This window comes from Cohnella pontilimi, from assembly GCF_005049045.1.
GTDB classification, from domain to species: Bacteria; Bacillota; Bacilli; order Paenibacillales; family Paenibacillaceae; genus Cohnella; species Cohnella pontilimi.
In genome coordinates this window covers 230,687-396,593 of sequence record NZ_SUPK01000005.1, presented here as the reverse complement: position 1 = coordinate 396,593, position 165,907 = coordinate 230,687, and the positions used below count along the sequence as shown (strand labels likewise).

At 53.0% G+C, this 165,907-nt stretch carries 142 protein-coding genes (1 of these 142 only partly in view); 13 read left to right on the top strand and 129 right to left on the bottom strand.

Features of this window, described 5'->3' with window-relative positions:
• The first annotated feature begins 389 nt into the window (after positions 1–389).
• The gene (locus tag E5161_RS12560) at positions 390–791 is read left to right on the top strand and encodes a DUF4395 domain-containing protein (protein WP_342773864.1); all 402 of its coding nucleotides are present in this window, start codon (positions 390–392) and stop codon (positions 789–791) included.
• A 48-nt stretch (positions 792–839) separates the two neighbouring features.
• Here E5161_RS12560 and ligA read toward each other — a convergent pair whose 3' ends face one another.
• Complete coding sequence (gene ligA / locus E5161_RS12555) at positions 840–2,858, bottom strand: NAD-dependent DNA ligase LigA (RefSeq protein WP_136778151.1); 2,019 nt, start codon at positions 2,856–2,858, stop codon at positions 840–842.
• A gap of 201 nt (positions 2,859–3,059) precedes the next feature.
• On the opposite strand from ligA, the gene E5161_RS12550 reads away from it, so the two are divergent.
• Positions 3,060–3,407 carry a hypothetical protein gene (locus E5161_RS12550; RefSeq protein WP_136778150.1) on the top strand — a complete coding sequence of 116 codons (348 nt, stop codon included), beginning with the start codon at positions 3,060–3,062 and terminating at the stop codon, positions 3,405–3,407.
• A gap of 45 nt (positions 3,408–3,452) precedes the next feature.
• Here the strand turns inward: E5161_RS12550 and pcrA are convergent, their stop codons facing one another.
• The 4 genes from pcrA to E5161_RS12530 form a co-directional block, all read right to left on the bottom strand.
• Entirely contained in the window at positions 3,453–5,777 is a 2,325-nt protein-coding gene (gene pcrA, locus E5161_RS12545) for a DNA helicase PcrA (RefSeq protein WP_136778149.1), read from the bottom strand.
• Positions 5,778–5,797: 20 nt separating this feature from the next.
• A complete protein-coding gene (gene pcrB / locus E5161_RS12540; protein ID WP_136778148.1) occupies positions 5,798–6,490 on the bottom strand; it encodes a heptaprenylglyceryl phosphate synthase in 693 nt (230 codons plus the stop codon).
• A gap of 158 nt (positions 6,491–6,648) precedes the next feature.
• Complete coding sequence (galU, locus tag E5161_RS12535) at positions 6,649–7,527, bottom strand: UTP--glucose-1-phosphate uridylyltransferase GalU (protein ID WP_136778147.1); 879 nt, start codon at positions 7,525–7,527, stop codon at positions 6,649–6,651.
• Entirely contained in the window at positions 7,514–8,866 is a 1,353-nt protein-coding gene (locus tag E5161_RS12530) for a UDP-glucose dehydrogenase family protein (protein ID WP_169306682.1), read from the bottom strand. The genes galU and E5161_RS12530 overlap by 14 nt, the downstream gene beginning before the upstream one ends.
• A gap of 129 nt (positions 8,867–8,995) precedes the next feature.
• Here E5161_RS12530 and E5161_RS12525 point away from each other — a divergent pair, with 129 nt between their 5' ends.
• Together E5161_RS12525 and E5161_RS12520 are read left to right on the top strand one after the other, a co-directional pair.
• Positions 8,996–9,769: a hypothetical protein gene (locus tag E5161_RS12525; protein ID WP_136778145.1), complete on the top strand. Its 774-nt coding sequence runs from the start codon at positions 8,996–8,998 to the stop codon at positions 9,767–9,769.
• 4 nt (positions 9,770–9,773) lie between these two features.
• A complete protein-coding gene (locus E5161_RS12520) occupies positions 9,774–10,250 on the top strand; it encodes a hypothetical protein (RefSeq protein WP_136778144.1) in 477 nt (158 codons plus the stop codon).
• A 469-nt stretch (positions 10,251–10,719) separates the two neighbouring features.
• Here the strand turns inward: E5161_RS12520 and E5161_RS12515 are convergent, their stop codons facing one another.
• From E5161_RS12515 to E5161_RS12480, 8 genes are all read right to left on the bottom strand, one after another.
• Positions 10,720–11,034, bottom strand: coding sequence for a hypothetical protein (locus E5161_RS12515; RefSeq protein ID WP_136778143.1), 315 nt, complete (start codon positions 11,032–11,034; stop codon positions 10,720–10,722).
• 176 nt (positions 11,035–11,210) lie between these two features.
• Positions 11,211–12,092, bottom strand: a complete 882-nt coding sequence (gene sdaAA, locus E5161_RS12510; RefSeq protein WP_136778142.1) for an L-serine ammonia-lyase, iron-sulfur-dependent, subunit alpha — start codon at positions 12,090–12,092, stop codon at positions 11,211–11,213.
• A 7-nt stretch (positions 12,093–12,099) separates the two neighbouring features.
• Positions 12,100–12,774 (bottom strand): L-serine ammonia-lyase, iron-sulfur-dependent subunit beta, encoded by a 675-nt coding sequence (gene sdaAB / locus E5161_RS12505; RefSeq protein ID WP_136778141.1) that lies wholly within the window; start codon positions 12,772–12,774, stop codon positions 12,100–12,102.
• A gap of 175 nt (positions 12,775–12,949) precedes the next feature.
• A complete protein-coding gene (csaA, locus tag E5161_RS12500; protein ID WP_136778140.1) occupies positions 12,950–13,279 on the bottom strand; it encodes a chaperone CsaA in 330 nt (109 codons plus the stop codon).
• A gap of 30 nt (positions 13,280–13,309) precedes the next feature.
• On the bottom strand, positions 13,310–15,832 hold the full coding sequence (locus E5161_RS12495) for a U32 family peptidase (RefSeq protein WP_136778139.1): 2,523 nt from the start codon (positions 15,830–15,832) through the stop codon (positions 13,310–13,312).
• Between the two features lie 146 nt (positions 15,833–15,978).
• Positions 15,979–17,880, bottom strand: a complete 1,902-nt coding sequence (locus E5161_RS12490) for a stalk domain-containing protein (protein ID WP_136778138.1) — start codon at positions 17,878–17,880, stop codon at positions 15,979–15,981.
• A 34-nt stretch (positions 17,881–17,914) separates the two neighbouring features.
• Complete coding sequence (locus tag E5161_RS12485; RefSeq protein ID WP_246042203.1) at positions 17,915–19,045, bottom strand: S1C family serine protease; 1,131 nt, start codon at positions 19,043–19,045, stop codon at positions 17,915–17,917.
• 167 nt (positions 19,046–19,212) lie between these two features.
• Complete coding sequence (locus E5161_RS12480; RefSeq protein ID WP_136778137.1) at positions 19,213–19,416, bottom strand: hypothetical protein; 204 nt, start codon at positions 19,414–19,416, stop codon at positions 19,213–19,215.
• A gap of 271 nt (positions 19,417–19,687) precedes the next feature.
• Here E5161_RS12480 and E5161_RS12475 point away from each other — a divergent pair, with 271 nt between their 5' ends.
• On the top strand, positions 19,688–21,304 hold the full coding sequence (locus tag E5161_RS12475; RefSeq protein ID WP_136778136.1) for a nitrite/sulfite reductase: 1,617 nt from the start codon (positions 19,688–19,690) through the stop codon (positions 21,302–21,304).
• Positions 21,305–21,311: 7 nt separating this feature from the next.
• Here E5161_RS12475 and E5161_RS12470 read toward each other — a convergent pair whose 3' ends face one another.
• Together E5161_RS12470 and E5161_RS12465 are read right to left on the bottom strand one after the other, a co-directional pair.
• A complete protein-coding gene (locus tag E5161_RS12470; RefSeq protein WP_136778135.1) occupies positions 21,312–22,250 on the bottom strand; it encodes an SDR family NAD(P)-dependent oxidoreductase in 939 nt (312 codons plus the stop codon).
• A 4-nt stretch (positions 22,251–22,254) separates the two neighbouring features.
• Positions 22,255–22,830, bottom strand: a complete 576-nt coding sequence (locus E5161_RS12465; RefSeq protein ID WP_136778134.1) for a TetR/AcrR family transcriptional regulator — start codon at positions 22,828–22,830, stop codon at positions 22,255–22,257.
• A 186-nt stretch (positions 22,831–23,016) separates the two neighbouring features.
• Here E5161_RS12465 and E5161_RS12460 point away from each other — a divergent pair, with 186 nt between their 5' ends.
• Both E5161_RS12460 and E5161_RS20795 read left to right on the top strand, forming a co-directional pair.
• Positions 23,017–23,547 carry a hypothetical protein gene (locus tag E5161_RS12460; RefSeq protein WP_136778133.1) on the top strand — a complete coding sequence of 177 codons (531 nt, stop codon included), beginning with the start codon at positions 23,017–23,019 and terminating at the stop codon, positions 23,545–23,547.
• Positions 23,544–23,705, top strand: a complete 162-nt coding sequence (locus tag E5161_RS20795) for a hypothetical protein (protein WP_169306681.1) — start codon at positions 23,544–23,546, stop codon at positions 23,703–23,705. Before E5161_RS12460 ends, E5161_RS20795 begins: the two co-directional genes overlap by 4 nt.
• Positions 23,706–23,723: 18 nt before the next feature.
• On the opposite strand, the gene E5161_RS12455 is transcribed toward E5161_RS20795, so the two are convergent.
• The 11 genes from E5161_RS12455 to E5161_RS12405 form a co-directional block, all read right to left on the bottom strand.
• Positions 23,724–24,527, bottom strand: a complete 804-nt coding sequence (locus E5161_RS12455; RefSeq protein WP_169306680.1) for a DUF817 domain-containing protein — start codon at positions 24,525–24,527, stop codon at positions 23,724–23,726.
• 19 nt (positions 24,528–24,546) lie between these two features.
• Positions 24,547–25,080, bottom strand: coding sequence for a DUF6886 family protein (locus E5161_RS12450; RefSeq protein WP_136778131.1), 534 nt, complete (start codon positions 25,078–25,080; stop codon positions 24,547–24,549).
• Positions 25,081–25,092: 12 nt separating this feature from the next.
• Complete coding sequence (locus E5161_RS12445) at positions 25,093–25,566, bottom strand: VanZ family protein (RefSeq protein WP_169306679.1); 474 nt, start codon at positions 25,564–25,566, stop codon at positions 25,093–25,095.
• An 83-nt stretch (positions 25,567–25,649) separates the two neighbouring features.
• Entirely contained in the window at positions 25,650–26,384 is a 735-nt protein-coding gene (locus E5161_RS12440; protein WP_136778129.1) for a peptide ABC transporter permease, read from the bottom strand.
• A gap of 87 nt (positions 26,385–26,471) precedes the next feature.
• Positions 26,472–27,323 (bottom strand): hypothetical protein, encoded by an 852-nt coding sequence (locus E5161_RS12435; RefSeq protein WP_136778128.1) that lies wholly within the window; start codon positions 27,321–27,323, stop codon positions 26,472–26,474.
• 178 nt (positions 27,324–27,501) lie between these two features.
• A complete protein-coding gene (locus E5161_RS12430; protein ID WP_136778127.1) occupies positions 27,502–28,887 on the bottom strand; it encodes a hypothetical protein in 1,386 nt (461 codons plus the stop codon).
• Complete coding sequence (locus tag E5161_RS12425) at positions 28,877–29,446, bottom strand: sigma-70 family RNA polymerase sigma factor (protein ID WP_136778126.1); 570 nt, start codon at positions 29,444–29,446, stop codon at positions 28,877–28,879. Before E5161_RS12425 ends, E5161_RS12430 begins: the two co-directional genes overlap by 11 nt.
• A gap of 127 nt (positions 29,447–29,573) precedes the next feature.
• Positions 29,574–29,963 (bottom strand): VOC family protein, encoded by a 390-nt coding sequence (locus tag E5161_RS12420; RefSeq protein ID WP_136778125.1) that lies wholly within the window; start codon positions 29,961–29,963, stop codon positions 29,574–29,576.
• 31 nt (positions 29,964–29,994) lie between these two features.
• A complete protein-coding gene (locus E5161_RS12415) occupies positions 29,995–30,495 on the bottom strand; it encodes a DinB family protein (RefSeq protein WP_136778124.1) in 501 nt (166 codons plus the stop codon).
• Positions 30,496–30,606: 111 nt separating this feature from the next.
• Positions 30,607–31,395: an ABC transporter permease gene (locus tag E5161_RS12410; RefSeq protein WP_136778123.1), complete on the bottom strand. Its 789-nt coding sequence runs from the start codon at positions 31,393–31,395 to the stop codon at positions 30,607–30,609.
• Positions 31,392–32,276, bottom strand: coding sequence for an ATP-binding cassette domain-containing protein (locus tag E5161_RS12405; RefSeq protein WP_136778122.1), 885 nt, complete (start codon positions 32,274–32,276; stop codon positions 31,392–31,394). Before E5161_RS12405 ends, E5161_RS12410 begins: the two co-directional genes overlap by 4 nt.
• Before the next feature lie 132 nt (positions 32,277–32,408).
• Between E5161_RS12405 and E5161_RS12400 the strand changes: the two genes are divergently transcribed.
• Positions 32,409–33,161 carry a TetR/AcrR family transcriptional regulator gene (locus tag E5161_RS12400; RefSeq protein ID WP_136778121.1) on the top strand — a complete coding sequence of 251 codons (753 nt, stop codon included), beginning with the start codon at positions 32,409–32,411 and terminating at the stop codon, positions 33,159–33,161.
• A gap of 52 nt (positions 33,162–33,213) precedes the next feature.
• Here E5161_RS12400 and uvrA read toward each other — a convergent pair whose 3' ends face one another.
• The 3 genes from uvrA to uvrB all read right to left on the bottom strand — a co-directional run bounded on the left by uvrA (position 33,214) and on the right by uvrB (position 42,655).
• Complete coding sequence (uvrA, locus tag E5161_RS12395) at positions 33,214–36,072, bottom strand: excinuclease ABC subunit UvrA (RefSeq protein ID WP_136778120.1); 2,859 nt, start codon at positions 36,070–36,072, stop codon at positions 33,214–33,216.
• Between the two features lie 133 nt (positions 36,073–36,205).
• Entirely contained in the window at positions 36,206–40,588 is a 4,383-nt protein-coding gene (locus E5161_RS12390) for a DEAD/DEAH box helicase (RefSeq protein WP_246042202.1), read from the bottom strand.
• A 63-nt stretch (positions 40,589–40,651) separates the two neighbouring features.
• Complete coding sequence (gene uvrB, locus E5161_RS12385; protein WP_136778118.1) at positions 40,652–42,655, bottom strand: excinuclease ABC subunit UvrB; 2,004 nt, start codon at positions 42,653–42,655, stop codon at positions 40,652–40,654.
• 166 nt (positions 42,656–42,821) lie between these two features.
• On the opposite strand from uvrB, the gene E5161_RS12380 reads away from it, so the two are divergent.
• Both E5161_RS12380 and E5161_RS12375 read left to right on the top strand, forming a co-directional pair.
• Positions 42,822–43,622, top strand: coding sequence for a flagellar motor protein (locus E5161_RS12380; RefSeq protein ID WP_136778179.1), 801 nt, complete (start codon positions 42,822–42,824; stop codon positions 43,620–43,622).
• Positions 43,606–44,355, top strand: a complete 750-nt coding sequence (locus tag E5161_RS12375; RefSeq protein ID WP_136778117.1) for an OmpA/MotB family protein — start codon at positions 43,606–43,608, stop codon at positions 44,353–44,355. Before E5161_RS12380 ends, E5161_RS12375 begins: the two co-directional genes overlap by 17 nt.
• A 720-nt stretch (positions 44,356–45,075) precedes the next feature.
• Here the strand turns inward: E5161_RS12375 and E5161_RS12370 are convergent.
• The 5 genes from E5161_RS12370 to ftsE all read right to left on the bottom strand — a co-directional run bounded on the left by E5161_RS12370 (position 45,076) and on the right by ftsE (position 51,031).
• A complete protein-coding gene (locus E5161_RS12370) occupies positions 45,076–46,506 on the bottom strand; it encodes a PDZ domain-containing protein (protein WP_136778116.1) in 1,431 nt (476 codons plus the stop codon).
• Positions 46,507–46,585: 79 nt separating this feature from the next.
• Positions 46,586–48,055 (bottom strand): S41 family peptidase, encoded by a 1,470-nt coding sequence (locus tag E5161_RS12365; RefSeq protein WP_246042201.1) that lies wholly within the window; start codon positions 48,053–48,055, stop codon positions 46,586–46,588.
• Between the two features lie 176 nt (positions 48,056–48,231).
• Positions 48,232–49,410: a murein hydrolase activator EnvC family protein gene (locus E5161_RS12360; RefSeq protein ID WP_246042200.1), complete on the bottom strand. Its 1,179-nt coding sequence runs from the start codon at positions 49,408–49,410 to the stop codon at positions 48,232–48,234.
• Between the two features lie 27 nt (positions 49,411–49,437).
• Positions 49,438–50,355: a permease-like cell division protein FtsX gene (gene ftsX, locus E5161_RS12355; RefSeq protein WP_136778115.1), complete on the bottom strand. Its 918-nt coding sequence runs from the start codon at positions 50,353–50,355 to the stop codon at positions 49,438–49,440.
• The gene (gene ftsE, locus E5161_RS12350; RefSeq protein WP_136778114.1) at positions 50,345–51,031 is read right to left on the bottom strand and encodes a cell division ATP-binding protein FtsE; all 687 of its coding nucleotides are present in this window, start codon (positions 51,029–51,031) and stop codon (positions 50,345–50,347) included. The genes ftsX and ftsE overlap by 11 nt, the downstream gene beginning before the upstream one ends.
• Before the next feature lie 241 nt (positions 51,032–51,272).
• Here ftsE and E5161_RS12345 point away from each other — a divergent pair, with 241 nt between their 5' ends.
• On the top strand, positions 51,273–52,724 hold the full coding sequence (locus E5161_RS12345) for a VanW family protein (RefSeq protein WP_136778113.1): 1,452 nt from the start codon (positions 51,273–51,275) through the stop codon (positions 52,722–52,724).
• Between the two features lie 405 nt (positions 52,725–53,129).
• Here the strand turns inward: E5161_RS12345 and E5161_RS12340 are convergent, their stop codons facing one another.
• The 51 genes from E5161_RS12340 to E5161_RS12090 all read right to left on the bottom strand — a co-directional run bounded on the left by E5161_RS12340 (position 53,130) and on the right by E5161_RS12090 (position 106,919).
• Positions 53,130–53,801: a PDDEXK family nuclease gene (locus tag E5161_RS12340; RefSeq protein WP_342773863.1), complete on the bottom strand. Its 672-nt coding sequence runs from the start codon at positions 53,799–53,801 to the stop codon at positions 53,130–53,132.
• Between the two features lie 140 nt (positions 53,802–53,941).
• Positions 53,942–55,357 carry an argininosuccinate lyase gene (argH, locus tag E5161_RS12335; protein ID WP_136778112.1) on the bottom strand — a complete coding sequence of 472 codons (1,416 nt, stop codon included), beginning with the start codon at positions 55,355–55,357 and terminating at the stop codon, positions 53,942–53,944.
• The gene (locus tag E5161_RS12330) at positions 55,354–56,601 is read right to left on the bottom strand and encodes an argininosuccinate synthase (RefSeq protein WP_136778111.1); all 1,248 of its coding nucleotides are present in this window, start codon (positions 56,599–56,601) and stop codon (positions 55,354–55,356) included. Before E5161_RS12330 ends, argH begins: the two co-directional genes overlap by 4 nt.
• 48 nt (positions 56,602–56,649) lie before the next feature.
• The gene (gene argF / locus E5161_RS12325) at positions 56,650–57,582 is read right to left on the bottom strand and encodes an ornithine carbamoyltransferase (protein ID WP_136778175.1); all 933 of its coding nucleotides are present in this window, start codon (positions 57,580–57,582) and stop codon (positions 56,650–56,652) included.
• 43 nt (positions 57,583–57,625) lie between these two features.
• Positions 57,626–58,810 (bottom strand): acetylornithine transaminase, encoded by a 1,185-nt coding sequence (locus E5161_RS12320; protein WP_136778110.1) that lies wholly within the window; start codon positions 58,808–58,810, stop codon positions 57,626–57,628.
• Positions 58,807–59,607: an acetylglutamate kinase gene (gene argB, locus E5161_RS12315; RefSeq protein ID WP_136778109.1), complete on the bottom strand. Its 801-nt coding sequence runs from the start codon at positions 59,605–59,607 to the stop codon at positions 58,807–58,809. The genes E5161_RS12320 and argB overlap by 4 nt, the downstream gene beginning before the upstream one ends.
• Before the next feature lie 14 nt (positions 59,608–59,621).
• Positions 59,622–60,854, bottom strand: coding sequence for a bifunctional glutamate N-acetyltransferase/amino-acid acetyltransferase ArgJ (gene argJ, locus E5161_RS12310; protein ID WP_136778108.1), 1,233 nt, complete (start codon positions 60,852–60,854; stop codon positions 59,622–59,624).
• A gap of 36 nt (positions 60,855–60,890) precedes the next feature.
• Entirely contained in the window at positions 60,891–61,946 is a 1,056-nt protein-coding gene (gene argC / locus E5161_RS12305; protein ID WP_136778107.1) for an N-acetyl-gamma-glutamyl-phosphate reductase, read from the bottom strand.
• A 158-nt stretch (positions 61,947–62,104) separates the two neighbouring features.
• Positions 62,105–63,013, bottom strand: a complete 909-nt coding sequence (locus E5161_RS12300; RefSeq protein ID WP_136778106.1) for a YitT family protein — start codon at positions 63,011–63,013, stop codon at positions 62,105–62,107.
• An 84-nt stretch (positions 63,014–63,097) separates the two neighbouring features.
• Positions 63,098–64,217 (bottom strand): peptide chain release factor 2 gene (gene prfB / locus E5161_RS12295; protein ID WP_136778105.1). Its coding sequence is split into 2 segments (ribosomal slippage): positions 63,098–64,138 and positions 64,140–64,217, totalling 1,119 coding nucleotides; the frame shifts between segments, so codons are not numbered across the junction.
• 24 nt (positions 64,218–64,241) lie between these two features.
• On the bottom strand, positions 64,242–66,749 hold the full coding sequence (secA, locus tag E5161_RS12290; protein WP_136778104.1) for a preprotein translocase subunit SecA: 2,508 nt from the start codon (positions 66,747–66,749) through the stop codon (positions 64,242–64,244).
• A gap of 169 nt (positions 66,750–66,918) precedes the next feature.
• Positions 66,919–67,485 carry a ribosome hibernation-promoting factor, HPF/YfiA family gene (gene hpf / locus E5161_RS12285; protein ID WP_136778103.1) on the bottom strand — a complete coding sequence of 189 codons (567 nt, stop codon included), beginning with the start codon at positions 67,483–67,485 and terminating at the stop codon, positions 66,919–66,921.
• Between the two features lie 198 nt (positions 67,486–67,683).
• Complete coding sequence (locus E5161_RS12280) at positions 67,684–67,881, bottom strand: cold shock domain-containing protein (RefSeq protein ID WP_136778102.1); 198 nt, start codon at positions 67,879–67,881, stop codon at positions 67,684–67,686.
• Positions 67,882–68,024: 143 nt separating this feature from the next.
• Positions 68,025–68,723 (bottom strand): acylneuraminate cytidylyltransferase family protein, encoded by a 699-nt coding sequence (locus tag E5161_RS12275; RefSeq protein ID WP_136778101.1) that lies wholly within the window; start codon positions 68,721–68,723, stop codon positions 68,025–68,027.
• Positions 68,720–69,766 carry a nucleotidyltransferase family protein gene (locus E5161_RS12270; protein WP_136778100.1) on the bottom strand — a complete coding sequence of 349 codons (1,047 nt, stop codon included), beginning with the start codon at positions 69,764–69,766 and terminating at the stop codon, positions 68,720–68,722. The genes E5161_RS12275 and E5161_RS12270 overlap by 4 nt, the downstream gene beginning before the upstream one ends.
• A gap of 31 nt (positions 69,767–69,797) precedes the next feature.
• Positions 69,798–70,460 (bottom strand): class I SAM-dependent methyltransferase, encoded by a 663-nt coding sequence (locus E5161_RS12265; protein WP_136778099.1) that lies wholly within the window; start codon positions 70,458–70,460, stop codon positions 69,798–69,800.
• A gap of 11 nt (positions 70,461–70,471) precedes the next feature.
• Entirely contained in the window at positions 70,472–71,470 is a 999-nt protein-coding gene (locus E5161_RS12260) for a GNAT family N-acetyltransferase (RefSeq protein WP_136778098.1), read from the bottom strand.
• Positions 71,454–72,548 carry an N-acetylneuraminate synthase gene (neuB, locus tag E5161_RS12255; RefSeq protein WP_136778097.1) on the bottom strand — a complete coding sequence of 365 codons (1,095 nt, stop codon included), beginning with the start codon at positions 72,546–72,548 and terminating at the stop codon, positions 71,454–71,456. The genes E5161_RS12260 and neuB overlap by 17 nt, the downstream gene beginning before the upstream one ends.
• Positions 72,545–73,216 carry a PIG-L deacetylase family protein gene (locus E5161_RS12250; protein ID WP_136778096.1) on the bottom strand — a complete coding sequence of 224 codons (672 nt, stop codon included), beginning with the start codon at positions 73,214–73,216 and terminating at the stop codon, positions 72,545–72,547. The genes neuB and E5161_RS12250 overlap by 4 nt, the downstream gene beginning before the upstream one ends.
• Positions 73,213–74,121, bottom strand: a complete 909-nt coding sequence (locus E5161_RS12245) for a methionyl-tRNA formyltransferase (RefSeq protein WP_136778095.1) — start codon at positions 74,119–74,121, stop codon at positions 73,213–73,215. Before E5161_RS12245 ends, E5161_RS12250 begins: the two co-directional genes overlap by 4 nt.
• Positions 74,122–74,126: 5 nt before the next feature.
• Positions 74,127–75,281, bottom strand: coding sequence for a UDP-N-acetylglucosamine 2-epimerase (neuC, locus tag E5161_RS12240; RefSeq protein WP_136778094.1), 1,155 nt, complete (start codon positions 75,279–75,281; stop codon positions 74,127–74,129).
• Entirely contained in the window at positions 75,281–76,465 is a 1,185-nt protein-coding gene (locus tag E5161_RS12235) for a LegC family aminotransferase (RefSeq protein ID WP_136778093.1), read from the bottom strand. Before E5161_RS12235 ends, neuC begins: the two co-directional genes overlap by 1 nt.
• A gap of 19 nt (positions 76,466–76,484) precedes the next feature.
• On the bottom strand, positions 76,485–77,492 hold the full coding sequence (locus E5161_RS12230) for an NAD-dependent 4,6-dehydratase LegB (RefSeq protein WP_136778092.1): 1,008 nt from the start codon (positions 77,490–77,492) through the stop codon (positions 76,485–76,487).
• Between the two features lie 10 nt (positions 77,493–77,502).
• Complete coding sequence (locus tag E5161_RS12225) at positions 77,503–79,776, bottom strand: motility associated factor glycosyltransferase family protein (protein WP_136778091.1); 2,274 nt, start codon at positions 79,774–79,776, stop codon at positions 77,503–77,505.
• Between the two features lie 93 nt (positions 79,777–79,869).
• The gene (locus E5161_RS12220) at positions 79,870–80,196 is read right to left on the bottom strand and encodes a flagellar protein FliT (protein ID WP_136778090.1); all 327 of its coding nucleotides are present in this window, start codon (positions 80,194–80,196) and stop codon (positions 79,870–79,872) included.
• Complete coding sequence (gene fliS / locus E5161_RS12215; RefSeq protein WP_136778089.1) at positions 80,189–80,593, bottom strand: flagellar export chaperone FliS; 405 nt, start codon at positions 80,591–80,593, stop codon at positions 80,189–80,191. Before fliS ends, E5161_RS12220 begins: the two co-directional genes overlap by 8 nt.
• Positions 80,594–80,607: 14 nt before the next feature.
• Positions 80,608–82,122 (bottom strand): flagellar filament capping protein FliD, encoded by a 1,515-nt coding sequence (gene fliD, locus E5161_RS12210; protein ID WP_136778088.1) that lies wholly within the window; start codon positions 82,120–82,122, stop codon positions 80,608–80,610.
• A gap of 15 nt (positions 82,123–82,137) precedes the next feature.
• Positions 82,138–82,533: a flagellar protein FlaG gene (locus E5161_RS12205; RefSeq protein ID WP_246042199.1), complete on the bottom strand. Its 396-nt coding sequence runs from the start codon at positions 82,531–82,533 to the stop codon at positions 82,138–82,140.
• Positions 82,534–82,652: 119 nt separating this feature from the next.
• Positions 82,653–83,420, bottom strand: coding sequence for a flagellin N-terminal helical domain-containing protein (locus E5161_RS12200; RefSeq protein WP_136778087.1), 768 nt, complete (start codon positions 83,418–83,420; stop codon positions 82,653–82,655).
• Between the two features lie 193 nt (positions 83,421–83,613).
• Positions 83,614–84,381, bottom strand: a complete 768-nt coding sequence (locus E5161_RS12195) for a flagellin N-terminal helical domain-containing protein (RefSeq protein WP_136778086.1) — start codon at positions 84,379–84,381, stop codon at positions 83,614–83,616.
• A 128-nt stretch (positions 84,382–84,509) separates the two neighbouring features.
• Complete coding sequence (gene csrA / locus E5161_RS12190) at positions 84,510–84,737, bottom strand: carbon storage regulator CsrA (RefSeq protein ID WP_136778085.1); 228 nt, start codon at positions 84,735–84,737, stop codon at positions 84,510–84,512.
• 16 nt (positions 84,738–84,753) lie between these two features.
• The gene (fliW, locus tag E5161_RS12185; protein WP_136778084.1) at positions 84,754–85,191 is read right to left on the bottom strand and encodes a flagellar assembly protein FliW; all 438 of its coding nucleotides are present in this window, start codon (positions 85,189–85,191) and stop codon (positions 84,754–84,756) included.
• A gap of 70 nt (positions 85,192–85,261) precedes the next feature.
• On the bottom strand, positions 85,262–85,828 hold the full coding sequence (locus E5161_RS12180) for a DUF6470 family protein (protein WP_136778083.1): 567 nt from the start codon (positions 85,826–85,828) through the stop codon (positions 85,262–85,264).
• A 21-nt stretch (positions 85,829–85,849) separates the two neighbouring features.
• Complete coding sequence (flgL, locus tag E5161_RS12175) at positions 85,850–86,770, bottom strand: flagellar hook-associated protein FlgL (RefSeq protein ID WP_136778082.1); 921 nt, start codon at positions 86,768–86,770, stop codon at positions 85,850–85,852.
• A 26-nt stretch (positions 86,771–86,796) separates the two neighbouring features.
• Entirely contained in the window at positions 86,797–88,356 is a 1,560-nt protein-coding gene (gene flgK, locus E5161_RS12170) for a flagellar hook-associated protein FlgK (protein ID WP_136778081.1), read from the bottom strand.
• Between the two features lie 16 nt (positions 88,357–88,372).
• Positions 88,373–88,870 (bottom strand): flagellar protein FlgN, encoded by a 498-nt coding sequence (locus E5161_RS12165; protein WP_169306678.1) that lies wholly within the window; start codon positions 88,868–88,870, stop codon positions 88,373–88,375.
• Between the two features lie 27 nt (positions 88,871–88,897).
• On the bottom strand, positions 88,898–89,164 hold the full coding sequence (gene flgM, locus E5161_RS12160) for a flagellar biosynthesis anti-sigma factor FlgM (RefSeq protein ID WP_136778079.1): 267 nt from the start codon (positions 89,162–89,164) through the stop codon (positions 88,898–88,900).
• A gap of 95 nt (positions 89,165–89,259) precedes the next feature.
• On the bottom strand, positions 89,260–89,676 hold the full coding sequence (locus E5161_RS12155) for a TIGR03826 family flagellar region protein (RefSeq protein WP_136778078.1): 417 nt from the start codon (positions 89,674–89,676) through the stop codon (positions 89,260–89,262).
• 100 nt (positions 89,677–89,776) lie between these two features.
• Complete coding sequence (locus tag E5161_RS12150) at positions 89,777–90,577, bottom strand: ComFC family protein (protein WP_136778077.1); 801 nt, start codon at positions 90,575–90,577, stop codon at positions 89,777–89,779.
• Positions 90,578–90,591: 14 nt separating this feature from the next.
• Entirely contained in the window at positions 90,592–92,541 is a 1,950-nt protein-coding gene (locus tag E5161_RS12145) for an ATP-dependent helicase ComFA (RefSeq protein WP_136778076.1), read from the bottom strand.
• A gap of 104 nt (positions 92,542–92,645) precedes the next feature.
• Positions 92,646–93,158 (bottom strand): hypothetical protein, encoded by a 513-nt coding sequence (locus E5161_RS12140; protein ID WP_136778075.1) that lies wholly within the window; start codon positions 93,156–93,158, stop codon positions 92,646–92,648.
• A gap of 111 nt (positions 93,159–93,269) precedes the next feature.
• Positions 93,270–93,647, bottom strand: a complete 378-nt coding sequence (locus E5161_RS12135) for a PilZ domain-containing protein (RefSeq protein WP_136778074.1) — start codon at positions 93,645–93,647, stop codon at positions 93,270–93,272.
• A 29-nt stretch (positions 93,648–93,676) separates the two neighbouring features.
• On the bottom strand, positions 93,677–94,951 hold the full coding sequence (locus E5161_RS12130; RefSeq protein ID WP_136778073.1) for a diguanylate cyclase domain-containing protein: 1,275 nt from the start codon (positions 94,949–94,951) through the stop codon (positions 93,677–93,679).
• A gap of 49 nt (positions 94,952–95,000) precedes the next feature.
• Positions 95,001–96,803, bottom strand: a complete 1,803-nt coding sequence (locus E5161_RS12125) for a flagellar assembly protein A (protein WP_136778072.1) — start codon at positions 96,801–96,803, stop codon at positions 95,001–95,003.
• 58 nt (positions 96,804–96,861) lie between these two features.
• Positions 96,862–97,611, bottom strand: a complete 750-nt coding sequence (locus E5161_RS12120) for an EAL domain-containing protein (protein WP_136778071.1) — start codon at positions 97,609–97,611, stop codon at positions 96,862–96,864.
• Between the two features lie 417 nt (positions 97,612–98,028).
• Entirely contained in the window at positions 98,029–100,110 is a 2,082-nt protein-coding gene (locus E5161_RS21145) for a LuxR C-terminal-related transcriptional regulator (protein ID WP_246042198.1), read from the bottom strand.
• A complete protein-coding gene (locus E5161_RS12110) occupies positions 100,095–100,346 on the bottom strand; it encodes a hypothetical protein (protein ID WP_136778070.1) in 252 nt (83 codons plus the stop codon). The genes E5161_RS21145 and E5161_RS12110 overlap by 16 nt, the downstream gene beginning before the upstream one ends.
• Before the next feature lie 18 nt (positions 100,347–100,364).
• Positions 100,365–101,789: a DUF7125 family protein gene (locus E5161_RS12105; RefSeq protein ID WP_136778069.1), complete on the bottom strand. Its 1,425-nt coding sequence runs from the start codon at positions 101,787–101,789 to the stop codon at positions 100,365–100,367.
• 341 nt (positions 101,790–102,130) lie between these two features.
• Positions 102,131–102,853 (bottom strand): response regulator, encoded by a 723-nt coding sequence (locus E5161_RS12100; protein WP_136778068.1) that lies wholly within the window; start codon positions 102,851–102,853, stop codon positions 102,131–102,133.
• Positions 102,843–104,024 carry a sensor histidine kinase gene (locus E5161_RS12095; RefSeq protein ID WP_136778067.1) on the bottom strand — a complete coding sequence of 394 codons (1,182 nt, stop codon included), beginning with the start codon at positions 104,022–104,024 and terminating at the stop codon, positions 102,843–102,845. The genes E5161_RS12100 and E5161_RS12095 overlap by 11 nt, the downstream gene beginning before the upstream one ends.
• 162 nt (positions 104,025–104,186) lie before the next feature.
• Positions 104,187–106,919 carry a stalk domain-containing protein gene (locus E5161_RS12090; RefSeq protein ID WP_246042197.1) on the bottom strand — a complete coding sequence of 911 codons (2,733 nt, stop codon included), beginning with the start codon at positions 106,917–106,919 and terminating at the stop codon, positions 104,187–104,189.
• A gap of 585 nt (positions 106,920–107,504) precedes the next feature.
• Between E5161_RS12090 and E5161_RS12085 the strand changes: the two genes are divergently transcribed.
• Positions 107,505–107,933, top strand: coding sequence for a hypothetical protein (locus tag E5161_RS12085; RefSeq protein WP_136778066.1), 429 nt, complete (start codon positions 107,505–107,507; stop codon positions 107,931–107,933).
• A gap of 396 nt (positions 107,934–108,329) precedes the next feature.
• Here the strand turns inward: E5161_RS12085 and E5161_RS12080 are convergent, their stop codons facing one another.
• From E5161_RS12080 to spoIID, 23 genes are all read right to left on the bottom strand, one after another.
• Complete coding sequence (locus tag E5161_RS12080; protein ID WP_136778065.1) at positions 108,330–109,694, bottom strand: ArnT family glycosyltransferase; 1,365 nt, start codon at positions 109,692–109,694, stop codon at positions 108,330–108,332.
• Positions 109,695–109,768: 74 nt separating this feature from the next.
• Positions 109,769–113,821 carry an Ig-like domain-containing protein gene (locus E5161_RS12075; RefSeq protein ID WP_136778064.1) on the bottom strand — a complete coding sequence of 1,351 codons (4,053 nt, stop codon included), beginning with the start codon at positions 113,819–113,821 and terminating at the stop codon, positions 109,769–109,771.
• A 149-nt stretch (positions 113,822–113,970) separates the two neighbouring features.
• On the bottom strand, positions 113,971–115,173 hold the full coding sequence (gene metK / locus E5161_RS12070) for a methionine adenosyltransferase (RefSeq protein WP_136778063.1): 1,203 nt from the start codon (positions 115,171–115,173) through the stop codon (positions 113,971–113,973).
• Positions 115,174–115,303: 130 nt separating this feature from the next.
• Positions 115,304–115,588: an alpha/beta-type small acid-soluble spore protein gene (locus E5161_RS12065; RefSeq protein ID WP_136778062.1), complete on the bottom strand. Its 285-nt coding sequence runs from the start codon at positions 115,586–115,588 to the stop codon at positions 115,304–115,306.
• A gap of 302 nt (positions 115,589–115,890) precedes the next feature.
• A complete protein-coding gene (locus tag E5161_RS12060) occupies positions 115,891–116,391 on the bottom strand; it encodes a hypothetical protein (protein ID WP_136778061.1) in 501 nt (166 codons plus the stop codon).
• 208 nt (positions 116,392–116,599) lie between these two features.
• A complete protein-coding gene (locus E5161_RS12055) occupies positions 116,600–118,714 on the bottom strand; it encodes a hypothetical protein (RefSeq protein ID WP_136778060.1) in 2,115 nt (704 codons plus the stop codon).
• A gap of 130 nt (positions 118,715–118,844) precedes the next feature.
• Positions 118,845–121,586, bottom strand: a complete 2,742-nt coding sequence (locus E5161_RS12050; RefSeq protein WP_136778059.1) for an S-layer homology domain-containing protein — start codon at positions 121,584–121,586, stop codon at positions 118,845–118,847.
• Between the two features lie 470 nt (positions 121,587–122,056).
• A complete protein-coding gene (locus E5161_RS12045) occupies positions 122,057–126,271 on the bottom strand; it encodes an S-layer homology domain-containing protein (protein ID WP_169306677.1) in 4,215 nt (1,404 codons plus the stop codon).
• A gap of 234 nt (positions 126,272–126,505) precedes the next feature.
• Positions 126,506–127,636 carry a glycosyltransferase family 4 protein gene (locus E5161_RS12040; RefSeq protein WP_136778171.1) on the bottom strand — a complete coding sequence of 377 codons (1,131 nt, stop codon included), beginning with the start codon at positions 127,634–127,636 and terminating at the stop codon, positions 126,506–126,508.
• A gap of 137 nt (positions 127,637–127,773) precedes the next feature.
• The gene (locus E5161_RS12035; RefSeq protein WP_136778170.1) at positions 127,774–128,484 is read right to left on the bottom strand and encodes a WecB/TagA/CpsF family glycosyltransferase; all 711 of its coding nucleotides are present in this window, start codon (positions 128,482–128,484) and stop codon (positions 127,774–127,776) included.
• A gap of 99 nt (positions 128,485–128,583) precedes the next feature.
• A complete protein-coding gene (csaB, locus tag E5161_RS12030) occupies positions 128,584–129,717 on the bottom strand; it encodes a polysaccharide pyruvyl transferase CsaB (protein ID WP_136778057.1) in 1,134 nt (377 codons plus the stop codon).
• Positions 129,714–131,759 (bottom strand): DUF5693 family protein, encoded by a 2,046-nt coding sequence (locus tag E5161_RS12025; protein ID WP_136778056.1) that lies wholly within the window; start codon positions 131,757–131,759, stop codon positions 129,714–129,716. The genes csaB and E5161_RS12025 overlap by 4 nt, the downstream gene beginning before the upstream one ends.
• Before the next feature lie 307 nt (positions 131,760–132,066).
• Positions 132,067–133,776, bottom strand: a complete 1,710-nt coding sequence (locus tag E5161_RS12020) for a phospho-sugar mutase (protein WP_136778055.1) — start codon at positions 133,774–133,776, stop codon at positions 132,067–132,069.
• A 159-nt stretch (positions 133,777–133,935) separates the two neighbouring features.
• A complete protein-coding gene (gene fabZ / locus E5161_RS12015; RefSeq protein WP_425456511.1) occupies positions 133,936–134,373 on the bottom strand; it encodes a 3-hydroxyacyl-ACP dehydratase FabZ in 438 nt (145 codons plus the stop codon).
• Between the two features lie 176 nt (positions 134,374–134,549).
• A complete protein-coding gene (locus tag E5161_RS12010; RefSeq protein WP_136778054.1) occupies positions 134,550–135,056 on the bottom strand; it encodes a CDP-alcohol phosphatidyltransferase family protein in 507 nt (168 codons plus the stop codon).
• Between the two features lie 117 nt (positions 135,057–135,173).
• Positions 135,174–135,404 (bottom strand): DNA-directed RNA polymerase subunit beta, encoded by a 231-nt coding sequence (locus tag E5161_RS12005; RefSeq protein WP_136778053.1) that lies wholly within the window; start codon positions 135,402–135,404, stop codon positions 135,174–135,176.
• A 70-nt stretch (positions 135,405–135,474) separates the two neighbouring features.
• A complete protein-coding gene (locus tag E5161_RS12000; protein ID WP_136778052.1) occupies positions 135,475–136,284 on the bottom strand; it encodes a flagellar hook-basal body protein in 810 nt (269 codons plus the stop codon).
• Positions 136,285–136,312: 28 nt separating this feature from the next.
• Positions 136,313–137,215: a flagellar hook-basal body protein gene (locus tag E5161_RS11995; protein WP_136778051.1), complete on the bottom strand. Its 903-nt coding sequence runs from the start codon at positions 137,213–137,215 to the stop codon at positions 136,313–136,315.
• 54 nt (positions 137,216–137,269) lie between these two features.
• On the bottom strand, positions 137,270–138,277 hold the full coding sequence (gene mreB / locus E5161_RS11990; protein ID WP_136778050.1) for a rod shape-determining protein MreB: 1,008 nt from the start codon (positions 138,275–138,277) through the stop codon (positions 137,270–137,272).
• 166 nt (positions 138,278–138,443) lie between these two features.
• The gene (spoIIID, locus tag E5161_RS11985) at positions 138,444–138,731 is read right to left on the bottom strand and encodes a sporulation transcriptional regulator SpoIIID (protein WP_094047597.1); all 288 of its coding nucleotides are present in this window, start codon (positions 138,729–138,731) and stop codon (positions 138,444–138,446) included.
• Between the two features lie 149 nt (positions 138,732–138,880).
• Positions 138,881–139,984: an HD-GYP domain-containing protein gene (locus tag E5161_RS11980; RefSeq protein ID WP_136778049.1), complete on the bottom strand. Its 1,104-nt coding sequence runs from the start codon at positions 139,982–139,984 to the stop codon at positions 138,881–138,883.
• Positions 139,985–140,189: 205 nt separating this feature from the next.
• On the bottom strand, positions 140,190–140,915 hold the full coding sequence (locus E5161_RS11975) for a M23 family metallopeptidase (protein WP_246042196.1): 726 nt from the start codon (positions 140,913–140,915) through the stop codon (positions 140,190–140,192).
• 105 nt (positions 140,916–141,020) lie between these two features.
• Entirely contained in the window at positions 141,021–142,217 is a 1,197-nt protein-coding gene (gene spoIID, locus E5161_RS11970; RefSeq protein ID WP_136778048.1) for a stage II sporulation protein D, read from the bottom strand.
• Between the two features lie 556 nt (positions 142,218–142,773).
• Between spoIID and E5161_RS11965 the strand changes: the two genes are divergently transcribed.
• Positions 142,774–143,454, top strand: a complete 681-nt coding sequence (locus E5161_RS11965) for a helix-turn-helix domain-containing protein (protein ID WP_169306676.1) — start codon at positions 142,774–142,776, stop codon at positions 143,452–143,454.
• Positions 143,455–144,343: 889 nt separating this feature from the next.
• Here the strand turns inward: E5161_RS11965 and murA are convergent.
• From murA to E5161_RS11860, 21 genes are all read right to left on the bottom strand, one after another.
• On the bottom strand, positions 144,344–145,720 hold the full coding sequence (gene murA / locus E5161_RS11960; RefSeq protein ID WP_136778046.1) for a UDP-N-acetylglucosamine 1-carboxyvinyltransferase: 1,377 nt from the start codon (positions 145,718–145,720) through the stop codon (positions 144,344–144,346).
• A gap of 248 nt (positions 145,721–145,968) precedes the next feature.
• The gene (locus E5161_RS11955; RefSeq protein ID WP_136778045.1) at positions 145,969–146,208 is read right to left on the bottom strand and encodes a DUF1146 family protein; all 240 of its coding nucleotides are present in this window, start codon (positions 146,206–146,208) and stop codon (positions 145,969–145,971) included.
• A gap of 1,384 nt (positions 146,209–147,592) precedes the next feature.
• Positions 147,593–149,125, bottom strand: coding sequence for an NADH-quinone oxidoreductase subunit N (locus tag E5161_RS11950; RefSeq protein ID WP_136778044.1), 1,533 nt, complete (start codon positions 149,123–149,125; stop codon positions 147,593–147,595).
• A 3-nt stretch (positions 149,126–149,128) separates the two neighbouring features.
• Entirely contained in the window at positions 149,129–150,748 is a 1,620-nt protein-coding gene (locus E5161_RS11945) for a complex I subunit 4 family protein (protein ID WP_136778043.1), read from the bottom strand.
• A complete protein-coding gene (nuoL, locus tag E5161_RS11940) occupies positions 150,749–152,611 on the bottom strand; it encodes an NADH-quinone oxidoreductase subunit L (protein WP_136778042.1) in 1,863 nt (620 codons plus the stop codon).
• A gap of 4 nt (positions 152,612–152,615) precedes the next feature.
• Positions 152,616–152,918, bottom strand: coding sequence for an NADH-quinone oxidoreductase subunit NuoK (nuoK, locus tag E5161_RS11935; RefSeq protein ID WP_425456518.1), 303 nt, complete (start codon positions 152,916–152,918; stop codon positions 152,616–152,618).
• Between the two features lie 2 nt (positions 152,919–152,920).
• The gene (locus E5161_RS11930; RefSeq protein ID WP_136778040.1) at positions 152,921–153,442 is read right to left on the bottom strand and encodes an NADH-quinone oxidoreductase subunit J; all 522 of its coding nucleotides are present in this window, start codon (positions 153,440–153,442) and stop codon (positions 152,921–152,923) included.
• A gap of 3 nt (positions 153,443–153,445) precedes the next feature.
• Entirely contained in the window at positions 153,446–153,895 is a 450-nt protein-coding gene (gene nuoI / locus E5161_RS11925; protein ID WP_136778039.1) for an NADH-quinone oxidoreductase subunit NuoI, read from the bottom strand.
• 4 nt (positions 153,896–153,899) lie between these two features.
• Positions 153,900–154,916: an NADH-quinone oxidoreductase subunit NuoH gene (gene nuoH, locus E5161_RS11920; RefSeq protein WP_136778038.1), complete on the bottom strand. Its 1,017-nt coding sequence runs from the start codon at positions 154,914–154,916 to the stop codon at positions 153,900–153,902.
• Positions 154,916–156,016: an NADH-quinone oxidoreductase subunit D gene (locus E5161_RS11915; protein ID WP_136778037.1), complete on the bottom strand. Its 1,101-nt coding sequence runs from the start codon at positions 156,014–156,016 to the stop codon at positions 154,916–154,918. The genes nuoH and E5161_RS11915 overlap by 1 nt, the downstream gene beginning before the upstream one ends.
• A 7-nt stretch (positions 156,017–156,023) precedes the next feature.
• Positions 156,024–156,857, bottom strand: coding sequence for an NADH-quinone oxidoreductase subunit C (locus E5161_RS11910; protein WP_136778036.1), 834 nt, complete (start codon positions 156,855–156,857; stop codon positions 156,024–156,026).
• Positions 156,854–157,372, bottom strand: a complete 519-nt coding sequence (locus E5161_RS11905; RefSeq protein WP_136778035.1) for a NuoB/complex I 20 kDa subunit family protein — start codon at positions 157,370–157,372, stop codon at positions 156,854–156,856. The genes E5161_RS11910 and E5161_RS11905 overlap by 4 nt, the downstream gene beginning before the upstream one ends.
• Positions 157,357–157,728, bottom strand: coding sequence for an NADH-quinone oxidoreductase subunit A (locus E5161_RS11900; RefSeq protein WP_136778034.1), 372 nt, complete (start codon positions 157,726–157,728; stop codon positions 157,357–157,359). The genes E5161_RS11905 and E5161_RS11900 overlap by 16 nt, the downstream gene beginning before the upstream one ends.
• A gap of 450 nt (positions 157,729–158,178) precedes the next feature.
• The gene (locus tag E5161_RS11895) at positions 158,179–158,655 is read right to left on the bottom strand and encodes a Dps family protein (protein ID WP_246042195.1); all 477 of its coding nucleotides are present in this window, start codon (positions 158,653–158,655) and stop codon (positions 158,179–158,181) included.
• Positions 158,656–158,778: 123 nt separating this feature from the next.
• On the bottom strand, positions 158,779–159,744 hold the full coding sequence (locus E5161_RS11890; RefSeq protein WP_136778033.1) for an FTR1 family iron permease: 966 nt from the start codon (positions 159,742–159,744) through the stop codon (positions 158,779–158,781).
• Between the two features lie 38 nt (positions 159,745–159,782).
• Positions 159,783–160,961: a hypothetical protein gene (locus E5161_RS11885; RefSeq protein ID WP_136778032.1), complete on the bottom strand. Its 1,179-nt coding sequence runs from the start codon at positions 160,959–160,961 to the stop codon at positions 159,783–159,785.
• Between the two features lie 35 nt (positions 160,962–160,996).
• Positions 160,997–161,764: a hypothetical protein gene (locus tag E5161_RS11880; protein WP_136778031.1), complete on the bottom strand. Its 768-nt coding sequence runs from the start codon at positions 161,762–161,764 to the stop codon at positions 160,997–160,999.
• Positions 161,765–161,893: 129 nt separating this feature from the next.
• Positions 161,894–163,396, bottom strand: a complete 1,503-nt coding sequence (locus E5161_RS11875; protein ID WP_136778030.1) for a glycosyltransferase family 39 protein — start codon at positions 163,394–163,396, stop codon at positions 161,894–161,896.
• Between the two features lie 31 nt (positions 163,397–163,427).
• Positions 163,428–164,120 (bottom strand): glycosyltransferase family 2 protein, encoded by a 693-nt coding sequence (locus E5161_RS11870; RefSeq protein ID WP_136778029.1) that lies wholly within the window; start codon positions 164,118–164,120, stop codon positions 163,428–163,430.
• Positions 164,117–165,595: an alkaline phosphatase family protein gene (locus E5161_RS11865; protein WP_136778028.1), complete on the bottom strand. Its 1,479-nt coding sequence runs from the start codon at positions 165,593–165,595 to the stop codon at positions 164,117–164,119. The genes E5161_RS11870 and E5161_RS11865 overlap by 4 nt, the downstream gene beginning before the upstream one ends.
• Positions 165,592–165,907: the final stretch of a lysylphosphatidylglycerol synthase transmembrane domain-containing protein gene (locus E5161_RS11860; RefSeq protein ID WP_169306675.1), read on the bottom strand. The gene runs 647 nt beyond the window's last position; the window shows 316 of its 963 coding nt (coding positions 648–963); its start codon lies off the right edge, out of view — the gene reads right to left on this strand; the stop codon is at positions 165,592–165,594. The genes E5161_RS11865 and E5161_RS11860 overlap by 4 nt, the downstream gene beginning before the upstream one ends.

Sequence of the window (165,907 nt, the reverse complement as noted above, 5' to 3'; positions counted from 1 at the left end):
TAAATCGTTGTCCATCGTCTCAAATGAAACGACAGGGTCCGTATTACGCTCGATGTTCAGTTTTCAAGGAGCAATTCAGCTTGGCTTCGAATAACTTTTCGGCCTCGCTTTTCTTGCTTGCCGGCAGTGCCGACAGCTAATAACTATATCAGCTTCGGTCTTTCAAGTCAACCGCCATTTTTTAGGAGGCAACTTTCAAACCGTTGCTTTCGATGAATCTCATCGCCGCCTCTCTCGGGCGGAAGATAAATGTACCACGACTGGCTCATCCAGCGCAACACACAGAAAATGGGAACACTGTCCCTGACCGAATACTTGATTTGTTAATGCCGATGAATTAACTTGGAATTATACCGTTATCCTTAAATGAAGATTGGAGGTCGTACGCTGTGGAAATCCCGATGAGATACGTGAAAGCCAATCAAACCGGTATTGTGTTGTTCGTCATCGCATCCATGCTGACCACTCCTTGGGTATTATTCGCGTTATGGCTCATTCAACTCGTGGGACTGGCTTCCGGCGGGCGGTTGAACTTGTTTGTCCGTGCGGCGAAACCCTTCTTGCCAAGAGAAGGCGGCGAAACCCAAGCCGCCGAGTTAACCCGCTTCAACAACACCTTGGCGGTTATTTTCCTTACGTTGTCGTTGTTATCTTTTGCTTTGGGATGGTCGATCGGGGGATATGTATTCACCGCCATGATGCTTGCCGCCGCCGGCGCCGCTCTGCTGGGCTACTGCATCGGATGTACGATTTATTTTCAGTACAAACAGCTTCGTCACAAGCTTCGTTAACGAAAAAGCGTCCTCGCGCAAACGCGAAGGACGCTTTCCTCTCTGTGCTTACTCCAAGCCCAACAATTTAACCAGCTCGTCTTCGTCCTCCAACACCGGAACGCCCAGCGAGCGGGCTTTCTCCAATTTGCTGCCGGCACTCTCGCCTGCGATGACAAGATCCGTTTTCTTCGATACGCTTCCAGAGACCTTGGCTCCCAAAGCCTCCAGACGTTTGGACGCTTCGTCCCTCCCCATCCGGGTCAATGTGCCGGTCAAAACCACGGTTTTGCCGTATAACGGATGGCCCGGATCCGCGGACGCGGCAGCAGGCCGCGCCGCTTCGGCTTTCACGCCCGCCGCGCGCATGCGCGAAATGCTTTCCTGCATAAGAGGATCGCGGAAAAATCCGGCGATGCTCTCCGCCACGATGCCGCCGACGTCCGGGAGTCCCATCAGTTCCTCTACGGACGCCGCCATCAGCTGGTCCAAGTCTCCGTAATGTTCGGCCAGCATTTTGGCGGTGGCTTTACCGGTATTCGGAATCCCCAGCGCATTCAAGAACGCAGCGAGCTCGCGCGACTTCGATTTCTCGATAGAATCGATCAAATTGGACGCCTTTTTCTCGCCGAACCGAGTGAGCTTAACTACGTCATCAAAAGTCAGCCCGTAAAGATCCGCCGGATCCCTCACACCCAGCTCATCATAAAGCTGCTCCGCCGTTTTGCCGCTGAACGTCTCGATATCCATGCAGTCCCGGGAAGCGAAGTGAGTGATACGGCCTACAATTTGCGGCTTGCAGCCCAGCTTATTGTTACAGAACAGATGAGCGCCTCGCTGCTCAAGCGGAGCACCGCATCCCGGACACACCGCCGGGACATCGATGGTTGCGCCTTCTTCCTCGTCCGCTTTGCCGAGGATTTCCGGGATCACGTCGTTCGACCGCCGAATAAACACCCGGGTACCGAGCGCATGCCGCAAATTTTTGCGTTCAATATCTCCGATGTTGTTCAGCGTGCAGTTTTGCACCGTTACCCCGGCCAACTCCACGGCCTGTACGCGCGCCAAAGGCGTAATTTTCCCGGTTCTTCCGACTTCCCAGGAAACAGACTCGAGCACGGTCGTCGTCTCTTCCGCCTCGAATTTATAGGCGACGGCCCAGCGAGGGAATTTATCGGTATAGCCCAATACGTCGCGGGTGCGCATGTCGTTGATTTTCACAACCGCACCGTCAATCAAGTAATCCAGTTCCGCACGCTCGGAGGCAATGCGCTTCAGCTCCTCTTCGAGCGCGTGGATCGACGTAAAGTATTGCGCGTAGGGATTCACCGGGAACCGGTTCCGGCGCAGGAACTCCAACATTTCTCGATGCGTACTAAAGGAGACGCCCTCCGCAAAACCGACATTATAAAAGAAAGCGTCCAATTTGCGGGATGCGGTGACCTTAGGATCCAAATTTCGCAGCGCCCCTGCGGCGGCATTGCGGGCGTTCTTCAGCGGCTCTGCCGCGGTTTTGTTGTAATCGTGGAGGACGGACAAACGCATGATGCCCTCGCCTTGCACCTCGATCGTTCCTTGATCGAATTCGATCGTGAGCGGTACGGAGCGAATCGTGCGCAGCTGCGCCAAAATGCCTTCGCCCACTTCGCCGTTGCCGCGGGTAGCCGCCTGGACGAGCCTTCCGTTCTCATAGGTGAGGTTCAGCGTGAGGCCGTCAAACTTCATTTCCAGCACGAATTCCGGATCCGGCAGCGGATTTCCGGGATTTCGAGCATTGAAGTCCGCAATCAACTTGGCGGCTCTTGCGGCCCAAGCCGTCAGGTCGTCCATGTTCTGGGCCTTATCCAGACTCCACAGACGGGCTTTATGCCGATGCGGCACGAAGCCCTTCAAAATGTCCCCGCCGACCCGGTGCGTCGGAGAGTCCGGCAGCACGGTGCCGGTTTCCCGCTCCAAGCGGGACAATTCGTCGTAAAGCTCGTCGTATTCTTTATCACTGATCGTCGGGTTGTCCTCGGTGTAATAACGGTAACTGTGCAGGTTTAATTCCGCCACCAGTTCGCGCATCCGATCCAAAGCTTCCGTCATGGTAATTTTCCGGCCTCTCTTCATCGAATCTTCACACGGGAAAATCCCGTCACAGCGCCGTTCGGCGATGGTTAACCCTAGTCTATTTCAGCACCTTACAGCTGTCAAATCCGTGTTTCAGGCCAACAGATCGCGTGTAAAAATCCATAGCCGTACCTGCAGACGACGGAGCGAGAACCGATATTCAAGGAGGCGAACCGGATGGACAAGGAGCGCTATTACGTATCCGTCTCGGCTCACACGATTACCACAGAGCCGTCCATGACGGATCAGTTGACCGTATTGGCGACGCCCAGAGAACGCGATCACCTGGCCACCCTGCTTCAACAGGAAGAACAAGCCGATGACGAAACGCATATGCGCGCCATCATTCCTTACAAATCGGCGGACCACGATCAAGCGACGAAACATTACAACAGCAACTTGCTGCACATCTATAAATACATTTATAAAATCGGGACGACTGAAACGAAGCGCCATATCGAGTATATGGACATCATCCGCGATCTGAAAAATACGGATTACGATCAGCCCGGTTATGTGCATTGACGCGACTTGGTCGGAAATAAAAAGTGCCCCTCGAGGCACTTTTTTTCATACTTTGGTGACCGGAGCAAACGCGGCGAGCAGCCGCTTGACGCCTACCGGAGCAGGAAACGCGATCTGCAGCTCCATATCGTTGCCTGCACCCTTCACCGCGACGACCGTGCCGACACCCCATTTGGCGTGCTGCACCTTGTCGCCGGCGGCCAAATCGGCCAACCCTTCGCCCGCCGGACGAGCAGCTGTAGGCGCAGGACGCGCGGCCGGAGCGCTCGCCGCGCTCGCGCCGCCGAAGCCGGTTCCGGCCGTCGGACGTGCGCCGAAACCTGGGCCCGCACTGCGTGCCCCGCCCAGCCTTCCGGCAAAACCGCCGTACGAGCCGAAGCGTCCGCCCCCCGGAGTCACCGCTTCCTTCAGCGATTCCGGTATTTCCTCCAGAAACCTCGATGGCGCGTTGCTGTTCGTCCGGCCGTACAACAGCCTCATACGGGCACAAGTGAGATACAATTTCTGCTCCGCGCGGGTAATGCCCACATACGCGAGACGGCGCTCTTCTTCCAGTTCGTCGTTATCCATCAGCGCGCGGCTGCCCGGGAATACTCCTTCTTCCATGCCCACGATGAACACGACCGGGAACTCCAGGCCTTTGGCGCTGTGCATCGTCATGAGCACGACCGCGTCATTGCTTTCCTCGTCTTCCGTATTATTTAGCGAGTCAATATCGGCAATTAACGCGAGGTCGGTCAGGAACGCCACCAAGGACTTGTCATCGCTGCGCTTCTCGAATTCCTGCGTAACGGACAGGAATTCATCGATGTTCTCCAGCCGGGACTTCGACTCGATCGTGTTTTCACGTTGGAGCTCGAGCCGGTACTGGGTCATTTCCAGCATTTTTTCCGTCAGTTCGGTGACCGACAAATACTCCACCATCGCGACCAAGTTCGCGATCGTATCCTTAAACTCGTACAGCGCCGCTTTCGCGCGAGCTGTAATATCCAACTCATGCAGGCTCTCACTAAGCAGACGATAGGTCGAAATCCCGTAACGCCGCGCCTCTTCTTGAATCTTGGCCAGCGTCGTATCGCCGATGCCGCGCTTCGGAACGTTGATGATCCGCTCGAGGCTGATGTCGTCGTCCGGGTTCGAAATCAACCGCAAATAAGCGAGAATGTCCTTGATTTCCTTCCGGTCGTAGAATCGGATGCCGCCGACGATTTGATACGGAATTTCGGATTTGATCAAAATTTCCTCGATCACCCGGGATTGCGCGTTCGTGCGGTACAGGATGGCGTGGTCTTCGTACCGGCGGCCGTCCCCCCGGTTTTTGCGGATTTCTCCGGCCACGAAATACCCTTCCTCGTGCTCGGAATCGCCTTGGTAGACGACGATTTTGTCTCCGCCGTTTTTGTCCGTCCACAGCTTCTTCGCTTTGCGCCCCAGATTGTTCTTGATCACGGAATTCGCCGCGTCCAGAATGGTCGAAGTGGATCGATAGTTCTGCTCCAGAAGAATGCTGCGGGCTTCGGGATAATCCGATTCGAAATTGAGAATATTCGTGATGTCCGCCCCGCGCCAACGGTAAATCGACTGGTCGCTGTCGCCGACCACGCAGATGTTGTGGTGTTTTTGGGCGAGCAGCTTGCACAGCATGTACTGGGCGCGGTTCGTGTCCTGGTACTCGTCGACATGAAGATAACGGAATTTATTTTGATAAAAGGCCAGCACGTCCGGGACGTCTTGGAACAACTGGATGGTAAGCATGATCAGATCGTCGAAGTCGAGCGAGTTGTTGCTCTTGAGACGCCGTTGATACTGTTTATACACCTGCGCCACGATGGTTTGAAAATAGTCCCCTTGGCGCTGTTCATATTTGTCCGGCGTCAGCAGCTCGTTCTTGGCTCCGCTGATCGACGCCTGAATCGCTTTCGGTTCGAATTTCTTGGTGTCGATGTTCTGATCCTTCATCACGTTGCGGATCACCGACAATTGATCGGTGGAGTCCAAAATGCTGAAATTGGAACCATAGCCGATCCGTTCAATGTCTTTGCGAAGAATGCGCACGCACATCGAGTGGAACGTGCTCACCCAAATGTCGCTGCCGGAGGGGCCAACGAGCTTCGCCACCCGCTCCTGCATCTCACGCGCGGCTTTGTTCGTGAAGGTGATCGCCAGAATGCTCCAAGGCGCCGCGATGCGCTTGGCAATCAGATACGCGATCCGGTGCGTCAGCACGCGCGTCTTGCCGCTTCCCGCTCCGGCCATGATCAGAAGCGGGCCTTCCGTCGTCGTGGCCGCTTCTTTTTGCCTCGGATTTAATTTATTCACGGCCGCATCGATATCGATGCCGCCTTGTAACGGTGCTTGTTCGAAAAACATCGCGCTGCTCCTTTACTCGGTTAATTCTTCACGGCATGAACTGTCGCCAGTGCCGCATCCAGGTCGTCATAGACGAGGTTTCCGACCACTACGGTTTGTGCCGCTTCAGCCGCTTCCCGGGCCTTGCCGGGACCGTCGATTCCGCCCCCGTAGAACAGGTGCGCCTGCTGCAGCCCCTCGCGGATCCGCCGGACAAGCCGCATATCCCCGAACGTACCGCTGTACTCGACATACAGCACCGGAACGTTCCACAGCCTGTCCGCTAATTGCGCATATGCCAGGCTGTCCCCTTCGCTCAGATCGGTGTCGGCCTCGGTGAGACGGGCCACCGTGGAATCCGGGTTGAGTACCAGATACGCTTCCCCAATGACCGAATCCCAAGGAATTAGCCGGCCGAAATCTCGTATTGCCTCGACATGATGGCCGATCAGCCATTCCTGTTTTTTGCTGTTGAGCACCATCGGAATGAAATAGCCGTCGAACCCCGGAACCCCGCAGGAAGGATCGGACAACTCCAATGCGCACGGCAGTTCGTAACGCCGGATTCGTGACAGCAAATCCACCGTGTTATCGAAGGTGATGCCGCTCGAACCGCCCACGAGAATCGCGTCGGTGCCGGACAAACACACCTTCTCCAACGCTTCGTCGTGGATTTCCCGGTCGGGATCCAGCTTGAATACGTGCCTCCATTGCTTATAAAAAGTGGGGAACATTAAGCCTCCGCCTGTCGTTTACTCCTAGTGTACCGGAATTCGATGGTTCTTCCAAGAACCTGCATGTGCCATAAACCGGCAAATTAAATAAGCCGCCCGCTCCGGATTGGAGCAAGCGGCGTGTACTTCACGCGCAATTTGCCTATTTTGTCCCAAACTCAGCCTTTTCCCAGCTTCTCAGTCAGGTAACTGCGCACCTCATCCCGCAAATCGGGGCGTTCCAGCGCGAAATCGATAATCGTTTTAAGATAACCCAACTTCTCGCCGGTGTCATACCGAATGCCGTCGAACCTATACGCGTACACGGATTCGTGATCCAACAGCCTCGAAATCGCATCGGTGAGCTGGATTTCCCCGCCTGCGCCGGTGCTTTGCGTCTCCAGCATATCGAATATGCCCGGAGTCAAAATGTACCTTCCGATAATCGCCACATCCGAGGGAGCCGTCCCTGCCGCCGGTTTTTCAACTAAGCCGCGCACCTTGATCAGCCGCTCTTCCCCGCTGCCGGCCGGATCCGGATCCACGATGCCGTAACGCGAAACTTCTGCCGCCGGCACTTGCTTCACCGCCAGCACGGAGTTCTGCACCCGATCGAAGACGTCCATCATTTGCTTCAGGCAAGGAACGTCCGACTGTACAATATCGTCGCCGAGCAGCACGGCAAATGGCTCGTCGCCGATAAACTTCCGGGCGCACCAAATCGCGTGGCCAAGGCCCTTGGGTTCCTTCTGTCGGATATAGTGGATGTCCGTCAGCTCGCTCGGTTTGCGGACCTCGGACAGCAGATCCAGCTTGCCTTGCTGCCGGAGGTTTTGCTCCAGCTCGTAATTATTGTCGAAGTGGTCTTCGATGGCCCGCTTCCCTTTACCGGTTACGATCAAAATATCTTCAATGCCGGAGGCTACAGCCTCCTCCACGATATACTGAATGCCGGGCTTGTCGATAATCGGCAGCATTTCCTTCGGCATCGCCTTGGTGGCAGGCAGAAACCGCGTGCCTAATCCGGCCGCGGGTATGATGGCCTTACGAATTTTCATCAAAAGCAATCCTCCTAAGTATGGGGCGCCCCGTGCCGATACATCGCACCCCGTGAGCGTTCAGCTCATCTGCGTCCAACAAGTTACGTCCATCCCATATTATAGGGCGTTTCATCCAGTTCCGAAAGTCGATTGCTCGAATTTTGCCGAATTCGGGCCACTCGGTGACGAGAATTGCGCCGTCCGCTCCCCGCAGCGCTTCTTCGGCCGAACGGCAAATCCTCACCTGCCCGGGCACGATGCCGCGCGCAGCTTCAGTCGATGCCGGATCATACGCTCGCAGCTCCATCCCGGGAAAACGCCGCATCAATTCTTCCATCAAACGCACGGACGGCGCCTCACGCATATCGTCGGTTCCTGCTTTAAAAGCAAGTCCGAGCAGCGCGATGGTGGAAGCGCCCGGATTGTCCAACGCTTCTTCCAGCTTATGCGCGATCCGCTCCGTACGCTGCCGGTTCACGTGGATGGCCGCTTCCACCAACGTCTGCGGCGCGCCGGACCGTTCCGCGAACCGGACGAGCGCACGCGTATCTTTCGGCAGGCACGATCCGCCGAAGCCCAGTCCGGCACCGAGAAAATGCGGACCAATACGGGGATCGCTGCCAAGCACCCCTGCGACATCGTTGTAATCGGCACCTATTTGCTCACAGAGCACGGCTACTTCGTTGGAGAACGATATTTTCACCGCGAGGAATGCGTTGGCCGCGAGTTTGGACAGTTCGGCGCTCCGCCGGTCCGTGAAGATCACGCGGCCCGGCAAGCCCGCGTGCAGCGAAGTCAGGCGTTCGGCCGTTTGCGCGGAAGCTGACCCGATGATAAGCCTCGCCGGCTCGAAAAAGTCTTTCACCGCCGAGCCTTCCCGCATAAATTCCGGTACGGACGCCGTGTCGACCCGGCCGCTTTCCGATGGGGGCAAGCGCATGCGCAGCTTCTCTTCCAGGCTGTCCGCCGTACCGACCGGAACCGTGCTCTTCACGGCTACAACGACTGCCGGGCACGCACATTTCTCGATCCAATCCGCCAGCTCGTCGGCAGCCGCCCAGAAGGCGGTAAGCGACAAATCTCCGTCCGGATCGGAAGGCGTGCCTACCGCCATGATCACCACTTCAGTATCCGCCGGTATTTCGTGTATCCCTGTTCCGAACCGCATACGGCCTGCTGCCATATTCCGTAACGTCAACTCCTGCAAGCCGGGTTCGTAATAAGGCACAACACCCCGTTGCAGCGACGCGATTTTTTCCTTATCGATATCCACGCATATCGCGGTATGCCCAAGTTCCGCGAAACCGGCCGCCGACGCAAGTCCGACGACTCCCGCTCCCGCCACCGCTATTTTCATATGCCGAGCCTCCCTCGTACGTCCCTTATATTGTAGCAAACCTTTTCGAAATACGAGCGAACCCGGTGCTTGGGGATAATGCGGAAGCCTCCGGCAAATAATTGAACATGATCGAAGGAGAGACGACCCATGGATCATCCACAATCGGCTCGGCGTATTCGAGCTTATATGAATCCGTATGGTGTAACCCGGCTGCATCTTCGCAATCCCTGGGTCATCGCCTTCTTTTCCTTTTCCTTCCCCGGATTCGGTCATCTGCTGCTCGAACGTTATTTACCAGCCATCATTCTCGCCGGTTGGGAAATCTTCATCAATACGAAGGCGAATGTGAACTCGGGCATCCTCTACTCGCTGCTCGGCGATTTCGACAAGGCCAAGGAGGTTTTGGACTCAAAGTGGCTGCTGCTGTATGTAGGGATCTATATGTTCACCATTTGGGACAGTTATCGGAAAACGGTGGATCTGAACAAACAATACATATTGGCGGACAGGGAAGACGCGTGGATGCCCCATATGAGAATTTCCGCACTGGACATCAATTACATGGATAAACGTAACCCTTTGCTTGCTTTGGTCTGGTCCGTTTTGGCTCCTGGGCTTGGTCACCTCTACGTACACAAAATCGTAACGGGATTTCTCGTGTTCGCATTTACGGTCGCCCTTATTTTCCAGTCCCACTTGCTTCCGGCCATCCATCAAACCTTTGTCGGCGATTTTGAAGGCGCCAGGGCCTTATTGGATATGCAATGGACATTATACTTGCCTTCCATGTACTCGTTCATTTTCTACGACGCATACGTCACGGCAGTGGAGGATAACGTGTTGTTCGAGAAAGAGCAATCCCAATTTTTGAGGACGCAGTATCAACATCCGTCCTTCCCGATCCCCGAACAAGACAGGTGATACGATGCATGTGTTCGCCACGTTCGAGCAAACGTTGACCCTGGAGCTGGCACTGACCTCGCTGGAGCAATCCGGGATCGCCAGGCAGCAAATTTTAGCCGTTCCTCTCACCAAACCTAGGGAGTCGCGCAAGTTATTCGATACCACCCGCCGGGCTGACGGAGTCAGTTTGTTCGATACGGCCGCCGTGCTCGGCACGGTCTTTATGCTGCTCGGCACGGTATACGGCTATGTGCTCGCTTGGGGACCGATCATTTGGGGAATTATCGGGGCCGTTGTCGGCTTGCTTCTCGGTTTTGTGATTAAATATGCGATGGTGAAAATGCAAATCAAAGGAAAGAACAGCCGCAGAAGCCGCATTTCGTCGGAAGTGGTGATCATCGTGCGATGCGAGGAGTCCCAGCGTCAAACCGTGGAAAACATTTTGCTGGACCATCATCCGCTTGGCATATCGGCATTGAAACAGCCACAATCGATGTAGCAGGTTCCCACACAGTTGCAGACTTCCGCAGCGTCCACAGCTGTTAGTCAGTCTCACTGACTTACGGTTGGAGGTTTTCGTGGTATAGTCGGCTGTTGGTCAGTCTCACTGACTTACGGTTGGAGGCTTCCGTAGTATAGTCGGCTGTTAGTTAGTCTCGCTGACTTAGAATCACAGATTTCCACGGCATGGTCGGCTGTTAGTCAGTCTCGCTGACTTACGATTACCGGCTTCTGCAGGTCGTCACCGAAAACAAGTAGCACACAGCTACTTAACGGCGAGTGGATCCACCCATTCGGCGAAACAAGTAGCACACAGCTACTAAACAGCGAGCGGACCCACCTAGTCACCGAAAACAAGTAGCACACAGCTACTAAACAACGAGCGGACCCACCTAGTCGGCGTATGTTTGCACAAAAAGAGTGCCAACCGTTTCCAGTTGGCACTCTTTTCGCATCCAATCCGTTTCCTAATCGAGTATGGAATCCGCTTCGACGGCAGCGTCCACGCTCAGCTCATCATTCCCTTGGATGTCACTATTCACCTTGGCCGCCTCAGCTTCGGCTTCAATTTTGGCATGAACCTCCGCATCCAAAACCCGGTAATCCATCTCCGGCGCAGGCACATCGACCAAAGTTACGACGTCCGCTTGAACCACGGAATCCCGAGGAACGACACCCTCTACATCACCGACTGCGTAACTAACTTCCCCTGCCCAAAACAAACCGACGGCTAACGCGCATGTGAAAACCGATAATTGTACCCATTTGGTCACTTTGAACAATTGGACACACTCCTTATCTCAGATCGCCGGAAAACTTTATGTATCGCCCAGTCAGGGCTTCCGCTTGTCAAAATATATACTAACCTGCTTGCCATATTTTGAAACTTTCCACCTTCCGTACAACAAAAAAAGCCCCGTCCAAATGGATTCGGGGCTTGCAACAGGCTCTATTAAATTTACCTTTGTTCCTGGCGCAGCTGTTCCGCCAGCTTGCGGCCAGTCGGCGTCTGCGCGAGGCCGCCGAGCGCGGTTTCCCGGTGTTCCATCGGCATCGTACCGCCGATTTCCCGCATCACTCCGATCACTTCATCGGACGGAATAACGCTTCGCATGCCGGCCAGCGCCATATCGGCGGCAGCCAGCGCGTTAACCGCACCAAGGCCGTTGCGGACGATACACGGCACTTCAACCAGACCGGCAACCGGATCGCAAATGAGACCGAGCGTATTTTTGAGCGCGAGACCGACTCCGTGGATCACTTGTGTTGGCGAGCCGCCACGAAGTTCCACCAGGCAGCCGGCGGCCATTCCGATCGCCGAGCCGATCTCGGCTTGGCATCCGCCTTCCGCGCCGGAGATGAATGAGTTATTCGCGATGACATAACCGATGGCGCCCGCGCAGAACAGTCCTTGCACCATTTTGTCATCGTCCCAGCCGTACCGTTCCTGCGAGCTCACGAGCACCCCCGGCAAAATGCCGCATGAACCGGCCGTAGGCGTGGCGATAATTCGTCCCATCGAGGCATTGACTTCGGACACAGACAACGCGTATGCCATAGCTTTCGCCGGCCATTCCCCCACTGAAGGTTCCCCGTTAGCCGCGTAATCGGCCACTTTCTTTGCGTCGCCGCCCGTCAAGCCGCTGTGGGATACGACGTTTTCGGTAATGCCTTTCCGCACCGCTTCCTTCATGATCCGGTAATATTCGGTCATCCGGCCGATCGCCTTCTCCGCCGGTTCTCCCGATTCTTGGGCCTGCTCTTCGGTCATCAGAGCCGCGATCGTCTTGGACTCTCGTTCGCAAAGCTCGGCTAATTGCCGTAAAGTCTGAAAGCGCATGTAACATTCAACTCCCCGACGTCAAATCGATAACCGCCAGCTCCGTCACATGAGGCAGCCGGCGAACTTCTTGCAACAGCGTCTCCGGCGGGCGGGCATCGACTTCGATTACCGTCATCGCCTCGCCGTCCCGCGCTTTCCGGTCTACCATCATGTACCCGATATTGAGTCCGGCGTCGCTGACCACCCGCGTTAAGGACGCCAGCACCCCTTGCCGGTCCGCGGCCGTGACCACCAGTGTGGGATACATGCCGGAGCATCCAACATCGAATCCGTTGATCGAAACGACCTGAATGTTGCCTCCGCCGATGGAAGCCCCGGACATCTCAGCGGTTCCGTGCTCATCCCGGAGTTCGATCCGCGCGTAATTCGGATGCGGCCCCATGCCGACGCCGGTGCGGAACGAAATGCGGAGTCCCTGCCGCTCCGCCTCTTCCAACGCGTTGGGAAGTCTGACATCGTCCGTATCATAATCGAGCAAGCCGCCGGCAATGGCCCGATCGGTGCCGTGTCCGGCGTATGTTTCCGCGAACGAGCCGTACAACGTGACCACCGCCTCGGCCGGCTGGCGGCCGAACAGACGGCGGGCAGCCCTTCCGATACGCACAGCTCCTGCGGTATGTGAACTGGACGGGCCGATCATAGCCGGTCCGATAATGGAGAATACATCCTTGAAGCGCATGATGACTCCTCCCGTATGAATCCGCTTTCATTCCGTTTTCGTTTACTTGTTCTCCATTGTTCCCGGTAAATCCTGCGTCATCATAACATATGCTTCGACAGTGCGTTCAGCGCGTCCGTTCGCGGACAGCAGGAAACCCGGCATCCATTTCGAATGCCGGGTCCAATTCCCACAATCAACCGATCCGGATGCCGTTCTCGACCGGAACGTCGGGCTGCAGCAGCACGACGTCTCCTTCTTCCGGAATCCCTCCGAGAATGAGCACTTCGGAGAGGAAGCCGGCGATTCGTCTGGGCGGGAAGTTCACGACAGCCGCTACTTGCCGGCCGACGATCGCAGCCGGATCGTACCGTTTCGTAATTTGCGCAGACGATGTTTTCACACCCATGCTGCCGAAGTCAATCTCCAGCTTGATCGCCGGTTTTCTCGCTTCCGGAAAAGGCAGCGCCCGCACAATCGTGCCGATGCGCAAATCCAAAGCGGCAAAATCGTCGAACGTCGCCATGTTTCTTCCCACCTTAAAATAGGTTCCGTCTTACTTCACCAATTGCCCGCGCGTAACGCCGAGTTGATTGGTTGCCTTCAGCTTGCGCCAAACTTCCGTCCCCTTCACGCGTCCGTCGATTGCGGACCGGTACAGCGAGACCACTTCCCGCACCTTGTCCGCACTCTCTTCCAAAAATTCAATACGGTAGGAGCCTACGCCCAAATCCAGAAACGTATCCAAATATTCCGCACCCGATTGCTCGATGGCATTGTATACCGTATTGCGGCAGCCTTCATCCACCCGGACGGGATGGGACATGCCGATGCGATCCTGCAGGGAAGCTCTGTGCTGCTCGCAAGGACGTCCGCAATTCGTGTAATCCGTGCCTTCGCTCAGGAAGGTGCAATACACGCAGTGCTCGGTGTGGAACATCGGAAGATGCTGATGCAGCACGACTTCAAGGTCGGAAGCGTCTACTCGGCGGAGCATGTCCACCATCTGCTGAATGTTCAGATCATACGACGGGGTAATAAGGTCGCAGCCGGCTTCGCGGAATACTTCGACCGTTTTGTGGTTAGCCACATTCAAGGAGAAATCGCCGATCAGCTTCGGATGACGTTCGCCCGGTTTCTCCATCCGTTCCTTCAAATAATAGTATAGGGCGCCGGTATTGCGGATAAGCACCGCTTCCGGTTTCAAGTTCAGAATGTTGCGGTGGTAGCCGTTCTCTCCCGGCATATGGATGCGGGGAGTCGCGAGCGCGATCGGTTTGCCGGCTTTGCGGCATACTTCGATGGCGGCCGGGAACTGCTTGATGAACTCGAAATCGGCGTAAATCATCGCCACCTCTTTCGACTCCGCGGCAGCTTCCACCTGCTCCAAATTCCGGCAAAGTGCAGTCAGCCGGATATCTTTCACGTTCGGGCGAACGGCTTCAGACTTCGCCGTATCCTTATACTCGTCCACTTCGCGCTTCACATATACCGGCGGCTGTTCGCGCAGCTCTTCGAGACGTTCCGCGGCTTCCCGGCGCATCCGGTTCAGCTCGCTTTTCGGCAGGATGACGTCTCCTTTAAGCGCGACTTCCAATCGGTCCAGGTGAAACAGCGTGCCGCCCAAGCGGCCGAACTGTTCATCCAACACTTCGTGGCCCAGCGGCCGTTTCAACGCGCTTTCCAACGGCATTTCGGACTCGACCGCCACGGTCGTGCCGCGTGAAAGATCCGTCCAGATCGTCCGCATCGGCGCGCCCTCCTGGCCGAACACCGAGACGGCGACACCGAAGGTCCGGTACGGCTTCTCGGTCTCGAACGTACCGCGAAGACGGCGGTCCAATGCCGGGTCGCTCGTTTTCCACACGCGGTCGCCTTCATGCACGCGGCTCAGATCGACGTCATTGCGTCCGCACACAATTTCGATGCGGTCGCCTTCCGGTGCTTCGCCTTCCAGCTTGACACCGCTTCTGCGGATATCATATACCCGGCCGCCCTCTTCCTTCTTCGTCGGATCGCCCGCATCGAAGACGATACCGTCTCCGCGCTTCAGCGGCGCCTCCAGGCTGCAAATCACCGCATCCCGAAGCACCTTCTCTACGCGACCCAAATACACGCCGCGGCTTTTCGGGAACGTCCCTTCCACCAGCTGCTTGTTGTTGGTTCCTTTCAGGAAGCCATGTGTGAAACCCCGCGAGAAGCTTTGCTGCAGTTCCCGCACCTCTTCCCGGGACGGGGCGGACTCGTCGCCGGCGAAATGCTTGTCGATCGCCCTGCGGTATTTGCTCACCACGTTGGCGACATACTCCGGACTTTTGAGACGTCCTTCGATTTTGAACGAGGTCACGCCCGCTTCGATCAGATCCGGCACAAGCTCAACGGCTGCCAAGTCCTTCGGCGACAGCAAATAAGCGATATCGCCCATCGGCTTCTGCACGCCGTCCACCATCAGGTCATAGGGCAAGCGGCAAGCCTGCGCGCATTCCCCGCGGTTAGCCGACCGGCCTCCCCACATTTCGGACGTCAGGCATTGACCCGAATAAGAGACGCAAAGCGCCCCGTGCACGAACACTTCCATCGGAAGCTTGGCCTGGTCGCCGATCTGGCGGATTTGCTTCAGGTTGTTCTCCCTTCCGAGCACGACCCGCTCCAGCCCGTAAGGCTTCGTAAACTCCACCGCTTCCGGCGAAGTGATCGTCATTTGCGTGGAGCCATGAATCGGAAAATCCGGAGATATCTCGCGGATCATCTTGACCAGCCCGAGATCCTGCACAATGACGGCGTCAACGCCCGCATCGATGCACGCTTCCACCACTTTTTTGGCTTCCGGAAGTTCTTCCTCGAACACAAGAATGTTGAAGGTTAGAAAACCTTTTACGCCGTAACGATGCAGAAACTTCATGATTTCCGGCAGTTCGCTGCTTTGGAAATTGTTCGCGCGCGCCCGAGCGTTAAACTTCTCGACCCCGAAAAAAATCGCGTCCGCGCCGTTCGCCACAGCTGCCCGCAAGCATTCCCAGTCTCCGGCAGGCGCCAGCAATTCGATATCTTCACGCCGCAGAGCGGCTTTGTCTGTCATCAATATGTCCCTCCAAAGAGCCGCTTGTCTATACGGCTTCATCAGACTCCAGTATACCAAATGCCTCAACACCCGGCTATGGAAAGCAAAACCGCCCGCAAGACCCCATAGGTCTTGTCGGGCGGTCGCATGTACGCCATCCTGAATTAATTTAATTTGAAAGAATTCAAGGCGTCCTCCAGCTGTTTCTTCACGGTTTCCGTACCATTCGCATGATAATAGAGGCCGTCTATGAGATATACATTTCCTTTGTGTTCAAAGAGATACACCGTTTCCGTGTAAGGGTATTTGAATGAATTCCGGGTATCTTCCGCCACGAGCTTCACCGCTGTCTTACCCGCAAACGTAACGGTGGTATTTTCGATGAGTTTGAATTTGCTGTTTTCGGCGGCTTGTTTCACGTTTTTATCACGCATATCCGCGATAAACGTTTGCGGATCCGGCATATCTTCGAACACCATAACGGCAAAGGAACCGCCCGGTAAACTATAGGCCGAGAATCCTCCACCCATGTTCGGTCCACTGCGCCAAGCCGCCGGAACCGTCACGCTGTAACCATACTCTTGATCCGTTTTCGTAACGGTCTTGGTCCAATCCACCATGTCGCTCTCGTCCGGAATGTTGCCGAAATTTTGCTCCACTGTTTTGAAGTTGATTTTCATCGACTGGAGCAGCGTGTTCATGAGCGTACCGTACTTGTTTTTCGTCTCCACCGGGTAAGCAAGCTCCGTGTAATACCGGTAGCTTCCTTGCACCGCAAACACCTCATACTCCTCCCACCACTCCGTTCCATCCATAGAGTAGGAGAGTTTGAGCATTTTGGCGGGCACGCCGTTCCAGGTCACGTCGCTCATTTCCACAGTCTTGCGGTAAGACTCCAGATAGATGTTTACAAAGAGATCCTGTTTCCGTTTGGCCCATGCCTCCACGGTGTCGCCCGGCACGAGGGACGTAACGTCTACGGACAGATAGGCGCCGTCATTCGTGGAATAGTACGGCGTCTGATTCACCGAATTGGATTTCCATTGTCTCGGCAACGTCAGCGTCAGACCGTAGTCGGCGTTTTTGAACGTTTTCAGGTCGCTGGTGATTTTGGTCAAATCTTTGATGGAGCGGTCGCTGCGATCGAAGGACGATTTAAAGCTGTCCAAAATGCCGGTGCTTTTCCTCAGATCGGCCAGGCTCGTCGCTTTCTTCCCGTAAATCACCACGTATACTTTTTTGTTTGCCTGATAGGCCCGGAACTCGTAATAAAAGCCTCCGTAGCCTTTCGTCGCGATCTTCTCGTAGGACACTCCGTTGGCGGTTACCGTTTGTTTGTCGATAATCGTTTCGTCTTCATCTACGTACATCATCATCAGCAGTTCGCGAAGTTCCTCCGAGGACATAGGATCCGGAATTTCTTCCACATTGACGGCCAAATAATAATTTTTCTTCACATCACGGAATACGATCTGGTCGCCATCCTCCGATTGGAAATCCTGAGCGAGTCCGGTCGGATAATTCATCGACCACTCGTAGTAGCTGTCTCCGATTTTCGACTTGCCGGAGTCCGAATCGATGGAAGAGCCTTTCGGCGCGGCCGCTGCGGCAACCGTCGCGGTGATGCGAATCTCCTTGGTGGAAGAATCTACGGTTACCTTCGCTCCAAGCGACTGGGCAACCTTGACGGGCAGATAGGTAATTTCCTTCTTCACGGCAGGCGCGGCAGGAAGCGAGAGCTTTTTGCCGTCGGCGGCAGCCGATTTGCTGCCGATCGTAACCGTGACGCTGTGTTTCGGAACCGACAGCGTAACGGATTTGTTCTTCACGGTCAGTTTGGCGTCCAAACCTTTGGTAAACACCGCCGTCGGAAGCATCGTGGTGCCGCTTGCCGCGTAAGGCGCCGCGATTTGGACGGCTTTGCCGTCTACTTTCATTTGGGTGCTGCCGGCTTTCACGCGGATATCGACGGTTTTCGTTGCGGAGGAATCCGCCGCAGCCACTGGAGCGGCCATGGCGAAAAGCATGACTGCTGCGATGAAGAACGATAAGAGCTTGGTTTTCATGTCGGACTACTCCTTTAATGTGGTTTCGTTACGCTTACTCCGGCAACGCGGTCGAGAGCGTCACATTTTTGTTCACCAAATCTCCGTCTCCGTTCAGGAGCGTGACCGCTGCCTTTTGACCCGGCAAATAAGCCTTCAGCACCTCGGTCAACTCCACAATCGTGGATACCGGCTTGCCGCCCACGGTGTAGATCCGGTCGCCGGCCTTAATTCCGGCGTTAGCGGCCTCCGCGGACGTTACGGCGGTGACGGTCATCGGCTCGTCCGTCGGCAGACCGACCACAGCGGACCAGCTTTCTTCCAGCTCCACGCCCAGTGATGGACGCATCACCTTGCCGTACTTCTCAAAATGGTTCAACACGTATTGCACGGTATCCGACGGAATCGCAAACCCCATGCTGTCGACTCCGACGGCCATAAACTTCAAGGAGTTGATGCCGACGATTTCTCCGCGCATATTCACCAAAGGCCCGCCGCTGTTGCCGGGATTGATGGCGGCGTCCGTCTGCAGCAGGTTGTAGTCGGAAGACACGGAGCGGTTCATGCCGCTGATCACACCGACCGTTGCCGAGTTTCGCAGCGAAAACGAAACAGGCGTGCCGATCGCGATGACGGTTTCTCCAACCTGCACTTTCAGCGGATTCGGAGCGAACGTGGCGGGCTTAAGCCCAGTGGCGGCAATTTTGACCAACGCCAGATCGCTCGCCGTATCGATTTGCTTGCGGGTTCCCTCATACTCTTTGCCGTCCGAGGTGACGACGACGATTCGCTTCATATCGCTGACGACATGCGCGTTGGTGACGATCCAGCCGTCCTTCTTCACGATCACGCCTGTGCCGTGTGCCAGAGAGAACCGGTTGTCCGCGTTCACGTCGTCCGGCTTGCCGATGATGGCGACGACCGAAGGGGAAACTCGCTTGATCACATCCGGCACGATAGAGCCGGGGCTGTAAGTGTACTTCTTAGAGGAAGAGTTGTAGGTACCTGTACCTCCCATGGCCGCGACGAGCGATGAAGCTTTGACGTACACTTCTCCGTTGATGACTTTGGCGTCCAGCGTCACTCCTCCGGAGCCTGCGGGGGTTGCCGCGACTGCGCTGCCGGCCGAGAGCAGCAAGATAAGGACCATGATGACGGCCGCCTTGCGGCGGCGATTGTTGAACAAGCGCCTCTCTCCCATCGGAAAATATTCCCTTTATTAAGTTCCTCTCACTTTACCTTATATCGACAAATTTGAACATGAAATGAGAGGAAATTTCGACAAAAAGCAAAAAAAAGAAGGCCGAAGAGCCTTCAAGCTCTTCGACCTTCCCGTCGTCCCCGTATCTGTTATTACCAACCGCTGATCATTTTTGCATCCGCAACCAGGAAGATCACAAGGGCAACCACTGCAAATCCGATAGCGAACATATTTTTGCGAGGCCGCTGCAGCAGCAGGCGTACCAGGCCGATCGCGATGATAATCGTGAACAGCAGCATAAAAATGTCGAATGGCGCGAATGTGCTGGTTTTCTCGGCCGTTTCCGCGAGGAACATGGAGGAACCTCCTTTGTCGTCATACGATACCCATCTTCATCTATGTTAGCTTTTGCCCGCCCCGCTTGCAAGTCCGATGTCACCGCCGTAACAACTTTGTCACAACATGAGGAGTCCGTGCCCAACTATAAGGTAAGCTAAGCCATCTTATCAGTAACTTTTATTTGTGGGCTCGGGCCATCTATGTTACGATCAGCAACAATCTCATACTATTTTAATCGGAATTATCGTTTCCGAGGAATCGGTTCCGGTGAAGGAAGGGAGTTTCCCCATGGCCTACGAAGCGATCTGGATGAAGGATCCGGAGAAGCTGAATAAATTCGAATTATATAAAATGGACAAAGACGGACTTGATATCATCCGGGACATTGTGGAGAAATACGCCAAGGAAGGCTTTGCTTCCATACCGGAAGCGGAATTCGGCCTGTTCAAATGGGCCGGCGTCTATCAGCAGAAGCCGAACGTCGGGCATTTCATGATGCGCGTCCGCATTCCGGGCGGCATTCTGTCGAGCGCGCAGGCCCGCGAATTGGCCGCCATCGGCCGGGACTACGGCCGCGGGTTGATCGATGTCACGACCCGCCAGGCGATTCAATATCATTGGCTCGAGATCGAACATATGCCGGATATTTTCCGCCGGTTGGAATCGGTCGGCATGTCCTCCTTCGAGGCATGCGGCGATTGCCCGCGCACCATTGTCGGCAATCCGCTCGCCGGCATTGACCCGCATGAGCTGTTCGACACGACGGCGCTGACGGAAGAGCTGGAGGGGCACTTCTTAGCCAACCGGGATTTTTCCAACCTTCCCCGGAAATATAAAATGTCCATTTCCTCCAATATTTATAATAGCTCCAACGCGGAAATCCAGTGCCTCGCATTCACGCCCGCTTCCAAAGTGATCGACGGTGCCGAAGTGCTCGGCTTCCACGTGTCGGTCGGCGGCGGATTGTCCGCGAAGCCGCACTTGGGCAAGCAGCTCGACATGTTCGTCCGTCAAGAAGAAATGCTGAAAGTGGCGATCGGCGTCACGACGATTTTCCGCGATTACGGATACCGCGAAAAACGCCACTATGCCCGCTTGAAGTTTTTGGTCGCCGAATGGGGTGTGGAGAAGTTTCAGGAGAAGCTGATCGAGCTGATCGGCCCTATGCCGGCATGCGGAGAAGACCGCACGATCGGCTGGAATGCCGCTTACTTCGACGGCGTCCATCCACAGAAGCAAGCCGGATTGAACTACGTCGGCCTGAACGTGCCGGTAGGCCGCACCAACAGTGATGAGTTCGAGCAGCTGGCCGATCTGGCCGACCGTTACGGCGACGGGAAACTCCGCACCACCATCACGCAAAACCTGATTCTGACCGGCGTCCCGGACGATAAAGTCGAAGAACTGCTGCAAGCTCCGGTACTGCAGCGCCTGACGCCGAATCCGAACCAGTTCATGAGCCGCGCGGTTTCCTGCACCGGCAACGAGTTTTGCAACTTGGCGATCGTGGAGACCAAAGAGCGCGCACGCCGCGTCGCCCAGTACCTTGACGAGAATGTCCGGTTGGATGAGCCGATTCGCATCCACTTCATCGGCTGCCCGAACAGCTGCGGACAGAAGCACGTGGCCGACATCGGTCTGCAAGGCTCGCTGATCAAGACGCCGGAAGGCATGGTCGACGCATTCGACATCGCCGTCGGCGGAACACTCGGCCCGGGCGCCAAGTATAACACCGCGCTGAAAGGCCGCGTCAAAGGCGACGAAGTGGCTGATCGGCTTGCGGAGCTGATTCACTTTTACAAGGGCTCCCGCCTGACAGACGAGTCGTTCCACGACTTCGTGCATCGCGTTGGCATCGAGGCGATGCAGGCCAAATGGGCCGAGATTCTTACTGTCGCGGTATGATCCTAAATCAGCTTACCGTCAGCTCGTTGCTGAGCGTCCATATTCTCTCGACATTTTGATCATCCGTGGCATAGCGGGGATAAGTCCCCGAACCGAAAATGTTTTTCAATTGCTCGAAACCTTTTTCGCTTGAAGAGGGTCGAACAAGTTCTCTTTTATGGTTGATCAGTTGGCCGGTAACCTTTTCGAATTCTGCCGAAGTGCAGATATGAAAATAGTTATCGGCCATTGCTGTCGGCAAAGGATTCGTCAGATTTTGGGCACGGGCGAGCACTTTCCAAACGCCTCTCATTTTCGCGATCGTCTCTTCGGATAGCTTCACCCGGTTGATTTGAAGGGCGTTGACCTTGATCCCCCGGCTTTTATACTCGTCTGCCATCTTGAAGGTCAGCATCAAAAGCGCCATTTTCGAGTCTCCGTACATTTTGTACATGTTATAACGCCGTGAGCCCCGATATTCGCCGCGCAGATTATCGAATTCGATTTCCCTTTTGGGGTCGAAGAAGTGTTTGATATTTGTGGTGCAGGCATTCAGAATTCTAGCGTCTTCCGATTTTTCGAGATGGTCGGCCAATAAACGCGTCATCAAAAAGGGGCCGAAGGCGTTCGTGGCAAAACTCAACTCGATCTGTTCAGGGCTCAGCTTATACTCTTTTTCGCCATGATTTAAGTAGGCGGCGTTATGGATCAAAATGTCCAAGCGCGGGTATTTGGCTTTAAAAGCTGAGCAAAATGTATGAATCGATTCGAAGGAAGAGACATCGAGTTCCATCAGATCTACGTTTGGATTGTTCGAAACCGAAGCGATATCTCTATGTACGACTCTACTCCTCTCCATACTGCGGCAAGCCATGATCACGCGATATCCTTCTGTCGCAAATTTGAGCGCCGCCGCTTTGCCGATCCCCGAATTCGCCCCTGTGATGATTACGATTTTGTCTTCCATATCTTTAGCCCCCCGCTTTTTTCCGCATTTTCGCTGCGGTGATGATATCCGTCGCCGTGCTGTCCATGATTTGCAACATCCGCTCCTCATCGAATTCGTCAGGCAGCAATCCGTTCGCCACCATCACCGAAAGACCGGTCTGGAAAATTTTCATTTTGAGCAAAATGGTCATCAGCTCCCCGTCCGTGAGACCCTGGAGATCGGGATCTTGCTTCATCAGTTCCACCAGCATGCCCATGTCCTGATCCTGATCGTTCCTATGATCGTTTTTCTTCATGACAAGATCTCGAAACAGGACGCTGTACTCCTTGGCGAACCGCAGGCTGGCTGCTCCGATATCGTGAAACGGATGCCCCGTATTTTGTTCCGTCAACAGTTGTTTGCTGATCGCGAACGTCTTTTGGATCACCTCTTGGATCAACTCGTTTACGTCTTTAAAATTCACATAAATCGGAGCGATGGAGCTCCCCAGTCTGTCCGCCACCTTACGGATCGTAATACCGTCAAAGCCGTCCGTTCTCGCGATTTCAAAAGCTGCATCGATGATTTGGTCCTTCGTGAACTTAGTTTTCGGCGCCATCTCGAGCTCCTTTTATCTATGTGTTTCAGTTGATACATATCAAACGATATATATTATGGATTATACAGCTTTTGGGAAGGAGCACAACCATTTTTCTGAAAAAAGATGTAAGCAATGCTGCAGGGTTATTTTCCCCGGCCTTTGTCCCATACTAGAGGGGAATCCAACAACTGGGAGGAAATCCATTTGCGCAAAACCATTTTGGCCGCGGCGGTCAGCCTTTCGCTTGTCCTTTCCGCACCTTCCGCCTTTGCGGCGACACATCCGATACAGCACCATTCCGGCGGCGATCACCGGCCCGAACATCACCAACATCCCGACATCGATTGGTCCGCAGCACCCGCTGATATCAGAGCGCTTAAGGCACAGTTGGATCAATTGCGTGCCGAACAAAAAGGCTTGTACGAGCAAATGCGCCAGCAGCGGGATCGCATCAAGTCCGCGCATCGCGGCTTGAGCGAGGAAAAGCGTCAGGCTCTAAGCGGCGAAGCCAAAGAGCAAATGAAGCAGCTGTTTGAAGCCAGCAAAGCGCTGCGGGAGTTGAAGGATAAAACGCATGCGGCTTGGGACGAATTTTATAAGCACAGTCAAGCGAAAGAGTGGACGGCCGCGAAGAAAGACATGGAGAGCATCATCGCTCTGAAGCGGGAAGCGGTGGCCAAACAAAAAAATGTGGTGCTGATCCAACAGCGCTTGGCGGAGTTGATCAAGAAATGAGTGAAAAAGAATACCGATATGCCGATTTGAAGCCGGAAGTGGTGGAAGAGATTCGTTTGACGGAGAAACGGATCTCGGAGAAAACCGGTCAGCCGATCACCCTCATTGCTTATCGTTCGGATGCCGCGGCGGAGGAAGATCCCACCGCCATGATCTAGGCCAAAAAAGGACGGTCCCTACAAGGACCGTCCGGTTTTAATTCGGGTGAATCTGCGCGGCAAAAGACGGTATTTCAAATCTTTCAGCTGCACGACCGCGATGATGCTGATGATCACCAGTAGAAACCACGAGCTGATTTTGCCCCAGTGAACGAGGTTCCAAGCCGCCGTTTGGTTCGGATATTGCCATGCGCCCAGAAACGTCGAAATATTTTCCGCAATCCAAATGAAGAACGCGATCAGCAAAAACGAAAGCAAGATGTGCATCCCGTATGTTCGCCCATTTACGGTAAATCGGACTACCGTACGCGGAAATAAGGGAACGAGCAGCGCTGTCAACACCCACCGGAAATCGGGAAGCACATGGTGGGTAAAGAAGTTCGCGTATATCGCGATCGCCATGGCAGTCGTCCATACCCCGTTCGGCCACCGGTCGAATTGCAGGTCGAATCTTCTCCACGCCTGACAAATGTAACTCGCCACACTCGCATACATAAATCCGCTATACAGCGGAACGCCGGCCACCTTCGTCCAGGCCTCTCCGGGATATGACCACGATCCCGCATTTACTTTAAACAGCTCCAGCCCTAGCCCGATCAAGTGAAACAAAGTGATGACTTTCAATTCGTCCGTCGTTTCGAGCCGGAATTTCACCATCGCAGCCTGTGCCGCCAAGCCGATAAGCAGCAACAAATCATAACGATGAATATATGGAATATCGATCACCTTGGTAAGCGCCATGCCGGCGAACAGGATGACCGGGAAAATACAGCAAAGCGCTTGTTTCCAAGCGAAAATGAAAAGTGTGCGAACGAAAGTCACGCGGCCGCTCTCCCCGCAGTTATACTTGTTTCGGCATTGCATTCCGAAAACGAATGATGGAAAACCGATCCACGCTGGATGACAGGATCGCATTCCGAATCGTATGAAGCTCGGGAACAAACCGAAGCTCCACATCTGGGCGGGACAGGACACGCGATAGAAGATCTCCTGTCGGCTGCACCGACAGCGGTTCGACGGGATGGCGTGAAATATAATAACCCGCCGTCTCATCTCGCAGTTCGAAGCCGTGGCTGTCTAAACGGTATTCATATAACCGGGTTGAACGAATCGTGTCCAGCCAGGTTGACTCCACCACAATTACCGTGTCAGCAGAAGAGGAGCCGAAAAAACGGCCCAAGTCCTCCTCGCTCACTTTTGGCGATTGGCGATAAATTACCCTCGGACATTCGCGCGGCAGCCAATAGTTCACGGCATGCGTCTCGTCGATCGCCCACACCAGCGCAGGTCCCGTAGGGTCGCTGGATACAGGGCGAGGCACGAACCGTAGAATATCCGGCTCTTCGCTGTAATGATAGAGATTGTCAGGAACCATCTCTTCACGTCCTTAACTTTTCGCCGATCTAAATATCAACCGGGAAAGGATATATCCGACAATCGCGCCAATGGAATTCAAGATGATATCGTCGACGTCGAAAGCTCCGGTGAACGTGAACTTCTGGATCAGTTCCACCCCGAGAAGGACGAGCAGCAACACGATGAAGAATCGGGGAAAAGACCGCATCCACCCGCTCAACAATGGAGCAAGGAAACCGAACGGCAGGAACAATACGAGGTTCCCGAAAAACACTTGAAACCAAACATCGAAGTTATAAAGATCGGAATGATATAAATAGCCGTCGATCGTGCGGAAAGGAATCAAGTTCGCATACGGCCGGTCCCACGATAGGATATTCGGGTGGCTGAGCACGATGTGTCTGCGATCCCGGATGAATAGAAGGTATATGAGAACAGCTCCATACAAGACGGTAGTGAGCCAGATAAAGGCTCGGAGCCAACGACTACGGATTACAGGTTTCATGTTTGCTACCCCGTTTTCGTTTGCCATATACTTGTTTTATCATAACCCAGTCGAACGTCGGACTCCATTAGAAATATATCGCATTAATCGCTAAGGTAGTCTTCCTTGATGAGCTTCCATGACTTTTTCGAATATACTAACCAAGCCTTGTAATCCTTTATTTCCTCCCGAAAGTCGTTTACTTTATCCATATCCGTGTAATGACCGATCGCGGTAATCGGTATTTTTAATTCAGTTGTACTCTTGATTACTCTCGATAAATCGATGAACAATCCGTCTCTCGTGCATTCTAGAAGTACCGAAGAAAGTTCAATCGGAATATCGTGAAATTTTCTCCCGGTTAACTTCTGAAGTTTCAATGCAATCACTCTGGCTAAAAGATTTTTATAATCATCCAGCTCCGTAACATAGAGCTTGTTGAACCAACCGTCATCATGCGCATAATAGGCAAATCTTCTCATCGGTATTTGATTTAAAGGTTTAGCACGATGAGCAAAAAACAATAATTCCGCGATTTGTTTGTCGGTTAACCCATCCAAGTCCTGCTCGTTTGAAAAATCGACCCAGCAAAAGTCGCCATAGCCATAAACATCATCCTCGATCAAATCATGAAGATTTTGCTTCGTCACATACTCAAAGCCGGAATGTTGATTCCACTGTGCATGGTGAAAGCTATGTTTCAGCAGTAACAGATTCTCCGGACTATTGGGTACACAGTTCATAAACTCACGGAATTCGATTCCGTAAGAATAAAAACATTTCGTCTGATGCTCGCCGCTTATGTATAGGAGATCCCTAATTTTCTTTCTTTTCCTCATCACAGATGCCCCTCAAAAGAAATTGTACAAATAAAAACGGATGCCGCAGCGGCATCCGTTATTCCTCATGCGGCAGCCTGTCTGTTGTTATCCGGCACTTCTTTTTAAGAAAAAATCTAAGTCCGGCTTCTCAGCAATCTCTTCCGAATCCCACTCTTCCGCCGCTGCCAATTTTAAATACTTACCTGCATGGGTCGCGTAATATTGATAGTGTGGAAACCGGCTAATTTGATCAAAGTAACGAATCGATTCTTCCTTGTTTCTCTGTCGGTAATAAATGAGTCCCAAAAAATAGTGCAGCACAATCGGGGGTTCTTTCGATTCGCCTTGTTGTTTTGTGGATATCGCTTGAACCAGCTTAACTTTGCTCTTCTCCAATTTTCCGTCAAAGTAATCTCGAATGGCTGATAAGAACAATACGCCTTCTTTTACGATTTTATTCTCGCTGCCTTCATTCATGAAGGCTCGATGCCGTCTTATTAGATACGCGGCTTCAGTAAAATTCCGCAGCATGAAATGCACGTAAATCAGTTGGATAAAGTAAGAAATCCTCAGTTCCTCGGTGACCAGCTTATTCGGATTCATTTTTTTTAAAATTTCAAGTGCCTTTAAGAAGTTACCGCTTTTACTGATATAACTTGCTCTATGTATATTCAGTACATCCTTAACCGGCTGACGTTTATTTACCGTTGCCAGCAGGTCTTCTATTGAAGCGGCTGCATCATTCGGATTAAAAGTCGATTCATATTTATTTGTGATTTCGTGAATCATTTTGCCAAAATCTCGAAAAATAATGAAGTGGTAGATTGTCCGAATGCCGTAGTAAGCGGGAAGTAGTAACGCAATTACGTAAGAAGGCCAAGAAGAATCAAAATGATATAGTACTCCAAACAGCATACCGAAATAAATAACCGGGTACATCATTTTAAGTAACTTCATACATACGCTCCCATAACCCTGGCTGTGATTTTAATGCCGTCGCTTGACTGCATAGCAATATGACCTTATAGTATCACATCGCTTAGCCAAACTGGGAAATTCTACATTTGATGTTAGCGGAACAGCCTGCCGGTTGGCGCCGGCAGGCTGTGTTATTGGGCTTTCTGAGTATTAAAACTCAATGCAGATCTCGGAGTATCCATGGTCCTTTAATCACGATTTGCGGCTCGCCCATGTAGAAAGTGATTTCTTTCTGTCCCGGTTCTACATCCAGCCATTCAAATTCTAAGGCTCTGGTTTGCTCATTGATCTTTGAGGTATGGGATATGCCGAAACCATCCTGATCAAAGAGTCTATAACTCTGCAGTGTTTTGGATTGTGCAGCGTCGAAATGAACATCGACAGACACCCGCACAGTTCGTTCATTTACACGCTCTACTTGAGTGAAATCAACAGGAAATCCGTCAAGCGCACTTGTAACATGAATATTTTGCGACCCTTGCTGAGGAACAGGCAGCGTGACTTTTTCATGCTGCACTCCCATGTCCTCGACCCTGATATAAGGGATGGTCAGTGTGTAATGCTCCGCACCTCCTGTTGAATCGTCAAAAAGGATGTCTCTCGGTTTCACGAAACCTATATCCTTTAGTACTTCGTACATCTTCCCATTACTGTCTGTCACTTCGAGTTTTTGCTCCCCAGTAATCGGCTCTTTACTAAAAGAATCCACGATCTGCAGCTGGGGAAGCTGTGTAAGGAGGTTTACTTTCACGCGCTGTCCATCGAGCCTGGTGACCACTCCGGTAATCCGAATGCCGTTTTGTGTGTCACTTGGGCCGAAGCTTATCATATTTTCCGCACTTTGTGCCTCTTCCAGATCGAGAGGAACGACAGAATTGCCGAATCGCAACTTAACTTGACTAAGCGCAGTAATGGGGATTTGTCCCTGATAATAATATCCGGCCTCCCAAGGCCCCCCACTTCCCCAGCTTGCGGAACCTCGCTTAAACTCATATTCGCCATGTGCTGTACTGAGAATAATACTGTCGTCTGTTTTGTCCGAGAGATCGTCGCCACTGAGGGCGATTTCCCCGCCGGTACTCCGGATGACCAGCCCGTCGATCGTAACGGTGTCGTATTCACCTTGGAATTCCACCGGTTTTTGGAGAACAAATACCGGTTGTGCGGAATCGTCCTTTTGTTGAACGTAGCCGAAGCCGGGAATGAATTGCAGCGCCTTTTTCAATTGCGCCTGAACGTCGGGAGAAATGGATATGAGAAGCATACAGATGACTGCAGCAGCGCTAACGGCGGCCAACCACTTTCCGACGACCCTGCGTCGAGATCGTCTATTCTCTTGCATCAACGGTTCGCTAGCTTGTAAATCGTTCTCCCGTTCCGGATAACCCAATTTCTCGAACGTCCTTTTTTTCATCCGATGCCAAGCCTTATCATCCGGCCCTGTTTCCTCGTCAGGCTGAACGGAGCTCAAGCCTTTCAATTCCTGCGGATCCTCACTATCCGTCCAATCGAACAGCCACTTGTCTTCGTCCCTATTTTGCATGCTTGATGCCAGTCCCCCTTTCTTGGAGCTTCTCTTTGAACTCTTTACGTATACGATAAAGACGGTTTTCCACGGCTTTATTGGTAATACCGAGTGCTTTCGCAATTTGCTCTACGGATTCATAATAAAAATACCTTTTGTAGAATATCGTACGGTCCGGCTCCGTCAGGGCGTTGACCATGTTCCTCATTTCCATGGAGGCTTCTTTTGAAAGGACCGCTTCCTCTATGTTTTCGCCTGAACTCTCGCTGGCATCAATTTCAACGGTTCCAGGTTGTCGCAACAGTTTTCGCCTGACATCCAACGCGATGTATTTGGCTAGCACCAATAACCACGTTTTTAACGTACCTCTTGTCGAATCGAATTGGTCGATCCGTCTCCAGGCTGTTACGAATACATCGCTGACACACTCTTCCGTATCCTCGACACGGCCTGTTCCAGCCAAAATCCGGCTCACGAGCCCGTAAACACTGTTCCCGAATTGGTCCATTAATCGTTCGAGCGCCATCGTACGGTGGTTACGTAAGGCGTCCACCAGGACTTGTTCTTCTGTGTCCATTTTTTCTCCCTTTCGCACCACATGTTCTTTCTGTATAGTACTACGTCATTCATTTTCGAAATCCCTCAAGAAGACACAAAAAAGCTGCCAAGCGATGAACCTCGGCAGCCTTCCGTTCTCTATGGGTTCAATTGCTCGCAATCTCCCAAATATGTCCTGCCGGGTCAGCGAAGCAAGCAGTGCGTATTCCCCAGGGCCGGTCCATTGGACCGTTAAGTAGAGCAACGCCGCGTGTTTTTAAGTCATGACATACTGCATCCACATCGTCCACCCGGATGGTAAACTGGAAACGAGATCCGGACTCTCGGCTTGCGACCGTGCCCGGATGAATCAGTTCGTATGATTCGGTAATATCCAGAAGGTTAATGCTCATATTTCCGAAGTTGAATACCGCAGAAGCCTCGTCTTCATATACGGCGGACAAGCCAAATACTTTTTGATAGAACGTCTTCGTCCCTTTTAAATCTTCCACGAACAACGTGATCACATCCACATTCATCGACCCTAATGTCCGCATGCCTACACCCCTTAACATTTTATAGAGAAATTTATACCCGAAGCTTCTGTTCCAGTTCACTCTTCTGGCGCAAGTGATGGCGAAAATGCATCCCGACTAAATCGAACCACTCCCGTGCGGTGAGCCACCCAAAACCGTCATGTCTGACTTTATAGTTTGGGGTTACCGCATCTACCTTTCCCTCCCATTCAGACATTCTCTTCAGCACCGAATCGAGACCGCGCATAAGGTCATCTACGGTTTCCGAATTACTGGGGGAATTCTCAGGTCCGTCCGGCAATTTGATTTTTATCGGAGGGAATGAACCCGCTTTAAATAATTGATCGCCGGCCTCCGTCTTTCCCAGCCGTTGCTCTACTTTAGCGGATGCACAACTTTGCACTTGATCGAGATAGTCAAGCGCAGTAAGGATCATGTGATCGTACATTTGGCCGAGAGACCAAACTCCCGGCTCGGATATGTATCTTAATTGGTCGATGGAATAACGCATGAGTTGGCTTTTGTAATCATCTATTACTTCTGCGTAACTCAAAATGCATCACCTTCCATTGTGTTAATCTCAGTTATTTCTCCTATATTATAGCGGAATAGTTGAAAGGCTACCGATCATTTTTGATGGGTAGCCTGATCATTCATATAGCTGTTATCTTCGTCCTGCCTTACGATGAAAACTCCAAGAAGCCCACAAATAGGATCCGGCAAGAATGAGTGCACACCATCCGACTGCCCAATAAGCGGAGTCATGAATGGGGCTTCCTGTTAGGAGCCCGCGAATCGTCTCGATGATCGGCGTGATGGGCTGGTTATCGGCTACTCCACGCAGCCAGGCCGGCATCGTGTGAGTCGGAACGAATGCGCTTGAAAGATAAGGGAGAAAAAGCAGGGCGAATCCGTAGCCGCTCGCGGCCGACGGACTGCCGGCGACGAGACCGATGGCCGCGTAGAGCCAAGTAATGGCGAGTATGAAGAGGGTGATCACACCGACTGCGGCGAGCCACTCCACAAAGCCGGCAGATGGGCGGAACCCTACGAGCAAAGCCAAGCCGAACACGACGGCGGTTGCGACGAGATTTCGGGCGAGGCTCGCAATCACGTGTCCTACAATCACACTCATACTGCGAATTGGCATCGTTCGAAACCGGTCAATGATACCGTTCGTCATATCTCCGGCCACATCGACCGCAGCGCTCGAAGATCCGAATCCTGCGCAGAGAAGAATAATGCCCGGCACCACATAGTTGACGTAATTGCCGCCCGGATCAAGGGCGCCTCCAAAAACGTAGGTGAAGAGCAGCATGAGCATGATCGGAAGCATGATAGCCATGATCAAGGCCTCCGTGTTGCGCACGCTGTGAAGAATGCTCCGTTGAATGAAAACCGCATGGGTGGCACCGACAGATGCCGATTGGGCCGGTTTGATTTGAGCGATCATATGGCGGATTCCTCCCGTTCTTGAGTCGTCAAAGCCACAAATACATCTTCCATGCTCGGTCTGCGAATGTTGATCCGCGATCCCTCAGGAGCGGTGAGGACCAACTCGTCAATGGTCTTTTTGACTTCCCGTATGCTGCTGCCGGCCGGGATCTCACGAATGATTTCATCCTGCTGATCTCGAAGCTCAACGACTTCACCGCCGATGCGGGATTTCAATTGATCCGCCGTTCCTTCCGCTACGACGCGGCCGCCGGCGATTACCGCAATGGCATCCGCCAATTGATCTGCTTCCTCCAAATATTGCGTCGTGAGGAAAACCGTAACGCCATTCCGGGCAAGCTGCCGGATATGATCCCACAATGCCCGTCTGCTCTGGGCATCCAGACCTGTGGTGGGTTCATCGAGGAATAGAATCGGCCGGTTTACCACTAGACTTAGCGCCAAGTCCAGCCGACGGCGCATGCCTCCCGAAAAAGTTTTCACTCTTTTGCGTGCTGATGCTGTGAGATCGAAGATCTCCAACAGCTCGGCCGCTCTTATGCGTGCCTCCGCTTTCGTAAGTCCGGAAAGCCTGCCGATCATGCGCAGGTTCTCCTCTGCGGTTAGCACCTCATCCACCGCGGCGAACTGGCCGGTCAGACTGATGGACCTTTTTACACTTTCCTTCTCGGTGATATCGTGACCGGCTACCCGTACGCTTCCCGAATCCGGAGTGACCAACGTGGAAAGGATGTTGATTATCGTCGTCTTACCTGCACCGTTCGGGCCAAGAAGTGCAAAGATGGACCCGGCCGGAACCGAAAGGTCAATCCCGTCCAATACGTTATGTTGACCGAATGCTTTGCGCAGTCCTTTCATCTCAATGGCTGCTGTCATCATTTTTCGATCTCCTTTCTGTTTACACAATAAACAGTATGTTGCATACACAGTATATTCCGTATACAGTTATTGTGCAAGGATTATTTTTGGGATGAATTTAGCAGATATCGGACATTTGGGAGGACTTACACCATGGAAGGCGATATAGAGGCAAAGCTGCCGCGGGGAGTGGCGATGAGTTGGGGGCTTGTCAAGCAGCCTCAGCGGGGGCCGAAGCGTGAAATGAGCATCGAACAAATCGTGGATACGGCGGTTTCCATTGCGGACAAGGAGGGGTTATCCGCCGTTTCCATGAACCGGGTTGCGGCTTCGCTGGGTTTTACCACGATGTCCCTCTATAGGTACATTCCCAGCAAGGACGACTTATTGTTGTTGATGCAGGAAGCCGTGTCTTATATAGATCTCCCAGATAAGGCGGAGAACTGGCGGGATAATCTTCGGACGTATGTTCGCATTACGATGCCGGTGTTCCGGGAGCATCCTTGGTTTGGAGATATTCCGATTTCAGGAGTCCCCTTGACGCCGAACAACCTTCGGATGGTGGATTGGGTGCTAGGGGCTATGGCGGGACTCCGTCTCCACGACAGCGAGAAAATGTCCATTATCCTTCTGTTAAGCAGTTATGCGCGCGCAACCGGCATGTTGGCTCGGGATATGGAAAGAGCCATTCGAGCGGGCAGCAGCCCGGAAGCTTTCAGCGGAACGGATTACAGCACCGCCCTGAAACAACTGGTGACGAAGGATCGCTTTCCGAACTTGCATCCGGTTATGATGTCCGGTGCGTATACTGGGGAAAATGAGGCAGATCACACCGTCGATAATGATTTTGATTTCGGTCTCGAACGGATATTGGACGGCATCGAGCATTACCTCAGTTCCAAATAAAAAATGAGCAACACAAGGGAATTTAACCTTTGCGTTGCTCATTTTCATCTTGTTATGCCTTGGCGAGTGCCGCCTCGGTGCGGGCGCGGTCGCGCTCCAGGATCGGACCGAGGTATTTGCCGGTGTAGGACTTCACGTTTTTGGCGACTTCCTCGGGCGTGCCGGTCGCGACGATCGTGCCGCCGCCGTTGCCGCCTTCGGGACCGAGGTCGACCAGGTAGTCGGCAGTTTTGATCACATCGAGGTTATGCTCGATGACCAGAACGCTCTCACCGGAGTCGACCAAGCGCTGCAGCACTTGCAACAGGCGGTCGATATCGTCGACATGCAAGCCGGTCGTCGGCTCGTCGAGAATGTAGAGCGTTTTGCCGGTGCTGCGGCGGTAGAGCTCGGCGGCCAGCTTCACGCGCTGGGCTTCGCCGCCCGACAGCGTCGTAGCCGGCTGGCCGAGATTCATATAACCGAGACCGACGTCCAATAGGGTCTGCAGTTTGCGATGGATCTTGGGAATGTTCACGAAAAACTCCGTGGCGTTCTCGATCGTCATCTCCAGCACTTCCGCAATGTTTTTCCCTTTGTACTTCACTTCCAGCGTTTCGCGGTTGTAACGTTTGCCCTTGCACACTTCACAAGGCACGTAGACGTCGGGCAAAAAGTGCATCTCGATTTTGATAATACCGTCGCCTTTGCAGGCTTCGCAACGCCCGCCCTTCACGTTAAAGCTGAAGCGGCCTTTTTTATAGCCGCGCACTTTGGCTTCGTTCGTCATCTCGAACACGCCGCGGATGTCGTCGAACACGCCGGTGTATGTTGCCGGGTTGGACCGCGGTGTACGCCCGATCGGCGACTGGTCGATGTCGATGACCTTCTCCAGGTGCTCGATTCCGAGAAACTCCTTGTGCGCTCCCGGACGGGTTTTGGCTTTGTTCAGGTCGCGGGCCAACGTCTTATACAAAATCTCGTTCACCAGCGTCGATTTGCCGGAGCCGGATACGCCCGTCACTGCGGTGAACACGCCGAGCGGGAACTTGGCGTTCAGATTTTTCAGGTTGTTCTCTTTCGCGCCTTTGATTTCCAGCCATTTGCCGTTCGGCTTGCGTCGCTTAAGCGGCACGGGGATAAACTTACGCCCGCTCAAATACGCGCCTGTCAACGATTTCTCGTCGGCCATCACTTCGTTCGGAGTGCCCTGCGCGATGATCTGTCCTCCGTGGATGCCGGCGCCGGGTCCGATGTCGATGATGTAGTCCGCTGCCAGCATCGTATCTTCGTCGTGTTCCACGACGATCAGCGTATTGCCGAGATCCCGCATATGTTCCAGCGTGCGGATAAGCCGGTCGTTGTCCCGTTGGTGCAGCCCGATGCTGGGCTCATCCAGAATGTACAGTACGCCCATCAGACTCGAGCCGATCTGGGTGGCCAGCCGGATCCGCTGCGCTTCCCCGCCGGACAAGGTTCCGGCCGCGCGGGACAGCGTCAAATAGTCCAGTCCGACGTTCACCAGGAAGCCAAGCCGGTTGTTGATTTCCTTCAAAATGAGGTTGGCGATCGACCGATCTTTGGTGCTTAACTCCAGTCCGTCGAAAAACTTCTGCGCTTCTCCGATTGACAAGGCCGTCACATACGCCATATTCTGGCTGCCGACCGTCACAGCCAGCGATTCTTTCTTAAGGCGGTGTCCATGACACGTGCCGCACGGCCGAGCGCTCATATACGCTTCGATAAACTCGCGGATCCCGTCGGAACCCGTATCCCGGTAGCGTCGTTCCAGGTTGTGAACAATTCCTTCGAACGGAACTTGCGCGTCGCGCGTATGGCCGAATTCGTTCTCATAGCGGAAGCGGATGCGTTCGCCGCCCGTTCCGTAAAGAAGAATGTGCATATGCTTGTCGCTGAGTTTTTCAACGGGGACGTTGGTTTTGATACCGTAATGGGAGCAAACCGCAGCAAGAAACTGCGGGTAGTAGGTCGATGTGCTTCCGGCCCATGCCTCGAAGGCGCCTTCGTCGATGCTTTTGCTGCGATCCGGCACCAGCAGGTCGGGGTCGACGACCATTTTGGCGCCTAAGCCGTCACACTCCGGACACGCGCCGAAAGGCGAGTTGAATGAGAACATCCGCGGAGCCAGCTCGTCGATCGAGAAGCCGCAAACCGGACAAGCCAGATTGGAGTTGAACATCAGCTCTTCCTTGTCCATGACGTCCACGATGACTTTGCCATCGGCGAGCTTCAGCGCCGTTTCGAGCGAATCGGCCAGCCTCGCGGACACGTCTTCCTTGACGACGATGCGGTCCACGACGATTTCCACCGAATGCTTCTTGTTTTTCTCCAGCTCGATTTTCTCCGACAGGTCGCGGATTTCTCCGTTGACGCGCACGCGGACGAAGCCTTGCTTCTGCGCGTCGGCGAGCAGTTTGACATGTTCGCCTTTACGGCCGGATACAATCGGAGCCAAAATCTGCATTCGGGTCCGTTCCGGATATTCGAGCAGCCGGTCGACCATCTGTTCCACCGTCTGCGAGGTAATTTCCACTCCGTGCTCCGGGCAATGAGGCTTCCCGATCCGGGCGAACAACAGACGTAAATAGTCGTAAATCTCCGTTACCGTCCCGACGGTAGAACGCGGATTTCGGCTCGTCGTCTTCTGGTCGATCGAAATGGCGGGCGACAGTCCGTCGATCGAGTCGACGTCGGGTTTGTCCATTTGACCGAGGAATTGTCTCGCATAGGCGGAAAGAGACTCCACATAGCGGCGCTGGCCTTCGGCATAAATCGTGTCAAACGCCAGCGACGATTTGCCGGAGCCGGACAGGCCGGTAAGCACCACGAATTTGTCACGCGGAATGGTGACGTCGATATTTTTGAGATTGTGCGCTCTCGCACCCTTGATCACGATACGCTCGTTGGCCAAAGAATAAAAGCCCCTTTCGCGACAACGAGGCCGGGCTTTCGCAAAGCCGGCCGCCGCCGCACAACCAATAATAGGAATGTGTGTTCCCATTCATTATACAGAAGTGTAAACGGTCATGCAAATATTCCGCAAATTAGCGAAGCTGGCTCGGCCATAAAACGAGAGAGTCCCGATCCCGTTCCGCGCCAAGCGCCAGCAGAACATCTGCCGCCTGGGAATCGCGAATTTTGCGGCCATTCCACTGTTCCACGGAAATTTTGGACAATCCCCTATGTTTAAGCAACAGAGAGAATGCCGTTTTGAGCACCCGTTCCTGTTCCCGTCTGTCCGGAGAATCGCCGCCGGATCCTGACATGGCGTAAATTCTCTTCCCGTTGTTTTCTACCCAGTATAGCCACCGGTCACCCTGCAGAACCATGTAATTCCCCGGTTTGCGCGAGAAGGAGGCGCCTTCCGCAGCCGGCCAGTCCACGATCATCCCGTATGGATTCGCCGGATCGACCGATGATAGCAGCGTGATGCCGGACGGCGCGCCGCCGGGCACCGGCTTTCGGATCGTCTCGGCCATCTCACGGGTCGTGAACTGCAGGACGTGAAGATCGCGGATGAACATTCCGCGCGTCACCGCTCCCCATTCCTCCAGCTTTCTCAGTACCGGAATTAAAGTATCCCATGGGTAAGGGCTCGTTTGGGCGACAATATCCTTCGTCACCAGGCCGTAGGTCTCCAACAGATGATGCACCCACCGAACGGCCGGTTGATCTTGCGGATCCGCCCCCTGCGGCGTCTCTCCGCCGCTGTCCGCCGGTGCGTCTCCACCTAGCAAGGAACCCGTCCAATACCAGCGGCCGAGTCCGGAGCCGGCTTTCAGGAAACCGTCCTTGCCTTTGATTCGGGTGGACATACGCAGCGGCGCAAACTGATCGTTGGACACATGCCCTTCCCACACCAAATCCAGCAGAGAAGGAAGCAATTCGGACGGCAGCTTGCCGGTCTCCTGGCTTAAGCGCGTCAGAAACCGGGCTCCGCCGGTGCGCAGCATTTCCAGAAGCTCCGGATGCGAGCATTCCCGATTCTCGCCGGTCGATAACCATGGCTCGTAGAGCGCACGCTGTTCGGCAAGGAAGAAGGCGACCTTCCCTTCTTTGCCGTCTGCGTCTTTGCGCCCGAGCCAAATCACTTGACCCGAGGCGCAGAGCAAATCGAGACTTTCTTTGCGATAGTCGGTCAGCCGAGACGGAAAAATGATCGATTCCCAATGCAACAGCGGCAAAAATAAGCCTTGCAGCCGTTCGATCACCTGCAGCAAACCCTCGCTTCCCCGGCGTGCTTGATCCGGCAGCACGTGCTGTTGCCGCAGCAAATGACCGAGCCAGCGCGAAGCATCGACAGGCTCGATATTCCGGCGGGCTTTCCCGATCGACAGCCGGATGAGCCGGGCCGCCACATTCCGGCCGGACCAAATTCGTTCTTCTGGATCCGCCGCGAACGGCGCCTGTTCGATCAGCCCCTGCTTAAGCAGTGTATCCACTGCAGCTTCCGCCGCCGGTCCGTCGAGAACGGGGTACCGCTCCTGCAATTCCGCTTCCGTGAAGGAAAGACGATTGTTCGCATAACGGCCGACGATGAAGATGACTGATTCCGGGGATTCCGGGAAGGCTTCGTATATCTCCCGCTCGTCCGCGGCGATCCAACGCTCAGCGTGGCCGCCGATCCTACGGACGCCCGACACGCGCCGGCGACGCCGCAGCTCCTGCAGCCATTCCGCCGACTCCGCTCCTCCCCAATGGACGATCTCCTCTTCCGTGGCATCGCCCCGCTCCTTCAACAGCCGCAGTAGTTCATCAGCATTGCGCAAGACGGCGGCCGGCCGGCTCAGTCGTTCTCCTTCCTCCGCCAAAATGTCCGGATCGACCGGTTGTAGACCGCTATCCGAGCCGAACAGCTCGCCGGCGAATGATTTGCTGAATTGCAGCAGCTGCAGCTGAACGGACTCGTCCAGCCCGTCGCCCTCGTAAATCCGCATATTTACATAGTCGAAAATAAACTGAGCCGCCATGGGCGAAGGAAACTCGGTTTCTCGCACGTCCATTTCGATCCGGCCGTCCGCCAGCGCTTCGAGCACGTCCCGCAAACGGTCAATGTCCAAATAGTCGTGCATCGCCTCCCGCATCGCTTCCTGAAAATACGGAAACCTCTCGGCATAAGGGAGGGCGTTTTTCAGCAATTCCGCGCCACGGAGTCTTTTCTGCCAGAGCGGAATGCGCGTAAAACTGCGAGATAGCAGCAACGACGTCTCGGCGATACGCCGAAACGCGACGGCGAGCAGCGGCGAGCCGGCCAGCGCTTCCGCCAGCAAAGCGTCCACATTGGCGGATGTCACCTGCCAAATCACATGCAGCCACGAAACGTCCCATTCCGAGAAAACGAGCTCGATTCCGTTGTCCTTCGCATTGCCGTACACGCGGTAAGGAAGCGTGTTTTCGAACTGCCGCTCGATCGCCAACAGCCAAGTGCGGTTCAGTCTTTTGCCGAAATGGTTGTGGATGATTACATGTTTCTGATTGGCGACATCCCGGTAATGCTCGACGACGATCCGCCGGTCCGTCGGCACCAGGCTCACGGCCTTCTGAGAGCGGATATACCCGATCAGTTCATTCCCCGTATGCGCATCCATGCCATAGCCGGACTCGAGCCATTCGATCGTGGCTTCGTCCTGGCTCTCAAGCCTCGTCTCCAACTCCCGGAGAAAGCCCCCGATCTTCGCTCCCAATTCATAAGAACGGCTGGCCGCCTCGTTGCGCCAAAACGGGATTTCGCTGAAGCGGTTGCCGGCTTCCGTCGCATACACCCGGTCATGCTTGATTTCGCGGATCATCCATGGCTGAGAGCCCAGCTGCACGACGTCGCCCACCTTCGTTTCCTGGATGAATTCCTCATCCAGCTCCCCGATGTGCGCGCGGCTTTCGGCATGATGGACCGGATACGCCGAGCTTTGCGGAATGGTGCCCGCACCCGTGATCGCCGCCATCGCCGAATTCGCACGCCGCGTCACCGCGCCGGTCTCCCGGTCCCAATCCAACAGCGGACGGACGAAAGGGTAAAACCCGGACTGCAGCTCCAGCAGCGATTCCAGCCTGTCCCTCGGGAACGCGCGATAGCTGTCGCTTCGGATAATGAGCCGGTAAAGACGGTCCACCGTCCAATCCTGCTCCGCGGCCATGGCGACGGTCTGCTGCGACAAGACGTCCAGAGAATCCCGCGGAACGCGGATTTCCTCAATGTCCCGTTCCGCGATTAACCGGCTCAGCACGGCAATGTCCGGCAGCGCACCCTTGTACCGGGCGACGATCGCTCCTCGGCTCGTATCGCCGACAGAGTGGCCGGCCCGGCCTACCCGTTGAATACCGGCTGCCGCCTCTGGCGGTGGATCGATTTGGATGACGAAATCCACATGACCGACGTCGATCCCCAGCTCCAGCGAAGCCGTCGCCACAATGCAGCGCAGCTCGCCGGCTTTGAGCATCCGTTCCACTTCCAACCGCCATTCCCGCGACATGCTGCCGTGATGGGCTCTGGCCATTTCGTATCCGACGTGATCGTTCAGACGCAAACAAAGCCGCTCGCATAAGCGTCGGCTGTTCACATAAATCAGGACGGACCGGCTCCCCTCTATCAGCTGCATGATCCGGTCCAGCAAGGGGAGCCATACCGCTTCCCTCGTTTGGGCAGGACGGTTTTGATCCGGTATGGTCGCCTGTACCGAGTACCTCTTGACGATGTCGCTCTCGACGATACGAACCGGTCTCGCCCGATAGCCGAGCGGATGCACGAATCCGTCGACCTCGATCTTTCCGTTCGGTCCGCCGCTCGCACCGTCCTCTTCCTCCCAGCCGGCGAGATACCGCGCAACCCGCTCGAGCGGTTTCTGCGTTGCGGATACGCCGATCCGCTGCACGGCATGACCGCACAGCTCCTGCAGGCGCTCGAGCGACAGCGACAGATGGGTTCCCCGTTTATCCGCCGCCAGACTGTGAATTTCGTCCACAATGACTTGCCGGACCGATTGCAACATATTGCGGCCGTTGTTCGAAGTGAGCAACAAATACAGAGATTCAGGCGTCGTCACGAGCAAATCCGGAGGCCGTCTCTGCATGGCGGTCCGCTCCGCCGGCTTCGTATCCCCCGTTCGCACGGCGCTGCGGATACCCGGCCATGGTTGTCCCGTTTCCGCGGCCACCCGTTCAATCTCTTCCACAAAGCCGAACACATGGTGATGAATATCGTTATTTAACGCCTTTAACGGTGTGATATATAAAATTTTCACCCCGTTATCGTCCGCTCCCTGGGACTTCTCCCATAGCAGCCGATCCAGACATGGCAAAAGGGAAGCCAGCGTCTTGCCCGACCCCGTCGGAGCGGCAATCAACGAATGGCTTCCCGAAGTAATGGCCTCCCACGCCCGCCGCTGAATATCCGTAGGTTCGCCGAATGTTCGGACAAACCACTCGGACATGACGGGAAACATCCCTTCAAAAGGCGGGCTAGCAGGCATCCTTTTCACTCCATTTCAGCAAGGTTAAGACATGCCGGCTTTCAACTCAAGCAGCGCGTCGCGAAGCTCCGCTGCCCGTTCGAACTGCAGGCTCTTGGCCGCTTCCTTCATCTCGAACTCGAGACGCTCGATCATGGACTGACGTTCTTTTTTGGACATTTTCCCGAATTTCTCGGCTTCCGTCAAATAACCGGTCTTCTCCTCTGCCACCTTCGTCGCTTCGATGATGTCGCGCACTTTTTTGCGGATCGTCTGCGGCGTAACGCCGTGTTTCTCGTTGTAGGCGATCTGGATGGCGCGGCGGCGTTCCGTCTCGGTAATCGCCTTATCCATCGAGTCCGTCCGTTTATCGGCATACATGATGACTCTGCCTTCGGAGTTGCGCGCCGCACGGCCGATCGTCTGGATCAGCGAGCGCTCCGCACGCAGGAACCCTTCTTTGTCGGCATCGAGGATGGCCACCAAGCTCACCTCGGGCAAGTCAAGACCTTCTCTGAGCAAGTTAATCCCCACGAGGACGTCAAACACACCCAGCCGCAAGTCCCTCAAAATCGCCATTCGTTCCAGCGTTTTAATATCTGCGTGCAAGTAACGGACCTTGATACCCACATCTTTTAAATAATCGGTCAAATCTTCCGCCATCTTCTTGGTAAGCGTCGTGACCAGCACCCGCTCTTCCTTGGCGATACGCAGCCGGATTTCGTCCAACAGGTCGTCGATCTGCCCTTTGGTCGGACGTACCTCGATGATCGGATCCAGCAATCCCGTCGGCCGGATGATCTGCTGCACCATTTCCGGGCTGTGCTCCAGCTCGTACGGGCCCGGTGTCGCGGAGACGTAGATGAGCTGCTTCGCTTTTTTCTCGAACTCTTCGAATTTCAGCGGCCGGTTGTCCAGTGCGGACGGCAGTCGGAAACCGTGATCGACCAGCACTTCTTTGCGCGCACGGTCGCCGTTGTACATCGCCCGGATTTGCGGCAGCGTAACGTGAGACTCGTCGATGACGACGAGGAAGTCGTCGGGGAAAAAGTCCATCAATGTATAAGGAGTCGCTCCGCGCTCCCGGAACGTCAGCGGTCCGGAATAGTTCTCGATGCCGGAGCAGAACCCCATCTCCGCCATCATCTCCAGATCGTAGCGGGTTCGCTGCTCCAGCCGCTGCGCCTCCAGCAGTTTGCCCGCTTCGCGAAGCTCCGCCAGACGCTCCTCCAGCTCCCGTTCGATATTCACAATCGCCAGTTTCATCTTTTCTTCGTGGGTTACAAAGTGAGAGGCAGGGAAAATAGCTACATGATCCCGCTGCCCGGTAATTTCCCCCGTCAGCACGTCAATCTCGGTAATCCGTTCGATTTCGTCGCCGAACAGCTCGACCCGGATCGCCTTATCGTCTTTCGATACGGGGAAAATCTCGATCACGTCGCCCCGCACCCGGAACGTTCCGCGGGTGAAGTTGATGTCGTTCCGCTGATATTGAATATCCACAAGCTTGTGCAAAATGACGTTGCGCGGCTTCTCCATGCCGACCCGCAGGCTCAGGCGCAAATCGCGGTACTCTTCCGGAGAACCGAGGCCGTAGATGCACGAGACGCTGGCCACGATAATGACGTCGCGGCGCTCGAAGAGCGACGAGGTCGCGGAGTGGCGCAGCTTGTCGATCTCGTCGTTGATGCTGGAGTCTTTTTCGATATACGTATCGGAAGACGGGATGTACGCCTCCGGCTGGTAGTAATCGTAGTAGCTGACGAAATACGATACCGCGTTTTCCGGAAAGAACTCCTGAAACTCGCTGCAAAGCTGAGCCGCCAGCGTCTTATTGTGCGCGATAACCAGCGTCGGCTTGTTGAGTTTGGCAATCGTCTGGGCAATGGTGAACGTCTTGCCGGTACCGGTGGCGCCGAGCAGCGTCTGGTGTCTTTTGCCGGCTACTACCCCGTCGGACAGTTTGCGGATCGCTTCCGGCTGGTCGCCTTGCGGCGCGAATTCCGAAACCAGCTTGAACGGTTTATCGAGTATTTGAGTATCCGTCATAGCGTCAGGTAAACCCTCCTTTTGAAAATGTTCGAATCCCTATCATGTGAAGTCGGGAGAATCCCGATATATATAGCAAAACGAGCTGCGATCAGAATGTGTGTTCCCCTGTTGATTATATCGGTTTCCTGCGGCATCGTCAAAGGAGTGACAAGTTTTGAAACGATTGGATAAGACGACCGTGTTTGGCATTTTGGCCGGCCTGCTGGCGCTGATCGGCGGATTCCTGTGGGAAGGCGGCCACTGGCGCGGCTTGTTCGAGAAAACGGCGGTGCTGATCGTGTTTGGCGGAACGTTCGCCGCTACCGCTGTCAGTTTCCCTTGGTCCAGGCTGCGGCGCATCCCCGCGTCTCTTCGCATCGCTTTTCGCTCTGGTGAGGAGGATGCCGGTCAGTTGGTCGAGGATATCGTGGAATTAGCGACCGTCGCTCGGCGTGAAGGCGTTTTGGCGCTGGAATCCAGAATCGTCGAGCATCCGAACCGGTTCCTACGGGACGGCTTGCAAATGGTGGTGGACGGAACCGACCCCGAGCTGAACCGGCAAATTTTAGAGGTCGAAATCGACGGTGTGGAACAAAGGATGGAGCAGCAGGCCAAAATTTTCGAATCCGCCGGCGGTTTTGCACCCACGATGGGCATCATCGGCACCGTCATGGGCTTGATTCACGTGCTGGGCAACCTGTCGGAGCCATCGGCGCTCGGACCGTCCATCGCCGTGGCGTTTACCGCCACCTTGTACGGTGTCGCTTCGGCAAACATACTCTATTTACCCATTGCGGCCAAAATTCGTTCTCGCGCAGCCGAGCAGGTGCACACGCACGAGCTGATGCTTGAGGGCATACTCGCAATCCAAGCGGGTGAAAACCCGAATTTAATCCGTAAAAAGTTAACGGCGTTTAGGATGCTGGACGATTCGGCGGATCGGCTCCCTGCAAAGAAGGTGAGTATTGATGCGGCGGCGGAATAAACGAAACCGGGGCGGGCACGAAAATCACGAACGTTGGCTCATTACGTATGCCGATTTGATTACGCTGCTCATGATCTTTTTTGTCGTGTTATATGCGATGAGCCAAATCGACATCAAAAAATACGATGCGCTGGCGCAAACGCTGCAGCATCAATTTCGAAAAGCCGACAGCGTGCTGGAACAGGGAACGGGCGTAATGGGCGGAACCGACCGCGCGAAATACGAGACTCCCTCGCCTTCGGATGCCAAGGAGACGGCGAAAAACCGGGAGCAGGCGCTCCAGGATTTGCTGCACTTGATTGAAAAGTATGTGAAGGACAACCGTTTGGAGAAGCAAGTTTTCGTCGAAGACACGCCCAAAGGCATCGCCATCCGGTTGTCGGATCAGTTCCTGTTCAGTCTGGGACGGGCCGATTTGAAGCCGGGCGCCCGTCCGGTGCTGGACCGGATGTCGGTTTTGCTCGGCCGGCTGAACACGACGATCTCGATACAGGGGCACACCGACAATTTGCCGATCCAGCCGGGCGGCGCGTTCCAGGACAACTGGGGATTGTCGGCAAGCCGGGCTTTATCGGTTCTTCGCTACTTCGTCGATGTGAAAGGCTTGGAAGAGAAGCGATTCGAAGTGGCCGGCTACGCGGACACCCGCCCCATCGCCAAAAACGACACGGAAGCCAACCGGCAAAAGAACCGCCGGGTGGAAATTCTGGTGCTGCGGCAGGAGAAGGAGTAGTGTTGGTGAGTTGGTGGCTCGGGCGCGGTGCATAGTAGCTCTCTGCTACTTATTTCGGTCGGCTGGCAGTTTGGTTACGGCACATAGTAGCTCTCTACTACTAATTTCGTTCGGTTTGCAGCACGGATACGTTGCATAGTAGCTGTGTGCTACTTATTTCGATCGGCTGGTGGCTCGGACCCGTTACATAGTAGCTCCCTGCTACTTATTTCGTTCGGTTGGCAGCATGGACACGGTGCATAGTAGCTCTCTGCTACTAAATTCCTTTAAATGGTTAGCCGGGTACAATACAGAGTAGCGGTGTGCTACTTGCCGTTTAGCCATAGTGGCGATCATGCACATCCCTTAGTCATTTCTGACTAACTAACAGCCACCGCGGTGGCGATCATGCGCAATCCTTAGTTAGTCTGACTAACTAACAATCATCACGGTGGCGATCATGCACATTCCTTAGTCAGTCAGACTAACTAACAACCAGCACGGTGGCGATCATGCGCATTCCTTAGTCCGTCTGACTAACTAACAATCATCACGGTGACGATCATGCGCATTCCATAGTCAGTCTGACTAACTAACAATCATCTCGGTGGCGATCATGCACATTCCTTAGTCAGTCTGACTAACTAACAACCACCACGGTGGCGATCATGCACATCCCATAGTCAGTCTGACTAACTAAAAAAACCCGGAGTATCGCTAACGATACTCCGGGATTTTATGTTACCGTGACTTCGAGCGGCGAGGCGGGAGGCCGGGATCTTGCGGAAGTTCGTCCGCCGCATGAACCGGCTCCAAGTCCTCATCGGAAAGCTCCAGCGGCTCGTCCTCTTCCGCAATCTCGACGGAAGCGGCCATTTCCGTCTCCGCCGCGAGCGCTTCCTCCGCTGCCGGCGCAACGGCGTCCCGCCGACGGCGGGCAAGCCCTTGCCACAGCGAGGCGGAACGCGGCGCCGCCACGAAATCGGCTTCCTCGTCCGGCGCCAACACCAAGCCGAGCATGTGGTGTTCCCCGGCGTAACGCGCGCGCTGTACAAACTTCACATGGCCTTCCCGGTTCACGACCTCCATTTTCGAAAAAGCCGCCTGCCGCTGCAATGCCGCATGCAGCTCCTTCTTGTTGCGGGTCGCCGCCCCGTTCACCTTGCGGATTAATTCCCCGGCCACCAGACCCATCTCCGCCGCCGGAGTTCCCGGCAGCACCGCCAGCACCCGTACGCCGGTGCCGTCCTGTACGTACAGCGGCAGCCGGCCGCGCTCGCGGGAACGGCTGAACAGCAGCAGCCCTTCGTGCAAGGCAAATGCCGCAACGGAAGCCACGACGGCAAGCGGAGACCAGAACGCCGCTCCGGCTGCAAGCCCCGACAACACAGCACCATAGATCATCAAAGCGTAGCCTGACTGCGCCGATTTTTGCTCCGGCCAGTAAGTTTCCGTACGATCGTTGAAACCGATCAGCACGGGAAAAGCCATCAGCGACCAGCTGCCGATGTCGCCCCCGATGCCGAATAACGGCGTCCATGGAAGCTCAAACCCGCCCGATGCCGGAACGAGCCACAGCAGAGGTACCGGCCATAACCCGGAAATCGCGAATCCGCCGACCGGCTTGCCCCGCTTCCCTTCCAGAAACAGGGGAACCGCGGTCTTGGCCCCTTGCAGTCTTACCAGAAGGCCTTCCGCCACATGCAGCAGCCCGGCGAGAAACAGCAGTCCCGGTACATTTATATCGTTCAACGTCTGAACCGCGTCCAGCGCAAAGCCATGCAAATTCGATTCCGAGACGGTTACTGACAGCACCGCTTGTAAAATCCCGAGTGCTCCTGCCGCATAGGCCAAGCATATGTACCGGAGCCGGAATAAGGCGAGCACGAAAGTCGCGATCCACACGAAAAGCAGCGTACCTGCCGTCAGCTCCGCGCCGGCCGCTAGTCCGATCAGCGACAATCCGATGCCCGCAAGCACCCCTGCTCCTGTGCGCCAAAGCGCCACCGTTACCGAGCTGTGCAGCCGGACGTGGAAAAGCCGCCTCTGCAGCTTCGAGGCTTGCCGGGCGTGCCACCAAGCGAGCAGCACCGCGATATAAAAATACGGCAGCGACAGCAGCCCAAGCGCCGCGTTTCCCGCCTCCTGTAAAACGACAAGCAAGGAATCCAATGCGGATCCCCCTTTCCGGGAAAACCCATTAAAATATTGAAACACCAACGGGGCGTCTTATCCCCATCCGTCAGTTTCCTTACCTGGCGAGCAATTCACGAGCCTCTTTCAGCGCGGCCTGCAGCTGCTCGTCCTTCTCCGGCTTTTGCAGCTCGGCGTATAGAGACGATTCGAGCCGGTCCGCCGTTCGTTCATCGACTTCGCCCGTAACCGGCAAACGCTCCCGCTGCTGAAAAGCCTTCACCGCTTTTTCCGTGCCTTCGCTGAAATATCCGTCCGAACGGTCGGCCGGCGTGTCGACGCCTTCCAGAATACGCTGCAGGTTCGCGACCTCTTCGCCGGTTTCGTCACGCCTTAACACCCGGTCTCTGGGCAGCTTGGAAGCCATCCAGTATGCCGGCTGCGAGACGCGGATATCCGGCTGGATCCCTTTATGATGAATCCAGGTTCCGTCCGGGAGAAGCCATTTGAATACGGTCAATTTGACCAGGCTGCCGTCTCCGAGCTCTTTGTCATAGCTGATCTGCACGGTGCCTTTGCCGAAGGTCGTTTCCCCGACGAGCACCGCTCCAGCCGACTGTTTGAGCGCGCCTGCCAAAATTTCCGCAGCGCTCGCGCTCGCTTTGTTCACCAGCACCACGATCGGATACGGCTTTCCGGTGCCCGGAGTGCCCTCGGCCATCTTGGAAGTTTGTTGTCCGTCGCTGTATTCGTACCGCACAACCGGCTGTCCGGTTTTGATGAACTGCCCGGCGATCTTCAAAGTCGACTCCAGCGTGCCGCCCGGATTGTTGCGCAAGTCGATGACCAAGGCTTTCAGCCCTTTGTCCTCCATCGCTTTTAACTCGTCCTGCACTTGAGTTGCCGTTGGAAAAGAAAATTGGCTGATCGTCAAACGTCCGATGCCGCCCTGTAACAGCTCAGACTCCACGGTCTCCACCGAGATACGGTCGCGCACCAGCTCGAGCTCCATCGGTTCCTTGGCGCCGGGACGCAGCACTTTAAGCTTGGCCTTCGTGCCTTTCGGCCCGCGGATTTTGGCTACCGCCTCAGATAAAGTAAGTCCCTGCAGGCTCTCGCCATTGACAGTCAGCAGCACATCCCGGGGCTGAAGACCGGCGCGTTCCGCGGGGGACCCCTTAATGGGCGACTCCACCACGATGACCCCGTTCTCTTTTTTCAAGTCGGCTCCGATGCCGGTAAAAGCTCCTTGGGTCGTATCGGTAAATTTCGCCGCCTCTTCTTTGGACATATAGACCGAATAAGGATCGCCGAGCGAGTCCAGCATGCCTTGTATCGCGCCGTCGACCAGCGCCTTGCGGTCCTGCGGTTCCATGTAACGACTCCCGATGAGGTCCATCACTTTGTCCAGCTTGTCGAGCTCATCCTGCCGCAATCCTTCCGCGGAAGGCGTTCCGGATTCCGACGATGATGGCGTTCCCGATGCCGCCTGCCATGCGGGCGCCTGTGCCGCGCCCCACGTCAGTGCGCCGGCTCCGATCGCCGTCAGCATCATGAGCACCGCTACGGTTCGACCCCGAAACCACACGACCTTCCACTCCTTACCCCAGTCCGTTTTGTCCCCAATCACATACTGTTCCGTCTGAATCCTATTCTATCCCGCCGGCCGCGATTCGTCACGCAAAAACAGCCGCCAGCCGACTCCCCGCCCACGTGTCCAACGCGGCAAGGGCAGCCGGACGGCGGCTGACCGCATCCGATCTATTATTTCAAATAAGGTGCCGGATCCACAGGCGTCTCATTTTTGCGGACTTCAAAATGAAGGTGAGGCCCGGTGGAGTTACCCGTTGAACCGACAAGCGCGATTTTTTCTCCGCGCTTCACGGTCTGGCCTTTTTCGACGAGAATGCCGCCGTTTTTGATATGACCGTACAGCGTCCACAATCCGCCGCCGTGATTGATTATGATGCAGTTTCCGTAACCGCTCCACCATTGGGCGACTAAGACGACGCCCGATTCCGCGGCATAGATCGGCGTTCCTTGCGGAGCCGCCATGTCCAGACCGGTATGAAGCTTCTTCGCGCCGGTGATCGGATGGATCCGATAGCCGAACGGAGACGACAACCGATAGGAAGTATGCAGCGGTACGGCGAGCTTGCCGCCGGTATAGTAAGTTTTAGCCTTGTTTTTCTCGGCTTGGAGCTTGGCCATTTTTTTGGCCATATCCATCAGCTCTTTTTCCGCTTCGTCGCTGATGTCTTCGGACTCTACGATTTGCGCGTTAAGCTTGGCGACCATTTTTTCTTTGGCGTTTTCCTTACTTTCCAAATCTGCCTTCTGATCCGCCATTTGCTCGTACAGCGCCTTTACTTTCATCAATTCATCGGCCACTTCTTGCTGCTTCTTCGCGACCAGCTCACGAGCCGCTTTCTTCTCATTGAGCACATCCCGCGTCTGAATGGTAATGGACTCCATCGCGTCGAAACGGGTGAGGAAGTCGCCAAAGCTCGTGGAGCTGAGCAGCACATCCATATAGGAAACAGCACCGTTCTTATACATAACCTGCAAGCGGGTATCCAGCTGATTGCCGGTCTCCTCTTCGCGTTTCATCGCTTCTTCCAGCTCAAGGCCCGTTTGCTGCAGCTTTTGTTCGGTGTCGGAAATTTTGTTTTCCGTTTGCATCAAGTCTTTGCCCACTTTATCGATCTGGGACATGAGAGCATCGATTTCTTCTTTCGTTGCCTCTTTCTTACCCGTGAGCACCTTGACGCTTTTTTCGGCGTTTTTCTTCAGCTGGGCTTTGCGGTTCATTTCATTTTGCAGATCCTTGATCTGCTTGTTGATCTTATCCAGTTGGGTGGCGGCTTTCCCCTGATAAGGCTGCGTGACGAGTACGGCGACGAGCAGTACGGCCAGCGTTAGGACGATTTTCCTTTTCACCATGGTCCTCCTTGGGATGAGTCGAGTCGTTTATACTTTCAAATATTTGCGTACTGAGATGGTGCTTCCCCAAATGCCGAGCAGCGTGCCGATCGCCAAAATGCTGCCGGTCACGATCCAACCCACATCTTTGAGGGTGGCAAGCTGAATCATGTAATAGCCGATATCGGTCTGCGTCGTCGAGGTCAACTCGGAGTATCCGAAAAGCAGAACGGCCGCCGTAACCACGGAACCGATGATGCCGATCAACGCGCCTTCGATGAAGAACGGCCAGCGGATGAAGCTGTTCGTCGCTCCGACCATTTTCATGATCGAGATTTCGCGCCTTCTGGCGATGATCGTCATCTTGATGGTGGTGGAAATAAGGAACATCGCCATCACGGCCAAGCCCGCCACAAAAATCAAACCGATGTTGCGGACGGCGTTGGTGATCCGGAAAAGCTTCTCGATCGTCCCTTTACCGTACCTCACGTCCGTGACCGGCTTGCTGGCGTCCGTCTCGTTGATGGCCATCACTTTTTTCGCGACATAGGAGACGGTTTGCGGATCGAACACTTCGATTTCAAAAGCATCCGGCAGCGGATTGTTCTCGCTGTTGTAGCCCTCGAGCGCGGCTTTTCCTTCCTCGCCCATACTTTCGCGGAGCTGCTTTAAGCCTTCATCCTTGGAAACGAATTTGACCGATTTCACTTCGGGAATACGTTTGATGGACCGTTCGACTTCATCGATCTTGGCCTGATTGGCGGTGACTTGCAGATAAGCGCGAATCGTCACTTTGCTCTCGATTTGGTCGGCCACCTTGTTCACATTCAAAGCGAGCAGCATGAAGACTCCCAAAATAAACAGCGAAACGGCAATGGAGCTGATGGAAGCGATGCTCATCCAGCCGTTGCGGCCCACGTTTTTGACGCCTTCCCGCAGATGGCGGGCAAGGGTGCTAATTTTCATAGCCGTATTCCCCTCTCTGCTGGTCGCGCACGATGGATCCACGCTCGATGGCGATGACGCGTTTGCGCAGCGAGTTGACGATTTCTTTGTTATGGGTGGCCATGACAATGGTGGTGCCGCGGAAATTGATTTCTTCGAGAAGCTTCATAATTCCCCACGAAGTTTCGGGATCGAGGTTGCCGGTGGGCTCGTCCGCCACGATTACGGCAGGATTGTTGACGATCGCCCGCGCGATGGCGATACGCTGCTGTTCGCCGCCGGACAGCTGGGCAGGCAGACTATTCGCTTTATGCTTCAAGCCCACCAGATCGAGCACTTCCATCGTCCGCCGTTTGATCAGGCGCCGGGGTGACTCGATGACTTCCATAGCGAACGCCACGTTCTCGAACGCGGAAAGCTTCGGAAGCAGTCTGTAATCTTGAAAAATGACTCCGATATTGCGTCGGATGTAAGGAATTTTGCGGTGCTTCAGCTTGCCTATGTTAAAACCGTTAACAGAAAGATGCCCTTTGCTCGGCACTTCCTCCCGATAAATAAGTTTCATGAATGTCGATTTGCCGGCGCCGGAAGGTCCGACCACATACACGAATTCATTGCGTTCAATCACGACATTAATGCCTTGAAGAGCAACCGTTCCATCCGGATAGGTCTTCCATACATCTTGCATTTCAATCACGGTATCACTTCCTGTTAGGTTTCGGACTTTGGATACTTCGACATTTTTGGATAAATTCCTCTGTTGCTGGGCAAGAAAGCAGTGAAACTTGTCGACAGGAATAGGAAAATCACTGATTACATAAAGCTTTCTTAAAAAATTTAAATTTTCTCATTTTACACAAAACTAAATCGCTGCTGGAAGGGTATATATAGTACAGGATTTTTTTCACATTTTTATAGAGAGACGGAGATGGAGCCATATGAAAAAAGGGCTGGTTTTCGCCATCGTATTTGTGTTGCTTGCCGCGGGCGGCGTTGCCGGGGCGGCTTATTATTACGGCCAAGATCACGGGCTTCCGCAAAATGTCGGGGTCGGTGGTCTGCAAGTCGGCGGGCAGCGGCCGGAGGCGGCGATGGACTTGGTGCGGTCTCGCGTTGCCGAATTGGAAAACACCGAGGTGGCGGCGCTGCCTCCTTTGACAGGCAGTCAGTCGAATGCTAAGCCGATCTCACGGACTTTGCGGGAGTTGGGGATGCGGGTAAACGCCGACGACGCCTTGTCCGCGTTGGAGCGTTATCAGGAGCGCGGATGGTGGGACCGTGCCATGCAGCGTTTGCAAGGCGAGCCGGCCGTCTCTTACGATGTGTCGGTCACTTGGGACGATTCTGTGTTGGAGCGCGAGGTCCGCAAAGCTTGGGAGTCTGCCGTTGACAATCCTGGTAAGGACGCCAAACGGGAAATTACCGAGACGGACGATGTCGTGTATACGCCGGAAGTGGCGGGTACCGCATTGGACGTCAAGCAATTGGCCGCACAAGTGAAAAAGCTGGCGCCGGTTGATCTGTCCGTAGGCGGAGGCCAAGGTACCGGCGTGAAATCGCACAATCTTGTGCTCCCTATAGAGAAAAAAATACCCGATGTGACTCTCGCAAAACTTAAGGAAGAAGGTATCGATCGCAAAATTGCGGAATTCACGACTTCCTTCCGAACGAGCGCAGCAGGCCGATCCCATAACGTCACGGTGGCCGCCAAAGCGCTGAACGACACCTTGCTCCAACCGGATGAAATATTTGAATACGGCAAAATCGTGGATAAGGCTGAAAAACAGTACGGCTGGCGCGAAGCGCCCGTCATCGTGAAGGGCAAGCTGACGCCGGGCGTCGGGGGCGGAATTTGCCAAGTTTCAAGCACGCTGTACAATGCCATTTTGCAGGCCGGGTTGGATGTTGTGGAGCGCCGGAATCACTCGCTGGTGGTGCATTATTTGCCGCCGGGCTTGGACGCCACCTTCGCGGACGGCTATGTGAATTTCCGCTTCCGCAATTCCACCGGCAAGCAGCTGCTGATCCGCACGGTCGTACAGGATAAGCGTGTGACCGTGAAGCTGTTCGGCACGCTGCCGGATAACGTGACGTACCGGACGGAGACCGAGCAGATCAAAGTGATCCAGCCGAACGTCAAATATGTCGGCAACCCGAACATTGCGCTCGGCAAGGAGCAGCGGCTTCAAAAAGGCGAGCCGGGTTTCGTCGTGGACACTTACCGCGTGAAGTACGTAGACGGCAAGCAAGCGGCGCGTGACAAAATGCCCCGCTCCAACTACAAGCCGCAGGATGAGTTGATCGCCGTAAACCCGAACGATGCGCGGCTCAAGCCGCAAGACCTGACGCCGCCCACGCCGTCCGTGCCCGGACCGGTCGAGCCGGTTTGATGGTTTGTGTACTACGTCAAAAGCCCGGTCCCCTTGTGGGACCGGGCTTTCGCTTAATTGAATATGCTTTGAAACACAATTCCCGCTATTCCGCCACTCGCCGCCCACCCGATCGCCAGGTAGCAGCTAAGCGCCAATACGATGTTACTTTTCAACACTATACCCGCCGTTTACCCCCTATAGCCCGATTCCACCCAACCGTCAACTGTCCATGCAGAAACTAACCGCCAAAGTACAGTTATAAATGACCATTTTCCATCGCTGGGGCTCTAGAACGTCTAAAATACAGTTATTTTTTTGTCTTTTTCGAGCAACCTCTTGTTTTGTTAAAAAATAACTGTATTCGAGTCTTTATTCGAACAAAACAGCCCAAAAAACCACTTTTTAACTGTACTTTAGCGGATATCAATCCAACAGCCTTCCTTTTACCAGTTCATACTGGAGCACCCGAACCCCGTTCTCCCGCACAATTGGACGCATCCGGCCCTTTACACACAAATTTTGAAGCATTCTGGTGGCTGTGCGGTTATTTACGCGCAGATGTCTCTCAACATCAATCGGTCTCACTTCTCGTACCAGCGTGATAGCCAAACGAATAATCTCCTGTTCGCCCAAAACCTGTCGTTCGGTCGGTTTGTTTTGCGGTTCGAATTGGCTGAGTAAGAAACGAAGCAGGGTGATGCAAAGTTCCGGCCGCTCGTTGACGTCGTCGTAGGAGAAGGAGACGACGCGGTAGCCGACACCTTGCAAAAATGTCTCCCGGATGCACTCGTCACAATGGCCTTTTCGATCTTTGTCCCGGACATGGGAGTTATAGCCTTTGATCTCGATGATCAGGCGGAGGTAATGGCCAAGCAGATAAGCGAAGTCGGCAAAATAAGGCCTGCCGCGCCAGTCCAGCACCTCGTATTCGGGATGAAGATCGTCGAAGTTACCTTTGAGTACGTACCATACTTTTTCTGAGAACAGCTTTTCCGCATGAGCGTGTCCTCGCTTCAATCTGCCCCGCCGCTCTCCTTTTCTACGGCCCAGGTGGCTGCCTATCCATTCCGTATGTGCTTTTTCAAAAGCCATCATCTAACTCCTCCTTGTAGCTTAAGAACGCAAAAACGCCCCGAATCCATCGGCAAGATGGATCGGGACGTTCTTCGTCACGTTTGTAAGGAGTATAACACACACGCAGCGGGAGGTGCGTTGAAAATTTGGCGTTCCACCACCTACCGGCACTTCTCCGCGTACTCCGCCACCCAGTCGGCGGTGCTCGCCAGCTCGGCTTCGGCGCGCGCGATGGCGGCCGACACTTGCGCAGTGGCTGTGCCGCCATAGACGTTGCGGGCGTTCACGACGCTCTCCGGCTGCAGCACCTCGTAGATCGACTCGTCGAACAAAGGAGAGAACTGCTTGAACTCCTCCAGCGTCAAGTCGAGCAGGAATTTACCCTGCTGGATGCAGTACAGCACCGTTTTGCCGATGACCTCGTGCGCCTGCCGGAACGGCAGTCCTTTCGCCGCGAGGAAGTCGGCGATGTCCGTGGCGTTCGAGAAGTCTTGATCGACGGCCCGCCGCATGCGATCCGCACGGACCTTCATCGTCGCAATCATCGGAGCGAACAACTGAAGCGCTCCTTGCAGCGTCTTCACGGTATCGAACATGCCTTCCTTGTCTTCCTGCATGTCTTTGTTGTAGGCAAGCGGCAAAGATTTCAGCACGGTCAGCAGACCGATCAAATTGCCGTACACCCGCCCGGTTTTGCCGCGGACAAGCTCCGGCACGTCCGGGTTTTTCTTCTGCGGCATGATACTCGATCCCGTGCAAAACGCGTCGTCCAGTTCGACAAACTGGAATTCCGTGCTGGACCACAGGATCAGTTCTTCGCTCAGCCGCGACAAATGCATCATAATCAAAGATGCATCAGCCAAAAACTCTACGATAAAGTCCCGGTCGCTGACCGCATCCAAGCTGTTCTCGTACACCCGCCCAAAACCGAGCTGCTGCGCCGTGAACAACCGGTCAATCGCGAACGTCGTGCCCGCCAGCGCACCCGCTCCGAGCGGCAAAGTATCCACCCGCTTGTAGCTGTCCTGCAGGCGCTCAATATCGCGGCCGAACATCGAGACGTACGCCATGAGATGATGCGCGAACAAAATCGGCTGGGCCCGCTGCAAATGCGTGTATCCCGGCACGATCGTATCCAAGTTCGCCTTCGCCTGTTCAAGGAGCGCGGTTTGCAGCTTCTGCAGCAGGTCTACGAACTCGACGACACGTTTGCGCAAATACAAATGCATATCCGTGGCTACTTGATCGTTGCGGCTCCGCCCGGTATGCAGCTTGCCGCCGACAGGCCCGATCTCCTCGATCAGCGCCTTTTCGATGCTCATATGGATATCTTCATCCGCCACCGCAAAAACATGATCCCCGTGCTGAATCCGGCCTCGTACCTTCTCCAGCCCTTCCTTGATCAACGCGACATCCTCCGCCGGCAGAATACCGCAGTGCCCCAGCATCGTCACGTGCGCCAGGCTGCCTTGAATGTCCTCCTCGGCCAACTCCTGATCGAAGGGGATAGAAGCCGTATACTCTTCCACCAGCTTGTCGGTTTGCTTCGTGAAACGGCCTCCCCACAGCTTGCTCATGACTTTCCGATCCCTTCTGCCCCGTTCACCCCGGAAGATACTTTCAGCCGCAAAGCATTCAAACGGATAAAGCCGGTAGCGTCGCCTTGATCGTAAGCCTGCGTCGGGTCCGCTTCCATCGTCGCGATATGCGGATTATACAAGCTGACCGGACTTTTCAGTCCTGCCGCCATGATGTTGCCCTTATACAGCTTCAGCCGCACGGTGCCGGTCACGTTTTTCTGGCTTTCCGCAACCAGCGCCTGAATGGCCAGCCGCTCCGGTGCGAACCAGAAGCCGTTGTATACAAGCGAGCTGTATTTCGAAATGAGAGAATCGCGCAAATGCATCACATCTCGGTCCATCGTCAGCGATTCCATTTTGCGGTGAGCCGTGAACAAAATCGTACCGCCCGGGGTTTCGTACACGCCGCGGCTCTTCATGCCGACGAAACGGTTCTCCACCATATCGACGCGTCCGATGCCGTGTTTCCCGCCGAGCTCGTTCAGCTTCTCCATGACGGCCAGCGGGCTGAGACGCTCACCATTCACCGCGACGCAGTTCCCCGCCTCAAAATCCAACTCCACATACTCGGCCTGATCCGGCGCTTTCTCCGGCGACACCGACAGCACATACATATCCTGCACTTCGTCCGCGCTGGAGTCGAACCATGGATCCTCGAGCATTCCGCTCTCAAAGCTGATGTGCAGCAGGTTGCGGTCCATCGAATACGGCTTCGAGGCCGAAGCCTGTACCGGGATGCCGTGTTTCTCCGCGTACGCGATCATTTCGGCGCGGCCCGGGAATGCTTCCCGGAACGCCGTATCCCGCCAAGGAGCGATGACCTTGATGTCCGGAGCCAGCGCAGCCGCGGTCAGTTCAAACCGCACCTGGTCGTTGCCCTTGCCCGTCGCGCCATGAGCGATGGCCGTCGCCCCTTCCGCGCGCGCAATTTCCACCATGCGCTTGGCAATCAAAGGACGTGCAATGCTCGTGCCCAACAAATATTGCCCTTCATACAACGCGCCTGCCTGGAACATCGGATAAATGAAATCCTTCGCGAACTCGGCCCGCAAATCGTCGATGTATACTTTGGATGCGCCGGTCTTTTTCGCTTTTTCCTCGAGCCCGTCGAGCTCTTCCTTTTGCCCGATGTCCGCGGTGAAGGTGATGATTTCGGCGTCGTACGTCTCTTTCAGCCAGGTGAGGATGACGGACGTATCAAGGCCGCCGGAGTATGCGAGTACGATTTTCTCTTTCGCCATGACGGTATCCCCTGCTTTCTCTATCCTAAAATGGTTCGGCTGCCCGGCTTACATGATGGCGGCCATGATCGCTTTCTGTGCGTGGAGACGGTTCTCGGCTTCATCGAAAATAACGGAGTTCGGCCCGTCAATGACCACTTCCGTCACTTCCTCGCCGCGGTGCGCCGGCAGACAGTGCATGAACAAAAAGTCGGCCTTCGCCTTTTGCACCAGCGCCTCGTTCACCTGGTAGTTGCGGAACGCGCGCTCGCGTTCTTTTTGCTCCTCTTCAAAGCCCATGCTGGCCCACACGTCGGTGTAGATAATGTCTGCATTCTCGACGGCCTCACGCGGATCGTGCAGCACTTCGATGCGGGCTCCCGTCTCGGAAGCCACGTCCTTCGCCGACTGCACGATGCCCGCATCCGGCTCATAGCCCTCGGGAGAAGCGCTGGCAAAATGCATTCCGAGCTTGCTTGCCCCCATCATGAGCGAATGGGCCATGTTATTGCCGTCGCCGATATATACGATTTTCAGCCCTTCCAAACGCCCCTTCATCTCGAGCACCGTCTGGTAGTCGGCCAGCGCCTGGCACGGATGGGATTGGTCGGACAGCGCGTTAATGACGGGAATCGTGGCCCCGCGCGCCAATTCGACCACATTGCGGTGACCGAACGTGCGGATGATGAGGCCGTCCAAATAACGGGACATCGTCATCGCCGTATCCCGGATCGTCTCTCCGCGGCCCATCTGAATATCGTTGCGGCTCAGGAACAGCGCTTGACCGCCCAACTGGTACATCCCGACTTCAAAAGAAATACGCGTGCGCGTGGACGATTTTTCGAAAATCATGCCGAGAGATTTGCCTTTCAGCGGTTGATACACCTCTCCGGCTTTCTGTTTGCGTTTCAGTTCAATGGCCAAATCGAGCAGATAGCGGATTTCTTCCGGCGTATAATCCATGAGCCCGAGAAAATCTCTGCCTTTGAGCCGGGACGCCATTTCCTCACGGTTGACGGTTGCATTCACGGCGTTCCCTCCATTCTTAGATTTGTTTTGCGGCTGCGCGTTCGGTCAGAACGGCGGCGATTAAAGCGACAGCTTCGTCGATCTCTTCGCGGGTCACGAGCAAGTTCGGCAGCAGCCGGATCACGTCCGGACCCGCGGATACGACGAGCAAGCCGCGCTTGTGCAATTCCGCGATCGCATCCGCTGTCGGCGCGTCACAGAGAATACCGACCAGCAGCCCTTTGCCGCGGATGTCGAGCACCCCCGGAATGTCGGTGAGACTCCGGCGCAATTCAGCAAATAAGTATTCCGACGCCTCGGCCGCCTTGGCTGGGACGTTGTCGTTTACGATCGTTTCCACCGTTGCGGCAACCGCCGCCATGGCGATCGGCGTACCGCCGAAGGTCGAGCCGTGCGAGCCGGCGGAGAAAGCTGCAACGAACGGCTGCTTCGCCAGCATCGCCCCAACCGGGAACCCGCTGCCGAGACCTTTTGCCAATGTGAAAATGTCCGGCTCCACATCATAGTGCTGAAAAGAGAACAGCTTGCCCGTGCGGCCCATGCCCGTTTGAATTTCATCGATGATGAGCAGCAAACCGTTCTGGTCGCAGAATGCGCGAACTTCCTTTAAAAACGCCGGATCCACCGGGATAACGCCGCCTTCCGCCTGCACGAGCTCGAGCATGACGGCCGCCGTCCGTTCTGTCACGGCCGCACGCAAAGCGTCCAGATCATGAAGCGGAACATGGACGAACCCTTCCGGCAGCGGCAAAAAGCCTTCTTTCACCTTATCTTGCCCGGTTGCCGTCAACGTCGCCAGCGTCCGTCCGTGGAACGATTGCGTGAACGTGATGATTTCGAAGCGGTTCTCCCCGCGCACCTTCTGATGATAACGGCGCGCCAGCTTGATCGCCGCCTCGTTGGCTTCCGCCCCGCTGTTGCAGAAAAACACCGCATCCGCACAGCTGTTATCCGTCAGAAGCTTAGCGGCTTTCTCTTGATTCGGGTTGGAGAACAGGTTCGACATGTGCCACAGCTCATCAAGCTGTTTCACGATCGCCTGCTTGACGGTCTCCGGCACATGGCCGAGATTCGTCACGGCGAGCCCGCTCATAAAATCGAGATACTGCTTGCCTTGGTCATCCCACAGGCGGCTTCCTTTGCCCTTCACCAAGGTGATCGGATAACGCGCATAAGTGGGAAACATTGCGCTTTCGCTCATTCCGCTCTCTCCCCTCGTACAATCCGGGTGCCGATGCCGCCTTCCCGCACCGCCCGGCTGAGTACCCGCTCCGCCGATCCGTCGACGATCAGCACCTCCCGCACGTTACCGTGCAGGCAGTTCATCGCGGCCCGGACTTTCGGAATCATGCCTCCGTAAATCTCACCGCTCGCGATCATTTCTTCGATTTCATCAAATGTCACTTCAGGTAAAACGATCTTCTCGCCATCCACCGTCCGCATAATGCCCGGAACATCCGTCACCACGATCATCGTGTCGACGCCCAGCTCCGAAGCCACCGCACCCGCGGCCGTATCGGCATTAATGTTATATTGCTGCCCTGCCGTGTCGATCCCGATCGGCGCGATGACCGGTAAATAGCCGAGCGCAACGACGCCTTCTACCAACGCAGCATTTACACCGATGATGTCGCCGACCAGCCCGACTTCCGCGCTGTTCTCGACCGGCCGAACTTCGATCAACCGGCCGTCCGTGCCAGAGAGTCCGATAGCCTGAACGCCGTTTTTCTGAAGCTTACGCACGATATCCTTGTTGATCCGCCCGGCGAGCACCATCTCCACGACTTCCAGCGTCGCCTCATCGGTGACGCGCAGCCCGTTCACAAACCGGCTTTCGATGCCGAGCTTGCCGAGCGCTTCATTAATCGCAGGTCCGCCGCCATGCACGATAACGGGGTGAACGCCGCTTTCTTGCAGCTCTCGAATATCCTCAAAAAAAGCGTCGGGCAGCGCAGCCAGCGTGCTGCCTCCGCATTTCATCACGAAACGGTTCGTCACGATCGCATTTCTCCTTACGTCCGGTAAGCGGCGTTGATGCGCACATAGTCGTACGTCAAATCGCAGCCCCAAGCCGTTGCCTTTCCGTCGCCCATGTGTAGATCGGCATAAATGCCGACCGTATCGCCTTTCAAATACAGCAGTGCAGCCTCTTCATCAAACGCAACCGGCCGCGATTGCTCCAGCACCGTGATGTCGCCCAGCCGGATATCGACCGTCCCGACATTCACCGGCTGTCCGGCGCGTCCGACAGCGGCGATGATCCGCCCCCAGTTCGCATCTGCGCCGAATACCGCGGACTTCACCAGGCTCGAGCCGATGATCGTCTTCGCGATCGCTTGAGCCGAATCGTCGCTTATTGCCCCGACCACCGTCGTCTCGATCAGCTTCGTCGCGCCTTCCCCGTCGCGCGCGATGGCTTTCGCCAGCTCGGCGCATACGTATCGCAAGCCTTCGGCAAACGCCGCATAATCCGGATGCTCGCGTGTCAGCTCCCGATGCTCCGCCAATCCGCTGGCCATTGCCAGCAGCATGTCGTTGGTACTGGTGTCTCCATCCACGGTAATCATGTTGAACGTCACGTTCGTCACTTCGCGCAGCAGCTCTTGAAGCAGCTCCGGCGAAATGACGGCGTCCGTCGTCACAAAGCCAAGCATCGTCGCCATGTTCGGATGGATCATGCCCGAGCCTTTGGCCGCTCCCGCGATGGTCACCGTTCGGCCATCCACATCCAAGCGCACGCACGCCGACTTTTTCACCAGATCCGTTGTGAGAATCGCCTGGCAAAAATCGTCGTCCCCCTGCTCGTCGCCCCGAAGCCGTCCCGGCAGCTTCTCAATGCCCGCCAACACGCGGTCCATCTTGAGCAGCTCGCCGATCACACCGGTCGACGCGACCGCCACCTGGTGAGCCGGCACACCCAGCTTCTCCGCCAAGCCCGCCCGCATCGCACGCGCGTCGGCTTCTCCCTGCTCCCCCGTGCAGGCATTGGCATTGCCGCTGTTCACGAGCATTGCGCGGAGCCGTCCACCTTGGGCCAGACTCTCGCGTGTCACTTGCAAAGGTGCCGCCTGGAACAAGTTCGTCGTGTACACCGCGGCAGCAGCCGCCTCGACCTCACACCAAATGACGCCGAGATCGTGCCGGTCCGTTTTTTTCAAACCGCAATGCAGCCCCCCGGCCCGAAAACCGGTCGGCAGCGTTACGCCGGCGCCATCCACGACCTCAAAAAGCTTCGCTTCCCCCATATCGTCTTTCCGTTCCTCTCCAAGTAAGTTGTGCCGTCACGGATAAGCCGGCGTAAACTGCAAGCCCAGCGTCTCCTCCCAGCCCATGGACAGGTTCAAGTTCTGGATCGCCTGCCCGGCCGCGCCTTTCACAAGGTTGTCGATCACGGAAATAATCGTCACCCGGCCCGTGCGCTCGTCGTTCGAGAATCCGATATCGCAATAATTGCTTCCCCATACTTCTTTCGTAGCCGGCCACTGGCCCGCATGTCGAACACGCACGAAGCTGCGGCCCTCGTAAAACTTGCGATACAGCTCCACGAATTCGGCGTCCGATCGTCGTTTCCCCGGCTGTGCGGCATACATGGTGCACATAATGCCCCGCGTCATCGGCACAAGATGGGGCGTGAACGTCACGGTGACCGGCCGCCCCGCCGCGCGGGCAAGCGCCTGCTCGATCTCCGGCGTGTGCTGGTGTTTGTTCAGCTTGTAGGCTTTAAAATTTTCATTGATTTCGGAAAAATGAGCGCTGAGGCTTAAGCCCCGTCCGGCGCCCGACACGCCGGATTTGGCGTCGATGATGAGGCTGTCCGAGTCGATCCATCCCGCTTCCACCGCCGGAAAAAGCCCCAGGATCGCTGCAGTGGCGTAACAGCCGGGATTCGAAATGAACGGCCGGCCGGCCGCCTCTTTCCCGAAAACCTCGCACAGTCCGTAGACCGCCTGCTCCACTTGCGCAGCCTCCGCCGGCTCGTGTTTGTACCATTTTCGATACGCCTCACCGTCTTTTAACCGAAAATCCCCGGACAGATCGATGATCTTGAGCCCAGCGGCCAAAAATTCCGGAGCAAGCTTCATGCTGACCCCGTGGGGAGTGGCGAGAAACACAACGTCGGCTTTCGATCGGATCAGCTCCGGATCCACCCCGTCCAGCGTATCCGTGCGAATCTCCGTAAGGTGCGGAAATCCTTCGGCAATTGGTGCCCCCGCACTGGAGGAGGAAATGACGGACGTAACGGTGACATTCGGATGAGCATGCAGCAAACGAATAAGTTCGACCCCGCCGTAGCCGGTGGAACCGACAATCGCGGCGCGGAGTGTGGAATGGCTCATAGACAGCTCTCCCATGCATATAAAAAGTACTAATGATTAAAAATTAGCCGATAACCAACTCGATTGTAACCTGCAAACAGGCACATATAAAAGAAAAAAAGGGGCTCGGCGGCCCCTGTTGAGGTTGTGTATTATTATACATTGATTGTTTTAATTATTCAATGGTCTTCGTGGAATCCTTCGCCGAGAACTTCCGCTGTATTGCTGATGATGACGAACGCCGAAGGATCCGCATCCCGGACCAAGGCTTTGAGCTTCGCCACCTCGTTCTGTCCGACAACGGCCAACAGGACGGGACGTTCCTCCCCTGTATAGCCGCCTTGTCCATGCAGCCGGGTCAACCCTCTGTCCAAATCATGCAATATGGCCTGCGATACTTGTTCCGGATAATTCGTGACGATAAACGCGGCTTTGGACGTCTGCAGACCGGTTTGTACGAAATCGATCGTTTTACTGGTGACAAACAGAGCAAGGAGTGCATACAAGGCGTTCTCTATGGAAATGAACAGACCCGCGGAAATGATGACGCAGGCGTCGAATGCGGCGACGGCGAGTCCGTACCGGATGCCGGTCAGGCGATGCAAAATTTGCGCGGCGATGTCCAATCCGCCGGTTGAGGAACGCCCTCGAAACACGATGCCCAACCCCAAGCCGACCCCAAGCCCGCCGTATATGGCGCCGAGCAGCGGATTATGCGACGGAGCGTCCGCGTGGGACGTGAGCAAGATAAGCAGAGGCATCATAAGGGAGCCGATGGCCGTCTTGATCCCGAATCGTCCCCCCAAGATCAGCAGACCCGCGATGAGCAGCGGAATATTGAGCGCCCATTGCGTGTAGGCAGGCGGAACGTCGAATACCGTGTTCAGAACGACGGAAACACCGGCCACGCCGCCGGAGGCGATTTTATTTGGGAGCAAAAATAGGTTAAAAGCGAATGCGATAATGAGCGACCCCACCAGCAGATAAACATAGGAGACAACCTCCTGAAGCCAGGGGGATAGACGCGGCCTTCTTTTTTCGGAGCGTTTCGATTTGGAAACTCGTATCGGCTTGTTTGTCGGGAGCATCGGTGTCCAGTCCTCTCTTCTCACACAAAAAATTCCTACACAAAAACGATATTGTGTAGGAATTCTGTGTCTGCTCTAGCTGTATTATTTTACTTCCTGCTTGATCTGGCTGCGAAGGTATCCGTCGATGAAGGCGTCGAGGTCGCCGTCCATGACGGCTCCGACGTTGCCTGTCTCCACCTGCGTGCGGTGATCCTTCACCATGCTGTACGGATGGAAAACGTAGGAGCGGATTTGGCTGCCCCACGCGATGTCCTTCTGCTCCCCGCGGATCGCGGCCAGCTCTTCCTGCTGCTTCTGAATCTCGAGCTCGTAGAGCTTCGATTGCAGCATCTTCATGGCGCGATCGCGGTTCGAAATCTGGGAGCGCTCGGTCTGGCACGCCACCACGATCCCCGTCGGGAGGTGCGTAAGCCGCACGGCCGAATCCGTCTTGTTGATGTGCTGCCCGCCCGCGCCGCTCGACCGGTAGGTGTCGACGCGAAGGTCTTCGGGCCGGATCTCGATTTTGACATCGTCCGGAATTTCCGGTACCACATCGCAGGACACGAACGAAGTATGGCGGCGTCCCGACGCGTCAAAAGGAGAAATCCGGACGAGGCGGTGAACGCCTTTCTCGGCTTTCAGGTAACCGTACGCGTTGTGGCCTTTGATCATAATTGTGACGCTTTTGATGCCGGCTTCGTCGCCGGGCAGATAGTCGAGCAGCTCCACCTTGAAGCCGCGCTTCTCCGCCCAACGGGTGTACATCCGGTAAAGCATGGAGGCCCAGTCTTGGGACTCGGTGCCGCCCGCGCCCGGATGCAGCTCCAAAATGCAGTTCGCCTTATCATACGGCTCATTCAGCAGCAGCTGCAGTTCGAACGAGTCCACTTTGTTGCGGAGCGCCGTTACGTTCTCCGACCACTCCGCGGCCAGCTCGTCATCGTCTTCCATTTCGAGAATTTCCATCATATCTTCCAGATCTTTGCGCTCATTGTCCAGCTGCTCATACTGCTCGACCACGGACTTGATCGCATTCATCTCGGAGATGATGCTTTGCGCCTTGTCGTTATCGTCCCAAAAATCAGGAGCGCTCATCTTGACCTCATAGTTCTCGATTTGCTCGCGTTTGAGGTCTAAGTCAAAGAGACCCCCTGAGTTGCTGTAATCGCTTCGCGCTTTCGCGAAGGTCTTGCTTGACTGTTATGTCGAGTTCGGACATGGTTGCCTTCACCTCTTGATTATTCTATGCACCGTGGCAATGTTTGTACTTCTTGCCGCTGCCGCATGGGCACGGATCGTTGCGTCCGACCTCTTCGGCGCTGCGCTTCACCGGCTTCTTCGGTCCGGCTTCCGCTTTCGGGTCCACGGCTTGCCCTTCGGCCACCGCTTCCCTTTGCAGGTTGCTTTCCACATGGGCCTTCATCGTGTAGAGCGTAATCTCTTCTTCAATCCGTTCGATCATGGCGAGGAACATATTATGGCCTTCGAACTGATATTCGCGAAGCGGATCGTTACCGCCGTACGCCCGCAAATGAATACCTTGGCGCAGTTGGTCCATCGCGTCGATATGATCCATCCACTTGCTGTCGACGGCGCGGAGTACGATGACTTTCTCGAACTCGCGCATCGTCACGGAGCCGATCATCTCTTCGCGCTCGTCGTACAGCTGTTCGACGCGCTCCATGATGAAGTCGATCATTTCCGGCTTTTCCTTGCCCCAAAGGTCTTCTTTGGTCAGGCGGTTTTCCGGCAAGTAGTGAGCGTAAGAGTAGGCGAGCAGCCCTTCCAGATCCCAATCCTCCGGCACATCCTCGTCGGAACAGTGAGATTCCACCGCACGGGTGACCGTGGCACGGATCATGCCCATAACGATGTCGCGGATGTTTTCCGAGTTCAAGATCTCGCGGCGGTCACCATATATTTTCTCACGTTGAAGGTTAATGACGTCATCGTACTGCAGGACGATGCGGCGGGCATCGAAGTTGCTGCCCTCGACGCGCTTCTGGGCGGATTCGATGGCACGGGTAATGAGCCGGCTCTCGATCGGAGAATCCTCGTCGAAGCCGAGCCGCTCCATCATGCCCATGATGTTGTCCGCGCCGAAACGGCGCATCAGCTCATCCTGCATGGAGAGATAGAACTGCGAAGAACCCGGGTCGCCCTGACGGCCGGCGCGGCCGCGCAGCTGGTTGTCGATCCGGCGGGATTCATGCCGTTCCGTACCGATGATATGAAGGCCACCGAGGTCCGGCACGCCTTCTCCGAGCAGAATGTCGGTACCGCGGCCCGCCATGTTGGTGGCGATCGTCACGGTTCCGCGCTGGCCGGCGTTGGCGATGATCGCCGCCTCTTCCGCGTGATACTTGGCGTTGAGCACCTGGTGCTTGACGCCTTTCTTCTTCAGCATGTCCGACACGCGCTCGGAGTTCTCGATCGATACGGTACCAACCAGCACCGGTTGGCCGGTCTGGTGACGTTTCACGATTTCTTCCACGACCGCTTTAAACTTGCCGTTCTCGGATTTGTACACAACATCCGGCATGTCGTTCCGGATCATCGGACGGTTGGTCGGGACTTGAACGACTTCAAGGCCGTAAATCCGCTTGAACTCTTCTTCCTCCGTCTTCGCCGTACCGGTCATGCCGGCCAGCTTGCGGTACATCCGGAAGTAGTTTTGGAACGTAATCGTTGCGAGGGTCATGCTCTCGTTCTGGACTTCGAGCTGCTCCTTCGCTTCGATCGCCTGGTGCAAGCCGTCGCTGTAACGGCGGCCGGCCATGAGCCGTCCCGTGAATTCGTCGACGATTAGGACTTCGTCTTCCTGCACCACATAATCCACGTCCCGTCTCATGATAAACCGGGCACGGAGCGCTTGGTTAATGTGGTGGTTCAACGTGACATGCTCGTGGGAGAACAGGTTGTCGATGCCGAACGCTTTCTCCGTTTTGGAGACGCCTTGTTCGGTCAAGGAGATGCTGCGCATCTTCACATCGATCGTAAAGTCTTCCGTCTCCTGGAGACGGCTGACGAAACGGTCGGCGGCGTAGTACAGTTCAGTAGACTTCTGCGCCTGGCCGCTGATGATGAGCGGCGTACGCGCTTCGTCGATCAGAATGGAGTCGACTTCGTCGATGATGGCATAATAAAGCGGCCGCTGGACCATCTGCTCTTTGTAGAGCACCATGTTGTCCCGCAAATAATCGAAGCCGTATTCGTTGTTCGTACCATATGTGATATCGCAAGCATACGCAGCTTGTTTTTCCTCATGGCTCATGCCGTTGAGGTTACAGCCGACGGTCATGCCGAGAAACGTGTAGATTTGGCCCATTTCCTGGCTGTCGCGCTGCGCCAGGTAATCGTTCACCGTGACGAGATGCACGCCTTTGCCGGCCAGGGCGTTAAGGTAAACGGCGAGCGTACCGACAAGCGTTTTGCCTTCGCCGGTTTTCATCTCCGGGATTTTGCCCTGATGAAGCACCATGCCGCCGATGAGCTGAACATCATAATGCCGCTTATTCAGCACGCGCTTGGACGTTTCACGAACGACCGCGAACGCTTCCGGAAGCAGGTCGTCCAGCGTTTCGCCTTTTTCCAGGCGGGCGCGGAACTCTTCCGTTTTGTTGCGGAGCTGCTCATCGCTGAGCGCCGCAATCGTCGGTTCGAGCTCGTTGATTTGCTCCACCGTACGGGACATGCGTTTTATTTCACGTTCATTAGCGTCACCGAATATTTTTTTGACGAGTCCGAGCATTGGGAACCCCTCTCTCCTGCATGTATGGCAGTATCTATTTATTTTAACAGTTTGCCGGAAGGGGGGCAACAAAATGAGACTGGAAACGGGGCGACGGCCATGTGCGGATACGAGAGCGTGCACGCTAAAAAGCTCCGGCAAAGGCGGCCGGAGCTTTCGTCATTATCGGTTATTCCGCGGTTTCGATCAATCCGTATTTCCCATCGCTGCGTCTGTAAACCACGTTTACCTGTTTGGTATCGGTATTCGCAAATACGTAGAAGCTGTGACCCACCATGTTCATTTGAAGGATCGCTTCTTCCACATCCATAGGCTTCATACTGAAGCGCTTCGTTCTCACCAGCTCCAGCTCATCTTCGTCCTCGTGAGTCAACGTGCTCACCGGCGGCGAGCCAGTCGCTGATGCCTCCTCCTTAAACAGTCTGGCCGTGCCTTCATGGCGAAGCTTCCGGTTCAATTTGGTCTTGTGCTTGCGGATTTGTCTTTCGAGTTTGTCCACTACGCAATCAATAGACGCGTACATGTCGTCACGCTTCTCTTCTGCGCGAAGCGTAACGCCCGGCAGCGGGATCGTCACTTCGACCGCATGCTGCCCTTTGGTGACCGCCATTGTCACCTGCACATCAGATTGGGGAGGTGCTTCAAAATACCGTTCCAGCCGACTGAGCTTCTTACCGACGTAATCCCGGAGAGCATCCGTCACTTCCATACGCTGACCACGAATATTGTACTGCATAGGCAAACCTCCTTTGCTGATTTCATTTTACCATAGCATGAGGAGGCGTTCCATTAACATTGGGATAATATTTTTGAATTTTTTGATAACTTGCTTGGTTAAACAAAAACCCCGGATTTCTCCGAGGTTGGGTGGCCGGCAAATCGAATACGGTAACCGACAATTCTATTTATTTCGGCGGATGAATCCGCTGGATGATTACGCTCTTGTTACGTTTGCTGCTTGCGGTCCGCGAGCGCCTTGTACGATGTCAAACTCTACAGCTTGACCTTCTTCAAGGGATTTGTAGCCGTCCATTTGGATCGCGGAGAAGTGAACGAAAACGTCGCCGCCCTCTTCCGTTTCGATGAAGCCGTAACCTTTTTCTGCGTTAAACCATTTTACTTTTCCCTGCATGTGCGTTAACATTCCCTTCATTGTTCAGATACATAGGATTTTTAAGAAGAAAGGCGATTTGGCCTGGCACACACCCCGAATATAACATTGGGGAAAGTTGGGTGTCAATAATTTTTTGTAAGCGGATACAGCCACATCTTCCTTTATGCATCCATGCTCATTTTTCTTATTCGAAGTTCCGCAATCTCAAAGTCTTCCCATGTGTCAATGTCCAAAGAACGTTCTCTTGGCATGATAGATGCCAGGGTTCGGTCGTCCAGTAATTTTTTTGTCTCCATCAGGTGCTCCCGTTGCAAGGCGTAAACAGCACCGTTCAACACGTAAACGGGAGCAAGCTTCTGACGGGGCAAGCTGCGGTCTTCCGCTTGAAGAACCGGCATCATACCGCCCGTCTCGTCGAGATTATACATCCAAAGTGGTGACTTATCCGCCTGTGTGACAGTGACACAGGATGTTGCGTTTGAAGAAACCAATGTTTCCAGGCATGCCTCTATATCATCCGGTTTTCTTAGTGGAGAAGTCGGTTGAAGCAGCACGATCAAATCATAGCCCGCAATTGTCGACGCCGCATGCAAAACAGGCTCTACTCCCGGTGTATCGTCTTTAGCCAATTCCTCCGGTCGCAAAAAAGGGACATCTCCTCCCCATTCCCTCGATACGGCCGCAATTTCACTATCCTCCGTACTAATAATGCACCTATCTATGTAACGTGAAGCTTTCGCACATTCGATGGTCCATGAAATGAGCGGTTTTCCCGCCAGCGGGTGAATATTTTTACGCAAAACGCCTTTAGATCCTCCTCTGGCAGTAATGACTGCCAGAACCGATCGCCCAGCAATCATCCGAACACCTCCAAAAACTCGCCGTTCGCTCTTTCAAAATCGTCCAGTCTCCCAATGTCCATCCAGTATTCCCGGATGGGATAGGCTCCGGTCTTAAAGCCGTCTTTTATCAGTGAATCAAACAGAGTGGTCATGTCTAAAAATTGCCGCGGTGGAATACGATCCACCACTTCCGGGGACATCGCGTATATGCCTGCATTAATGAAATAACGATGCAGAGGCTTTTCCTTCAGTCCCACCAGCCGCTGCTTGTCCACTTCGACTACACCATAAGGCACTTGATAGTCATATTCACGTAGACACATACTCGCGATGGCGCCTTGTTCCTCGTGGAATTGCAGCAATTGATTAAAATCAACCTTCGTCAGAAGATCTCCGTTCATGATGAGGAATGGGAGTTTGGGCCTTTCGGGAAGCAAACTTAGCGCGCCTGCGGTGCCGAGCCGCATGTTTTCCCGCAAGTATCGAATCTCGACGCCAAAACCGGCTCCGTCTCCGAAGTGTTGTATAATTTTATCGGCCATGTAATTTACAGATAATAGAAAATGGCGAAATCCCTGTCGTTTAAAATTATCGATGATCGTCTCAAGCAAAGGCTTACCGCCGATTTTGAGCATCGGCTTAGGACAATTGTCCGTAAGCGGGCGCAGCCTTGTTCCAAGCCCTCCGGCCATAATGACAACCCAATTTTCTTTTACCGGCACCCGTTGCAGTTCATCAAGAAACACAAAGTCGATAAACAAGCCTTCTTCATCAACGATTGGAAGCTGTCTGATCCGATGCAAAACCATCTTGTCGAGCCATTGTTTTTTGGATTCATAGGTTAGACCGATTATCGGTGTTTCATTCATTACATCCGTTACGGAACTATCCAGCGATACGCCCTTCAAAATCCCACGGCGGATATCACCGTCGGTAAGCGTACCGGCAAGCTGCTTCCGCTCGTTGAGTACAGCTGCGATTTGCATGCCGCCTCTGTCTATAATCCGAAGCGCGTCGAGAATGGTGCTCTGAGGAGAAACAGTGATGTGGACCCACTTCATATGCATACCTCCTCAACCCTGCCGGCAAAAGTTATTTATGACCGATGATAATCCACTCTTTTATCGTATTGGCGCCATTATTCACCGTACGTGACAGAAGCTCCACTTCATCAATATGCAGCGGATTCGTTAGATCGGGAATTTCTTCCTTGGTCGTAAATCGAGAGAAACCTTTGTCCAGCAACGGACCCTCTGAGACAATCCACGCATGGTGTCCAACCGATGTTCCCGTTTGATCTCCCCATGAACCGTCGGCAAATGTCCGCGAATAAAATTTACCGCCCGGTTTTAGAACTCGATGTGTTTCCCGGTACATTCGTTGGGCTGACTCAAAAGAATTGCAGGAGATGGCTTGGTTATCGATAACCGCATCAAATAGATTATCAACATAAGGAAGTTCAAGAATGTCGCCGATCCTGATTTCACCATTCCAGTTGGGAACCTCTTGGTCCAATCTGGCTTTGGCCTTGTGGACCGCCGTTGAGGAACCATCTATTCCTTCCACCGTAAAACCTTCCCGTGCGATATACCACAAGTTTGCTCCCGGGCCGCAGCCGATTTCCAATATCCGCACATCTCTACGATCGACAGCGCGGTAAAAGTTTCTTGCCACGAAACGTATCAAATCTTCACCAGGATACTTGCCCCATTCACTGTTTCTAAACACTTCATCCCATGCGGAGTCCCACCCCATGCGAATCCCTCCTAATAACGATAGAACAGCACTCGATCCGGCGATTTTCCGCGTTCTTTCTTCCATTCTTGCTTCCATCGCTCATAGATATCCGGAAGGAATACTGTCTTGCCGATCATAAAATCACCCTCAAGCTTAGAGAATCCTTGTTTAAAAAATAACAGTGAATTGTCCGATAAGCCGTTGGTGCCCCCGCCCAAGTGAAGCCAATTGAAACCTCGCTCCTTGAGCGACACAATGGCTTCATGCATGAGAGAAACCATGGCACCGGCCTGCTTACCCAATTGGTTCGAAGCCCCAAGCAAATATTCAGCCCCTTCGGCTCCTAGAGGGAATACGGCAGCTGCCACAACTTCTTCCCGCAGATAAGAAGCTAAATAGAGAGAAGGCAGGGACTTGAAGAGTGCGTCGAAATACGCGGCAGGAAAATGGTAGAAGGATTCGGCTTCAAGTTCGTGCATCAGCTCCGAGTAAATAGCAGGAAACAAAGCGGCGAACGTATCCCTGTCCACTACACGTGTCTGGACTTCCTGACTGATTGCTTGTTTCAGCTTTCTTTTGGTCAATTGCCGATAGCCGCGGCTTGGATCCTCATCGTTTAAATTCACGATAACGGTTGTTCTGTCGACCCATGCTTGTCCACTATATATATCGGCATTTTGGATAACAGGATGAAATCGAATAAATTCAGCTACGACTCCCGTCTCGATACACCATTTGGCATATCGTTCGTTCGCTCTGCGAAGGAAGTCCGGATCTCTATTCGAGGAAACAGGCCCGCCATATCCGTATGGAGATTGTATGTCATAATGCTTCGAATTTGCGATTCGGGACAAATGAAAACCATGTATCCATTTATCCCTGCCCTCTATATACGCGAACACAACGGGCTGCAGCTCCGGATCTCTAGCGGCATCGGCCCATATGTAGTCGGGGTGAAGCGTCGGAATTTGCAGCGGCGCCGGCAGCTCCTGAAACAACCGAACAGCTTGTTCACGTCCCAAGAGCATGCGGGTCAATCACCTCGTCTTCCTCGTAATCGCGATTCGCCGAGATACCCAAATATTCCCAATAACGCATCGGGGAAACACCGGTGCCCGGCCTCTTTGCTGTCAAATTATATTCTGAGAACAATTCCCCTTTTCGGATCGGTACGGAAGCGACCAGACTCTTTCTCACAATGCCTAGATTCTTTTGTTCACTGGCAGCGGGAACCTTCACGGATCGTCCTATGGCAGCCTCAGTCTGACGAATACCTTCGATCATGCGCTTCAAATCGGACGGCTCTAAGGATGCCTGGTGATCGGGACCAGGCAATCGGCGGTCAAGTGTGAAATGTTTCTCGATGACTCGCGCTCCGCGCGCTACCGCGGCAATCGGAATAGCAATTCCGTCCGTATGATCCGATAAACCGGTCTTCAAACCGAAGGCTTGGGCGAACGTGTCTATTACACGTAAATTCACATCGTCAAAAGGCGTCGGATACTCGGTCGTACAGTGCAGCAGCGTCACTTTTTCCTGAAGCAGCCTTTGTCCTTCAGAAGAATAATAGGCCTTCATAAAATGATCGGTTGTCGGAAGGCCGTTTTGACCCATGTAACCGAAAGCAAGCACCGCAAGCGCCGACTCCACCTCACCGAGAGTGCACATTCCGGTTGATAGAATGATGTCTACACCTGTGCGTGCAATTTGCAGCAGCAAAGGTGCATTCACCACTTCGCCGGATGGAATCTTAACCGTTTTCAACCGAAAGTAATCGGTAAGCATGGCTGCACTTTCATGGTCGAAGGGAGTCGACAAAAATTCAATGCCCTCCTGCTTGCAATAGGCAATGAGCTCGGCATGAGCTTCCTGGTTCAGCTCAAGCTTTTTCACCATGTCGAATTGGGATTCTTCCTTGTCCGTCGATACCGTTTGATACTCCGCCTTGGGTGCATGACGGCTGATCTCGTTCTCCGTTTTGAAAGACTGGAACTTCACGGCATCCGCGCCTGCCTCCAGGGCAGCGTCAATCAACTGCTTGGCCATTTGCAGAGAACCGTTGTGATTCACGCCAGCCTCCGCAATGATATATGTTCGAACGCTCACTGGATGACCTCCTTGAGAAGCATGAAGGCTTCAGCCGCATGCACACCTGCAGCAGAGCCTCTATAACGAGCCAAAGCTTCCATGCTCACTTTGCTTCTTGGAAAAGGAAATTCTGCGATTTCCGAATCAAAGGTTTGCATGATGGACCACTTTCTATCCATGAAATCACTAATGTTTACATATACATTGGGACGAAATCCATTGGCATCCGGATTTAACCCGAACTCAGTCTCGGAAAGCGTTTCATAAGCCAGAACTTTTCTCACAAAAGGATACCTGAACCACTTCGAACAGGAGATCGCCGCATCAAAGACGTATTTATGATCCGAGTGTACGTCGCCGCGATAAGGCACATAGACGGTGTCAGGTTCGACAGCACGGAAAACTTCCGCCATATCCTGCACCAATTCTCCGAAAGGAAGCTCATCCAATTTGGTCGTCGGTTTATGTAACGAAAACGTTCGGCGAAATGGGTAGAGACGAGCGACTTCCGCAATCTCCCGGTCCCTTTCCGCCACTCTTTCCGAAGTATATCCCGAGTTGACGTCAATCCCCGTTACGATCAACCAATACACCTCGTCGCCCGACTCGATATGCTTAAGCAGCGTACCTCCGCAGCCCAACGTTTCATCATCAGGATGTGGTGCGATAACCAAAACTTTTTTCATAGGTAAGCTCCCTCCTTCGGGATGTTCGTTAACCCATGCTCCGTAAGGCGAATGACCCCTTCTCCACATTTGACCCACAAGATATGACCTTCTATACGCAACACTTTTCCCGGCTCAATATGGGAACGTCTGTCTTCAACAACAGCTACGTCGCTCTTCCACACTTTCACTTCTTCGCCTTGATACATAAAATGGGCGCCAACGTATGGTCTTGTTAATCCTCGAATCAGGTTATAGATGGAATGGGCAGACATGCGCCAATCGATCTGCCCGTCGGCCTGTCCCCGTTTTCTCCAGACGTTGGCTGATTGATGGTCTTGCGGCGTTCGCCGATAGCGGTCATCCCTGAGCAGTACCGTGAACTCTCGAATTTGCTCCAAAGCAACTGCGGTCATTTTACGGTAGAGAGAAGCAGCGTCGTCATCCTGGGCGATCGGCAATCGAGCCTGATGTAGCAAATCCCCGTTGTCGGCACCTTCCCCCATGAAAAAAAAGGAAGAGCCCGTCTCGCTCAATCCAAGTACCAAGGCCCATATCAACGGATGCCTCCCCCGATTGGCCGGAAGCAGCGTCGGATGATAACCGATGACACCCAGTCTGGGTATGTTCAATATTTCTTGGCTCAGCAAATAGGACCAACCGAAACAATAGACAACATCAGGACTCCAGCTCCGTATCTGTTTGGCCATGGATGATTGATCGTTGCCCGACGCAATTAACACCGGAATGCCCTTTGACTCCGCCAGTTCCTTTAAGCTGCGGAAATCCGAATTAAAATCCGACTTTTCTCGGGTGATAACACCCGTAATCCGTATCCGATCCTTCAGAGGCAACGTTAATAGTTCGGTAAGAGCATCATAACTGAATTGTACGCAACCGATGAAAACGATCTTGAGTTCATTCATTGGGTTCATCCCTCGTAAAAACGTTTCATCAATATCCTGTCTAACGGATACGATTTCACGATCTCTTTGATGCGCGGCGCCGTATCACCATTGCCGTACAATGAAGTCATATCTTGAAGCCCCTCCTGAAACGAAGGCGACAAAGCTTTCCGAATCGCACAAGAAATTTCGTCTGCCGAATCCCCGCATTCAAGGACAGATCTAGACTTCATGCGTCCCTTCTGTCGATCCCCGATATCGACGGTCGGCTTTTTGAACATCGGCACCTCGATCACACCGCTGGAGGAATTTCCAATCACTGCGTCGACATGCTGAATGGCACTCAAATATCGCAATTGGCCCATGGACACGAACGAGACGCATCGATCCTTGTGACGAGCTGCGTATTGATCGATCATTTCCCCGATGATGCGGCCGTCCATGTCAGAATTCGGTTTTGTGAAAATGATGTGAGCTTTCGGAAACTGATCGAGCGCATGCAGTAAATCAGCAACTAAATCGGACGAATCGCGCTGCGCCAGCGTCAAGGGATGATACGTTACCAAAAAGTTCAGCGGGCCTAACCGAAAATCGATGGACTTCTCGAACGACTCCCTGTCTAGCAGTTGCAGCTTTTTTATATTATCCAGTCCTACAGCACCTACATTAAATACACGATCCGGCTGCTCACCTAAGCGAATAACGCGTTCTCTGTACTTCTCTGTAGCGGTAAAATGCAAATGGGACATTTTCGTGATGGAGTGACGGATCGCTTCATCGATTAAGCCTTCCGTACTTTCCCCGCCATGCAGATGGCACACCGGAATATTTGCGATCATAGCCGCTTGAACGGCAACCATAATTTCATAACGGTCACCGAGAACCAGAATCAAATCCGGCTTCAACAATGCGAATACATCAGCAAAGCCGATCAATCCCAGACCCATGGATTTGGAAATGCCGACGGGAGTATCGCTGGAGAGCAACATTTCCACTTTGGCATGGATAACGAAGCCGTCTTCTTCCATTTGTCGATAGGTCAGTCCGAATTCCGGGGACAAATGCATTCCGGTCGCTACAAGCTGCAGAGTCAATTCCGGATCGTTCTCGATCTCCTTCAAGAGCCAGTACATCAGCCCATACTCGGCACGGGATCCGGTAATCACACAAATTTTTCTCATTACTCTTCTCCTGCGCAGTTGGGACTGCTCGGTATATTAATGATCCGTTTTGCCAATTCCTCGGTTACCGGGAGAGGCATGGATGGGCTGGATTCATAAATCTTCAGCTTATGCATCGGAGTCCAGACAGGACGTGTCATTAACCCCGACTCATTCGTCCTGCGCAGTATCTCATTGCGTAAACCTATATCGGGTGAATCCAGCATGAGCACCTGCAGCCAGTAGTTGCTCTGTGCAAACTCCGGTTCAATAAACAGTCGAATCCCAGGAACTTTTGCAAATTCCCCAAAATATCTGGCCGTCAATTCTCTTTTCCTGTTGAGGAAGGACGGAAGTCTTTCAAGCTGGCCATAACCTAAAGCGGCGTTCAAGTTCGGCATCCGGTAATTATAACCGATCTGATCGTGATCGAAATTCCACGCATGAGGCAGCTTAGCTGTAGTCGTCAAATGTTTGGCCTGCCTGGCGAGTGACTCATCTTGCGTTAATATCGCACCGCCCCCGCCGGTCGTTACAATTTTATTACCGTTAAAGCTAAGTGCAGCCAACCTCCCGAATGTGCCGGTATGCCGCCCTTTATACCAAGATCCCAGAGACTCCGCGGCATCTTCTACCAGTACAAGGTTAAACCGTTCGCACAATTGCACGATCGGTTCGAGATCGACCGGATGTCCGAATGAATGCATAGGCACGACCGCCTTGATAGGCCGGCCGGTGTGTCGATTGAAGCTTTGTTTATCTCGATTGATTACGATATCAGACAAATATTGTTCCAGCTTGTTTACGTCAATTCCCAACGTGACTTCCGAAACATCCGCAAAGTGAGGAATGGCCCCGCAATAGCTGACGGCATTGGCAGACGCCACGAAAGTCAGCGAGGGAACGATCACTTCGTCGCCGGCGTTGACTCCGGCAAGAAGCAGGCAGATATGAAGAGCGGCCGTGCCGTTCACGACCGCTACCGCATATTTTGAACCCGTATATTCGGCCAACCGTGCCTCGAATGCTTCAACATATTTACCGGCCGATGAAACCCATCCGGTATCCAAGCAGTCTTTTACATACTCCCATTCGTTTCCACGAAATTCAGGCTGGTGCAACGCAGCCAGTTGCGGATTTCCTTCAATAGCATTTCGAATGGCGGCTACAACGACATCCGCCTGATGAAATGGATCAGCGCTCATGTCCTTGTCCTCCTTCGAATTAAATATTATAGATTTGGTCTTTATACCTTCCGCGATTCTCGGGGTTAAGAAACCAGTCAATCGTTTCAGTCAGTCCGCGTTTTAATCCTTCCACCCCGGCGAAAGCCGGCTTCCAGCCGATTAATTCCGCAGCTTTCCGGTTATCCGCCCACAAACGTTCCACTTCACTCAGCGCCGGGCGAAGCCGTTGATCATCCGTGATTAATTCAGCATTCGTTCGCATAATATCTTGAATCAGTCGTACCGTATCGCCGATCGACACCTCGTAGTTACTTCCGATATTGATTTCTTTCCCCGCGCTTTGATCGGAATTCAGAAATGCGATAAACCCGTTCACAGTGTCTTCCACGTAATTGAAATCACGAGTCGGATGGAGAGAACCGAGCTTCAGCCGTTCACTTCCCGCTGCCAGTTGTGTGATGATAGTAGGAATGACGGCGCGAGCGGACTGACGGGGCCCATACGTGTTAAATGGGCGGATAACGCCAACCGGCAAACCGAAAGATCGGTAAAACGAAAGCGCCATCTGGTCAGCGCCGATTTTGGACGCCGAATAGGGAGATTGACCTTGAAGCGGATGCTTCTCGTCTATTGGTACATACAGAGCGGTACCGTACACCTCGCTGGTCGAAGTGTGAACGACTTTACGAATCCCATGCTGTCTGGCCGCCTGAAGAATATTCAACGTTCCTTTAATGTTCGTGTCTACATATGTGTCCGGCGAATGATAGGAGTAAGGTATCGCGATCAATGCGGCCAGATGGAGGACCGCATCACAGCCTCTCATCGCTTCCGAAACGCCATGTGGATCTCTGACATCACCGGAAAACACTTCGAAATGACCTTGGACGTCTTCCGCACAACTATCCAGCCAACCCCAAGAGTTGAAAGAATTGTACAGGGTGAAAGCTCGGACTTCATAACCCCGGCGAACCAACGCCTCGGTCAAATGCGAGCCGATGAAGCCGTCCGCCCCTGTCACCAATACTTTGCGATAATCAGTCATCTTGCACTCCTTATCTGGAAAGCTCATGCGCGGCGAGTTGTGCCTTCTCTTCTACACGACCAATGGCTTCCTTGACGATCATATCTAACTGAGGTAGGCATTGCTTCATAGCTTTTATCAAGGGATCCAGCACTTCACAAAAAAGATCAGCCTTTCGTACGGTGTCTTTTTCTTGCGCCAGTTCCGGCAAGTTACGATCATATTCCCGAACATCGTCTGGAATCACGACACCAATTAGCGCGGTGAACAGTTCGTCCGTTACGATTGGCCCCCAAATATCCTCGATTTCTACCATTGTATCCAGCGCTTTTCTTGGCTTTTTCCTAGCCTGTTCACGAAGGGGTCTAAGTTTATTTTGGATATGCGTCATGTCCTTTTCCAATTGTTCGAACCTCCCGGAGATTCGATACAATCGATCTTTAATTTCAGTCCTCCGTGTCTCACTGTACTTCTCAAGATGCTCAGACATCGCTTGCTCCAACAGATCAGGCGCAACGGCCTTATTTTTCAAACGCTGTAAAACACGTTCCATTGGTTGAAATTCCGTGTTCTTGATTTTAGCTCCCCATCGTGAACAGTTGATAAATTTGACGTCGGGAAAATTGCTAAGAAATTTTTCAATCTCCCTTAGAGTCACCCGCATCATATCATTCGTGCGGTTCATTCCGCCTTCCACATTCTCAACCTGCATTTCCGCATGTTTCAACCGGAAGTCGTTTTCTGCCTGACTTACGTGTTTTGCACCGGGAGAATACATATGATCTCGCGGATATGACAGATCCTGACCTGTTAAAATTACTTCTGTGCACCCCATATAAATGGCGGCTTGTATCGCCGGACCGGTTACGGATGGAGGGGAACTAAACACGGGGTCGTCGCTTGTCCAACCCATCAGATAGCGGTTGGTCATATCGCCATTGAATAAAAAGTGAAACAATTTGTTCTTGTCCGCAATGATTTTATGATTTACCAGAGGAGCAAACAAAAAAGGAACATCGTTCACACTCAGATGTTTAAAGGCGTTATAGTTTTCTTCCGACCCGTCTATCGACACGATTAGATGAGGGGTGATTCCAAAATGCTGCAAAGACTGTATAGAAGTACCTGCCGCAATGATCAAAGCATGATTTTTTAATTCTCGGAGAAGTTCGATATCCGGTTCTAGAGATGGACCCGCTCCGACAACGACCGCGGTCATTCCTTTCAATTTTCCGCGTAAACCTCTGATGGATGGTGTCTCTAATACGTGCGCAAGATTATACACCTTGTTTGCGAGCCACGGCAATCCATAATGGGTTCTGGTTCTTGATGATATTTCATAAAGCATGAGAGCGGTTTTCGCGTCCTCAAAGAATTCCAGCTTTTTACGAATATCCAATTTGTCGTAAATCGGAATAGATAAGACCGCCGTATCTCCTTTTTCGTTACGCGCAAACTGAGCAAGGCTTTCATCTCTTACGACATCATTCCATCCGACGATAAACTCTTTCACTTTCATTTTAGAGAATAAATACTCGAGATCAATCGCTCGCATAGCGGCAAGCAATACTTGCTCATCCGGTTCGAAAATGACAAACCGATACTCCGGATTTCTACGCGATAGTTCTAACAGGTGATAACCGAGTCCGAAACCGTAAATCAACACATTCTGTTTATGATCAACAGTTTCGGACACGGAATCACACCATCGAATCGCTTCGTACTCGGGGTCATATCTGCTATACATAGCGATCGCTTTACCGTCAGATGACGTCACCGTCAGGTTAGGAAGACCGGTACGAGCATAATCAATCCTGTAATTACGCGGGTCCGGTTGTATATTGTGTACAGATTGATATACGAATTTATGGTGCTGCAATAAGTACGCGAGGTTGGCGGTAAATCTGCTTTCTTCAACCTCCCTCGTTTCGCCAAGCGAGATCGCTAACTGATGAAATAACGAAGTGAAATCATGCTTAATATTATCTGCCGCTTGTATGTACTCTTCCTCATCCATATGACCATTCATGGCATTAAAAACGCCCATCATGTTAGACAGAAAGCTTTCGAATGCCGGATAAAGAGGCGCATGTAACTCACTGTTTGCAACGTGCGTAGACACTGCATTCACCGATTTATACAGGTCGTCTATTCCTTGCAGCAACTGACCAACTTCGTGCCACGTTTCCTGATTAACCTGTACGTAAAGCAGATCGGAAACACTCTTACAAGCTTCAATCAATTGCGGTATAAAAACTCTTATATCATCCAAAATCGGTTCGATTTCGATGGTCGGGCTATTCATCGCTATTCCTCCAAATATGCTCTTAAAATGAAATAAACGCGACTATACACAACCTCAAATCAGTCGCGTTTCTTCACGCTTGATCGATGTAATTTATTGTTTCCTGTCGAACATAAAGCTGTCGGAATAGTCGGTAAGTTGATAAGCGGATTTTTGTTTCTTCGCAGCTTGCAGAAGGGTTAATCCTTCCGCCGCCTGATCTTTTAAACTCTGCATATGCTGTAAAATGACCGCATCATTTCGTAAAATCTCTTGAATCATTTTCTTTTGCTCCGGTGTTACGCCGCTTGCCAATTCTATCGCTTCGGTAAGAGATTGGCGAAGATCCACAAGTTTTTCATACCGTTCATAATCAGCTGACGCATCCAACGTACCGAGAGATTGGGACTCGGCTAAGACAAGCTTCAGAAGTTCATCCATGACCGGTTTCCTTGCTGACGGTTTGAGTCTGGGGCTGGGGCTTAGCCGCTTGAGACCAAGCCTCTTTCAACTCCATCAAATAAGACAGAACTTCAACGGCAGGCTGTTTCGATTTTTTGGTGTTCGCCTGGATCAGTTGATGCGTCATATATTCATAGATTCTGGCCAAATCGGTCGATATCGGATACTGATAATCCAGAGAGGCAGTCAATTCATTGATAATCCGCTGAGCCTTGATGAAGTTCGTATTGGCTTTCTCAATATCCCGGTTGTCTATGCCATCAATCGCGTGTTTCACAAACCGGATGGCACCTTCATAGAGCATCAGCACCAGCTGGGCTGGCGAAGCAGTTTGTACGGAGGATTGCTGATATTTCTGAAGCGGGCTGTAAATCATTCTGTTCACTCCTCTTATTGCGTCGCTCCGAATAAGCTGCTGGATTGCGATTGGTATCGGTTCATTGCGGTTTCCATTGCGGTAAATTGCTTATAATATCTTGTTTCCAACATCGTCATTCTGGAATTTTCGTCATCTATGCGCCTATCGAGTGATTTGAGCAATTCGCCCATCGTGCTGTCCACTTTAAAGGGAATGCTTTTGTCGGTACTATAACGATTTGTGCCCGCTTTGGCCGACAATTCATTCAAAGCCGCCATCATAACGTCCGATAAACGGTTAAACAAGCCGTTATCCGGGTTGGTCGGTTGAATTTTTAAAGACGCATCCGTCTGTTTCGTCGGTTGAGTGAAGTAACTGAGCACTTCATCGGGGTTTGCTTCGATTGCGGCACGCAATTTGGCCTCATCTTGGATGACAAGTTTGCCGCGATCCTGCCAAGGCCCAGTTGTGATACCGTATGAGACCATATTTACTTGCTTGCTGTTTATGGTTACATCAGTAACGCCTGCAAGCCGTGCATCATTGACCAATTTCGAAAGTGTGCTGTCTCGGCTCAAAAGACCGCTTTTGGCTTTTTCTTCCCACAAGGCGATCTCGTTATCTTTCATCGCTGTCTTTTGATCGGCCGTCAATGGAGTGTATTTACGGAAACGCTCTTCGTTCAATTTTCCATTTATCGTATCCAGCAAGCTGTTATAATCCGATATAAAAGACTTGATGGTATCTAGGATTTTATTTGTATCGGTGCCGACATTCACCGTCGAGATTGACCCGAGAGATTTCGCATTGACGGTAAGCTCCACACCATTAACGGTGAAGGTATTGTTACTTTGCGTGGTCGTGATTCCATTAATTGCAACTTTAGCGTCTACACCCGGCGCAGTATCCGTTAGTTTAAACCGGCTGAAAAAGGCATCCGACACGTCGACTGTCGCTGCGGATCCGGTTAATTTTTTCGTTACGGACATTTTACCTGAAGCTTCGTCGAGAAAAACGTTTGATTGTACTCGTGTATCTGCGTTGATCTTACCGATCGCCGTTCGAAGCGTATCATTTTTATTTACGACGATATTAAAGCCGTTCATCGTGATATTGAAGTTTCCGCTGGCATCCACCGCTCCAGCCGCTGTCGGGGTGAAACCGAGAGCATCCAACGTCTGGCTCCCGTCGATCGCTGTCGTAGTCTGGGTAGCACCCGTTCTGGCGTATGCGGCGGTTGCGACAACTGAGACGTCAACTGTCATCGTTCCCGATAATGCTCCGGGCAGCGCTTTAGCGCTGACGGCCGAAGTATTGCCCGTAATGTTAGCCTGTTTGGCATTGAGGTTGCTTTCCAAACCATAATTAAACAGTTTATTGTTTCTAAAATCGACGAGCTTCGTATTGATATCCCTGTACTGATCACGCTGCCACTCAAGTGTGGTTTTTTGCTGGTTCAGCTTATCCAGAGGAATTCTTTTGGCTTTCATCATTTCTTTGACCATCGCGTCAATGTCCATACCGGAAACAAATCCTGAAATTCTCATGTTATCGCCTCCCGCTTATACTTTCTCGTCGATCAATATGCCGGCGAATTCCATCATCTTCACGACCAGATCCAACGTTTTCTCCGGCGGAATTTCACGAATCAATTCCCCCGTGTCTTTGTTGAACACTTTGACGACTACCGTATTTGTTTTTTCATGCATTTTCATTTCAAACGACGTCGTCGGGCCTTCCAACGCCTTGATCGCCCGATCAATCGCTTTAATCAACTGTTCCTCGCCGATGGAGATTTTAACTCCTTGCAATTCCGCATTCTGCATCTCTTTGCCTGTATGAACCAGCTTGACTGCTGAATTCGCGGTAACGGAACCATTCGTTTGAGGACCGGTTCTGATCATAGGTGTCTGTTGGAATTGCGCTTGCGTAACGTTATTGCCCGACTGAACGTTCATCTGACACACCGCCCTTTGGCTTCATACCTTTTATATCGACGATCGCCTTTATAAAATTTAGTACAAAACAAAAAGAGACCTTAGCTGAGCTAAGGTCTCTGAAACGATCATTCCAACGATTAACGCAACAAGGAAAGCACGCCCTGCGGTTGGGAGTTGGCTTGAGCAAGCATCGCCTGCGAAGCTTGCAGCAAGATGTTGTTCTTCGTGAGGTTAACCATTTCTTTCGCCATGTCCGTATCGCGGATACGGGATTCGGCTGCGGTCAGGTTCTCTACTGTCGTGCCCAGGTTGTTGGAGGTGTATTCCAGACGGTTTTGCTTCGCACCGAGGATTGCACGTTCTGTGGATGTGCGATCAATTGCATTCTCAACTGCTGTCAATGCCGACCCGCTGCTCAGACTCACGATTCCGGTAGTGGAAATCCCTGCAATCGCAATCGTTTGAGTACCGTCATCGATTTGAATCGTAGCGCCGGCCGTAATGTTTACGCCGTTAAAAGTCGTATTGCTGATAATGCTGTCAATTTGCGCGCCGAGATCATCCAGCTCGGTGCTGATGTTCGTTTTGTCGCCGGCCGAATAGGTTCCGTTAGCTTGTTGAACTTTCAGCTCTTTCATACGGGAGAGCATCGAGCTTACTTCGTTCATCGCGCCTTCAGCCGTTTGAACGTAAGAGATACCGTCTTGCACGTTACGCTGAGCCATTTCCAGGCCGCGGATTTGTCCACGCATCTTTTCAGAAACTGCCAAGCCTGCTGCGTCGTCTGCCGCACGGTTGATGCGAAGGCCGGAAGAGAGCTTTTCCATGCTCTTTCCAGCAGCCGTCGTATTCAGGCCCATGTTACGGTGCGTGTTTACTGCAGAAATGTTGTGGTTAATGCGCATGAGTAAATTTCCTCCTTGAAATAAGGTTCATCCACATCCGTGTGGATTTTTTGCAGGTTTCGTTCGGCCGCCCGGAACCTGCTACATCTTTATATCGGCTAATTATTCAAAAGCTTTATAGTTTCATTTATTTCTTGCAAAAAACAAGGAGACCTGGGATAAACCCAAGCCTCCGAGATATTTGTTCCAACGATTAGCGGAGCAAGGACAGAACGCCCTGCGGCTGGGAGTTGGCTTGAGCAAGCATCGCTTGCGAAGCTTGCAGCAAGATGTTGTTCTTCGTGAGGTTAACCATTTCCTTGGCCATATCCGTATCGCGAATACGGGATTCAGCTGCAGTCAGGTTCTCAACCGTCGTGCCCAAGTTATTAGAAGTGTACTCAAGGCGATTCTGCTTCGCACCGAGAATAGCGCGTTGAGTCGAAGTATTGGTGATGGCAGTCTCGACGTCAGCCAAACTCACTGAGCTGTCCAAGCCAACGATACCGGTTGTCGCAACTCCCGCGATTGCGATGGTTTGGCTGCCGTCATCGATTTGAATCGTAGCGCCGGTGGTGATGTTTACGCCATTAAACGCGGTGTTACCAATGATGCTGTCGATTTGGGAGCCCAAATCATCCAGTTCGGTGCTGATGTTCGTTTTGTCGCCGGCCGAATAGGTTCCGTTAGCTTGTTGAACTTTCAGCTCTTTCATACGGGAGAGCATCGAGCTCACTTCGTTCATCGCGCCTTCAGCCGTTTGAACGTAAGAGATACCGTCTTGCACGTTACGCTGAGCCATTTCCAGACCGCGGATTTGTCCACGCATCTTTTCAGAAACTGCCAAGCCTGCTGCGTCGTCTGCCGCACGGTTGATGCGAAGGCCGGAAGAGAGCTTTTCCATGCTCTTGCCAGCAGCCGTCGTATTCAGGCCCATGTTACGGTGCGTGTTTACTGCTGAAATGTTGTGGTTAATGCGCATGTAAATTTCCTCCTTGAAATAAAGTTCATCCACATCCGTGTGGATTTTTTGCAGGTTTCGTTCGGCCGTACGAGACCTGCTCAATTACTATATCGGCTTAATGATCAAAAATGTGAGAACAATTTTCCTTAACTCTTTGTTTTTTCGATCAATTTATGAATCAACTCGATTTCCGGGTTCGCTGCTTCCTGATTGGTCGCGGTAACGGAATCGATCAGCTCTTTCCGCAAGACTTCAATATCCCGCGGCGCACTAATGCCTACCTTTACGGTTTCGCCGTCGACTGCAAGAATGGTGATCTCTATTTGGCCCTGGATGACAACGGCTTCGCCTATTTTTCGAGAAAGTACCAGCAATTTCGATCCTTCCTTTCTATTTCACCGTATCATCCGCAAACAACCGGCACCTGGTGGTATAGCTTGATTTAGCCAGTACAACTTGTTTTCCTCTTCGATTGGAACGATTGATCACGATTGGCGCAACCAGATTTGTCGTCGCTTGTTCCAATTTATCTTTAATGGCTACAATTGTGCGCACGGCGGCATGCTCCGGAGACTCAAGTTTCAATTCTTCCTTCGCAGCTTCCGGCAGTTCAAATTCGTAATCCGAAAAAAATTCAAAAGGATCGATGACGATAAAGGCCAAATTTCCATCTTCAACCGACTGCAGATAAGCAAATGGCGCATGTTCATCAACCGTTATAAGCGTGTACAATTGCAGTTGTTCGTATCCGGGAATGCCTTTGTTGAAATGGAAAATTTGTTCGTCTAGAACTTCTATTTCACCGAATCGTACGGTATTGAACTTCATGAGATCTCCTCCAGCAGGTGTAAATATTAATAGCTATAGAGCGCACATACTCGCCTATAGCTATTAAAACTCACGTCATGATATCAATGGTAGGGGGCGTAATGGTCACGCTGGGATACTGCGCCATGTAAACCTTCACTGCGCCTCTCTGAAATTGGATGTCCGGAGAATGGGTCTGGATATCCACACGAATGCTTCCCGGCTCGACCTGCAAGTTTAATTTTCTTGGAATAAAGCTGATGTCGACATTGTCGGGTGAAGCGAAACCGAATATTTGCAAAGCGGGTGGACCTTTGACGTATTCCTCAAGGGCAATTTGCGCAATTGGATTCCCCTTCACTCTCAGATCGCCCATTCGATTACCTTTTTCGACAATATTCTCGATATTCTGGTACCCAATGTTTTTAAATTGCGAATAATACCGTTGGTTGAATGCCTCCGGCTTTCCGCCGTTCAATGCGTCCCATGTTCGGCTCTGATCGATGACGAGTTCACCAGGTCCGTTATCCGCGGTCATGACCGGCGGGTGGGTTTCGGCACGAATTTCTGCCGGCTTACTTGTGATCTCGTAACGTCCCGGCTGTGACTCAATGCCGATCATTCCTCTTTGCGAATGGATGGATATTTGAGAAATCATAGCCGATTCACCTCACGCCTGTTATCTCAGGAAATCAACCAGTGTCGGCGCGATAATTTTGGAACCCACAGCTAGTGATGCTTGATAAACACTTTCGTTCACTTTGGATTGGATGATCAATTGTTCAAAATCCGCATCTTCGGTCTTGGATTGCAGAGATTCCAAGTTAATGCTTAAATCCTTCAATCGGCCCTCGACTAACTGCAGCCGGTTCGTTCTAGCTCCAACTTCCGCCTGCTGAGTCAACACTTTATCCAATCTGGACTCAAGCAATGGAATTTGTGCACGTACACCTGCATAGTTAGGCGCTTGTAAATTGGCAATTAAGTTATCAAGAACGACGAATGCATTGTCACTCTCGTTTTTGGGTGCAGGTATACCTGGAGGCGGATAGCCGAACACCTCGTTACCGCTTAAATTAACGGTCATGGTAATGCCTGAGTTGATAATGTAATCCAGATTACCATTGTCGGTGATGGAAGCTATCGGATTGGTCGGATCGAAAGGCGGCTTATCTGTGAATTGACCGTTAAACACATATTTCCCTTTCAGCTGGCTGTTCGAGATATCCACCAGCTGTTGTTTCAACTGCTGCATCTCTTTTGAAATGTTTTCGAGCGCGACGTCGGGATTGGTTCCGGTTGAACCCTGTACTGCGAGTTCCTTGGCGCGTTTCAAAACATCGCTGATCTGGGACATCAGCGTATCGTTGAATTCGAGAAAGGAAGTCGCAGAATCCACATTCGATTGAAAACGCTCGTTGATCGACAATTCACTGCGGTAACGAAGAGCATAAGTAATCCCTACGGGATCGTCGGAAGGGCGATTGAGATTGCGTCCCGTCGACAGTTTCTCTTGCAATTCTGATGATCTGCTTAGATTCGTGTTGATGTTCCGTAGAAGCTGAGATGTTAACGTGCCTTGAGTAACGCGGCCAACCATAAAACGCTCCCCTTCCTCAATCAAATTTATCTGCCGACTACACCCGTGCTATTGATGATTCTGTCCAGCACTTGGTCGATCGTGGTCATAAACCTAGCTGCGGCATTATAAGCATGCTGAAATTTGATCATGTTCGCCATCTCTTCATCGAGTGAAACACCGCTGACGGATTGACGCCGTCCGTCCACCTGCTCTACTACCGTTTTGGCGTTCTCCGCCTGCCTGTGGGCTTCTTGAGTTTGAACGCCAAGCTGTCCGACCATGGACCGGAAATAGTCGTTTAGATTACCAGGAACGGCAGTGGCGGTGGAGCTCACCGAATTAAAATTAATTTTCGTATCATTAAATTGGGCGATCAGCATGGCCAAATCCTTGTTGCCTTTCACCACAGATTCCGTTGAGCCAACCATGGTCGTTCGCATGGAAGAGGCGATATTGGCAGCATCAGCCATAATATCCGGGCTGACGCGGATGTTACTGGCAGTTAGAGGACTCCCGTCTTTGGATACGAAAAACTTTCCGGCAGCGGCCAACGGATCTTTGGAGGTATAGCCCAACTGATGCAAACCGTTCAAACCATTAACGGTAACTGTCACTGCTGATTTTAAAGTTCTGGCCGAATCTGAATAGGTCACCCCGTCAAGAACCGTACCTTCGGGAAGAACCGCTCCGGCAGGGATTGTTACCTTGACCTCGCCTTCTACTATACCCTTGATGAGCGTGTCCAGCTGTTGTTGATAATCCGATACGTATTGATCTCGCGAAACAATCATTCCAAACAACTCGCCGCCGGTCAGGTCGCCGCCAAAACTGGCTTGAATCCCTTCCTCGGTCATGAGGGTGGGAGTACCATTGGCCACCAATACTTGCGCGCCCATGGAGACTTGATAGCCCGCAGGTGTCTCTTGAACACTGATGTTGGCCACCTTGGACAACTCGTCCACCAGCAAGTCCCTTTGGTCGCGCAAATCGTTTGCATTGTCTCCCAATGACTCAATCCGGCGGATTTGATCCGTTAAATTGGCTATGCTTTGGATACTCGTATTCATTTGAGCTACTTTAATTCCGATGTTTTCCGATAAATCCGATTTTAGATTTTCCAACTGTGTGCTGGTTTGGTTAAAGGCGTCTGTCAGCGATATCGCCGACTCCCGAACCAGCTTTCTGGCCGTGAGGTCTTCAGGATTCTCACTTAGATCGTGCCATGCGTTCCAAAACTTATCCAACACCGAGCGCAAGCCGGAATCGGAAGGCTCGTTTACAATCGTCTCCAACTTCTCCAACGTATCGGCACGAACGGACCAGGCACCTTGTCCTTGGGCTTCATTCCGAAACTGGCTGTCCAAAAACGACTCGCGGATTCGAGTAATCGAGCTGAATTCCACGCCAGTGCCAAGCTGTCCAGGTATCCCGGAACGCATCATCCCAGGAGCCTCCATAGGGCGTGTAGCATTCATGTTCACCGTCTGTCGGGAATAACCGGCCGTGTTGGCATTCGCCACGTTATGCCCTGTCGTTTGAAGAGCAGCCTGTTGGGTGAACAGGCTGCGTTTGGCCGTTTCCAAGCCCATGAAGGTTGATCGCATGAAAATACCCCTTTGTCTACGCTTTGGAATCGAATAAATTAGCCTTCGACTTGCCGCTTGAAGCGTCAGGTTTACTATAAGTAAAATCTTGCTCAAATGATCCCGTCAGCAGCTCGATGGAGAAATGATTGAATTCCAGCGCTTGTTCCGCGAGCCGAAGGTTGAGTTCGTTGAGCTGTTTGAGTTGTCCGAGTATTGAGACGAGACGATCAGTCAATTCGGTAAGCTTCAGTTTGTCGTTTGCACTCGTTAAGTAAGAGACAATATCCGAAACTTGAGGATTAGGATCACTCATGATCCCCAGTTGATCCAATAGCGCTCGTGCCGACTGAACACGCCGTTTCTCGGTCTCCGAGATTTGTTTCACGAGGCGGGATTCTTTGTTCGTCAATTCAATCAGCAGGTTCGTGTCGTCTTTCATAATCGCAAGCTGCTTCTTCTCCTCGAGAACAAGCAGCTCTTCATGCTGCTGCAATAAAGATTCCACGGAGCCTATTAACGCTTGAACTGTCACACTTTCACCTTCTATCTCAAACTGCCGTTAGGGAAGGAGGAACGGAAGCATCTTCTCCGCGACTTTGCCGGCATCTACCTGATAAGTTCCCGTCGACACCGCTTCCTTCAGCTGCTCGATTTTTTTCGCTCTTTCCGGGCTGTTGACCTGGGCTTGGGACAGCATTTCCATAGCCTCGGAGGAGATATGCAGCTCGTCCTTCTGACTTCTGCGCGCGTTTGACTCCGTCCGCTGGTTCTTGGCCGACTGATATGGGTTTACCGCGCCCAGTCGATTGATATCGTTTATTTTCACGATGGGTCACCTCAACAAATATAAAGACCGATGATAGATATCTCTATTATCGGTCAATTCGTGTTATATGTTTAGACAATCTTTATTAACGATCTTTAACGCTCTTTGAAACGATTGCCAATTTGGTAGGCTCCGCCTGCCGCGTTGGCTTGTTGCTGCGGCGATCCTTTCGACAGGGATTCCGCAAGCTTCATCTGCTTCTGAAGGTCCGCTTTGCAATTTTCGCATAAATGGCCTTCACGAATCGGCTGCTCGCAGCTGTCGCAAGGATAGCTCATATTGGGAGCACCATCCATGGAAATGCGTCCTTCACGGATGAATTCCTTAATTTGACGGACACTCACGCCGGTCGCTTCCGAAAGGTCATGCATCGTGCAATGGTGCTTATTCTCTTTCAGATAAGCGACGCACGTTTCGTATTCCTTCTCCATGGTAGCGATGCAATTCGGGCAAACGTTGCGGGCTTGGCGAGAAAACAGTTTCCCGCAGCGAGGGCAGTTGGCCAAATTCATGAGGATCCTCCTCTATATAACGACACGTTTCAGTATGTTTTAGGGCTATTATACTAAAATCCACAGAAAAAATCATCGTTTTCTCCTAATTTTTTCCGTTCTAGGATCTGGCCCATAGAGCGCCATAAACTTCCGGTTCGGACGCGACCCCGGCTTCCGCTAGCGCATCCTTCAAGGCACGAGCACATTCGTTCACGGTACTGCCTGTCGTATAAATGTCGTCGATCAGCAGAATTCGAAACCGTGACACGCCTGCAAAAGGGATACGACCCATCACATCCCGGTCCGCAACAAAGTTTCCTTTCATATCGACAATACGGCTGCGACGTGTTTTCAGGCTTTGCTTCTCGGTATGCCGAACCCTTTGAAGCAGAGGCAAATAAGCGACGCCATACCATTGCGATAGGGAAACGGCCATTCTTTCCGCCTGATTGAATCCACGATCGTCGAGTCTTTCTTCTGCCAACGGAACAGCGGTTACAGCTTGAAAAATGTGAGCGGCGTCCCGTCCGCCCAACTCCGAGCACACCCGTTCGAAAGCCGCGGCCAGCATGGCGGCAAGAACAGGTTCAAGGCGCTCACTTCCCCGGTACTTATACAAGGCCAGCATGTCTCTCATCCGATCGTCGTAACGCACCGCACACCTGCAAAATGCCATTTGCTTGTCCTGTCTGCGCGGACAGTCCGGACAAAACTCGGGACGTCCGCAATATCGGCACACCGGTGCTCCGATCCACGGAATGCTGCTGCGGCAGCCCATGCATAATTGCTGTAAAATTTCACGGGCTGCGGGATGACGCACGGGTACCGGGACAGCATTCGAGCGGGCATCGGCCATTCGTCCACAAACTGTGCATTCACTCATTTCGGGCCGCAGCCACCGGCTCAAAGAAAACCGCATGGAGATCGCCTCCTCTACTCGCTCGATAAATAACCATTCCTTCGTGCATAAGCATTCATCTCTTTGATTTGCCTTGCCGCTTGCTTTTGTGTAGCGGTCCAAGCTGACGCCGCGAAGAATACCAGTCCCTCGGGATCGTCCGCCGAACGGCCGGCCCGGCCTGCCATCTGAACGAGTGAAGAAGCGTCAAATAGCGGTTTGTCGGCGTCCAGCACGAATACATCGCTCTTGGCGATCGTGACTCCCCTCTCCAGAATCGTCGTGGTGACAAGGATGCGAATTCTGCGATCGCGAAAAGCAGTCACTTTACCGCCTCGATCCGGATCCTGAGAGGAAGTGCCCTCTATCGTGTCCCGCTCCAGATCGAAACCGACGGCGCACCGTCGCAGGCACTGGACCAACGGTTCAATTTCGCGTATGTATGGAACGAACAGAAATAGTTGGGCTCCGCGCCGGACGGATTCTTTGATCTCTTTAAACAAGCGGGAAGGAATTCTCCGCCGTTGCAGCCATCGCATAATAGGCGGCACGGTTAGCCGTTTCGGAACCGGAAGCGGGCGGCGATGAAACCGGACAGGAACTCTGGCATGGGCGAGCTTCCCGCGTCTGGCTTGCTTCTGCAACTCGGACGGAGGTGTAGCGCTAAGCAACACCGTGGTGCCGTCCCGCTTGCGCGAGTTGGCTGCGGCAAAATGCAGCATCGGATCGTTGTGATACGGGAACGCGTCCAGCTCGTCAATGACGATCAAATCGAACGCTTGCCGGAACCGGATCAGTTGGTGTGTGGTGGCCACCGTCAAATCCCCTGCATCAAAACGGTCCTCACTTCCCCCGTACAAGACGGTATGGCGGAACTGCGGGAAGGCTTTGGCCAACCGGGGAGCCAGCTCGAGCACGACATCCCTTCGCGGTGTACCGATGGCAGCCTTGCCGCCGGCCGCAAGAACAGCATCCAGCAAGGGAAAGATCATCTCGGTTTTGCCCGCTCCTGTTACGGCCCATATCAGGAATGCCCGCGAATCCGAAGACGACGAAAGTTTCCAAAATGGAGACAGACTTCGTTTCCGTGGCTCCCGATACATAAACGCAAGCGCCGCTGCAGCCGCCGTGCTTTGCGCAGGACTAAGCTTCCATCGGTCAGCCAGCCTGTCAGCGGGAAGCTCACCTTCACGATTTAAGGGCCGGTCCGGCGCCGGCAGCCCCACAATCAGCAGCGCGCATTCCCGGCATCGCCCCATGGTCAAGCAAGCCTCGCAGTATGCGCACCAACGCCCGCAAGACGCACAGTGCGTGCGCCGCAATCGTTCCTCGCCGCTTCCACAGCGACCGCATCGCAAAGCTGCCGGCTTACCTTCTCCATGGCGAAGCCTGAAGCGGACCGGCTTTGAGCCCGCTGGCGTCACCGCCGGATACATCTGCACCGCACCGAGCAACGCCGCCAGCTGCATTACTTGCATAATTTCACCGGCGAACCCTCGCCCATCGCCGAGCATCGCCGTCAATTCGGCTTGCAACAAAGATTTCCCGCGCAGCCGCTCTGCCAGTTCCCGTGCTTGAACCGCCAATGCGCGACCTTGCTCAAACCCTGCCTCCGACACACTCTCATGGTCCCACAACTCTACCTCCGATTCCGCTCCGCTCCTTTCTGCCTCTCCAGCTTCCTCCCACGCCGCTCGAATCGCAGCCCGCATGTCATCCCCCATTGACGAACTATAACTGCCGCTCTTCCACAGTTCAGCCAACCGGGAACAAGCGGACTCCGCGATCCCAAGCGGCAGCCGCTCCTTCAGCGCGACCACCCCTTCAGGTCGCGCCGGCTTAGCCGCCGCCTGCTCCCCCCAACCAGCAACGACACCTTCTCGAAAAGCGACATTCTTCCAATATCGCTTATCCACTTCAGGAGCAACCGACCACCAAGCACGTCTACTATCTTTCGTTTCTACCGCATACACCAGCACCTTCATCCATTCGCCTCCCAACACCGCCAAAAATAAAAGCACACCCACCAACCGTCCGTTCAGACGATGGCGAGTGTGCTTCACCCGCTCTATGCATTTTTATGCTGTCCTTATTGTATGCGATTTCCACCATAGCGGCAACCCAGCGGCAGCCTCGCCAGATCTTCGCGGTTGGACAGCTCCACCCACACAATTTGCAGAGGCGACGCCACAATCCCTTGATCCGCCATTTGCCGGAGCATGCGCTCACGAGACATCGCTATGTCCCGATCCGTCTCCATCACCGCCGCATCCTGCTCATCTTCCGCTGCGGCCACCTCCGCGACGGCCGGCTCGCCCGCACGAAGCAGACGGATCTTATCGTATCCCCGGGCAAAAATCTCCGTGATTTTCCCCGTCTCGTCACACGAGTCTTCCAGTACGACCGTGATTCCGATATCCATCCCCGTATACCGTGAAAACCTTTGCAACGAACGAATGTACCATTCAATCTGCATCTGGTGATTTCCCGCGACCAGCACATAATGACGTTGACGCTCGTCCGCGCTTTGCCTCAACAATCGATGCGCCATTGCCGCGGCCGTCATATAAAAACCGACAATCCAAATCAATTCCGGAATCACGGCCGCCACCTCCTGTCGTTCTACAGCATTATATGCCGCAGCGAAAAAGGGCGTTCCGGCCTTTAGCGGACGGGCTGTGAGGAAGGCACAGTAAATCAAAGATTCATTTTTTTAAACCTTATCCCGCACCAACTTCCAAGCATACGCCTTAAGTTCATCTATCAGCTGTTGACGTATTGCATCATCCGTACTCAAATGAATACCGCAAACAAAACCTCCCGCATGCGGCTCTTGATGAGTAAGAATCCCATGAATAGAAAATTCAATCGACATAATTCGAAAATGCAATGTCAGCTCAATTTCATTGCCGCTAATGTGAAAGTCGTAATCGGTAAATATTTTGGCACCATGCAGGCTTACGTCAATAATCTCCATGTCGCCAAAATGACTTTCTATCATCTTCCCATTCATTTTCGTAATTTGAAACTCGCCCTTTAATGGTTCGCGAAATTCATAACGAAATGCTTCTTCCCGTCTACTAAAATGCATTTTGTCCCTCCACAACCGGAAAAATGTCCTCACAGATTAACTTTTTTCCTCAATCGTTTTGTTGCCTTTCCATTAAAAGGCATACGTTTCTCCTTATAAAGTGCATTGTCCGCATATTTTAAAAGACTCTTAACGGAGTCACCATGACTCGGATATAACGCATATCCGACACTCGATTTAATCAGGATGCTTTCATCCGTATTTGGAAACGTATAGGGCTCGATCAGCGCCTGTTGAAAACGATGGATGAATTGATGGATAGATTCCCTCCCATGAACGGCATTCATCACAACGCAAAATTCATCGCCGCCCAAACGACCCACAATTTCCGTATCACCTTTACAACTCAAAAGGCGGTTAGCGAATTCCTTCAATACAAGATCTCCAGCATCATGCCCATGCGAGTCATTAATCCACTTGAATTTATCTAAATCCATAATAAGGATTGCAAATTGTTCATCATTCTTCGCAGACGATTCAAGTACCTCATCCATCGCCATTCTCATTCTCCGCCTATTATACAGTCCCGTTAAGAAATCATAGTAAGCCATCCTCTCTAGTTCATTTTGCAGCTGCTTCCTGTCGGTAATTTCTCTTGTGATAAAAACAAGATTTTGCACCTTATTCTCATCTGACAAAACAGGTGAACAAACAGTCTCCACCCAAATCCAATTGCCGTTCCTGTGTTTTTTACGCAGCTCTAATTTGCGGGACTCCTTTGTTTCTAATATCTCATTGCTCAAACGTTTGAAACGAACGGCATCCTCTGGATGGACGGAATCAAAGATGTTTGACTGATCAATATAACCCAAAATCACCTCATGCGAGGGAGATACATACTCGACATTGCCTGTGGCATCTGTCACCGTGATCATGTCATTGGAATGCTCGGCAATTAGCCTGAATTGCTTCGCGCCCGTTACAAATATTTCTTCCAGTTTAGTTTGTTCGGTCGTATTCATATACACGATGAGTGCACCTATGACTTCAGATCCTTGATTCTTTAACGGCATAATATTCACAGTAAAAGAGTATGCACCGTGAATAACCTTCTGGTTATATGTCATTTCCGTTGCCTGGAGCACCCGGGTAATGCCCGCTAGAAGATTTTCCTGATCCTGATAAAGCTCCAAGTAGCTTTGATCCAAGTAATTTTCCAATGTTTCGTCATCAAACCACGGAAATTGCCGCCAGGCTGGATTGACCGACTTAATGATCCCATCCCTATTAATAATCACTGCCGGTTCGAAGAGAGAATCAAAAACTAGTTGATGTAGATCACTTGCATGAAATAGCGTATCCATACGACTAAACACCCTGTTTATCAGATTTTCTATTCCTCATTAGACAACATCAAATGATACTGGAATCAAACGTCTTCTCCTCCACCGGTTCATAGATATCGATTGTCTTTTGATCGACAATGATCCGACCTTCAAACATTTTTTTGACCATGATTTTATTGGCTGCCTTAAGACTGCTGGCAACGCCAGTCATCCCGCCTACATACATAGCGGATATGGTATCTCCCGCTTCAAGTGTGGAGCCGCGGCAGACGGAGTTGTCCAAAAAAAAGATGATATTCCTCGACGATTGGACATCACATTGAATAACGCCTTCTCTTCTAATCAGGATATCTCCATTCGACTTTAGCGTCGAGTTCTGGCTATGGTTGATTTGAATCTGTACATGGGACTCCTGACTTAATGCCACTCTCATGTATGCTTCTTTCAACTTATGCATAAAATCTTTCATTCGATGGGCAGTCATGTCTTTAACCATTTTCGTGGGATGAAGGAAGAATTCCAGATAATCGGACAATTTCTCGAATTCATTTTTATTGTGTAATCGTATGCTTGCAATCACCTTAAGCAGTTCCTTCACGACGTCCCCGACCTGCTGGAATTTGCTCTCGGAAATTAACAACAGGACTTGGCCATAACGTACCCGCATGTTTTTCTTTTCGATTTCATGCAACAACAATCTTGCGCTTTCCATCATCTTTTCCAGATTGTCCATCAGCTGTTTTGAACTGTGATAGAGCCTGTTGTAGAGCATGCCAAAATATCCGGAATAGATTTGGCTTCCAATAACATTTCCCTTTACCATAATGCTGCCCGTAGCGGTTAACGTCGAGTTGAAAACGCTGCCTGCCACATAAATGTTCCCCAGGGATTCGATAATCATGTTGTCCATAACATCGCCGTATACGATCACGTCGCCGGCGAACACAATATTGCCGGTTTGCAAATCCACGTTGCCTGGTACAATATGGGCGGTGTTAATATCGAAATATTTGATTTTAGTACCTAATATTCGAGGTCTTCCCTCTTTCCGCGCGATGACAACGGAATCCGGCGTGATTTCGACATGATCTTTCCCTGCAATGCGTATATCTTTACCCGGGTCAGGAAGCAGCACATTGCCAAAAACATCATACCCTGGTTGCCCTTCCACGAGCGGTATTTTCTTTGCGATGACATCCCCGCTCTTGACAGAGGGAATGTTCAAATGATTTTTAAAGTCGAGTAAACCCCTTACCTCAGTAAAGACGCTCTCTATATTTTCAGAGAAATAAAGTTCCAGCCGGGCATCCCTTCCTTGAATCGGGGCCTTGCCCCTTGCAATCATGATTGGTTTAAAGGAAGGCTGCAGGACTTCGGACCGAATCGCTTCCATATCCAGGTCTACGGCTATGTTCATCTTTTCAACTGCCGCAAGAATAGCCTTTAAGTCCACCATTTCCAAAACGCGGTTCAAATCCTCTTCGGCTGTGAACGTTGCATGCAACGAGGGTGCCATCTCCGCTAACGACAAGGCGTATCTCTGTTTGCTGAATATCGTTAAATAAACCTCAATTTTGTCTTCCGATACTGACACCTCAAACAGAGGCTTTTCTTCAAACCCCCACTCGATCTTGCTGTCTGAATATACTTCCGTTTCCCTCAAAATCATTTTCCCATCCACAAACAGCTTTAATGGAGATATTGCCCGAATCGTCGAGATCATGCCCCCATGGGATGGATTTCTGACCATGATCTTTCCCTGTTCCACCTTGACATATCCATCTATGGTTTCATCTATATCATCTTCATGTTCATGATCAAACCTTTTGATGAGGTTCAAGATTTCTTGTTCGCTGATGTGATCTGACATATGCAGCACCTCGCTTTAACTGATTCAATTAACTCGCGTCGGACCGCTCGCTCTGTGGTTATCGGATTATCTGCAAGGCTTCCGGTTCACCCAATAAATATCCTTGACCCAGTGCGATTCCCAGATTTCTTGCACAGGCCAAATCATCGGGATTTTCAATCCCTTCCAAAACCATGCGGGTCTCTTTCCCGCAATAGTCAACGAACAGTTTGAGAATGCGCTGTTTTCTTTCGGTTGTCGACAAATGAGTGGAAAAATATCTCGACATTTTAATAAAGTCGGGCACAAACTCCACAATCTTTCTTAAATTGGCGGTACCGTCTCCCACATCATCCATCGCGATCCGGAAGCCTTTTTTACGCAGCATGGAAACCATTTGCTTAAGAGCAGTCGTTTCCCAGATTTCCTCTTCCTCTTTCGTTTCATTTAATTCAAACACAATACAGGAGGGAAGGATCTGCATTTGATCCATGAGGTTTTCCAAGAACGGAACAAATAATCGGTTCAGAATCGACGAGGGAAAAATGTTAATGAACAAAGTTTGACCATCCCGAGTGCCGTCTAACGCAAAATAGGATCGAATGCTCTTGGAAATGCACAACGCATCTATCTCGTACAACCGGTTATTCTCGATCGCCGCACGAAAAACACCCGCCGGATTCAGGTGACGCTTGTTACGCATCAAAGACTCATGACTGTATAAATCATTTGTAGAGAGATCGATAATCGGCTGATAGTACTGCTCGATCAAATCGTGATCCAGCAGTGATTCGATGTTGATTGGATCGACTCTTTTACGCTCCCACATGGCCTACCCACATCCTTGTCTGTAAAATAACCTCTTTCGGACGGAAATAGCGGTAGGTCGGAACTCCGTCCCTGAGCTCTGTTTCAAGTATGGTTAAAGAAACGAAATGATTTAGATTCGGTTCGAGTACATACTTGTTCGCGTTTAATCGTCTAGACAGTTCCAGCAAAGTAAACCATTGATTCGGGTATTCCTGAAAGAAGTAAAGACATGTGATCTGTAATTCCAACATCTCAAATATCGTTTTCAACCTCCTCTCCGCTTCTTTTGCAAACCAATTGTCCCCTTTTTTTACTTCATCCTAAATCCCTGAGTCATCCTATCTTTCAGTAAGTCAGCAAATATAGGAACAGTTTCCTATCCCAAAACAAAAAATGCCTCCTTCTGCAAGAATGGCAGAAGGAGGCGAATCGAATGTCAGTCGGTTTTTGCTCTTCGTTGATAGTAGTACGCCATTAATCCGGCGCGATCATTCGTTCCAAGTTTTTGAAAAATGTTCGTAATGTGATTCTTGACCGTATGTTCACTGATAAACAAAGTCTTGGCGATTTGTTTGTTATTGAGGCCTTGAACAATTAACTCAAGCACTTCCTGTTCCCGCTTGGACAATCCTTCAATTTCAAACGACTCTTTATCTTCTATCGTTACTTGCTGTTCAAGTACTTGACTTCGAAGCATGAAAAAATTAAATTTCTCCTGAAGACGGGAATCGATTCCATCACAATGAGGAACCTTGTCAGAGTATTTCAAAGAATCGGAAACCAGTTTAAGGATTTGACCTCCTTGACTATAGTCATGACCATTTTTCCGAACCTCCCGTTCATCATCCTGGTTTAAATGTTGATAATCCAGTATCATTCGGGAAAGCTCGGTTTCCTCTTGAAGGATTCTGCTGATCATGTCAGGACGATAAGGGGAAAGCAGACAGGCGTATTCGATATGTTTGCGGGATTGTTGCGGCAGTTCCAGAAATTCCGTAAATAACGCCGATCTATCCCTCAGCATTTGAGCAAATTCATAAGACGAGTGATCCCATAGGCTTAAGGCTTCGTGTAAAGAAGCTGCCCATGTCCCCATCTCGTTCTGTTTTTGAATAGACTGCTGTATGGCGATTGCTCCTATCGTTACCAAAGCAGAAAGAAAAGAAGAATATTCTGTCTTTCTGGAATCGTATGCGACACTTAATACCCCATACAGCTTGCGGTTATAAATCGGGATCTCGACTGCCGTTCCCCATTCCAGCGTGCGTGTAGGAAACTGGCGTCGATCGATTCCTCCATTGTTCTCTTTGAGATGCCCTTGGTATTCCTGCAACAGAAGCTTGCCGTATTTTTCGCTTTGATCTGTTGTAAGTCCTCTTGACACGAGATGAACTTCTTGGGTTGCTGCATCTAAATCGAACAATGTCACCGCCGCAAAATTCCCATTCATGATGTTTAAACTCATATCCACCATCATAAATGCGATCTTTCTCACATCTTGCACCCGCGTAATCAGGTTGCAAATTTCCATAAAGGCGTATAATTGCTGGTTCTGTTGAAACAAGGTGTCATGGAGTTCTCTCTGCGTCAGATAGGAGACAATGATATTGGAGGCAATTTTGCCGATATTAACCGATAACGGCTCAATCTCAGGAACGGAACATGTCCCCCCGAATAGTACCCCAAGAACCTCGTTATCTTTCAGCAAGGGAATACAAGCAATTGCAAGGGGTTGAAAATTTGCTTTCCTAAAGAATACATTCCTCGGATCGTGAAGAATGTTATTCCAGTAACCTAACGTCCCCGTAGCCATTACGTGACCGAGAAATCCTTCTCCGATAAAAAATCTTGATCCAACCAAAGCGCTATATGCCGATCCCCCGAACATATGGGAAACGACGCAATCCTCCTTGGACCTTTCTGCAAATCCTGCAAATTCGATATCATGAGCGATGTTCATAAATTGTTGAATGATTTCAGCAAATGCATGCTCTTTGCCGACCAATCCGGATCCTTCTATAATGCCACCAATCACTAAGTGATTTTTTTGTTCTTTTTGATCGTTCTCCAACAGGATGCTGATCGTATCCGACAATGCTTTTATTTTCTCGATCAGAAGCTGCTTTTCCTCTGTCGATCTGTCGCGGACTTCTTGAAGGGAACTTTTCCATTTGAAAGTGGACTTGTCATTGGCTTCCAGGTACTCATAAAGAAGCTGCCGTGATCCCGTTTCTATGAACACGCCTGCCCAGATGTAATATGCAATTTTCCCCATCACTTTAATGGGCGAAAAGATTACTTTAAGTCCGGGATGCGAATCCAGCACACTCAATTCTACTATCTTGCCCATCCATTCGTTCATTTGGAACATATTATCTTTAACTGATTCGGTCCAATCGTTGGCTCGTGAAGGAAGCGTTAACAAACGCCCGCAGGGATCCAAAATGAACAGGGTGAGGTCGTATTGTTGAGCGAAAACATCCTGTACGTGCTGAATCAGCTCTATGCTCCTTTCCATTGTTCCCCCAGCTTTTCACTTGTTATCATAGGTTGATTGTAACGATAAATCGATTCATTACCTTCTCCGATTTTGGAGAGTATCGTTAGTGCAACCAATTGATCCAATATAGGCTCAAGATGATCAATCGATCTGCCTAAGCGGGTTGAAAGACTGTGAAGAGTCTCAATGGCATAAGGATTTTCTTCGAAGAAATACGTGCATTCCACCTGCAGCGACATTCTATCTACGCTCATCGTCCCATCCTCCTCCTCTCAAACCAATTGAATATAAGGTTTTTCCGGTATTAATTCCACGAGGTAAGGTTCGGATACTTTACCGCTTGGTGACTTGGTGATCTGGAGATATTGGTAGTTTCCGTCTACCCATGTCCGCATAATGCAATTCGATGTCCGCTCTAAATATGAAGCTGATTCCCCAGTGATCTCAGCAAAGTTGCAGAGTGCGAAAACGGTTACGCCCGCGGATCTTGCCCATGCCGTTTCTTCCGCAAAAAACCGTCTGACAAAATCAGCCCCTCTTACGGAAAATTTGGTGTTCAAATCATAATAAAGAAACCAATTTTCCCCGTTCTCCACGCCTTCTTGAATGACTGGGAGAACCTTCTCTTTTAAATAAGATAAATATTGTTCATTGGACAGGTTTTTCGCATCAAGAACCGCCTCTTCAAACCCCGGCGGGATCTCACGGTCCATATGCTCGATAAAATACATGCCTTTTTGTCTGCATATTTGTTCTAAATCGACATCAAATAATCGGTAAAGCCGTTGGGTATCCGCAATTCCATTTAAACTAGAGGGCATAGCCAGAACCCGATCTCCCTGTTTGATTCGCTCGGAAACAATAGAGGCGACCAAGAAGGAGTAATTGGCTTTACTATTTGTGTCCAAGATGATCGATGAGCCTTTGGGAATACCCCCGGACAATAATTTATCTAAGCGATCAATGCCTGTTGTCATTTGGTTTGGAGAGGCAACAATTGCATCATCCACAATAGAAAGCGCGGGGATTAAATGAATGCCGCGTTCCGTTATTCGGTAGATGTGCTCTCCTTCCACGAATTTGCGTCCTCTCATCTTCGTGATTTCCAGCGTCCGCTTCCGGTATTTCGTCATTTGTTCTTCTAATGAGAGATGAATGACACCGTCAACAACATAATGTTCAAATGAAATTTGATCGTCAATAGATTTCCTATGTTCACTGATCAATAAGGCAGTTAAATTATGTTTGCGGAAAATATTTTTTAATATGTATAGAACTTCTCTAATTTCTTCAGGATTTTTGTTCATATATTGAAACAAGCTGATGCTGTCGACTACAATTCGCTGACAGTCGATCTCGCGAATCATTTGTTCAAAAAGACCGTCTGGTGTTTTCATTTGCTTTAAAAGCAAGTCTGGCTTAATGCTTACAACCCTTAACAGATTCCGTTTTTCAAGCTCGCGAAGATCCCAGCCGAAAGCTCTCATATCTTGATAAATCTGTTGCGGAAATTCCTCAAAGGTAATATAGATGCCCGGTTCGCCGCATTCCACAGCCCCATGATAAAGAAATTGAACGCCTAATGTCGTTTTGCCGGTTCCGGGCGAACCTTCCACAATGATGGACGAGCCTCTCGGCAAACCGCCATATAATATTTTATCGATTCCATTCACTCCCGATGTAGCAGCATTTGACATCGTTGTCTCCTCCTTTTCGAGATTAAATTCATATTAACATGAATTCTTGGCACTGTAGAGAGGGTCGTAACTTGTAAGATAACGTTTAATAGCGGGGAATAATGACACAAATGTGGGGACATAAAAACAAAAAAGCTTGATTTCTCAAGCTCTCGGGCGTTCAGTTATGTCCTAGTTTTGTGTCGTCAGACATCTTGCGACAAAAATTTTAAGACATAATTCCAGCAAAACAAAAACCCGAGGAAGGGTTCCCCCTCACTCGGATCCGATCTTTCATTTACCCACGCAAGACTTGTTGCAGATTCAAAATGCGTCCCGAAATCACTTTATGTAAGACGGGTTTACAGCGTAACCCATCCGTATTTGATGGAGTTGATGACGGCCTGCGTGCGGTCGTCGACTTCCATTTTCTGCAAAATGCTGCTGACGTGGTTTTTGACCGTTTTCTCGCTGATGAAGAGGTTCTCGCCGATCGACTTGTTGCTTTTACCCTCCGCCATCAGCCGCAGCACTTCCGCCTCGCGGCGAGTCAAAGGATTGTTGCCTTTCGGGATGAACTTCGTCACCGTCTCGCGGCTGGCGGCGGCACCCGAAGACGCGCCGATCTCGTCGAGATACGTCATGCGGCGAAGCTGGTTGATCAGCTTGCCCGTCACTTTCGGATGAATGTAGGCATGCCCTTCGGCCACGGTGCGAATCGCGTTGGTGAGCGACTCCGCCTCCATGTCCTTCAGTAAATATCCGCTCGCGCCCTTGCGAAGCGTCTCGAACACGTAACTCTCATCGTCATGAATGGACAAAATAATGACCTTGATCTCCGGGAAAATATCACGAAGCCGCTCGGTGGCAATCACACCGCTCTCGATGGGCATGTTGATGTCGAGCAGCACGACGTCCGGCTGCTGCCGGTTGCAAAATTCAAGCACCTGAATGCCGTCGCCGCATTCGCCGATCACTTCCAGATCGGACTCCATGTTCAGAATCCGTTTCAGCCCTTCTCTGAAAAGCTGATGATCGTCTGCGAGGAGCACTTTGATTTTCTGAACCGCCGGTTTAGTCTCCATGTGGGCTTATCTCCTTTCCTGGCTCTGCTTTAATCGGAACTTCGATTTTGATTTTCGTTCCTTGCCCCACAAAAGACTCTATCTCTATCTTGCCTTGCAGCAGTTCCACTCGCTCCCTCATGCCCATTAAGCCGAATTGCGAATGGGCCGCCTTGGCCCTTGATTCCACCAAATCCGTATGAAAGCCGACGCCGTTATCGCTGATCTGCAGCAGCACCTTGTCGTCCTGGTAAGTAATCTCTAGCGAGATATAGGTCGCCTGCGCATGTTTGAGCGCGTTGTTGAAGCCTTCCTGTACAAGACGAAACATCGCGGCTTCCATGCCGGAAGGCAGTCGTTTTTCTTTCCCGGTCGTCTCGAAAGCGGTCCGGATTTTCGTCTTCTCTTCGAAATCTTGCGAAAATTTGCGAAGCGTAGGCACGAGTCCGAGATCGTCCAATGCCATGGGGCGAAGGTTGAAAATGATTTTGCGAATCTCTGCCAAGCCTTGGCGCACTTGCGTTCTCAGATCGATCAGCTCGCTGCGGATCACTTCCAGATCCCCCGTGTCGAGCATACGTTCCGCAATCTCCGTCCGCAGCGCCAGATTGGCGAGCGACTGGGCGGGGCCGTCGTGGATTTCACGCGCCATCCGCTTGCGTTCTTCTTCCTGTGCCAAAATGATTTTGAGTCCGATCATCTGCCGGTTTTTCGCGGATTCCAGAATGCGAGTCACCTGATTCAAATCACCCGAAAAATATTCCAAAACGAGATCCATCTGCAGGCCGATCGTCTCCGCGCGTTCCACGGATTGTTCCACATTTTTGACGCGGTTCTGCAGTTCGTCCCGTCGGGCTCTCAAATAACTTTCCTTCTCGCGAAACACCATGAGATCGAGCTGGAGCTGCGTCGCTTTCTCGTAGGCGGACTTAATGTCCTTCTCGGAATAGCGGACGAAATCGCGACTGACCTCCGTCAAGCGGATTCTCGCGTGCCGGTAATCCCGATCCAGCTTGTCCACCCGGTCGATCGTCTCCGACGTCTCGGCGAGCACTTTCTCCAGCTCTTGATTGAGGGAGTCGAGCTCTCTCCTGGCGGACTCGCAAATCTCGAACACCTGCACCTTACTGTCTTCCATGACCGACACCGCATTTTGAATCACGGCGTCGATCTGCTCCACACGGTAATCCACTGTCTCGACTCCCTTACGCCCTCCAAGGCAGAGAAACTATCAACCTGTGAAGCATCCTTGAAATGCCGAAAAACCGGGACATTAGAAGGAGGCGGGGCTTATTTCCATCATATCATATTTCTCATTCCAACCGAAACTAAGGAAGGACTTTTGGTATAAAGATTAACGAATTGTAATGGTTCTGGTCTTCTCGTCCCAGGTGACCTTTTGGCCCAGCTGCTCGGAGACGATGCGCAGCGGCACGTACGTCCTGCTGTTCCGGATGACCGGCTCCGCGTTGATCTTCTGACGGACACCGTCCGCCGCCAGTTCAGACTTTCCGATCCACAAATCTATCATCTTGCTGCCGCGCAGCACGGTAACCCGCTTGGTCGAGGCTTCCCAGCCCACGTCCGCGCCCATGGCTTCTGCCACAAATTTCAGCGGCAAATAGCTGTTCCCATTGATCGAAAACACCGGAGCCGGCAGCGTCACCGATTTGCCGTTCACCGTCGCCTTGGCGCTTCCGAGCTTCATCACGATCGTGGGATTCGTCGTGGTGACCGGACTCGGAGGATATTGAAGCGTTAGGTTGTCGAACGCAACCTCGCCTTGCAGCGCTCGTTCGTCCTGTCCTTCCGCCAGATTGACGACATACAGTTTGGTCAGCTTAGCCGGGCCTTTAACCCCTGCGGCAGCCAGATCCACGCGAATCGTTTTCCAGCCGGACCAGTCTATGATCCGTGAAACGTCGACCATGACCGCCTTTCCGTCTGCGCCGACGAACTCCGCCCGTAGATAGTTCAAGCTGGAGTCGCCCATCACATCCAACGTCAACGCGCTTGGACTGCCTTCAACCGGGACGCCTCCGCCCGCTGCGTTCATCACCGCGTAAGCGAACCGGCTGCCCGTGCCGTTCGTGAAATCGTATTTCAACGACAGTGCGTTGGAGGATTCACGTCCGGGCAAGCCCGAGACGACCGAAGCGGAACCGGCCAATTCTGCAGGAAGACCTTTGAATTCCAGCGGGTACGTGACATTTTCGAACGTTTCGAACGATTTCTCGCTGCCCGGCGTCAGGACCACGGCCGTACCGAAGCCGTCATAACGCGCGATCGCGTATCCAACCGCCGCGTTGTTTTCCACGCTTTCGATCGTCAACTGGCCGTTTGAGACTTTGCCTTTGAACCCTTTGAATTCCCATTTGATCGCCGTAGGAGCAACCGCGGTTTCGCTGCCATCCTTCAGCCGCGCTTTCACCGGCACGTTAATGACCGCCCCGGCGCGGAGCACCATGCTGCTCGGCTGCACGGTCAGCCGATCGATGGCCGCTTCTCCGAGCACTTCGACACCGATGGAGGAAGAAGTGCTTCCGGCCGTGACTTTGACGGTCGTTTTACCGGGTTTGTTCGCGATCAGCAGACCGTCTTTGAAGTAACCGACTTCCGGATTAATATTCCACACCGGATTCAGGCCTTTCGGGTCGATCGGATTGTAGTACGAATCGTAAGCTTTCAACGAAAATCTCGTTTCCTGTCCCATAAAGACGGTTTTCGGGCCGCTGGCGACAATGCCCTTCAACTCGCCTTGCGGTGCCGTCGTATATACGCCGATCCCGTTGGCCACCGGACGTTGATACGTGCCGGCAGAGGTCGGATGAGCGAGCGCGACGTTGAACTCGCCAAGCGGACGCGCCACCATGGTCGTCGAGCCGCCGCCGTCCATATTGACCGCTTTCCAGGCGCCGATGCGCACCATGATATCCTGAAGCTCTTTCAATGGGACACCGTTGCGTCCGCCGTTCTCCTCCACGGTCACCAAGTACGCCGTGTTTCCGTCCTGCGAGTAACCGACGGCGGTACGCGCCCGAGAAGACGCTCCGCTGACCCCGGCAATATCACGTGAGAATGCCGCGGCTTTCCCTTGGTCGACCAGAATCGTATGTCCGCTGACCATCATTTTGAAGAAAGAAGGATCGAATGTTTGGCCGGTCGTCTGTGATTTCAGGTTGTATTCGGAACTCACGTGAACGCCGGGATAGAGGTTATCCGTAATGAATTTGGCCGCCGTGCCGTGTCCACGAAGTATGTAACCGTTCGGTGGGACAGGCGTCGTGATTTCCTGACCGGGAACGACTTCCGTCACGACCCCGTCCACGACGAGCGCTTCGGTCGGCGTCGTACCGGTGCCCGCAGGCCGCTGGGGCGCCGTCCACTCGTTTGTGTACATGTAGAGGGCATTGACGTGGCTGTTCGTTTTGCCCGGTTCCGCCCAGTAGAGTGATTTGTTGATGCCCGCCAGCGCGAAGGTATTCCCGCTCTCCGCGGTAACCGTGCCCGAGAATGTGAAATTGTCGATCATCGGCTTACGGTCGTTCGTGATGGCGAAAGCGTACATGCCGTTCAACTGGGACGTGCTGACCTGCAGCTCGCCGTCTTTGATCTGCGCGCCGATCGGCGCTCCTTCGTTCGCGGTGCCGAACACGTCGCCGTTGACGCCGGCAACGGCTTTCGTTTCTTTCGTCATGCCGGTGACGGACTGACCGGCGGTGACGCTGCCGCCTTTGCCGCCCATTGCGTTCAGTTCGACATAGGGGTCGGTCAAGTCAATCTTTAGGACGTGAATCATTTCGGTCGGCGAGCTGTCCGAAGCTACCCACTTGTAATCGATCTGGCGGACGCCGGAGGTGACCGGCATCTCGCTCTGTTTCAGCAGCTGATAAGAAACAACCGTTGCCGCGTGAGCGGAAGGCATGAGCAACACCGGCGATTGAAAAGGAACGGAAAATACGAGCATGCCTGCGATGATCGGAAGTACGATTTTCGGAGCTTTTTTATGGGCTTGGTTCGTCGTTGCGGCGGAATGTGCGGCGTCCACTGTCGGACGGCGCTTCATGGGGTGCAATTTTTTACGCATGAAATCTCCTATGAATTCTGGTTGAATTTGAACAAGAGAGCCGGGAGGCTCATTCGCTCTAGTTTAATAGACTCATAGGAAGGCGAAAAGTTACATCCGATAAGAGAATCAAATCGGTTCTTTGGATTCGAAAAAGAAATTTTAAGAGAGTAGACACGAAAATACCGGATTTCTCAACGCTGAAGTTCTAAAGTGCACCCCAAAAGACATTTTAGAGAAGAAAAATGAAGATGAGGTGCCAGAAGGCAACCGAAAACCGTGAATCGGCGGGAAGATGCGGTTTTGAGCGGGATTGTAGTGCAGATTGGCACCTGAATGGACAAAAATGATCATCATCAGGGGATTGGAGTGCACTTTGGCACCTCGATTGCGCGGAGAAACTTTAGCGTCCTTAATTCTTTCTGCCCCAAAGAAAAAAGCTTGATCGAGTCTACCAATACTGGAAAATAAATTACATTAAGTTTATTTAAATCATCTTGTCGGGCCAAAGCGATTATGTTATAAAAATAACGGAATGACTGGTCAGTTTTATACCAACGAAACAAAACTCTCTAGAGTTTCGTTATACCCTTGGAGGTGTTCATCATGAACAAAACAAAAAGATTGGCAATTACCCTTAGCGTGGTCATGCTTGCAGTCGGCCTTTCTGCTTGCGGCAAATCGAACAATGATTCTGCGGCTTCTGCTCCATCTGCGTCCAACAGTGCATCCAGCACGCCTGCTGCGTCCAGCACTCCGTCGGCTTCTGCGACTCAAAGCGCGGAAAGCAGTGCTTCCGCCGAAGAGGTAGCGAACTTGTCCCAAATGACCGGAGCGTTCGTAGGTCTGGCTGATCCTCATACCGTCGAAATCAAAGTAAGCGGTGAGTCCAAGAGCTTACAGTTGGGAGACGGAATGGACAAGCAGCTGGAAGGCCTCAAGCCTGGCGACTTGGTAACGTTAGAGTACGTTGAACAGCCGATCGAAAACAGCGACAAGACGCAATTGGTCGTGACGAAAGTTATTACGTGGTAATTTCGGCTCAACGCGAACCCCCGGTCATTTATATGACCGGGGATTTGTTTTGCTCGGACTTGCTATCGCCGCCCAATATTCCGTTAACCGCCAAAGTACAGTTATTTTCAACCGTTAAGCCGCCTAATCCCCTTATAACATCCGAAATACAGTTAATTCTAACGTCTCTTCACGAAACTAAGCCGATCAAGAAAAAATAACTGTATTTTGGTTGTTATTCCGCGAAACTGGCCTTGAAATCCGAAAAATAACTGTATTTAGGCCCTTACTCGACGACGGGTGTGGTTCAAAAAAAAACCGCCCATCCGTATCGGATGAGCGGGCTTCCGCATTACTTCTTGATAACGAAACCAAATCCGCCTCGGTTGATCGCATCCAGTCGACGGCAGTAGCATATTATTCCACTGCGCTGTCCGAGCGAATATTGTCCCGCACCAGAGAACCCAGCCAGCACAGCCCGATGATAAAGAAAGGATAGATCGGGAACAAGTAACGCGGCTGCCCTTCAGATGCGAAGATGACGAGGAGCAGGAACAAGATCATCGCAAGATTAATCTTGTGCAGCGTATTCAGACGCGCCGGTCGACGCACAAAATGGTAGAGCATGAGCAGCAAGTAGAACATTCCGCCACCGGCCACCACTAACGACGCCGCCCTGGAGCCTTGCGAGAGCGGTTCCTTCAGCCATTTGGCGAAGCGGATTTCCGCCGGAACGAGCGCCCAGTCTTTGATCTCAAGGCCGGCGTTGAAGAAACTGAGAGACAGCCTGTCCGCCCCGAGCAGCAGGAACGGCCCAGGATGACGGAGGATCCAATGGGTCGCTTCCGATTTCGCCGCCTTCATCGCTACGGCTTCATTGTAGGTACCTGTCTTGTCCACAATGCGGTCCGTTTTGAAAATCGAATTCGGAACGTCCATCGCGTCCATATACTTGCCGTTGTTGGCATCGTTGTTATTGATGTAGAGAACGAAATTCCCGTTGGTCGAGATCGGAATCAAGCGGTCGAAAGCCATATAGTTGCGAATCGTCCAAGGCGACAACGTAACGGCCATCATTAAAACCAGGCTGACAAAAGGAATGACGAGACGGCGAACGGTTTCCCGGAGAGACGGCTTATTTTCTTTGGCCGATTCCCGTTGCTGCCACCAGAAAATCACGGCATAGAAAACCGGAAACACCGCAAAATACGGTTTCACTAAGCTTAAAAATCCGATCAGAAATCCGATCAACAGCGGCCCTGCCACCCTGCCTCCAACCCTGTACGTAATCAGGCAAAGAATCAAGAACAGCAAAGCGACCGATAAAATCTCCGTCCCCACCACGCCCGTATAAGCGACGGCCATCGGGAAAACCGCTGTGAGAAAAGCTGCCCACAGCGCCGGTCGTTCCCCCATATACTTTTTGGTGAGTAAATACATACAGAACATCCAGACGATGCTGAAAACGACATTCGCTAGCTTGGCTGCCAAGATGTTGGGCCAGACGAAGTAAAGCGCGGCCAGCACCAGCGGATAACCCGGCGGGCGAAACGCGGTGGCATAATGCACGCCTTGTTTTACGTACTCGGTGTCCTGCTTGATGTAATCTAAACCCTCAGGCATCCAATAGTGTCCGGTGTTCAGGAGCGACATGGCCAGATCGTGATAGTGCTTAAAATCGAACACAGGCTGCGTATTGACATAAGAAATCCAAAGCAGACGAATGGCCGTGCCCAACGCAAGGATGAATAACAGCCATTTGTTCTTTAGAGCCGATTTCAAAGGTGTGCCTCCTACGAGCAATAGTCATCATGACGCGAAGTCTTTACTATTCTAGCATAACCTCGAATCGGCGTTTACGGCAAAAATTCCACATGCCGCAGCAGTCCGACCAACATGGCTGCCGCCTGCGCACGCGTGGCGTTCTCTTTCGGAGCGAACTTCGTCGTCGTAACCCCACTGATAATACCGGCGTTCACGCAGGCTGCAACCGGTGCGAGCGCGTATGAGCTAATCTTGCTGCGGTCACCGAACCGCGACAGAGAGGCGGTTGAGGTTGAACCCTGCACACCGGCAACTTGCATCGCCTTCAGCATCATGGTCGCCATGTCTTCCCTCGTGATGTAGGAGTCCGGACGGAACTTCCCATCGGTGCCGCCGGATACAATGCCCACCTTGCTGGCCGCTCCAATGTAAGGAGCCGCCGCGCCGGTCAAGCTGACATCACGGAACTTGGCCGCCGCTCCGGTGTCTCCAGACAACCCCAAACCTTTTACGATAAACTTGGCAAAATCGGCACGTGTAATATTTTGATTCGGCGAATAAGAGAACGGCGTCGTTCCGTCCACGATAAATTTCGAAGCCAGCAGCGATATGTGGCTCGATGCCCAGTGATTCGCCGTGTCGGTGTAGCCGGCCTGTGGTTTACGCACGACCGCGTATACGCTGTTGCCTTTGCGTTTGAACCATACGGTGATTTTCCCGTTGGCCGATTGCGTGCTCGTCGGAACGTAAGCGATATCGCGGGTCTGGTCGTCATACCGAACGACCGAGATCTCTTTCGGATTAGGCGCTAAGCTGTCCGAAATGACAAATGCACGCTTTACGTACACGTTGTAGTCTTTCAGTTCTTTTCGCTGGTTTCCGGAAATCAGCGTGGCGGTGAAATCTACCGGCGATGCCAACAGCATGAGTCCGCGTCCATTAATGGCCGATGTCAGATTGGACGAGCTGTTCGCCTTCTCTATGCTGAGCTGTAGAGAAGCGGTAGAGACGCTGCCCCCGAGCTGTGACACTTCCTGAATGAGGTTCACCGCCGAGAGCGGAAAGACAAACTTGTAATCTCCGTAATTCAGCCGGAACGCTCCGTCATAAACCCGGGATTGCCCATCAACCAACGAGCGTACCGGGATATTGACCACCCCTGCCGTTTCCGTAGAGGGGATCGAGACCGAGATCGTCCTGTACCCGCCTACAGCTCCCATTGTTGTCAGTTGCGTATATCCGGTGATCAGCTTGTCCGCGTCAACCGTGTACGTATTCACGTAGCTTCCGCCGGCGCTCTGGCCGTAGCTTGTGCTGACGCCCTGACTGTTGAGCCGAAGTCCGCCTTCGGGATCCGTCTCCAGGAAAGCCGGAAGAGCGCTTGTCGAGCCGTTGCCGAGCGGATAGTCCGAAAATGCGGCGATGGGTTGCCCTGCGGTGTCTTTGAGCGGTGTGCCGCCGGTCATATACGTGACAGAAGCGGTCTGTCCGGAGGTTACCGGAGAAGCTAGCGACACGAGCACCACGCTGCCGTTAACCGTCACGGATGATGCGCTGATGTAACTCGATCCCGCCTTCACATAAAACTGGGACACGGAAGGAGTAGATGAGCCGTTTAGCGGATTCGAAAAGGTCAGGGTAACGACGGAACCTTGTACCGAAGCCGTACTCAACCTTGTCGTGCCGCCCGCAGTTGAAATCTGATAACTATTAAAGCCCGCCGCAGCATTTCCGGCTAAATCCGCAATAGCTGGGGCGCTTGGCACGTAGGAAACTGACACTGCTACGCCGCTGGTAATCGGCTGCGAGAGTGTGAGTTCCACGACTCCGCCGGATATCGTTACGTAGGATACGGCGGATGCATAGCCGCCGACGGTCACGTAAAAACTCGCAGGCGACGGCAATGGGGACGACTTCAGCGTTTCGTTGTAGATCAGGCTTACCTTGCTTCCAAGCGCAGTTGCCGACGTTAATATAGGAGCGGCTGTATCATTGGAAACGGCGATGTCCTTGCCAGCCAAATCTGATGCCACTTTGCCGTTGAGATTGCGCAGCATACCGCTTGTGTACGAAACTTTCACCGTTTGCCCGATGAGCGTTCCCGTCGTCATCGTTAAGGTCACTTGATTACCGGAAACCTGTACGGAACTCACCAGTCGAGGCACACCGTTAACCGTTACATAATAGTTGGCTGGGTGCGGGACATAATCCGGGTCCAGTTCCTGATCGTAGTTGAGCGTAATGGTATTGTTGCTGTTGACCACCCCCGACACATAAAGAGGGATCGCATTAGAGCTGGCTAGCGTCGTGAACGTCCAGCGATAATCGTTCAAAATCCCCTGAAACGGATTCCCCCCCAAATCTTTGATTGCTCCAGATGGAATATTGACAATGTATTGGGTATTCGGGGACAGATTCGTAACGGACACCGGTGTGAAGATGATCTTTTTGTTGTCGGACGGGTCGTTGGACAAGCTTAACGAGATTCCCGGCGACGGCGGCGTTGTTTTCGGATACAGCGTAGCGTAAGCCATGGTATCCGCCAAAATGGGTTCACTGAATACCGCGCTTAAAACAGCGTTTGTCGATTTCACGCCGGTAGAGCCGTTAGCCGGAGTCATCGACACGATGTCGGGTGGCGTCTGATCGTTCGTGTTGATGAAATACCAAGTGCTTGAGCTTGTAATACCGGCATAGTACAGATTCGAAGCATTGCGAAAAGCCGTGCTGCTAATCAGAACATAGTAAGAGCTGTTATTGACCAAAGCTGAGCATGGGGTGATGCTGATCGTATCCGTCCCCCCGCCCACTACGTTGGAGGAGGTCACAGGGATGTTGCAAAAAAGAGAGCCATTCGCGTTCCGAATCGTAATCGTGCCGCTGTCGGGGTAGACCGGCTGGTTGAATTTGATCTGCAGTTTGCCACTTGGAGCCAGCTGGCTGCCTACCGGAGAGAACGATACCACCGTCGGATTGCTTCCGCCATTTGTCGTGAACCCCCAAGTGGACACTCCGCGTATCCCGTCATATTCGTCGGTGGCGGACTTCAGGGCACCAGTGTCGATCAATACATAGTAATCGGTGTTGGCCGCTAGTGAAGGCAGGCGGATGTCCACCGATTGATAAGCTCCACTGGCAGGAATGTCCACACAACTAGTGCTCCCCGGCGAAGCACAGGTAGTCGTGACGTCGATCGTTTGTGCAGTATAGTTGTCGGATAAGCGCTTCACGTAGATCTTTCCGGTTCCGCTGCTCACAGGTACTGCAAATTGCATGTTTAAAACAGGTGCACTGTAATTGACGTTGATCGAACCGTTGGACGGTGTAAGCGTCGGCGCGGTGATGGAAGAAGCTTTGGTTATGAAACTCCACGAGGTGTCGGAGAGACCTGCATATTTGTTGCCGGCCATATCGACAAAAGCCCCGTTATCAATATTGACATTGTAATTGGTGTTGGAATTCAGCTTGGACGGAAGAGTCACTGTAATGGCGGTAGTGCCTGAACCTTGTACAGATGAGGACAATACGGATACCGTCTGTTCTTCGATTCTAGTGACGCTGTTGAAAACATGGATGTAACCGGAAGCGGCGGTCACTCTCTCGCTGAAATTGAGGGTGAGCGGTGTAGTCGTGAGCACGTTGGTGGCACTTGGGGCCGGGTCTTTTGTTGACAAAACTGGTGCGATTGAGTCCACGCCCACAGTTGTAAAGTTCCATGTTGTCGCGTTTCCAATACCGGAAAAAATACCGCTGGAGGAAGTAAACGCGCCGTAATCGATCAGAACATAGTAATCATTGGCCACTAATGTCGATACCGGACTGATGGTCACCGTTTTCCCGCTAAAGGACAGTCTCGAGCTGTTATATGCGGAAAACGACTCCACCAAAGAGTTGTCCGCTACCCGACGAATGGTTACGGCGGCCGAACTCCCGGAATTTCCGGTTTTTGAGATATTCTCATCGAAGGTGATCATCAATTTGTTGACATTAGCCGGAACGGTCACGTCATTATCATTCGGGTATGTGGAAACAACAACAGGGCCGCCAGTTGCAGCTTGTACCGTCGGCCCGTAAGAGAATGTCCAAGTTTGCAGAAGAAGAATGGCAGCAATGAAAGCTATAGAAAGTGTACGTAAGCGCGGCATCGGAATTCCCCCGTGTGAACAGTCTTGTACCTTATATTTCGGCTTCCAAGGAGTGGAACTTTAGGGAATCCACTTTATTTACCTTGAGTTTGTAAGAAAAATAGGCCCTCGCGTGAGCGAAGGCCTTAATTTTTTACGTATAAATTGATTTAATTTGAGGCACCTTGTTTAAGCGCGTCGACTTTGTCCAACCGTTCCCAAGGCAGATCGAGATCGGTACGGCCGAAGTGGCCGTAAGCGGCAGTCTGCGCATAGATCGGACGGCGAAGGTCGAGCATCTTGATGATGCCGGCAGGACGCAGATCGAAGTTGTCCTCGATCAACTTCACTAGCTTATCTTCGCTCACCTTACCTGTGCCGTAGGTATCCACGTTGATGGAAACCGGACGAGCTACGCCGATCGCGTACGCCAGTTGGATTTCACATTTGTCGGCCAGTCCAGCAGCGACAATGTTTTTCGCGACGTAACGAGCAGCATACGCCGCAGAGCGGTCCACTTTCGTCGGATCCTTGCCTGAGAACGCTCCGCCGCCATGGCGTGCATATCCGCCGTAGGTATCGACGATGATTTTACGGCCGGTAAGTCCAGCGTCACCTTGCGGTCCGCCGATAACGAAACGTCCGGTGGGGTTGATGAAGTATTTCGTCTCCCCGTCGAGCCATTCTTTCGGAACGACCGGTTCAATGACATGTTTGCGAATATCGCGGTCAATTTGCTCGGAGCTCACTTCTTCACCGTGCTGCGTGGAGATGACGATTGTATCCACTCGAACCGGTTTGCCGTCTTCGTATTGGATCGTCACCTGAGTTTTGCCGTCAGGACGCAAGTAATCTAGCGTACCGTTTTTACGGACTTCCGACAAACGGCGGGACAAACGATGAGCGAGCGCGATCGGGAGCGGCATGAATTCCGGCGTTTCGTTCGTGGCGAAGCCGAACATCAGGCCTTGGTCGCCTGCACCGATGTCTTCGCTTTCAGCACGAACGTCTTTGCCTTCGCGGCTCTCCAGTGCTGCGTTAACACCTTGTGCGATGTCAGCAGATTGCTCGTTCAAGGATGTAAGCACAGCGCAAGTGCTGCTGTCAAAGCCGTACTTCGCACGTGTATAACCGATCTCTTTGATCGTACGTCGAACGATCGCCGGAATGTCGACATAGTCCGCTTTGCTGCTGATTTCACCAATAACAAGTACAAGTCCTGTTGCGACAGATACTTCACACGCTACACGCGCGTAAGGGTCGACTTCGAGAAACGCGTCCAATACCGCGTCGGAAATTTGATCGCAAATCTTGTCCGGATGGCCTTCGGTGACCGATTCGGATGTGAAGAGATGCCGTCCTTTAATCGACAATGTCTTCGCCTCCACATAAAAAATGAACCTTTTCCGCTTGGAAAAGGTTGTTAAGACAAACCTTCGAATAACAATAATAAAGGAATTGTCGATGGGTGTCAATGCAAGGACATTCCACACCCCGCGCGGCTTAAAGCAGTGTTTGGGCAGCTTCCGTTTCCGCCTGCGCGATCAACCTCTTCGTAATGGTTCCCCCAACGGCACCCGCTTCACGCGCCGTCAGAAATCCCCAGTATTCTTGGCGGCCCGAAGATCCGCCGGCTCCACCCAACTCACCGGCCATCTCGTAATTCAGACCGGCCATGGAGGAGGATTGTGCCACACCGATTCCCAGTTCATTTGCGATTTCATATTTCCATTGTTGAATGGCCTGATCACACTGCGGCACCAGCTTCGCACGTCTTCTGTTGGCCATGTTATGGTGTGCACCTCCCTGAATTTTAACGGTTTTATTATGTGCCGGACCGTTATCGTCAAGGCGTATGACTTGTTGGGTGTGCAAGAAAAATATACCATTTGCTCTGTAAGAAGACATTGGCCGCGGTCGCCGCCTACATTATTAACTTCCCCTTCACACACATAATGAATCATCGAAGGGATGGCTGGCGAGCCCCCTGCATAGAGCAGACAATTATCGGTATCCTATAATTTATATTCAAACAGCCGCTGAAACGACAAAAGGCCAGGATCCGAAGACCTGACCTTATGGATGAATTTCTACTGTACTTGATATCCGCCCCGTACCAGTACGATTAGTTCTGTCTTTGATGTAGGAGCATGCTTTACACCACGCCCATCACGTGGAAACAGAATCAGATGGTTGTTCCCCACCAGCTTCCCAGGCGCAATATCGATACCGTCCGTCATATCCGACAGCCCGTTCGTATCAACACTGAAGGCGATCGCCTTGCCGGTACGCACAATAAGCTCTCCACCCGCAGCAACCGTGATCTGCTTGCCTAACGGTACCTTCACGACCTCTATAGGCGCAATAGTCTCTGTTCCTCCACCTACACTCGTTCCTGGGGACGACGTTTGACCCCCGGTAATCTGAACAATCTTCTGATCAACATAACTTTTGGTCACCACTGGATCATCCGCGAGACCCGGCGTCGAGGAAGAGTCTGCTTTTACAATCGATGAAATCCCGACTCCACTAATCGCAATCGTACCGGCAAGTATGGCTGTTGTTATTATCCACTTTTTTCGCTCGTTCAACATCATCTCTCCCCATTCGACTTATTTCTATTATTTGTTACGCCTTAACTTCACTAAAAGTTGCGTTCATGAATATAGTAAATTTACAGGCTACGAGTTCATAAGGTACTACTTCTATACAAGATTTCGGACAAAACTAAGCAGCCTAAATCCGGTGGAATTCCGGATTTAGGCTGCTTAACGTCATTTTAGATTATGAACTCATATTCTACAGTTGCATCCACTGCACGTAGAAGTATGGTATAACCCGCTGTGCCAGCAGGACCTTTTCGTCGTTAACGACGTAGTATACCGATAATTTATAACTCGTGAACGATTTGATTCTTTCCAATACCGCTGGATCACTGAATTCAATCGTTTTCCTAACACCGTTACCTTCTATAATGTCATCTGTTTTCGCGTCGCCATTTAAAGTATATTCCTTGGAGTAGAAGGCTTTCGATTCTCCTTGATCTTCGACCTCAAATCTGAGCTTATATGTTCCCGCTAAATCATCTACGTTTGGATCTGCCACCATGTTATAAGAGAACTCTAATTTTAAACCCTGCGCGCTAACAAAATCCATCATATTCAGAGACAAGTAAACCTGGCTGATCGTCATATCATATTTTCCAAAGGACAGGTTGTTGAATTTGGAACTTGGTTTGCTGTCCGGCCACGCCTTAGTCATGCTGATTACATTCGTCGCTACAGTAAGATCCTTATTGTTCGTATCACCTGTATAAGGAAGGAGTTCTGTCAACAGAAGATTCATGTTCTGATTTTTCACTGCTGCAGGCACTTTACCGCTAAAGGGCACGATGATTTTCCCGTTGGCAATTATCGGTTTATCGTAGTCAGCAACCGTTAATGGGAATATCTGACCATCGGTGCTTTTCAGGTATACTCCGTACTTTTGCAATTTTATTGGCCTAAATTCGATATTGGTTACTGCCAAGCTGCCATTGACACTGACTTGTTTGCTATCACCCGTCGAGACTATATTTAATAATTCGACCTGCGTTTTGCTGCCCAATCTCGAGAACGACGTTTTATTATCCGGCGAGAGTGTAAATTGATTTACCCTTGTATTTTTGAATTGTCCGATAATATTTTCGTTCTGTGCATCTACTGTCTCTTTCAATGTGACTCTAATGTCTTTTAAATTCAAATTGTACGGAACCATTATACGCGCGGCTATTTGAATGCTTTCACCTGGAGCCAACTGAATTCTGGAATCAAAGGTTGTTACCGCCGGTGTGTTGCTTTCTTGGGATACTCCATTGATCGACCACGAAGATTTCAGAACCGGCACCTTTTGATCAGAAGTTGATTTATTGGTTACAGTAAAATTAGCTGTCAATGCATCCTGTGCTCCAGCTGGAAGCCTGTTATATCCGGTGAGCTCTATTTGATAGGAACCATACGTCAATTGGCTTACTCTATCATCAATAGTACCATCAGATGCCTTAGGGACAGCATAAGAAGCAATCGGGATAAATAGGCCATCCGCGTCACTTTGATAACCTAGTAACAATTTCATTCCATTTAAATTTATGTCTGAAGGTATAACTGATTTCAGTGTAATGACCTTTCTTTGTTTCGGTTTGACAACCAAATCCTTGAGGCTGCTATTCGTGGCTTCAAAAATAGATCCGTCCGCTGTCTTGATATTCAACTGAGTTGTGGCAGCCTTATAGTCGCGAGTGTTCAAATTCTCAAATAAGAAACTAATATTGACGACGCGATTTTCTCCATCCGAACCCATTTGCACACTCTTGATTGCGGTTTTTAGCTTAGTTTCCTTGTTCGTAATATTTAGCGGTTGAAATGCGGGCACTGGCGCACTGTAACCCTTCGCCAAATTAAATGTCCCTAAGCTTCGTGTAAAGTTCGGAGCGCTAAAATCCCATTTTACAATGTTAATCTGTAACTGTGACAAGAGGACATCATCCGCGACGGCAGCAAAATAGGTTACAACCGCGCTTGATTTTCCTGGTAATGATTTTATGTTTTTGTCCTTGTCAGCTACTTTAATGGAGAATGTCTGGCCCTTCGTGGTCTTCACTTTCGCCCAGTAGTCATCCAGTGAAAGTGATGTGGTTCCTGTGTTTGAATAAGTTAAAGAAAACATCAGATACAGGCCTTTATCTTGTGGAAACAACTCCACATTGTTGATTTTCACGGAGGCGTTTTTCCCTAAGCTGATTGATGTTGGCACAGTTTCCTTTTTAGTTGCTGCAAAAGTATCGATTGGACCAGCTACAAACATACTACAAGTGATAAGAAGAACAGCGAGCATCACATGAATAGCACTTTGAAATTTGTTTCGCCGAGTATACAATTCAGTTCCTCCCTCAAAAACCTATGTACTGTATAAACGAAGCAAGGGCCCCAATTGTTTCGACGAATGTTACTTTATAAAAAAAAAGAAGCTCCGATTTCTCGGAGCTTCTTTTACTTGAATCAGATTATTACACGTCAACCGTGAAAACAATGGTAGCCACGACACCGTTGGAAGAAACGATGGTTACAGTAGCAGTACCGTCAGCTACTGCAGTAAGAGCGCCGGTAGCACTTACCGTCAGAACAGCAGTGTCAGAAGAGCTGAAGTACAGTTTCGGAGCAACTGCAGCTGCACCATATTGATCTTTCACAGTCAGGTAAGTAGCTGCGATATCAGCCACGTTTCCTGTGATGTCTTCTTCCGCGTTTGCAACTTCGATTGTTTTCACAACCGGCTTCGCATCGGAAGAAGTAACCTTGATGTCAGCAAGCTTCGTAGCGCCATTCAAGAAGGAGAGCGTAGCTTCACCTTTTGCGATGGACCAAGCGTTTGCACCATTAGTATCAAAGATCGACGTGTCGGAAGACGTTACACCAGTGAAGTAGCGAGTTTGGTTGATAGCAACCTTCGCTCCACCAGAAGTCTTACCTTCCAGAGTCAAAGCTTTGTTGTAATGAGTGGAATCATTAGTGTCTTTCGCATAGAACAGACCTGGGTCTTTAATGCTGTAAGAAGTAATCTTGTCGTCAGCCAGTACAGTGACAGGTACTTCGATAGAAGTTCCAGCATCGATGGTTGTGCCGCCGCCAAGGTCAAGACCGATAACCAAAGTTTTCGATCCTGCAGCCATACCACGTACTTCCGGGTTGCCATCAGCATCGGTGCCGATAGTCACAACGTCAGTAGAAGCATCTTTTACATTTACAACCAGATCAGCAGAGCCAAGATTAGTCATCTCGCGACCATAGTTGTCTACGACTTTGATGGAATCCAAGTCAACGGAATCCTTACCACCGATACCATAGTTTGCAGCCAGATCTTTATTGGCAACAACTTTTGTTGGTACCGCAGTGTCTTTCAGATCGATCGTAACTTGGCTAGCGAGAGTCGTGTTATTAATCCAAGCAAACACAATCGTGCTGCCAGTCGGATTCGGCACACCAGCGTTGGTGAAGTTCAAGGACAATTCGCCTTTGTAGTTCCACTTCGGCGTAACGGTCAGATCAGCACCGCGGCTAGTTGTGAACGTAATTTGGCTGTTAGTAGCCGTTTTAGCGAATTCGCTCTGTGCGATCGGAGCACCGAAATTGTCAATTGCAGTGAAGTTGAACTTAACATCTTCGTTTTTAGCAGCCAGAACGCCAGGACCTGCCAGTTGGAACTTGCCAACCTTTTGCGCATCTTCAACTTTAACAGTCGTATTAGCGCTAGTGCCCGCTTGAACATTCAGCAACGTAAGAACCAGCGTTCCGGATTCTGCCGGGGAAGCTCCGTCAACACTGAACGTGAGTTTTCCATCAGCATCAAGTGCGAAGGAAGCAGGATCAGCAATATGTGTGTTGCTTACAATCAGTTGATACGCTTTGTCAGCACCGAAGAATACAGTGTTGCCAGACACGCTGTCAATCGCAGGAAGCGTGTAGGAATTGCCGGCAGCATCTTTCAGCGTATACGGAAGAACGAGTGCGTCATCGCCAGTAGTAATACGGGATTTGCCAGTCAGAGGAGCAACAGGACCGACAGTAACAGCCGTTACCAGAGATGCGTCAGTAGCTTTAAACGACTTAGTTGTGGAAACACCGGTTGCAGGATGGGTTACCGTTACTACGACAATGTCGTCTTTCGCGACACCCGCTGTTACAAAGTCATAGTTTCCACTTCCATCCGGAGTCAACGTCGTACCTTTGGCAACAACCGTTACACTCAGACCGAGACCGGATTTGTCCATCTCTTCGCCGAATTGGTTAGTTGCAACGATGTTGACTGGCTGGTCGTTAGCGACAAAGATGGAACCATTTTTGATTTCCAACTTAGCTACTTTCTCATCAGCAACCGAAACTTTAACAGCGTCCAAGTCATTGACCTTAACGTCGTAGTCAGCAGCCGGCAGGAATGTGAAAGTAAGCGTTGCGGATTTCTTGTCAGCAGCTACAGTTGTTGTAGCAGCGTAAGGTACAAGACCGTTTTTCGCTTCTACTTTCAGAGCAGCTTCTTCAGCGGCAGTAAGCGCACGGTTGAATTCAACAGTGATTTTCTTAGCGCCCATTTGGGAAGCTTTGGCTACTTTCAGTTCAGCCGGAGTGTTGATCAAGCTGTGAGCTTGGTAAGCAGCGTCTACAAGCTTGCTACGAAGAGCAGCAACCGTGTAGTCAGTCTCAGCGGAGATCAGGCCAGCTTTCAAAGCTGCGTCAACCCATTGAGTTGCCCAAGCATCAGTACCTGGTACAGTTGCGCCGGTGGAAGGAGCAATTTTCAGCGCCTTGTCCAGAACAATGACCATTTCTTCGATCTTAACGGTAGCGTTAGGAGCGAATTTGTTGTTACCAACACCAGCGATCAGGCCAGCTTTTTCAACTGCGCCGATCCAACCTTTACCCCAGTGCGTTTGGGAATCAGTGAAAGAAGTGCTGGTTTCTTGGGACAGACCGGCCAATTTCGCAACGATTACTGCGAATTCAGCACGAGTCATTTTTTGATCCAGGCCTGCGTCACCATTAGCGTTAACGCCGCTGAAAATTTGCAATGCTTTCAGTTCATTGAACTTGTCGAGCGTAGTTTTTTCTGCAGCAGCAGCGAGCGAAGCGAAGGAACCGAACGCCAGTGCGCCTGCGAGAAGAACGGATAAACTTTTCTTCATAACCTTTTTTTCTCCTCCTCGAGAAAACATCTGTTTGTCTTGCATAGAAGATTTATAGCTCGATTCTCTCATCGATGTTTCACCCCCTTCCCTGAGTTGAGCATTAGTCTATAATGTATGTCTGCAACATTAAGGATTTCATGTCGCAGAAACTCGTAAACTGTAGGAAGCTGCCTATTAAAGACAGAAAATAGGCAGGGAAAAATATGCCACTTTCCCCATTATACACGAGGCGCTCTCATAGAGCAAAGCATATTTTGTAAGTTTCATAGGGCGTCTAGTGCTTTTCGCCCGTCTCATTTGACACATGTAATTAAACGCGCCAGTTTCGGAAAAGTTGCGGCCAACGGAAAAAATGTTTTGTTTTTTCTTAAATGAGGGCCTTTTTTTGAAACATCGGAGAATTATGTATGTATCAACCTCATTAGTATAGCTTGGTCCCCGAGTCTCGTCACCGCTTAACTTTTTCCTATTTCGCCAACTTAGAACATTAGAAAGATGAGATCGCCCTCCGAGTGGAGGGCGATCATTATGAATACAGCTTATTTCGAGTAAATCTTCGGAAGCTTCTTCAGATCCACCATCACTTTAGCCATGATAATGGCAGCGTCCGCGCGGAGCAGACGAGAGGATGGTTCGAATACGAGACCTTTCTTGGGATCGGCCACATCGACTGGCGATCCGCTCATAAATCCTTTCTTGGCAATCGCGGCAACGGACGGCTTCGCGTAGAAATCGATAGACGGCTCGTCCTTGAACAGCTTGCCAAGCGTAGCACGAGATTTGTTCGGATCGGTGTCGAGCTTCAAATTGAGCGCTTTGGCCAACATCACGGTAGCGTCCTGTCTGGAGATCGTGTTGTCCGGGCTGAACGCTCGCGGCAATGTCCCACGGACAATACCGGCGCGTGCGGCTGTCTCAATGTAGCGGTAATCCCACAAGGCATCAATATTGATCGCGTTGCCGGTGTCCGGAACGTCCACAAAATGTTTCGGTCCATTATAGTTGAGTGGAAGATCCAATGCGCGTACCAGCATGCGGGCAAATTCGCCTCGAGTGACGTACTGGTCCGTTCCGAATGCTCCCGATGGGTCTGTAGCGTTCATAACACCTTTGGCGTAGATCGCTTCAATTGCTTCACGAGCATACGGATGAGCACTGACATCATTGAACGTATAGCCCACTTTGCCGACTACGTAATAACCGAAACGGTCGAACGGTACTTTTACGGTATTTTTCTTGTCATCGACAACTCCGCCGATATTCTCCCATTGTTGGATGAAAGGATCGAACCGAAATACGGTCACCCAGGTGCCGGCGGATTGTCTCAGGCTTGGATCGTAGGCCAGCGTCAGCGTGCCGCGCTTGGATGGGATCACTTCTCGATCCGAGCCGCGGGTATAGTAAAGCTTCTGCGCCGTTCCCTTGATGACTTCAAGCGGATAAGGGTCAAAGCCGTTAGTCACCGGATCATAGTCAGGCGTGATCGGATTGTCAGCCTGGCCTGCATCAATCCAGTAAACCGGGCTAGCTTTGATGTACCGCGTCGGGAAGCTTGCTGTGAACAGAATTCGTCCCATACTTAACTGCGCGTCGTAGTTGGCCGGCACCGTCTCAAAATCATGGCGATCGACTACGCCATCCTCTGGATTGGCGATGGCCATCAAAATGTTGTTGTCTTTGTATACCTGGCCCTTCAGATTATCAGGAGTGTTGTAATCCCGCCGAATGAGATTCGTACCGCTAGGGAAAGTCAAATTCAATTTTCCGTCAAAGGCTTTCAGCGAGTTCTTCATCGTAAGCAAAGTCTGAGCGCCTGGGATATTCTCTGGTGCGTAGACTACATCAAAGGAGTCTTTGATCGTGTCGTTGGCATTCTTAATGATGAGATCGATTCTGTTGGTCTTGTTCGGCTTCAAATTCTGGACGAACGCTCGGAATGCCGGCACTTCGGTCGGTGTACTCGTTCTATAATCCAGGTACGTGATTTTGGTGGCCGGAATTTTGTTGATCGTAACGCTGTCCGCGCCTGGCGAAGTCAAAATAACTTCAACGTAGCTCTGGTTCAATATACGTTTCTCGGTACGAGGCGAGATAATTGTATAAGGGATAGAAGTCGGATCGACTTCAAGCCGATATGTCGCCCGCGGACCATTCAATCCGCCGTTGTAAACGGTGATGCTGTAAACCTTGGAGCTCCCGTCGTACGGCAGCTTTTGGTTCGGCAGAATAAACGAAAAGGTCTGAGATTCGAGATCATATACCACTCTCAAATTTCCAAGCGGCGCAGTGTCGGTCGGTTCGTCGGTGATCACTGCCCCGTCACTTGCCGTAAACAAGTTTTTGCCCATGTTCCAAGTGATATCCAGGTCTCCGGGTGAAGAGATGACCATGATGTAGTTATCCTGGTCGCGACCTGATTGCATGGCTGTGAGTTTAGCGATCGCATTTCCGGAAGTCGTACCCAAATCGATGAAATCAAACGTACCGTAAATGTTCATCTCCGCTTGCTTCGTCGAAAAAACGGTTCCCTTCAGCGGGAAATTCGGATCGTTTGGCAAAGGAGCGCTTAGTCCAGTGGAGTAAGGGAATACGCCCGCGGTTTTCGGCGCCGGAATGACCGGGAGATTCGTTGGTACGATCGTGACTTTGATATTACTTTCATAGTTGTTCGATTTCGTGCGGAATACGAATTTGATGTTGTTGTCACCCAATTTATTCAGAGCGTTATAAGCCGCAGTTTCTTGAGCAGCATCGGCCAGCACGAAAGTGTCTTGTGTGGTGTCTACTTTCAGTTGAACCTCGGTGTTATTAATGTACAAATACGCGGTTTGATACTTTGGAGGTGATGATGTCGTATCTGTCTTAAATACAATGTCGCTCAGGTTGGGCACGTTAAACAGCTGACCTTTAAAGCTCTTGAATTCCGTTTGAATCAGAGCGGCAATACCTGCGATCGAAGACATGGTGGTGTCATACTTAATTTGCATGCCGTCGAATACACCGTCGTACTTGACGTACGGACCGTACATCATCGTAATCGGAATATCTTTGTATGGATCGCCGGTCACAGTGCCGGAGTAAGCGGTGTTGTTCAGCTTGAAGCGCAAGTCCATGCTTCCAGAGCTAGGAAGCTTGTTCAAAGTTACGAACACTCTCAGGAACGGGGTATCGACGCCATTGATATTCACCATTTTAATGGAGGAATTCGGCAGCACCTTGTAGCTGTAGTCATGTGTGGAAGCCGAATTACCGTTCAAATCTCCGTCCGTCGTATTTCCGGTAACGGTTCTAATATTGGCCAATTGCACCAAATCGTTAGGCGCCGCACCTACCCAGCCCGATTGATAGTTTCCGATCAACAGCTCGATTCCTGCGGGCAGAGAGAACAGAGAAGTATTCTCAAGATCGGAAGTGTCTAGTGTTGGAATTTCCGCCGGCGTCGTTTTGTTATTGTACCCAGGGATAAAGTTGACATCTTGGATGTAGGCCAGCGTACTATTACGCAGTTTGTAGAAGAAGGTATCGGAATCGTCCGTACCAGCGGGCGATTTGGCTTGGTTCCATCCCGTGAATTTGATTGAATGGTTGTCGTCGAATTTCAACAAGCCCGCGCCGGTAGTCGTTGATGATGAACCGAGAGTATACGAAAACGCCACCGTAAAAAATTTATCAGCAGGGGCAGGAGCTGCAGGAGCGTTATTCACTGCAATTACAGAATTGGATGAGCCATCGTTCGTGACTGAAATAGGATTGCCGTTCAGTACATTCAAGGGGTCAAAATCGTAAACAGACGTTGAGGTGTTCCAAGTCCAACCCGTATTGGGCTGGAAGTTTTTAGTCACCGAATTATACACGATCGGTACGATGGACGAGCCGGTGACCTTCACCGTGAATCCGGTTGGAATGGAGAAATTTGTAGTCGGCTGCAACGGTGTCGTGAAACTTTCACCCGGATCAGCGACGTCGCCGTCAGCATTCAGATCCTTCTCGGCAACCAACGTCAAATCATAAAAGGTAACATCACCGTTGTAGAATGCGATATTGCGTGTAGTCTCCACATACTGGGTGTTGTTGTACACGCGGATCGTGATTTCGTTCATCCCTTTTTTCACATTGATCGGGGATGCGACGAAGCTGAAGTTAGATTGGCTGTTCACCGAGTAGGTATTACTCTTGCCGTTCGTAATGACTTGCACCTTCGTAGCGTTCGGGGCTTTACCGCTGATGCTGATATCGGAGCTGGACTTGCCCATCGAAGCTGACGAATAAACAACGGTCGAACCGGCTTCTTTAATATTGAAAATAGAGCCGTCGATGCCTGCCGTTAAGTCATAGAGCATCGGGCTGTTGCGGTATTCGATAAAAATGGAATCCTCCGAGGTTGATGCACCTTGCGTTCCCGTGAAGGTGATCTTGTTCATGCCCGGAAACAATTGCACATTGTAAACCGTAAGGGTTGTCCCAACGGCCGTGATGTTCGCGGTCTGATTTTCGTTCGAGGAAATGACCGCACCGGTGGAAGGATTGATTTGGTATACGCTGTATTTGATCGAAGCCGGATCCACGTTGTTAATCGTACCCGTCAAGGTTACGCGATCGTTCGTGGTGATCCGCGCAGCGCCCACCGTATACTGTTCGTTGTTGAAATTGAAATTGTGGGCTGTCGCCGCTTTAACGACACTCCACTGCAGCGGCAGTATCGAAACTACCATTGCCAAAATTAATAGAAACGATAAAGCCTTCTGTTTCCTCATTACGATAAGTCCTCCTCGTGAACGTGCCTTGTGCTCCAATGATGAAATGATGAAGTGCCAAATCGGTAACATGTTCCATTAGACGAGCCTTTACGACAAAAAGTTCCGTATCATAGTTATCGGACAGGAAGTGAAATTGTTTAGCCGTTATAAGGAAAATGAGACAGAACTCCCATAAAAAAACCCCAAAACCGAAATCGGTTTTGGGGCAGATCTTTATAAGTCGTATAAATTTCACTTCCCGCGCGAGTCGGGATGCGGCTTCGCGAGAAGCCGGGCGATGAAGTTGATGACCGGCCGGCGGGTTTTGTCGACGATGCCGATGAGCTCGGCGCCGATCTGCAGCAGGAACACGAGCACGCAGATGACGACGAAGGTGACCCAGTTGCCGAGACCTCTTGCGCTGAGCACGGATTGCACGACGGCGCAAGCGCCGAAGAATGCGGCAATGCTGTAGATGATGAGCACCGTTTTACGGTGGCTGAAGCCGAGCCGTTGCAAACAGTGATGCAGATGGCCTTTGTCGGCTGTAAAGATGGGCTTCCCGTTCACCTTTCGGCGCACGATGGCGAAGAAGGTGTCGGACAGCGGCACGCCGATGATGAGCAGCGGCGTTACGAACGATACGATCGTGACTTGCTTAAATCCGAGCATGGACAGCATGGCCAGACTGAATCCGAGGAACAGTGCGCCCGAGTCGCCCATGAATATTTTCGCGGGATGGAAGTTGAAGAACAGAAATCCGACGATGCTGCCCAGCAGCAAAATAGATAACAGCACAACCGTACCATTGTTCATGAACACGCCCATCGTGAGGATCGAGCCGATCGCGATGGCGGATACGCCCGCCGCCAGCCCGTCCAATCCGTCAATGAGGTTGATCGCGTTGGTCACGCCGACGATCCAGAAAATCGTGAGCGGAATCGCGACCCAATCCCCGAGCGGCTGCATGGCGGAGCCGAACGGAATGTTGACGATGTTCATGCGGATATCGAAACCGAACACCACAACACAAGCGGCTGCAATTTGGACAAGGAACTTGAGTTTGGCGTTGAGATCGAATCGATCGTCCAGCGCGCCCAGCAGCACGATGATCGTTCCGCCGGTCAGCAAAGCGCCGATGAGGTTACGATTATAGGCAAGCATCAGGTTATGCGGAATGAAGGCGAGAAACAGTAACACCACTAAAGTAAAAGAGCTGAAGATGGCGAGTCCGCCCATGCGCGGCATGATGCGGGAATGTACTTTACGGGCGTTCGGGACGTCGACGGCGCCGACTCGGAACGCGAACTTTTTCACCAACGGAGTAAAAATGAGGGCAAGTGCCAGCGTCGCGATGAAACCGGACAACCCGATTCCGAACATTAAGCCTGTGGGCATAATTCAACTCCCCTTTTTTCTATACCGGATTGAATTATAAACCCGGTACATGGAATTCAACAAGACCGTTTTCCTGTCGTTTTCCGGGTTATTAGAGCATTTTCATCATTTTCAAGTTATTTTCATGAAGGATTGGAGGGTTTGAGGACCTTTTCTCCATCCTTCATCACTTTCAAGGCAAATCGAGGTAAAACAAGCATTCTTGGCAAGCGGCTCGGTTCCTGAAGCAGCCGGTAAAACCATTCCAATCCCAATTTGCGGAAAATGGCCGGAGCTCGTTTCAGCTTCCCCGCCACGACATCGAAGCTGCCGCCTACGCCCATCATGACCGGTACCTGAAGTGCGTCCTGATATTTCTCCAGCCATGGCTCCTGGGTCATCAGCGAGCGGGCTACGAACAGCAAATCCGGCTTGGCTTCCCGAATCGCGGCGATCACCGCGCCGTCTTCTCTATCCGTAAAGTAACCGTCGCGGTAGCCGACGAATCGGACTCCCGGAAATTGCCGGCTCAGCTTCTCGTGCGCCGAAGAAATGATCTCCTGCGTTGTGCCCAGAAGGTAAACTTTCCAATGACGGCGGTCGCCTTCGCGCAGCAATTCGTGCATAAGGTCGAATCCTGCCACCCGTTCCGGAACGGGCTGTCCCACGTGACGTGCAGCCCATACCACGCCTGCGCCATCAGGTACGACAAGATCCGCCGTTCTCAGCGCCCGATGGAAACCGGCATCTTCCAAACCAGCCATCAGCATAATCGGGTTGCCGGTCACAATCCGGTGAGTGCGCTGGGATTCGACAGCCTGGACGAGATAGTCGACGGTTTGCTTCATATTCATTTTGGAAAACGGGACGCCGTACAGCGACACCGTGGGGTATGCTCTGGTTTGGGGTGTGAAGCTCAACAACGTCACCTTCCCGATAACGGATTACTTTTGTTAACGTAAATAATCCAAAATTTGTTTCGCCGGGCGAACCGCCTCGTTCTTCAAACGCTCGATGGCGGAAGAAGCACGGGTTCGCCATTCTTGAGGATTGTCGAGCAGGGTTGCGGCCCGCTGGGCGAAATCGCCCGGATCGAGCGATTCCGTGGAACCGACCGCGGTCTCACCCAGCCGGTTCAGAAATTGGTCGATCTTCGGATCATACGAGAGGCCGAGCAGCGGCACCTCGCGGTTCGCGGCGTAGATGAGCGAGTGCAGCCGCATTCCGACCAGCAGCCGGCATCGGCTCACCTCGCGCAGCATCGCCTGCGGATCCTCGTGTGCGGGCGCAAGTTCGCACACAGGCTCTCCGCCGGACGCAGCGGCGCCGGCGGAGAGCCGTTCCATCACGTACCGGGACGCATCCTCGTCCGGGCCGTGATGGAACGGCAAAAAGCGCAGCCGGACGCTCCGCCGTCCGGCCAGCATCGCGAGCGCGGCCGCCACGCGGTCCAGGTCCGCACGGTCGCCGCGCCAAAACCTGACGGACACGCCGACCACCGGTCGCGCGTCCGAACCATCGGCGCCACCCGAATCCGCGGCGTCCGCAAGCGGCAAGCCCATCACCGGGTCGGGCACCACATCGATGCGCGCCTCCGGCACGCCGAACCGGCGCAGCAGCGCCGCCGATTCCTCGTCGCGCACCGACACGTACGCAGCCTTGCGGAACGCCCGTGCAATCGGCCACTTGAATATGCCGCGCTGCACCGGACCGATCCCCTGCGCATACACGAACGTCGGCTTCCCGCTCCAACGCGCCATTTCCATAATCCCGAGATAATACGGGATGGAGCCGAGCCCCGTCGCGTCCTGCAGCAAGCTTCCTCCGCCGCTGATCAGGCCGTCGCTGTTACGTAAAGCGTTCCTTACTTTCGCCAGCTTCATGCGGGGCACCGATTCCACGCCATACTGACGGCTTGTCCATTCCGGATCGGCCGACAGCACGACGGGCTCTACCTGAACTCCCCGCTCGCGCCCCGCCTGCTCGAGCGCCGTCAAAATACTTTTTAATACCGCTTCGTCCCCGCTATTCCGAAAACCGTAATACCCGGACAGCACGAGACGCACCACGCCAGAATCCCGACTCACGCCGGCATCCCCCGTTTCCGCAGCTTATCGGCCGCTTGATAAATCGCGATCAGAACGAACCCGATCAACAGACCAAGACCGAGGCCGAGCAAAATGCGCGAAATCGAAAGGATGAGCGGAGTATGAATATGCGCGAACGTGTCGACCATCGACAGCTGCCCAATCGTCCCGGCCACCAGCAGCACGGTGGCCCAGCGATAGCGCAGCGCCAGGAAAATGCCCAGCAGCATAAACGGATGCCCCAGCAAAAATTCTTTCGTTCTCGGCCGAACGCCGAATGTGTTTTCGAGTATGGAACGGAAAGCCAATTCCACGCTGGATACGTTGCCGGCATTCCCCGTTCTCGTCAAATAGTAATAGCCTGCGCCTGCGAGTACGACAAACCCGACCACCCAAACAACGGTAAGCGGCATGCGGAGAATGTTACGCGCGTTTTCCGTCACGGTGTTGCCCGAACCATACAGGAACACATAAGCCGCCACCAGCGCGATCGGCCCCAAATGCAGCAGGCTGACGCCGCGGAACTGCTGCAGCACATAGCTGTACGAAATATGGTTCAGCATCGCGACGACCATCGGAATGGCAGCCATCGACAGAATCGCAGTGCGAATATACAGCAGCACGGCCGAGCCTAACCGCCGGCCGACGCCGAGCGATTCGCCACGCGTAGCTCTCAGCCTGCGAACGAGCAAAATCACAGCGGCCGTCGGAGCCGCAATCGCCACGAACAGAGCCAGCGCTTGCACCATCAGCGTCGGACGCAGCACATACAGGCCGGCCCCGCCAACCACGCCGGCAACGAACACGAGACTGATCAGCGACGGCAGGAACATGCCCGCGACGGTCGCAACCATCGCAATCGCGCCAAGCATCGCCAGCGCGCGCAATACGGTTTCCGCCGGAGCGTGGTGCACGGTAAACGCCTGAGGCACACCGATCTCAAATCCGAAATGGTGCAAATCCGCAACCGCGCCGCCCGAACCGTCCGAAGCATCCTTGTCGGAACCGGCCAACGCCGTCACGATCGTATCGATCGGAAAGGTCACTTTGCCTTTGATCGGATCTTTGGTCGGCATCGCGTTCAAGAACACCATCCGGATGTTGCGGTCCTTGACCGCAAGCAAAATCCGGTCCCGCAGCTCCGTCGCCTTGATGATGGCCATCTCCCCGTCCGTGACGGAATGGGCGCGGATGATGTTGTAGTCCACGTAGTTCGCCAGCTTTTCGACACCTTTTTGCGCGGTCTTCAGGTTCTCGAACGCCGCGATGCCGATGCCGTTCTGATTCAATACTTGTGCAAACTGCAGAACGCCGCTCAGTTGCCTTTTGCCCGGGGCAGATATGCTGAATCCGGGTACTGCCTCTCCGTCGAACGTCACGCGGTCCACGCCGTATTGCTTGAACGTTTTGAGCCAATTGTTCATTTCCTTTGCATCAAACGTGTCGAACCGGTCCGAAACCCGCGGAACGATCCAAAGCCCCGCGTCCTTCAGCTTCTGCATCTCGATCGGATTGGGCATCATCGGACGCATCATCGCATCGGCATAGCCCATGTGAATGACCACGCCCTGTTGTCCCTCGATCGACCAGTCCGTCACTTCCGCGCCGTGGCGCGCGAACGCCGACTGGATGATCGGTTTCAGCTCCGACACATGCTCAGGCTTCAAAAATAAAACGTAGGTGTTGTTATCTCCCGGCTCCGGTGGTTTTCCCTGCAGCGCCGCGGCGCCTTGCGCGTCGTAAACCGCCGCCTCCCGCGACCACGTGAGCTCCTCGAGCGTGCTTTCGTACACAATCGCTCCATTGACGCCGGCTTTCTTGAGCCGGTCCAGCTGCTCCGTCATGAATGGCTCGGGGTTCCCTTGCGCCGCGCTGGCTTGGAGCACGTCTCTATAGTCAATGACAAGGGCCGTCCGGTCAGCGGAAGCTTCCGTTTGGGATCTGGCGTACATGACCGGCAGCGCGGCCACGACACCAATCAGCACGAGCCACCACAGCCACACTGTCAATTTGCGATTTAGTTTGTTCACCCATTGGGGCACAACCGTCACTCCTTATGTCCTGGAAAAAATGATGTGGGGCTGTCGTCGCCCGTTCAGGCGGTGAAGCGGCACTTTTTCCGGTTTTCGCCCACAAAACGAGCGGCATCTCTGCCGCTCGTTCGTGTTTATTCGGCACTATTAGATACTACACTACAATTTCCGCACAAATCTCAAGATTCCTGCGTGACGTCGGTCGGTAATTTCTGTTAGGCTCACAGACCTAAGTCACTGAAACTGACTAACAACCGACACCGTTACCGCCACGCGCATTCGTTAGTTACTCTCTCTAACTAACACTCACCGCGAATCACGCCAACGCATCCACGCGCCCCATCACGGAGCTCACGAGCCGCGTTAGCGCCGCGTTCGCAGCTTCCAAGTCCTCCCCGCGAACGGCGAAATACACTTTGATTTTCGGCTCCGTACCGGATGGCCGGAGGCAGAACCACGAGCCGTCCGCGAGCATGAATTTCAGCACGTTCTCGGAAGGGAGGCCGTCCAGACCTTGTTCATAATCCAGCACACGCACCACTTGAACGCCCGTCACTTCAGCCGGCGGGTTGGAACGCCAGTCGGCCATGATCGCGCCGATTTTCTTGACGCCGTCCTTGCCCTTGAGCGTACGGGACTCCAGCTTCTCCAAATACGTTCCGTATTTGCGGTACAGCTCCAGGAGCACGTCGTACAGCGTTTTGCCGAGAGACTTATAATAAGCCGCCGCCTCACAAATAAGCAGTGAGGCCACCACGGCGTCTTTGTCGCGCGCATACGTGCCGGTCAAATAACCGTAGCTCTCCTCGTAACCGAACAGGAAGCGGTGAGAGCCCGTCTTTTCGAACTCGGTCATTTTTTCGCCGATATATTTGAAGCCCGTCAACGTATTAAAAACTTCGCAGCCATAGGATGCGGCGATATCCGCGCCCATCTCGCTCGTCACGATCGTTTTCACGACAGCTGCGTTAGAAGGTAGTTTGCCCTGTTCTTGAAGATTCGATAGCAGATAATGGACCATAATCGCGCCGGCTTGGTTGCCGGACAGTACCACATATTCGCCTTGATCGTTCTTGACCACCGCACCCATCCGGTCACAGTCGGGATCCGTGCCGATGATGATGTCGGCTCCGAACTGGTCGGCCAGCTGGATCGCCAGCGTGAACGCTTCGTGCTCTTCCGGGTTCGGAGATTTGACCGTGGGGAATTCCCCGTTCGGCTGCTCCTGTTCCCAGACGACATGAACCTTGCCGAAGCCGGCTTGCTCCAGCACCCGGCGAACCGGCAGGTTGCCTGCGCCGTGAAGCGGTGTATAGACGACGGAAAGTGCTTTTCCGGCCCCGCGCTGAAACAAATCCGGCTGCACTACTTGCGCGGTGACCGCGTCCACGAACCGCTGATCGTCCTCGTCGCCGAGCCAGACGAGCAGCTCCTTCGCTTCCGCCTCCGCTTGGGAGATGCGTTGGACCGCGTCGAAAGAGGTCACCCCGCGAATGCTCTCGATGACCTGCTCCGCTTGATGAGGCACAAGCTGGCAGCCGTCCGCGGCGTACACCTTATAGCCGTTATATTCCGGCGGATTGTGGCTCGCCGTAATCACGATGCCGCCGGCTGCGCCCAAATCGCGAACCGCGAACGACAGCTGCGGCGTCGGCCGCAAGGAACGGAACAGATAGGTTTTGATGCCGTTGGCCGCAAGCACGCATGCCGCCTCCAGAGAAAACACGTCGGAATTTCGCCGGGAATCGTGCGCGATCACCACGGAAGGCTTATCGGACTGCCGGAGAAGATATTCGGCGAAGCCTTGAGTGGCCTTGCCGATCACATACCGGTTCATCCGGTTCGTCCCCGCGCCCATCACGCCTCTCAAGCCGCCGGTGCCGAATTCGAGCTCCCGGTAAAACCGGTCCTCAATTTCCGAGGACTGGCCGGCTATGCTGCGCAGCTCTTCCTTGGTCGCTTCGTCAAGGCCCGGATCCTGCAGCCAAGCCTCATATACTTCCTGCGGTGTTTGTGTTTTCTGCATGTTCACGCACCTCTTCCTTCCGCTTCAATAGTTGACCGACGCCTTAGATTCGCCCCTTTACACTAGAGATACATATCGTATCATAAACCTATATTATATGTTACTACTCTTTAAATATAGGGGTCAAATTAGCAAGCAAGCATCATCGGCTATGTTTAATTAACCCTTATTCGCGTCGGATAACGCAAACATGAGCTCACCCTCTGCTACGACTGTGTCGCCGACTCTCGCGGTGGCTTTTCCTTTTCCGATCGGACCTTTCAGCCGGGTGATTTCGACTTCCAGCGTAAGTGTGTCTCCCGGCTTCACCTGACCCCGGAAGCGGAATTCGTCGATGCCCGCGAAAAAGCCCAGTTTGCCGCGGTTTTCTTCCACCATCAGCATGGCGACCGAGCCGACTTGCGCCAGCGCTTCGACAATCAGTACGCCGGGCATGACCGGATATCCCGGAAAATGTCCGACAAAAAACGGCTCGTTCATCGTCACGTTTTTGAGCCCGACGGCACGTTTGCCCGGTTCGACTTCCAAAATTTTATCCACGAGCAAAAAAGGCGGGCGGTGCGGAATGACGTCCATAATCTGATTGATATCGAGCATTTGGGTTTCCTCCATTTTATTGCGGCTGGAAGCGCATAAGCGGGCCTCTCCCTGCAAATACTAGGAATGTCCCCTTATGCGAACTGCAGTCGCTAAGGTTGATATAAGAGAGCTCGCTGCCGTACATCGAAAAATCGAGGCAGGGCGCGGGCTCTTTTGTTTGCGGATTTATGAAGTTAGACGCGGTTTAAATGACGGAACTGCAAGAAGTAGATGCCGCTCGTCAAGAACGAAAGCAGAATGGCGGCCCAGAGAACCTCCACTCCGCCCGGGAGATCGAGCAGGAGCAGCATGATGGCCGCGTAATAAACGACGGTCGTCGCTTTGCCGAGCAAGTTGGCGGGTACCGTTTTCATGCCGCGGAAATGAAAAATCGCCGAACTGGCAATCATCCCGATTTCCCGGAACGCCATGACCCCTGCCGCCGCCCAAGGAATCTCCCCGCCCGCCACAAGAGAAATCACGATAGCCAGCATCATCAGCTTGTCCGCCAGCGGATCGAGCATGATGCCGGTCAAGGTGACTTGTCCGCTTCGACGCGCGATATAACCGTCCAAAATATCCGTCAATCCCGCGAACAGCACCACGACCAATGCCGCCACGGAATGGCCGTATGCGTACAAAATGATAAAAAACGGGATGAAAACAAACCGGGTCATGGTCATGATATTCGGCAAATTCATCCCGGCTGCTCCCCCGTTTCCGTCAATATCCTCATTATTATAACGCTCTCCCCGTTAAATTGAAAACTCCCCGTCCATGGGGCGGGGAGCAGTCAAGCCGATCGTTCGCAGGGTCGTTCAGCTTTCTGCGAATACAAGGTCGTAAATGTGCTTCCAGGTGTTCAACTCAAACACTTCCGAGACCGGTCTTCCTCCGAGGACGGCGTATCCGACGGCCAATCCGAAGACCAGTGCGATTAGGCACAGTGCCGGAACGACGAGCAGTTTGACGGTCAGCCACAAAATGCGTCCTGCTGTCCTTCCGCCGGAGTTCTCGGGTGGATTCGTGGGACGGGGCGATGCGGTCATGATGCTTTCGTCTCCTTTTACCAAATGCCCAGGACGGGCGATAACGTTCGGTAACTACCTGTCTATCGTATCATCCCCGAAGATTATTCGCCATGCCCAGCATCTGCTCGCCGGAAGAAAGCGCCCGGGCGCTCAGCTGATAAGCGCGCTGCACCATCATCAAGTCAGCCATCTCTTCCGTCATATCAACGTTCGATTGCTCGGTGAAGCCTTGGCGAACCGCAACGCCGGTGGTCACCGGCCGCACAACGCCTGACTGAAGCATGTCGGCGTCGATCCCATACAGGTTGTCACCGATCTGGCGTACGAGTTCCGGTTTCTCAACCGTATAGAGACTCATTCTGCCGATCGTCTGCGGATCCGAACCGTCCGCGTTAACCGCGGTGAGCGTTCCTTCCGGCGCAATGTTCAATGTCCTTCCGGCCGGCACGATAATTTCGCCGCCGGCGTCATCCAGAACGGAGTAACCGGCTGCCGTCACCAGCTTCTGATCCCCGCCGGCACCGTCCGGAACCAACTGAAACGGACCGTGGCGGGTATATGCCCGGCTTCCGTCCGGCATCCCGATCTCGAACAGCCCGTTGCCTTCCAGCGCCACGTCGTTCATATTCCCGGTAGGCAGCAGGGTGCCTTGCGACAGGTCCAATTGAATCGAGGCCAGTTTGGCTCCCCAGCCTTGCGTAAAGCCCATCGGCGTCTGGCGGCCGGGAAGCCGGAAGTCCGGCTCGTGGGGCTGCATGTTGGTGAGCAGATCTTCGAATACGGCAGTTTTGCGTTTATAGCCAACCGTGTTCACATTCGCGATATTATCCGCAAGAATATCCAATCTGCGCTGTAAGGCGCCCATAGAGGCGGAGGCGGCGATCATCGAGTTATTCATAGGTTAAAACCCACCTCTTCCTCTCGGTTTATACTTTGCCGATTTCGTTCACGGCTTTGTCCAAACTGCGGTCATAAAATTGAATAACTTTCTGATTGGCTTCATAGGCTCGAAGTGCCGCCATCAGGTCGACGGCTGACTGTGCGGCATCCACGTTCGAGCGCTCCAAAAATCCTTGGCGTACTTCGGCTCTGTCGCCGGCCTGCAGTAACCCGATCCCGCCTTGCGCGCCGTCATAACGGAACAGGCCGTTGCCTTCGCGGATCAGGTCGTTCGGGTTCTCCACCCTCGTCAGCCGAAGCCGGGGATTGTTAGGGAGAGCCTGCCCCGTCGTCTTGTCAATCAATGAACCGTCGGAGGTGACGGCGATATCGTCCCAGCTTCCGTTGATGACGATCCGCTGACCGTTCACGTCCAGCACCTCGGAACCGCCTGCCGTTAACAAGGTGCCGTCAGCCGCTGTTTGGAAACTGCCGTCACGGGTATATCGTTCGCCTTGTGGCGTATTTACCGTAAAGAAAGCCTGTGGCTGAAAAATCGCGTTGCCGTTCGCATCCGTGACCGGAAGTCCGGTTGTCGCATCTATATATTTGCCCGAGCCGTCCAATACCGCGCCGGGAATCGGGGTCCGTAATTCAAGATCCGAGATAAGCGCCATATCCTGCGGGCGAAAAGTTTGCCGAATGTCGCCTTGCCCCATAGACAGCATGTTTTCCTCTGCGAACACGCCGGTCGATAAGGTGCCGACTCTGCCCTCCCGGGTATTCTCTCCGCCAACAGCGGCGATAAGCATATCGGGAAAAGAACGGTTGATGGCGTTATTCGCCTTAAAGCCGGGCGTATTGAGATTGGCGATATTGTTCGTAACGGTGTCGTGTCTTCGCTGCTGGGCCATCATGCCGCCGGCGGCCGTATATAATCCTCTTAACATGCTGTCGGTTCCTCCTTGCTCATTCCGGCTGCAGTTGTATGCCCGCCGTCACGCTTAGCCCATTTTCCGCTGATTCCGTTGAATTCTATCCAAATGATCCAGCATGATGCCGGTTCCTTTCACTACGCAATGCATCGGATCTTCCGCAATCAGCACCGGAACTTTGAGCTCCTCGACCAGAAGCGCGTCCAGTCCGTCCAGCAATGCGCCTCCTCCGGTCAGGATAATCCCGCGGTCGATGATGTCAGCGGACAGTTCGGGCGGCGTACGCTCCAGCACCGATTTGGCCGAAGACACAATCGAGGATACTGGCTCCCAAAGCGCTTCGCGTACTTCATCCGAGTTGATATTGACCGTTTGCGGGAGACCCGAGACCATGTCCCGGCCGCGGATATCCAACTCATCGCGCCGGCCTTGATGGTACACCGTACCGATTTTGATTTTGATGTCCTCCGCCGTGCGTTCCCCGATCAGAAGCTTATATTTGTTCTTTATGTATTTCATGATCGCGGAGTCGAACTTGTCCCCCGCGACTTTAAGAGAAGAGGCGGTTACGACGTCGCCCATGGATAGGACGGCTACATCCGTCGTTCCTCCGCCAATATCGATGACCATATTGCCGCTCGGCTGGAAAATGTCCATTCCGGCTCCGATAGCTGCGGCTTTCGCTTCTTCTTCCATGAAGACTTCTTTGGCGCCGCTTCTCTCGGCCGCTTCGCGGATCGCCTTCTGCTCGACCGATGTAATGTTGCTCGGCGCACAGATGAGAATGCGCGGTCGGCTGTACCAGTTCCTCCCGCCTACACGCGCGATGAAGGCCTTCAGCATCATGTCCGTTACTTCGAAGTCCGCGATGACCCCGTCTTTAAGCGGGCGGATCGCCACAATATTGCCCGGCGTGCGGCCCACCATGCGGCGGGCGTCTTCGCCTACCGCCAACACCTTCCGGGTGTCGCTTTCGATGGCGACGACCGAAGGTTCGTCAAGGACCACTCCTTTGCCTTTGACGTGGATAGATACGTTCGCCGTGCCGAGATCGATTCCGATATCTTTGCTTAACATGAGCCTAAGACTCCCTCACCCTGCTGGAATGTATAATGGCGGTTTCGGCGTCGCACCCGGTGTCGAATAAAGCTGGCGATGCCCGATTATCAAATTTTAAACATTAGTTTATTTTAATTCGCCGCAATTCCAAAAATTCCTTCTTGGTTCGACAAAATGAGGGAAATTACGCTTTACCCGCCGTCATGACTTCTCTTTTTTTCACCGTCGTCTTCTTGTATTTGATTTTGGTCGCTTCTCCTCCCCTCAGGTGCCGGATCGACTTATGGTATTCCAGGATGTGCTTTACCTGGTCGGCCAAATCCGGATTGATTTCCGGCAGACGTTCGGTCAAGTCTTTATGCACCGTGCTCTTGGAGACGCCGAATTCTTTGGCAATCGTTCGCACCGTATTTCGCGTTTCCACAATGCACCTGCCGATCTTGATGGTGCGCTCCTTGATGTAGTCGTGCACGCTCCCGCCTCCCTGCTGAAATAGATTGGTACATTATATGAGGGGCGCGGTCACTTATTCTTTGTTCAGGGACGCGAGTGCGCCTTTGGCCCCATGAAAAAAGACGGATGGCAACATCCATCCGTCTTACGGGAACCCGTTTTATTCTTTTAAACGTCGCCGATCCGGCGCAGAATGGCCAAGTAAGGCTCTTTTTCCAAGTCGACAAGATACGGCGAAGGAACTGCGGAGCCGTCCGCCTCCCGGATAATCTGCACGACCGGTCTCAGCAAGGGCCGGTTCATCGTGTCCACCACGTATGCCGTTTGCCCGTTGCTGAGCTGCACGACCGTCGAGGCCGGATACACCCGATGATGCCGCAGAAACGTTTGAATCAACGACAATTCGAATTCGTAGTTCCCCGAAGCGAACAAATACTCCGTAGCCTCTTCCGGCGCATACGCCTTTCGGTAGTGACGGGGGGAGATCAGCGCGTTATAGACATCGGAGAGGCCTACAATTTGGGCAAATTCGGATATTTCTTTTTGGGTGAGGCCGAAAGGATATCCTTCTCCGCGATAGCGTTCATGATGCTGAAGTGCCACTTTGGCGGATTCCAGCGGCATGCCCTTGATCTTGGTCAATATCCGGTATCCTTCCGTTGTATGTCGGCGAACCATGAGCCGTTCGGCCTCCGTAAGCTCCCGGCCCAGCTTGATGAGATCCGTCGGAAGCCGCGTCATGCCGATGTCCGAAAACAGGGCTCCGAGCGTCAACTCGTACATTTGTGCGGAGTCGAAGTTTTTGGCCGTGCCGATGATGCCCGCATACATGGATACTTGAAGCGCCTGCCGGAACAGAAGCGGATCCGTTCGGAGCATCACACCCATTTCCTCCGCAAACTGCCGGTTGGAGACGATTTCTCCTATTAGATCGCGATACAAGTCTCTGAATTTATCGATAGCGATCGGCGGCGAGATGCTCTCCAATCTTCCCGGCGATTCCGCAAATCCGACGGCTGTCTGTACAGCGTCCATGCGAGCGTTTTCATCATTCTTGATACTATTGATGTCCGGCATGACCCACTCCGGTTCTTGCAACGGAGTTCTCTTCAGACGCAAAAATACCCGTTGAATGTTTAGCAGCTTCAACCGGTTAATGTAAGCTTCGGTTAGCACTGTTCCGGCTTCCAGCATGACGGCCCCGCTCCGTGCGTAGACCGGACGGGATAGTACGTCACCGCTGACCAGGTGGGTGATGGGCACTTCTCTCATAAGATTCGCTGCCCTTCCGCGCCGTTTTGGATAACTTGATTTGTACCCAACGACGGATACGTTGAAACATAGTATTTTTTTCCTATTTTTGATTATCACATATCTTTAGGCCTATGTCGACTATGAGAAATGGACAAGATAGAACGGGAGCCCACTCCCTGCCTGTCGGCAGAGTATGGGCTCCGGGTTGTTATTGAAGCGAATATTATTGGGCTTTGATCATGTCGCGGGGATTCACGGGTTCGCCGTTGGTCCACACTTCGAAGTGGACGTGCGTGCCTTCGCCCGCTTCGAGCTGGCTGGTGCCGGCTTTCGCTATCGCATCGCCCTGTTTGACTTCGTCGCCGACTTTTACTTGCAGGTCTTTCAAGCTCTGGTAGACGGTTTCGATGTCATTGGCATGCTGGATATGCACTTCATACCCGTTGGTCGGAGTTTCTTGCGCATAAGTGACTTTACCGCTTAGGGCCGCCAGCACTTCGAAGTCTTTTCCGTTTTTGGCGAGGTCGACGCCCGTGTGAGGCATAAACTTGTTGTCGTATTCGACCATTGCCGCCTGGCGTTGATCTTCCGAAGCATTTTCGTCGTAGAAGGCCATTTCCGTCTTGAACGATTCGAACTTGGCTACCGGCCATTGGAGAGTTTCTCCGTTAACCGCGACGGGCTTAGACTCGGGACTCGATTTTCCGTTTGTCTCTACCCCGCTGTTAACACTTGACACGTCTTGCTGCGAACCTTTCCCCTGGTTACCCGCATTGAGCCAGAGGATCGTTACGATGATTGCTGCCGCGGCCATGTAAGCTGCAGGGAATACCCAGCGTTTGGAGAGCAGCTTTTTCCATCCGGAAGGCTTGGCGGCGGACATCGATCCCGCAGCGGTTTTGGAAGACTCTTCGAACTTGCGTGTCGTTTTGTTTCCTTCGTTATTCATTTTTCCATCACCTCAATAAGCCATTCTTACCAGGTGATGGGGTTTTATACCTGATCTTGTTGAAAGATTGCAATTTTTATAGTGTAGATCGGGTTAAGGGGACTCTTAAAGTGAGGGTACAAGTTTCGAAACTTCGGTGATTTGCGTGCCTTTGTAATAGTATTTCAGGATTTGTTCCGCCGTATGCCCGTCCTGCGCCATTCCTTCCGCCCCCCACTGACTCATGCCGACTCCATGCCCGTTTCCGTAGGTCGTGAAGGAGATGGTGCCGTCCTTCACTCGCCAGGTGAAGGAAGTAGAACGCAGGCCGAGACGCTCCCGGAATTCCTGCCCCGTGAACGTCCGGTCGATCACGGTGAGAGATTTGATTCGTCTGCCGTCCGTCCATCCGGTGACTTTCATTTTCGGAGAATTGTTGAGCCGGGCTGAGGCGGAGATGGCGTCTATGCCCAGCTTCTCGTAAAACTCTTTTAGCGGCATTTGGGTTGTTTGGGCAGCGCCTGGGAGGTTGATCGGCCGGTCCCATGGACTCGTTACGGATCGAAGATAGGGCAGAGCGAATGGAAATACGTTTTCCGAATTTTCCGTGTAGCCGTTGCTTGCGGAAAAATAAAGCGCCTCAATCGGCTTGCCATCGTACGTGATAATCTTTCCACGTGTGTTCCTTGCCGCTTCATCGGCTTTGCGCCAAGCCTGCCCGTTCTCGTCCCGCAGCCGGTTCATCTGTTCGAGCGACCGGTAGGCTTGGTGAGTAACAGTATCAGTAACATCTGCGTCTTGGACGGGTATGTTAGTGCGGTCATGCTCGAGCAGGCGCCGCATGATGTAAGTGCGCGCGGCCATCGCCTGCGCCTCAAGCGCCGCGGGATGGAAGCTCGGCGGCATTTCGGCCGCGACCACTCCGCGTATGTAATCTTCCAGCGGTACCGTTTCTACGCGGCGCTGCTCCGTCAAATACACGCGGATGGGGATATCGTCTTTGTCGGCAGTGTTGTGGGGGCTGTCGCGGTTGCTATTGGGGTTGCTATTAGGGTTGCTATTGAGGCTGTTATCGCTTTCGCCTCCTCTATTGCTCGCTGGCCCGGCGTTTGTGCGGATGACGTTATTTTCAGAGCTGCTCTGAGACTTGTCCGATTTTACGTTGGCTGCTGGTTGCGCCCATGTCTCCAAGTCTTCGCTTGATGCGGCCATTAATTGTGCTGTCTCTGTGCGATTCGCTGTATGCAAATTGCTCCACAGGATCAACGCCAGCACAATACCGGCGGTAAACCCGGCCCATTCCAATCTTTTAGCCCATTCCATCGCTTCCTCCGCATCCTGTTCGTCTTCATCGGCCTGTCCTTATGCCGCTCAAGACATCCTACGCAAATGGCGATAGAGTTAGAACCTAGATTGGTAGAGGGGATGGTGACTATCAGCCGTCTTACTCGCGAAAGCCTGCTACGATAGTCAGTGAGACTGACTAACAAAAGCTTGTCTCGCGAAAGTCTGCGAACGTTAATCAGTGAGACTGACTAACAACAGCCTGCCTCGCGAAAGTCTGCTATCGTTAGCCAGTGAGACTGACTAACAACCGACTACCCCGCGATGGTCTATATCCGTTAGTCAATGTGACTGACTTACAGCGACAGAACCTGCCGAAGTCTGCGATCGTTAGTTATTGAGACTGGCTAACAGTTGAACACATGCAGCAGGCGATCACTCCGTTATTTACGGATGCTGTAGACATTTTCACAATACCCTCTTGCCATATTCCATTTTTCCCATTATTATGAACCCAAGACAAGGTCGTGAAGAACACGCCGTCTGTTCCGGGATCCCGGGCAGGCGGCGTTTTTATTTTAAGGAGGTCGCACAAATGAGCAAAATATTTGATGAAATTTTCAGTCGTTGGCTGTCACAGCATCTGAAAACATGCAAAGGGGAGCGTAAGCGGAGGTTACTAAACGGACTTGGATACTCTGAGAAGCTCTTTCTAATGTTAGTTTGGTGGCCGGCAGTCCAGAGTTTAGCAAATTTGCATCCTGAGTTTGAGGTTCGGGACTTCAAAGACGGCACCCGGTTTCTGGACTTTGCCTTTTTTCTGAAAGGACTGAAGATTTGTATCGAAATCGACGCATACAACACCCATTGCCGCGATCTTGACCGCAAGCAATTTGCCGATCATCTGACCCGGCAAAACCACCTGGTGATAGACGGCTGGCTAGTCCTGCGCTTCTCGCTGGACGACATTAAAGAGAACCCCCGAAGCTGCCAACAGTTGTTGCTTCAGGCGCTGGGAAAGTGGGGACTGGAACAACAGGAATCCATCGAAGCTAGCAACCCGATCGATTTGGCGATTCTTAAACTCATGCGCACCCACGGCGCACCCCTGTCCCCTTCAAAAGTAGCACGTGAATTAGGTTGGCATAGGGCGACAGCAACCGCTCACTTGCACAGCTTATTGAATAAGGGCTATTTGTTACCAGCTGGTTCTGGTCAGAAGAGAATTAAGTTATATCGACTGAATCCTGACTATAATCGCAAGAATTCCGGATAATTGCGTAGAGCAAAGTTAGTCTCAGTGGCGTTCCAACGTTGGTGTCTCGGGGGTACGCTTCTCTTAGCTAGTCTCAGTGACTTACAAACGTTGGTGCCTCGGGGGTAAGCAGCTCTAAGCTAGTCTCATTGACATTCAAGCTTCGATGTTTCGGAAGTACGCAAGTGTAAGCTAGTCTCAGTGACTTTCAATCGTCGGTGTCTCGGGGGTACGCAACTCTAAGCTAGTCTCGGTGGCTTTCAAACATTGGTGTCTCGGGGGTAAGCAGCTCTAAGCTAGTCTCAGTGACTTTCAACCGTCGGTGTCTCGGGCTACGCATCTCTAAGCTAGTCTAATTGACATTCAAGCGTCGATGTTTCGGAGGTACGCAAGTGTAAGCTAGTCTCATTGACTTTCAAGCGTCGGTGTCTCGGAGGTACGCATCTCTAAGCTAGTCTCAGTGACTTTCAATCGTCGGTGTCTCGCGGGTACGCATCTCTAAGCTAGTTTCAGTGACTTTCAACCGTCGGTGTCTCGGGCTACGCATCTCTAAGCTAGTCTCAGTGACTTTCAAGCGTCGATGTTTCGGAAGTACGCAAGTGTATGCTAGTCTCAGTGACTTTCAATCGTCGGTGTCTCGCAGGTACGCAAGTGTAAGCTAGTCTCATTGACTTTCAATCGTCGGTGTCTCGGGGGTACGCAAGTGTAAGCTAGTCTCATTGACTTTCAAGCGTTGGTATCTCAGGGGGGCGCAAATGTAAGCTAGTCTCAGCGGCTTTCAATCGTCAGTGCTTCGAGAGTATGCGCGCACGCAGAAGAGACTCGCATCCTACCACCGTCCGCGCATATAAAAAAGATGCCCCAAACGAGGCACCTTTAGACATATGAACAGTATAAGGACGTCCGCTGATTAAGCCAGCGTGGGTTGAACTTTGAGGATTGGAACTTCCGAACCCGCGCGGTCTTTTGCAGGCAATGCCACGACAGGCGGCATTTGGGCGTGCTCGGCTTCGGCGAGAACTTCTTCCGGAGACGGCGCGCGCAAAATGTCGGCGCCAAGCGCCGCGAGCTTACCGACGATGTCTACATACCCGCGGTCAATATGATGCAGACCGGTGACTTCAGTTGCACCATCTGCCGCCAATGCCGCACAGATCAAGGCAGCGCCGGCGCGCAGGTCCGTCGAGCACACATTGGCTCCGGTCAACCGGGCATTGCCCGACACAACCGCAGTGCGGCCGTCGACTTTAATTTCGGCGCCCATTTTCGCGAGTTCCGGTACATGCATATACCGGTTTTCGAACACGGTTTCGGTTACAATGCTCGTGCCTTCCGCCTTCAGCAGCAAAGCCATCATTTGGGCCTGCATGTCGGTCGGGAAGCCAGGATAAGGAAGCGTCTTAAGATCAACCGCACGGAGAGGACGGTCTACCCGCACGCGAATGCCGTTCTCATCGGCGTCAATGACTACGCCCATTTCTTCCATCTTTGCCACAACCGGGCCCAGATGGTCTCGAATCGCGCCTTCCACATAGACGTCACCGCCTGTGATGGCAGCCGCGATCATGTAAGTACCGGCTTCCACCCGATCGGGAATCACATGGTGCTCCACACCGTGCAAGCGCTCCACGCCTTCGATGCGAATGACACCTGTGCCCGCACCGCGGACCTTGGCTCCCATCGCATTGAGGAAATTGGCCAAGTCGACGATTTCCGGTTCTTTGGCCGCATTCTCGATCAGAGTCGTACCGTCGGCCGTTGCCGCCGCCATCATGATGTTTTCCGTGGCGCCGACGCTGGCAATATCCAGATATATTCTCGCTCCGCGAAGCTTGCCGTTCACGGTCGCTTCGATGGCGCCTTGACCGAATCCAATTTCGGCTCCCATCGCTTCAAACCCTTTGAGATGCTGATCGATGGGACGCGTCCCGATTGCGCATCCGCCGGGCAGGGAAATTCTCACTTTGCCCAGACGTGCCAACAAGGGTCCCATGACCAAAAAGGAAGCCCTCATTTTCCGGACCAGTTCATATGGAGCCTCGTACGAAACAAGCTTGCCGGACTGCAGCTCGACAAAATTGTCGCCGCGCTCCGCTTGAACGCCGAGAACCGTAAGTACCTGCAGTATGTTGTTGACATCGTCCAGGGCGGGCACGTCATGAATGACGCATGATCCTTCTTCCGCCAGCAAGGCGGCAGCCAGGATCGGAAGGACGGAATTTTTGGCGCCGTGGACACGGACGACTCCCTGCAGGGGACGTCCTCCGCGGACGATGATTTTGCTCATGGGTGGTTCCCTCCGCGCGTTAATAAATCATTCCGAAGCCGTTCTCCAAGAAAGCCCAACCCCGAAAAACTCAAATTTCATCTTACCATCGGTAACTCGGATGGCACAAGAACCAACTTTTCCCGATTTTTTCCCGGGTTTTTCATGCTATATCGATGATATTCGTCCAAATGGGACTTAATGGCCGCTTCTCCACCCTATTACCCATTGTTTTCATTCCGACACACCGTTATTCTAACATTTGCTCTTCAACTGGACCGGAAAAGCCACTTCACCGAACCGGCCCACTGCCAGTAATCGAGTACGAATTTCGCCGCCAAATGGCCCAAAATGACGGCAATCAGAAGTTGCAGCATACGTGCGCGGGGACTGCGGGAGTGCTGCATCAATCGGTCAAACCGCACTTCCTGCAGCAGCACCCATGACAAAGCAATGCAGCCCAGCGTCACGAAAATCGAGAATAAACCGTTCCAGGCAAGTTCACTCATTACTTGAAAGCCCCCTGACATTCAACCGATTGGGCCCTTGCAACCATATTTATTTGGCCCGAAGGATGCGGGCCGCCGGTACCACTCAATCGCCCTTGGACGAGGAATTTCCCGCTTGGACTTGTACCGCCCGTCCGACCGGGAGACATTCCGAAGTGTGTGAATGGGTCGATTGAAACCGTCAATTCACGATTAACCTCAAATCATCAAGCGAAACCAACTGTTTCGTTTTGCTGCGATCGCGTACGATTCTTCCTGCATAATGGGTAATATATTCCATGGCCGCCTTTTGCGTCCCGGCTAAGGCACGGTGCGGCATGAACCGCGTTATGAACGCGGAGTATGAATCCCCTTCGTCACTTTTCTCCTGCTGGATTCGTGTTCGCGTTCGCAACGATCGGGGTTGCGCCAAATCGAGCCGGCAATGAGCGTATGCAAGAGCTGCTGGTTTGGTTCGACTTTGGCGAGGTAATAAAGTGCTGTTGCTGTCTTCGATGTCCGCCACCGGACTCCGTAGATTTCCTTCGCATTCAGGGGCTAGACCTTTACCCCTTTGACGCCATAAAGCTGAACTGCCTTAAATCCTGTGTCCGACACATGCGCTTGTGACTCCGCCCGCTCCTCTCCAACCGTGTAAAAAATGCCGTGGTTGAGCTGTCCCCTATTCCGCCGGCGAGGACTTAGATTCACTGCGTCATGCACACCATTCCGAATGGATCCGGGTCGAGTCCGACTTTCGTCAGAAAGCCGAGTGAAACGGACATTCGAAAATCCAATTTTCTTTTCCGACTGCAACGGCTGCCCGAACGATTCATTCGATGGTCTCGCTACTCGGTGGCGGTAACAAGCCAAGCACCTGAAAATCATGTCACAGATAGCCGCTTCGCCAAGCTTAATGAGCTCCAATATCTCAAGCAGGCGAAGTATGAAAATGTTGGCGCGCGGCGATTCATCGCTAAGAACCCTGATCTCATCTTTATGCGATCAGCGGCTAAGGAAGAAATACAACAACCCCTGCACCGCTGCACCCATCAAAGTCGAGATCTCCCCGATCGTTCAGTCTTCCATGCGGCGGAATGCCGAAAGACTTTAACAACCCGATTTGCGGGATTCCGTGGCCGGCGCATTCTTCGCGGGAAGGGTAGGGAAAAAATCCTATTTACCCAATCGTCCCCCGCTTGAATCGCGCTTTTGACATTTCATTTATAATTTCTTCGAGTTTCGACAGCAATTCCCTTCTTTGTTCGAAAAATAGGGCCTTTGGTCTCACTCTTTTGTCGTCAACTTACTTATTTCCGGTGAGCTCCAAATTCGGGGGAATACATGAAAAAGCCCTTCCCGCCGCGCTGCAAGCACGATGGAAAGGGCAGAAAAACACCGACGATCAAGATACCCAAAAATCGACACGCACCGCGAAGAACGAGTCGATCCAGCCCAGCACCGGCTTCGGAAAAAATCCGAGCGCCAATGTGGCGGCTACGGAAATCCAGATGGCCGCTGCCGCGGGTCCGGGAATCCGCAATCCCCCGTCTTCGTCTCCGCTTCTCAGATACATTTGACGAATGATACCAAAGTAAACCGCATAGGAAACGACAGTGGTCACGAGCAGAATGGCCGCCAGCCAATAGGCTCGAGTCTGGACGGTTCCAAACAGGATGAACAATTTACCGAAAAAGCCGCCGGTTACCGGCAGTCCCGCAAGCGAACACAGAAGCACGGTCATGGCCGCGGCCGTCCAAGGTGCGCGATGGTACAGGCCGGCGAAGGCGGACAACGACTCATTCCCCGAATGTCGTGACACCACGGTAAGGACCGCGAACGCCCCTATATTCATGAATGCGTAAGCCAGCAGGTAGTAAAAGAATTCCGAAAATGCCGAAGCGTGCAGCAGCGTCACTTGAAGTGCGAGCGGGATCATCAGAATCCCCGCGTTCGCCACGCCGGACAGCGCAAGAAGGCGTTTCAGGTTTTGCTGGCGCAAGGCGCCGGCCGTGCCGACGATCATAGCCGCCGCAGCCGGTACGGCAAGGGCGAGGTACAGGTCATCGTGAACCCTGGGATCGTCCTGGATGAAGATGACGATGTTCATGAAAATGCGATAAAGCATCGCGAACGCCGCACCTTTGGAGACGACTGCCAAAAACGACGTGACCGGCGTCGGTGCGCCTTGATACACATCGGCCGCCCAAGCATGGAACGGCGCGAGCGCGACTTTCATCGCAAAACCGGCGATCATGAGGAAAAAGGACACATACATGAGCGCGCGATAATCCGTTACCATCGGGCCGAGATGCTCTCTGATCAACCCCACGTTGGTCGTGCCCGCAATCCCGTATAAGAACGACATCCCGTACAGAATAAATGCGGACGCGACACCCCCTGTGACCAGATACTTGAATGCCGCTTCGCTGGATACACCGCTTCGTTTGCGCGAGCCGACGAGAATATAAGTGGTGATGCTCAGCAGTTCCAATCCGACGAACAACGTGATCAGATCGCCGGAGGAAGCCATAACCATCGCACCCAATGCAGCCGGCAGCATCAAATAATAAAATTCGCCTTTAATCGGAACATCCGCCGTACGTACCGAACCGAGCGAGGCCAGCACGATAAACGCGGATGATCCTAAAAACAACAGCTTGAGCAAATTTCCGAAATCGTCTACACGATAACTGCCGCCGAGCAGTTCATGCACCTGCGGGTTATCCCCGGCATGTTGGAAATCCAGCATGAGCCACGCGACGAAGCCTGCCGCGGCCGCGAGCCCGACAATCGCCAGCCAGCCGACGAAATTGCGGTTCCAGCTCTTCGGCGCGAATAGATCAAGCAAAGCCAACACGACTGCAAAAGCGGACAGCGTAATTTCCGGGGCGAGGTACCAGGCATCGCTCCACGTTAAGGTTGCGATTTGTTCCATGTGTCAACCCCCCGCCCTCTGTTGAATTTGTTCCAGCAGGCCGTTGAAGCCTTGCTGCATCATATCGGTCATGACGGACGGGAACACGCCGAGCAGCACGATCAGCGCCGTTAAGGCGATCATCGGCACCGCTTCGACAAAGCGCGCGTCTTTGATATCCGTCCACCGGTCCGGAATCGGTCCGAACGTGATGCCGAGCACGCTGCGCAGCACATATACGGCCGCTAACAAAACGCCGAGCACCCCGATGGCGGTCAACCATTTCATGGAGCCGAACAAGCCGAGGAACGACAGAAACTCGCCCACGAAGCCGGACAATCCAGGCAATCCGAGCGAAGCCATCCCCGCAGTCAGCAAAATGCCGGACAAGAACGGCATCGACTTCGCCAGTCCCCCCAGCTCGTCGATTTGCGTCGTACCTGTTCTTTCGTACAACGTGCCGACGATGAGGAACAACAGCGCGGAAATGAGACCGTGGGAGACGGATTGGTAAATCGCCCCCTGCAAGCCGATTTCATTCAACGACGCAATCCCGAGCAGCACGATGCCCATATGGCTGACGCTGGAGTACGCCAGCACGAGCTTGAACTCCTTTTGCACACAGGCCAATACCGCCCCGTACAAAATGTTGATCACACCTAAGACGGCAAGCGTTGTCGACCAATCTTCCAGCTGCGCGGGAAGCAGGAACGCTGCGAAGCGGATCAAGCCGTACACGCCCATCTTGAGAAGCACGCCCGAGTGGATCATGACAACCGGCGGAGGCGCTTCGGTATGTACACGGAGCATCCAGGTGTGGAACGGAAAGATCGGAATTTTGATGCCGAACGCGATGAGCAGCAAGACGAACGCCCAGTTTTTCAAACCCTCGGAGAGATGAAGTCCGGCATCTCCCGTCTGGCTCGGATCCATATTGGCATAAGCATTCGGATCGGCTATGTTGTTCAGCAGCACGTCGTAGCTGCCGCTGTACGCGATTTGTACCCCGTCGGTACCTTGAACCGCCGTGAATCCCGCCGTGGCGATCAGGATCAGAAAAGCGAGCAGCATCGCGGCGGATCCGAGTCCGTTATAGACAAGGAACCGATTGGCGGCTTTTTCGCGAGCGAAGTAACCCCACACCCCGATCAGGAAAAACATCGGAATAAGCGTGAGTTCGAAGAAGATGAAAAACAGGACCAAATCCCGTGCTAGAAACACCCCATACATGCCGGTTTCAAGCAGCAGGAACAGGGCATAATACATTTTCCAGCGTTTGCGGACATGCACGGACGCGATCGCCGCCATGACGGAGACGACGGATGTCAGCAGCAGCAGAGGAAGCGAAATTCCATCAATCGACAAGTGGTAATCGAAATTGACCAGCATTGAGCTGATATCCTGGCCCAAGTCGCGACTCAGCGGAATCGACAGCCACGTAAAATGTTCGGTGTACGGAGCTCCGCCGGTTGCCGTTTGATAGGAGGCGAAGAGCCACAAAGTCAAAACAAGCGGAATTACCGAGAAGACCAGAGCCGTAACACGATGCCAGCTTCCTTGTTGTTTAGGCAGCAGCAGTACGAGAAGCGCTCCGACCAAAGGAGCGAGCAAGATGCACGACAGTACCGGAATGTTCTCGAGCATTTACCAGAACCTCCTTCCGGCTATCGCAAGCGCAATAATGACGAGCCCGATCAGCGCGGTCAGCGCGTAACCTTGCAGTTGTCCGCTCTGCAGCCGGGCATTGAGACGGCCGAGACCGGCAGCGGATTGGCCCGCCATACGGACGACTCCGTCCACGACGTACTCGTCGAACACCGCCAAAGCTTTGCCGAGACCGCCCAGCGGTTTCACAAGGATGAACCGGTACAGCTCGTCGATGTAATATTTATTTTCCAGCACTTTCACCAGACCGGGAATGCGGGAAGAAACGATGTCGCGTCTGACCGTTCCTTTTGCGTAAATCAGCCAGCCGAGATAAACCCCCAGCAAGCTCACCGCCACGGAAACGACGATGACCATTGCGCTCGTGTGAGCTTCGGGTTTCTCACCGGTCACCCATTCGCCGAACCATCCGTTAAACGGTGTTTCGACGAAGCCGGCGACAACGGCAAGCACCGCCAAGACAATCAGCGGAAGCGTCATAATGGCAGGCGATTCATGAGCATGGGCTTCGCCCCGCGGATTGCCGGCGAACACCATGAAGAATAGTCTCGCCATATACAACGCGGTCAGGAAAGCGGTCACCGCGCCGACCCAGAACAGCAGCGGCTGGTGCGTAAGCGCCGCGGTAAGAATCGCGTCCTTCGACCAGAATCCGGCGAACGGCGGGATTCCGGACAGCGCCAGAGCGCCGATGCCGAATGTCCAGGCGGTAATCTTCATGTTCCGGCCGACTCCGCCCATTTCCCGGATGTCTTGCGTATGTACGGCGTGGATCACACTGCCGGCCCCGAGGAACAGAAGCGCTTTGAAAAAGGCGTGCGTGAACAAATGAAACATCGCCGCAGATACCGACCCGACACCCAGCGCCAGCATCATGTAACCGAGTTGGCTGACGGTCGAGTAGGCCAAAATCCGCTTGATGTCGTTCTGAGCAAGGCCGATGGTGGCCGCGAAAATCGCGGTGAACCCGCCGATGACGGCCACTGTAGTCATGGCGGCATCCGATGCTTGGAAGATGACGAACGTCCTCGCCACGAGGAATACGCCGGCGGCGACCATCGTCGCGGCATGGATGAGCGCGCTGATCGGTGTCGGACCTTCCATCGCGTCCGGTAACCACACATGCAGCGGGAACTGACCGGATTTGCCGACCGCACCCAGGAAGATCAGCAGTGCGATCAGCGTCGTAATGCCGCCAGCTATTACGCCTGCCTCCGTGGTAAACACGTTATGAATACTGGAGAAATCGAGTGCGTTACCCGGCATGTACCAGAACAGCAGCAGCAGGGCGATGAGCAGCCCCAGATCCCCGATGCGGGTGACGATAAACGCCTTCTTGGCAGCCGCTTTCGCTTCCGGCTTTTGAAACCAGAAACCGACGAGCAGGAACGAACAGACGCCGACGAGTTCCCAGAAAATATAGAGAGTCAGCAAGTTGTCGGAGAGAACCAATCCGAGCATCGATGCGGTGAACAAGGCCACATAAGCGAAAAAGGTGGTGATTCTCTCATCGTCCCGCATGTATCCGTGGGAGTAGAGATTAACCAGGAAACTTACCAGCGTCACGACGACAAGCATCAGCGACGTCAGGTTCGTCACGTCGAATCCGGCGTTCAGCGAATAATTGCCGATCTGAAGCCAGGTGAAGTGGGCGTTGTATTCGTCTACCGTTCCCGACAACCGTTCGCCCGCGATGCAGAGCGATAAGATCAGCGACACGAGCGACGCCAGCGTCCCGATCCACGCCGCTTGCCTTCCGGCTCCCCGGCCCAATGTGATCAGTACGGCGAAGGCGGCCACCGGAAACAAGGGGACAAGCCAGGCGTATTGTGCGAAAGTCATGGCGTTACCTCCTCAACTCGTCGAATTCGTCCACGTTCACGGAGGCCCGGGCACGGTAAATCGCGACCAATATGGCGACACCGACCGCAGCTTCGGCGGCGGCGACGGTCATCGTGAACAGCGAGAACAGTTGTCCGGTGAGCGAAGGTTGAACGCCGTATTTGGAGAAGGCCACCAAGTTCAGGTTTACCGCGTTCAGCATCAATTCGATGGACAGCAGGACGATGATGGCATTGCGTTTGACGATGACGCCGTACAGACCGATGCAGAACAAGACGGCGGCCAGCGTCAGATAAGAGGCCAGCATGTTCATTGCGGATCCTCCTCTCTCTTCGCCAAAGCCACCGCACCGATGAAGGCGACGGTCAGCAGCACGGAGACGAGTTCGAACGGTACGGCCATTTGGGTGAAGAGCAATTTGCCGATTTCACGCGTCGTGTCCAAAGGCAGCGGCGCCGAATCGGCGGGAAAGTTGGCATCGCGAATGGCAAAAATCAAAATCCCCAGCAAGGCCAGGCACCCGATCGCACCCAGCGTCTCCAACAGAGGACGCGACGGTTCTTGTCCTTCGCCTTGATGCTTGGTCATCATGATGCCGAAAATCATCAAAATCGTGATGGCGCCCACATAGAGAAGCACTTGAACGAAGGCCACGAATTCGGCTTCCAGCACCACGAACAAACCGGCCAGCGCGATGAAGGTGAACGCCAGCGACAGCGCCATGTGCACCACTTTCGTGAAGTTGAGAGCCATTACCGCACCTACGATGGCGCAAACGGCCAGCGAGAAGAACGCGACGAACTCTCCGGTAAATTCGATGTTAAAGCTCATAGCCTACTTCGCGCCTCCCCTCTGAGGAGCGCCGATGTTGTTGTTATCTTGCCGGATATTCTCGGTGTTGTCTCCCAGCCATTTGAGATCCTTGAACAATTCGTCGCGGCTGTAGGCCGCTAGCTCGAAGTTGTTCGTCATCACGATCGCTTCGGTCGGGCACACTTCCGTGCACAAATCGCAAAGGATGCAAATTTCGAAATTGATGTCGAACGTGTCGAGCACCTTGCCCTTTTTCTCCGGATCCGGATTCGGTTTGCCCGTAAGCGTGATGCATTCCGTCGGGCAAATGCGCGCGCATTGGTTGCAGACGATGCATTTCTCTTCACTTACGTACTGGATACCGCGAAATCGGTCCGGCATTTGAATCGGGACATCGGGGTATGCATGGGTCACTTTTTTCGCGCCCAACGATTTGAGCGTGACGCCGAGACCTTTCATCATGCCTTTCATTCGATCAGCCTCCCATTCCCCACAGTTCGATGTAAGCCGCCGTGATGAAAATGTTGAGAATGGCGAGCGGCAGCAACACTTTCCAGGCCAATCCCATCAGTTGATCGACCCGCAGACGCGGGAACGTCGCCCGAATCCAGAAAAGGCAGAATACGATAACCGCAAATTTCAGGAAAAACCAAATGATGCCCGGGATGAAATCCAGCTGCGGAATCGGTGGATTCCACCCTCCGAGGAACAGCAGGGTCGTGAGACAGGCGATGGCGTACACGTATACATACTCCGACAGCATGAAGAACGCGAAGCGAAAACCGCTGTATTCCACGTGATAACCGGCCACCAGCTCCGACTCCGCTTCCGGAAGGTCGAACGGCGTCCGGTTGAGCTCGGAAATCGCAGCCACGACAAACACGGCGAATCCCACGATTTGAGGCAAAAAGTTCCAGTGCCAGAAATAGCTGCCCTGCGAGGCCACAATATCCCGCAGGTTCAAGCTGTTCGCCCACATGACGCATCCAACGACGGAGATGACCAGCGGCACTTCGTAGCTGATCATTTGGGCCGCCGAGCGCATGCCGCCCAGCAGCGCGTATTTGTTGTTCGACGCCCAGCCGCCGATGACGATGGCGATCGTGGTGATGCCGGATAACGCGATGTAATAGAGGAAGCCGATGTTCAAATCGGCGAATTGCAGGTTTTGGCTGTAAGGGATGAACGCCAGCACCACGAAAGACGGCACGAACGCCAGCACAGGCGCCAGAACGAACAAGCCTTTGTCAGCCTTTTTCGGAATCGTGTCTTCCTTCAGCAGCAACTTCGCCACGTCCGCCACCGACTGAAGCAGCCCCAGCGGGCCGGTCCGGTTCGGACCTTTGCGGAACTGCATCCAGCCGATGACTTTACGTTCGAAGTAGATGGCGTAGGTGACGAAGAGAAGCACGAACGCCAATACGCCGATGGCTCCCGCGATAAAGATCGCTCCGTGGCCCCAAGTTAGAGGCTGATCCCAAAAACGCTGCATCAGCAGTCGACCTCCCCGAGCACGATGTCAATGCCGCCGAGAATCGTGACCAAGTTCGTCATGCTCTCTCCTACCAACAGCTTGGGCAGGATTTGCAAGTTCACGAAGGACGGCCGGCGGAATTTCAACCGGTACGGTTCGGCTTTGCCTTTGGAGACAAGATGGCAGCCGATTTCGCCGCGCGGCGACTCGATGCGCACATAGATCTCTCCGCCCGGAGGACGGATGACGCGAGGCACCTTGCCCATCGTTTCCCCCTCGGCCGGGAATTGCTCAAGCGCCTGCTCCAGAATGCGAATGCTTTGCTCGATTTCGCCCATGCGGCACAAATAACGGTCGTAGCAATCGCCGTTCCGGCCGACGACGATGTCGAAGTCGAAGCGGTTGTACAAACTGTAAGGCTCGGTTTTGCGCAAATCCCACTTGACGCCCGTCGAGCGCAGGTTGGCGCCGGACAAGCCGTATCGGATCGCGGTTTCCGCGTCGTACTTGCCGACACCCTTGATCCGTGAGAGGAAGATCTCGTTGCCGCTCACGAGATTGTGGTACTCGTCGAGCCGCAGCTTCATGTCTTTCACGAAACGTTTGACCTTCTCGATCCAGCCTTCCGGAGCGTCCCATTTGACGCCGCCGACGCGCATGTAGTTATAAGTGAGGCGCGCGCCGCACAGTTCGTTAAACAGCTCGAGAATTCTTTCCCTGTCGCTGAACGCGAACAAAAAAGGACTCATCGCGCCGATGTCGAGCAAATAAGTCCCCCACCATACGAGGTGGCTCGCAATGCGCTGCATTTCCATGACAATGAGACGGAGGAATTCCGCACGTTCGGGAATTTCGAGCTCCATCATCTTCTCCACGGCATGCACGAGCACATAATTGTTCGTCATGGCGGACACGTAGTCCATCCGGTCGGTATAAGGAATAATTTGCGTAAAATTGAGATTTTCGGCGAGCTTCTCGGTCCCGCGGTGCAGATACCCCATCACCGGCGTCGCTTCCGTGATGACTTCCCCGTCAAGCTTCACAACAATTCGGAACACCCCGTGCGTACTGGGATGCTGGGGGCCGACGTTCAGCAGCAGTTCTTCGGTACGGATCACGCTGTAGTTACACCTCCGGGTCAAGCGGGACGTAGTCTTTGCGAAGCGGATGGCCGACCCAGTCGTCGGGCATCATGATCCGGCGTAAGTCGGGATGTCCCGGAAAATCGACGCCGAGCAAATCGAAAATTTCGCGTTCGTTCCAGTTCGCCGTCTCCCAAATCGGAGTAACGGACGGAACGGACGGTTGTTCGCGGTCGGTACGCACCTTGATGCAGTACGTCTCGCGTCGCTCCATGTTGAGCGGGTAATACACGACTTCCATGTAAGTTTCATAATCAACGCCGGATACGTTGCGCAAATAATGGCATCCGAGCTCTTGGTGATCGCGGAAAAGCGCGGCGGCTTCTTTCCAGCAGTCATTCTTCAGCACGAGCGTCGGCAAATGATCGTTCGGTTCGTTGATGTACGCTTCCTCCACCGCATCCTCCGCGATCAGCTCACGCAGCAGCGCGACGGCCCGGTCGAGCCGGGGCTGGTTCGGGGACGGCGGCTTGGGCGGCGCAGGCGGCTCCGCCGGTGCATCTCCAGCCGCGGCTGGAGATTCTCCTGATGCAGCGGGTGCGGGTGCCGTTCCTGAAGCTGCTGCAGCTTTAGCCAACGCGGCCGCGGCTTTGGCCGCTTCCTTCGCTTCCAATGCGGCCTTACGGCGTGCGGCTTTCTCTTCGTCCGTCTCTTTGCGGCGAGGCGCCGGGGCTTCTCCTTCTCCGGCGGCCGGGGCAGGCGGGGCTGCTGCTGCCGGGGTTTCGGCGGCCGCCGGCGCTTCCGGCTTCGGCTGCTCCGGCTGTGTCTCCGAAGCGCTGCCCGGCTCGCCGCCCGATTTCAGTTCCTCATCGCTCATCCGCCGGTCACCTGCTTCCCGGTTTTGGCTTCGTATCTGATTTTGGCTTGCAGTTTATTGATTCCGTAAATAAGGGCGGCCGGGTTCGGCGGACATCCAGGAATATAGACGTCAACCGGCACGATCTGGTCCACGCCTTTCACGACGGAATACGATTTCACGTAGGGTCCGCCTGCCGTCGCGCAAGAACCCATCGCGATCACCCACTTGGGCTCCGGCATTTGATCATATAACCGCTTGAGCAGCGGGCCCATCTTCTTGGTGACCGTACCGGACACGATCATGACGTCGGATTGACGGGGGGAAGTACGGAACATGACCCCGAAGCGGTCCAAATCATAGTGAGGCGCGCCCGCGGTCATCATCTCGATCGCACAGCAAGCAAGACCGAACGTAAGCGGCCACAGCGAGTTGCTGCGGGCCCACCCCTTCAACTGCTCGACGGTGCCGAAAAAAACGTTGCGTTCCAGCTCCTGACGTTCTTCCGGAGTCACATTGGCTAAATCGAGTTCCATTGCAGCACCTTCTTCTTCCAGGCATAGGCCAGGCCCACGAGCAGCAGCCCGACGAAGATCACCATCTCCACCAACGCAAATAAGCCGAGCTGTCGATAGGCTACGGCCCAAGGGTAGAGGAATACGGTTTCGACATCAAAAACGACAAACATAAGCGCATACAAATAATAGCGGACGTTAAAGCGGATTTGGCTGTCTCCAACCGGGTCGTTCCCGCTTTCGTAGGTCGTTTCCTTGTCCGGGTTCGGCTTGCTGGGTCTCAATTGCTTGCCGAGCCATAGGATAACGATCGGAAACGCGATGCCCAGGATGAGGAAAATCGTCACGATGACGTACGAGTTTATGTACTTCTCCACCTCTTACCCTCCGCGTTCGAAGTCGGAAAAAGCACATCCGGCGGGGCCGGACGGTCATTTTTCCTTCACAATTATAGCAAATGCTCCCAACCAAGTCCATGAAAAAAGCGGTTACAACGTTCGCCCGTCCTCGACAAAGCCCGCTGCGACGGCGTTTTCAGCACCTCGTCCAAGTAACGTTTATGCTCGTATTTCCTTTTGTATGCGAGCTTTCTCGGAATCCCCTTCGCTCAGTTTTGCTGGTCGGGAGCGGCACATCGTAGCTCTCTGCTGCTTATTTCTGTCGGTTGGGTAGTCGGGAGCAGGCCGTCCGATTGTGGCCCCTGATCGAAGGGGATAGCGGCAAAAGGATAAAACAGTTCGCACTGCCGCACGAGACGCTGCCCCAACGCAAAAAGAGCCGGCACCCCGCGCAGCGCGTCGAGCCGGCTCTCTTTTGCATTATCCCCGTTACTTTCCGATTGTTGCGTTGAGCATCCACATTTGCTTCTGGAGGTCTTCGATATGCTCGTTCAGCATGTCCGCGGTCGCCGTGTCCTCGAACTCTTCTTCCGCGATCTGCGTCGCCTTTTTCAAGCCGTCCACCATTTTCGCAAAATCGTCGACGATCGTCTCGAGGATGTCGGTATCGTCCGCACCCGCCTTGCCGCCTTCTTTAATATGGCTCACCGACAAATATTCCTTCATCGTGGAAGAAGGCTCGAGGCCGATGGCCAGCATGCGTTCGGCCAGCTCGTCCAGCTTCTTCGCGGCCATTTCGTACAATTCCTCGAATTTCACGTGCAGCACCGGAAAATGGGGACCTTTGACGTACCAATGGAAATGATGCAGTTTAACGTACATAACCCACCAGTTGGCCAACTGCTCGTTCAGTGTGTCCTGGAGCTTTGCGGTTTTTTTGCCCGGCTCTTTGACGGCCATCTTCATCACTACCTTTCCCGGATTATCCTGGACTCCGTCATACTTTACCCCGAAAAATGCTGCGGCAAACGAAAAACCGGATCTCCGCACCGAGGCGAAAATCCGGTTGACACATCCATCAAGCTCCGATCAAGCTCCTTGCCGCTGTGCCGTTCCGACGGCTTCGACCGTCTCGGACCCGACCGCTTGAGCGTCCGCAACCGCCGATGCCTCCGACTTCTTGCGCCGGGTCAGCATCAGGTACACCACTAGGAAGTAACCCCAGTAAACGGCAAATTCTTCGACGGAAGGATTATGCGTATAGCCGAGGAACGCTTTGAAAAAGATGCCCACCTGTCCGTTGATCAACGGATGGTGTCCGGTGTCGCGGATATAATGGATCTCGTCGTTCGGATGCTCAGGCATGAAGCCTTGAATGTTGTAAACTTCCCCGATCTGACCGCCCGGCGTATGGTACACGGAACCGATCATCCCGAGATCCTGCATAATCCCGACCGCCTGCACAAGGAGACCCGCTGCGATCAGCATCAGGAAGACGCTCGTCACTTTAAAGAAATGTCCGAGCGGAATGCGCCGGGCTCCCCGGAAAAACACATAGCCCAGAACCCCGGCACCCGCAACGCCCAGCAGCGCTCCCCAGCTTTGCAAAGCGGACTGGATGTCGCCACCCCCGATCGCGGCGAAGAAAAATACCGTCTCCACCCCTTCCCGCAGCGTAACGAGGAAAGAGTGAACAATCATATTCAGCGCGCCGCCTGCCGTCAGAATCGCTGCAACCTTGCTCTGCACGCTCAGCTGATAGCTGCGGTTCTGCTTGCTCATGAACAAAACCATATGCGTGAGCAGACCCGCCGACACGGCCATGATACCGATCCGCATATAGTTCTGGTTGGACATGCTTTCGTAACCCGTCAGCGCCACCTGGAAAGCGAGCGCCACACCGTAGCTGGCGGCCAGCGCGAGAACGACTCCGATCCACACCCATTTGTTCCAGCGAGTCTCTCCGATTCTTCTCAGATAGGTTAAAATGACGCCCACGATCAGAATCGCTTCCATCGTTTCGCGGAACGTAATGAGAAAGGCTTGCAAATTCATCGGCGTAATCACGCTCCCGTAGCTTGATGAAGCTGTTGTTACAGCTTGGACAGGGCGGCTAGTATCGTATCGGCTTGCTGTTTGGCTTCATCGGCTTTCCCTTGGTCGACCGCAGTCAGGAACGCTTCTCCGGCAGAGGCGGCCTTCGCATAGTCCGCCCCGAGAAACGTTTCCTGCGCGGAGAGGAACATGACCGCTTCCATTGCATGTACGCGGGATTCGTCCTTTTTGCCGTTTTTCATTTCTTGCTGTGCGGTCTCCAGGTATTCCTTCACCTTACCGGTATTGCACGCGATCAGCGCAGCTTTGATTTTGGCCGGCACGACCTTGGAGGCGTCTCCGGAAGCGAACGCGTCTTTCACCGCATCGGCGTCGGAAGCGCTCCCGCCCTTGAGGTACGTATACACCGGGAGGAAGAGGAAGTAGCCTTCCGTCATTTCCTTCGGGAGCTCGGCTTTATCCACCGTCGGCATGATCTCGCCGTAATTATATGTGGCCAGCGTGAAAGCCTTGATCAGGGTTTTGTCGAGCATTTGGCGATGGACGTTATAATCCGCGACATTGCCGGCTTTTACGTCTTCCTGCAGCTTCGGAATAACCGCGGTTGCAATCGTGTCTTTCATCGTCGTATGGAACTTGCCGTCCCGCTTCTCAACGAACGGTTCCAGTACGGCCGTATAGGCCCGGATTCCTTGATCCAGCAATGTCGAAGCTTCGTCGGTCTTGCCGGCTTTCAAAGCTTCCAACACCTGTTTGTTCAGGATATCGCGCAATTGAAAATAGAAGTACCAATTCAATCCTTTTTCCGTCGCTTCCGCCACTTGATCCGCATTCATGTCGCCCGATACGCCATGATCGAGCACGAACGAAATATTATCGTCGATGCGCGGAGCGTCTTGCGCCAAGCCTTCGTCAATCGCTTGAACTTGGGCTTGGAAGTTTTGCCGGTAAGCCTGCTGAACGGCTTTCGGGTCCGTTTTGGCTTCCGCCAGGTCGACAATGGCTTTGTAATCCGCGATCAACTTATCGACATTCACCGGAACGGCGGCAGGCGACGAAGCGGGCGAGGAGGAAGGAGTTGTGGAAGCCGGTTGAGACGGCGCCGCCGATGGCGTGACCGTTGCGGATGCAGGGTCGTTGTCTTGATTCGAACTGCAGGCGGACAAAAGGCCGGCGGTGAGGATCAGCGACATGAGGGAAACGGTAAGCTTAGACATCTATGGAACGAACTCCTTTGCGTTGTTCTAATGGATCAAGACTTGCGGCGGCGCGACCGCCAGTACAGCAATGCCGCGACAGCGGCCACGATGACGACGGCGCCGATCGTGACGGCGGTATTCGTTTTGTTCGTTTGGGTCATCGGCGGGTGCGGTGCGGGTGATGCCCCCGGTTCTCCGGTTGCCATATTCCCGCCTCCCGCCTCTTGGAACAAAGGGGATACCGTGTCGTAAATCAGCTTGATCTTCTGCTTGAACAGGTCAGGATTCGGCTCCTTTTTGCCGACGCCGAACAGTCCGGGATTGCCGAGTGCATTCAAAGCATCCTCGAATGCCTGGTCCAGCTCGGCCAGCTTCTGATCCGACACTTGTTCGGTCATATAGGGCTTCAGCGTTTCGTAGGTCGCACGTGCTTTGGCCAGCAGCGTTTTGGCCTGGTTGTAATCGGTGAAAACCTGCTCCGCGTAAGTAAACCTGCGATCGAGGTTCAGGACGAGTACGCCTTTCCAGTCCGCCAACACGCGGTTTTTATCTTGTGCGGCGAAAGCGTCATCCATTTCCTTCGTCACATCTTTGCCGAAATGAGATTCCAACTCGGATCGAATTTCCCCGTAGGCAGCTTTGGCTGCAGTCCAATCCGGGGGTTCGGCATTCAGCTTACCGGCGGCAAGCTTGAATGTCTCGGCGACGGCTTCAGTGTTGGCGCTGCCATAAGAATAAGCGCCGGCACTTGCTGGGAACAACCCGGCTGCGATGAGGATGCTCAGTAAGAGAATCGCTGTGCGAAATGTAGGTTTGTTCATGCTTCCACCTTCCGAGAACCGATGAGAGTACGGGTTTTCCTGAACCGCGACCCAGAGGTAATGATAATCATTTTCAATTAGATAGTCAATAGCATCCTTTAAAACGTCACAGATTGGTTAAAGCGTACCCTATTGCTCTCGATTCCACTCGTACAGCGGTATGGTCCCGTATACCGGATCCAGCCGGGGATCGGAACGAAAGACGCCGACAAGACGAACTTTCGACTCCGGCAATCCGCTCTGCCGCCGAAACTCCTCCCACACGCTTCCGGTAAGAAGGATCCGGGAGGAAGGTTGAGCCGCAATATCCGCCATAAAGTATTCGTATGTGAAAATAGGCACCGTCTGCACGGGAACGTTCAAGTAGCGGAGAACTCTCTCCTCTTCCCACGTGTACACAACCGTTCGAGGGGCCGGATGGTCTTTCAGCCGGTCCGCAAGCTGATAGACGGCAGGCCACTGGTCATGCTGCAGCATGACCAGGTGTGCGCCGATCGCTGTCTGGCCCGCAGCGAACAGCACGGCCAATGCCGTCACGGTTCGGGTGCGCGAACGCACGGCCCAGACGCCGAGCGCGAAAATGGTGAGCGAGGCGAGCGGTGCGGCGTGGCGGGGTTTGGCAATGTTTTGGCCCAGCAGCGCCCAAACCGCGTAAGCCAGCGCGCAGGCGGCGATCAGTCCCGCGGCGGTGAGCATCTGTTCGCGGCGCTTTGGGTGAGCAACGGCTCTAGACTTCTTTTTCCCGTACATCACAAGGGCAGCAATGGCTAACAAGCCGGCCATGACGGCCAACAACGCCGATTGTGCCGACATGCCGCTCCACAGCCAGTTGTCCGCAACGAACCGAACGAATCTCTCACGGAATGGGAGACCGGACTGCGCCACTCCTCCGCCCCACTGCGTAAAGTGTCCTTCCCCGAATCCCGCCATCAACACCATCGTGCCGCGGATTCCGCCTTCCGCCGCAGCCAGCCCGGCCACCCACAGCAGTTGGAACGCGGCTGCCGCGCCCGCCCAGAGTATGGCTCGGGAATAACGGAGGCGTAGGGATACTTCCCTTTCCCTCCACGCGAGGATCCACACCAGCAGAAGACCGAGACCAAAAGGAGCGTAGGAGAGGCGGGTTCCCATGAGCAGCCCGAACATAAAAGCCGCAGCGAGCCAGCGGCCGCCGGTGCCCTTTTCGCACACCCTCACCAGCGTCCACAGATACCACCACAGGATTGCCAATGCGGCGCCCTCGGACATCGGCCGCACAGCGAGCGTCCAGTTCATCGGCAGCGTAAGCGTCAGAGCGACCGCTAGGCAAGCGTAAACAGGCGCCGTCCAGCGCCGTGCGATCCGGTAGATGGGATAAGCGGAGGAGCAAACGAGCAGCAGGTTCCATAAGCCGAGTGCGCGAACGGGATCTTCCGTGATGAAGCGCATGAGCCGGCCGCCCAAAATGAAGTAGGGATAGCCGGGAGCGTGGGGCTGCATGGCCAGCAAATCGAAGCGGTCCAGGGCCAGCACGAAGTCCACTTCGTCCCAGGCCGCGGCCCATGGGGAGAGATGATACGCCCCGAAAACCGCATAAGCCAACCCTAGAACTACCGCAGCTGCCCATCCGATCTGGCTTCTTTTTCCCGGCATCCGCTCCCCCTCCCTTCCCTTTGTGAGCTTTTTAGCGTACCGGCGTTCTCAGCTCCCGCCAAATCGCCGGCAAAACGCGCGTCACATAAGCGCGAAACTTGATGAATGATTCCCCTTGCGTTCTCACGCGGTAATGGATCGGAACTTCCGCCATCCGAAACCCCTGTCGGATCAAGTTGAGTGTCAGCACCTGCGCGTAATTGTAATCGTGAATAATCCGCGCGGATTCCATCGCCTTGCGGCTGAATCCTCTCATGCCGGATTGGCCGTCCCATATCCAACGGCGAAGCAGCAGCGTCTGCAGAAAGGTGAACCCATAGTTGCCCAGCCTCCGGATCAAGGTCATGCCTTGGATCTGTCCCTTGAAGCGGGAGCCCATTGTGTAGTCGGCTTTATCGTCCAGAATAGGCGCGAGCACTTCCGGGATTTGCTCCGGCGGATACTCGTTGTCGGCGTCGATCATAAGCCCGATATCCGCTCCAAGCGCGAGACAGCGTTTAAGCCCTTCCCGCACGGCGGCCCCCAGACCCCGGTTCGTGCCGAACGACACCACGTGGTCAGCCCCCGCCTCCCGGGCGGCTTGTACCGTCGAGTCGGTCGATCCGTCATCGATGACGAGAACCTCCACGGTTACATCCGGGCGAAAATGTCTGGGAACTCGCGAGATCACTTGCGCGATGTTCATGGCTTCGTTATGTGCAGGCAAAAACACGATGATTTTCATGCGTTCGGTGTTCCTCTTTCCTTCAGCGCTTCCGTCAGGACAGGCCCCCGGCTGTGATTGGGATAGGGTGCGCCGAGCAAGTATGCCAAAGTCGGCGCTACGGATACGAGGGAGTGCGGGACTTCCACTTTGACGCCTTGGCGGATGCCGTGTCCGGACAAGAAAAACGGAACCCACCGTTCGCCCTCGTCCAAATGACCGTGCCCGCCGATGCCGATCGCCTGCCCGTGATCCGCGCAAACGAGAATCGTCGCTTCCTCCATCAACCCGCGCTCGTCGAGCCAGTTCACGAAATTTTGCAGCAGCCGGTCCGCTTCCTCGATCTTTTGACGGTATTCATCATATAATGCTCCTCGGCTATGTCCGATCTGATCGGTTCCAATCAGCTGAAGCACGAGCAAATCGGGATTGTGACGCTCCACGACCTGCTTCGCCAATTCCACGGCCATCGCGTCGGCTTCGTCGTAATGGGCGACCGCGGTCACCGCATCCACATCGTCGCCCATCGAGTCGATCAGGTGGGCGATGCCGACCAGACGTCCCGTTTTGCCGATTTTGCGCATTGAATCGAATATCGTTTCGGTGCGGACGCCCAGACGCCAAACCATGTTCGACGTAATGCCGTGCTCGCGAGGGTACGTTCCGGTGAACATCGACGAAAAACAGACGACCGTACGCGCCGGATACACCGTCTCCATCGATGTGTATTCCGCACCTTGGGCACGAAGGCTTTTTAGAAAAGGGGCATCGGCTTCTTCGAAACGGTCTTTGCGCATGCCGTCCACGACGAGCACGTACACCTTTTTGCTGATGGGGCGGCCGACCGCGGGAAGTGTCTCCGGAGACTCCTGCCTTTCCTTCGGCTTCCAGTCAAACAAATAACGATGCAGGATGAAGGCGAACAAGAAAACGGAAGCTTCGAAAAGGAGTGCGGTCACCCAGTCTGATGTCATGGCGCCGCTTCCGGGCAGCGCCCAGCCCAGCATCGTTTGGAGCATATAGAGCAGCAGCATCGTTTTGGGAAGCTGTTCTTGCGCGTTGCCGCTCGTGGAGTCGCTGTGCTGCAGCACCAGTTTCCAGAACCTCGTGAAATTGAGCCACGACGTGCCGATCCTCAAGTGATAATAGAACGTCCCCCAGAAAAACACGGTGAAAAAGAAGTAGAGTGCAGTGCCGGTCAGCCAGAGTCCGAGCATCTGGCGTTCGCCGCCCCAAAGGATGATGGCTGCCACGAGCGGGAGCCACAAATAATTGCGCAAATAGAGCGGGAAGTCATAAAAGAAATAGATGATGAGCAGTGGCAAGGTTCCCGCCAGGGCGGCCGCGAATGCCGGCCAGAACGACGGGTCCGCCCAATTTCCGGCATGATACAGCAGGAACGTGCCGACCACGAAAACCGGCGTAAACGGACGGCCTTCGTTCAGCACGTTCCATGCCCGGGCGGCGATAATTTCGAATGTCGAAGCGCGTTTCATTCTGCGCGTTCCCCCTTTTCCGTCCGGCGGCGCGACAGCCACCGGATACCTTCTTGCAACGGGACGGGCATGGCCGCCCAGGAAAGGAAGCCTGCCGCGAAAGCGAACAGGAATTTGTAGGCATGCGAAACGACGGCGGCAGTAATCGCCGTCGAGGCATCGACGCCGATCGCGGCCAGAGAAGCCGACATCGTCGTCTCATAAGTGCCGATCCCTCCCGGGGTCACATGAAACACTTGACCTCCGACCGTCATGCTGTTCACCCATACGGCTTGTCCGGGCGCGACATGATCTTGCATCGCATACAGCACG

Excerpts from the sequence above, each read along its gene's own strand:
- E5161_RS12110 (WP_136778070.1), bottom strand. The coding sequence starts at position 100,346 with ATGAGCGTAGATAGAATGTCGCTGCAGGTGGAATGCACGTATTTCTTC.
- E5161_RS12150 (WP_136778077.1), bottom strand. The coding sequence starts at position 90,577 with ATGCGGTTTTCTTTGAGCCGGTGGCTGCGGCCCGAAATGAGTGAATGC.
- E5161_RS11875 (WP_136778030.1), bottom strand. The coding sequence starts at position 163,396 with ATGCCGGGAAAAAGAAGCCAGATCGGATGGGCAGCTGCGGTAGTTCTA.
- E5161_RS11965 (WP_169306676.1), top strand. The coding sequence starts at position 142,774 with ATGAGCAAAATATTTGATGAAATTTTCAGTCGTTGGCTGTCACAGCAT.
- E5161_RS12390 (WP_246042202.1), bottom strand. The coding sequence starts at position 40,588 with ATGTCCGAGTGGTTTGTCCGAACATTCGGCGAACCTACGGATATTCAG.
- E5161_RS11950 (WP_136778044.1), bottom strand. The coding sequence starts at position 149,125 with ATGGAACAAATCGCAACCTTAACGTGGAGCGATGCCTGGTACCTCGCC.
- E5161_RS11910 (WP_136778036.1), bottom strand. The coding sequence starts at position 156,857 with ATGAGCGATGAGGAACTGAAATCGGGCGGCGAGCCGGGCAGCGCTTCG.
- E5161_RS12430 (WP_136778127.1), bottom strand. The coding sequence starts at position 28,887 with ATGCAAAATAGGGACGAAGACAAGTGGCTGTTCGATTGGACGGATAGT.
- E5161_RS12230 (WP_136778092.1), bottom strand. The coding sequence starts at position 77,492 with ATGACTGATTATCGCAAAGTATTGGTGACAGGGGCGGACGGCTTCATC.
- E5161_RS11945 (WP_136778043.1), bottom strand. The coding sequence starts at position 150,748 with ATGCTCGAGAACATTCCGGTACTGTCGTGCATCTTGCTCGCTCCTTTG.
- E5161_RS20795 (WP_169306681.1), top strand. The coding sequence starts at position 23,544 with ATGAGTGAAAAAGAATACCGATATGCCGATTTGAAGCCGGAAGTGGTG.
- E5161_RS11880 (WP_136778031.1), bottom strand. The coding sequence starts at position 161,764 with ATGAACAAACCTACATTTCGCACAGCGATTCTCTTACTGAGCATCCTC.
- E5161_RS12265 (WP_136778099.1), bottom strand. The coding sequence starts at position 70,460 with ATGGGGTGGGACTCCGCATGGGATGAAGTGTTTAGAAACAGTGAATGG.
- E5161_RS11980 (WP_136778049.1), bottom strand. The coding sequence starts at position 139,984 with ATGAGAGAAGTGCCCATCACCCACCTGGTCAGCGGTGACGTACTATCC.
- E5161_RS11975 (WP_246042196.1), bottom strand. The coding sequence starts at position 140,915 with ATGAATAACGAAGGAAACAAAACGACACGCAAGTTCGAAGAGTCTTCC.
- mreB (WP_136778050.1), bottom strand. The coding sequence starts at position 138,277 with ATGTTAAGCAAAGATATCGGAATCGATCTCGGCACGGCGAACGTATCT.
- fabZ (WP_425456511.1), bottom strand. The coding sequence starts at position 134,373 with ATGCTCGATATCAATCAGATTATGGACGTCATTCCGCACCGCCCGCCT.
- E5161_RS12520 (WP_136778144.1), top strand. The coding sequence starts at position 9,774 with ATGCATGTGTTCGCCACGTTCGAGCAAACGTTGACCCTGGAGCTGGCA.
- E5161_RS12180 (WP_136778083.1), bottom strand. The coding sequence starts at position 85,828 with ATGATTTCTCAAATATCCATCCATTCGCAAAGAGGAATGATCGGCATT.
- E5161_RS12445 (WP_169306679.1), bottom strand. The coding sequence starts at position 25,566 with ATGAAACCTGTAATCCGTAGTCGTTGGCTCCGAGCCTTTATCTGGCTC.
- E5161_RS12065 (WP_136778062.1), bottom strand. The coding sequence starts at position 115,588 with ATGGCCAACAGAAGACGTGCGAAGCTGGTGCCGCAGTGTGATCAGGCC.
- E5161_RS11895 (WP_246042195.1), bottom strand. The coding sequence starts at position 158,655 with ATGAAGATGGCCGTCAAAGAGCCGGGCAAAAAAACCGCAAAGCTCCAG.
- spoIID (WP_136778048.1), bottom strand. The coding sequence starts at position 142,217 with ATGGAATGGGCTAAAAGATTGGAATGGGCCGGGTTTACCGCCGGTATT.
- E5161_RS12475 (WP_136778136.1), top strand. The coding sequence starts at position 19,688 with ATGGCCTACGAAGCGATCTGGATGAAGGATCCGGAGAAGCTGAATAAA.
- E5161_RS11995 (WP_136778051.1), bottom strand. The coding sequence starts at position 137,215 with ATGTTAAGAGGATTATATACGGCCGCCGGCGGCATGATGGCCCAGCAG.
- argF (WP_136778175.1), bottom strand. The coding sequence starts at position 57,582 with ATGGCGTCCCGGCTCAAAGGCAGAGATTTTCTCGGGCTCATGGATTAT.
- neuC (WP_136778094.1), bottom strand. The coding sequence starts at position 75,281 with ATGAGAAAAATTTGTGTGATTACCGGATCCCGTGCCGAGTATGGGCTG.
- E5161_RS12125 (WP_136778072.1), bottom strand. The coding sequence starts at position 96,803 with ATGTCAGATCACATCAGCGAACAAGAAATCTTGAACCTCATCAAAAGG.
- E5161_RS12195 (WP_136778086.1), bottom strand. The coding sequence starts at position 84,381 with ATGCGCATTAACCACAACATTTCAGCAGTAAACACGCACCGTAACATG.
- csaA (WP_136778140.1), bottom strand. The coding sequence starts at position 13,279 with ATGGCGACGTTCGACGATTTTGCCGCTTTGGATTTGCGCATCGGCACG.
- E5161_RS12345 (WP_136778113.1), top strand. The coding sequence starts at position 51,273 with ATGAAAAAAGGGCTGGTTTTCGCCATCGTATTTGTGTTGCTTGCCGCG.
- E5161_RS12000 (WP_136778052.1), bottom strand. The coding sequence starts at position 136,284 with ATGAATAACTCGATGATCGCCGCCTCCGCCTCTATGGGCGCCTTACAG.
- flgK (WP_136778081.1), bottom strand. The coding sequence starts at position 88,356 with ATGCGATCAACCTTCATGGGCTTGGAAACGGCCAAACGCAGCCTGTTC.
- fliS (WP_136778089.1), bottom strand. The coding sequence starts at position 80,593 with ATGATTTACAGCCCGCTTCAGAAATATCAGCAATCCTCCGTACAAACT.
- flgL (WP_136778082.1), bottom strand. The coding sequence starts at position 86,770 with ATGGTTGGCCGCGTTACTCAAGGCACGTTAACATCTCAGCTTCTACGG.
- E5161_RS12495 (WP_136778139.1), bottom strand. The coding sequence starts at position 15,832 with ATGACAGACAAAGCCGCTCTGCGGCGTGAAGATATCGAATTGCTGGCG.
- E5161_RS12245 (WP_136778095.1), bottom strand. The coding sequence starts at position 74,121 with ATGAATGAACTCAAGATCGTTTTCATCGGTTGCGTACAATTCAGTTAT.
- E5161_RS12100 (WP_136778068.1), bottom strand. The coding sequence starts at position 102,853 with ATGGAGACTAAACCGGCGGTTCAGAAAATCAAAGTGCTCCTCGCAGAC.
- hpf (WP_136778103.1), bottom strand. The coding sequence starts at position 67,485 with ATGCAGTACAATATTCGTGGTCAGCGTATGGAAGTGACGGATGCTCTC.
- E5161_RS12010 (WP_136778054.1), bottom strand. The coding sequence starts at position 135,056 with ATGAATTTGCCGAATATCATGACCATGACCCGGTTTGTTTTCATCCCG.
- murA (WP_136778046.1), bottom strand. The coding sequence starts at position 145,720 with ATGAGCAAAATCATCGTCCGCGGAGGACGTCCCCTGCAGGGAGTCGTC.
- E5161_RS12200 (WP_136778087.1), bottom strand. The coding sequence starts at position 83,420 with ATGCGCATTAACCACAACATTTCTGCAGTAAACACGCACCGTAACATG.
- E5161_RS12440 (WP_136778129.1), bottom strand. The coding sequence starts at position 26,384 with ATGAGGAAAAGAAAGAAAATTAGGGATCTCCTATACATAAGCGGCGAG.
- E5161_RS12220 (WP_136778090.1), bottom strand. The coding sequence starts at position 80,196 with ATGGATGAACTTCTGAAGCTTGTCTTAGCCGAGTCCCAATCTCTCGGT.
- E5161_RS11905 (WP_136778035.1), bottom strand. The coding sequence starts at position 157,372 with ATGGAACTCGATTTAGCCAATGTGACTCCGGAAGAACGTCAGGAGCTG.
- E5161_RS12090 (WP_246042197.1), bottom strand. The coding sequence starts at position 106,919 with ATGCGTAAAAAATTGCACCCCATGAAGCGCCGTCCGACAGTGGACGCC.
- E5161_RS12225 (WP_136778091.1), bottom strand. The coding sequence starts at position 79,776 with ATGAATAGCCCGACCATCGAAATCGAACCGATTTTGGATGATATAAGA.
- E5161_RS11870 (WP_136778029.1), bottom strand. The coding sequence starts at position 164,120 with ATGAAAATCATCGTGTTTTTGCCTGCACATAACGAAGCCATGAACATC.
- E5161_RS12145 (WP_136778076.1), bottom strand. The coding sequence starts at position 92,541 with ATGAAGGTGCTGGTGTATGCGGTAGAAACGAAAGATAGTAGACGTGCT.
- E5161_RS12480 (WP_136778137.1), bottom strand. The coding sequence starts at position 19,416 with ATGTTCCTCGCGGAAACGGCCGAGAAAACCAGCACATTCGCGCCATTC.
- E5161_RS12105 (WP_136778069.1), bottom strand. The coding sequence starts at position 101,789 with ATGTCAAATGCTGCTACATCGGGAGTGAATGGAATCGATAAAATATTA.
- E5161_RS12020 (WP_136778055.1), bottom strand. The coding sequence starts at position 133,776 with ATGCAGAAAACACAAACACCGCAGGAAGTATATGAGGCTTGGCTGCAG.
- E5161_RS11930 (WP_136778040.1), bottom strand. The coding sequence starts at position 153,442 with ATGAGCTTTAACATCGAATTTACCGGAGAGTTCGTCGCGTTCTTCTCG.
- nuoI (WP_136778039.1), bottom strand. The coding sequence starts at position 153,895 with ATGAAAGGCATGATGAAAGGTCTCGGCGTCACGCTCAAATCGTTGGGC.
- E5161_RS12450 (WP_136778131.1), bottom strand. The coding sequence starts at position 25,080 with ATGGTTCCTGACAATCTCTATCATTACAGCGAAGAGCCGGATATTCTA.
- E5161_RS12465 (WP_136778134.1), bottom strand. The coding sequence starts at position 22,830 with ATGGCGCCGAAAACTAAGTTCACGAAGGACCAAATCATCGATGCAGCT.
- E5161_RS12050 (WP_136778059.1), bottom strand. The coding sequence starts at position 121,586 with ATGAGAGAATCGAGCTATAAATCTTCTATGCAAGACAAACAGATGTTT.
- nuoK (WP_425456518.1), bottom strand. The coding sequence starts at position 152,918 with ATGCTGGCCTCTTATCTGACGCTGGCCGCCGTCTTGTTCTGCATCGGT.
- E5161_RS12250 (WP_136778096.1), bottom strand. The coding sequence starts at position 73,216 with ATGAAAAAAGTTTTGGTTATCGCACCACATCCTGATGATGAAACGTTG.
- E5161_RS21145 (WP_246042198.1), bottom strand. The coding sequence starts at position 100,110 with ATGGAAAGGAGCATAGAGCTGATTCAGCACGTACAGGATGTTTTCGCT.
- E5161_RS12005 (WP_136778053.1), bottom strand. The coding sequence starts at position 135,404 with ATGACCGCATCGCCCCGTCCCACGAATCCACCCGAGAACTCCGGCGGA.
- E5161_RS12525 (WP_136778145.1), top strand. The coding sequence starts at position 8,996 with ATGGATCATCCACAATCGGCTCGGCGTATTCGAGCTTATATGAATCCG.
- ligA (WP_136778151.1), bottom strand. The coding sequence starts at position 2,858 with ATGACGGAAGCTTTGGATCGGATGCGCGAACTGGTGGCGGAATTAAAC.
- argJ (WP_136778108.1), bottom strand. The coding sequence starts at position 60,854 with ATGGGGGAAGCGAAGCTTTTTGAGGTCGTGGATGGCGCCGGCGTAACG.
- E5161_RS12320 (WP_136778110.1), bottom strand. The coding sequence starts at position 58,810 with ATGAGCGAAAGCGCAATGTTTCCCACTTATGCGCGTTATCCGATCACC.
- E5161_RS12045 (WP_169306677.1), bottom strand. The coding sequence starts at position 126,271 with ATGAGGAAACAGAAGGCTTTATCGTTTCTATTAATTTTGGCAATGGTA.
- E5161_RS11865 (WP_136778028.1), bottom strand. The coding sequence starts at position 165,595 with ATGAAACGCGCTTCGACATTCGAAATTATCGCCGCCCGGGCATGGAAC.
- E5161_RS12410 (WP_136778123.1), bottom strand. The coding sequence starts at position 31,395 with ATGATCGCTCAAATCAAACCGGCCCAATCGGCATCTGTCGGTGCCACC.
- E5161_RS12135 (WP_136778074.1), bottom strand. The coding sequence starts at position 93,647 with ATGCATTTTAGTAGACGGGAAGAAGCATTTCGTTATGAATTTCGCGAA.
- E5161_RS12360 (WP_246042200.1), bottom strand. The coding sequence starts at position 49,410 with ATGGTGAAAAGGAAAATCGTCCTAACGCTGGCCGTACTGCTCGTCGCC.
- E5161_RS12280 (WP_136778102.1), bottom strand. The coding sequence starts at position 67,881 with ATGCAGGGAAAAGTAAAATGGTTTAACGCAGAAAAAGGTTACGGCTTC.
- E5161_RS12405 (WP_136778122.1), bottom strand. The coding sequence starts at position 32,276 with ATGATGACAGCAGCCATTGAGATGAAAGGACTGCGCAAAGCATTCGGT.
- E5161_RS12035 (WP_136778170.1), bottom strand. The coding sequence starts at position 128,484 with ATGAATATGAAGCAAACCGTCGACTATCTCGTCCAGGCTGTCGAATCC.
- pcrA (WP_136778149.1), bottom strand. The coding sequence starts at position 5,777 with ATGTTTTTCGAACAAGCACCGTTACAAGGCGGCATCGATATCGATGCG.
- E5161_RS12400 (WP_136778121.1), top strand. The coding sequence starts at position 32,409 with ATGGAAGGCGATATAGAGGCAAAGCTGCCGCGGGGAGTGGCGATGAGT.
- sdaAB (WP_136778141.1), bottom strand. The coding sequence starts at position 12,774 with ATGCGCTTCAAGGATGTATTCTCCATTATCGGACCGGCTATGATCGGC.
- E5161_RS12205 (WP_246042199.1), bottom strand. The coding sequence starts at position 82,533 with ATGAACGTTCAGTCGGGCAATAACGTTACGCAAGCGCAATTCCAACAG.
- E5161_RS12275 (WP_136778101.1), bottom strand. The coding sequence starts at position 68,723 with ATGATTGCTGGGCGATCGGTTCTGGCAGTCATTACTGCCAGAGGAGGA.
- nuoH (WP_136778038.1), bottom strand. The coding sequence starts at position 154,916 with ATGCAGCGTTTTTGGGATCAGCCTCTAACTTGGGGCCACGGAGCGATC.
- E5161_RS12260 (WP_136778098.1), bottom strand. The coding sequence starts at position 71,470 with ATGCTCTTGGGACGTGAACAAGCTGTTCGGTTGTTTCAGGAGCTGCCG.
- E5161_RS12330 (WP_136778111.1), bottom strand. The coding sequence starts at position 56,601 with ATGGCGAAAGAGAAAATCGTACTCGCATACTCCGGCGGCCTTGATACG.
- fliD (WP_136778088.1), bottom strand. The coding sequence starts at position 82,122 with ATGAGAATTTCAGGATTTGTTTCCGGTATGGACATTGACGCGATGGTC.
- E5161_RS11890 (WP_136778033.1), bottom strand. The coding sequence starts at position 159,744 with ATGAATTTGCAAGCCTTTCTCATTACGTTCCGCGAAACGATGGAAGCG.
- fliW (WP_136778084.1), bottom strand. The coding sequence starts at position 85,191 with ATGAAGTTCAATACCGTACGATTCGGTGAAATAGAAGTTCTAGACGAA.
- E5161_RS12270 (WP_136778100.1), bottom strand. The coding sequence starts at position 69,766 with ATGAAGTGGGTCCACATCACTGTTTCTCCTCAGAGCACCATTCTCGAC.
- secA (WP_136778104.1), bottom strand. The coding sequence starts at position 66,749 with ATGCTCGGACTCGTCAAAAAAATATTCGGTGACGCTAATGAACGTGAA.
- argC (WP_136778107.1), bottom strand. The coding sequence starts at position 61,946 with ATGAGCCATTCCACACTCCGCGCCGCGATTGTCGGTTCCACCGGCTAC.
- E5161_RS12470 (WP_136778135.1), bottom strand. The coding sequence starts at position 22,250 with ATGGAAGACAAAATCGTAATCATCACAGGGGCGAATTCGGGGATCGGC.
- E5161_RS12120 (WP_136778071.1), bottom strand. The coding sequence starts at position 97,611 with ATGTGGGAGCGTAAAAGAGTCGATCCAATCAACATCGAATCACTGCTG.
- E5161_RS12425 (WP_136778126.1), bottom strand. The coding sequence starts at position 29,446 with ATGGACACAGAAGAACAAGTCCTGGTGGACGCCTTACGTAACCACCGT.
- E5161_RS11885 (WP_136778032.1), bottom strand. The coding sequence starts at position 160,961 with ATGTCTAAGCTTACCGTTTCCCTCATGTCGCTGATCCTCACCGCCGGC.
- E5161_RS12530 (WP_169306682.1), bottom strand. The coding sequence starts at position 8,866 with ATGAAAATAGCGGTGGCGGGAGCGGGAGTCGTCGGACTTGCGTCGGCG.
- E5161_RS12375 (WP_136778117.1), top strand. The coding sequence starts at position 43,606 with ATGCGGCGGCGGAATAAACGAAACCGGGGCGGGCACGAAAATCACGAA.
- E5161_RS12130 (WP_136778073.1), bottom strand. The coding sequence starts at position 94,951 with ATGGATACGCTATTTCATGCAAGTGATCTACATCAACTAGTTTTTGAT.
- E5161_RS12085 (WP_136778066.1), top strand. The coding sequence starts at position 107,505 with ATGAACAAAACAAAAAGATTGGCAATTACCCTTAGCGTGGTCATGCTT.
- E5161_RS12340 (WP_342773863.1), bottom strand. The coding sequence starts at position 53,801 with ATGATGGCTTTTGAAAAAGCACATACGGAATGGATAGGCAGCCACCTG.
- E5161_RS12075 (WP_136778064.1), bottom strand. The coding sequence starts at position 113,821 with ATGCCGCGCTTACGTACACTTTCTATAGCTTTCATTGCTGCCATTCTT.
- uvrB (WP_136778118.1), bottom strand. The coding sequence starts at position 42,655 with ATGACGGATACTCAAATACTCGATAAACCGTTCAAGCTGGTTTCGGAA.
- sdaAA (WP_136778142.1), bottom strand. The coding sequence starts at position 12,092 with ATGCGCTTTCAGACTTTACGGCAATTAGCCGAGCTTTGCGAACGAGAG.
- E5161_RS12435 (WP_136778128.1), bottom strand. The coding sequence starts at position 27,323 with ATGAAGTTACTTAAAATGATGTACCCGGTTATTTATTTCGGTATGCTG.
- E5161_RS12550 (WP_136778150.1), top strand. The coding sequence starts at position 3,060 with ATGGACAAGGAGCGCTATTACGTATCCGTCTCGGCTCACACGATTACC.
- pcrB (WP_136778148.1), bottom strand. The coding sequence starts at position 6,490 with ATGTTCCCCACTTTTTATAAGCAATGGAGGCACGTATTCAAGCTGGAT.
- E5161_RS12235 (WP_136778093.1), bottom strand. The coding sequence starts at position 76,465 with ATGAGCGCTGATCCATTTCATCAGGCGGATGTCGTTGTAGCCGCCATT.
- argH (WP_136778112.1), bottom strand. The coding sequence starts at position 55,357 with ATGAGCAAGCTGTGGGGAGGCCGTTTCACGAAGCAAACCGACAAGCTG.
- E5161_RS12155 (WP_136778078.1), bottom strand. The coding sequence starts at position 89,676 with ATGAATTTGGCCAACTGCCCTCGCTGCGGGAAACTGTTTTCTCGCCAA.
- E5161_RS12490 (WP_136778138.1), bottom strand. The coding sequence starts at position 17,880 with ATGAAAACCAAGCTCTTATCGTTCTTCATCGCAGCAGTCATGCTTTTC.
- E5161_RS12040 (WP_136778171.1), bottom strand. The coding sequence starts at position 127,636 with ATGTTCGGAATCGGGTTGTCCGGTTTCATCGCGACGCTGGCACTTGCC.
- E5161_RS11955 (WP_136778045.1), bottom strand. The coding sequence starts at position 146,208 with ATGAGTGAACTTGCCTGGAACGGTTTATTCTCGATTTTCGTGACGCTG.
- galU (WP_136778147.1), bottom strand. The coding sequence starts at position 7,527 with ATGAAAATTCGTAAGGCCATCATACCCGCGGCCGGATTAGGCACGCGG.
- E5161_RS12420 (WP_136778125.1), bottom strand. The coding sequence starts at position 29,963 with ATGCGGACATTAGGGTCGATGAATGTGGATGTGATCACGTTGTTCGTG.
- nuoL (WP_136778042.1), bottom strand. The coding sequence starts at position 152,611 with ATGACTTTCGCACAATACGCCTGGCTTGTCCCCTTGTTTCCGGTGGCC.
- E5161_RS12300 (WP_136778106.1), bottom strand. The coding sequence starts at position 63,013 with ATGCTCCCGACAAACAAGCCGATACGAGTTTCCAAATCGAAACGCTCC.
- ftsX (WP_136778115.1), bottom strand. The coding sequence starts at position 50,355 with ATGAAAATTAGCACCCTTGCCCGCCATCTGCGGGAAGGCGTCAAAAAC.